Origin of the sequence: Archangium sp. Cb G35 (assembly GCF_001896145.1) — a bacterium.
GTDB classification, from domain to species: Bacteria; Myxococcota; Myxococcia; order Myxococcales; family Myxococcaceae; genus Archangium; species Archangium violaceum.
In genome coordinates, this window is the sequence record NZ_MPOI01000008.1 from 114,704 (window position 1) to 345,389 (window position 230,686).

Genomic DNA, 230,686 nt, shown 5'->3' on the forward strand with positions numbered 1-230,686 from the left:
TGCCGTTCCATGTTGGAAATGACGAAGGACTCGAGCTGTCGAATCACCGGGTCCGCGCTGCCGAGATGGTTCAGCACCATGTAGCGCGCCTGTGACGGCCGTTCGTCGAGGACGAGATACCTGGCGACCGTGTGCGCGACCGAGGGGCTCGAGGTGTGGGCCAGGATCGCCAGCATGAGGTCGGCATGCGCGAGCGCGGCACCCGCGGTGAAGACACCGCCCGACTCGACCACCATGCGGTCCGAGCACAGGGTCACGCGCGGAAAGCGCTGGGTGAACACCGGGCCCAGCCACCAGGTCGTCGTCGCCCGCCGGCCATCGAGCACTCGCGAGGCCGCGAGAACAAAGGTCGCCGAGCAGGACGCGGCGACGAGCACTCCCTTCGCGGCCGCACGCGCCACCAGCTCCACCCCGCGCACGATGTCCGGGCGCTCGAGCCCGGCGGCGATCTCGGGCGCTGTCGCCATCCCGAGCCCCGGCAGCACCAGGACATCGCCCGCCCCCAGCCCTCGCAGCCCCAGAGCACCATCCACCGCGAGCGTGCGTCCCGCCCCCGTGCGGACAGGCGCCCCATCCACCGACACCACACGCTGGCGCGGTGCCTGGCGGCCCTTGGGCAGAGCCACGAGCCCCGCCCGCACCACCCGCGTCGCGGTCCCCACGATGTCGAGGGCCACGCCCAACGGACCATCCGCGACTCCGTCGAAGACCAGGTGCGTGATCATCATCTGGCAAGATTAGACCGAAGATTGTCAGTCCTGCCACTTGGGCGGGAGGACCCGAAGCGCCATTCTCTTCTCATGCTCAAGCAACCCATGGCGGATGATCCGCTCGACGACTTCGAGCGCCGCTCCATCACACTGCTCGGTAACACCAAGGGGGTCTACGTCACCGGCACCGGTCCCGCGGTGATCGTCATGGCGGAGATGCCAGGCATCAGCCCGCACGTCGCGCGCTTCAGCCGCTGGGTCCGAGACGCCGGCTTCACCGTCTACATGCCATCGCTCTTCGGGCGTGACGGCGCCTTCCCGGATGCGGAGGAGGGAGCGGCCGTGCTCCAGCGCGCGTGCGTCAGCGCCGAGTTCCGCGCGTTCGCGGCGAATGAATCGAGCCCCGTCACGCAATGGCTGCGCGCACTGGCGAGCCTGGCCCACGAGCAGTGCGGTGGCCGGGGCGTGGGTGCCATTGGCATGTGCTTCACCGGCAACTTCGCGCTCAGCATGATGCTCGAGCCCTCGATGCTCGCCCCGGTGCTATGCCAGCCCTCGCTGCCGCTGAACAATCCAGGGGGCATCGAGATCGCTCCCGAGGAGCTCACTCGCGTGAAGGAGCGTCTCGAGCGCGAAAACCTGACGGTTCTTGGCTACCGGTTCGCGGGGGATCGCTTCTGCACGGCGCAACGGTTCGCGGCCTACACCGCCGCGCTCGGAGACCGTTTCGTCGCGAAGGTCCTCCCCGATGAGGCCGCGAATCCCGAGCCCCCGCCGTTCTTCAAGCGCGTCGTCGGTGGCCCGCACAGCGTGGTGACGGCACACCTCATCGATGCGGCGGGCGAGCCGACCCTCGCCGCACGAGACGAGATCCTCTCGTTCTTCACGCGCCGCCTGGCCGCCTGAAGCTCAGCGCCGCGTCAGCCCCGCCGCGGCTGGCCGGGTGGCGGCGTGCGTCCAGGTGAGCCGGAAGGTGGCCGCCGTGCCATCGAAGGCCGCCGGGTGCACGGAGATGTCACCCGCCCCCGCCGCGCGCAACGTCTCGGCGAGGAAGCCACAGGCGAAGAAGGGGTTGTCCGCGGCCACGTCCTTCATCCACAGCGTGGCCGCGTGCGTGCCCAGCTCCTCCACCCGCACCTCGTTGAAGTTGTTGCCGGCCCGCACGTTGTGCGGCACGCGCTCCAGCGTGTGCCTCGGCCCCAGCCGCGTCACCAGAGACATGCTCGCCCGCCCCTGCGCCGTCTGCCGGAACCCCTGCAGATAACGCTCGCCCAGGCCACACCACGCCTCCTGCGGCGGGGCCGCCGGGAAGACGTCGCTCACCGCCACCCGCAGGAAGGCCTTCCACAGCTCCAGCGGATAGGCCGGCCGCAGCGGCTCGTTCAAGTCCAGCCCCACGTCCTTCAGCCGGCGCCGCCCCTCCCGCGTGAGGTGCGGTCCCAGCGCACGCACGAAGAGGGCATCCACGGACTGCGCGAAGACGAGTTTCTCGGTGGTCAGCGTGGGAAACATGCCCGCAGGGTGACAATTCCCCCCGACTTCCGGCCATGCCCCTTCCGGGCACTCTGTGTGCTGGTGAAAATTCGGTCAGCCCGGAAGGCCCCGGAATGTCCGGTGGCACGCAGGCGCCGTGTTCACACCTGCATCTTCAGCCGCGTCTCCTGCACCTCGGCCGAGGTGGACACCTTCTCGCGCTCGGCCTGGCGCAGCAGGCGGAGGATGGGCGGGCCGAGCACGTCCACCTCGGTGGAGGCGAACGTCTCGGAGCCGAAGCGGCGGATGGTCTCCGTCTGGCGCTCCAGAATCCGGGCGTCCTGTCCAAAGATGTGCAGGGCCACCGGGGTGATGAAGGGCTTCACCAGCCAGTGCGGCAGCGGCATGCGGAAGGTGACGACGGCGTACACCACCGTGTCCCAGTCATCCGCGGGCGTCATCGCCGAGGTGATGATGACGTGGCTGTCGTCGCCGAGCCGGTACTCCACCTGGGCGATGGACGGCAGCAGGAAACGGTCGAAGTGCTGCACCACGCCGCCCCCCGGGGCCAGCAGCCGCGCGGCGAGTCCCTCCGGACGAGGCTCGCCGATGTACTCGGCCTCCACCCGGTCCGCGCCCCGGCGCACCACCACCTCGATTTCATTCTTCTTCTTCTCGGTGCGGAACAGGCCGCCGTGGAGGAAGGACGTGTGGGGCACGTCCAGCGTGTTCTCCAGCAGGGAGTGGAGCGAGCCCTTCGCGCGCAGGAGGCGGCGCACGGTGCTGTAACCGTGGGCATCCAGCAGGGGGAAGCGGTAGGGCTCGCTCGTGGGCTCGACGCCGGGAGTGGAGTACACCCAGACGAAGCCATCCTGCTCGCGCGTGGCGTGCGAGGCGGCGCAGCGGGACTTCGCGCCGGGCTCACCCATGAGACCGGGGATGGCGCGGCACTGGCCCCCGGCGTCGAAGCGCCAGCCGTGGTAGCCGCACTGGAGCTGCCCGCCCACCACCTTGCCCAGGGACAGGGGCACGTTGCGGTGGGGGCAGCGGTCCACCAGCGCGGCGGGCTTGCCGGTCTCGTCTCGGAAGAGGACGAGCGGCGTGCCCTGCAGCGTGCGCGCGAGCGGCTTGCGGCCCAGCTCGCGCGAGGCGCAGAGGATGAACCAGCTCTGCGGGAGCCGGACCACCGAAACGAGTCCTGACGGCGCGGCCGCGCCACGCCCTTCCTCACGAGAAGAAAACATGCGCCCCACTCTATCGGAGAGCCCCCAGGCCAGGGGCTTGCCCTCCATCCCCAGTCCATCTAGGGTGCGCCGAACTTTTTGAATTTGATTCTCATTTTCATCAGCAACTCAGAAGATGAGTCTTCCGGAGCGAGTCATGACCGATACCCCTCCCCTGGGGCGAGAGCGCTGGATGCTCTTGCTGCTGGCGGCCGTGCAGTTCACCCACATGATGGACTTCATGATCGTGATGCCGCTGGGCCCGGAGTTCATGCGGCTGTTCGGCATCTCGGCGGCGAGCTTCGGGGTGCTGGTGTCCGCGTACACGCTGGCCTCGGCGGTGATGGGGCTGTTCGGCGGGTTGTGGCTGGATCGCTTCGACCGCAAGCGCACGCTGCTGGCGCTGTTCGCGGGCTTCATCGCCGCCACGTTGATGTGCGGCGCCGCGGACGGGTACCTCGGACTGCTCGCCGCGAGGACGGTGGCGGGGGCCTGCGCGGGGCTCATGAGCGCGGTCATCCAGGCCATCATCGGGGACCTCATCCCCGTGGAGCGCCGGGGCCGGGCCATCGGGACGGTGATGGCGTCGTACGGGCTGAGCGCGGTGGCGGGGGTGCCCTCGGGGTTGTGGCTCGCGAGTCTGTGGGGATGGCGCTCGCCGTTCTGGGCCATTGGCGCGCTGGCCGCGGGAGCGTGGCTGGGGCTGCTCGTGCTCCTGCCCGCGATCGATCGCCACCTGTCCTCCACCCGTGAAGCGCCCGGTGCCACCGTGCCCGCCTCCCTCTGGGCTCCCCAGCTGGCGCTGGGCTGGGTGTTGACGTTCTCCGTGGTGTTCTCCGGCTTCCTGCTCATCCCCTACCTGAGCCCCTTCATGGTGGGGAACCTGGGCCTGCGGATGCAGGACCTGTCCTGGATATACCTGTGCGGTGGCGCGGCCTCGCTCCTGAGCGCGCGAGGCATCGGCCGTCTCGTGGACCGCCACGGCCCGGCGCGGGTCCTGGGAGGCCTGCTCATCGGCACCACGGTGCCGTACCTGGTGTTCTCGCACCTGTCCGCCTCGCCGCTGCCGGTGGTGGCGGGGGTGTTCGTCCTCTTCATGGGCCTGACCTCGGGCCGGGTCATTCCCACCGTGGCCCTGGTGGCCTCCCGGGTGCCGCCCGCGCTGCGCGGCCGCTACCTCGCGGTGAATATGGCCGCGAGCGATGGCGCTTCCGGGCTCGGGGCGTGGGTGAGCGGACTGCTCATCTCGGTGGCACCGGGCGGCGCGCTGGTGGGTTTTGGTCTCGTGGGATGGATCGCCGTGGGAGTCACCGGCTGCGCCCTCTTCATCCTCTGGACGCTCACCCGGCGCGCCGTGGCACTGACCACGGCGCCAGCCTGAGCGCGCGCCCGTGAGGACCGCCCCCGGAGCACCCGGCGAAGACCTGGTGCTCCGGTGGCCCTACCCCGTCAGCTCCGACGGCGGCGCGGAAGCCAGAAGGCCCCGGCCAGCGCGAGGGCCCAGACGGACGTGCTCCCCGTCGTGGAGCAGCCGCCACGGGGCTCCTCCTCGGGCTCATCGGGCGTGACCGGGTCGGGCGTGCCGTTGCCCACGATCACCTGCAACTTCGTGGATGCCGCGCGATCGCCGCTGCTTTTCCCGTCCCCGTCGGCGGAGTTCCCAGCGCCGAAGAGCGTGAGGGTGACGTCCCTGGCGGGGGCAACGAGGGAGAAGTCGAAGCGGAGCTCGTTGCCAGTGAAGGCCGTGGGTGCGGAATGGGCGAGCTCCACGCCCAGCTTCTTCGTCCCCGGGCCCGGCTGGAGGACGGCATCCGATTGGTTCACCGCGAGGTCCACGCCACCCGTCTTCGCGGGCCCGCCCCGGATGATGAAGCTGTACTGGCCGGTGGCGCCCGGCGCGAGCGTGGAGGGACCCGTGAGCTCGACCGTCGGCGCGGTGCCGCCCGAGTGGCAGGAGTTGCAGGTCAGCCCATCCTTGCTGGACTGACCCGTGATGCCCGCGCTGGTGGCGAAGGCTGGAGCCGACAGCAGGCAAACGACGGCCATGCCCGCGGAATGAAGAACGAAACGCATGGGAAATCCTGGACTGGAGGTGATTAGCGCAGCTGGAGGAAGGAGAAGGACAGACCCGGCAAGCTCACGGTGGACCTGCCGTTGTCGTCCAGCACGTGCAGCGTCGTCGAGGCGGCACCCGCCGCGAACTCCGAGTAGAGGAGGTGGTTCTCCGACTCATAGATGAACACGCTGCCCGTGGTGGACGGGAAGGCCGGCACCCGGGCCGCCGTCAGGGTGTCGAGCTTCAGCTGCCACCACTGCCAACCGGTCCCGCTCGCCACGGTGCGGGGATGGGTCCCCTCGTACACGGGGGCCAGGGTCTCATCGAGCACGCGCACGTAGGCCGTGCCCGGGGGGCCATGAATGAGCGCTCCCGCGATGCCTCCGCCCACCAGCTCGTTCAGCGACTTGTAGAAGGAGGGATCGAAGGTGTGCGTCTGGGGATCGAACTTGAGCAGGCAGGGCTCCGCCGTGCCCTCCTGCGTCCGGTACACCGCCGCCCCGTAGGCCTCCGTCGCGATATAGACCTTGCCGTCCGGGCCCACGACGGCGTCATGCGTGTAGCCGCACCGGTCATCCGTCGAGATGATGGCCTTATCGGTCCGGGTATCGACGGAGACGACGCCCGCCTTCCGGATGATGCTCGCGACCGAGTCCTGACGCCAACCCACGGGCATGATGATCTGATTCTCGAGCAGCACGGGCGCTCCCGAGAAGGACAGGGTCGTGTCCGGGATGGCCAGCGAGTCCAGGGGGATGCTGCCCGTGACCGTCATCTCCTTGGGGTTCCAGATGATGACCTGGGGGACGATGGCATCGAAGAAGTACGCCTTGGTCTCCGAGATGAACTGGAAGTTGTTCTGGTACTCCCCGAGCGACGACACGCCCTTGCTCTCGAAGCTCACGCGGCCCGACTCCTCCAGGGTGCCGCTGCTCGTGAGGGAGTAGCGGATGACCGTCGCGTTCGCGTCGGTCACCACATAGAGCGAACCGGACTTGGGAACGCCCACGCCGAGCGCCCGGCCGGGCACCTCGATGGCGTTGTCCAGGGAGAGCGTTGCGGCCTGCTCCGCCTTGTCCGTCACGATGACGTAGCTGTTGGGCTCGTCGGCGGCGAGCATTTGGGTGGTGATGGCGTACAGCGGCTCGGGCTTTGGCTCCTCACAGCCAGCGAGCAGGGGGAGGACGAGCGCCGCGGAGGCGAGTCGCGAGGAGAGGAACGAGGCGAAACCCTTCATTACAAACGGCCTTTCTACTGGGGGGAGTTGAAAATGAGAATGGTTCTCATTTTCAACTCCGTGTTACGACCAAGTAGGCAAGCTGTCAAGAAGTCACATCCCGCCTGGGACGCCCTCTTCCTGACGTGGGTCCTCGGACCCGAACCCATCCAAGGGGCCGTCCATGTCGAAGAAGAAGTTCCTCCCTCTCTCCCTCTCCGCGCTGGGCCTTGTCCTATCGACAGGTGCCTTCGCCGCGCCCTCCTCCGTCCGCGCGGGCCACCTGCGGGATGTCTCCACCGGCCAGGTCCTCGAGGTGCGGTACACCGATGACCGGGGCCTCGCCATCCTCGAGAACGACATCGTCCTGGGGCCCACCCGGTTGATGGAGAAGGCCGAGGAGCGGGTTTCGGCCCGGGCGGGTCGCGCGTCGCGCCTGGAGGGCATGGGCATCCTCCCCATCCGCCAGGCCTGGGCCGAGGGCGTCATTCCCTACACCGTATCGCCGGACCTGCCCCACCCGGAGCGAGTCACCGCCGCCCTTCAGCAGTGGCAGCGGCGGACGGGAATCCGCTTCGTCGAGCGGACGCGGGACAACGCCTCGCGCTACCCGCACTACGTGGCCTTCACCCGTGGGGAGGACTGCCGCTCCTACGTGGGACGAGCCGGCGGCGAGCAGCCCCTCACGCTCGCCGACTCCTCCGGCCAGGACGACATCCTCCACGCCATCGGCCACGCCATCGGCCTGGGGCACGAGCAGGTCCGCGTCACGGAGGGACGCGTGGACGGCGGCTCCATCGAGGCGGTTGCCCTGCTCTACGCCCGCCGCTGAGCGCCATCCCCCAGCTCCATGTGGAGCCACGCCCTCAGTGCTTGCCGAACTCGAGCGGCACGCCCTTGCGCTTCGAGTAGATGTAGGCCTCCATGGCCTTCATCTTCGGGTCATCGTCCGCAAGCGGCTTGCCGCGCACCGGGTTCTCGATGCACCAGTTGATCATGTCGCGCAGCAGCGCCACGCGGCCGAACTGGACCTGGTACTTCGGGTACGTCTCCGGGTGCGTGTTGGCCGCGTCCGGGTGGCACATGTCACAGGACACCGCCACCTTGCTGCCCAGCGCATCCGCGTCGTGGAACACCCGGTTGCCCTCCTCCACGAAGGCCTGAGTGGAGGCGGCCCAGAGGGCCTCGTCCCGCTCGCTGAAGGCGCCATAGGTGTGACCCGTCTGGACGTTGGCGTCCTTCTTCTCCGCCATGCCCGCGGCGCCCGAGGACGCGGTGGGGCCTTCCGCCTGGTTGGACTTGCCGGCGGAGGGCTTCTGCGGCGAGGGCGGCACCGCGGGCGGGCTGCGAGGGCCCTGGGGATTGGCGGGTCCCGGTGGCGTGGGCGCCTGGGCCACCACGTCCCAGCGCGCGTCCGGGTTCTTGCTGCGCCACTCCTGCATCAGCTTCGACGTCACCTCCAACGCCTGGGCACGCGACAGCGGCTCGCCCTCCTTCACGCCCTTCACTTCCAGGGACGTCTCGCCATCACACAGGCCGAGCACGAGGTTGCCGTCCTTGGAGGGAGGCAACTCGTGGCGGGGACGATCGCTGGGAGCGGAGCCGGTGGCCAGCGCCGCGCCGCCCACTCCGGACAGCAACGCGCACAGGCCGGTGAGGAGCTTCTTCCGGTAGGTCATGGCTTCTCTCGGGGGTACTCGCTAGTAGCTGGGCAGCTTGGGGCGGGGAGGCGCGTCCTTCTTCCCGTTGGACGCGAGGTAGCTGGCGCGCACGTTCATGGGAGCGCGGTCCCACAGCCGGTACAGCTTGTCGACGGCGCCTGCCGCCAGCACGTCGATCCTCCCGGTGCCCATGCCATCGAAGTTGCTGAAGGGGTCCGGCCGGTTCATCTGCACGGTGAGCGAGGGCAGGCCCTCGGGCGCGTAGGGCCAGGGCCATGCCGTGGACAGCATCCCGTGGAAGTCGATGTTGCCGATGCGGTTGGTGAGCACCTGGTGCGTGTGCCCGTGGATGACGGTGACCTGATTGAAGGGGCGCAGCAGGGCCTGCACCTCGTCCGCGTCGTCCGTCCAGAAGTTCCACGGCCGGTAGTACTTGTAGAGCGGCGAGTGGCTGAAGACGATGAGGGGCGTCTTCTTGTCCACCTTGGCCAGGTCCTGCTCGAGCCACTTGCGCTGCTCGGCCCCCACCTCGAAGCGGGACTGGATGGCGTTGTCCAGGCCCGCGACGACCTTCATGCGCTCCATGGGCGTGTAGCCGCGCTCCGTCCAGAAGTCCTTCTCCAGGATGGAGTTGAGGACCACGAAGTGCACGCCCTTGTGGTCGAACGAGTAGGTGGGCGCGCCGAACAGCTCCCGCCACTTCTCGCCCATGTCGAGGAACCAGTCGTGCTCGCCCACCATCATCTTCACGGGCGCCTTGACGGCCTTGAGGATCTCCGCGCCCAGCTTCAGCTCCTCGGCCTGGCCGAGCTGTGCCAGGTCTCCGCCGAAGAGGACGAAGTCCGGCTGGGGGTCCAACGCGTTGACGTCATCCACCGCGCGCAGGATGGAGCGCACGAAGCGGTCATTGAGCTCCTTCTTGTAGAGGTGCGTGTCCGAGATGTACGCGAAGCTGAATCGCTGCTTGGAGCCCTGCGCCTCGGCGACGCGGACGAGCTGGAAGCTCTGCGGCGTCACCAGCCCCATGCCCGCGGCGATGCCGGCGGAGATGCCCGCCACGCGCAGGAAGGCGCGGCGGTCCAGCTTCCCCAGCTCGTCGAAGAAGGCGGCGCGCTCCTCGTAGTACTTCGTCTCGATGCTCTTGTATCCCTTGCCCATGGGCCGTGCGCCTCCTACTTCGCCGGTGCCTTCGCCTTGTCCGCCGTCTTGCCTTCCGACGCCTGGTCGCCGTACACGCCGATGTCCGCGGGGTCCTTCACCTGGACGTTCGGGCTGAAGCCGATGTCCCCCAGGCTGCCCTTCTTCCCCAGGGCCAACGCGTTGTCCCGCTCCGGGCGCACGTTCTTGCGCCCGCGCTGTTTCGCGAGCTCCTTGGCGTTGAGCTTCGCGAAGCGCTCGTCCGTGAGGGTGAAGAGGAAGGCCACCACGTCGTCGATCTCCGCCTCGGTGAGGCCGAGCCGCTGCATGCCGCCGTCCAGGAAGGGATTGGCGATGCCGCCCTTGTTGTAGTGGTCCATCACGTCCCAGAGCGTGGCCAGCGAGCCGTCATGCATGTAGGGCGCGGTGATGCCCACGTTGCGCAACGTGGGCGTCTTGAAGCTGCCCACGTCGTTGTCCTGCTTCGTCACCAGGAAGCGGCCCAGCTCGGAGAACTCCGTCTGCAGCGCCAGCTCGTCGATCTGCTTCTCGTCCCCGGTGCGCACCACGCGCAGGCCCTGCTGGGCGAGCTTCACGAAGTCCTGCTTGTGCGCCGCGATGCCGATGTTGTGGAACTTCTGGTCCGAGAACAGCGGCGAGGTGGCGTTGGCCGCGTGGCACTCGTTGCAGCGGGCCTTGCCGTTGAAGAGCGCCCAGCCGCGCTTCGCCGAGGCGTCCAGGGCCTTGCTGTCCCCCTGGAGGAGGAATCGATCGAAGGGCGCGCTGCCGGAGAACTGGGTGCGCTCGAAGGCGGCGATGGCGGAGGCCATGTCGTCGAAGTGCACCTCGCGGCCGAAGACGCGCTTGAACTCCGCGGCGTACTCGGGGATGCCGCGCACCTTGGCCACCACCGCCTCGGGCGAGGGCATGGCCATCTCCACCGGGTTGAGGATGGGCAACTTCGCCTGCTCCTCGAGCGAGGGTGCGCGCCCATCCCAGAACTGGGTGGCATTGAACATGGCATTGAGGACGGTGGGGCTGTTGCGCATGCCCTTGCGCTTCTCGACGCCCACGGAGACCGGCAGGCCGTCCACGAAGCCCTTCGCCGGGTCATGACAGGTGGAGCAGGAGACGGAGTCGTCGATGGACAGCCGCTTGTCGAGGAAGAGCTTCTCGCCCAGGGCCACCTTCTCCGGCGTGGGCTCCTTGCCGGGAGGCACGGAAATCTTCCACAGGATGGCGGAGACACCGGGAGGCAGCTTCGGAGGTGGAGTGCCCTGGGGAGGACCCTCCGCGGAAGCCGCCCCGGCGTACAGCAGGGCAGCGAGCATCCAGGAAACACGGGCCCCGGGCCTCATCGTCGTCCCTCCAATCGCGCGTGTCCCGCGCACCGCCGGCACGGCTCGAAGCAATAAACCCGGGACGAGAACGCTCCAACCACGGAACGAGAGCGATGTTCAGTGTTTGGTGTTGTCAGCGGGGCGACACGTCACAGCTTCAGCTTCCGCAGACGCAGCGCGTTGCCGATGACCGACACCGACGAGAGGCTCATCGCCGCCGCCGCGAGCATGGGGCTCAGCAGCCACCCGAAGAAGGGGTACAGCACGCCCGCCGCGATGGGCACCCCCAGCGTGTTGTAGACGAAGGCGAAGAAGAGGTTCTGCCGGATGTTGAGCAGCGTGCCCCGGCTCAGCCGCCGCGCCCGGGCAATCCCTCTCAAGTCCCCCTTCACCAGCGTCACCGACGCGCTCTCCATGGCGATGTCCGTCCCCGTCCCCATCGCGATGCCCACGTCCGCCTGCGCCAGCGCCGGCGCGTCGTTCACCCCGTCTCCCGCCATCGCCACCGTGCGGCCTTCGGCCTGCAGCCGCTTCACCACGTCTCCCTTTCCGTCGGGCAGCACTTCCGCCACCACCTCGTCGATGCCCAACTGGCGCGCCACCGCCTCGGCCGTGGTGCGGCTGTCGCCCGTGAGCATCACCACCCGCACACCCTCGCGGTGCAGCGTGGCCAGGGCCTCGGGCGTGGTGGCCTTGATGGGGTCCGCCACCCCGAGCAGCCCCGCCGGCCTGCCCTCCACCGCCACGTACATCACCGTCTGCCCCTCGCGCCGCAGTGCCTCCGCGCGAGGCCGCAGCGCCTCGGCGTCCACGCCCAGCGACTCCAGCAGCGCCACGTTGCCGAGCGCCACCCCGGCACCGTCCACACGCCCCGTCACCCCCTTGCCCGTCACGGAGCGGAAGTCCCGGGCCGCCGACAGTACCGCCCCACGCGCCTCGGCTCCCGCCACCACCGCCGCCGCCAACGGGTGCTCGCTGCCCCGCTCCAGGCTCGCCGCCAGGTGCAGCAGCCGCGCCTCGTCCATTCCCTCCGCCGCCACCACCGACACCAGCTTCGGCTTGCCCTCCGTCAGCGTGCCCGTCTTGTCCACCACCAGGGTGTCCACCTTCTCCAGCAACTCCAGCGCCTCGGCGTCGCGGATGAGTACGCCCATCCCGGCGCCCTTGCCCGTCCCCACCACCACGGACATGGGCGTGGCCAGACCCAGCGCGCACGGGCAGGCGATGATGAGCACCGCCACCGCGTTCACCAGCGCGTACGCCAGCCGCGGCTCGGGCCCGAGGAAGGCCCAGACGAGGAAGGTGAGCACCGACACCGCGATGACCACCGGGACGAACACCGCGGCCACCTTGTCCGCCAGCCGCTGGATGGGCGCGCGCGAGCGCTGGGCCTCGCTCACCCGCTGGACGATGCGCGCCAGCAGCGTGTCCTTCCCCACCCGCTCGGCCCTCATCACCAGGCTGCCCGTGCCATTGACGGTGCCACCCGTGACACGGGCTCCGGGCGCTTTCTCCACCGGAATGGACTCACCCGTCACCATGGACTCGTCCACCGCGCTCTCGCCCTCCAGCACCACGCCGTCCACTGGCACCTTCTCGCCCGGGCGCACGCGCAGCGAGTCTCCGGCCTTCACCTGCGCGAGGGAGACGTCCTCCTCGCGGCCGTCCTCGCGGATGCGCCGGGCCACGGCCGGGGCGAGGCTGAGCAAGGCGCGCAGGGCCCCCGAGGTCGCGTGGCGGGCTCGCAATTCCATCACCTGACCGAGCAGCACCAGCGTGACGATGGTCGCCGCCGCCTCGTAATAGACGGGCACCGCGCCACCATGGCCGGTGAAGGCATGCGGCAACAGGCCCGGGGCCAGCGTGGCGAAGACGCTGAAGAGGTACGCCGCCCCCGTCCCGATGGCGATGAGGGTGAACATGTTGAGGTGCCGGTTCTTCACCGACGCCCAACCGCGCTCGAAGAAGGGCCAGCCGCCCCAGAGCACCACCGGGCTCGCCAGCACGAATTGTATCCACGCCAGCAACCGTGGCGGCAGGGCGTGCTGCACCGGCTGGCCGGGAATCATCTCGGACATGCCGAGGAACAGCAGTGGCAGCGTGAGGACGACGCCCACCCGGAACCGCCGCGTCATGCTCAGCAACTCGGGGTCCGGCTGCTCCTCGGGCAGCACCGTGCGCGGCTCCAGCGCCATGCCGCATTTGGGGCAGGCGCCGGGGTGGTCCTGCACCACCTCCGGGTGCATGGGGCACACCCACTCGGTGCGCGCCGTCAGCATCACCGGCTGCTCGGGCTCCAGGGCCATGCCGCACTTGGGGCAGGCGCCGGGGTGGTCCTGACGGACTTCGGGGTCCATCGGGCAGATCCACATCGTGCCCGGCGGGGCCTCCACCGGCTCGGGCTCGCCCTTCGCCTCGAGGTACTTCTGGGGCTCGGCGGCGAAACGCTCCCGGCACTTCGGGTTGCAGAAGAAGTACGTCTTGCCCTCGTGGACGTGGGTGCCACCCTTGGGTGCGTTCGGGTTCACCGACATTCCGCACACGGGGTCCCTGGGCAGGTATTCCTCGGGTTCGGCGGCGAAGCGCTCCCGGCACTTCGGGTTGCAGAAATGATAGGCCGCGCCCTTGTGGACGTGGCTGCCGCCCCTGGCGGCCGCCGGGTCGACCGTCATTCCGCAGACCGGGTCCAGCACCTTGCCCTCACCATGAGAAGGGGGACCCGCCGGGTGGGAGGCGTGGGAATCGTGCGAGTGGGTGTGCTCGTGAGCCATGGAGGGTTTCGTCCTTTCACCCGGGCTGACGGAGCGCCCGCCAGACTCTTACAGTGGGCATGCCGCGCGCCCTGATTCGGACGGGAGCATCACCGCGTCCCCCTGCCCGACAAGCGGGCGGCTTGCGGCTGGCTCCCGGCTCGCCGACCGTGCAATTCTCCATCCCCCCTCCATTGATACCGACCCCACCATGGCCATTCAGCGCGCCCTGCTCCTCATCGCGGATATCGGCGGATACACGCGCTTCCTCAAGACGCACGCCATCAACCTGGCCCATGCCCATGACATGGTGAGCCAACTGCTGGAGGCGGTGATCGACGGCGCGGCCTCGCCGCTCGAGCTGGCCAAGCTCGAGGGCGACGCGGCCTTCTTCTACGCCCCGCTGTCCGAGGACGCCCGGGTGGACGTGACGCCGGCGGTCACCGCCATCCGAGCGGCCTTCGAGCGCCGCAAGGAGCTGCTGCGCATCGACCGCTCCTGCACCTGCGAGGGCTGCACCCAGGTGGAGCAGCTCACCCTCAAGTTCGTCGTGCACCAGGGCGAGGTCGCCTTCCAGCGGGTGAAGCGCTTCACCGAGCTGGGCGGCGTGGACGTCATCGTCGTCCACCGGATGCTGAAGAACTCGGTGCCCATCCGCGAGTACGTGCTGATGACGGAGACGCTGGCCCGTCAGCTCGCGCCCGGGCTGCGGGAGCAGGCCCTGTCCCTCCAGGAGGAGCTCGAGGGCCTGGGCCGGTACACGCTGCGCTACGTGCCCCTGGATGTACTGGAACCGGCGCCCGCCCTGTCGCTCCAGCCGTCCGCCTTGAGGCGCGTGGTGGCCTGGACGCGGATGACGTGGCGCTCGCTGCCGTACATGCTGAAGCTCAAACAGCCCTGCACCGGCTTCCGCAACTTCGACATGGGGAGCGAGCGCGTCGCCGGCGCCCTCCAGCCCTGAGGCCCACCGTCACGCGGACGGCTTGCAGCCCCCGCCCGGCTTGCCACACGTGCAGTCCAGACACCCGTGCGCCGCGCAGGTGCCGCAACTGCGCTCCAGTTGCTTCTTGAGGGCCTGCCGCGCCCGGTGCAGCCTCACCCCGGCGTTGTTCGTGGTGATGCCCGCCTCCCGGGCCACCTCGGGCACCCCGCGCCCCTCCAGGTCCACCTGCCGCACCATCTCCGCGTACTCGGGCTTCAACGCGGGCAGCAGGTCATGGATGCACGCGCAGACCGTCTGGGTCAGTTCGGGATCCGGCCCCAGCTCGGAGACCTCGCGCGCCTCGCGCTCCAGGGCCCGGCCCTCGGCGCCCTGCCGGCGGTAGTGGTCCACAAGCGCGTTGCGCAGCAACCGGTAGAACCAGGCGACCGCGCCCTCGCCCTCCTCCAGCTCGCCGCCCTTCTCCAGCGTGCGCACATAGGCGGACTGGAGGAGTTCCTCGGCCTGGGCCCGGCTGCCCACCCGCCGCTCGAGGAAACTCAAGAAGCGCCGGTGGTTCCCCACCAGCGACTCCACCACCGCTGGACTCAGCTCCCCCTCACCGTTGCCTTCCCGCATGCCGTGCCTCGGAGTCATCGGGTGTGCACCTCACGCACCCGTTCCCCTCTACTACCCGAGGCTCGCCCCGAAAACACCCGGGCCGGAGTCCCAGGAGAGGGGCCCACCGTCAGAACAGGCGGTTGAGCCCGTTGAGCACGACCACCCGGTACGCCTCGGCCAAAGTGGGATGATAGGTACCTAGGGAAGACTGGGTCGTGCGATCCTCGCCCCCCCCTGCTGGGTGAGGGTCCGCATGTCGCGTTGGGTCGTGCTGCTGCTGTCCATGTTCCTCGCGGGGTGCAGCGCCACTACACGCGGCGTCCGTCCCGGCACTGGTCGGGACATGCTCGGGTTGGGACTGCCCGTGAGGCCGCAGGCCCCCGCTCCATCCACACCTCTCCGGGAAATTGCCGGCGAGGGTCTGGGCAATGGCCTTCCAAGCGCAGTGCTCCGCCTGGTACCCCAAGGTGCCACGACCGCGGCGGAAGCAGCAACGGGTACCGCCACGGGCAAAACCCTCGTGGCAGGCGGCGCGCTGCTGGCGGCGGGCGGTAGCGTGGTCCTGGTCTGTTTGACCATCAAGGCGACCCTGGAGGGGAGGCAAACGCCACTCGATATCGCCGACACGTTCTACGGCACGCACTTCGGCGACCTTCAGGGGTGGATCCAAGGCTGCTATGCACCCAGGAGCAGCGTGAACCAGGGCACACTGGCGCACTCCCCTGAGCAGAAAACGACATCCGAGCCTCACACGCATCCCGGGCCAGGTACACGCGCCAGAAAAGACAGCGGCACGAGGCGTCTGGGTCGTATCTATGTGACCTACACGAAACTCAGCAAAGCAACCCGACGCTCCTACTCGGGCCGGACAAGCATGGTCATTGACCTGAACAAGGACCTGGAGGCACAGGCCGACTTGGCTGTTGCCTCACGTGACCTGAACCATCACGTCAATCAAGACGAAAATGATGAACCGAAAAGCGCTGGGTTCCTGCCAGCCGTGCGCGACGAGTTCGATGTCGGAATCGCGGTCAACTACGCGAACAGATATGGCGACGTCGCCTACTGGCGAATCCGCGGAAGGGAGCAGCAGTTGATCGACTTACACGGGGGCGCCCAGTCCGATCACCAGGCACCGTATCGCACCGAGAACCTCCAACGCGGCGTGGCGAAAGACAACCCTCTGGGCAGGCTGTTCCACGACGCCGCCACGAAGCATTGGGGGCAACTCCACCCCTATACCGGAGACTGAGCGTTGGGCAATCCGAAACACAAGACAGGCACGTTTGTCAGACTGGCGCTCGCCGATGGCTCCTTTGGGTACGGGCGATTGCTCGAACCACCCCATGTGGCCTTCTACAACCACAGGACCACGGAACCGGACTCTGATCTGGACAGGGTTTCGTCAAAGCCCGTCCTCTTCAAGATTGCCGTCAACCTGATGGCTCTGAATGCGTGGGAGCGCATCGGATGGAAAGCGCTCGAGGAGCACCTGGCTCAGCCAATCGTTCAGTTCAGGCAGGACGTGGGAGACTTCCGTCGCTGCACCATCTTCGACACGGCGGGTAACAGGAGAGCTGCCGAGCCCCAGGAATGCATGGGACTCGAACGTGCCGCGGTCTGGGAGCAGGATTCCGTCGAGGAACGCCTGCTCGATGCCTTCCTGGGACGGCCCAACGCCGCCGAGGAGCACCTGAAGGTACGCCTGCAATAGAGCCAGACGGGGTATTGCCCAGGAGCGGAGGGGCCCACCGTCAGAACAGGCGGTTGAGCCCGTTGAGCGCGGCCACCCGGTACGCCTCGGCCATGGTGGGATAATTGAAGGTGGTGTTGATGAAGTAGTCGATGGAGTTGCCCGGCCCCTCCTGCGCCATGATGGCCTGGCCGATGTGGATGATCTCCGAGGCGTTGTCCCCGAAGCAGTGGATGCCGAGGATCTCCCGCGTCTCGCGGTGGAAGAGCATCTTGAGCATCCCCACCGTGCGGCCCGTGATTTGCGCGCGCGCCAGGCTCTTGAAGAAGGCATGCCCCACCTCGTAGGGCACGCCATCCCGCGTGAGCTCCTGCTCGGTGCGCCCCAGGCTGCTGATCTCCGGGCTGGTGTAGATGCCGGTGGGGATGTCCTTCACCAGCTTGATCTCCAGCCTCCCCTCGACGATGTGCGTGGCGGCGAAACGCCCCTGGTCGTACGAGGCGCTGGCCAGCGAGGGGCTGCCCACCACGTCCCCCACCGCGTAGATGTGGGGCACGGCCGTCTGGTACGCGTCGTTGATGGGAATGTTGCCGCGCGAGTCCGTCTGGATGCCCAGCGCCTCGAGCCCCAGGTCCTGGGTGTTGCCCGTGCGCCCGTTGGCCCACAGGAAGATGTCTGCCTTCAGCCGCTTGCCGCTCTTGAGGTGCAGCACCACCCCGTCGTCGCGCGTCTCCACCTTTTCCATCTGCTCCTCGTGACGGATGAGCACGCCCTGCTCGCGCAGGTGGTAGGAGAGCGCGTCGGAGATCTCATCGTCCAGGAAGGACAGCAGCCGCCCGCGTGTGTTGATGAGGTCCACCTTCACGCCCAGCATGCGGAACATGGAGGCGTACTCGCAGCCGATGACGCCCGCGCCGTAGATGATCATCGTCAGCGGCGTCTCGCCCAGCGTGAGGATGGTGTCCGAGTCGAAGATACGCGGGTGTTTGAAGTCCAGATCCGGCGGGCGGTAGGGACGCGAGCCCGTGGCCACCACGAAGGCCTTGGCGGACAACAGCTCGCTGGCGCCGCGGGGCTCGCTGACCTCGACGGTGGAGGCATCCAGGAAGCGCGCCTGGCCCACCACCAGCTCCACCCGGTTGCGCTCGTAGAAGGTCGTGCGCAGCCGCACCTGGCGTGACACCACGGACGAGGCCGTCCGCATCATGTCCTTGAACTTCCAGCTCTTGGCCAGCTCGATGCGCAGGTCCGGATGGTCCACCTGCACGTCCACCAGGCGCTGGATGGCGTGACGCAGGGCCTTGGAGGGAATGGTGGCGGTATGGGTGCAGGCACCACCCACCAGCGGCAGCCGCTCCACCATGCACACCCGCTTGCCGGACTTGGCGGCCTTCATGGCGGCGCCCTCGCCGCCCGGTCCCGAGCCAATCACCACGATGTCGAATTGCCGCACGCTCATGGCCGGATATTTCTCCAACCCAGCGGACTTGCGAAGAAAACACCCCGAGGGACGCGGGAAGGGACCATTCCCCCGCCATGCTGGCGCTCAGGTATCTGCCCCCTCCGCCGCCTGGTGCCCGAGCAACCCCCTTATCAGGGATGTGGCCGCCCAGCGCTGGGAGGGGTCGGTGTGCGGGGGTGCAGGTAACCCGCGAGCCCGGAGAATTTTCATCGAGTGAGGCGCGTGTGATGCTGGCCGCGGAATGAGTGGGGGTTCCCAGAAGATCCTCGGGCCGGTGCCGGCTGCGTTGGCCCCCCTATCACGCAGGCCCTGCGCGCCCACCAAAGGATGAACTCACAGTGAACTGGTTTCGCAACTTGAAGATCGTCACGAAGCTCACGCTCGGATTCGGGCTGCTCACGGTGCTTGCCGTGATCGTCGGCATGCAAGGCCTGCGTGGCATGGCGCAGACAGACGAGGGCCTCAAGGAGATACACGAGCACCACGCGATCGGCCTCGTGAAGCTGCTCGAAGCGGACGTGCACATGCTCCACATGTCCCGCACCCTTCGAAACGTGGTGCTGGACGTGGGCACGGAGCGGTTGGCGAATCGGACCGCGGAGCTCGAAGCGAGCCGGGAGAAATTCGGGAAGGCGTTCGCGGCATACCAGCGGACGATCTCCGGCTCGGATTCGGTCCAGCAGCTCAAGGCCGCGGAGGTGGAGCAGCTCATGACCCAGCTCCGGAACGAGCAGCAGGACGTCCTGCAACTCGCGACGAGCGGGCGGCTGACCGCGCTGGTCGCGACGAGCAAGGATCTCTACATCGACGCGGGCGTGAAGGAGGTCCGGGCGGTCGAGAACGAGATCGAGGCGGTCATCAAGGAGCTCGAGACGCACAAGTTCGCGGCGATGGAGCGGTTCTCGGAGCAGTCGACCGCGTCGTACGAGGGATTCAGGAGGTTCGTCCTGGGCCTCATCCTCGCCGCCGTCGCCATCGCCATCGGGCTCGGCATGCTCACGACGTGGGTGATCGCCGGGCAGCTCGGCGGAGAGCCGGGATACGCGGCGGAGATGGTGCACAAGGTGGCGGAAGGCGACCTCTCCGTGTACGTGGAGACGAAGGCGAACGACCGGACGAGCCTCCTGTTCGCCCTGAAGGAGATGGTGAGGAAGCTCTCCGAAACGATGGCGGAGGTCCGGATGGGGGCCACCACTCTCAGCGCGGCCTCCGTGCAGGTGTCGGCTTCCTCGCAGAGTCTTTCGCAGGGCACCGGCGAGCAGGCCAGCAGCGTGGAGGAGACCACCTCCAGCCTGGTGCAGATGACGACCAGCATCACCCAGAACCGGGACCACAGCCGGCAGATGGAGCAGATGGCCGTGAAGGGTGCCAGGGACGCCGAGGAGAGTGGCCTGGCGGTGAAGGAGACGGTGGCGGCGATGACCTCCATCGCGGAGAAGGTCTCCATCATCGAGGAGATCGCCTACCAGACGAACCTGCTGGCGCTCAACGCGGCGATTGAAGCGGCCAGGGCGGGGGAACACGGCAAGGGCTTCGCGGTGGTGGCCACCGAGGTGCGCAAGCTGGCCGAGCGCAGCCGGACAGCGGCCAAGGAGATATCGGGGCTGGCGACGAGCAGCGTGAAGGTGGCCACTCACTCGGGACAACTGCTGGAGGAGCTGGTCCCCGCCATCCGCAAGACAGCGGACCTGGTGCAGGAGGTGGTGACCACCTCCAGCGAGCAGTCCGACGGGGTGGTTCAGATGAACAAGGCGATGCAGCACGTGGACCAGGTGACGCAGCGCAACGCCTCATCCGCCGAGGAGCTGGCCAGCACCGCCGAGGAGCTCTCCGCTCAGGCGGAGGCGCTCACCCAGCTGGTGTCCTACTTCCGCGTGGAGGGCGGCCACGAGCGCGGCGCTCGCCCGCAGCCCCGTCCCTGGGTGGGGGGAGCCCCCCGCGGGCAGGCTCCGTCCCCAGCGCACGCGCTCAAGGCCGCGGCGGACGCCCACGGCCCCGGAGCTCCGGCTCCCCGTCCCGCCGCCCAGGCCCCGCTCACGGGCGAGGACCATGAGTTCAAGCGCTTCCGGGTGTGAGCATGGGTGAGAACAGAGGAAGTGCTGCCGGCCGCCGCGTTGCGCGCCCCGGCGGCGGAGAGCACGAGCAAGTCCACGGGTGATGCGGTGCGGCCCCAGATCGATCCGTCCGCGCCTCGCGAGTAATTGTCGGAGCAATCATGTCTCAAAAGAAGAAGATCCTCCTCGTCGACGATTCACAGACAGTCCTGCTGATGCACCAGCTGCTGCTGGCTGACCGGGGCTACGAGTTGATCACCGCACGAGATGGGCAGGATGCCGTGGAGACGGCCATGGCCGAGCGCCCGGACATCATCTTCATGGATGTCCTCATGCCACGCGTGGATGGCTTCACCGCCTGCCAGGCGCTGCGCGCGCACGAGAGTACACGCGACATTCCCATCATCATGGTCACGACCCGCGGCGAGCCCCAAAACGTGCAGCGGGGCTTCGAGAGCGGCTGCTCCGACTACATCACCAAGCCTTTCAATGTGAATGAGTTCCTGGACAAGCTCGAGCGGTATCTGGACCAGTAGAGGAGGAGCGCGATGCAACGAGACGAGCAGAGGGGCGCTCCCGCCATGCCCGAGCACCCGGAGCACCTCACCCAGCGCGTGCGGGAGCTTCAGCAGGAGAACGAAGCGTTGCACACGCGGGTGCGCCGCCTGAGCACCGAGCGGCAACGGCTGGAAACGCAGATGTTGGACCTCGCCCGGCTGTACGCCGCCAGCACCCGCCTGCGTGAATCCAGGACGAACTCGGAGCTGATGGCCACCTTCGAGGAGATCATCAAGGATCTCCTCGGCTCGGAATCATTCGCCGTCTTCGAGCTCGAGCCGGATGCGTCGGCGTTGTCATGGCTCGGGGGCATGGGGGTGGACGCCAGGCTCCCGCGGCGCCTCCCCGTCGGGGAGGGTCCTCTGGCATTCGTGGTCCAGCAGGGGAGGATCTGGGTGTCCGAGCCAGAGCCAAGCGATGACCTGGCACTGCGCGCCTGCATCCCCTTGAGACTGGGCAGCCGGGTGCTCGGCATCATCGCCATCTTCCAGCTCCTGCCACACAAACCGTCCTTCGAGGCGGCGGACCATGTCCTCTTCGAGCTGCTGGAGACGCAAGGGGGCATGGCCCTCCACTGCGCTCGTTGCCCGACGGGCGGGGAGCCGCTGACAAGGGGCTCCTGAGGGTCACATGCAGAACGCTCATGAACTGATCATCGAATCCTTCAGGACCGAGACAGAGGAGCTGTTCGCCGAGATGGAGGCGGGACTGCTCTCCTTCGAGGCCCACCCACGGGAAGAGGTGCTGCAGACCGTCTTCCGTGGAGCGCACACGCTCAAGGGCCTGGCGATGTCACTGAGGTTCCCTACCCTCACCGACTTCGTTCATGGCGTGGAGGACGTGCTGGAGGCGCTGCTGGAGCGGCGAAGGCTGGCGACCGGGGAGTTGGTGACGCTGCTGCTGTGCGCGGTGGACCACCTGCGCGGACTGGCAACGGCCGCGGTCTCCGGCTCCGGAGAGGAGCGGATGCCGGCGGGCGCCCAGCGGTTGCTGGAGCAGTTGCGAGCGCCAGGACTGACGGGGCTGGTGCCGGTGGGAGCCGAAGGAGCGCCGGAGGAAATCCGGCGCGTGCGCACACTCCGGGTGGACGTGGAGAAGCTGGACCGCATCGCCAACCTCACCGGCGAGCTGAGCATCGCCCGAGGGCGGCTGACGCAGGTGCTGGCGAAGGGCTCGGCCGGAGAGGCGCTGGTGGTACACCTCGAGGCGGAGCGGCTGCACCTGGAGCTGCAGGAGGAGGTGAACCGGGTGCGGATGGTTCCGATGGGTCCCCTCTTCCGGCAGAACCTGCGTGCGGTGAGGGAGCTGATAGGAGCCCAGCACAAGCGGGCGCGGCTGGTGTTGGAGGGAGAGGATGTGGAGGTGGATACCTCCATGGTGGAGGGATTGCGCGAGCCGCTGCTGCACCTGGTGCGTAACGCGGTGGACCACGGGCTGGAAACGCCGGAGGCGCGGCGCGAGGCGGGCAAGGAGGCCTCTGGGAGGCTGGTGCTGCGTGCCTTGCACGAGCCGGGGATGCTGGTCGTTCAGCTCTCCGACGACGGCCGGGGCCTGCGGTACGAGCGGCTGCGGGAGAAGGCGCGCGCGCTGGGGCGGGACACCGAGCGGATGACGGAGGAGGAGTTGGCGGAGCTCGTCTTCCTGCCGGGGCTGTCCACCGCGGAAACGGTGACGGAGGTGTCCGGACGCGGGATGGGCATGGACGTGGTGCGCCGCGGCGTGGAGGCGCTGCGGGGCACGGTGACGCTGCTCAGCGAGGAGGGACGAGGCACCACGGTAACGCTGCGGGTACCGCTGACGCTGGCCAGCATCCAGGGCTTCGCCATAGGAATAGGCGAGGAGACCTACGTACTGCCGCTGGAGACGGTGCAGGAGTGCCTGGAGCTGCCAGCGGAGCTACGCGGGCAGCCCGGCGGCGGCGTGCTGAATCTGCGTGGCCAGGCACTGCCCTACCTGCGGCTGAGCGAGGTGCTCGGTGCGCAGGGCTCTCGCGCGGAGCGAGAGAGCGTGGTCGTGGTGGGTCACGGCGGGGGCCTCGCCGGGCTGGTGGTGGACGAGTTGTATGGCGAGGGCCAACGCGTCCTCAAACCGCTGGACCGGCTCTTCCGCTCCCTGCCAGGTGTGTCCGGCTCCACCCTCCTCGACGACGGGCGCGTGGGGCTCGTCCTGGATGTGCCCTCTCTCTTGAAGGAGGCCGTGCAGCGGGCGGAGCCTGGGAGGGCGTAGGCGTCGAACTCAACGCCCACGCTCCCCACTTCCTACGGGCGGTCTACTGGCAGTCGCGCACCTCGTAGCCAGTGCCCGTGGAGGGCTCGCTGCCGGCGCGCTGCCGCACCAGGCACTGGCTGGCCGGCACGGTCACCCGCGACTCGTTGACCGTCACCGACAGCTCACCCGACACCACCTGCAGTCCGCCGGGGAAGCCCGTCGACGTGTTGGCGGGCACCGGGCGCACGCTCGGGGCATCGCCGCCGCTCAGCCGCACATTGAAGCTCGACCCGGAGTCGCCGGAGGACGCTCCGCCTTCCTCATCCACGTACAGCGGCCCCATATCGGTGAACACGGAGAGATCGAACTCAGGCCGCGCACTCAGCACCGCCAGTCCATCCGCGCCCTTCTCGACGTGCAGGTCGAAATGCCGGCCAGACAGCGCGTTGAGGTCCACGGTGACGAGCTTGTGATCCCCCAGGGCCAGGTAGCTCTGCGCCTCGCCCAGGCCAACGTGCGCGAGGGTGAGCGCCTCACGGCCCTCGTGGGCCTCCACGTTGTACGACAGGCCGGACAGCGACACCACATACTGCTGGCCGGAGAACCTGGTCTCGGGGCCGCTGTACGGAATGCGAATCTCGGTGGTGCCCAGGTTCAGGGCGATGCGGGCCTGGTTCGCCCCATCCTTCTGCCACACCTTCATCTCGGTCAGGGGCGAGGCCTTCGCGCTGCTGAAGGCATACGCGCCCGCCGCCCCATCCCACTCGACGCTCAGCGCATCCAGGATGGACGTCTGGAACTCCACATCCCGCGGCCCCGTGCTCGTCAGGGCCAGCTCCACGCGGCCCACCATCACCCGAGGCAGTTCCGTCTCGGGGCTCAGTTGCGTCACCGTGTCCTTGACGCCGCCCAGGTCGACAATCATGCCGACCCGCACGTCCGAGAAGGACAGGGAGAGGGGTTCTGCGCGATTGGGGCCAAAGAGCAGCTCCAGGTCCAGGCCCTTGTCTCCCATGTTGGTGGCGCGGATGCGCAGCTCGTACTTGTCCACCTCGGCCACACACGCGGGGGCCGCCGGCGTCGAGCCATCCGAGCACAGATCCTCGCCCGTGATGCGGAACGTGGTGGAGCTGCCCTTCGTCTCCTCCACGTTGGCCTCGATGAAGATGCGCTCACGCAGGTACTTCTCCACCAGCGCGGCCTGCGCCTGCGAGGTGGTCTCATCCGGAATGCTCGGCACCGGCATCGGAGAGTCCTCCGCCATGCGGGTGATGGACAGGCCCTGGACGCCGCCACCCATGTTGCCGAAACCGCCGACGCTGGACGCCACATCGGTCAGCAGCTTGAGCGCCGAGAAATTGCTCAGCGTCCGCATGCTGGAGCCAAGGTTGCGGACCAGGTCGCCAGAGCGCTTCGCGGTCACCTCGGCCACCTCCTCCGGCTCGGGTGCTGGCGGCTGGCATCCCACGGCGCCCAGCGCAAGTGCCACGGTCCCAGCCACCCAGAAATTCATCTTCATTCAGTCGCCTCCTGCTACGGGGTCAGGTCGCGCCTCCCGAAGCAATGGGCAGGCCAGAATCCAATCTCAAACATTTCGCGGGTTTCCACGCCCTGGGGCAGCGCCAGGAACTGCACACCCTGACGTCTCTGTCAGGCGAACCGTCAGCCCGGCAATTTTCCAGCCTCACGACCGGGCCGCCCTGCCATGATGCGTCGCGAGCACACATGAAGACGAACACAGGAGAATCCACGGGCACACCTCCCGTGAGGATCAACCGCGGTGACGTGTTCTGGATCGCGCCCGATGACTCGCGAGGGCCAGCCCCGAGCTACGCTCATCCCCACGTGGTGGTCCAGGACGACGTCTTCAACCACTCGCGCATCACGACCGTGGTCGTCTGCGCCTTGACGTCGAACCTGCACCGGGCGGCGGAGCCGGGCAACGTCCTGCTCGAAATCGGCGAGGGCAACCTTCCCAAGCAGAGCGTCGTGGTGGTGTCGCAAATCTCCTCGGTCGACAAGTCCCGCCTGGGTGAACGCGTTGGCTCGCTGTCCGACGCGCGGGTGGAGCAGATCCTCGCCGGCCTGCGCTTCCAGCAGGTGTCGTTCTTCGAGCGATAGCACCAGGAACTACTTCTCCGGGGCCGGCTTCTTCTTCCCTCCACCGGTTGCCACCGCCACGGCCGCGGGGATCCTCTCCCGCATCCACTCCACGAACGCGCGCAACCTCGCCGGGTAGAACCGCGCATAGGGGTAGAGCAGGTACATCGGCAGGGGCGCGGCCTGCCAGCCCGGCACCAGGTGCAGGAGCCGGCCCCGCTGGATGTCTTCGTGGAGCACCCAGGCCGAGGCCACGCAGACGCCGAGGCCATTCACCGCGGCACTGCGGATGGCGTAGAGGCTGTCCGTGCTCAAGCGCGGGTGGAAGGTGACGGGCTGGACCTCGCCAGTGTCCACATGGGTCAGCGAGACCTCGTTGCGATAGAACGTGCGCAGCGACAGCCAGGGCAGCCGTGCGAGCTCGTCGGGATGGGTGGGCATGGGCACGCCCGCCACCACGGACGGCGCGGCCGCGACGATGCGTGGCACCTCGGCCACGCGGATCGCCACCACGCCAGGGTCATGCACCTCGCCGACGTGAATCGCACAGTCGATGCCGTCCGCGATGAAGTCCGCCACCCGGTCGTACAGCAGCCATTCGACCGACACCCGCGCATGGCGGTTCAGGAATTCCGTCAGCGGCCCCACCAGCAGTTGTTGGCCAAACGCGTGGGGAACCACGACGCGCAGCCGGCCCTCCGGCTCGTCGCCCGCTCCGCGCAGGTCCGCCTCGAGCATGTCCCAGCTGGCCAGCAACTCCTTCGCGCGCTCATAACAACGCGCGCCGTCCTCGGTGAGCTTCATGGCATGGGTGGAGCGCTGGAGCAGCCGCAACCCCAGTGCCCGCTCCAGCGTCTGCAACCGGCGGCTCACCGTCGGCTGCGTGGTGCCTAGCTGCGCAGCGGCGGAGGACAGGCTGCCGGCATCGACGATGCGGATGAAGGTCTGCATCAGCTCGAGCCGATCGGCCGTGGCCGGCGCGGCGGGTGGGGACCTCCGCATGGGAGAGGCACGCGGCCGGGACGGCTTCGAGGCAGGAGGCATATACGCGGAGCGTATATCCAATGTACGAGGCAGGCTACTACCGATGCCCTCCCCTCTGGCGCACAGTTGCCTCGACTCGAATCGACGGGGTGGACATCATGTCTCTCATTCGTACCGTACATAGCATCGCCGGAAACGGTTCCGTGGCCCCGATGGCCTCCGCCACGACGGCCCAATCGTCGCGGCCCACGGCCACCCACCAGGGCGGCAGCGAGCCCGTGCCGGCCGGCCTCTATCTGCTGCTGGCCGCGGGCGCCGGGCTGTCGGTGGCGTCGCTCTATTACAGCCAGCCGATGCTGGGGGTGATGGGGACCAACCTCGGTGCCTCGGACACCGCGGTGGGCTTCGTGCCCACGCTCAACCAATTGGGATACGCGCTGGGCATCCTGCTGCTGACGCCCCTCGGCGACCGCTTCGACCGGCGCCGCATCATCCTCATCAAGGCCGCCCTCTTGAGCGGAGCGCTGCTGCTGGGCAGCCTCGCCCCGGACATCCTTCCACTGCTGGCGGTGAGCTTCGCCGTCGGACTGACGGCGACCCTGGCGCAGGACATCGTGCCGGCCGCCGCGACGCTGGCACCCGAAAAGCAGCGCGGCAAGGTGGTGGGCACGGTGATGACCGGCCTGCTGCTCGGCATCCTGCTGTCCCGTGTCATCAGCGGCGTGGTCGCCGAGCACTTCGGCTGGCGCACCATGTACATGCTCGCCGCCGCCAGCGTGGCCCTGATCGGCGTGGTGGCCTGGCGCGGCCTGCCCCGCTTCCGCCCGGCCAGTACGCTCACGTACGGCGCCCTGCTCGGTTCACTCTCCACCCTCTGGCGTACCCACGGCGCCCTGCGGCGGGCCGCGCTGGCGCAAGGCCTGCTCTCGGTGGGCTTCAGCGCGTTCTGGTCCACCCTCGCCGTCATGCTGCATGGCGCCCCCTTCCACCTGGGCAGCGCGGCCGCCGGTGCCTTCGGCCTGGCTGGCGCGGCCGGTGCCCTGGGCGCCCCGGTAGCGGGCCGCATCTCGGATCGCCTCGGCCCCGCGGTGGTCACGCGTCTGGGCGCCGGTCTCACCGCCATCTCCTTCGCCACGATGCTCGCGGCGCCGTGGCTCGAGCCGGGCTCCCGGCTGTGGCTGATCGCCGCCAGCGCCATCGGCTTCGACCTCGGCGTCCAGATGACCCTCGTGGCGCATCAGACGCTCGTCTTCGGCCTCGAGCCCTCCGCACGCAGCCGGCTCAACGCCGTGTTGTTCACCGGCGTGTTCACCGGCATGTCCCTCGGCGCGGCGAGCGGCAGCCTTCTGCTGGCCCGGTGGGGATGGGAAGCGGTGACGCTGCTGGCGACCGCCTCGGCACTGGCGGCCTTGCTGGTCCGCCTGTGGCCGGGGGCTCGCACCACCCACTGATTCACGCGCCCCTGTGCTCCAGCCGACATAAATCGTGAAACCCCACCTATCGCGAAATTCACGATTTATGAGAAGATGCGACTCCGTCTCGACGTACCAGGAGCCGCATCATGTCTCTACCCCCCCAAGCGGAAGTCCCCCCGCGCCACCGAAGAACCCCCGGCTGGATTGGCCTGGGCTGGGTGGCCGTGCTGTCGGTGGTGGCGTGGCACCACATCCCCAGGGCCCACGCCAATCACACCCACACGGGCGGAACCCAGCTGCACATCGCCACGATTCACGGCAACAACGGGACGAGCACCAGCCCAGGAGATCAGGACGAGCAGTATTGCGTCCAGTCGCGCACCGCGAGCATCGACGGCACGCGGATGGCCAACTTCATCGAGGAAACGCTCGTCAAGCTGAGCACCATCTGGGACGGCACCGCCAACTGGCGCGTCGACCTGTGGCGCGCCTCGAAGTTCTGCTTCGACTACGACTCGGCCACGCGCGCCACCATCGAGTACGAGTACCACATCAAGGACGACTGGTACGAGGTCTCGCTCTGCGGCAGCTATTACAGCTGCGTGGTGTTCGATAACGCCGTCTATGACGGGTACCACACCCACTACAAGTGGGGGTATTCCTATCTCCAGACGGAGCACGTCAACAGCTACGACACCCGCGCGCGCAAGTTCATCAACCACGAGACGGGTCACATCCTCGGCCTCAAGGATCCGGACTACTACGGGCACTGCCTGAACAGCGTCATGCACAACGACCTGTACTCGAGCATGGGTTGCACCGACCCGGTCTGGTACCCGACGGCCAATGACAAGAACTCGGTCACGCGGATCGCGGACCGCGCCAACACGTGGTGAGAGGAATGCAAGCCATGAAAATGTTCGCACGGCGGGAAGTGGCCCACGTGGTGGCCATGGTGGGCATGCTGGTCCTCGGAGTCCGGTGCGCGGGAATGGAGGAGGTGGAGTCCGAGCACCCCCACCTGATGCTCGACAACGCGTTGCTGGTGGCCGAGCGCACCGGCCTGCAGGTCTGCGTGGAACTGGCGCCGTCCCTGAAGGAGCGGAGCGGGGAGCTGCTGGGCGCCCTCAAGTCGGACCTGGCCCTGCTGAGGGAGCGTCATCCCCTCTGGGAGAAGTCGGGCTTCGGCCAGGCGCCGGTGCGCGTGCAGCTCGGGTGCCCCGGGGCGGCGATGCCCTCGGAGCGGATGGAGCGCAAGGGAGCGCTGGTGGGCCCCGGGGTGAGCGAGCGCCCCAGCCCCTTCCGCACCTTCCTCTACGTGCTGGATGACGCACGGGCCCAGGCGGTGCTCGGCAAGGAGGAGCCGATCCGCGCCCGCGCCGAGCTGATGAAGGTGGAGGACCACGTCCTGGCGGAGGTGTCCACGGCGCTCGTCATTCGCGCCTCGGACCTCGGGACGCCCTCCTTCCAGGAGACGTGGCTGCCCACGGGCGTGGGCCTGCCGCCGCTGCGCGAGCCCGCCGCCGCCCCCGCCGCGGACTTCATGCCGAAGGTCTCCGGCGGGAGTGGCTCGGACCAGTAGGCGATTCGCCGTGCCGGGAAGGAGGCTGGAACGGCTTCTCCGCCCCCTCCCGGCACGCCTCGCTTCACTTCAGGGGCAGGGACACATAGGACGGGCTGCTCGACGTCGAGGAGAACTTCACCGTGGAGAAGGCCGGCGCCTTGTCCGCGTAGAGCGGATCCACGGTGTCGATGACGAGCGAGAGGCGATGGCCATTGGGAACGTCATAGGCCGTCGCCGGGAAGTCCACGTCCAGGACACGGGGCTGGCCGGCCACGGCGTCCCGGAGCGTGACCGCGACGTGCGTGACGAGGCTCCCCGTCCCCGACCAATCCGTATCGAAGAGGTAGGCGATGACCGTCGTCTGCCCGGAGCTGCCCGGCGTGACGGTCAGGCGCAGGTGAGGGGCCCCGCGCACGCGCCGCGGGCTCGTCAGCCATTCCGACTGCCAGACGGCCGCGTTCGCGCGGTCCACCGCCGGAATCCATGCCGTGGGCGGCTCACCCGTGATGGCCTCCACGCCGTTCGTCAGCAGCACCACGCCTCCGTTGGCCACGGTGTCATCACCCGCGAAGATCGTCGAGCTCCAGCTCGCCTGCGAGCCCGCCGCGAGGTCCCCCTCGTTGCTCCACCAGTGCACGTCGCTCAGGTTGTAGCGCGCGGTGCTCGTCGAGACGGCGCTCCACGACGGGAATGACTCGTAGGAGCCCTCGCCCCGGATCTGGAGCTGGACCGGGTTCTCCGAGGCGATGCCCGTGTTCACACCGCGCAGGTACTGGTCGAACCAGCGGCGCGTGCTCGTCCACGCGTCATTGGGAATGCCGAGGATGCCGGTCAGCTCGGGGATGGCATGGTCACCCGGGCGGAGCTCGAGCCGCCTCGGCCCCGACAGCCGGGTGAAGAAGTCGGAGAGCTGGTTCGGCCCGAAGAAGGTGTCTCCATAGGCGTTGGCCAGGAGGATGGCGGGACGGCTCGCGTTGATGCGCTCCAGGTACGTCGCGGCGCTGCGCACCCGCGCGTAGGAGATGACGCCGTCCAGGTTCTGGTTGGCGAAGAAGTCCGAGAGGGCCTGCCGCAGCTCCGCCGAGGGCTTTCCGGTGAGCTCCGCCGAGAGCCACAGCAGCCCGGCGCTCTGCAGATGGCGCGTCTGGTTCCCGAACAACGAGTACGTCAGATCCGTCCAGCAGCTCAACGCGGCCACCGCGCGGATGCGCGAGTCGAAGGCCGCGCCAATCAACGAAATGCCCGCGCCATAGGAGACACCCGCCGCGCCGATGCGAGCCGGATCCGCGGGAGTATTGGCCAGCGCCCAGTCGATGACCTCGGTCACGTCGCCGATGTCCTTGGGGCCCGCCGTGTCGATGGCGCCCCCCGAGGTGTAGAATCCTCGCGGCGTGTACGAGACCACGACGTACCCGGCCTCGGCGAACTGCTGCGCCTGCGCGAGGTACTCGATGCTGGGCAGCGCCCAGCTGGTGATGAAAATGATTGCCGGATACCGCCCCGGCGTATCCGGCGTGAAGACGTTGCCCTTCAGTGTCACGCCATCACGCGTGGTGATGTCGACGACACGGAAGGACGACGCCGCGGACGCGGGACCGGCAACGACACACAACGACAACACCGCGGATACAGCGATTGCACGCAGCCAGGACAAAGCGCTCCTCCAGCAGGGGGTGGTGTCCTGGCATGATATTCAATAACAAACCCGATGCCAGCAATAAGCTGGAATTCAAGTATGTCAGTTCATCTTTACCGCGGGGGCACACAGCCGCGAGCTCAGCGCGGCCACGGGGGTCTCCCAGTGGTGCTCGTACCAGACGTCGAGGAACAGCTTGGACGCGCGGCCCCGTTGGTACGCGGCCTTCAGCCGCCGCAGGTACGCGGACATCCCGAAACCCGGCTTCCGCTCCTTGAGCTGTCCCAACGTGCCGAACGCCAGGATGAGCTTCGCGCTCTGGATTCCCAGGTTGCCCAGGGCGTACGCCTGCAACTCCATCTCGCCCACCACGTCCGTGCCGTAACCCGTCAGCAGGTGCAACACGTCATGCGTCTCGCGGTAGCGCTTGCCGATGTAGTCGACGTCGTTCTTGAGCTCGAGCGTCGTCTTGAAGGGAGAGATCTTGTTGTCGCGGAAGTAGCGCGCGAATTCATGGCCGAGCGTTCCCTCGGGCAGGCGATCCAACACGGTCAGGTCCAGATCATCGCCCTGCAGGGAGGGGCGCTCGGACAGCATGCGGCGCCCCTCCTCGCTGCCCTGGAGCCTCTGGACGAGCAAGGCGTAGACGTTGAGGTCCAGGCAGATGTTGATCAGCTGGCCGCAGGTGGGATTCCCAGGGTCGTCCTTGAGCACCTCCAGGCACTGGAGCGCCACCTTCAAGCGGGTGAGCAGGGATGCGTTGTCGGGCAGCGCCAGGGTGTTGGGGTCGGCCATGGGAATCTCTCCTATTGCGACAACAGACTACTCATCTGATTGAGGATGAACCGCGCCGCGCGCTGGGGGTGCAGCCTGTAGATGGCATCCATGAGCCTGGCGTCGTTTCCCACCAGGACGCGGTATTGGTTGCTCTCGATGCCGTCGAGGACGATCCGCGCGGCCTTGTCAGCGGAGAGGATCTTGACCGGCGGTGCCTCCGCGCCGGTCATCTTCAGGGTATTCATCACCCCCGAGTTCTCCGCGATGTTCGTGCCCATGGCTCCCGGGAACACCACCGTGACCCGTACGCTCGTCCCCTGCAGCTCCGAGCTCAGACCTTCCGTCATCAGCTTCACGGCCGCCTTGGAGGCGCCGTAGATGGTCTGTCCCGGCACGGGCAGGAAGCCACCCATGCTGGAGATGTTCGTGATGTGCGCCTCCGGGCGCGCGAGCAGGTGCGGCAGGAACGCCTTCGTCATGTAGAGCGTTCCGAACAGGTTGACGTTCATCACCCGGTCGATGGCCGCGTAGTCGAGGTCCTTCAACTTGACGAAGGGTTGAATCACGCCCGCGTTGTTGATGATGCCGTCCACCGCCCCGAAGCGGGAGATGACCTGCTCCGGGAGCGCCTCCACCTGGGCCCGGTCCGCGATGTTCACGGCGTAGGTGGCCAGGTTGGCGCTGTGCATCCCCGCCAGCTTGACGGTCTCCTCGAGGGTGGACGCGTTGATGTCCACGGCGGCGACGCTCGCGCCCCTCTTCAGCAGAGCGAAGACGAGCTCCCGCCCCAGGCCACTTCCGCCGCCGGTCACGACGACGATCTTCTTCTGGAGCTTCATGGCTGTGTCTTCCCCGAGACAGGAGCCGACGCGGGGACGAACCGGTAGAGGGCGCTCTCCATATCGGACGACAGATAGATGGTCCCCGACTGGCCCACGGCGACCCCCGTGGGGATGTACCCGGGCGGGAAGCCCCCGGTCTCGGGCAGTCCGATGCGCAAACCGCTCGCGATGACCGTGGAGCGTCCCGTGGCAGGATCGATGCGCACCAGCCGCTTACGGCCCACCTCGGCGACGATCAATCCGCCGTCGGGATGCCGGGCGATGCCCTCCGGCGCCTTCAGCCCCTTGGCCACCGTGCTCCGGGCCCCATCCGAGAGACGCACCCGGGTCACCTGCCCAGAGCGCACCTCGGTGACGTACACCCCCGGCTCCTTCGCGTCCGTGTCGGCCACGAGCCCCACCGGCCCCTTCAGGCCCTCGGTCAGCACCGTGGTCCCCGCGGCCTCGGTGGCATCCACCCGGACGAGCCTGCCCGTGCTGCCCTCGGCGAGCAGCAGCGTGCCATCGGGGAGCTCGATGGCGCCCTGGAGGCCGTTCTTGTTGGGAATGTTCCGCAGCATCTTTCCGGAGTCCCGCTCCAGGACCTGCACGCCGCTCATGTCGCCCAGATAGCTGGTGCTCAGCACCACGTGCTTCGCGCCCACGCTCACGTGCATCGGGAAGGCAAGATGGGAGGAGAGGACACGGGTCGTCTGGGCAATCTTCCCATCACGCCCGCCCACCCGGCGAAAGGCATACACATCCGCCACGTACACGTTCTCGTCCGGATCATCCGGCGCGACGGCGATGCCCGAGGGCACGCTCAAGCGCGCCTCGACGAGCTTCCGGATGGAGCCATCCGCGGGATTGACCACGTGGATGTCGTTGTCCACCATGTTGGACACGTACACCTGGTTGTCGGGGCCGACCGTCAGGTTGTCGAGTCCCGTGGGCAGCTGCGCGACGACCGTCTTCTCTCCCGTGGCCACCCGGACCCGGACCAACTGGCCCAGCGCCGCGTCCGCCACGAAGAGGTTCTCGCGGCTCGAATCGAAGTTGGTGGCGACCGGCATCCCGAAGCCTTCCGCCACGGTCTCGATGGTCCCCGTATCCACGTCGATCCGGGCAATCTGCCTCTTCATCAGGAGCGGGCCGTACAACTTGTCGTCCGGGCCGAACTCGAAGCCGTTGAGGAAGCCATGCCCGGAGAGGACCTGACGCCGAGGCTTCTTCCCGCTCGGATCCACCTCCCACAACACATCCGCGCCCCGGCCGAGCTGGGTGACGTAGAACCTGCCGTCGCGGCGGAAGGCCAGCGAGTTGAGGCCCGGCAGATCCTTGGCGATGACGCGCACCTTTCCATCCGGCGTGCGCCGCATCAACTGGCCGGAGAAGAAACCGGTCCAGTAGATGGAGCCATCCGGGCCCAGCGCCACATCATCCGCGCCGCCCTGCGGAGGCCCCACCACGGTGCTCACCGCGCCGGTGCTCAAGTCGATGGAGTGGACCGTCTGGCCGAGCAGATTGCTGGCCAGCAGGTGCCCCTTGCCATCGAGCGCCAGCCCATGGACGCCCTGGAAGGGAGAGGCGGCCACCACCACCTCCTGCCGGTACGCGGGAGGAGGGGCGGAGAGCGCCTGACCGCTCGACAGCAGCAGCGCGGCCGCCAGGGTCTTGGAGAGGAATCGAGTCATCACGGGTTGTTTCCTCCCCGGGTGAGCTCCAGGCCGGAGAGCTCATTGGACTTGCGCCAGTTCTCCAGGATGTCGATGAACCCGAGCGTGCCGCCCGCGAAACCCGCGCTGCGAATCATGCGCGGGTGAGGCTGCTGGCCCTCGTTGTTGATGTAGCCAGGCGTGCATTCGGCACCGCCAAAGGCGATGCCAGTCTTCTGGAGGCTGGCGAGGATCGTCCCCCACCACTGGTCCTGCGCCTCCTGCGTCGGTTCGATCGCCTCGACGCCCTGCTTCAGGCTCTGCTCGACGATGTAGGCGGAGTGCCGCGCCAGCTCCCCGAGGATGTGGACGAAGTTGATCGCCCAGCTGCTCTGGGTGAGGCCGATCATCAGGAGGTTCGGATAGCCACGGGTGGTCACGCCGTGGAGCGTCGACGGGCCTTCGGCCCAGGCGTCATTCAAGGACCTGCCACCGCGCCCACGGATGTCGAAGCCCAGCTTGCGGGTGTAGTCACCCGTGACCTCGAAGCCCGAGGCGTAGACGAGGCAGTCCACCTCGTACTCCTTGCCATTCACCACCACGCCGGTGGGGGTGATCCGCTCCACGCCCTTGCCGTCCGTATCCACGAGCTGGACGTTGGGGCGGTTGAACGCATCCAGGTACTCGTCGTGGAAGCAGGGCCGCTTGCACAGCGGATCGTAGTAGGGCTTGAGCGCCTCGGCCGCCACCGGATCCTTGACGATGGAGGCCACCCGCGCGCGGATCTCCTCCATCTTGCGGAAGTTGGACAGCTGGTAGATCTCCGCCGCCTCCTCGGCGCTCCTGGCGCGGCGCATCTCGGAAGCATCGAAGAGCGAGGTCCACCCGTCCCCCACCAGATCCTTGTCCTGCGCGAGACCGGAGACGAGCGCGGTGAAGTTGCGGATGCGCTCCTCCTGCCAGCCGGGCTTGAGCGACTTGGCCCAGGCCTCATCCGTCGGCTGGTTGCCCCGCACACCGATGCTCGAGGGCGTGCGCTGGAAGACGTACAACTGCTTCGCCGAAGCACCAAGCTGGGGGACCACCTGAACCGCCGTCGCGCCCGTCCCGATGATGCCCACGCGCTTGTCGGCCAGCCGGTTCATTCCGCCCGTGGGGCCACCGCCGGTATAGGCGTAGTCCCACCGGCTCGTGTGGAAGCTGTGGCCCTTGAAGGTCTCGATGCCCGGGATGCCGGGCAGCTTCGCCTTGTGCATGATGCCACCGGCGATGATCACGAACCGCGCCGCGAGCTTGTCGTCCCGGGTGGTCGTGACGTTCCAGCGCCGGGTGTTCTCGTCCCAGTCCATCTCCGAAATCTGGGTCTGGAACAGCGCCGCCTTGTAGAGGTCGAACTGCCGGCCGATGCGCTGGCAGTGGGCGAAGATCTCCGGCGCCTTGGCGTACTTCTCCTTGGGGATGTAGCCGGTCTCCTCGAGCAGCGGCATGTAGATATAGGATTCCACGTCGCAGGCAGCGCCCGGATAGCGGTTCCAGTACCAGGTGCCACCGAAGTCGCCGCCCTTCTCGACGATGCGGATGGACTGGACGCCGGCCTGCCTCAGCCGCACCGCCGCCAACATGCCGCCAAAGCCACCGCCGACGATGAGCACGTCGATCTGCTCGGTCAGCGCCGGACGGGTGAAGCCGGGCTCCACGTACGGGTCCTTGTCGAAGTCCGCGTAGAGGCCGCTGAGGTCGCGGTACTGGGCGTTGCCATCCGCACGCAGCCGCTTCTCGCGCTCCTGCCGGTACTTCTCCCTCAGCGCTTCCGGAGAGAACGAGAGCTCACCCTTCTTCGACGCAATCATCCGCACACTTCCTTTCGACCCGACGGCCACGACGCATGTACACGGCCGTGTACATCCTGGACATAACTCAATTGCTGTCCTAAGTAAACGACCGTGTACATATCCGACCCCTCAGAAACCAAGAGACCGGCGCGCCAGCGGGATGCCGAGCGCACGCGCGCCGCGATCCTCACCGCGGCCCTCAACCTGTTCTCCACCCGGGGCTTCGCCCAGACCGGTGTGCGCGAGGTGGCGGAGCTGGCAGGAGTGAACTCCGCGCTCGTGGGCCGCTACTTCGGCTCGAAGCTGGGCCTCTACCGGGCAACGTTGGAGGTGATCGACATCACCCCGGCGCTCCAGGGAGACCTGCGCAGCTTCGGCAAGTTCATGGTAGGGGTCTTCTTCGATTCGCCGGGCGCACCGGGCCCGCTGCAGATGATGATCCTCTCGATGGCCGACCCCGACGCGCATGCGGCGACCGTCGAGTTCCTCCAGAAGAAGGTGATCACCCCGCTGGCCCGGTGGCTGGGACCTCCGGACGGAGAGGGCCGCGCGGCGCGGCTCAACATCCTCTGGACCGGTTTCCTCATCAGTTGGAAGCTGCTGCCCATTCAATCACTCACGGGAGCGCGCCTCGCCGCCACCCGCCGCTGGCTCGAGGCCCAGACCCAGGCGATCGTCGACGAAGGCACCGCCTGAGCACCTTCCTGCCCTACAGCCCTTGCGGCACGAGGGCCCTCACTTCAGCAGCGGCGCCAGCGCGGGCCAGACGTGGTCGCGCAGCTTGGGCTGCACGGCGGCGACGGGGTGGATGTTGTCCGCCTGGAAGGAGGCGCGGTCCATGGCGATGGGCTCCAGCAGGAACGGGAGCAGGGCCACCTGGTGCGCCTCGGCCACGGTGCGGAAGTTGGCCGTGAAGCCTTCCGTGTAGGCCTTCCCCAGGTTGGGCGGCATGCGCATGCCCACCAGCAACACCCGGGCACCCGCCGCCTTGGCCGCGCCCACCATCTTCTCCAGGTTGGCCCGGGTCTGCTTGAGCGGCAGGCCTCGCAGTCCGTCGTTGCCGCCCAGGGCGATGACCACCACCGCGGGCTTGTTGCGCGCGAGCTCTCCTTCGATTCGCGAGGCGCCCCCCGCGGTGGTCTCACCACTGACGCTGGCGTTCACCACCCGCCATCCAGGCGCCTCCTTGCTCATCCGCTCGGCCGTCAGCGCCACCCAGCCCTCCTCCGGCGCGAGCCCATAGGCGGCGGACAGCGAATCCCCCATCACCAGCACCGTCCGCGCGGGCCCGGCCTCCGCGGCCCCCGAGCCCAGCGTGGCCAATCCCACCGCCAGTGCCACCACCAGGTAACCGAGCACACCGGCGGTCCGGGTGCGCTCCCTCATGTATCCTTGGCTCATCGCTGCAACTCCTCCGGGCCGCCGTTACAAGCCTGCTCCACGAGCAGACCCTCGCCTGACGAAGAACCCAAATATGCCCCACGACCTCGCGATGCACACCAAAGTCCAGCCCGGCCCCCAGCGGTTGGCCCTCCAGGTGTCGGAACTGGGCAAACGCGTGTCCCTGCCGTCCGGCGCCCTCACCATCCTCGACGGAGTGGGCTTCTCCATCTCCCATGGCGACACCGTGGCCATCGTCGGGGCCTCCGGCTCGGGAAAGAGCACCCTGCTGTCGCTGATGGCCGGACTGGACACGCCCAGCTCCGGAAGCGTGCTGCTGGACGGCGAGCCACTGTCCGCCCTGGACGAGGACGGCCGTGCCCGTGTGCGCGGCGAGAAGGTGGGCTTCGTCTTCCAGAGCTTCCAGTTGCTGCCCTCGCTGACGGCGCTGGAGAACGTGATGCTGCCGCTCGAGCTGCGCGGAGACGCGGACGTGGAGACGCCCGCCCAGGCCATCCTCGCCAAGGTGGGGCTGGGGGAGCGGCTGGGCCACTACCCGCGTCAGCTGTCCGGCGGAGAGCAGCAGCGCGTCGCCCTGGCGCGCGCCTTCGTCACCCGGCCGGCCGTGCTCTTCGCCGATGAGCCCACCGGCAACCTCGATACCCGCACCGGCCAGGCCATCGTCGAGCTGCTGTTCTCCCTCAACGCGGAGACCGGTACCACCCTGGTGCTCGTCACCCACGATGAGAACCTCGCGGCACGCTGCGGGCGGCGGCTGCGGCTCGACGGGGGCCGCCTGGTCACCGGGGAGCGGCAGGCGTCATGAGGCTGCTCAAGATGGCCTGGCGCCAGCTGCGCCGCGACTTCGCCGCTGGCGAGCTCCGCATCCTCCTCGGCGCCCTGGTGCTCGCCGTGCTGGCCGTGACGGCCATCGGCTTCGTCACCGACCGCGCCGAGCGCGCACTCGCCCTCGAGGCCAACCGGCTGCTGGGCGGTGATGCGGTGGTGCTCGGAGACACGCCCCTCGACGGGGTGGTGCGCGAGGCGTCACGGGCGCCCGGGCTGCGAAGCACCGAGACACAGGAAATGCCCAGCATGATCCGCGTCGGCGACGCGGATGATGAGCGGCTCAAGTTCGGAGAGCTCCGGGCCCTGGGAGAGGGCTTTCCCCTGCGGGGCCGCTTCCGTGTCGTGGACACGGTGGACGGCCCCGAGCGCGACGCCCCGGGCGTTCCCGAGCGAGGCACCGTGTGGTTGAGCCGCGCGGGCGCGGACGCGCTGGACGCGAAGCTGGGGGACATGATTGGCATTGGCGAGTCGCAGCTGCGGCTCTCCGCGCTGGTGGTGCAGGAGCCAGACGCGGCGATCGACTACTTCAACATCGCGCCCCGGGTGTTCCTCAACCTCGCCGACCTGCCCGCGACGGGACTGGTGCAGGAGGGCAGCCGGCTCCGCTACCGCCTGGTGGTCGCCGGAGAGCCGGATGCGGTGGAGCGATTCATCCGCACCGCGCGCGAGGGACTCGCGCGTGGCCAGCGCCTGGAGACGGTGAAGGACGCGCGTCCGGAGATGCGCTCCGCGCTCGACCGGGCCGACCGCTTCTTGAGCCTGGCGGCATTGGTGTCGGTGGTGCTGGCGGCGGTGGCCGTGGCCATGGCCGCGCGCCGGCACAGCGCGCGGCACCTGTCGAGCACCGCGGTGATGCGGTGTCTGGGCGCGAGCCAGCGCACGCTGGTGGCCACCCACGGTGGCGAACTGCTCCTGCTCGGGCTCATCGCGAGCTCCATCGGCGTCGTGCTCGCCTTCCTCATGCAGTGGCTGGTGGGCAACTGGCTCGCCGGGGCACTGAAGATGAACATCCCGGCGGCCGGCTGGGTGCCCGCGGTGCAGGGGTATGGCGTGGGCCTGGTGGTGCTGCTGACCTTCGGTGCACCGCCCATCCTCGCGCTGCGCCGGGTGCCCGCGCTGCGCGTGCTGCGGAGGGACCTCGACCGCACCGAGCCGAGCTCCTGGCTGGTGGGGCTCGCGGGCGTGGCGGGACTGGCCGCGCTGCTGTGGTGGAAGGCCGGCTCGGCGAAGCTGGGGGCGACGATGCTCCTCGGCATCATCGCCACGCTGGGGGTGCTGGCCGCCCTGGCGTGGGGGCTCATCGCCGTCGTGCGGCGGCTGCGCTCGCGGCTGCGCGGGAGCCTGCGTTACGGGCTGGCCAATGTGAGCCGGCGCGCGGGCACCAGCGTCGCGCAGGTGACGGCGCTCGGCCTGGGGTTGATGGCGCTGCTGCTGCTCACCTTCGTGCGCACCGACCTGCTGGACCGCTGGCAGGTGGCGCTCGCCAAGGAGGCCCCCAACCGATTCATCGTCAACGTGCAGGAGGATCAGCAGGAGCCGGTGCGTGCCTTCATGGCCGAGCAGGGATTGCCCGCGCCGGACCTCTTCCCCATGGTGCGCGGCCGTCTGGTGGCGCACAACGGCGAGCCGGTGAAGGCCGCGCCCGCCGAGGGTGAGCCTCGCTCCGAGGAGGAGCGCCGCGGACAGCGGCGGAGGGACCGCGAATACAACCTCTCCAGCGCCGCCACGCTTCGCGAGGACAACCGCGTCACCGCGGGCACGTTCTGGGGCCCGCAGCGCCCGGAGAAGCCAGAGCTCTCCGTGGAGGAGGGCTTCGCCTCATCAATGGGCTGGAAGCTCGGGGACCGCGTGGCCTTCGACATCGCGGGCCAGCGGCTCGAGGCCACCGTCACCAGCCTGCGCAAGGTGGAGTGGGAGAGCTTCCGGCCGAACTTCATCGTGCTGGTGTCGCCGGGCGCGCTCGCGGGCTACGCGGCCAGCTACATCACCGCGATGCATGTGCCCCCCGAGCGCACGCGCTTCACGGCGGAGCTGGTGTCTCGCTTCCCCAACCTCTCGGTGGTGGATGTGGATGCACTGCTCAAGCAGGCGCGCAGCACCGCGGACCAGGTCTCCACCGTGGTGGAGGTGGTGTTCTACTTCTCGCTGCTCGCGGGCCTGCTGGTGCTGATGGCCGCGGTCAATGCCAGTCAGGACGAGCGCTTGCAGGAAGGTGGCGTGATGCGGGTGCTGGGCGGCAGCCGCCGGCAGTTACGGCTCGCGCAGGCCTCGGAATTCGCCGCCATTGGCCTGCTGTCAGGCCTCACCGCGGCGGCCGCCGCCTCCATCCTGGCAGGGGTCATCGCCACGCAAGTGTTCGGACTGCCATGGCAGGCGGACTGGCGGCTGGTGGGAGTGGGTGGCGGCCTGGGCGTGCTGGCGGCGGTGAGCGCGGGCATGTTCGCCACCCGCCGGGTACTGGACGCGCCCCCTTCGGTGACGCTGCGGGAGGTGCAGGGCTGAGCCGCTACTCCAACTCCTTCCACATGCGCACTAAACTGTCGTTGGGCCGCCCCATGAAGGCATCGAGCAGACGTTCTTCGACCCCGTGGGACTCCCAAACAGCCGCTGGCTCGAGCCCAATACATTCTTGGGGGGACGCCTCTCTCTCATTGCCAAGGGTGTCGAAAATCCAACAGCGCCGGAGTGGACCCACCTCCATGTTGAATTGGACAATGGGTTGCGTCAGGCGCTCCTCAATCGCTCTCCACCCAATGAGTTCCCATGACTTCGGATATGGATACTTGACCATAATCCTGAAAAGGATGGGCTTGGATGCGATCCTGTCCAGGTCCGCGTCCGGCTCGGTGGTCCTGTAATTGTAGAAGGCATCGAAATGCAATTCGAGAGCCCTTCCATAGCCGAAGGAACCATCTGGGAGGGGAATTCTCCAAAATGAACCTGGTTTATGCGTTGGCGGCATGTCCTAGTATCCTGTGTAACGCTGAAGTTCGCCCCAGCGAATCGTGGCAGCATCGTGAAACCGTCTGCCCCGCGGGTTGTCTTTTGCCACGGCGCGCACGACGTTCTCGGTTCGATGGGGCTTGCCCGTGTCGGACTGGGCGCCTCCACTGAAGTCTATCAGTTGCTGCTCTCTTCCACGAATCCGCCAGTATGCTGGGTCATCATACCGCAGATTGTAGTCGACGGCAGCCCCATGGTCGAATACATCAAGTTGTGCTTGAGCGAATGAAGCATCCTTCGGGTCTTCGTTCTCATCAACATGATGATTCCTGTCTCGGAACCGAATGGCCAACTCTGCCTGGAGTCTGAGAGGCAGGCCGAGATCAACGACCATGCTGGTCCGGCCAGCGTAGTAAAGGTTGGTTTTCTTGTTGAGCTTTCTGTAGGTCACATAGAGACGGCCGCGTTTCTTTTTGCTTTCCCTGTCGGATTCCGCATCTGGCCGTCTACTGGGAGGAGCGCGGGGCGGGGACACCGACTCAGGTTGGGGAGTGGGCGCGCTTGTCCCTACTGACACCGTGCCATCAGGCTCCTGATGAATGCGGATCTCCATCTCGATGGTGGCCGGATGCGCAGAGCCCTTCGGGAGATACCGGCCTTGAACCCATCCAGAAACATCTCCGAAGTGTGTGCCGTAGAACTTGTCCGCGATGTCGATGGGGGTCTGCTCACCATCCACAACCGCTTTGACGGTGAAGCAAAGCAGCAGAACACTGCCCGCGGCCGCAACCACCGCGCCCCCCGTGACCAGGGCTTCTCCTGCCACTGCGCCAGTGCCTGCTCCCGCCGCAGTCGTGCCGCCTTGCGGCACCGGGCGGAGCATGCCTCGGGGCACCCCATCTCCTGCGCCTCCGCCAGGAAGCCCTCGCAGCGGTGATGGGGAAGAGGGAAGTGAAGCCTTCGGCGAACCCGCCCCCGGCGCAGGCACGGCCGCAGATGCTCCACCCTGCTCTGTCTGCGCCAGGTCACTGCTCGGGACGTAGACGCAGTACCTTGCTTGTCCAGTGGCGGGGAGAACGCTCCGGGGGACGCTGCTGCACCCCACAAGCAACATGCATGTCAGCAGAGCCACCCCTCTTGGCACCCAGCGTCTCCTGGCATGGGCTCCGCTCACGAAGAACCCCTCGCGGGATTACAGGGAGGCCGTGCGGCCGAGTCAACCAAGGGACAGCGAACGCGAGGGGCGGAGCGGCTGACACGGCTTACGCCACACCTACGGCAACCACCTCGCCATGGGGTGCTCGACCCGCCCCCGCCCCCACGTGCGACATACGTGCAACACGGATGGAGGTAGCCACCAACCATCCGTCATCACGGCGTAAAGCAGTGGAGGCGGCGGGAATCGAACCTGCCGCCTGTCACTCCCAAAGCGGGCCTGGCGGAGTCTCGTGGGAGCTTAACGGTGGCGCCCGCCCTTGCCCAGGAGCGTTCCGCCGAAGTACTGCTTCACCTACTGGAGAACCGCCTTGCACAAACCCGCTTGGAAGAACCTGATGCTCATCGGTAGCCTCACCCTCCTGCCCGCCTGCGGGAGCCCGTCCCTCGACGCCACCGGGGACCTGGGACAGACGGCAGACCTCGCCCAGAAGACCGGCACGCAGGAGTCCGCGCGGAACGCGGCCTCCACTCCCGGGGCCAGGTTCCGGAAATCCGCCGATGCCATCCCCGGGCAATACATCGTCGTGCTGAAGGCCACCGCCCTCCGTGCCTCCAGGGTGCCCGAGGTCGCCCAGGCGCTCGCCCGCCAGCGTGGTGCCACCGTCCTCCAGACGTACTCCCACGCGCTGAGCGGCTTCGCGGTGCAGGCCAACGAGGCGGCGGCGCGCGCACTCGCGGCCAGTCCCGAAGTGGACTTCGTGGTGGAGGATGGCGAGGTTCACGCCATGGCAACCCAATCCAATGCGACGTGGGGCCTGGACCGCATCGATCAGCTCAATCTGCCGTTGAACGGCAGCTATGGCTACAACGGCACCGGCGCCGGGGTGCATGCGTACATCATCGACTCGGGCATCATGACGAGCCACCCGGACTTCGGTGGCCGGGCCTCGGAGGACTTCACCGCGATCAACGATGGCTACAGAGCCAATGACTGCAATGGACACGGCACACACGTGGCCGGCACGGTAGGCGGTTCCACCTGGGGCGTGGCGAAGGGCGTCCGGCTCCACTCCGTGCGCGTCCTTGGCTGCAATGCAAGCGGCCCCCTCTCGGGCGTCATCTCGGGCCTGGATTGGGTGGCGGCCAATCACGTCAAGCCCGCGGTGGTCAACATGAGCCTGGGAGGCGTCACCAACGACGCATTGGACGCCGCGGTGCGCAATACCATCGCCGCGGGTGTCACCGTCGTCGTCGCCGCGGGCAACAATTCCCCAACCATTGACGCGTGCTACATTTCGCCCGCGCGTGTCGCCGAAGCCATCACCGTTGGCTCCGTCGACAGCACGGACTCCAGGTTCCTTGGGAACTCGCAGGTGTATCAGGGCTCCAACTTTGGCCCCTGCCTGGACGTCTTCGCTCCGGGGGTCAACATCGTCTCCGCCGCGCTCAACGGCACCTCCCGGCCGGATACCGGCACGTCCATGGCCTCCCCGCATGTGGCCGGCGCGGCGGCGCTGTACCTCCAGAGCAACCCGGGCGCTTCTCCCGCCACGGTGGCGGCGGCGATTGTCATCAACTCCCCGGACAACAAGGTGACCAACGCGGGCAGCGGTTCCACCACCCGCCTGCTCTACAGCAATCCGCCTCCCTCTTGTGGGACGCTGAACAGCGGCCAGGCGCTCGCGCCCGGACAGACGCTCCCGTCTTGCGACGGCAGGCTCTGGCTCGCCCACCAGACCGACGGGAACGTGGTGCTCTACGACCAGCAGGGTGCGCTCTGGAGCACGGGCACCTGGGGCACGGTCACCTCGACCTTCATCATGCAGACGGATGGAAACCTCGTGCTGTATCCGAGCTCGACGAGCGCGATCTGGAATACGGACACCGGGAACAAGGCGGGCGCCACCCTGTGGCTGCAGCAGGATTGCAACCTCGTGGTGTACAGCGCTGGCGGCACGCCGCTGTGGGCGAGCTACACGACCTGCCGGTAGTTCGTGAGCACGGCTGGTGGCGATTTGGCATGGAGCAGCGCCTCCACACGGCCCGGCGCCGCGCGCTCAGTATTTCTTCAGGAGCGCGACGGCCGTGGTGAGGCCCAGCCGCTTGAATAGCGCCGAGAGCTTCGCCTTGGGAATCATCTTCTTGGCGGCCGCCTCGACACGCAGGAGCGAGAACGCGAGGTGGTCGAGCGAGACGAAGGCCGGCGCGACAGTCCCTTCCTCGTGCGCGTAGCGGACGACTTCTCCCGTGGTGACGTCGAGCAGAAACATCTCGCCGGAGCCGTCGCTCGCGATGCCGACGTACTTGTCATCGGCCGCGCCATACAGCTCATCCTTCTTGCAGTCGAAGCCGTAGCTGTCGAAGTCGAAGGCGGTGGTCATCGACGGCACACCACCGTCCTTCACCACCTTGTCCAGCGCGAGACCCGAGGGAACGGCGCGGACCTTCTCGCTGCCGGGCTTCGACACGCGGGACGCCTTCGGGAAGAAGCGCGCCGCGTCCGCCGCGAAGTCGCCGCGCTCGATGTAGCCGGCCAGGGAGCCCGCCTCGACGGTCTCACCCCACTCGGTGAGCGTCGTCTTGCTCACGTCCAGGGTGTTGCCGTCCTTGTCGAAGTACGTGGTGCTCTTCAGCTTGCCCTTGGCGAAGACCGCCGTCAGGCGATGGGGCCACGGCTTCGGAAGCTTGAAGGCCTTGGGCAGGAGCCTGGTGTCACCGTGCTCGAACAGTGCGCCCTCGACCGGCCCGACGACCCACTCGACGGTACCGTCGATGACACCGTCACGCAGCTCGACCCGCAGCGTGTCCGGGAAGTCGAAGCCAGGACGGAAGCGCACCTCGACCAGCACGCCGTCCGCGAACGTCGCGAGCATCGTGGTTTTCGGCCCCTTCGGCAGACCGAGCGCCGTCTGCATGGCCACGCGCGGCGCGTACTCGGACACCTGGTGGTAGGCGAGCGACCACTTGAGCTCACCATCGAGCTTGCCGTCCTTGCGAGTGGCATCGAGCAGCAGGAGGCCCGACGGATGAATCCACAGGCGCTCGCGCGTGTCGTTGGGGCTCCCCTCACGCCAGAGGTTGGCGTTAGCATCGAAAGTGGCTTCGGGAGGTACGTCCTTGGGGCGAGGGTCGTTCGTCATTGCGCCAGACAATACCTTGTTCTAGGAGCGTGTCGGCGAATCGGCCAGAGGTACGGTAGCGCGTAGAGGGAGCCATATGGGCGCCCCAGGTGCAGATGCCGTGGAGCCGCGACCGCCGTGCAGCGACCTGCTCGGCTACGCCGCCTGCGCGGCCAGGCTGGGCAGTTCCCACCCCAGCTTCCACAACTTCTTCAGGTTGTGGACGGCGCACGCCAGCGAGAATTCCCCTTGCACCTTGGTGAGGCCCCTCAGCGAGAAGCGTGGCAGGACTGTGTTCTTCACCTGCCCAATGACAGGCTCGGCTGTCACCTTGCGCCGCGCGTACGCCTTGCGTCCCCGCTTCGTCAAAATCTTGCGCTTCATGCGCTCCTTGAAGCTCAGCCCCGCCGGCGGGCGTCCGCGAGGAGCTGGCGGAGCTTCCTCTCCATGCTTGCTGCGCCCGGTGGCCACAAAGCACTCCACGCCCTTGTCCTCCACCTTCTCTACATCCTGCTGGCTCAGGTAGCCCGTGTCCGCACTCAGCTCCACGGGCAGCAGTCCCGTGTTGGCTTCCACCTGCTCCACCATCGGCGCGAGCTGGCGTGCATCACTGGTGCTCTGCCCCACTTCCTGGGCCACTATCAGTTGTGTGTCCGCGTCCGCCGCCACCTGCGCGTTGTAGGACTGCTGGAAAGCACCTGCCCGGGGCATGATTCTCGAGTCCGGGTCGGTGAAATTGCGCTGCGCCTTCTCGGAGGGCCTGGCCTTCTCGGGGTCGTCTCCCCTGGCCTCGGCCTTCTCCCTGGCCTCCTTCTCCAAGTCCTCCTTGGCCTTGCCAATCTTCTCCCGCCTCTTCTCCTTCTCCACCGCAAGCTCCAGCTTCTTCTCCGCCTCCAACTGGCGCGCGGCCTGCCGCAGCCGCTCGGCGCGCTTGTTGGGGTCCTTCATCTCCTCGGGCAGCTCATCCCCGCGCTGCCCCTTGCCGTAGCGCTTGTCCTCCTCGGCATCCAGCGCCTCAGCCTCTTGCAGCAGCCTGTCAATCTGCTCGTCCAGCTTCTTCATGGCCTCCTCCATCCGTCCGTAGCTCATCGCCTTGTGCTTGCTGGCGTTGGCCTTCCATTTCGAGCCGTCCACCGCCAGGTGCCCCAGCTTCTTGAGCCCCGAGCTGCGCGCCAGCCTCAGCGTGTCCACGAAGAGCGCTCGGAAGGCTTCCAGGTGCCTCACCCGGAAGGTGCACACCGTGTCGTGGTCGGGCCGCTCTCCTCCCGTCAGGTAACGGAAGGCGATGTCCGTCTCGCACCGCCTCTCAATCTCCCGGCTGCTCGTAATGCCCCGCGCGTACGCGTACATGAGCAGCAGCGTCATCATCACCGGGTGATAGGGCGGCTGGCCTCGCTCCTGGGTGTACGCCTTCAGTATGGGGCTGAAGTCCAGCGCCTTGCGCACCTCAACGAAGAAGCACGCCAGGTGCCCCTCTCCCAGCACCTCCCTCGCGTACTGCGGCAGCAACTGCCCCTGCTCCGGCGTCCACTCCCGGAATGGCCTCGGCGAGGCGTAGCGGGCAGAGCTCTTCGCTTGCTCCTCCCGCTCCGGCTTCTCGCTGGCGACTACGTCCAACAGGGCGGCCTGCTCTGGCTTCTTCGTCGAGGTGGTGCTCACCCTCCACCTTCAACCAGAACTCGCCTCCCCTCTGAAGGACCACCTGGGGCGTCACCCCTCTACTCCACCCTCTACGGTGGGATACTCCGACAAGCTCCTAGGAGAACAGGGAGCGGCCCGCCCCCCACTCCCCTGCCACGGTCCCGGCTCGGCCGTGCGCTACGCTGGGCCCGTGAACGCCCCTCTCGCCGCCCCGCGCTCCCAGACCTCCGGCCCGCGCATCCTCCTGGTGGATGACGACCCTGGCGTCCTCAAGGGTCTACGGGGCCTGCTCTCCGATGAGGGCTTCTCCCCCGTGGAAGCCCGCTCCGCCGCCGAGGCCGTGCGTCTGCTCGACGCGCCCGGCGAGCCTCCGGCGTTGATGGTGCTGGACCTGCGCATGCCCGGAGAGACGGGGCTGGAACTGCTCGCGCGGCTGCCCCGGCCGCTCCCCGTGCCGGTGGTGGTGCTCTCCGGCGAGGCCTCCCCCGCGGAAGCCGTGCAGGCCCTGAAGCTGGGAGCCACCGACTTCGTGGAGAAGCCGCCCTCGCCCGAGCGGCTGCTCACCGCGCTGCGCAACGCGTTGGTGCTGAGCGAGCTGCGCGAGGAACAGCAGCGGTTGCGCGAGGAGCTGGCCCGGCCCGGTCACCTAGTGGGGGACAGCCCGGCGATGGAGTCCTTGCGCACGCTCATCGCCCGCGTGGGCCCGAGCGACGCGGCCATCCTCATCACCGGAGAGACGGGCACGGGCAAGGAGCGCGTGGCGCGGGCGCTGCACCTGGCCTCCGGACGCAAGGGGCGGCTGGTGGCGGTCAACTGCGCCGCCATTCCCTCCACGCTGCTGGAGAGCGAGTTGTTCGGCCACGAGCGCGGGGCCTTCTCGGGCGCCACGGCGCGGAGGCTCGGCCGCATCGAGCAGGCCCACGGCGGCACGCTGTTCCTCGACGAGCTGGGGGACATGCCGCTGGAGCTGCAGGCGAAGCTGCTGCGCGTGCTGGAGACGAAGGAGGTGGAGCGGCTGGGCGGAGGGATGCCCATTGCCGTGAACGTGCGCATCCTGGCGGCCACGCACCGGGACCTGGCGCTCGCGGTGCGCGAGGGGCGTTTCCGGCAGGACCTCTACTTCCGGCTCAACGTGCTGCCGCTCACCCTGCCCCCCCTGCGCGAGCGGACCGAGGACATCCTCCCGCTGGCGCGTGCCTTCGCGGCCGAGCTGGCCGGGCCGAACGTGCCACTGGTGCTGGCGCCCGGCACCGAGGAGGCCCTGCGCGCCTGGCCCTGGCCCGGCAACGTGCGCGAGCTGCGCAACTACATCGAGCGCCAGAACCTCCTGCGAGGCCAGGGCCCGCTCTCGTTGACCCCCGAGTCGCTCACGGGCGCGGCGGCGCTGACGGCGGCGGCCCCCGCGCGGCTGGTGCTCGGGCAGAAGAGCTACCGCGAGCACGTGGACGACTTCGAGCGCACGCTCATCAAGGCGGCGCTGGAGGAAGGAGGAAGCATCGCCGGGGCGGCGCGCCTGCTCCAGGTGGACCGGGGCAACCTCCACCGCCGCATCAAGGCGCTCGGCATCCCCGCCACGTGAGGGGAGGCCGTCTCCTCAGCGCTCGCGCAACGCGCTCAACACCTCGCGGGCCACGGCCACGGACGAGGCGGGGTTCTGACCGGTGACCAGACGCCCGTCGCGCACCGCGAAGCTCTTCCACATGGGGCCGCGCTCATAGCTGCCGCCCAGCTCCTTCAGGCGCGTCTCCAGCGCGAAGGGCACCACCTTGTCGAGCTTCGCGGCCGCCTCTTCCTCGTTGGAGAAGCCCGCCACGCGCCGTCCGGCCACCAGCGGCTTCCCGGCCTTGTCCTTCACCCCCACCAGGGCCGCGGGCCCGTGGCAGACCGCCGCCACCACCGCCCCCCGCTCCCACTCCTTTCCCAGCAGCCGGTGCAGCGGTGCGTACGCGGCCAGGTCCCACATGACGCCGTGGCCTCCGACCACGAAGTAGGCGTCATAGGTGCCCTTCACCTTCTCCAGCACGAGGGTGTTCTCCATCTTCTTCACCGCGGCGGAGTCCGCCAGGAAGGTGCGCACCACCTCCGATTTCTCCTCGAGGCTGCGCGGATCCGCCGGGGCCTTGCCTCCGAGCGGCGAGGCAATGTCCACCTGCGCTCCCGCCGCGCTGAACTCGGCGTAGGGCGCGGCGAGCTCTTCCATCCAGAAGCCAGTGCGCTCGCCGGTGGTGCCCATCTGCTCGTGGCTGGTGACAATCAACAGGATCTTCAACACCTTCATCGCGGTCATACCGCCCATGGTCCTTGCTCCTCATGCGGGGCGGGGTCTTCCCGCCACTCGGATGGGCAAAGGGATAACCCGGGGCCTGGGTGTAGGGAGTCTCGTGTTTCTACGCATAATGTAGAGCCATGCTTGTCAATCACGAGGCGCTCTGGACGCTGCTGGAGGTGAGCCGTGCGGGGACCCACGCGGCGGCGGCGGCTCGGCTGGGGGTGACGCCGTCCGCGGTGGGGCAGCAACTCAAGGCATTGGAGGGACAACTGGGGCTGACGCTCTTCGAGCGTGTGGGGCGGCGCGCGCGTCTCACCACGGCCGGGGCGGTGCTGGTGGCGCGGCTACGGGAGCACCTGCCCGCCGTGGAGGCCGCCGTCGAGGAAGCGCGGGCCGAGCAGTCCGTGGTGCGCGGCGAGGTGAGGCTGGGAGGCCCGGCGCCCTTCTGCCGTGTCTGGCTGCGGCCGCGTCTGCCCCCGCTGTTCGCCCGATACCCGGAGCTCACGCTCTCGGTGCGCTTCGAGGTGGCCTCGGTGCTGGTCCGGCGGCTGCTCGCCGGAGAGGTGGACCTGGCGGTGGTCGGCGTCCCCGTCGATGAGGTGTCGCTGGAGTCACGCGCCATCGCCCAGGAGGAATTCATCGCGGTGGCCTCGCCGCGCTACCTCGGCGAGCGGGGGATGCCTCGTACCGTGGCGGACTTCTCCGCGCGGCGCTACATCGCCTTCGACAGGGACCTGGCCATGCTGGCGCCCTGGTGGCATGCCGCCTTCGGACAGCGCACCCCACTGCCCGAGGGAGTGGTGTGCCATATCGCCAACCTGGATGAGATGCTGGCCCTGGCCGAGGCCGGGTGCGGTATCGCGGTGTTGCCGGACTACCTGGTGGAAGCCAGCCTGAGCGCCGGGCGGGTGGTGGCGCTCAGCCCGGAGCGGCGGCGCGGTTCACTGCGCCAGCCTCGAGCCACCCTGTGGCTGGCCTGGCGGCGCGCGGCGGCTCCGGCCGCACGATTCCTCGCGGTGCGTGACTGGCTGCTGGGGCCCAGCCCCGCGGCGCTTCCGAGACCCGGTTGAGGCGATGCGCGGCGGCTCCCCTCTCCCCGGGCCCCCGATGTCATCCGCACATCACCCCACGACATCAGGATGTGGAGATGACATCCTGTGAGCGGAGCGGCCCCCTGTGGTTTCGCGCACTTGCAGCGCCCGCCGGCCTGGAACGCCTCATGCTCTTCCCGTCCCGCATGAACCGCATCGCACACCTTCTCTGCTTCCTGTCACTCGCGGCCAACGCCCAGGGCATCGCCGCGCCCCAGACCCCCGAGGCCTCCGGCAAGGACGGCACGACGCCTCCGCCCGCCGCCCAGGAGGCGCCACCGTCACAGCCGCCAGAAGATCCCTGCCTGGCCGAGGAGGACAGCGACTCGGACTCCGAGGTGCTCGGCGCGCTGCGGCTGAGCGTCAACGGGGAGAACCGCGCGCTGTCGGACGTGAAGCTCGAGGGCCTCCAGCGCATTCCCGAGCCTGTGGTGCGCGCACTGGCCCACGTTCCGGAGAAGGGCCCGCTCTCCCCGGAGCAGGCGGCCCTCCTGCTCGAGCGGCTGGCGCGCACGGGGCTGTTCACGAAGGTGACGCCCACGGTGCGGCTCGCGGAGGGCTCGACGCCGGTGCTGGTGGTGGCCCTGGAGGAGCAGCCCCACGTCACGAGCGTGGACATCACCGGCCTGCAGAAGGACGAGCTCGAGGACGTGCGGGACCAGCTGTTCCGGCTGCCACCGTCCGCCTCCTCCCACGAGGAGGGTGACGACGATGACGATGACGACGGCGATGACGACAAGGTGGCCAACGTGCGCCTCGGGAAGGAGGGAATCCGGGTACGCATCTCCTCCCGGAAGTGCCTGGAGCCGGACCCGCCGAAGGAGCTGCTGGCCTGGTTCGACGACGAGGGCCGGTTCCACCCGGGCATCGTATGGAAGGGCCTGCCGGAGGCGCTGGAGCGCGCACAGGATGAGATCGAGGACGAGGGCTACCTGCTCGCGAGCCTCGACGCCACGCTGACGCCGGAGGGGCAGCTGCGGCTGCGGGTGGACGAGGGCAAGGTGGAGGCGGTGGAGGTGCGGGGCGTGGAGGACGACGTGGCGGCGCGGGTGCACGAGGTCATGGGCATCAAGCCCGGCGACGTCCTGCTGCGCAGCGATCTGCGCCGGGCGGAGGAGCGCCTGGAGCTGGAGATGCCCTTCCTCAAGCTGAAGGACGTGGAGACGGAGCCCAGGCCGGTCACGCGCTTCGAGGAGGTGCGCGAGGAGAACGGCGGGCGGAGCTACCGGCCCGTGGAGGAGGAGAAGCGGCGCAAGAAGAAGCACGAGCACTGGGACGACGACGTGGAGCTGTCCTGGGAGGCGCTGGCGGAGGGTTGGGCGCGCGACTCCGGAGACGAGGCCATCACCACCGTGGGCCGCCGCGTGGTGGTGCACGTGCGCCCGAGGGGCTCCAGCTTCAACGCGGAGCTCATCCCCATGCACACGCAGGTGACGGGCTTCGCGCCCGGCCTGTCGGGCTCGCTCAAGCTGTGGGACGTGCACAACCGGGCCCACGTGACACTGGACGGGGCGCTGACCATTCCCCTGCGCTGGGGCGGACAGCGCATTCCGGGGGACCCCGAGCAGACGGCCTTCCAGCGGAGGCTCAACTGGCTGGTGGGGGCAAAGGTGGAGGTGCCGGTGGTGCGGCTGGCGGAAGTGGGCGTCCAGCTCTACGACTTCACGGACACCAACGACCGGTGGCGGATGGGCGCCATCGACTCGTACATCTACTCCGCGCTGCTCAACCGCCCGGACTCGGAGTACTTCCGGCGCAAGGGCTTCACGGGCTTCGCCACCTGGCGCCTCTCGCCGCAGTGGCGGGTGGGAGCGGAGTACCGCCGGGACACGTATGACTCGCTGGTGAGCTTCTCGCCGCCCTTCTCGCTCTTCCGGCGCGACTCGGCGCCCTTCCCCAACCCGGGGGTGGACGAGGGACGGATGACGTCGGTGGTGGGACGCCTCGAGTACGCGAGCGACGAGAAGCGGGCCGGGCACACGGGTCCGCTCTTCCGCAACCCCGAGCTGTCCCTGGTGCGGCACGGCTGGGATTGGCCGGAGCGGACGGCGTTGCGCAGCCTGCTGACGGTGGAGGTGGGCAGCCCCGAGCTGGGCGGTGGCGCGGAGTACCGCTTCTGGAAGCTGGTGAGTGACAACGTGCTGTACGTGAACACCGGCCACGATGATGGCCTGCGGCTGCGCGTGCGCGCGGCGGGCGGCCAGGACCTGCCCTTGCAGAAGCAGGAGGCCCTGGGCGGGTGGAGCGCGCTGCGCGGCTACGCCTTCAAGGAGTTCCGCGGGGACGCCTCGCTGCTGGCGAGCGCGGAGTACCGGTGGAGCTTCATCGGGGTCTTCGCGGACGTGGGCACGGTGCAGCGGAAGGAGCTGGGCTGGATGGACCCGAAGCTGGGCGTGGGCGCGCAGGTGTACTTCGGGGACTCGGTGCACCTGTCGGTGGCCTGGCGTACGGACGAGCGCGCGACGATCAGCCCCGAGGCGCGGCTGCTCTTCGTCCGGCCCTTCTGAGACACCATGCGGTCAACCGGTACGAGCAGGAGGAGGAGACCCGGCGTGGCGCTGGTGGCCGCGCTGGGCCTGCTCGCGCCCATGGCTCGGGGCGAGGAGGCGCCCAAGGTGGCGTGCTCGGCGGCGCGGACGGGGCGGCGCGTGGTGGTGCGGCCCGAGGCGCTCGCGCTGGTGGCGCCCGAGTTGGAGCGGTTGATGCGGCTGGGGCTTGCGGGGCGGCTGGAGTTGGAGCTGACGCTGCTGCGGCGCCGGCCGCTGTGGTTCTCCGAGCGGATGGACGCGGCGAGGCTGACACAGGTGCTGGCGTACTCGGCGAAGGAGGGCCGCTGGCTGCTGGACGGCAGGCCGCTGGCGGGCGTGGGGACGCTGGAGCTGGAGCGGGTGGCGTGGACGCTGGAGGAGGAGCCGGAGGCCGACGCGGCCTTCGAGGTGGAGGTGGGGGTACGGTTGCAGGTGGTGACGGCGTCGAGCCTGGGGAAGGTGGCCCAGTGGCTCACGCAGGGGGAGAAGACGGAGGCACAGCGCTCGGCACTGACGCGGGGCCTGCTGCTCACGGTGGCCGAGGACCTCACGCGCCGCGCCGAGGGCCGCTGCTCCGTCCAGCGCCCCTGAAGGCACCGGGAGACAGCCGGACGCGGGTTCTATTCCCGCCGCTTCCACGCTCCCTCCCTCGGCCCACCGTCGCTTCCAGCTCGTCACGGGTGAAGACCGCAGTGGCTTGCTGCTGACCGCAGCCTGGGGTGCCACGCTCGCCATGAAGGAGCAGTCGATCGGCCGCCTCGGCCGAGCCGAGGAGGTCGCGGCCGCCGTGCTATGGCTGTGCAGCCCGGGCGCGAGCTTCGTGATCGGCGTCGGCCTGCCGGTGGATGGCGGCTTCACCGCGCACTGATTGGCTGGCACCCGGATTGCTATTGCTCGCGGCATGCGTCCCCCTGGCCACGGTTGGCGTCGTATCGGGCAATGGATGCTCGTCCTGCTACTGCTCATGCCCCTGGTGTTGCTCGGAAGCGTGGAGTGCCTGTACCGCTACACGCTGTCTCGTGTGGGCGAGCTGCCACGAGTCCCCGTGGCTCGGACGGACTTCGCCACCCGGGCGCTCTGGGCCGCCACAGAGGAGGGACCGCTCCAGCTCGAGCCCCGTTGGCCCTGGACGCTCGTCGCTGAATTCGCCCAGGTCACCTGGCATCCGAGGCACGAGCGCACCGCCGGTTCCCTGACGTCCTGGCACGTGGCTCGCCAGTGGATGACTTCACGGCCAGGGCACGCATCCACGTCGATGCGAAACTGGCATCTCCGGGGGCTCGCCCTTTCCATGTGGATTTCGCGCCATTGGAGCGTGGAGGAGCTGCTGACAGCCTACGCGGAGGGCAGTGGGTTCGGACGGAACATCATCGGCCTCGATGCCGCGGCGCGGAGGTACTTCGGCAAGGCTCCCGGGCAACTCGCGCTCCACGAGGCCGCGCTCCTCGCGGGATTGCCACAGTCACCGGCACGGTATGACCCGTTCTGTCAGCCCGAGCGCGCGCTCCAGCGCAGGAATGTCGTGCTCTCGCGGCTCCAGGGCCTGGGGTGGATCTCCGAGGCACAGGGAGAGGAGGCCCGGAAGCAGCCGCTGCATCCCGCGGCCATCGCGGAGGAAGGGGCGGGCGCGTGTGCACATGATCAGAACACCCCTCCGGGAAGGAGTCGCCTTCACGGGGAATAGGCTCACCACGCTCCACGGCGAGTCAGTGGCTGAGCCCACTCGTGACAGGGAGACGTGGCATGATGGAGGACATTGCCCACGCTCCAGGAGGCTCCGCATGTCCGGTACCATCCGCCCCGGTGTTTCCTCTCTCTTCCAGACGGCCACCCAGGTGGTCAACACCGCCAAGGAGATAGCGAAGACGGTGAGCGGCCAGGTGACGTCCGCGGCCCAGAATGCCGCGAGCACGGCCCAGAGCGTCTTCGAGGCGGCCAGCAACGCCGCCCCGCTGGTGGACCTCAGCGGAGGCACGCCCGCCCCGGTGCAGGGCCCGGTGGTGCGTGATGGCGGCCCGGCCACGGCCCTCGGTTGGGCCAACGAACAACTGGGCAATACCGGCTACGACGAGCAGTGCCTCGACTTCGTGAAGGGTGCGTACGCCATCCACCAGACCGCCGCGCGCTCTCCCGAGATCAACTTCGCCAGTGGCACCAACAACGCCATCGGCGCTTTCAACGGTCTCGATGCGAACGGGAAGATACTGCCGCCGGACTCGGGCATTCCGTTGCGCGCGGGCGACATCGTCTTCTTCGGGGCCGACGAGAAGAACGACATGGATGGACACATCTGCATCGCCACCGGCAACACGGCGGCGGATGGCACCCCCGAGGTCATCACCTCCGGCTACCCCGGCGCCCCGGGCGTGCACCTCTCGTCCATCGGCCAGCTCTCCGAGGCGTCCGGCCCCTATATCGGACACACCACGCCCGAGCTGGCCTTCGCGGAGGGAACCTGGCCGGGGAGCTCGGAAGCCACCTCCCCCCGGCCCACCAGCACGCAAGGGGCCACCAACCCCGCGGGCAATGCACCCCAGGCGTGGAACAACACCTGCGGCGCCAACGCCCTCATGTCCATGGAGGCCGCGCTGGACCCGGAGCGCGCGGCCCAGTTCGCGGCCATGTCCCCCCAGGAGCGCGCGGCGTACGAGGGCGCGGTGCTCCGCTCGGATCCGGAGAACCGCTTCACGCTGGGCACGCGGCCGGACGGCACCACGAAGGGCTGGGGCCCGCACATGATGGGGATCCAGGTGAGCGAGCGCTTCGGCGGCGAGGCCACGAAGATCGAACCCTTCAACCGGAGCCAGGCGGTGGACGCACTCACCACGCAGCTCGCCGAGGGCAAGCCCGTGGCCATCGGCCTCGCCGGCCACTGGATGAGCGCCACGGCCATGCGGGACGGTGAGTCCGGGAGGGAGCTCCTCATCCACGACTCGTGGACGGGCACGAGTGCCTGGGTCCCCGAGGCCGACCTGCGCCAACCGGGCAGCGGCTGGGTGCGCACGCACTTCCCCGGCGCGCCCTTCGAGGGGGCCATCCAGTCGCTCGTCGCCCCGGGGCAGCCCGTGTTGGAGCCGGGCTCCACCTACCGCGAGGCCGAGGCCGGCATGCTCGAGGGCGTCCGCGCCGAGATGCGCTAGGACCTCACGCGCCGCGCCGAGGGCCGTTGCTCCGTCCAGCGCCCCTGACCACACCTATTCACGATAGAGATTCTGGCGCGGGCGAAGACGTCCAGTGGGCAACGTGGCGAGGAACGCTCGGCCGCGATGAGGCCGAGCTCGGGGTGGACTTCTGTACGCAGGGGGGCGGAACTTCTCTGGCAAATGGCAATTGGAGGGTATGAGGAACGCCCATGAGCGACGAGCGCACGCCTGCCGAGCCCGAGGTCATGGAGCCCACGTTCTGGCGGAAGAACGGCTGGACGGCCAGGGTCATCAAGAACGAGGACGACGACGGTTGGGCCGTGGAAATCCGCAAGCAGGGGATCGCCGAGCCCGTCCTCATCAGTCCGTGGGTGATGGGCCGCGACAAGAAGAACCCCAAGCCCTTCGATGCGACGGCGTTCGCGACCTTCGTGAAAACGGCCTCGGAGGTACTGGACCGCTCCGCGCGACAGCGCGATCAGGCCATGACCAAGAAGCTCTCCATCGCCTGGGAGGGCCGCTGGTACGAGGTTCGGCTCGAGCTCGTGGCCGATGAGTATGACCCCCACGCGCTGCTCTCCGCCATCGACGACGCTGGCGCGACCGTCGCGAAGCATCGCGTGCCCGTGAACTTCAAGTTCAACAGGGACGTCGCCAACGAGTGGGTGCGCGGCGGCTTCAGCGAGCCCTGAGCTGGCGCTTCGGGCTCATGAGCGACGTGCGCCGGCTGTTCATCCTCCGCTGTGGTTATGAAATCCTCCCCCGATCCGTCTCCCTGCGGGGCGCGGACCCCACGGTCATCCTGTGCGAGCCGGTGTGCGCGTACCTGCTGTGACGACTTCCGGCTGCCGGACCGGGACTGGCGGCTGGTGGACGGAGACTGGGAGCTGATGACGGGCGTGCGCGGGGTGCTGACACTCGGCCACATGCCGGGCCACCAGTCGCTCGTCGTCGAGCTGCCCCGGAGTGGCACGAAGATCCTCGTGGCCGACGCGGGGGACCTGCGAGAGAACTTCGAGCGGGAGGTGCCTCCGGGTGAGTGCGACGACCCCGCGCTCGGCATCGCCTCCATCCGCAAGCTCAAGGCGATCCGCGACGCCACGGGGGGCGAGCTGGTGCTGCTGCACGACCCGGACGAGGTGCACGCACGGCCCCTGGCGCCCGCTTTCTACGATTAGCGCCCGCCCTGGATACCCGTTTGATGTTTCACACTGGATGCGGCGCCCAAGAGGGGATATTTCGCCTCCGTCACGGGCTGGAGCCCTCCGGTCGGCCGCGCATTGGGAGGACAGCCCCCCTCTGGAGCAGACCCCGTTGGAAACGAAGACCCTCCTCAGTGTGGCCCTGCCGGCCTTCAACGAAGGCACGCGCCTTCCCCGCCTCCTGAAGGACCTGGTCGCGGTGGGCCAGGAGATCCAGGGCCCCGCGGTCGAGTTCATCATCTCCGATGACGGCAGCCGGGAAGAGGACGCCCGGAGCTACGCGGAGTTCGTGAGCGAGGGGCAGGCCCGTTTCACCGAGGTCGGCGTTTCCCACCGGATGCGCTGTCTGCGCGCGCCCCGCAACGAGGGCAAGGGCGCGGCCATCCGCCGGGCCTGGGCCCATGCCGCTCCGGACACCCAGTGGTTCGCGTTCCTCGACTCGGACGGCGCCATCTCCGGCCGCGAATTCTGGCGGCTGGCGGGAATGCTCTCGCCCGAGGCGCCCTTCGATGTGCTGGCCGCCTCGCGCGTGAAGATGGCGGGACACGAGGTGGAGCGGAAGCTCTTCCGCCACCTGCAGGGCCGGGTCTTCGCCACCCTCACCGAGCAGCTCTTCAAGCTCGGGTTCTACGACACGCAGTGCGGACTGAAATTCGCGCGCGCCCCCCTCGTGCGCGCCGTGCAGGAGCGGCTCGTGGAGAACCGCTGGCTGCTCGACGTGGAGCTGCTCGTGCTGCTCCAGCGCCAGGGGGCGCGCATGCGCGAGGAGCCCATCGACTGGGCCGAGCCGGGTGGCTCGAAGGTGCGCTTCGGCATCGATCCGCTGCTCATGTTCGAGGGGCTGGTGCGCATGAGGGCGCGCCTGGGCCCGGGAGACGCGGCGTGAGTGCGCCGCGCGGGGGGAGCCTCCTCGGCTCCTGGGCGGTGGCGATGGGGGGAGCGGTGCTCGGCGTGCTCTGGTTCCTCGTGGTGGGCGGCCTCCGGACGCTCGACCCGAGCGATCTGGATTGGGTGGGTGACGGAGACCTCGCGCAGCACGTGCTCGGCTGGATGCACTTCCGCAACGCGCCCTGGGGCCTGCCCCTGGGCCGGACGCCGGACCTGATGACGCCGTTGACCATGACGGTGGGCTTCGCGGACTCCAACCCGTGGGTGTCCGTCCTGCTCAAGCCCTTCTCGCGCTGGCTGCCCCAGGACTTCCAGTTCATCGGCCCGTGGTTCGCCCTGTGCTTCGCGCTCCAGGGCTGGATGGGCGCCCGGCTCACGGGCCTGTTCACGCCCCGGCCGCTCGACCAGCTGCTGGGCGCGGCCCTGTTCGCCATGGCCCCGGTGCTCCTCTACCGCACCGGCCATGACACCCTGTGCGCCCAGTGGATGATCCTCGCCCTGCTCTATCTGAACCTGCGCCCGCGCGAGGACGCCCGGAGGACCTGGAACGCGCTCGGGTGGGCCGCCGGCGTCAACGTGCTCGCCTCGGGTGTCCACCCGTACCTCGAGGTGATGGTCTTCGCGCTCACGCTCGCGCTGCTGCTTTCCGGCGTGCGTGAGCACCACCTGTCCCGGCGCTCGGCCGCGGTGGTCCTCGGCGGGCTCGCGGTGACGGTGATCGGCCTCTTCCTGCTCTTCGGGTACGTGGGCCAGGACGTGACCGCCTCCGCGGCGGGCTTTGGCGCCTTCAGCGCCGACACCCTCACGCTCTTCAACGCCATGGGCTGGACGCGGTGGGGGGTACCCAGCCTCAATCAGGGTCCCGGCCAGTACGAGGGCTTTGGCTACCTGGGCACCGGCGTGCTCGCGCTGGCCGGGGTGACGCTCGCCTGGAGGCCCTCCGCCTGGTGGCCGCGCGTGAAGGCCGCGCTCCGGACGCATGCCCCGCTGATGGGGGCGGTGCTGCTGATGACCCTGCTGGCCTTCTCGACCGTCGTCACGGTGTCGGGCTGGACGGTGATCTCCATTCGCGGCCTGACGCAACCGCTGCAGCCGCTGCTCGCGCCCTTCCGCTCCTCGGGCCGCTTCATCTGGCCCCTGCACTACCTGGTGACCACGGGCGTCGTCGCCCTGGCCCTCTGGCGCTGGCGTGCCTCGCCCCGCGTGGCCACCGGCCTGCTGCTCGCCACGGTGGTGCTCCAGGCCGTGGAGACCCCGGCGGCCTGGAGCCGTGACCGGTTCGAGGGGGTGGCCTGGCCCCGGCTCCGGGCGCCCGAGTGGGAGCAGGTGGATCCCTTCTACCGCCACATCGTCCTGTACCCGCCCGACATCCGCATCTCGGTGATGCCGTGCGTGCTCAACACCTTCCCCGCGAGCGCCTACGTGAGCTTCGGGGATCTCGCCTACCGCAAGCACCTGACGACCAACAGCGGCTACTCGGCGCGCCTCAACGAGCAGAAAGTGGACGAGGTGTGCCAGGCCCTGCGGGCCGACGTGAACGCGGGACGCCTGTCGCCCGATACCCTCTACGTGGTGGATCGCCGCGAGGACGAGACATTCCGGCGCTTGGGAGAGCAGGTCACCTGCGGCACCCTGGATGACTTCCGCGTCTGCGTGACGGCCCGGGAGGGCACCTTCCGCGAAGCCCTCGCGAAACAGGTCAGCGCCGAGCCAGGGCGAGCCGGGCACCGAACACGATGAACACGCACCCGGTCAACCGGTCCAGGGCCCTGACGAACGAGGGACGGCTGAGCGTGCGTCCCAAGGGGACCGAGGCGGCGATCAACGCCACGCTCCAGAGCAGACCCAGGACCACGTGGAGGGCCGCCAGGAGAAAGGTATAGCTCGCCACGTGGACGCCGCCGGGCACGAACTGGGGAAGCAGCGTGATGTAGAACACGCCAACCTTGGGGTTGAGCAGGTTGGTGAACAGGCCCCGGCGCAGCCACACCATCGAGCCCTCGTGGACGGTGGCCTCGCCGCGAGTATCCGGGAGAGCCAACGCGGCGCGGGGCTTGCGGATCAACCCCACGCCCAGCCAGACGAGGTATGCGGCACCGGCCCACTTGAGCCCGGTGAAGGCGAGCTCCGAGGCAGCCAGCAACGCGCCCAGGCCGAGCGCTACCGCCGCGCCCCACACGAGGCATCCGAGCCCGATGCCCAGGGCAGCGAACACCGCGCGCCGGGGCCCCTCGAGGGTCGCGGTACGCAGCACCATCACCGTGTCGGCACCAGGGGTGATCGTCAGCACACCCGCGGCGATCAGGAAGGTCAGCAGGGATTGAGTGATGGTCATCGTGGACTCCGTTCTATACGGGCCTCCAGTCCCTGTCTGAGCTCATCGATCTGCTGCCAGGCACGCAGCCGAGCGGGCTAGTGCAGGCCTGCCTGGGGCGCGTAACCAGAGAAGTCGTGGTTGTTGAAGGGGTTGCCGTAGATGGGGCCGGGGTTGGGCGCGATGATGACCTCCTGGCCGTTGGCGATGGCGTTGGCCGCGTTGAGCGGATTGCCCATGCCCAGCGGGCCGGAGACCGGGTCTCCCGGGTGCACCACGTGCGTGTAGTTCGGCCCAGACGGGTAGGACGGCGCGGCGCCGCCGAAGGTCTGCACGTGGAAGTTGTCCATGACCTGCTCGATCTGGGCATCGCTCAGGCCCTGGGCGCGCAGGTTGTCCTTGGTCTGCTGGAGCGCGTCGCTGGTGATGATGCCGCCCTGGCTGTGGGCCGCCACATGGACCGGCTGGCCGGACTGGGCCGCCTGGGTCAGCAGGTTGGTGAGGGTGTGGGTGGCCGGGTTGCCGGGCAGACTCAAGATGTCGCCTCCGGCCTGGGTGACATCGACCACGCCACCATTGGTGCCGTTGTGCACGCAGATGACGTTGGCGCCGGTCTCGTTGGCGAGCTGCTGCGCGGCCTTCGCCTGGTCCGCGCTGTTGGTCAGGATGCCATTGGTGAAGATGATGGTGGGCCGGGGCGCGTTCGGATCCTGTCCCTCGGGGGTGATGGGGTGGACCTCGCTGGGGGGCGTGTTGGGCGGGTAGGCCGTGGGTCCCGTGGGGCCCGCGCCGATGATCCATCCATCATCGGGGTCGATGCTCACGTCCGGCACGCCCGTGGGCTGGGGCGCCTGGACGGGCCGCGCCCCCGCGGGCAGCGGCGTACCCGGTGGCGTCGTCGCGAAGCCGGGAGCCGGATCGGGTGCGAAGTCGCCCGTGCCATGCACGGCGGTGTTGACGGCGTCGTTGACGACGTTGGCCCCCTGCTGCACCGCCTCGGCCGTGTCCTGGACGATGTCCGTGGCGCCCTGGACCACGCCCTCGGCGAAGTCCTGGATGCCCTGGCCCAGGTTCTGGAGACCCTGACCCAGGGTGTCGAAGAAGCCCGCCGCCTGGGGCTGGGTGCTGGCCTTGGCCTTGGCCTGGGCTGCCTCGTGGGCCCGCGGCGCCTGGCCTCCGGACTGGAGCGCCCGCTGGAGCGAGTCCGCCGCCCGGCGCGCGGTGACGGAGGTCTTCGCGGACGAGGCGGGCTGGAAGCTGTCCTTCAAGTTGAGCGCGAGCGGCCGGGCCTGCTCGGCGGGCGCCTTGACGCGGGACGGCAGCGGCTGGAGCGGCGACGGCGTGGACGACGGGGGCGGACGGGGAGCCAGTCGATTGACGGTCATGAGGGACGGGTCGCTCAGGGAAAGGAGTCGCTCGCCCCATGAAAATCGGGGCCCGACACATTCTCGCGCCCTCGCCGCGGGAAGTTGCCTGACGCGTCAGGTCATTCCGCCGCCAGTCAACCCGCTCGCGTTCTCGGCGGAGGCGTAGGCTCCAGCGCCTCCCCATCCGGGGTCCAGGGCGTGTTGGGCCGAGGCGCGGCGAAGGACTCGAACGAGACGGCCACCCCTGACTCCACCGCGGAGTGCCCATGCCACCAGCCCACGGGCAGCAGGAGCATGTCCCCGGGACCCACCTCCACTTCCAGCCGGAGCACGCCGTCCGCATCCTCCGTGTCGCGGGCCATGCGGCGAAGCTCGAACGCGGGAATGAGTTGGAGCCTCCGGCGCCCCCACACCTGGCACAGCAACACATTGGCGCGAGCGGGCCGCAGAGGCAGCAGAGCCCCCGCCTCTTCCACCCAGAGCCGGGGCGTGGACGCAGGGACATCCGCGGGGACATACGTGGCCGGAGGGCGCAGCGAGGCCGCCAGCGTCCGCAGCGAGGCGTGCTCCAGCAGGGGGACGCAGGCGGTACGAGGCTGCTCCGCCCCCTCCGCGAGCCACAGCCGGTCCTCGACGAGGCGGGCGATCAGCCGCTCCGGAGCCCAGGACGCCGCCTCCGCGCTATCCACCACGGCACCCCGCACCACCACGGGCTTGTTGAGGAAATAGTACCGGGCGAAGAAGTCTTCCGCGGGGAGCGCCTCGTGGCGGTCCACCGTCGCATGGCCTTCGCCCTGCCGGTACAGGTCGCCATAGAGGTCGAACAGCCCCTCCAGCTTGCGCTGGTACGCGAGCGCCTTCGAGGCGCCCAGGAAGATGGGGTCCTCCGCCTCGGCGCGCACGGCCGCGCGCGCCCGCTCCGAGTCGACGCCGGCGCCCGTCAGCACGGCCAGCAGCTCCGCCTCGCCCGTACCGCGCAGCAGGTTCTCCACCAGCCACCGCCGCCACTCCGGCGCGAGCAGTCCCTGCCCACTGTCCCCCTCCTTCATCACTTCATCCCTTCCGGCCGAGGGCCAATCCAGTAGTCCCGCCACTGCGTGGTGTGCACGGGCAGGTCGAAGCAGACGAACGTCACCGACAAGCTCACCTCCAGCGCCTGGACGGCGTGCCACCACCCCACGGGGATGAGGAGCGCGTCGCCGGGCCCCACCACGCACGAGTGAAGCGCCGCGCGCTGGAAGTGGGGGAAGCGGCCCAGGTCCGGCGCGAGGATGTCCACCGCGCTGTACAACCCCCGGTCGTTGTAGAGCCACGGCAACTCCCACGAGGGAGCGAGCCAGAACCGCTTTCGGCCGAACACCTGGCAGAAGAGGACGCTGAGGTGGTCGTGGTGGAGGTTGGACAGCGTGCCCGCCGGGCCGAACCAGACATGTACGCTGTCGTCAACGCGGATGTCCGGCTGCACGTAGCCCTTTGGCGCCCGCAGATCGTCGAGCAGCGGGCGAAAGGCATCACGCTTCAACAGGCTGTTGCGTGCCACCAGGTAGACGTCGTTCGTACGGCCCGCCCTCACCCGGGCGACGAACTCGCGCAGCGGCATGAAGCTCCGCCGAAGCTCGGCGTTGAAGTCCGGATCCGCATCCGCCTCGCGGCCCGCCATCACCTCCACCGGTTCCCCGCCAAAACGCTCCGCCAGCCACTCCGGCGACCACTTCGACAGCGCGGGCCATTCCGCCATCAGCCCCTCGACAATGACCGGCTCGTTGCGAAAGTAGTACCGCTCGAAGAACTCGTCTGGGGACAGCTCCCTGCGGCGCTCCACCTCGAGGCCCCCGCGCCCCTCCGCCCCCTGGCGGTAGAGGGAGGCACGGGCCCCCAACAGCGACTCCCACTCCCGGCGCGCGTGGGTCTCCGAGCACACGTGCCGGACCGCGGGGTGCAGGGCCGCGGCCTCCACCTCCGAGCGGGCCTCGGCCGGGGTCCACCCCGCCTCGCACAAGGGGGACAGGAGGCGCTCCGGTGACACGCCCCTCGACAGGTTCTCGGCAATCCAGGAGCGCCACTGAGCGCGAGCACTCGAGTCAGGCATCATGAAACCTGGTGCGATATAATAGTCTGGCTGTTCCCACAGCCTTCCCGAGGCAACATGATGCGTCCCTCTTCGATGCCCAAGATCGTTCCCAACCCTCCGCCTGGCCACGAGATCGTCCCGAATCCGAACCCGCTGTTCAAGGCCGAGCAAGAGCGGCGCGTCCTGCCCACGCAGCCTCCCTCCACCCCTCCGCTGCGGTAGTGCTGCCCCGAGGAGCACTTCACCGCACCGCCCACCAGGCGTTGCCTTCCGGGAGGTCGAACTCCTGGAAGGTCACGGAGACGCTGACATCGAGCGACTCCACCCAGTGCCACCAGCCCGCCGGAATGAGCAGCAGGTCTCCCGGGCCCACCACCGTCTCCAGCACATCTGCCTCACGGTACGCGGGGAAGCGCTCCAGGTCGGGGTGCCCGGCGTCCACCTGGCTCCACACATCGCGGTGGCTGTAGACGAAGTGGGTCTCGAAGGAAGGGATGAGCCGGAAGCGCTTGCGGCCATGCACCTGACCGAAGAGGACCGAGCCCAGATCATGGTGCAGCGCCGTCAACGTGCCCGCGGGCCCCACCCAGAGCTTCACGGCGCCAGGGCGGTCCGTCTGGCGAAGCAGTCCCTTCGGATAGCGCACATCCTCGAGCAGGGAGCGCAGCTCCGGGCGCTCGAGCGCGAAGTTGCGGCCCGTGAGGTACAGGTCGTTGGTGGGTCCCCCCTCCACCAGCCGGCGGATGAACTCCCCGAAGCGCATCACCGTGCGGCACGCATCGGGCTCCAGATCATGGTCGGTGCGAGCCTCACGGCCCATCATGACCTCGACCTCGACATCGCCATACCGCTCGGCCAGCTGATGCGGCGTCCACCGGGACATCAACGGCCAGCCGTCCATGACACCTTCGAGGATCACGGGCCGGTGCGCCAGGTAGTAGCCGTCCATCACCTCTCGCGCTGAGGCGCCCCGGACACGCTCCAGCCGCTGGTGCGCGCCCGACTGACGGTGGAGCGCTACGCGCGTGTCGAGTTGGGCGAGGAACTCCTCGAGCAACCCCGCCCGGGGCCGCCCCAGCGCTACCGCCGGGTGCTGGAGGCAGCGCTCCACCACGGCCCGCGCCTGCGCCGGTGCGAGGCCCGAGCGTGCCAGCGTCTGCTCCAATCGTTCCGGCGCCACACCTCGCACCAGGTTGTCCGCCAGCCAGGTCCACCACTCCGCGCTCAAGCCGGGTGCCGCGTCCACCATGCTTCACTCCTACCGTGCCGCGAGAAGGCCGAACGGTTTCCACTCGAGGATTTTCAGGTCGAATCCGGCTTGCCGCTTCTGGGCGAGCCAGTCTTCGAGCGCCATCTGCGCGGAGGCCTCATCGTCGAAGGTCTTGCTCACGCCATCCCTCGTCACGAGCGTCGTCCCCTGGATGATGGCCGACGTGTACTCGGACTTCCCGTTGGCGTACTTGGAAAGCTCTCGCTCCAGGAGGCCTCGGCCAGGAATCCCGGTCGTGACGCGGAGGAAGTCCCCTGTGTAGCGCGCCTCCAGCCGCCGCACCGTGCGCACGGCCTCGTCCGTGCTGTCGAAGGCGAAACGAAGCGTCGTCTTGCTTCCGTTGTTGTAGCCCGCGTGCACCTGCACGATGGCCTCGAAGCGCTCGATCTCCAGGAACAGATCGCCACGCTTACGCCAGAAGGTGACGCGCTCCGAGGCCCGTGCCGCCTCGAGGGCCGGCGAGGACTCCAGTCCCAGGAACTTCTCACCGTCGAAGATGACCACGGGGAACTGACCCGAGCCCGTCAGCCACACCTCGCCCGTCTTCCGCTGCGCGTAGAGGATGTCGCGCGCGCTCACCGCGACCGGCGCACGCGCGGCGAGGCCCGCCACGTCGATGCCCTGGAGTTCCTCGTCCGTGGGCGCGTCCGGCTCCTTCTCCTGCCGCGGCTGTGGGGTTTCCGTGAAGACAGGCTCGTTCCGGGAGACCCGCTCGAAGAGTTCGTCGTGATGGACCTCGCCCAGGTCCACGTCGTAGAGGCCGGGAACGAGGAAGGTGGAGGCCAGCGACGCCGCTTCCTCGCCGGAGCGTCCCAGTTCGAACCGGTGCTTCACGCGCTCCTCTCCCTGAACGGCGATGTCGTGGTCGTTCTCGTCGAGGAAGCGCGTCTCGAGCGCACCAGCGACGACGAGGCTCTCGTCGTTGTAGACGCCCTGGATGGCGTCGCGCACGACGAGGTCTCCGAGGACCAGGAAGTTCCCCGACGTCTGAAGCCCCCAGGCGGTGCACCGGCCGGCGACGACGACCGTCGAGTCGGGCCCAGCGTCGCGGATGACGCCCTTCACCTCCAGGTCACCGAGGACGACGAGCGGTGCGGTGACGCTCAGCGACCCGGAGACACGCGCATGGCCGGTGACGACCGTTGGCTCGGATACCGTGCCGTCCAGGACTTCGTCCCGGGCCTCGAGCAGCTCCCGCAACACCACGGCCGCGAAACCGATATGCGTGAGCGGCCCAGGGCACAGCGCCTGGATGAACTCCGTGACGGAGCACGCCCTGCCTGCTCCGAAGGCGTTCGCGAGGGTGGCGACATCGGGTTCGTCGTGATGGGAGATGGCTTCGAGGACGGAACCGTCGAGCCTGGTGAGCGTCGCTTCGGCATGTGCGAGAAAGGTGTCTTGGGTGAGTTGCATGTCCGGCGCACTCTAGGAAAAAAGGACCCATGAAACGCCGGCAAATTCCGGCCGTGGCCGCGGGCATCACCGCGGCCTGGTCAGCTTCTTGGCCGGGAGCGCCTCATGCGCCAGGAATGCCGAGATAGACACCCGGCTCGGCGGACAGACCCCGCTTGACGTTGCGGCTCACCTCATCAGCGAGGACCTCGTCCCTGCCGGCTTCGAGCGCATCGAGCGTCAGGCGCACCACCTCGATGGGGCTGGATTTCGGCGCGTTGACGCCGTGGGCCATGTCGGTGTCCATGTAGCCCACGTGCAGCCCCAGCACCTGGGTCTTCTGCCCGCGCAGCTCGTTGCGCAGTCCGTTGGTCAGCGCCCAGGCCGCGGCCTTCGAGGCGCTGTAGGTCGACGTGCCGGGGAACGCCAGCCAGCTGAGCACGGACAGCACATTGACGATCGCGCCACCGCCATGGCTGGCCAGGATCGGTGCGAAGGCGCTGCTCGTCGCCAGAGGCCCCAGGTAATTGGTCTCGAGCTCGGCTCGCGCGGCGGCCTGGGCGTCATGGGCGAGGAGCTTCGTCCCCTTCAGGATGCCCGCGTTGTTGATCAGCAGCGTCACGTCGCGGGCCTCGCGCGCGAGCGCCTCGACCTGTTCGGGCCGGGTCACGTCGAGCCGGACCGGCACGACGCCGGGCAATGAGATGGTCGATGGATCCCGGGCGGCCGCGTAGACCTTGCGTGCGCCGCGTTCGAGCAAGACCTGCGCGAAGGCGAGTCCAAGGCCACGGTTGGCGCCGGTCACCAGCGCGACTGCATTCTTGATCTGCATGGTTCAGCTCCTGGGTTCTTCCGGGGGTTGGGAAACGGTCCGCTCATATGATGACCATCATATTTCCGCGTTTCGCGCGTCCGTCATCCGCCGAGCCACCAGGTAGGTATGAGCCCCCCTGTGTGTGCACGAACCCCTTGGGAGCCAGGCCGAGGAGTGGGGGAGGTGGCGAGTCCCCTCCCCCACCCTTCCGCCGCGGTCCTGCCCGAGGGCCTACCGGTAGCTGCCGGTCAGCTTCACGTTCGGGTCGCTCCCGGAGAGCTGCACGTACCAGGTGCCGGCGGCCGGGTTCTTGAACGAGCAGGTCTCGCTGCTCGCCGGCCCGTTCGAGAGGCAGTCATAGTCGTGCTGGCTCGCGGGGCTCCCCAACAGGACGCGGAGTTCCACTCCGGGCTCGGACACGCCGCTCGTCGTGAAGGTCAGCAGGGACATTCCCGCGGGGACCTCCAGCTTGTAGAGCCGCGGCGCCGAGGTGCTGCTCGAGGTTTTCAAGGGAGCCCCGTTCACCAGTGGCTCGATGCCGTCGGTCGCCCCCAGGTCGACGAAGTCCGTGCTCAGCATGGCGCCCTGGAAGGTTCCGCCCAGCCGCACGTACCAGGTGCCGGGAGCAGGGCTCGGGAACTCGCACGCCCGGTGGTTCGCCGCCTTCGCCGCGCACGGCGAATCCGCCGCGGTGGGAAGCTCGCCGGGCCGGGCCGTCAGCACCGCGTTCGCCACGCTCCCGAAGAGGTGGAAGCTCAAGAAGCTCTGGCCCTCCGGCACCTCCACCTGGAAGTACTGCGCGGCGTCGGCGGTGCTGGAGAGGTTGAGGTGAGGGAGTCCTCGGGCGAGCGTCCGCACGTCACCGTCCCGCGAGAAGGTCCCCGTCAGGTACGCGCCGTCGAAGGAGTACCTGCTGTGGGCTCGCACGAACCAGGTCCCCGCCTGCGGGTTCGGGACGATGCACGTCGCCACGTTCCCGGACGTGCTGCTGGCACTGCAGGCGAAAGCCTTGAGCGTCGGCCTCACGGCGTGCTGCACGTACAGCGACGCGAGGCCAGACCCGCCGGACAGATCGAACTTGAGCCGGCTCTGGCCCTCGGGGACCTCGATCTTCCACAGCTTCTGCTCGAACGGTGCGCCGTTGACGTCCACCACCGGCACACCGTTGGTGAGCGCGGGGATGCCCTCTCCCGGGCTCTGGACGTACGTCCCGGTCAGGATCGCGTTGGAGAAGGCGCTCGCGGTATCGGAGATGGCGACGTACCAGGTTCCCGCGAGGGGATTCACGAACGCGCACGTCAGGTCGGCCGGGCTCAGGTCCTTGGTCGCGCAGTCGTAGGCCCCGCCGACTGGCGGTGCGCCGTACCTCACGCTGAGCCCCGGGGTGCCGGTGCCGCGCCGGAGCGAGAAGGTCAGGTCACTCATCCCCTCCGGCACCTCGAGCTTGTAGAGCCGCTGCTCTCCCAGCGCGCCGGACGCGGGGAGCTCCGGAATGCCAGAGACCAGCGCGGGGATGGAGGACACCGTCCCGCGCAGGACCCCCTTGAAGCCGCTGTCCGCCTTGACCAGCGCGTACCACGTCCCCGCTGCGGGCGCCGGGACGGAGCAGGACGCGTTCGGCGCCGTGGGCGACGACGAGGCGAGGCACTTGTAATTGAAGCTGGTGGGCGCGGCGGCGTGCCGCACGGAGAGCTCGGCGCTGTCGGCCGTGAACAGGTCGAACGTGACGAGGGTCTGACCCTCGGGCACCTCCAGCGTGTAGAGCCGGTAGGGGTTCGCCGAGGGGAGCAGCTCCAGCGCCACGTTGTCGGTGAGCGGGGTCTCGGGCTCGGACGCACCTTCGATCTGGGCGCGCACGTACACGTCGGTGGTGTCACCCGAGAAATACTCGAAGCGGACCCGGGCGTACCAGGTCCCCGCCTGCGGTTTCACGATCCCACAGAGCTGCGCACCGCCCGACAGCGTGGAGCTACAGTCCGAGGACGTGAGCGGCAGCCCGCCGCGCTTCACGAAGAGGGACGTCTGCTTCCCACTCGCGCTGAGGGTCTCGATGCGCAGCACGGGTGCTCCCGAGGGAACGTCGATTCGGAAGAAGCGCTCCTGATAGTACGTTCCCTTGAGCACACCTGCCCACGTGCCGGCGGCAAGGGGAGTGGCTTCCGTGAACGTCCCGCGCACCGCCAGGCCCGAGTAGGGCACCCTGCCACGGACGAGGATGTACCAGGACCCCGCCGTCGGATTCGTGGGCGTGCAGCTCGTGCTGCAGTCATAGACCGACGTCGTGGGAAGGCTGCCGTAGCGCACGAAGAAGAAGGTGTCGTTCTGATCGCCCATCCTCTCGAAGCTCAGGCTGGTCGCATTCGGCGGCACGACGAGCCTGTAGTACCGGTCCTCGAAGGGGGAGCCGGAGAGGCCGGTGACCCATTCGCCGTTGACCAGCTCCTGCGTCGGGGCAACGGTGACGCTCGGAGCATGGGTCGCCTTGATGGCGAGCCCGGCGATCTCCTCGCGAGACAGCACCATCACGTACCAGATCCCGGAGCCTGGGGCGTTGAACACGCAGCCTTGTCGCGTCGGCCCCGAGAAGGACCGCTGACAGTCATAGGTCCCCTGGGTCGGTCTGGATCCTCTCCGGACGTAGATGGACATGTCACCACTTTCGCTCGTGAACTCGAACGCGAGCCGTGCCTGTCCGGTGGGGACGTTCAACGTGAAGTAACGGGCGTCATCCGTGGATGCCGCGATGTGGGTCGTCCACTCGCCGTTCACCAGGGCCTGGTCGGGGCGAAGCACTCCAGAGTACGTGGCCAGGAGGGTGCCCTTGACTAACCCGTAACTGGGGCCTCGCAGCAGCACATGCCATGTGCCGGCCTGCGGCATGTCGATCTCACACTCATACTGCGAGTTGCACACGTAGGAGCCGGACACCGAGGGATTCGGCCGGGCCCCGAACGCCACGTAGATCTCCGGGTAGACGAGATAGGCGGTGCTGCCGACGTCGAAGCGGAGCTTGCCGTACCCGGCGGGAACCTCCAGGGTGTAGTACCGGTCCTGCCCCCCGGGGCTGGCGATCTGCTTGATGCGCTGCCCCTCGCGGAGCGCGACCACTGGCAGCTCTCCATTGACGGAGTACGTCGCGAGGAGCACGACCCCATTGAACGCACTCTTGCCGCGCACGAGGATGTACCAGGTGCCGGGCTGGGGGTTGTTCACGGTGCAGGCATCGTCACTCCACGACCGGATGGACTGGCAGTCGTACGTGGTGGTCGTCGGCTTCTCCCCGAACCGCACGAAGAGATCCGCGTCCCCGTTGCCACTGCCGAGCAGGTTGACCTGAAGCCGGGTCTGCCCCGCGGGCACGTCGAGCGCATAGAAGAATGAGTCGCCGGTGGCGCCGGAGAGATCCTCCACGGCCGTGTCATTGACGAGCATGCCGACGGGCCCACCACTCGCGGTCTGGGAATAGCCAACGAGCGTCACATCCGCGTAGGCCTGAACGCCGGTGAGCAGGACGTAGTACGTGCCCGCCTGCGGCGCGGTGAAGGAGCACTCCTCGTAGGTGCTGGAGCTCTCGGACACGCAGCCGCTGGACGTGGCCGTCGGCGGAGCGCCGAAGCTGGCGCGGAGGGTCACGTTGCCCGAGCCGCCGTAGGTGCGGAACCGCACCACGCTCTGGCCCGCGGGGACTTCCAGCGTGTAGTAGATCTGGCTCCCGGCCGCTCCCGAGACCCGGATGGGCCGGTTGTCGTCGAGCTCGTTCGTCGGCGGGGAATACTCACCCACCAGCGAGACGCCGGAGAAGGCTGCGTAGCCGCGGACCATCACGTACCAGAGCCCGGGCTCTGGAGAGTTCACGGAGCAGGTCTCCGCGGAGCCGGAATTGGTGGAGGCGCAGCGGTAGGAGGACGTGGTGGGCTTGCTCCCGAAGTTCGCGAACAGGTCGGGATCGCCCGAGCCACCGGAGAGAGAGAACTTCACCGTCTTCTGACCCACGGGCACGTTGAGCACGAAGTAGAGCGCCCCGTCCTTCGCCGCCGAGAGTCCGGTGACAGGCTGGCCGTGAACGAGGGACGTGGGCTCGGTCGAGGTGACGGTGTACGTCCCGACGAGCGACACCCCCGAGTAGGCCGTATAGGCGCGGACCAGCACGTACCAGGTGCCGGCCTGGGGCGCGCTGACGGAGCACGTATCACTCGGACCGCTCAACGCGGACTTGCAGGAGTAGGAAGAGGTCGTCGGTGCGCTTCCGTACTTCGCGTAGAGGTCCGGATCACCTGTCCCGCCCGAGAGCGTGAACTTCACGGACGTGGCGCCAGTGGGCACCTGGAGCGTGAAGAGCTGCTCGGTGCTGGCGGCACCCGAGAGGTTGTTGATCGGAACGCCCTGGGTGAGCGCCGTGCTCAACAGAGCACTCGTGCCGGACTGCTCGCGGCTGGCTTCGGCATCACCGCCGGGTGGCCCGCCGCAGGCGCTCCCGAGGAGGAGACATCCCAAGAGAAGGAGGAATCGGAAAGACATGAGGGTTTCCTGGAATCGGGCAGCGCCATGCACCGCCCCGATGAAGAGGGGTGGGCGGCCGCTACTCGTAGAGGCCGAGGAGGTCGACGTTGCTGTACTGAGTGCCGCGCACCAGGACGAACCACTGGCCCGGCTCGGGGTTGCTGATCGAGCACGTCTCCTCGGAGCCCGCGTTCACGGAGGAGCAGTCAGGGGACGAGCTCGGATCTCCAGCGCGCTTGACGTACAGGCTCAGGTTCGCGGTGGAGCTGGCGGGCTGGCCTCGCGTGGTGAACTGGAGCCGGGAGGCGCCCGGAGGAACCTGCAGCACGAAGAACCGCCGCTCCGTACTCGAGGAGAGGTTGAGCTCCGGGACGGCGTTGGTGAGGGGAATGGCCGGCTCGGAGAGGTAGAAGGGAGCGGCATGCGCGGTCAGCACCGCACCCGAGATCCCGCCTTGCAGCTGCACGTACCAGGTGCCGGCCTCCGCGGTCTTGTCGCAGACGAGCGGCAGGCTGGAGGTGCCGCGGCTGGCGCAAGGAGCATCACTCGCGGCCGGCGGGCTGTCCTTCTTCACGAACATGGACGCACTCTGGAAGCTCCCTCGCAGGTGGAACCTCAATCCGGACTGGCCCGCGGGGACCTCGACCTTGAAGAGCCGCTTCGCGGTCCCGGAGAGGGCGAGGTTGGGGAACGGGATGCCGTTGGTCAGCGTGACCACCTCGTTCCCGAGCGAGTACCTGCCGGTCAGCCAGGCGCTCCGGAAGCTCGAGCCGCCACGCACCAGCGCGAACCAGGTGCCCGCCTGCGGGTTCTCGAACACGCACCGCTCCGTGTTCGTGGTCCCGTTGGAGTGGCACAGGAAGCTCGTCGCGGACGGCCGCGTGGCGTGTTGCACGAGGAGATCGGCGTTGCCATCGCCTCCGGACAGGTTGAACTCGAGGCGCGCCTGTCCTTCCGGAACCTCCAGCTTCCAGAGCCGGTAGCTGTACCGGGGCTCGCTCAGGTTGGCGAGTGCCACATCGTTCTCGAGGGCCTGGACGGCATCGCCCGGTGCCGGCACGGCCTGGGCGTTGAGCACGACGCCGGAATAGGCCTGCTTTCCACGCACCGAGATGTACCAGGTTCCCGCCTGCGGCAGCACCAGGGCGCAGGTCTCGATGGAGCTCTCGGGATTGTCCGACTTGCAGTCGTTGCTGGCGGAGTTGGGGATGCCCTCGCGCTTCACCAGCAACGCGGTGTCACCGGTGCCGCCCGTGAGGGTCACGAGCAGGTCGCTCATACCCGGAGGAACCTGCAGCGTGTAGAGGCGCTCCGAGTTCTGCGCGCCCGAGAGGGGGGGCTCTGGGGTTCCGTCCACGAGAGCGGGCAGGTTGGAGGCGGTCGCGCGAATCGCCCCGTCGATGTCGTCGTCCGCCGCTACCAGGGCGTACCACGTACCCGCCGCGGGATTGGCGAAGGACAGGCCCACACCTTGCCGGGTGGGCTGGGTGTACGCGCGGGAGTCGTAGTCGAACGTGGTGGGCTCGGTGCCAGACTTCACATACAGCCAGGAGCTCCTCAGGCCGACCACGTCAAATGAGAGACGCGATTGTCCGGGAGGCACCTCGAACTTGAAGTACCGCAGTGAGCCCTTGGCGGCGGCCACGCTCGCCGGTACGCCGTCCACCAGCGGGAGGGGCTCGCCGTCCTCGAAGACCACGCGCACGGAGCTGCTCGCCGCGGCATTGAAGCTGAGGGCAACGAACCAGGTTCCGGCCTGGGGCCGGAGGAAGTTGCAGTAGTCCACGTCCCTGCAAAGGGAGGTGTACCAGTAGTCGGGGAGCACTTCGCGCGCGGCCATCATGTACACATCGGGATGGGACGGGCTCTCGAACCTGAGCCCATTCACTCCCTCGGGTACCTCGACGCGGAAGTAGCGGATCTCGCTCTGGATGCCCGAGACAGGCTCGGCGGGAGCGTTTGGGACCAGGGGAACCGTATCCGTCAGCGTTGCCCTGAGCCTGACGTTCGAGAAGGTCGTCAGCGCACGCACCAGGACATGCCAGGTGCCGCCCTGCGGACGGTCATACACGCAAGGGGCTGTCACCGTGGGGATGCAATGGTTGTCCGTGGGAGTCGGCTGACCGTCTCGCCGCAGATAGACATCCGCCTCTCCGGTGCCGCCAGAGACCTCCAGAACGAACTTCACCTGGTTGGGGGGAACCTCCACCGTGAAGTAACGATCCTGGAGGGGAGAGCTCGCGAGGGCGTCGCTCCACCGGCCGCTGACGAGCCCGGTCGAGGTGCGATCGACGGTGGCGCCATAGGACCCGGTCAGGGTGACGTCCGACAGGGCCGACTGAGCGCGAATCATCACGTACCAGGTGCCTGCTCGAGGCTCGATGAACGCACAGCTCGTCCCGTTGCCCCGTCGTGTGTTCCGGCAGCCGAAGCTGATATCGGTGGGCTTGCCCCCGAAGCTGGAGAAGAGGACGGGCTCACCCGTGCCGCCCGAGAGCTCGAACGCGAGGCGGGCCTGATGGGGGGGGACCTCCAGGCTGAAGAACCGGGCACCGCCCGCGGGAAGCGAAATGCCTGTCACGGATTCGCCCCCGGTGAGCGCCGTCACCGGTGCGTCAGGGAATGGCGAGTAACTGCCCCGAAGCTCGACTCCGGAATAGGCCGCGGTGCCTCGAACGGTGATGAGCCACATCCCCTCCTGCGGAGCATTGATGAGGCATTCCTCGGTGCTGGCCGTCGTCGCCGACTTGCAGTCGTAGCGGGTGGTCGTGGCCCGGCTGCCCCTCCGCACGTAGAGGTCCACCTTCGCCGCGTTCGTGAGCGTGATCTTCAGCTCGCCCTGCCCGGCCGGGACCTGCATGGCGAAGTACAGCTCGCCGCCAGAAGTGCCCGAGAGGGTGATCTCCTTGCCCTGCGTGAGCAGCGTGCTCTCGGGGGGAACCTCTGCCTCCATCGCGGGTGGGCGCTCACCGGCCCCACTCCCGCCATCACAGGCGCTCCCGGCCACGAGCAGCCCCAACAATGCGCACATCCAGCGGACCGCTGGTGTGAAGCGCGGGAACTTCAAACTCGCGTTTCTCATCTGGCGTCTCGTCTTTTGAGAAATCTTGATGAACAAGATTTAATCTGAAATATGAAATTTCAGAGAGACGCTTGTAATGAATGGGTCTGACATTCACGACTGATGAGTGACAACCTCCCCGGTCGGGCTCAGGACGCCGGCACGTCCGGGGCCGAGTGCTCCCGGCACAGCAGCGCGCTGTCCGCGCGGCTGAGCGGCTCCTGCGTCAACCCGCAGCGGAAGCGTCCCTGCGCCTCCCGCTGGAAGTGGCGGCAGGATGAGCACACTCCGAAGCTCGGCTGACCGTGCGTTACCAGCAGGGCCCGGAGCAGGCCCGTCAGCGAGGCCTCCAACCCGCTGCCACCGTCCGGCAGTCCCTCGAGCGTACGGGAGAAGAGCGGGGGCGGCAGCAGCGCCCCCAGCAGGGCTCGGCCCTCCCCCGTCAGGTGGAGATGGGTGACGCGGCGATCCGTACTGCTGCTCTCCTTCCCGACCAATCCCTTGCCCTCCAGCAACGTAATCGTCTGCGACACCGTTCCCTTGGTGAGGCCCAGATACTCCGTGAGCCCCGCGGGTGTGTTGCTGTAGCGGTTGCACACCGAGAGGTAGTGCAACGCCTGCAGGTGCACCGGTTGCAGCCCATGCTCCAGCCCCACGGCGCGCTCCTCGTTGCGCAGCAGGTTCGTGATGCGCTCGAGCAACGCGTACAGAGATTCGGCACTCATGACCAGAAGGTATCGACCCCAAACCTTCTTGACAAGAAAACCCGAGACCCCTATTTAGTTTCGCGTCGAAACCAATCGACCGGCCGAGACCACCCTGGCCCCGGCCGCTCTCCATCCAGGAGCAACGTCATGTCCCAGATCGCCATTGCGCCCGTCACCCCCAGCACCACCCCCGAGGCGTCCAAGCCCACGCTGGAGGCGCTCAAGGCGAAGTTCGGCGGGGTGCCGAAGATGTTCGCGACGTTCGCCCACTCGCCCGCGGCGCTCGAGGCGGTGGCCGGCTACTTCGGCGCGATGGGGAAGGCGTCGCTACCGGCGCGCACCCAGGAGGCCATCGCCATCGCCGTGGCCGAGGCCAACCGCTGCACCTACTGCCTGTCGGCGCACACGGCGCTCGGCAAGCTCCAGGGCGTCCCGGCCGATGAACTCTCCGGCTTCCGCTCCGGCCGCGCGGCGAATCCACGGGAGCAGGCCATCCTCGACCTGGCACTGGCCATCGTGCGCACGCACGGCTCGGACACGGGCAGGCAGCTCGCCGCCGCTCGCCAGGCGGGCCTCACGGACGCGGAGCTCGTCGAGGTCGTCTCCGCGGTCGCGCAGAACGTGCTCACCAACTACCTCAACGTCGTCGCCGGCACCGAGGTGGACTTCCCCAAGGTGGCCTGAGCCCCTCTGCACAGAAGGATTCCGAGCGTGCAATACCAGCCGAGCACGGGGCCCGCGCCCGCGCCCATGACCGGGACGGGGTAGTTGCCCCACTCGGTGACGGCGAGCGTCCCCAGCCAGTACGCCCCGAGGGCGCCAGCCAGCAGAGCGGAGTCACTCCGGGCCGTGCGCAACCCCACCGCGCCGTGGACCATGGGCAGCAGGAGGAGTCCCAGTGCCACGAGCGCGGCAAGGAGGCAGGGCACACCCCTCGCGGCCGCGAGATGGATGATCCGTTCGACGTGGGGAACCGCCTCGAGTGAATCAAACCGCATGCAGGCCAGTGCGACGCCCATCGCGGCGAGGCCCCCTCCCGCGACCTTCCATCCCCAGGAGAGGGACCGGGCCCCGATGAACAGCACCAGCACGCCCGCCAGGAGCGCGAGGGCCTGTCCTGCGTCGGGCTGCGCACCGTGCAGCAGTTGGGTCCCGGTGACGAGGCCCACCGCGAGGCCCGGACGTCCCCCCTGAAGGAGGCCCCACAGGGCCAGCATCGCCCACGGCGAGGCAACCACCGAGGCGTTCAGCCGCACGGGGCCGAGGGAGAGCCAGCGGTGGACGCCCTCGACCGGGGGGAACAGAAACGTCGCGGCGAGCAGGACGAGGACCGCCGCCGCGATCCCAGGGGCCAGACGAACCAGGTGGCTCCAGGAGCGGCGCGCGAGCCACACCGCGAGCCCCATCCCGAACACGGCGGCCACGAGATTCGTGCCAAACGCCTTCACGGAGACGCCATGCGCCCGTGCGACCCAGGCGCCCAGGAGCATGGCGGGCAGGGGCAAGGCGACCCAGGACACGGCGGCTTCGCTCCGGCACCAGCGGCCCGGCATGCTCATCATGGCTCCAACTCCACTCCTCCGGAGACACCGTGCGCACGCGCCTCAGAGCCCGGCGCCGGCGAAGGCGAGCACCTCGCGGACGAAGAGCTCGGGGGCCGTGAGCATGGCGAAGTGACCCTGCTCGGGCAGGACGGAGAGGTGGCTGCGCGGGAGCACGCCCTGGAGTGCCTCGGACACCTCGGTGCAGAGCGGCGGACTGACGCCGCCGCGCATCAGCAAGGCCGGCACGGAAAGAGCGGCGTAGCGTTTGAGGTCCCGCCATGCGGCCTCCACGACCCGCCCCTCGCGCGCGAGGGTGTGGGCCGAGGCCACCTGCGCGCTCCAGGCAGGCAGGGTCTTCATGCGCTGCACCTCCACCTCGGGCACGCTGATGAGCGCCCGCAGGAACGTCTCGAGCACTTCGGCCTGGCGCCCCTCGCGCACGAGCACCTCCATCCGGACAAGGGCCTCGGGCGAACCAAAGCGCTCCAGCGGAGCGAACGGGGGCTCATAGAGGATGAGCTTGCCAAGGTTGCGCGTGAGCAATGAGGCGCCCAGCGCGCAGATGCCCCCGAAGGAGTGCCCCAGGAGCACCACCGGACCCGGCACCGCGTCCACCAGGGTGGCGAGATCCTCATACTCTCGCTCGATGCTGTAGGCGGACGCGTCCCCGCTCCGTCCGCGTCCACGCCGGTCCAGGGCGTACACGGTGAAATGCCCGGCGAGCGCGGGCAGGACAGCATCCCACGTGGAGTGATCGTAGTTCGTCCCGTGCACCAGGACGAGCGACGGTCCCGAGCCGGTGCGCGTGTAGGCGAGCGTGGTGCCATCTCTCGACAGGAAGGTTTCCAAGGCAGCTCCAGGATAGCAGGACTCCTCCAACGGCACATGCGCCCGCTTCGCGGCCAGCCCTCCCTGCGCGCGCGGCCACCCTCTCTCAGTAGAGGTAGTTCAGCGCGATGATGTCAGTGCTGGTGAACTCGCCGGTCGGATTCGACGGAGTGCAGGAGTTCATGATGGAGCCCCCCACCGTGTACGTGGTCGGCGTCCCGGGAATGTGGATGGCCCCCACGCCAGCGGTGCCTTCGTTCACGCCGCAGCCCACCTGACTGTAGTAGTCCGAGTGGCGGAAACCAATCGCGTGGCCAATCTCGTGGGTGATGATGTGCTCGTTCATGTCGAGGCTGAGGCTTTGCAGCCCGGTGCCGATGCGGATGGTTCCATAGGGAAGACCGCCCGCGGGGTAGCCCGCGGAGCCTCCAGTGCCGCTCATGGTCTGCATGCTGATGTTCGCGGTGCAGCCGGTGGCCGGGCCTCGCGCGAAATAGATGCGAAGCCCCAGTGCATTGTAATTCTGGATGGCCAGATCGAGCCCCTGGCTGAGCTGGGAGTAGCTGTTGAACGTGGTGGTGGGATTGATGCAGATCTTCGTCACGCTGGTGCCAACGAGATTGGTCGTCCGGTAATGCTCGGCGCTCCCCTCCCCGGGCTGGAGCATCTCCCGGGACGCCTCGAGGGACACGTGAGCGTCGTGCCCCACGTACACGGCATCCTCGACGACCTTGACGCTGCCGGCCGGAAACCCCGCCTCGAGCAGGTTGGAGATGATCTCCTGGTTCTCGCTCTCGAGGTCAGGACCGCAACCGGCCAGCACCGCGCCGCAGCTCACCACGAGGACCGCCGCTCGCTTGATCATTGTCTTTTCCCGCTTGCTCCGAGGGTGAACGCACTGCCTGGAGCAACCCTCGGGCCATCAGGTGGGTACTCGGGAAAACAGGGGGTTATTGACAGTACAAGCTTGGCCCTGGAGCAGGGATGCACCAGCCGTCCTGGGACGTCTTGTAAAGAGTCCTGACGTTTCCTGATGAATCGTCCGTGGGCCCGAAGGTTTGCGCGCACGAGCCCCGGGCCGTCCGAGTCTCGGACAATGGCTATCAAAGAACTGGCGGAACGCGAAGGCCTCCGCCCGATCCCTGGGACGTAAATATCTACAGAGGGACAGTGCCGCTCGGAACGAGAGAGATCGAACGCCGGCGCGCTTCGAGCGCTTGAGTGCTCGAAGTCTGGCGCGGTATGCGAATCGCTCTATGGAAACCAACATGCTTCATCGGGGCCGTCTCATCGACCATCTCCAGTTGGTCGTGCGAGATCTCGCGGCGAGCAAGCGCTTCTACTCGGCCGTCCTGGGCGCGCTGGGCATTCCCCTTGGCGGAGAAGGCGAGGACTTCTTCTGGGCGGACGAGTTGTTCATCTCCTCCGCGAGTTCTCGCGCGTCGGCCGGAGCGCTGACCGGCCGGATGCACTTCGCCTTCCAGGCGAACTCTCGCGAGGCCGTCGAGCGCTTCCACGCCGTGGGACTGGCGCATGGCGGCCGGGACAACGGAGCTCCGGGCATGCGTCCCTACCATCCCGGCTACTACGCGGCCTTCCTGCTCGATCCCGATGGAAACAACGTGGAAGTCGTATTCCACGGGCCCGCGAACCGAAGCGCCGAGTCGGTCGTCGTGAAGTTTTGACGGACCGCCCGGGGCCGGCTCGTCACGCCGGCCCCATGGAGTGCTGGGCGATGGTGGCCGGGAGCCGGGCACCGTGCCTGGTGGACTCACCGCGCTCCAGCCACCACTCGGCGATGAGCAGCGGCACCACCCAACCCAGCCAGGTGGACAGGCCGGCGATGGTCCAGGTGAGCATCTTCTCGCTGCCCTCGAAGGCCGTCTCCAATTGCGGTGAGAGGACGAGGTACGCGATCACCCCCCAGAACCGGTTGGTGATGGTCGACGCGGTGAGCGCGAAGCTGCGGATCATCCACCGGCGGTGCTCGGCATACCGGCGCTGCCGCGCCCGCCGGTACCCGATGACCGTGAAGCCCAGCCAGAGCAGCGCCAGCAGGACGGAGCTCATCCGGGCCACCGGGCCGAAGGGAGTGGACGCGCCGACCACCAGGCCCATGAGTCCGGCGGGGAGCACCCCACCGAAGACGTACACCCGGCCGATGAGCCGGTGGGCAACCGGATGGCGCTGGCGGAACCAGGGCCACACCTGCAACCAGGTGGTCAGCAGCGCCACCGAGCCGAAGACCACGTGCACCACCAGGAACGGGTAATACGCCGCGAAGCCCTCCGGTGGCGGCACCCGGGAATGCTCCGGATTCAGCGTCAGATAGGGCGGCAGCGAGAACGCCACGAAGACGAGCGAGAGGATCGCCAGCGGAGCAATCCAGGGGCGTTGCCACCACTTCCGGCCCGCCGAGGCGGAGGCACTGGTGGGCCGCGGCTGGACATCCGGCAAGTCGGTCGTCGTTCTCATGAGTGGCTCCCGTCGGGGCATGGCACCCGGAAACACCCCTGCTTGCCCGGCGGCAGGGGCCTCGGTGGCATCTGCGTATACCATACGCTCTGCGTACGTCATACGCAAGGCGTACGCTTTACGCGGGCAGGCGATGTTGTATCTGGGAGCACGGGAACGGGGTGACGATGAGCAACGAGACCGACGACAAGCTCCCGCGCAGCCTGGAGGTCCTCTGGAAACGGGCCAACCGGCATCCGCGTGGGCCCCAACAGGCGCTCAGCCTGGAGCGCATCGTCGCCGCGGCCATCAAGCTGGCGGACGCCGAGGGCCTTCAAGCGCTGTCGATGGCCCGGCTCGCCGAACGGCTCGGTTGCGCCACCATGTCGCTCTACCGGCACGTCGCGAACAAGGACGAGCTCCTGGTCTTCATGATGGACACCGCGCCGGGCAACCCCCCCGTCATCGACGTGGCGGTCCTCGGCTGGCGCGGCGGACTGGAGCGCTGGGCCCGGGAACTGCGGGCCTTCTATTACCGGCACCCCTGGAGCCTGCAGATCACCCCCAGCGGGCCACCGTTGGAGCCGGGCCAGCTCGCATGGCTCGACAGCTGCCTGCGCACCATGGCCGGTACCGGACTGAGCCCACCTGACAAGCTGGGGGTGTGTTTCCTGCTCCTCCAGTACGTCCGCGGCGAAGCGCAGCTCAACCTGAGCATGTCGCAGGCGAAAGAGCTCCCGGACTGGAATAGCCGGGAGATGCAGGCCTGGTATGGGCGGACGCTGGCCGGATTGATCGACGCCGAGCGTTTCCCGGCACTCGCCGAGATTTCCGCCGCTGGCGTCTTCGAGCCGGGTGGCGGCGACGCCGGCCCGTCCCCCGAATTCGACTTCGGGTTGTCGCGCATCCTCGATGGTATCGAGCCGCTCGTTCGAGCCGCGGCTCAGCGGCAGGTGTAGCGCTGCAGCGTCACGCCCTGCGGGGTGCGGACGGAGTAGAGGACGCCGCCACTGCCAGGCACGGCGAAGTCCCGGAAGGTCTCCTCCGGCATGGCGTTGGAGGGGAGATCCGCCGAGCCCAGCGGCGCACCATCCAGCGCGTCCAGACACAGCAGGCGCACCCAGTGCCCGGGCCGTACCTCCTCCGGCGGATGGGGCTCCTCGCCCGACACGGCCAGGTAGATGACCCCCGAGGCATCCGTGTCCAGCATCAGGATGGAGAGCACCGGCAGCGGGAGCGAGTACTCACGGGAGAAGCGCTGCTGGCGCGAGGCGCGATCCACGGCGTGCATGTACACCTTGCTCGAGCCCCGGGGACCGACGTTGGCGGTCAGGAGCGTTTTGCCATCGCGGGAGGGACGGCCCGGGAGCTGGGGCCGCTCGGTGTCGGAGGTGCCATCGAGGCCGCCCACGCGGATGAGCGGACCGTGCTCGGCCTCCACGTAGACGGAGTCGCCGTCCACGAAGAGGCCGGTGCTGAGGCCGCCCTCCTCCAGCCCCTTGCCCTGCAGGGTCAGGTTGCCGATGGGCCTGCCCGTGGGGTCATGCAGGGCCACGGTCCTGTCCGCCAGCCGGTCGAGCACGGCGATGGTGCCGTCCGGGGCGATGGCCACGTCCTGGGCGGACTGGACCGTGAGGGGAATGGTGTCGATCGCCTTGCCGTCGGGCCCCAGCCGCACGAGCCGGCCGTTGACCTGGTCGAGCACCACGGCGTTGCCGGAGCGATCGAAGGTGAGCGACATGGGTGCGGTGGGGTTGCCCTCGGTGGGACGGTCCCGGCCGAGCTGATCCTCACCGCTGCCCCAACCGTAGGTGCCCCACACGCCCGCCGGCCTGGGCTCCGTACGGGGTTGACCCGGATTGCCCTTCGCGCCCGCGCCGCGGACCCCGGCTGTCGTCTGTCCCGCCGCGGCGGCCACGTCCGCGGAGGACTCCGCTCCAGCTCCGCTTCCAGCGGCGCCGCCCCCGCGGGAGACGAGCCCCACGCCCAGCACCAGGGCCAGGGCTCCCGCGCCAATGAGGCCCATACGCTGTCTTGTCTTCATGATCGCTCCTCGTTTCCTCATGGGGGCTACGGCGTCGGGGCCACAGCCGGGTCCGCGTGGACGGGCCGCTGTCGCGCTACTTCATGCGCACGGTGACGGTATTGGTGGCGGTGTTGAGCGTGAGGAAGCCCTTCTGGAACTCACTCTCGCGGCCACCCGTGACGGCGTACTCGCCCTTCACCGGGTAGCCCAGCGCGCTGCGCTCCCAGCCCAGCGACTCCCACTTCGCCCGGATGGCGCCGAGCACCTCGTGCGCTCCCGTCGCGGGCGTCCAGTAGATGCTGCCATTCTGGAAGTGGTTGAAGCGCCCCACCCCGTCCGGCGTCTTCGTCTCGTCCGTCAGCGGGTAGCCCAGCACTCCCGCTTCACGCCCCAACGCAATCCACCGGGCGTTGATGTCGCCAATCACCTCGCGCGCACCCGTCGCCGGCGTGAAGTAGATGCTGCCGCGCTGGAAGTGGTTGTAGCGGCCCACCCCGTCCGGAGCCCCCTGCTCGTCCGTCACCGGGTAACCCAGGTTGCTCTTCTCCCAGCCCAACTCCGCCCACTTCGCCTTGATGAGGCCACGCACCTCGTACGCGCCCGTCTCTTGCGTCCAGTAGATGCTGCCATTCTGGAAGTGATTGAAGCGCCCCGCCCCGTCCGGCGTCTTCGTCTCGTCCGTCAGCGGGTAGCCCAGCTGGCTCCGCTCCCAGCCCAGCGCCTTCCACTTCGTGTGGATGTCGCCAATCACCTCGTGCGCCCCCGTCGCCTCGGTCCAGTAGATGCTTCCACGCTCGAAGTGGTTGTAGCGGCCCACTCCGTCCGGGGTCACCATCTCATTGGTGAGGGGATAACCCAGATAGCTCGTCTCCCAACCGAGCTGCTCCCACTTGATGCGGATCTGTCCGTACACCGCCCAGGCGCCCGTCGTCGGCGTCCAGTAGATGCTGCCATTCTGGAAGTGATTGAAGCGGCCCCGCCCATCCGGTGTCGCCAGCTCGCTCGTCGTGCACCGCCCGAGGATTCCTCCGGCTCCGCCCAGCGCGTTGTAGCGCACGAGGATCTCTCCCCCCACCGTGCACGTACTCTGCATGTTGTCACGGCCGATGGCCTTGTAGGCGCTGCCCGCGGTGCGGATGCCGTAGACACAGCCTTCCGCGCAGCCGCGGCACTCGTAGGCATAGAAGCTGCCCCACGGATCGTTCTTCTCGTAGATGAAGATGTGGCCGCCGCCATCGTTGTAGACCATGGAGTCGGCCCGCTGGATGCTGCCGCGCGCCACGTTGTGCCAACCGTGGTACTCGTTGTCGAAGTGGACGGTGCTGTAGGGGTGGGAGCCGAGCGAGACCGGCTGGTTGGTGCCAGGCACCACCCACACCTTGGCAACGTAGCCGGAGCAGTCGGCACCGTAGGAACCCGAGTGGGAGCAATTGCCGCAGTTGCCCGTGCAGGAGCCCCTGTTGCTGGCGGTGGCGCCGGACTCGACCCACCTGCCGCCGCCCCACCAGTAGGAGAAGCCAACACCCGTCCTGGCGCGGGCAATGGCATCGTCGCGCGTGTTGGCGTAGCTCAGCCCGCTCTGGAGCGAGCCCACGCTCGCGCGCAGCCAGGCCCCGTAGGCCCAGCCCTCGAAGCCCCCGAAGCGCACCTTGTAGAAGCCGTTGTCGGGGCAGGACCCGGCGGCCGCGGACACCTCCGCGCCCTCGGACAGGGTGAGGAGGATGGGCGACTCCGTGGAGGGACCCTGACGCAGGTTCAGCGGGGCCGCCGTCTCCAGCCGCGCCTGCGCGGAGACACAATCACGCAGGGAATGCCCGGCGGCGGGGACGGTCTCGTCGGCCCCCTGCAGCGGCGCGTTGTCCACTGCCTCGCCACGTGTGCCGCTACACCCCGCGGTCAGTGACAAGACACATCCCAATACGGCCAGACGTAGGTACACGGTTTCTCTCCTCGGAATTGGGTGACCCGATCCGAGGACACCGAGGAACCGTGCCCATCCAAAGAAAATGCGATGAAACCGGTCTTGCGCCATGGCTGTATGTTTCCAGGGTGAGGATTTCTCCTCACCCTGCCGCCAGGGGCTCCGGGCGCATCATGGTGTGAGCTTCACTGTGTGAGTTTCACCATGTTCACCCAGGGGCGGCTCCACCGCGCGCCCGAGGGAGTGGTGATGTTCATCGTCGCCAGGCCGCTGGTCCCCCCCGTGGGGATCTGCAACGACAACGTGCCCGCGTTCCTCGAGCTCGGAGGCCCGACGTAGGTGCAGCCCGGGCACAGACCGGGGCCACTCATCCAGCTCAGATTCATGCTCACCGCCGAACCGGGCGCGGTGCTGCCCAGCACCCAGCGCGGCTGTGAGCCTTCGTAGAACGTCACCGTCGCGCCGTAGAACCCGGACTGCTCCTGGAGTTGCAGGCCCCAGCCCGAGAGCGACGGCTCGTACCAGGAGCCGGAGCGGCCTGCTCCGCCAGCGAGGTACGTGAAGGGCTCGCTGCCCGAGATGCCATTCACCGTGTACGAGAACGTCGCCGAGGTGGCCGACTGGAAGCTCATGCTCAGCCAGCCGGCCACGGAGGAGGATGCCGACGAGCCATTCCACGTCGAGAAGTAGAGCGGCGCCGACCACACGCCGTTGCTCAGGGTAGCGAGGCCGGAGCTGTACCAGACCGGCGCGCCGCTCGAGGTGTACGTGTACCAGGCGACCGTGTACTGGCCGTCAGCCGTGCGGAAGAGGTCGATGCCGTTACCGGAACGCGCGGGGTTGTACCAGGCACCCGTCTGGGGCGTGATGTTCACGTTCCCCACGGTGACCGACTTCGTGATCGTCGACTCACGGCCGAGCGGGTCGCGCACGCGCAGCGTCACCGGGTACACGCCAGCGCGAGGGAAGGTGACGGTCGGAGACGGACCCACGCTGCTGCTCGTGCCCGCGGGGAAGGTCCAGAACACGCCGAGCACCGGCTGGCCGGTCGATGACCCGGCGTTGAATGTGCAGCGCAGGGTGCTGGAGCTGCACGACCACGTGAAGTTCGCCTGGGGGGGCGGCCACTGAACGGTCACCGGCACCGACCACTGACCTTCCTGCCCATTGTTGTCGGTGGCGCGCGCGACGATGCGGCGGCCGGTGCCCGGCTGCAGCGTGGCGGTGATCGATGCGCCGGTGCCGAGATACGCACCGCTCTCGGTGTACCAACGGATGCGCGTGCTGAGGTTGCCGTTCTCGGCGTCGATCGCGGCGCCAGTGAGCGTGACCACGTTGGGGACGCTCGCATGGCGCGTGGGCGAGGTGATGCGCACCTGCGGCACGGCGCCCGGTGCCGTCGCGCGGAAGTTGGCGAACACGGGGGTCTGCTCTCTCGCCACACGCGCGTTGTCGTGCATCGCATCGCCCGTGGGGTAGCCGTTGACGATGACCGACGGCCCCGAGAAGTAGGGCGTACGTCCGCAGACCGCCTCCACGCCCGCTGCGCCGCGGGGACAGAGGTCGTAGCTCATCACCGTCGCCGCCCTGCCACCCGGCATGGAGGGCGCCGGGTACGCGGCCCCCGCTGCCCAGGGGAAGAGAGGAGGGTCCTCTCCGGACTCCTGGATCTCGGCGGTGCTGTGGAACATGCCGAAGTTGTGGCCGAGCTCGTGCGCGAACGTGAAATCGCCCAGACCGCAGTTGAAGCGCTGCACGGAGAACGCACGGGTGTTGAAGGGCAACCCGTCCAGGGCGTTGGTGCCATCCCTCTTGATGCGGTTGGCCACGCCACATGCGAATGGCCGCACAGGAGACGCCGGAAACGGCAGGAAGAGCACCGCCATGTCCGCGCCCGCGGCGTTGCGAAGTTCGTTCGCCTCCTGTGATTGCAAGTTGAACCAGCGAAGCGCGGCCTCCTCGCGCTTTTCGTATTGCACACCGTTCTCGGTGACGATCGTCCCCGCTGAAGGCTGCACTCCTGTCAGCGGGCCCATGTAGACGAGGCGGTACTGCGCGCTGACGCCGCTGTTGACGAAGATGGAGTTCGCGGTGGAGATCGACTGACGGATCGAGTTCTGAAGAGCGATCTCCTCGGTGGGCCTGGAGAGAAACTCCTCGGTGTAGAAGGCCGCGACGTCGATGGTCGTCATCGCTTGCAGTGCCGCAGCCGCCCGCGGCAACGCCTCGGGAAGACTCGCCCCTCGTTCCTCATGGAAGGACGCGGGTTCCTCCCCGCATGCGGCGAGGATGGCGAGAACGACGACTGAGCGCAGCAACACGAGCCTCATCAATGACCCCCTGTTTCGGCGGATGAAAGGGGGCCGAGTCTAGGAGGGAGGGTTGGAGCCAGAGGGGTGAGGAGAACCCTGACGAGAGTTCGTCAGGCTGGGTTCCGGCCGGAGGAGAGGCCGTACAACCCCCTGGAGGCACATCCCCATGCCTGGCCTCTCCCACCTGGGACATTTCGTCACCGCGCGCCGGGCTTCCTGACAATCCGCCAGGGAAAGGCTCGCCCTCTCCGCGAGTCCTCGAAGCGAGCAGACACACGGCACGCGGATTGAATCCTCTCTCCAAAAAGGAGAGGGGCATGAAGCACCCAAGGAAACCGCTGACCAAGGCCGTCTGCCGCGAAGCCGGGAAGTAACCCCCACCGCTCAGAGGAACTGGAGGATGGCCCGGCCGAAGCCTTCGGGGTCCTCCTCGCTGAACCCGTGCCCCGAGCCGGGCACGGTGACGACGGGAATCCCGGCGGCCGCCACCTGACGTGCCGTCTCGTGCGTGGCCTCGTCGCTGCGCCCGCCGAGGATGTAGCCCTTGCGCTCGAGCGGCAGGGCAACGAAGCGCGCCAGCATGTTCGCCCCGTGGTGCACGAGCGACACGGAGCTCCGGTGGAACGCGAGCGGATCCGCCTGCCGCAGTCCCTCACGGTACGAGGCGGAGGAGTACTGGCGAATCCATCCCTCCCAGCGGTGGAGGAACACGTCCACCGGCGTGGCGGCGGCCCGCGCACTGCCCGTGGCGTCCTCGGGCCTCAGGTTCGGCTCGGCGAGCACGAGCGCCTGGAGCGGACGGTGGTCACGCAGGAGGCACTCGGCGAGCAGCACCGCCAGCGTGCCGCCCATGCTGTGCCCCACCAGGACGAGCGGACCCGGCTCCGAGCCGAGCCGTGCGGCCAGGAGCTCCGCCTGGTCTCGCAGGTCGTAGCTGAAGTCCGCCGGGCGCTCGCTCTGGCCGAAGCCCACGAGGTCCACCCAGAGGCTCGCGTGCCCCTGGAGCGCCGGGCCACGCACGACGGGAGGCCAATCCAGGCTTCCAGCACAGCCGAGCCCATGCACATAGACGAGGAGCGGACCCCGCCCCGCTGTGCGGCCCATCGCCAGCCGGGGAGCTCCAGGAGATGCCGAAGGCGTGTCCTCATGCAAGGACTTGAGGAGCGCGCGCAGCTTGTCGGGGTTGCGCGTGATGTAGATGGCGACGATCCGGCCCTCCTCGATGGCCAGCGCCGTGCTCTGCCACACGCCATCGGCCTCGACGGTCACGAAGCCGGGCAGCCCGTCGATCTTCCCCTCGTACACGATGCGGGAGGCATTGGGGCCCGTGCGCTGCAGCAGCCCCGTGACGAAGCGCAGGTTCTTTTCCAATCCGTAGATGGGATTGAGGGCCGCCTTCGCCTTGCCGCCGCCGTCGGAGTACATGACCACGTCCTGGGCGAGCAGCGCCTGGAGCGCGCCCAGGTCTCCGCTCCGGGTCGCGGTGAAGAACGCCGAGGCCAGCTCGCGGCCCTGGTCTTCCGTCACGGGAAAACGGGGCCGGGCCTCGCGCACGTGGCCACGCGCCCGGCTGGCGAGCTGCCGGCAGGCGGCAGGATCGCGGTCGATGGCCCGGGCCACCTCGTCGAAGTCCAAACCGAATACGTCGTGGAGCAGGAAGGCGGCCCGCTCCAGGGGTGACAGGCGCTCCAGGGCCATCATCAGGGTCAGCGTCAAGTCATCACCCTCCATGGGCTCGACGATGGGCTCGGGCAGCCACGTGCCCATGTATTGCTCGCGCCGGACGCGGGCGGACTTCAGGATGTCCAGGCACAGGCGCGTCACCGTGCGCACGAGCACGGCGCCAGCGTCCCGCACGGCGGCCCGGTCCGTCTGGTGCCAGCGCAGGTAGGCGTCCTGCACCACGTCCTCCGCTTCCGCGGCACTCCCCAGCATCCGGTAGGCGATGCGGAGCAGGCGCGGGCGGAGTGGATCGAAGGTACTCGTGGGACTGTCTTCAGGCGGCATCACTGCGCGAAGCTACCGGATGAATGCTCCGGAAGCCGATGGCAATCCGGTTCCAGGCGTTGATGGTGGTGATGGCCAGGGTCAGCTTCACCACCTCCTCCTGGGAGAAGTGCGCCTGGAGCGCCTCGTAGTCCGCGTCCGGCGCGTGGGTCTGGGAGACGAGCGTCAGGGCCTCGGTCCAGCGAAGGGCCGCCCGCTCGCGCTCCGTGTAGAGGGGCGACTCCCGCCAACCATTCAACAGGTAGATGCGCTCCTCGGTCTCTCCGTGCGCGCGGGCGTCACGGGTATGCATGTGGATGCAGAAAGCGCATCCGTTGATCTGCGAGGCGCGGATCTTCACCAGCTCCAGGAGGCTCTTCTCGAGCCCACTGCCCTCGACCTTCTCGCTCAGGGAAATCATGGCCTTCACCAGGTCCGGCGCGGCCGTGTAGGGATTCAACCTCGGGTTCATGTGCGGCTCCATTCCGGGCGAAAAACACCTGCCCGCCCCCAGGACGAAACACCCCGGCCGGCTGTGACATGGCCGCCTCACGATGATTTTTCCGGCTCATCCGCCAGGCCCCGCCGTGGGGGGCGGGTTCTATTCCCGCCCGGACGGGATGGGGTACGGATGGCCTGGGTGACGCGACACGCCATCCAGCACCGGCTCCGCCGAGCAGTGGGAACTTGCGACGAAGTGTCAGCCAGTGAAAGGCTGCGCGCGCCGTAAAAATCCGCTCCCGGAGTATCGATGGTCCCCACGCATTCCTGGCCGAGCCGACTCGTTCTGGCGCTGCTCGCGCTCCAGTTCGCGAGCGCATGCAACCCTCCCACGACGCCCCCTTCCGGCAACACGGATACGGCGCCGCCGTCGACGCGGGCCAACCCGCTGGGAGGCAACTTCACCGCAAGTGTCACGGTGACGCTCACGTGCGACGACGGCATGGGCAGCGGCTGCGCGGCCACCTACTACACCACCGATGGCTCCCAGCCCTCGGCGAGCTCGCCCCGCTACACCAACCCGGTGGCCCTCTCCCAGAGCACCACCCTGAAGTTCTTCTCGGTGGACACGGCGGGCAACGCGGAAGCGCACCAGACGCAGAACTACGTGGTGGACGTGCAGCCCCCCACCACCGTGGCCTCGCCGGCCGGCGGCATCATCAACTCCGCGCGAAGCGTGGCGCTGCTGTGCTCGGACCCGGAGGGCAGCGGGTGCGCGGCCACGTACTACACCACCGACGGCAGCACGCCCACGACGGGCTCTCCGCGCTACAGCGCGCCCCTCTCCATCTCCGCCACCACCACGCTGCGCTTCTTCTCCGTGGACCAGGTGGGCAACACCGAGGCCGTGCGCACCGAGCGCTACACGCTCGACACCGCCGCGCCCACCGTGACGGCATCCCTGGCCTCGGGCAACTACAACACGCCCCAGACGGTCACCCTCTCGTGCAATGACGGCCTGGGCTCGGGCTGCGACGCCATCCACTACACCACCGATGGCTCGGTGCCCTCGGCCAGCTCCCCGGCGTACTCGACGCCCCTCGCGCTGAACACCACCACGCTGCTGCGCTTCTTCGCCACGGATCTGGCGGGCAATGCTTCGCCGGTGGTGACGATGGAGTACATCATCGACCCGGCCGGGCCGGCCACCGCGGCCACGCCCCCGGGCGGCATCTACAACAAGACGCAGTCGGTGGCGCTCACGTGCGACGACGGAGCGGGCAGCGGCTGCGCGGCCATCTACTACACGCTCGACGGCACGCCGCCCACCACGGGCTCGACGCGCTACACCGCGGCCATCCTCATCACCGCCAGCACCACGCTGAGGTTCTACTCCGTGGACAAAGCCGGCAACGCGGGCCCGACGGTCACCGAGCAGTACACGCTCGACTTCACCGCGCCCGTCACCAGCGCCAGCCCGCGCGGAGGCAACCACGCGGGCGCGCTGGACGTGACGCTCGGCTGCAGCGACGGCACGGGCAGCGGCTGCGCGGCCACGTACTACACCACCGACGGCAGCGTCCCCACGCGGAGCTCGGCGCGCTACACCGGCCCGCTGCACCTCGTCGTCAACACCACGCTGCGCTTCTTCTCCGAGGACAAGGCGGGCAACCTGGAGTCCGCGCGCACCGAGGTCTACAACCTCGATGCCGAGGCGCCCCGCACCACGGCCACTCCGGCCGGTGGCCTGTACAACGCCAACCAGAACGTGGTGCTCACCTGCGGCGACGGCGTGGGCAGTGGCTGCACCGCGACGCACTACACCTTCGACGGCAGCACGCCGACGACGGGCTCGCCGCGCTACACCGGCCCCATCCTGCTCACCGGCAACACCACGCTGAAGTTCTTCTCCGTGGACGCGGCCAACAACGCCGAGCCCGTGCGCACGGAGACGTACGTCATCGACACGGTGCCACCCACCACCACGGCCGCCCCGAAGCCGGGAATCTACGGCAACACGCAGAGCGTGACGCTCGCCTGCGACGATGGCACGGGCAGCGGCTGCAACGAGACGCGCTACACCACGGACGGCACCGCGCCCACCTCCAGCTCGCCGCTCTACACCGGTCCCATCTCCATCGCCGCCACCGCCACGCTGCGCTACTTCTCCACGGACAAGGCCGGCAACAAGGAGCCCGTGCATGTGGGGCTCTACACCATCGACAAGGTGGCGCCCACGGTGTCCGCCACGCCCGCGGGCGGCCTCTACCGCACCGCCCAGAGCGTCACGCTCACCTGCGCCGATGACACCGGCGGCGCCGGCTGCTCCGCCATCCACTACACCACCGATGGCAGCGCGCCCACGACGGGCTCGGCCACGTACGGCACACCGCTGTCCATCACCGCCACCACCACGCTCAAGTTCCTCGCGGTGGACAAGGTGGGCAACGTGAGCGGCGCCCGCTCCGAGACCTATACGCTCGACGAGGTGGCCCCCACCACCACGGCCATCAAATCCGGCGGCGCCTACCCGGACACGCAGACCGTCTCGCTCGTGTGCAACGACGGGAGCGGCAGCGGCTGTGTCGCCACGTACTTCACGCTCGACGGCAGCACGCCCTCGAGCACCCCCTCCTCGAAATACACCGCGCCCTTCTCCATCAGCGCCAACACCACGCTGAAGTTCTTCTCCGTGGACGCGGCCGGTAACGAGGAGTCCACTCGGACGGAGACGTACATCATCGACCGGGTGAAGCCCACGGTGGCCGCGAGCCCCACGGGAGGCATCTCCGCCAGCGCGCGCAGCGTCACCCTCACCTGCACGGATGAAGCCGGTGGCAGCGGCTGCGACTCCATCCACTACACCACCGATGGAAGCACGCCCACGACGAGCTCGGCCGCGTACACCAGCGCCCTCACCGTGTCGGCCAACACGACGCTCAAGTTCCTCGCGGTAGACAATGCGGGCAACGAAAGCAGCATCCAGACCGAGACGTACGTCATCGACCCGGTGGCGCCCACCACCACGGCGAGCCCCATGGGTGGCACCTACCGCAGCTCGCAGACCATCACCCTCACCTGCTCCGATGGCACGGGCACCGGGTGCGCGGACACCTATTACACCACCGATGGCAGCGCGCCGACGACGGGCTCGCCGCGCTACACCGGCCCCTTCTCCCTCTCCAGCACCACCACGCTGAAGTTCTTCTCCGTGGACAAGGCCGGCAACGCCGAAGCCGTGCGGACCGAGACGTACACCTTCGAGCTCGACACGGTGCCGCCCACCACCTCGGCTTCTCCGGTGGGTGGCACGTACGACTCCGCGCAGACCATCACCCTCGCCTGCTCCGATGACGCGGGCGGCAGCGGTTGCGAGGCCACGTACTACACGCTCGATGGCAGCACGCCGACACCAGCCTCGGCGCGCTACACCGGTCCCTTCTCCCTCTCCAGCAACACCACGCTGCGCTTCTTCTCCGTGGACAAGGCCGGCAACACCGAAGCCGCGCGGACCGAGACGTACTCGTTCGGTCCGTCCCCCGCCGACATCTCGGCGCAGATCGCCTCCGTGCGCGCGCAACTGGATGGCCCCATCAGCACGGTCATCGACTCCGCGCTCGTCACCTACACGAAGCCGCTCACCGGTACCGCCACGAATGATCCGGCGGGCTTCTTCCTCCAGGCGGAGAAGAACGGCCCGGCGATCTTCGTCGCCATCGACCCGTTCATGCTCACCCCCCCGCTCCAGGTGGGCGATCGCGTGTACCTGCGCGCCACCGAGAAGAAGACGGTGAACGGGCTGGTGCAGGTGAGCCAGGTGGACCCCAGCAGTTTCTTCCTGCTCAGCGAGGGCACGCCGGTGGAGTTCCTCCGCAACGACGTGAGCACCGTCGACCTGGCGGCCAACTACGGCGCGGACCACGAGAGCGAGCTCATCTCCATCAGCGGCACCGTGGCCGGCCCCTTCGCCCCGGGCGGAACGGGCAACGTCTCGGCGTACTTCGTGACCGTGGGCAATCCCATCACCCACAACAACCTCAGGCTGCGCATGACCACCACGCTGCAGGACTCGCTCGACGTGGCGCAGAACTGCTCCATCACCGTGAGGTCTCCGCTGTGGCGCTTCGTCAATGGAGGCACCACGCAGGCCCAGCCCTCCGTCTGGGCGGCCGAGGACATCAGCGTCCTGTCGTGCCCGGCGCCCAAGGTGGTGAGCGCGCTGCCCGCCACCCCCACCCAGCTCGTGGTGACCTTCGACCGGCGCATCGACCCGGCCAGCGTGCTCGCCAACGGCAGCCAGTTCACCTTCACGAACGGCCTGAGCGCTTCCGCGGCCACCGTGTCCGGACGTGAGGTGCGGCTGACCACTGTCTTCCAGTCGAGTGGGACGAGCTACCAGGTCACGGCGGCCACCAGCTTGAAGGACACCTACGGCAAGGCCCTGGACTCCACCGCCACCACCGCCACCTTCATCGGCTACCAGACCACCGCCGTGCTTCTCCTCAATGAGGTGAACCCCAGCCTCTCGGGAGGCCGGGACCTCATCGAGCTGCTCGCGGTGTCGGGTGGCAGCGTGAACCAGATCACCGTGGTGGCCGATGGCTCCCCCGCGCAGGTGCTGGCCACGCTGCCCAACGTGACGGTGGCGGCGGGTGACATCATCGTGGTGCACCTCGCCCCGTCGGCGACGTTCGATGCGCCCGCCTCGGAGACGCTCGGCAAGAGCGAGTTCCCCAAGGCCATGTACGGCACCAACTACGACACGGCCTGGGACTTCCGGGGTGGCAGCACGGGCCTCTCATTCGCGAACCGTGTGCTCCGGGTGAAGGACGCCCTGGGCAATACCCAGGACGCGGTTCCCTTCGTGGCCACCATCGGCACACCTTCCAGCATCTTCCTGGGTCAGCTCCAGGCCATCCAGGCCGAGGGGCTCTGGCTGCCAGCGGACTGCACCGGCGCCCTCTGCACTTACGACACCTACCCCACCGCCGTGGATGTGTCGGTGAACTGGACGCTCATCGGTAGCAGCAGCACTTCCGCCACCTCGGTGCAGCGCCTGGGCGGAGGGTTCGACACGAACATGTACAGCGATTGGTACTCCCCGGGCACCTCGTCGTTCGGGTTGCCCAATCCGTAGTCCACCGCACGGCCCGAGGGAGGAACAGGATGCTCACGCTCCCCCGTTTCTCCCTCGGAGCGAGTGCACGCTTCCAAGCGGCTCACGGCCGCGTCTGTTCAGCCCAAGGCCCGCGAAACACAGGACGCTGCCCAGGAGCAGGGGCAGAAGCGCCATGAGGCACCCGTCCCAGAGCACTTCCACGGCGACACGCTGGTGGAAGTTGTCGGCATCGATGAAGGCGGGAGAGTAGACGGGCACCAGGAACAGGACGGGCAGCACATGGGCCGTCACCCCGGGAATCACCCACCAGCGGCTCCCCATCCGGCTCAGGAAGAACAGCAGGGAGCCCAGCAGCAGCGTGAGGAAGCCCACCTCGACGAGGACGTACAGCGGCAGCCAGTGGCTCGCGAAGGACACCGGCCGGTCCGCGAGGAAGGACGGGTCCACGTCCGCGTCCGTCAAGGGACGTCCGAGCTCCTTCTCCAGGGACGCCCTGTCGAGGCGGTGCTCGGAGCAGGCGGAGCTCCAATTGGCGGCGACCAGGCCATACCTCCTTCCCGCCCAGGTCACCCCCCCCGCCCGCTCGGAGCCCTCGGCCTCCGGTAGCAGGTAGAAGACCGTGCGCAGCACGACGGTGTCCGCATCCATCCGCACGAGTGCTGCACCCGGGCGCCTATCCCACGGGAAGGAGGACAGGAGCGCGGCGGCCTCCGGAGCCGTCGGCGCCCGGAGGGGATGGTAGGCATCGTACGCCGTCCGTGCCCCCTCCCAGCGCAGTGGCACGAGCGCGGCGACAAACAGGAGGGCCACCGGGAAGGCCAGCAGGAGGGCGCGCCGTAGCGGGAGTCGTCGTTTCAGGAGCATGGGCGGCGGCAAGTCTACCGCCAAGGCGCACACATCCAGAATGCCCGTGCGAGCGCCTACCGGAACAGTCGCTCAGGGACTCACTCCTCCCCGGCCTCCGGCTTCACCATCCGCTCGCCGTGGAGTGCTTTGGTTGCCTCGTAGAACCTCTCGATCTCCTCCGGCTCCAGTCCGCATTCGTCGGCGACTTCCTTCAGCGTCGGCAGGCGGAACAACTTCGTGAAGGCCCTGTCCACCTGATTCATGCGCTCGATGTCCTTCATGCTCAGCCGGATGCGAGGTGCGTTCGGGACATCGAGGAGCTGCTCCACGAAGGAGGAACTCCTGGCGAAGCGCTCATCCGGATCCGTCACCTTCTCCACCTTCAAATCCAGCCAAGCCTCGAGCCAGCGATCCAACCCGGATTGCGCCTCTCCGATGACCTCCGACAATGCGTCATCCAGCCTCGAGAGTTCCTCCGCACGCATGGTGGGATGGGCACGCGCGCAGATCTCCATGGCCGCGGACAGCGCGGGCAGCTCCATCAAGGGGCTGATGCGAAACTGGTCGATCATCCAATCCCGGACGTGGACATTCAAAACGTCGGTTCCATTCCAGTTGTCGGTCGCGTAGCCATTTCCAAACCACTGGCTGTGTCCCCCGTTGTGCACCTGGGACAGGTAGCGGAACACCAGCTCCGTGAGCGGTGCGGCCTCCCCGTATTCCTGGCCGAAGCGCTTCAGGGCCTTCAGCCCCTTCGCCGGCAGGCCCCACGCCCGTGCCTGGTCTCCGTAGAGCAGGGACAGGAGCGAGGACGGCTCGAGGGTCCGCGTCCCCTCGATCCATCGCTGCTCCAGAAGCAACCGCCGCAGGTTCTCGAGAGTCGATTCTGGATTCATCTCCACACTCTTGCAGTGACGAGGTCTGCGTCAACATCCTGCGCAACTGCCGCGAGGCCATGGCCCCCACGGGCGTGTCTTCATCATCGGCACGGTCATTCCCTCGTGCTCGCATCACGAACCGGAAGAGACAGGCTTTAACGGACGAACACGGGGGCGGACAGCTCGACGGTATAGGGCACCGCCGCCTCGCTCCCGGGCCGGATCCGCACGAGGAACGGGCCGCCGTGGCTGGCCCGCATGAGGCGCACCTCGCCCGGCGTGCGTTGAGCGAGATCTCCGGGCGCGTCCAGGGACAGGGGGACGCCCTCCGCGTCCAGGAGGTCGACCTCCAGCGCTCCCCGGGCCGCCTCCCAGCGCACACTCACCCCGGCCGGGTGGCAGCAGTCCGCATAGGCATACAGCCAGTCCGTATCCCCCGGACAGGCCACCTGGCCGTCGAGCTTCAACGGTCCATGGCCGAAGATGTGCGACAGGGGTGGGGTGGCCAGCGCCTGTTCCCGCGTGTCATCGTCTTCCCGCGCATCATCGGTACAGGCCGCGAGGGGAGGCCGGCAGCTCGTGCCCACCAGGACCCCGAGCCCCAGCCATGCGCAACACAGGAGCCCGCGCGTGAAGGTCACCGGGAGGGCCGACGCCGCCATCTTGGAGATCATGGCAGCCATCCTCTCACGAACGCTTTCGCCGCGAGCCGCTGTGGAGTGGCAGCACCGGCTCGGCCAGCGTTGCCAATGCATCCACGAAGAGCCGGACCTTGGCCGGAAGATTCAGCCGGCTCGGGTAGACGGCGTGGATGGCCCGCAGCATCGCGGGCCTGGGACCGAAGAGCACCTTGAGCCGGCCGTCCCGGACCGCGTCCCGGCAGAGGATGGCCGGCACACGCGCGATGCCGACCCCGGCGATGGCCGCCTCGCACGCGAACTCGAGGTCGTTCACTGTCAGGACCGGCTCGATTCGCGACTTCAACCCCTCCGCCTCCCACGTCTCGAACGCACTGAAGCCAATACAGCGCGCGGAGCGGAGTTCGCGGGCACTCGGCGTGCCGTACTTTGACAGGAAGCGGGGGCTCGCCACGAAGTGGACCGGCCCCTCGCCGAGCTTTCGCGCCACGAGTGACGAATCGTCGAGCGGGCCGATGTGAATCGCGACATCCAGCCCCTCTTCGATGAGGTGGACACGGCGATCCGCCAGCACCAATTCCACCTGCGCCCGGGGATGGCGGGTGAGGAACTCCGAGATCACGGGTGTCAGGTAACGCCGCCCGTAGAGCACCGGCGAGGAAACCCGCAGCAGGCCGACGGGCTCCGCCTGACGCTGTTGCACTTCATTGTTCGCCTCTTCGATCTGCGCGGCGATGGCGGCGCAACGCTCGTAGTACGTCACTCCAGCCCCGGTGACCCGCACGCGCCGTGTCGTTCGCTCCAGAAGCCGCACGCCGAGCCGCTCTTCCAGCTTGCTGATGCGCTCGCTGATGGTCTGCTTGGTGATGCCGAGCTGGCGCGCGGCCCGGGTGAAGCTCTCCTCACGAACGACCGCGGCGAAGAGCATCATGTCGGCGGGTGAGATCATGACTGTCAAGCCTAGCCTGACAATGCGTCCATCCGCCGCCATATTGTCCGGGCCCCCCGGCCGTCGCATGTTGGCGCCTCCCGCCCACCGCAGGAGCGCAACACATGAAGCTCTACTTTGCCCCTCGAACCCGAGCGACGCGTGCCCGATGGCTGCTGGAGGAGCTCGGAGTGCCCTACGAGCTGGTCAGGCTCGATCTCGCCCGACAGGAGAACACCACCCCCGCCTACCTGGCGGTGCATCCGCTGGGCGAGCTCCCCTCCCTGGTGGACGGAGACGTCACGCTGCTCGAGTCCCTGGCCATCTGCCTCTATCTGGCCGACCGCTTCCCGGAGAAGCATCTGGCGCCGCCAATGGACTCCGCGGAGCGCGGCCCCTACTACCACTGGATGGCCTTCGCCGAGGTGAGCCTCGATCCCGTGGTGCTGGCGTTCTACTGGCACGCCCGGCCGTCCGAGGAGCAGAAGCCTGGCCCGCACTCGGAAGAAGAGCTCGCGAAGCACAGGACCCGCCTCGGGACCATGCTCGATACCATCCTGAGGGGCCTCGGAGACCGGGAGTTCCTCGTGGGAGGGGCGTTCACCGCCGCCGATGTGGTGATGGTGTCCATCCTCCACCTGGCCCACACGCTCGGACTGCTCGACGGGCATCCGCGGCTGGTGGAATACGTCAGGCGCCACGCACAACGTCCGGCCGTGCGGAAGGCCGTCTCGGGGTGAGGCACGGTGACGCGCCGGCCCCAGGAGGAGGCGCGCCAGGAACCATGAGGCAGCCCTCCACCCGCCGGCATCGGGCGTACAGCGCCTCTCGGCTGGAGCGGGGCGAGCGGTCACGCCCAGCCGAGAGGAAGGAGCATCACGGGAACAGCTCAGTCATTGCCCACGGTGGGCTTGCCGTTCAGGTACGTCTGAATCACCTTGATCTGGCTGATCTTCGTCGGGTCGCCCTTCTTGGACTCGTCGTAATCGAGAGGATTGGCCCCCAGCACGACGAAGTCCGCCACCTTGCGCGGCTCGATGCTGCCCACCCACTGGTCGATCTCGTGCTGACGGGCCGGCTCCACCGTGACTGCCCGCAGTGCCTGCTCGACTGACACCTTATGCTCGGCCCCGAGCACGTAGCTGTGCTTGAAATGAGGATAGGCCCACGTACGCCGCGTGACGGCCTGCTCCACGAACCAGAGCGGGCGGGACGGAGTCACCATCGAGTCGCTGTGGAGCGAGAACGGGACGCCATACTTGAGATCAAACGCCGTCGGGTCGATGTTTCTCGCGGTCTTTTCTCCCAACATGTGGTGGAAGGCGTCGCCCCAGTACGCCACATGGCCGATGAGGTGCGTCACCCGCGCGTCCAGTGCCGGCACCGTCTTTCCGCCTGGCGTCACGTAGGTGCCTTCACGCATCTTGCCGATGTCCTGGGAGATCGAGTCCTCCCCCACCGTGTTGTGGATGAACAGCACCCGATGGGGGTTCACCGCCTCCAGTTGGAGATGGTTGAACGTCTCGATGGCCCACTTGTTCGCCCTGTTCCCGTTGGCATGCAGTTGGAAACGCCAGGCCTTCGTATTCCAGAGCGGCCTCAACGCCTTGATGATATCCGTTGAATCATCGAAGTCGGCCTTGCCCTCTTTCGCGTCCGAGCAGTGCCCGGTCGTCAGATACTGATAGGGGCTCTCGAGCGACGCGGTGCAGCCCTGCGTCGAGCCGTCCACCCAGAGCTTGATGCCGCCAGCGCCCAGCCACTTCGGCAGCCTGCACTGCGGATCCTTGCTCGGATCGCAGGCCGGTCCCGTCGGCTGGATCTTCTCACTGGACGCGCTGTCGTAGGTCACGACGCCCGTGATTCGCAGCGGGAAGTTCTTCTGCTCCGCGAGGAACTTCACGGTCTGGATCTGTGCCTTGCCCGCCAGTCCCCCATCCGCGATGGTCGTGAGCCCGGCGCGGCGCAGATCCTGGATGGTGTTCCGGATGTCCTTCTCGTAGTTCTCGACGAGCTGGATCGGATTCGTGTGCATCAGCCCCAGCGGCAGACTCTTTTCCATCGCGAGCATGAACGGCTTGAAGGCGGGAGACTCCTCGAGCAACCCGGTGAATTGCCCGTTCTGCGAGACCCACCTTCCGCCCTTGATCCCGTCCGCGACAGTCTTGCACTTCGCGTCGCACGCATCCCGGCTATCCGTGGCGCTGCACCCGCAGACGGCATTGAACGCCTTCTGGTTCACGTAGGCCAGGTGACCAGACTGGTCCAGGATGAGCACCGGACGGTCCTTGCTCACACAGGCATCGAGAAAGAGCTTCGGCTGATCCATGAAGTTCACATCCCCGAGATCGCCGCACTTTCCCTTGATGAAATGCTGACGCGACGGGTCCAGGTTCATGCCCAGAATGAACTCCTTGCTGCCGCCCTTGCCGGGAGGGCTCTTCGTCATCGACTGGAGCGCGCCCAGCAGATCGCCATGGGAAGCGCAGTACTCGGGGGTGTTGGTGTCGTACGGTGGAGGCAGGCAGGGCGCCAGGTTGTGTGTCCCCAGCAGGCCCTGGATCAGCGTCGGCAGCAGGTGCATGTGCGGATCGATGAACCCCGGCATCAGCACCTGCTGTGGCTCCAGGCGGATGGTCTCCACGCCAGCGCCAAGTCCATCCATCACGTCCTTCTCGGTTCCCACTTTCACGATGCGGCCGAGCTCATCCACGGAGACGGCCTCGGCGATCGTCCCCTTGTCATCCATGGTGAGAATCTTGCCGACAAAGACAGTCATGCCAGTCCCGCCAGTACCCCCTCCACCCTTGGTCGTACAGGACGCCAGGAGCGTGAGTGCCGCGAAAGCGGCGAAGGAACGAGGAAGGACGTAGCGGAGGAACCGCAACTCTCGGTGCAGGGATCGGTTCATGGGTCTCCAGAAAGGGTTGCTTCCTACTACTCGAATCGCATGCACCGGGGCGAATGGAAAATCAGAGAAATGATTGCGTCTCGGGATTGACGCGTCAATGACGGGGCTGACGCGTCAATGGCAGGATTGACACGTCGGCCTTCGAGGGGATCTTCCTGCAAGTCTTCGGAGCCGCGGAAGCCACTCACCGGGCGCGTTTCAGGCCGCCCGCGCCGCGAGCGCCCGCAGCACGTCCGCGGTGTCCACTACGCGGCCGAACTCGGTCGCCAGGGTGGCCAGATGCACGCGGTGCATGGTGTCCGCGTCGAACGAGGTGCCATCGGGTGCCCGTTGTGCCCATGTGTGGCAGGCATCACCCACCACCACCAGCTCGAAGCCGAGGTTGGCCGCCATGCGCGCGGTGGTGGAGACGCACATGTCCGTGGCGATTCCAAAGAGAACGACCTGCCGCACGCCGGCCGCATGCAGGCGCGCCTCCAGGTCGGTGCCAATGAAGGCGCTGTTCACGCTCTTGGTGATCAGCGGCTCGCCGGCGAGCGGCTCGAAGCCCGGCTTGAGCGCGTTGCCCGGCTGCCCCGGCCGCAGCAGCGAGGTGGGCGAGGAACTGTCATGGCGCACGATGACGAGCGGCCGCCCGGAGCGCCGCCAGGCCGCCAGGAGCTAGAGCGCGTGCGCCTCCATGTGGGGGTTGTTCCGCGGGCCCCAGGAAGGGTCGTCGAAGCCCCGCTGTACGTCGATGGAGATGAGCGCTGTGCGGTCGTGGAGTTCCATGTGCTTGCTCCCGTGAGGGGTGAAACGGCACCCTAGGGAGGGCAGCCGCCGGCCGATAGGTGGCGGAGTGCCGCTCCACCGGCGAAGTGCCGGTAGGGCACCGGGGATGGGCCCTCGGGAGGAGGCGACGGGTATGGCGCTGGACGAGCTGGACGGGCGGATCCTCGCCCTGTTGGAGGCCAACGGTCGAGAGTCCGCCACCAAGCTGGCGGCGAAGGTGGGCCTCTCGCGCTCCGCGGTCCAGGAGCGGGTGGCCCGGCTCGAGCGAGACGGCATCATCCAGGGCTACACCATCCGGAGGGGAAGCGGCGGGCCACCCACCGGAGTGGAGGCCTATCTCTTCGTACGGCTGGAGGGGCACGCATGCCCCCGTGTGGCCCCCCAGGTGCGCGAGCTACCGGAAGTGCTCAGCATCGAGTCGCTCGCCGGAGAGCTCGACATGATCATCCGCGCGCGCGTCCCCGACATGACGGCCCTGAACACCTTGCGCGAACGTGTGGCCCATCTCCCCGAGGTGCGCGCCGTCACCACGGCCCCGGTGCTCGCCGTGCACCTGGACCGGCGCTGATGCCCCAGAGAGGGGACATCCTCGCTAGCGTGCTTCCACGGCGGCCTGGAGCCGCACCGGCTGCTTGCGGATGCCGAGGCTGAGAGGCACGGCCACCAGGGCGATGGCCGTGGCCACCAGATACACGTCGTTGATGCCCTCCACGAACGAGAACAACTCGATGTGACGGCGCTCCGTCACCCCCTGCCGCACGAGCACCTCCGCCTCCCGCGCGGTGAAGGTGGACAGGAGCGACGTGAAGATGGCGATCGAGAACGCTCCGAACACGTTGCGCAGCCAGTTGCTGATGGAGGAGGCGTGGCCACTCAGCTCGCGTGAAATCTGCTCCATGCCCGCGTTGCTGGCCGGCATCATCGCGAGGGCGATTCCCACGTTCCGCACCACCATCCACACCAACATGTAGGCGTGGGAAGTCTCCGGTGTCAGCCGGCTCAAGGCATACGTGCCTCCCGCGATCATCAGCACGCCCACCGTCATGAGCGCGCTCGGTCCAATCGGGCCATACAGGCGCCCGACCACGGGCATGAGGAGTGCCATGGCCAGGGAGGCCGGAAGGAGGATCAATCCCGTCGCCAGCGGCGTCACGCCCTGGATCTGCTGCAGGAACAGCGGCACGAGGAACGCGCCCGAATACAGGCTGATGGTGATGATGCTCGAGATGAGCAGCGTCACCACATAGCGGCCGTTCGTGAGCACCCGCAAGTCGAGCAGCGGAGCGCTCGTCCTCAACTCCCGGGTGACGAAGGCGACCAGCGACAGCGTCCCGAGCAGGAACAGGGACACGGTCTTCACATCCATCCATCCCCACGCCCGCCCCTGGCTCAGGGCGATCAGCAGCGACAGGGTGCCGGTGATGACGGTGAGCAGTCCGGGGAGATCGAACGCCTTGGGGACCTGCAGGCGGTAGAAGGGAATGGTCCGCACGGCCATGCCCACGGCGACGAGGCCGAGCGGAACGTTGAAGAAGAACAACCACCGCCAGTTGCCCAGGGTGATCAACCAGCCCGCGAAGGTCGGCCCGAACGCGGGAGCGAGGCTCGAGGCCAGGCTCCAGAGGCTCGCGGCCAGCGCCTGCTTTTCCCGTGGGACGAGCTGGTAGATGAGCGTCATCGTCACCGGCATGATGGCGCCGCAGAACGCGCCCTGCAGGAAACGGAAGGCCACCAGCGAGCGCGTGTCCCAGGCCAACCCACACAGCACGGACGTCAGGATGAAGCCCACCAGGCTGCCCACGTACACCCATTTGAAGCTGAAGCGCCCGCCCAGGTAGCCGGTGAGCGGCGCGCTCGTGCCCATCGCGAGCATGAAGCCCGTCAGCGTCCACTGCAGCAGCGACAACTCGGAACCGAAGTGCCGCTGCAGCTCGGGAAGGGCGATGGTGATCGTGCTGGAGCTCAGCACGGACATGAACGACCCGATGAACAGGGCGAACATGAACGGCCAGAAACGGGTAGCCCTGGGTTCTTCGGGTGGATGCATGGGTTCCTGGTGATTACCAGATCAGCGGCAGGCTCGTGATCGCCAGGTTGAAACCGCCCATGAACCTCGGCGGCGCCTGGGGATCCAGCCGGAACGGCGGTACGCGCTTCAACCACTCCTCGTAAAACACCTTCATCTCCAGGCGGGCCAGGTTCAGCCCGACGCACCGGTGCGGACCCGTGTTGAACGTCTGGTGCGGGTCCTTCCGGCCCAGGATGAACTGCTCGGGGTTGGGGAACGCCGCGTCGTCGTAATTGGCCGCGGGCAGGAGCAGCAACACCATGTCGCCCTGCTTGAACTGGACGCCATGGCAGACCTCGTCGCGCATCACCCGCCGGGGCGTGGACGCGATGCCATAGAGCCGCAGCAGCTCCTCGATGGCTCCGGGAATGAGGCCAGGCTCGGTCCGGAGCTTCGCCTGCAACTCCTGATCGCGCGCCAGGTGCCGGACACCGAAGCTCAAGGCGTTCACCACGGTCTCCAGCCCCCCGAGGAACAGGGTGATGCTGTAGCCCAGCATCTCCTGGAACGTGGGGTTGCGGCCCTGGATGTTCGCGTCGAGCAGCTTGCTGATCAGATCATCCTCGCGCTTCTCCTGCCGGGCCTTGATGACCTCCGCCAGGATTCCCGCGATGCGCTTGAAGGTCATCTCGCGGGTCGCGGCATCCACCGTGGCGGACGTCGCCTGCGTGGCCAGGTCACGGAATTCCGCCAGACGGCCGGTCGGCATGCCGGCCAGCTTCATGAACAACGTGACGGGCAGCGGCTCGGCGATCTCCGAGAAGAAGTCGCAGCGCCCCGCGGCGAGCACCTTGTCGATGAGCTCGTTCGTCATGTCCCGGATCGCCGTCTCGAGTCCGGCGAGGGTCTTGGCCGCCAGCGGCTGGTTGAGCGGTGCCCGGTACGCCGTGTGCTGCGGCGGATCCGTCGCGATGGGCAGCATCACGAACCCCTGCTGCTCCTTGTGGCCCCCGGCGTGGTCCCCCTTGTGCTCCCCCGAGGCCGCGGCGGCGAGGAAGCTGTTGCTGTAGACCTCCGGGTTCATCGTGATGTCCACGATGGCCTTCTTCCGGGTCACGAACCACATGCCCCCATTGAACGGGGAGAAGAAGATGGGCGGAGCCTCGCGGATGAGCGAGCGCATCCGGGCGTGCGGATCCTCCAGCATCCGAGGATCCCTGGCGTTGTCGTACTCGTAGACCAGCTCCGGCGGGACGTGCGCGGGAATCTTGTCCAACTTCTGTCCGCTAAAGGCGCTCATGTTCGAACTCTCGGGGTGTTGGAGGAAGAAACGCGGGGACCTGTCCGGTCCTCACTCGCTCGTCTGCGAGACGGGGAGACGGACCACCAGCCCATCCAGCGCGGGCGTCACCTTGAGCTGACAGGTCAGCCGGCTGTTGGGTTGCACGTGGTAGGCGCAGGAGATCATCCCCTCCTCCGCCGCATCCGGCGCGGGGAGCTTCGTCATCCAGGCCTCGTCCACGTAGCCGTGGCAGGTCGCGCAGCTGGCGAAACCGCCGCACTCGGCGACGATTCCCGGCACGAGGTTGTCCATCGCCGCCTGCATGACGGACTGGCCCTCCTGCGCCTCGACCTGGATCTCCTTCCCGTCCGCCTCGATGAATGTGATCTTCGCCATGTTGGATTCCTTCCGGGTGTTGTCTGTCTTCAGGCAGCGAAGCTGTTGAGCGGAACGGCCGCATCGCCCAGGCGGGTGGCGTCCACCTCCACCCGGCTCGACACCAGCCGCTTCGCGGCCATGAACTCCGCGGGCCGGCCGATGACGTCCGCGGCAATGACCCGTCTGTCCTTGAGGTAGAAGGCCGAGAACTCCTTGCCCTCGGCGGAGCCCCGCGTGACGCACTGCTCGTAGCCAGTGGAGAGCCCCACCATCTGCAGCTTCAAGCCGTACTGATCCGACCAGAACCAGGGAATGGCGGCATACGGCTCCCGCTTGCCCATCAACGTGGCCACCGCGACACGCGCATGCTCGATGGCATTGGGCACGGACTCGAGCCGGATGCGTCCACCCGTGTAGCTGCTGGGCTGATTCGCGCAGTCCCCGACGGCGAGGATGTCCGGATCGGCCGTACAGGCGTACTCGTCCACGACGATGCCATTGTCGACGGCCAGGCCCGCCGCGGAAGCCAGCTCCGTGTTGGGAATGAGGCCGATTCCCACCAGCACCAGGCCGGCCTCGAGCAACTCCGGTACGCCGTCACACGCGAGGCTCACCCCGCGCACCTGGCGCCGCGCCTCGTCGAGCTCCAGGCCCCGCACCTCGCACGCGAGCCGGAATTGTACGCCCCGCTCGCGGTGGAGCCGCTCGATGAACGAGGACACCTCCGGCCCCGTCACGCGGGAGAGCAGGCGAGGCGCCGCCTCGAGCAGCGTCACCTGGAGCCCGAGCTGTACGGCCACCGCCGCGACCTCGAGACCCACGTAGCCGCCACCGATGATGACCAGCTTGCTGCCGGGAACGAACCGCCCACGCATCGCCTCCACGTCGGAGATGGAGCGCAGGGCGAAGAGGTTCTCGGGCCGGGCCCCTTCCAGCCCGGGAAGATTCAACGGACGCGCCCGGCCTCCCGTGGCCAGCACGAGCTTGTCGTAACCGAGCCGGCTCCCATCCCCGAGGGAGATCTCCCGCGAGGAGCGGTGGATGGCCTCGACGCGCGTGCCGGTCTTCAACTCGATCTCGAAGCGCTCATAGGTCGCCAGCGGCTTGAGGTAGAGGTCGCTCAGCGCCACCTTCCCCTGCAGGAACCCCTTCGAGAGCGGAGGCCGCTGGTAGGGAGGATGCGCCTCGTCTCCCAGCAGGAGGACACGCCCCTTGTAGCCCTGCTTCCGCAAGCCGGAGGCCAGCTCGCCACCGGCCTGGCCGGCACCCACGATGACGATGCGCTCTTCCATTGCCACGATGTTCCTCCAGCGAGGTCACCGGCGTGCGGTGACAGGGGCCAGCCACAATCCGACGATCGCGTCGACCAGCCCGGAAGCGGTGGACTCCCAGGTCGAGCGGGGTGCCGCGGTCCCCGCATGCAGCGCGCGTTCCCGCTCGGCGCACATGTGAACGATCAGCAACCGGCACATGTCTCCACGCTCCTGCCTCACATCCTCGGGGAGACGCGGAAGCAGCCGGAAGACGCCTTCGATGGTCTCCTGCATCGAGCGCGAGGACGCCGCCTCGCTGCTCACCAGCTTCCGCAAGGAGGGATGGGTCATGATCTGGGCGAGGAACCGCGCGTACCAGGAGGGGCTGCCCAGCGAGGCGAGGTGCTCGACGTTGGGCCGCACGAGGCAGGACATCCAGTCGCGCAGATCCGGCGAGCCGGTGATCTCCGCGAGCATCCCGGTCCGCCGCCGCTCGATCGGCTCGGCGTGCCGGCGCACGATGGCCACCACGAGGTCATCCTTGGTGCCGAAGTGATAGCCCACCGCGAAGTTGTTCGACTGGCCCGCCGCCTCGCTCACCTGGCGGTTGGAGACCGCCTCCACCCCGTGCTCCGCGAACAACCGCTCCGCGGTGACGAGGAGCAGCTCGCGGGTCTCGCTGCTCCGGTCCGACTTGCCCGAGCTCAATGCAGTGGCTCCACGCGGGCGCACAACCGCTCGCGCAGCGTGGCCACGGGCGTCTCCCAGTGGTGCTCGAACCAGAAGTCGAGGAACAGCTTGGACGCACGGCCCCGGTGGTAGGCGGCCCACACGCGCCGCAGGTACTCGGAGCGCGCCACGCCGGACTGCGGCTGCTTGAGTTGTCCCAACGTGCCCATCGTCAGGATGAGCCTCGCGGTGTGGATACCCAGGTTGCCCAGGACGTACGCCTGCAACTCCATCTCGCCCACCACATCCGTGGCGTAGCCCGTCAGCAGGTGCAACACGTCGTGCGTCTCGCGGTAGCGCTTGCCGATGTAGTCGATGTCGTTCTTGATCTTCAGCGTCGTCTCGAACGGGAAGATCTTGTTGTCGCGGTAGTAGCGCGCGTACTCACGGCCGAGCGTTCCCTCCGGAAGGCGCTCGAGCGCGTTCAGATCCAGGTCCTTGGCCTCGAGAGAGGGGCGCTCGGACAGCATGCGGCGCCCGTCCTCGCTGCGCTGGAGCCGCTGGACGAGCGTGGCGTAGACGTTGAGGTCCAGGCAGATGTTGAGCGTCTGGCCGTAGTCGGGATTGCCCTCGTTGCCTGGAATCACCTTCAGGATCCGGGTCGCCATGTGCAGGCGGGTGAACAGGGAGGCGTTCTCGGGCAGGACCAGGGTCTTGGGGTCGATCGGAGGCTTTGGCGGGGGGGGAGCGCGGAACGGCTCATCCAGGACCTGCGCGCGGTCGTCGGCACTCAGCATGACCTCATGACCTCCGGGGGGTGGTGGCTCGTCCTCGAGCCCATGCGAAGAGAATTAAGTCAGTCGACTGATGAAGTCAACCGACTTAAATCCATGCCTGGGCCTCGGGCTGCCCGGCGGTGCGGTGACGGGGCTGCCGAGCCTCGGGGGCATGCCCGGGAGGCGAGTCTGGAGCGAGCGGAGATGAGCCAGGGATGACCCCGTCGCGCTGGCCCTCGTTGCGCTTATCCTCCACACAGATCGAGCAATGGAGGCAGCCATGTGCCGGAGCATCAAGACGCTGTTCAACTTCGAGCCGCCCGCCACGGAAGATGAGATCCGTGCGGCTGCCTTGCAGTTCGTGCGCAAGCTGAGCGGCTTCAACAAGCCCTCCCAGGCCAACGAAGAGGCCTTCACGAAGGCCGTGGATGACGTCACGGCCGCCGCCCGCGTGCTGCTCGACTCCCTGTCCACGACGGCCCAGCCGCGAGACCGCGAGGTCGAGGCCCACAAAGCGCGCGAGCGCTCGCGTCTGCGCTTCAAGCCACGGCCGGCAGGTAGAGCGAGCTGATTACCGCTCCGGCAGCGGAATGCGGAGTGGAGAGCACCCGGGGAATTTCCCGCTCGCCTCCATGAGCGCGTCCCGGGAAGACTCGGGGCATGTCACGACTCGTCCTCCACCACTACCCGCGCTCTCCCTTCGCCGAGAAGGCCCGCACCATTCTCGGCTTCAAGGGCCTGCAATGGACCTCCGTCTTCATCCCGCCGATCATGCCCAAGCCGGATGTGCTCGCGCTGACGGGCGGCTATCGCAAGACCCCGCTCCTGCAGATCGGCGCGGACATCTATTGTGATACGGCGTTGATCGCCGACGTGCTGGAGCGGCTCGCGCCCACGCCGACGCTGTACCCCGTGGAATCGGCCGGGCTGGCACGCACCCAGGCGCAGTGGGCGGACTCCGCGCTGTTCTGGGCCGCCATTCCCTACACCTTCCAGCCCGCGGGCCTGAAGACCATGTTCGAGGGTCTGCCGCCCGAACAGGCCAAGGCATTCCTCGCCGACCGCGCCGCCTTCCGCGCCAATGTGCCACCCATGGCCGCCGCGGAAGCCACCGGTGCGATGCGGCTGTACCTCGAGCAGCTCGAAGCCCAGCTCGGGGATGGCCGGCACTGGCTGCTCGGCGCTTCCACGAGCATCGCCGACTTCTCCGTCTACCATCCGCTCTGGTTCATCCGCCGGGCCGGTGCCGTCGCGAGCATCCTCGAGTCCCACCCGCGCCTGATGGCCTGGATGGAGCGCATGCAGGCGATCGGTCATGGCACCTACGACAAGATGGAGAGCGGTGAGGCCGTCGCGCTCGCCGCCGCCAGCAAGCCGCAGCCCACGGACGGTGAGGCCTTCCTCGACCTGCACGGCCTCTCGCGAGGCGCACGCGTGACGGTCGCCCCCACCGACTACGGCCTCGACCCGGTGGAGGGAGAGCTCGTGCTGGCGCGCCCCAATGAGGTCGCGGTCCGGCGCGTGGATGCGCGCGCGGGCGAGGTCGTCGTGCACTTCCCCCGCCTCGGTTTCCAGGTCCGCAAGGTCGAGTAGGAGCCAGGGGCTCGCCCACCGGCGGGCTCTCGCATCGCCCCATGTTGACACTGACCACATCCGATGTTTACATGAGAAACATCAAGGCGGATGAACCGCTGGAGGAGCCATGGACGGCGAGCTGATCCTGAAGGTGTTGAACGTCCCGGTGCTGGTGGGGTGGGCGTCGATGCTCCTGGCCCCCCGGACCCGGTTCACGCGGTGGGTGCTGGAGAGCGACGTGATTCCCCTGGTGATTGGCGCCGTCTACCTGTGGCTGGTGGCGCCGCATCTGCCGGGGTTGCTCAGCCAGTTCGACACGCTGGAGCACATCGGCGCCGCCTTGCAGCGCCCCGGCATGCTGCTCGCGGGGTGGATCCACTACCTCGCGTTCGACTTCCTGGTGGGCCGGGTCGTGCTGGCGGATGCCCAGCGCCGTGGCATCCCCCACCTGCTCGTCGCGCCCTGCCTCGTCCTGACCTTCCTGCTCGGCCCCACCGGCTACCTCGCCTACGCGGCCGTCCGTCTCTTCACCCGGCGCTTCCTGCCCGCCATCGCCTCGCTGCCCCAGCCGGCCGCTCCCCTGGCCCACGAAGGAGTCCGCTGATGTCCGCCACCACCTCCGCCCCGTCCATGCGCTCGCTCTGGAACCGTGCCTGGACCCTGTCTCCGCCCCTCGCCATCTCCACCGTGGGCATGGTGCTCGGGGCCGTGCTCACCACGCTCGGGCTGTTCCTGGATCCCCGGCAGCTGGTGGGCGAGCCCATCTGGCTCAAGCCGATGAAGTTCTACGTGTCGTTGGCCGCGTACAACGCCACCGTGCTGTACTTCTTCTCCTTCCTCTCCGAGAAGCGGCGGCTCGTGCACATCTCGGGGAACATCCTCGCCGCGGCGGGGGCCCTGGAGATGGCCGCCATCACGCTCCAGGCGGCGCGCGGGGTCCGCAGCCACTTCAACATCGCAACCCCGTTCGACGCCGCCATCTTCAGCACGATGGGCATCGCCATCACGGTGCTGTGGGTGACGATGATCGTGCTCGCGGCCGCCCTGCTGCGCTCGCGGCTGGCGGATCGCCCGCTCGCGGCGGCACTGCGCATCAGCTTCATCGCGGCGGTGATCGGCATGGGGCTCGGGTACTTCATGACGAACCCGAACGCGGCGCAGCTCGAGGCCATGCGGGCCGGGCAGCGGGTGGTGGAAGCGGGCTCGCACACCTTCGGCGCGCCGGACGGTGGCCCGGGGCTGCCCCTCGTCGGCTGGAGCACCCAGGCCGGTGACATGCGGCCGGCGCACTTCCTCGGGCTGCATGCCATGCAGGTGCTGCCCATCCTCGCAGCGCTGCTCGCGCGCCGGCGGCACCTCTCCGAGGCGCAGCGTCTGGCCGCCGTCCGGGCCACGGGCATCGCCTACACGGGAGTGATGCTGGCGCTCGCGATGCAGGCGCTCCGGGGCCAGTCCCTCGTCCAGTGGGACGCGGTGGGGCTCTGGGCCCTGGCGCTGGTGGTCACGAGCGCCCTGGGCACCGCCGCCGCCACGCTGCGGCGCCCGCCCGTCTCCGCCGCGGTGGCCTGACACCGGGGCGGGTCCCCATCGTAGAGTCCCAACGCCTTCCTTGAACCCGGCGGACGGAGCGACACGATGGCGGAGATGAGCATCGAGCAGGTCACCACCCAGCTTCGTACCCTGGGTGTACGGCGGGGCGGCGTTTTGCTGGTGCACACGTCGTTCAGGGCGGTGCGCCCGGTGGAGGGGGGCCCCCTGGGGTTGATCGCCGCACTGAGGTCCGCGCTCGGGGACGAGGGCACGCTGGTCATGCCGACGATGACCGATGGTGAGTCGATCTTCGATCCCGCCTCGACGCCGACGTGCGACATGGGCATCACCGCCGAGCTGTTCTGGAGACAGCCGGGCGTCCGGCGCAGCACGCACCCGGGAGGCTCGTTCGCGGCCGTGGGCCCGATGGCCGAGCGCATCTGCGCACCCCAGCCGCTGGCGCCGCCACACGGCCCGGACAGCCCGGTGGGCCACGTCCACGACCTCGCCGGGCAGGTGTTGCTCCTCGGCGTGAGCCACAGCGAGGACACGACCCTGCACCTGGCGGAGGCCATCGCGGGGGTCCCCTACTCCATCGAGCACCCCTGCGTCGTCGAGGCCGACGGTGCCGCCCGCACCGTGATGATTCCCGAGACCGATCACTGCTGCCGGGGCTTCAACCGGGTCGAGGCGCCGCTGCGTGCGCGCGCGTTGCAGAACGAGGGCTTCGTGGGCCACGCCCAGGCACGTCTGTGCGACTCCCGCGCCATCGTCTCCGTGGCGCTCGAGCTCCTCGCGTCGAACCCGCTCGTGTTCCTCTGTCCGCCGGAGGAGCACTGCGAGGAGTGCGACCTGGCGCGTGCCAGCGTCCGGAAGAAGTAACGCGGCGGCGGGACCTGGCCGAAATCCTGGGGGGTGTTCGCAATCACTGGCTCGCCTGATACGTAGCGTGGATCTGGAGGAAGGGATTCATGAGCCAAGAGAACTCCGCGCTCGAGCAGCCGGACCCGGCCCCACCACCGGCGGTGTGGGGTCCCATCCCCCGCCTCCCCGCGACGCTGCGTCCGCATCCCAACTTCCTCACCTACTCCGCGCTCGAGTCCCTGCTTCTCGGCCCCGCGTTCTGGGTGAAGCTCCTGTACTCCTACTTCCGCTTCCGCACGCTCGTGTACGAGGTGGATGAGGAGGGCATCACCATGCGCTGGGGCATCCTCTTCCGGCAAGAGGTGAGCCTCACCTATGCCCGCATCCAGGACATCCACCTCACCAGCAACGTGGTGGAGCGGTGGCTGGGGCTCGCTCGCATCCAGGTCCAGACCGCGAGCGGGAGCTCGAAGGCGGAGATGGTCATTGAGGGACTTCAGTTCTTCGAGCCGCTCCGGGACTTCCTGTACTCCCGCATGCGCGGCAGCCGGCCCCGGCCCGGAACGAGCAAACCTCACGAGCCGTCCCGGGCCGCATCACCGGAGGCGGCGACGCTCGAGGAACTGACCGCGACACTTCGCGAGGTGGCGAGCGAGGTGCGCGCGCTGCGGGAGGCCATGCGGCCCCCTTCGGGAGGCTCTCGTGCCGACTGAGCGGCTTCGGAACTGGGTGCTCCAGGTGGCGCGGGTTCCTCCGGAACCGAAGCCCCCGGAGGGTGCGTCTGATTCGGTCCGCGTCTTCCGCGCGGCCTCCGCGTACTACCGCTACCGCCTGGTGCGCTGGGGGCTCGCCCAGTTCGGCGGCGCGGTGGGCCTGGTGGCCGGCTACGTGATGCTGCCCCTCTGGTGGCGGTGGCTCCGGCTCCCCTTCGTCATCGAGTACGCCCTGCTGATCGAAGGCCTGGCCTGTGCGGGCTTCCTCCTGCAGCTTCTCATCAGCTACACGGTCCTCCGGCTGGACTACGAGCTGCGCTGGTACCTGGTCTCGGACCGCGGCCTGCGCATTCGCGAGGGAGTGCTCTCCACTCGGGAGCAGACGATGACCTTCGCCAACGTCCAGCACGTGGGCATCCGGCAGGGCCCCCTCCAGCGGCTCCTGGGCATCGCCGACGTGGAGGTGTGGACGGCGGGAGGTGGAGAGACAAAGGGAGACGCTGGCGAGCATTCACACGACGGCGGGCTGCACGTGGGCTACCTGCGCGGAGTGGACAACGCGGCGGAGCTTCGCGCCGGCATTCTCGACCACCTCCGGCAGTCCCGCGACTCCGGCCTGGGGGACCCCGATGACGAACAGGGTCCGCGGCCCTCGGGCGAAGCCACACTCCCAGCGCCTCCACGGCTCCTGGAGGCCGCCTCGGAACTCCTTCGCGAGGTGCGCCTGCTCCGCCAGGAAGCCGCGCGCTCCTCGGCCTCCCAGCGGGCGGACACGCCCCCGGAGTGACGCATCACTTGCACAGGTACTGGCCAGTCGCGCCGGGAGCCGGTGAGTACGTGGTGTTGTTCGGGCAGACGCAGCATCCCGATGGCAGCGGGCTGCCCGGGCTGACGGAATGGCAAGACGTGCTGGGATTGAAGGGCACGTTCACCGCGCAGAGGGGATGCGAGGTGGAGAAAGCCACCGACAGGCCGAAGGGCACGTGGTTCGCGTCGCCATTCCACACCACGAAGGGCGTGGGCAGGGTCTCGGTGCGCCTGAGCTTGGCATCGCTGGTGCCCAGGGGTGGCGGATAGAAGCCGGAGGCTCCGAAGGTGGCCCCGCCTGTCTCGCTGATGCGTGCCGCGGGAAGGGCGGCCCTGGCCTGATCATGCAGCGAGCGCATGACCTCGTACGGGGTGGAGAGCCCCGCGGGAACATCGAAGGAGTAGTCGGTGCCCTCGTAGCTGAGGGTGTAGGTGCCCGGTGACGCCACCGTCACCACCTCAAGGCCCACCGAGGCCTCCACACCTCCGGGAGCGTTGAACTCGTGCGGCACCGGATTCGTCCACCGCTCGTCGATGAGGCCGTCCACGTTGAAGCCAAGATCGATCGAGATGTTCGCCGCATCGAAGTTCTTGGGGGCGACGCGCGGATCGAGCGGTGCGCTGGCGGCGGCGTTCTTGTCGAACTCGATGCGGACGGGGCCGTCCATCGGGACGATGACGAAACGGTCATAGCCCCGGCGCTGCGTCCCCTCGTTGGCGAGGCTCAGCAGGTAGTTCTTCTGCGTGGTGGAGAGCGGCCTGCTCGCGGCCAGGCTGTCGTAGGCAATGCCGATGAAGGGGTTCGTGCCCCCCATGCCGGAGGGCTCGAGCTCGACGACGCGCGCCTCGGGGAACCAGTCCCTGCGCGAGAACAGGACACTCATGGCCTGGACCCTGCCAGTCGGCGCCACGCTCTTCGCCTTCCAGTCCGGGAAGACGGGCTCGGCGTAGGAGTCCCCGACGGAGGCGAACGGCGGGTAGCGATGAAGCGGGTGCTTGTTCAGGCCGTTGTTGTCGGCATCCATGCCGAAGTAGTGGAAGTCGGCGACATTCCCCAGTCCTCCCAGGTCGTAGAGCATGCCCGTGCGGTAGAAGTGGACCTCCAGGAAGTCGATGTCGAAGGCACCCACCTGGGTGAGGAACGGATCTCCAGGCCTGGGAGGACCCAGGATGGCGTCATTGGCCAGGACCGACAGGTCCACGACGCCATTGTTCTGCAGCAGGATGTCCCGGGCGCTGTCGTGTCCGGACAGCAGGGGGGACATGTATGACCATTCGGTGGAACCCATGCCGTTGGTGCCGTAACCAAAGTTGGCGTTGAGTTGCACGGCCTGGCCGGGGCGGTAGTCGTACGCGACGACCTCGAGCTCACCCATGCGCAGGCCGTGCACGAGGGAGGAACGAGCGGCGAGGGCGGAGCGGGCCGAAGGAGCCGTGGAAGCCCCCGCGGCCCGGCTCATGTCACTGTCGACGAGGCGGGTGGTGAGAGCCCACTTCTCGGATTGGGAGGAATCATCGCAGGCGGTGGCACCGACAGCGGTCAGGAGCAGGAGCGGGAGTAGGCGCATCCCGCCAGCGTACTCCCGGACAACCGTGGCCGGGTATGGGGGGGGGCGGCCTCAGAGCCAACTCGGGCCCGTGCGGCCCAGGCCCTTCAATGCCTTCTCAGCCGCCTTGACGCCGAACCAGTTGGCCTCCTCGAAGAGGGCCATGCCGCCCAGGTCCGAGTGCGCGAAGTGCAGCGACTCGCCCAGGCTCTCCTGTGCCGCGAAGCGCGCAGGGCCCCAAAGGAAACCGGGCGTGGGCCGCACCATGGCATGGCCCCAACGCATGACCTCCAGGCGCCGGGCCAGCGGGGCAATGTCCTGATGCGCGGCCAGCATGTCCGCCATCACCAGTCCCTCCCACTCGGCGTAGCCGGCGGAGAGCACCTTCTCGCGCTCGGCCTTCACGTCCAGCCCGGCCATGGGCAGGTACCAGGTGAACACCGTGGGCCCGCGCTCGTCCATGCGCAGGCCCTGGTGCGTGGCCACCACGTAACCCAGGCTGCGGCTCTCGTAGAAGACGTTGTCCCACGCCAGCGGGAAGCCATGGGACGCCGGCTTATCCGACAGCGTCAGGTTGGCCACCACCCACGGCCCGTACTGGAAGGCGCCCAGCCACTCGGGGCGCTTCCCGCGCCAGGGAGCCACCACGTGCGCCGCCACGAAGCGCGGACAGGCCAGCACCACCTGCCGCGCCCGGTACGCCCGGGGCCTGCCCGTCGCCGCCTCCAACGCATCCACCCGGCAGCCGCCCTCCACGGGCTCCACCGAATGCACCAGCACGTCCCGCTCCACCTGCCCCGGCGCCAGCGAGGACAGCAGTTGCTTCACCAGCTGGCCATTGCCCTCGGGCCAGCTCAGGAAACCCTCGCTGCGCTCGCCCTTCCCGTCCTGCCGCGCGGCGAAGTACCAGATGCCCGCCCACGCGGAGACGCCCTCGGCCGTGGTGCCGTAGTCGTCCCGGCACGCGTAGTCCACCAGCCAGCGCAGCCGTGGCGAGCGGAAACCCTCCGCCTCCATCCACCGCGCCATCGTCACCTTGTCGAGCGCCGTCCACTCGGCGTCATCGCTGGAGAGCGCCGTGGGCACCGCGAAGGCCTTGCGCCCCTTGGCGTCCCGCGCCGCCGCGAAGGCATTCATCCTCGCCTCGAAGCGCTCCAGCTCCGCCAGCTCCGCCGGGCTCGCCCCCGCGCGCAGGTAGAGGCCCTCGTACCAGTCGCCCTTGTAGAAGAGGCGCTCCTCGGGCTCGCGGATGAGCAGCTCCTCGGCGTAGTCGGGATAGCCCTGCGCGTCCACGCCCGTCACCGCGCCCATCTCGTGCAGCAGCCGCATCACCGGCCCCGAGTCCACCAGCGGCGCCGGCAGGTAGTGCGCGCCCCAGGGGTACGCGGACACCTCGTTGCGCCCCGAGCGGGACGTGCCTCCCGGCTCCGACTCCAGCTCCAGCACCCGCACGTCCTTCACGCCCGCGGCCGCCAGCCGCCACGCCGCGCTCAGGCCCGCCACGCCTCCGCCCACCACCAGCACGTCCACCGCCTGGGCCTCGGCCGCGCGCGGCAGTGCCCCGCCCCGCAGCTTGTGCCCCACGTCCACCGCCCGGTCCACGATGGCGCCAGGCACCGGCTCGCGCGAACGCGTCCGCCGGCACGCACTGGCCGCCACCGCCGAGCCGAGGAACGCGGCGACGAGCTCCCGCCGCGTCAGTTCCACCGCCGCCACTCCTCCTCGTAATAATGGACGAGCACCTGGTTGTTCAGCCGGTTCACCTCCGCCGGCAGCGGGCTCATGTCCATGGGGAAGTGGAAGAGGCCCTCGTGCGTGTCCTCGGTGAGGAAGCGCAGCCCCTCGGGCATCGGGCGGCGCGGCGGCACGGGCTCATGTGCCACCAGCACGTAACCCCACTCGCCGAAGGAGGGCACCAGCGCGTGGTAGGGCTGCGTCCAGAAGCCCGCCGCCTTCAGCGTGGTGTCGATGCACCAGAAGGAGCGCCGGGCGAACATCGGCGAGGTGCTCTGGATGACGGCCACACCCTCCGGCGCCAGCCGCCGCTTGAGCAGCTTGTAGAAGCCCGTGGTGTACAGCTTGCCCAGCGAGAAGTTGTTGGGGTCCGGGAAGTCCACCACGATGACGTCCCACGTCTCCGGCTTCTCCCGGAGGTACTCCATGGCGTCCGTGTTGATGATGTGCATGCGCGGATCCGCCATCGCGTGCGCGTTCAACTCGGCCAGCTCCTCGTAGCGCGTGGCGAGCCCCGTCATCGCGGGATCCAGGTCCACCAGGGTGACATTCTTCACCTCGGGGTACTTGAGGATCTCCCGCGCCGCGAGCCCATCCCCACCGCCGAGCACCAGCACGCGCTCCACCCTGCCCGCGCGCACCAGGGCCGGGTGCACCAGGGCCTCGTGGTAGCGGTACTCGTCCAGGCTGGTGAACTGCAGGTTGCCGTTGAGGTACAGCGAGAAGCCCCGCTTGCCGCGCGTCAGGACGATGCGCTGGTAGGGCGAGCTCGTCGCGTGCACCACGTCATCCGCGTAGAGGTGCTCCTCGGAGAAGTTCGTCAGCCGGTCACCCAGCACGAGCCCCACCACCAGGAAGAGGCTGAGCGCCACGGCCTTCACCCGCAGCCGCAGGGGGTGGGCCAGCACGGGCGCCAGCAGCCACGTGCTCCACAGGCCCACCAGCGCGTTGAGCAGCCCGAAGAGCAGCGAGGTGCGCACCAGCCCCAGCTTGGGCACGAAGAGCAGCGGGAAGGAGATGCTCGCCGCCAGCGCTCCCAGGTAGTCGAACGTCAGCACCTGGCTGACCAGGTCCTTGAACTTGAGCTCGTCCTTGAGGATGCGCAGCAGCAGGGGAATCTCCAGCCCCACCAGCGTGCCAATGACCAGCACGCTGCCGTACAGCGCCACCCGGAAGATGTCCGTGAGGGCGAAGGTGAGGAAGAGCATCGGCGCGCACAGGCCGCCCACCAGGGCCACACCCAGCTCGATTTCCACGAAGCGCTGGGGGACCCCGCGCTCGATGAAACGCGAGAGCCAGCTGCCAATGCCCATGGCGAACAGATAGCTGCCAATCACCGTGGAGAACTGGGTGATGGAGTCGCCGAGGAGATAGCTCGCCAGCGCACCCGCGATGAGCTCATAGATGAGCCCACACGTGGCGATGACGAGCACGGTGAAGAAGAGGAGCGTTTTGTTCAAAGCGGGTACTGCCTGTGCGGCGGGGCGTCAGCCCGAGATGGCCGCGGCCACGATGATGGCCAGGCCGAGGATGAAGGAGCCCATGACGAGACCGAGGGCCGTGTTCTGGTCCACCTCGATTTCCTTGTGCACATCGAAGGGCATGATGAGCCGGAAGACGAACAGGCCCGCGACGAACACCGCCAGACCGACGAGCGAGTACACGAGGCTCGCCAGCAGGTTGTCCAGGCTCACCACCACTGACAGGACTCCCAGGAACATCACTTCCCTCCCATGAAACCGCCGGTCCAAGTTCGCACGCCGCTGCCGCGTGCCACGGCCTGGCCACGCTGCGAACGGGTGAAGGGCTCACAGCCGGTGAAGGCCACCACGGCATAGAGGATGACGATGATTCCACCGATGAACTTCATGGACACCCTCTCTTCTCAATCATCCGAGCCGGAACCCAGGTTGCTCTCCGCCCAGCGCGCCGACTCGAAGCTGGAGGAGCGGAAGAAGGCCAACGCGGGCGCGATGAACAGCATCACCAGCGCGACGCAGAACCAGGAGCCACGCGGCGTGTCGCTCACGAGCCTCACCTTGTAGCTCTGACCTAGCGAGGGCCGGCCGTCGAAGAAGGCCGTGGTGCGCAGCACATAGCGCCCCGGGGCCACCGCGGACAGGTATTCCGTCTCGCGCTGGCTGCCCTCGCTCCACGAGCCGTCCGAGTCACGGCCGGAGTACATGCTCACCTCGTCATAGAAGCTGACGGCCTCGCCGGTCGCCTCGTTCACCAGGTCTCCCTGGACGCCGAGCCAGGAGTTGTTCACCTGCCCCCACAGGTTGGCCTCCACGTTGCCGCGCTTGCGGATTTCAAAGGGCTCGCTGAAGGCCATGGCCGAAGGCGTGCCGGACTGCGCGTCCGGCTCCAGGCGGACCTCCTGCTCCAGCACGGTGCGATTGTCGGCGATGATGTTGGCGGCGAGGAAGACGGCGAGCAGCACCGTGGCCCAGATGCCCGTCCACTTCCAGGTGCCCGCGCTGGAGTTCGGGTTGGGCTGGCTGGGGGCAATCCCCTCCGGCTTGGGCAGGGGCTCCTCGAGCTTGAAGGCGTCCTTGATGACCTCGGGGGCCACGTACTCGCCGAGCGTGTACGTCACCTCGTTGTCGGTGCGGTCCACGTTCACCGAGAACGGGGGCGCCACGTACTCCTCGGCCTGCGCCCGCTCACCGGCCTGGACCTCCCAGTAGAACTCGCCGAGCACCGTCTCGGTTTCGGCGGTCACGCTCTGGAAGGCCCGGTAGCGCCGGTTGTCCAGGTGCGCGGCGACGCCCGGGGCCACCGCCACGTCACCCGCGGCCAGCGGCTCGAGGATGGTCCAGTGCCCGTTGGACTGCATCAGCCAGATGAAGCCGCGCTGGCGGTTGAAGAGGAGGTACTCCTCCCACGGGTAGCGGACCCCCTCCACCCTGCACGAGCGAATCAGGAAGCCGATGCACACCCACTCGACGTCCCGCAGCTTGCCCTTGGCGCCCAGGGGAATGAGCGGCGGGTGCTCCGGCTTCTCCAGCAGTTGGAGGAAGGACAGCTTGCCGCGGCTCGCGTCCAACAGCGCGCCACAGAAGGGGCAGGCCACGCGTTTGGTGCGGTCCGGCGCGCGCAGCTCCAGCGGGCCGTTGCAGTTGGTGCAGCGCGCCTGCTGCAGCGCCACCTTGCGCACCTTGGGCCGCAGCTGGTCCGGGGGAATGCCCAGCTCCGTCAGCTTCAGCTTCTTGCCGACGTAGACCTCGGGGTCGTTCGTCGCGGTGCCGAAGTCGAGCGTGACGAAGACGCCGCCCGGGCCCGTGGCGTCCACGTAGTGGCTGTCCGCCGTCGGGTCCACGTCGCTGGGGAGCTGGCCCGCGGCGGCCACCACGTGGCCGTGCCCGCGCTCCTCCACCACCAGCCGGTGGCCCTGCAACGTGAAGCGGTGGCCGGGCTCGAAGTCCTCGAGCACCAGGTCCGGCTCGGTGCCGGAGGCGATCATCAGGTGGAAGGCCCCCTCGGACTCGGAGAGCCAGCCAGTGCGCCCGTCGTCGAACTCCACGTACCACTCGTCCCAGGGCCCCGCGCCGTGATCCTTCTGCAGGTGGCCCACCAGCCGGTAGCCGTCGCGGCCGATACGGCCCTCGGCGTTGAGCTGGAGGGGCGAGTCGGTGTCGACGATGGCGCCGATCTTCCCGTGCGCCTCGAGGTGTTTGCCCTGACGGGCCACCACCGTCTGACAGTGGCCACACACCACGACCAGTGCGGTGCCCGCGGAGAACTCGACGGGAGCTCCACAGGAAGGACAGTTGCCCTGCGTCACGCCTCCACCCCCCGGGGCAGCTCACGGACGCGGCAGGAGGCCGCGCCCAGGTGCCGCGCCACCAGCGCCTCGAAGTCCGGGCGCTTGCGGGTGCGGCAGCAGTAGACGTTGAGCGCGGCGAAGCCGTGCTCGGGGAAGGTATGGACGGCCAGGTGGCTCTCCGCCAGCAGCGTGAGGCCGGTGATGCCGCCCGGCTCCGGGAACACGTGCCACTGCGGCTGACCCACCACCTTCAGCTCCAGCAGCACGATGAGCTCCTCGAACAGGGCCGCGAGCGCAGCCGTGTCCTTCAGGCGCTCTGGCGGGCACCCGCACACATCCACGAGCCATTCCTGTCCGGTCGTCAGCGTCCTTCCTCCCCTTACGAGCCCCACCTTCTATCACGAGCCCCCCGCCTGTGTGTGCTGGAGAACGGACGGGCCCGGCCCTGGTACGCTGAGGGCCCGTATGTCTCGGAAGGATCTCGTTTCCCCTACCCCGCCCCCCCCGCCCCTCGAGGGGGTACGTACTCCCCGTAACGCTCCGCGGCAGCCCGCCCCGGGGGCAGTGGCCCGGCTCCTGCGGTCGCTGAGGGAACTGCCCGAGGCGGTGCGCGAGCCGGGCCCCGGGAGCAGGGGGCTGGCTGGGTGGTTCAAGGCGGAGACGCCGCCGCCCACGGACATCACGGCCCGTTTCCGCGAGGTGCACCACCGCGTGCGCGAGGGCGAACCGGTGCTGCCGGACGAGGCGCGGCGGCACCTGTACCTGATGGTGAAGGGGATGTTGGGGGACGAGGTGCCCGGCTATCTGGAGGACAACCAGGCACGGCTGGAGAAGCGGGGGCTGGAGACGCGGGAGGTGGCGGTGGACACGGAGGGGCGGCTCGCGGACAACGTGGAGGTGGTCCGCGAGGCGCTGCTGGACGCCATCCACTTCCGCCGCTCGGTGGTGCTGGTGGGGCACAGCAAGGGGGGTGTGGAGGCTCTGAGCACGCTGGCACTCCACCCGGAGTTGCGCCGGCACGTGCGCGCGGTGGTGACGCTGCAGTCGCCGTTTGGCGGCTCGGTCATCGCGAATGACCTGGTGACGACGCCCTCGCTGCGGCGGTTGCTGGACGTGACGTTTCCCTCGCTGTTCCAGGGGGACGCGGGCTCGGTGGAGGACCTGTCGTACGCGCGGCGGATGGAGTTCGTGCGCCAGCACCCGCACCCGATGGACATCCCCACGGTGTCCCTGGCGACGTCGCGGCTGTCGAGGCGCTCGCTGATGAGGCCGCTGTGCGCCTACGTGCACGAGCGCTACGGGTGGGCGTGCGATGGATTGGTGAACACGGTGGACGCGGAGGTGCCGGGCTCGCGGGTGGTGCGGCTGGACGACATGGACCACGCGGAGGCGGCCCTCACGGGCCTGCCCGGCTTCTCCAACTACTACCCGGGCGACCTCACCGAGACGATGGTCGCCCTGGCGCTCGAGACGCGCGTGGGGCCATAATGAGAGAAATGGGATTTCCCGTCAGCATCCGCTCAGTCCTGCTCGGGCCGTGCATGCTCCTCGCGGCCGCCTGTACGGCACCACGTCCGAATCCGTATGTCGTGACTCCCAACCCCGGTGAAACGCTGACGAGCATTCCCGGTCCGATGCCGGATTTCGGTCCATACACCCAGGTCTCGGAAGCCCTCCTTGCCGCCTGTCCGGTCATCATCGGACAGCCCCATGCGTCCATTCCGGTGTCGAGGGGGGATCAAAACTTCAGCGTGTACTGGAGGACGGCGAGCGAATACTGCGCCTGGCTGTACTCCATCGATGGGACGCAGGTGGAAATGAGCCTGCTGACCACGAGCCCCGTCCAGGATGACCCAACCCGGCGGCGATGTGATCTCCCAGCCCAGGTCGTTGACAGGCGCCAACCCGAGGCCTCCGTGGCCTACCTGGTGATGCTCCACAATCACCCCGGAGGCGAACGCATTTCACCCCCCGACCTCCAGGCCATTGCGGAAATGGCATGCATCCATGGCCCCACGACGCGGCTTGAAGGACAGCAAATCTCCATCAGCATCGCCGCCTTCTTCGGCGAAGTGCGGGATGGGAAGCCGGAATGCGCGGGCTTCTATCATTATGTCCCGGCCCGAAGTGACGAGATGCTCCGGTACACGATCGACAATGGCCGGTTGATGAGGAAGGTGGTCGCCCGCGTGGACTGGTCAGAGAATGGGATTCCGAAGATCCTGCCCGTTGAGGAGCGGCCATGAAGGCAAAGAGCCTCGCGCTTCTGCTCATCTTCATCTCCGTGGGGTGTCTCCACCACCGCGGCTGGATTCAGAACCAGGACCCGAGCATTCGGGTGCCCGGCTATGACGCCATCATGGCGGGTGCACCCATCGATGGCCCTACGCTTCGAGCGCTCCAGGTCGCCACCAACGATTTCTTCCCTTCCTGGGGCCCACTGCGCGCATGCATCGACACGCCCGAAGCACACAAGTACTACGCCGTCCGGCGCGGCGAGGTCATCTACGTGGCGATCTTGCAGAACCCCGGCTACTGCGGTCGCGCGCACTCGTCCCTTGATTCGGGAGTGAGGTACGCGATCGGTGTGGATGGCCGTATCCTCCGCCGGCTGCTCGACGGGGAGCCGGCGTTGGACACGCTCGAGGAGGATGGCGTCGAAGATGGCGGCTCCGCGCCCACCGACCTGGACGGCGGGACCACGGCAATCGACGTGACCGTCCCTCCAGATGCTCGGGTCAGCTTCCCCGTCGTCGCGGACGGGGGCATTCCTTCGCCCGACGGAGGGACGCCGCAATAGCGGCACCTCGAGGCACTGCATCACGCCGCGGCGGTGCTGGCCACGGCGGCCGCTGGAGCGAAGCGCGCCATCACATCCCCCACGTACACGTAGGACAGGTACGTGGGAGACGTCCTCGCCTCGCTCTGACGCAGACGCCGGAGCGCCTCGCCCACCGGGAGATGCTTCTCCCACAGGTCCGACACCAGTTGCTCCACCGCGTTGCGCGCATGCGCGTCCTGCACCGGCCACAACGGCGCGATGAAGCCCGCGAAGGACTCGCTCACGAACGTCTCGGCCCAGCCGCCAATGCCTCCGAGCATCTCCGTGGCCGTACCCACCTCGCAGGCATTGAAGATGACGAGCGGCCGCGACTTCTGCCCCAGCATCACCATGGAGTTGCGCACCTCGAGCGTCCTCAACTCCCCGTCCTCCAGGAACACGCAGGAGGGCGACACCTCGTTGTTCGGGCTGTACTTGCCGTGCCCCGCGAAGTGCACCAGCCCCACGGTGGGCGCGTAGCCACCCCCCAACAGGTTGAACACGGGCTGGCGTCTGCCAGCGACACGCACCGCCCGGAAGCGCTTGGAGAGCTGCTTCGACTCCTCCTGCGCCTGCGGCAGCGGCGCCAGGTGCGCGTGGTACTGGTAGTCCGGCGCGATGGTGAGGATGTCCCCGTGTGACAGGCGCGCCGTCATCGACGTCTGGTAGTCCAGCAGCCACCGCGCCACCGGATGGTCCATGCACAGCAACCCCGCGTCCGGCACATCCGAGGGCGCCATCAGCTCCCAGGGAATGTGCGGATCATCCGTGATGAACTGGATGGGGAAGCCCGGCCCGTACTCCTCGCGCAGGGCCCGGAACGTCTCCCGGAAGGCGTTGGGCGTGCGCTGGTAGAGCAGCTTCCCCAACCCGAGGAACCAGGGGAAGTGCTCGCCGGAGCGCAGCTCGCGCGCCGTGGCGGCCACGCTCTGGAAGAAGGCGGACGGATCCGAGCCCAGATCCAGGTCTCCCGAGAGCCGCGCCGGCAATCCCTTGCACGGCACCGACACGTGGAGCATCCAGTACAGGCGCCGCGGGTTGCTCTTGTCCAACCGGTGGATCTGCACCGTCAGGTGGGGCTTCTGCGCACCGGCCTCGAGGGCGAACGTCCCTCCCTCATACACATCCTTCGCGGACGCGGGCGCCGGCCCCGCGGGCGGTGTCGACGAGGAACGCGAGGAGGACGGATCCACACCACCCGAGCCAGCGGACTCGATGAGGATGCGCCTGCGGGCCGCGCCGCAGAACCGCCCGTTGAACTCGAAGGTAGCCACCACGGTGAGCTCACCCGAGGCGCCCGGGTTGACGGTGCCGGTGAGCGTGGCGGCGATGGAGGCCTCGTTGCGCCGCACCAACACCACGCCCGTGTCCGCCCCGGGACGGAACGTCATCTCCGAACAGAGCAGCCGGACCTTGATGGGGAGCTCCTGCCAGTCCGGCGCCAGTCCGGAAAGGGTGACGCCCGCGGACTCCGTCACCGCGCCCACCTCGGCCAGTGACAGGTCCACCGTGAGCGGAAGCGCCTGCCCGGCCCGCGCGGGCACGAGCGGCTCCACCGAGGGATAACGGGTAATGGCCTGCCCCTCGTCCCGCGACACCGGAGGCTCGGTGGGCTCCGGCGCGGGCGTCACCAGGGTGCTGTGCTGGAGAAGCACGGGCACCACCGGATTCGTCACCTTGCGCTGCGTATCCGGATCCGGCGCCGGGGCTCCCGAGGTGTGGAAGCTCACCAGCTCGTTCACCACGTCCTCCCCGTCCTCCGGCAGCTCGCCCGCGCGGTGGAAGACGGCGAAGACGTCCGTCACGGGGATGACCTCGGGGCCGCCCTTGACGCTCACGCGGTACATGCCGGCCGGCAGCGGCGGCAGCGTGCCCACGTGGAAGCCATCCGCATCCCGCTCGAGCTCCGCCACGAAGGTCTGCTGCGTCTTCACGTGGGTGACGAAGGCCCGGAGCGAAACGGGCTCGGCCGAGGGACGGACACGCACCTTCACCGGCTCGTCGTGCGCGTACGCATCCTCGATGTGCAACGAGAGCTGCCTGGCCGCCTGCTCCGGCGCCCGGTACTTGTCGAGGTGGATCTCCTGGCCGGTGAGCACACCCTGCACGTGGGCCAGCACCTCGAAGGCGTTCTGCAGCGAGGCGTGGGACGTGGGGCTGTACATGACGCGCGAGTGGTGCCGCTCCTCCAGGGGGAAGGCGGAGACGCGCGGCACGGTGCCATCACCGCCGTGGTCCGTGCCGTCCGGGTCGCTGTAGAGCATCTCCACCGCGCCGGACGCCTGGACGCGCACGCCCTGCAGCGTGGGCTGGAAGGTGCCCACCACGGGGTGGAGGTTGTAGCCCTGCTCGAGGTACGCGGAGCTGCGCGAGTTGGCCAGCATCGCGCTTTCGATCTCCCGCTGGAAGGCGAGGCCCTGCGCGGCGCGGACGGGGTCCAACCCGCCAATGCCCTTCGCCTCGCCCGGACGGACGAGGCTCCCGTCGGGCATCTGCACGCACGGGTAGATGGGCAGCAACTGGTACGCCGAGGGCAGCGAGCGCACCATCTCCGTCAGATCGAAGAGGTTCACCGGCCCGAGGTCCTTGCGGAAGCCCAGCGCGAGCGCCTGCAGCGCCATGAACGAGCCGCGGTGGGGCGTGCCGAAGGTGATGAGCGCGCGGGTGTCCTTCCAGCCGCCGAGGCACTCGAGGAAGTAGCGCGAGACGACGCCGCCCAGGGAGTGACCCACGAGGATGAGGCGCGCGTCGGGATGGCCCCCGTGGCTGTTGCGCCACGCGTGGAGCCAGCGCGGAGCCTGCTGGGCGAGCCGCTTCGCGGTGAAGCGGATGTCACGCCGCCAGTCGTAGGGGAACTCGAAGAAGTTGGCGCCCGGGATGAGGCCGAGCTGGCTCACCAGCGTCTCGGCCACGCGGGTGTAGCCGTCCACCTTCCACAGCCCGGGGATGAGGTGCGTGTCGGGAAGCATGGCGGTGGCTTCCACACCATCGTCGGCGAGCTCTCCCCCGCTGTCGGACTTCAGGGTGAGGGACTTCACGCTGCCCGTGCCGCTGAAGATCGCGCGGAAGATGGCGCTGCCCGACAGCCCCCAGATTTCCTTGCCGTCCCGCTTGAGCACGCTGCCGAGCAGACCCGGCAGCAGAACGACGACATCCTTGATGACGGCGGCCATTGCTTCCTCCAGAGAGGGACACCCACCCCCAGGCGCTCTACGCTCGAGCTCCAGGAGAACTGACGATAGCGGGGATTCTACGGTTCCGTTCCGACTGGCCGGATCCGCCGGACGGTACGGCACTGAACGCTCGGAGCGGACGTGCGCGGTTCTGAACACCGGTTCAGAGTGGTTCATTCCTCGACGAGCCGGGTTGCGAGCCTCCGTTCGCTTTGTAGGATGCCCGTCCCATGAGCAATCGACTGCTGAAGACCGGACTCCTGCTTCTCGCCCTGACCGCCTGCAAGGACAAGCAGGCCGAGACGACTCCTCCCCCGAGCGCGACGCCGCCCGCGGCCCAGAAGCCCGCGGCTCCGCCTCCCGAAGCCGCGCCCGCGACGCCTCCGGCGGACACGCAGGCCGCCAACCAGCCGAAGGTCCACGGCTCCAGCCCGGTGCCCCGGACGCAGGCGCCCGCGGAGAACCCGGGCCCCTGGCAGAAGAAGGCGCTGGAGGGCCAGGAGCTGTTCGCCACGATGGACACGAACCAGGGCACCATCGTGTTGCGGCTCTTCTCGAAGGCCTCGCCGCTCACGGTGGCGAACTTCGTGGGCCTGGCCACCGGTGAGCAGGCGTGGACGGACCCGAAGACGCGGGAGACGAAGAAGGGCACGCCGCTGTACAAGGACGTCATCTTCCACCGGGTCATCCCGGGCTTCATGATCCAGGGCGGAGACCCGGAGGGAACGGGTTCGGGCTCGCCGGGCTACAACTTCGAGGACGAGGTCCAGAACGGCCTGCAGTTCGAGAAGTTGGGCCAGCTGGCGATGGCGAACCGGGGACCGGCGACGAACGGGAGCCAGTTCTTCATCACGACGTCGGTGCCCGAGCACCTGACGGGCCGGCACACCATCTTCGGCGAGGTGGTGAAGGGCTACGAGGTGGTGGATCGCATCTCGAACGTGCCGACCGCCGAGCGCAACAGGCCGCAGAAGGACGTGGTGCTCAAGAAGGTGACGATCAGCGACGAGCAGCCCAAGTAATGAGGCATGCGATGCGACGTGTGAGCACGCGCCTGGGCGAGCTGGACTGCCAGGTGGTGGATGGGGTGGCCGAGGGAGCGAGCCCGGAGCTGGCGGTGGTGCTGTGCCACGGCTTCGGGGCGCCCGCCACGGACCTGGTGCCGCTGGCGATGGAGCTGGTGGCGCTGAAGCCGGAGCTGGGACCGAAGGTGCGCTTCGTGTTCCCGGCGGCGCCGCTGTCACTGTCCGCGCTGGGCATGCCGCACGCGAGGGCCTGGTTCAACCTGCCCCAGGAGGTGCTGATGGGGCAGGAGCGCGACTGGGACAAGTTCGCGGTGGCGACGCCGGAGGGACTGGCCCAGGCGAGGCGCGGGCTGATGGGCCTGCTGTCCGCGCTGTCGGCGGCGACGAAGCTGCCGTATGGGCGGATGGTCCTGGGCGGGTTCAGCCAGGGCGGGATGGTGACGACGGACGTGGCGCTGCGGTTGGAGGAGGCTCCGGCGGGGTTGTGCATCCTGTCGGGGACGCTGATCTGCCAGGACGAGTGGAAGCAGCGGGCGGAGAAGCGCAAGGGCCTGCCGGTGTTGCAGAGCCACGGGCGCGTGGACAGCGTCCTGGCGTATGGCCAGGCGGAGCGGCTGAATGAGCTCCTGACGGCCGCGGGACTGCCGGTGGAGTTCCTCCCCTTCAACGGACCGCACACGATCGCGCCGGAAGTGCTGGAACGGATGGCGGAGTTCCTGCACGCCCGTCTCACGAGTCGTTGAATCCATCCCGGCCCCGAGGAGTCGAGCCATGTATCGCGCGAAGGAACTGACGGTGGCGACGCGGGGCCGGGGCTTCTACGACATCACGGGCGAGGTGCAGCGAGCGGTGGAGGAGAGCGGTGCACGGGAAGGCCTGTGCACCATCTTCCTGCACCACACGAGCGCCTCGCTGCTGCTGTGTGAGAACGCGGACCCGGACGTGCGGAAGGATCTGGAGTCGTTCTTCTCGCGGCTGGTGAAGGACGGGGACCCGCTCTTCCGCCACGACGCGGAGGGTCCCGACGACATGCCGGCGCACGTGCGCACGGTGCTGACGCAGAACTCGCTGAACGTGCCGGTGAAGGGCGGCGAGGCGAACCTGGGAACGTGGCAGGGAATCTACGTCTGGGAGCACCGGACCTCCCCGCACCACCGCCGTGTCACCGTCTCCGTGGTGAGCTGAGCCCCTCTCGTGCGGAGCGGCCCGGCCCCCGGCGTCCGCGCCGCCAGGGAAGCATCCGCGCGGCGGCAGCGGCCACAAAACGGTGTCCGCGACTCCTCCTGACAGCATGGTTATGGCCGGTTCCTTTTCGACGCTCCCCTGAGAAGGGGCCGTCAGCCAGGGGCCGAAGCGAATGCACGCCATGCGAATGGGGGAGGCATCGTGGCCATAACGGAGCTGCAACCCGAGAGCAGGACAACCACCTCGGCCGGCATGCTTCTGGGAGGGCGGTTCCTGTGCCGCCGCCGCATCCGCCAGCAGGGCGAGGTGCAGGCGTGGGACGCAATGGACCTGTCGACGGGTAGCCGGGTAGCGATGAAGGTGGCGCCCCTCGACGCCCTCCATCCGGGAGTAGTCGAGCGTGTGACCCGGGAGCTCGCGGCATTACGCGAGGCCCGAAGCCGTTGGGTCTCCCCCCCTCTTCATATCGGCCTGGATGCCGGGCTCGCCTACCAGGTGAGGCCCTGGCTCTCCGGGAGGACGCTTCGGGAGCGGCTGTCCCAGGGGCCGCTCTCCCTCGAGGAGACCCTTCAGATAGGACGCGGTGTCCTGCGCGCATTGCAGGCGGCGCACTCCCTGGGCGTGGTGCATCTCCATGTCCAACCCTCCAACGTCATCCTGGGCGGAGAGGACTCGAAGCGTGAGGTCACGCTCGTCGACTTCGGGCTCACCCTCGATGACCTGCGCGAACAGTCCCTTCAGGCGCTCCCCCTGGAGGACGTCCTGTACCTCGCACCCGAGCAGGCGGGACTCGTGGAGCACCCCGTGGGCCGCGCCTCGGATCTCCACGCAGTGGGCGTGCTGCTCTTCGAATGCCTCGCCGGAGCGCCACCCTTCCAGGGAAGAACGCTGGGGAGCATCCTCCAGCAGCAACTCACCACCCACCCCGAGCTGCGCGCCCTCGGATTGCCCGTCCCCCGGGCATTGGAGCAGGTGGTGCAACACCTGATGCGCAAGGATCCACGCGAGCGATACCAGAGCGCGGAGGCAGCACTCGAGGACCTGGAAGCCATCTCCGCGCGGATGGAGCGCGGCGAACACGAGCCCACACTCGTCGTGGGCCTGTCCGATGCACGGCGCAGGCTCAACGAGCCCACCTTCATTGGCCGAGGCGCGGAACTGGACGCGCTGGAGGGGACGCTGGGAGAGGCGGCTCGGGGACGAGGGGGGCTGGCCCTCGCCCAGGGAGGGTCAGGCTCGGGGAAGACCCTGCTCCTCGACGAATGGGCGCGGCGGGCGCGCGCCAGGGGTGTGCGGGTCTTTCGTGGCCAGGGGGTCGACCGGTCGGGCCAGCAATACATCCAGGTGCTCGCGGGAGTGGTCGAGGAACTGCTGTCGGCACTCGAGGAGAGCCCGTCCCTGGCGGAGGAGTTGCGCACCCGCCTGGGAGCTCAACTCGAGGCCGTCTGTGAGGCAATCCCCCAGCTCGCCGGGCCGTTGGGGCACCCGGACCCCGTGAGGTTGGGACATGAGGAGATGGGAGTGCACCGGACGGGGCGGGCGCTGAGGGCGCTGCTCGAGGCGCTGGGGAACAGTGGAAGCCCCACCGTCGTGCTGCTGGATGACTGCCAGTGGGCTGACGAGTTGACTCTCGAGCTGCTCGCCGCCTGGGTGAGGCCCTCCGTGGAGGAGCCACGAGACCCGCGGTTCGTCGCGGTGGTGGCCGCATTCCGGACGGAGGAAGTCCCCGAGGGACACCCGCTCCGGCGCCTGGAACCGGCCCTCCGCATCACCGTGTCACCCTTCCCGGCGCCGGAGCTCCGCCGGCTCGCGGAGTCCATGGCGGGAAGGCTCCCCGAGGAGGCGCTGGACACCGTGGTGCGGCTCTCCGAGGGCAACCCCTTCATGGCCTCCTCCGTGGTGCGAGGACTCGTCGAGAGCGGGGCCCTCGTGCCCGGGCCCTCCGGGTGGCGGGTGGAGCCACAACGGCTGGCCGAGGTCCGCTCCTCACGCCAGGCCACCACCTTCCTCCTGCGCCGGCTCGCGCTCCTGCCCGAGCCGGCCCAACGCCTGATGGCCGCTGGTGCGATCCTCGGCAGGGAGTTCCCGGCGGACGTGGCGGCGACACTGGCACGGCAGGAGCCACGAGAGGCCCTCGCCGCGCTGGAAGAGGCCCGGCAACGGCATCTCCTCTGGCCCGGGCCGTCCTCGGACCGCTGGGTCTTCTCGCATGACCGGCTGCGGGAGGCGCTGCTGGAGCGACTCCCCGCCGATGAGGCCCGTGCACTGCACCATGCGGCCGCGCTGGAGTGGGAGCGCCGCGCCCCGGAGCAATACTGCAAGCTGGCCTATCACTTCGAGGCGGCGGGAGAGTTCCATCGAGCCTGGCCCCATGCCCTCGAGGCGGCCCGGGAAGGCCGGAACCGGCATGCCCTGGAGATCGCCGAGCTCAACTATCGTCTCGCCGAGCGCGGGGCGGAGGAGGAAGACGACGCCACCCGCCTGGCCATCCTGGAGGAACTGGGCGAGGTCCTCCTCATCCGGTTGAAGGCTGAGGAAGCGGACCAGTGCTTCGCGCGGGCCCAGGCCCTGGCCACGAGCCGTCTGGACCATGCTCGACTCCAAGGACACCGCGGGGAGGTTGCCTCGCAGGACAAGCGCTTCACGGAGGCCGTCAGGGCCTATCGCGGAGCGCTCCACCAACTCGGCCAGAGCCTGCCCCGGAACCGCTTCGCCCTCCTTCTGTACCTGCTCTGGGAGTGGCTCCTGCGCGTGCTGCGCGCCCCCAGGGCAGGAGGGCCGCCCCTGGAAGGCGAGACACGGTTGGCCGCGCACCTCTACATCCAGCTCTCCACCGAGTCGTGGATCCAAGGGGGATGGTTGCTCACCACCCTCTACTCACACCTGCGCGGATTGAACATCGCCGAGCGGCATGCCCCCACGCCCATCCTGGCGACGGCCTATGCCTGCCATGGTTCCTTGTTCGCGCTGCTCTTCCCGTATGTGCCCGGGTTCCTGCGCGCCTCCGCCCTGAGACGTGAGCGGAAGTACATCCAGGAGGCACTGCGGCTGTACCGATCCCTGGGCAACGTGTTCGACCAGGGGTCCACACTGGCCATGTACCATTACACGCTCTTCAGCGCCGCGCGCTTCGAGGAGTGCGTCGAGTCCGGCCGTGAAGCGGAGCGTCTGCTCCGGCAAACAGGAGCCACGGCCATGCTCCTGTTCGTGCGTTCCAACCTCGCCACCGCGCTTCAGGCCCTGGGGAAACCCTCCGCGGCCCTCGAGGAGGCGAATCGTCTGCAGGGCCTCGCCGTGGAGCTCGATCACCGGCTCTCCCTCGCCACGGGCCTGTTGGTCCAGGCGTATGCCTCCGAAGGACACCTCCCGCGAGAAAGGTTGGAGGCGGAGCTCACTCGCGCAACGCACACCGACGAGGTGTCCCAGAGCATGCTGCTCCAGGCCGAGGGGGTCCGGCTCCTCGCGGCGGGTGAGGCCACCCAGGCCGCGAGGGCATTCACCCAGGCCCTCGGGATGGTGGGACCCCTCATGCGCTCGAAGGCCCCACCCCTCCTCTTCGCCTTCCATCCCTCGCTCATGACGGCCCTTCGGGAGCAAGCCCTCCAGCTGTCCCCCTATGCCTCCACCCGCCGCGCCGCGCTCCTGCGCCAGGCCAGAGCCGCCGCCCGGCAGGGGCTTCGCTTCCCGGGTGGAGCCCGGGCCCACCGCCCCCACATCTTCCGTGAGCTGGGCCGCATCGCGGCACTGGAGCAGCATCACACCCGGGCGCGCAGGTACCTCGACAAGAGCCTGGCCGCCGCCGAGCGCCTGGGCATGGGCCACGAGCGCGCCCTGACGCTGCTGGCGCGGGCCGAGGTGGGCACCGCCCTGGGGTGGCCGGGTGCCTCGAAGGACGCCGCAGCTGGCGAAGAGGCCCTGCGGTCCATGCGTGGAGCGCGGGAGCCGGCGCACTCACCCGAGGCCCGGGTGAGCCTGTCCCTGGTGGACCGCTTCCCGCGCATCCTGGAGGCGGGGCATCGCATCGCCTCCGCCCTCACGCGGGAGGCCGTGTTCGCCGCGGTCCGAGAGGCGGTACAGGGGCTGCTGCGCGGCGAGCATGACGAGCTCATCGAGCTCACCCAAGAGCACACCGTCCCCGAGAGCGTGGGTGGCACGCTCCGCGCGGTCATCCTGCGCGCACTCGAGGGTGAGCGACCCTGGGTGCCCTCGGAGGAGGAGCTCGAGGCACTGGGCACTCCAGGCATGCGCTCGGCCTTGTGCGCCCCCATCCTCGCGCGAGGCCAGGTGGTGGCCTGCTTCTGCGTCACGAGCCATGGGCTGGCCGGGGCCTTCGGAGCGGAGGAAGCGCGCATCGCCGAGTTCATCGCCACCCTGGCCGGGGCCGCGCTGGAGAATGCCCAGGGCTTCGCCGAGGTGCTCGCCCTGTCCGAGGAGCGGCAACGGCTCTACCAGCAAGCCCAGGCCGCCCTGCGCAAACGCGACGAGTTCCTCGCCGTGGCCTCACATGAGCTGCGGACTCCCTTCACTCCGATGCGGCTGTACATGCAGAGCCTGCTCAACGCCCTGCGCCAGCCGGCCCGCGCCGCGGGAATGGAGCCATGGGTAGCGAAGCTGGAGATGGCCAACGCCCGGTTGCAGCGGCTGGCCCGGTTGGTCGAGGACCTGTTCGATGTCTCGCGTCTCTCCCAGCGCATGCCTCCACTCCGCCTGGGCGAGGTGGATCTGCCGGCGCTCGTCCGGGAGGCGGCGGACCGGTGGAAGGAGGAGCTGCAACGGGTGCGGTGCGAGCTCGTGCTGGAGGTACTCGCGGAGCCGCTCGTGGGGTTCTGGGACGCGCTGCGCCTGGAGCAGGTCATCGACAACCTGCTGTCCAATGCCATCAAGTACGGCCCTGGCAAGCCCATCCACCTCTCCGTGACACGGGAAGGAGGGGCCGCTCGGCTGGTGGTGCGCGACGAGGGCATGGGCATCGCCCCCGAGGACCAGGCCCGCATCTTCGAGCGCTTCGAGCGGGCGGTGTCCGAGGACAACTATGGCGGCTTCGGGCTCGGCCTGTGGCTCTCACGCGAGGTGGTACGGGCACTCGGGGGGCGGATCTCGGTGAGCAGCGCACCGGGCCAGGGCGCGACCTTCACGGTCGAGCTGCCGCTCACCCCCGTCCCCGCTCCGTCCTGAGCGCCCTACTCCGCGGGCTCCTGGGCCTCGAGCAGCTTGTAGAGCGTCTTGCGGTCCACGCCGAGCAACCGCGCCGCCTCGCTCTTGTTGCCCCCGACATGCTGGAGCACATGGGCCGCGTACCGCCGTGACAGCTCCGCCAGGCTGGGCATGTCCCCGGCCAGGCCACTGAGCTTCTTCGGCGCATCCCCAATGGGCTCGGGGAAATCCTGCGGCCCCAACACCCCCGTGACGTTGAGCGCGAGCGCCCGGGCCACCACGTTCTCCAACTGCCGCACGTTGCCGGGCCAGTCGTACGCGGTGAGCCGCGTCATCACCTCGGCCGTGACCACGGGCGCCGCGCCTCCCCGGGCATGCAGCGCCGCGAAGTGCTCCACCAGGGAGGGAATGTCCTCCCGCCGCTCGCGCAGGGGCGGCAGGTGCAGGTGCACCACGTCCAACCGGTACAACAGATCCTCGCGGAACAGGCCCTCGGCCACGCGCTCCTTCAAATCCTTGTTCGTCGCGGCCACCACGCGGACGTCCACCTTCACCGGCGCGCTCTCGCCGACGCGGCGGATCTCCCCCTCCTGCAGCGCGCGCAACAACTGCGCCTGCACCTTGGGCCCCACATCGCCAATCTCGTCGAGGAACAACGTGCCGCCATGCGCCTCCTCGAACAGACCCCGCCGGGCCCCCGAAGCCCCGGTGAACGAGCCTCTCGCATGGCCGAACAGCTCGCTCTCCATGAGGGACTCGGCGATGGCGCCACAGTCCACGGGGATGAAGGCCCCATTGGAGCGCGGCGAGCGCCGGTGCAGCGCCCGGGCCACCATCTCCTTGCCCGTGCCCGTCTCGCCGGTAATCAGCACCGGCACCGACGTGGCCGCCGCCCGGGCCACCTGCTTGTACACCTCGAGCAGCGCCGGGCTGCGCCCCACCATGGAGCCGCGCTCCACCTGCTTGCGCAGTGAGCGGTTCTCCTCCACCAGCCGCTTCTGCTCCAGCGCGCGCTTCGCCACGCGGACGATGGCGTCCACGTCGAAGGGCTTGGCCAGGTAGTCGAAGGCGCCCTGCTGGATGCTGTCCAGCGCGCCCTCGATGTTGCCGAAGGCCGTCACCACGATGACGGGCGTGTCCGGCATCTGCGCACGCACCTCGTTCAACACCGTGAGCCCATCCCCCGCGTTGGGCATGGCCATGTCGGTGAGCACCAGGTCGAACGGCCCCTCCTCCGCGAGCCGCGTACTGGCCTCCTTCGGGTGCGAGGCCTGGGACACCTCGCCGAGCATGCCGAGCAGGCGCTTGAGCAGATCCCTCGCGTGGGGATCATCATCGACGACGAGGATACGGGCGGGACTCATGTACCGACTCCGCGAACAGGGGGGGCAGCCTCGGCCGCGAGGGGGAAGCGGACCGTCACCCGGGTGCCCCTACCCAATTCCGAGCGCACCAGCAACACACCTCCATGGGCCTCCACCAGCCGCTTCGTGGTGGCCAGGCCGAGCCCGTGCCCGGGAATCCCCCGGGTCTCCGGACCCCGGAAGAAGGGCTGGAAGAGCTTCGCCTGCGTCTCCGGGCTCATGCCGGCGCCGTTGTCGGCCACCTCCAGCACCGCCTCGCCGCCCTCGCGCACCACCTTCACGGAGACATGTGCCTCGGGCCGGCCCGCCGTGTACTTCACCGCGTTGGACAGCAGGTTCTGCGCGATGAGCTGCAACAACTGCGAGGGGCAGGACACCTTCACCCCGGACTCCAGCGAGCGCTCCAGCGCCACGCGCTGCGCGGCGGCCGTCTGGCTCACCTCCAGCAGCAGCGTGCTCACGGCCGTGTCCAGCTCGCCCACCGCGGGCTCGCCCCGGGTGCCCGCGCGGCAGAAGCGCAGCAGCGCCTCGATGAGCTCGCCCATGCGCACCGCGCTGGACTCGGAGAGCGACACCAGCTCCAGCGCCTGCGCGTCCTTCACCGCCCCCGAGCGGCGCAGCAGCGTGAGGTACCCCTTCAGTGGCGACAGCGGCCCCATCAGGTCATGCGCCACGCGCCGGGTGAAGGCATCCAGCTCCTGGTTGCGCCGGTCCAGCTCCTCCATCTGCGCCTGGATGGTGGCCTCCTGGCGCTTCAGCACCGAGGTGATGCGCCAGCCCACCCCGAGCGACACCAGCACCGCCAGCAACGTCACCCCACCGCCGAACGCGAGGTTGCGCACGCGCAAGGAAGCCAGGTGCTCCAACAGCAGCCGGGCCTCGTCCGCGTTCTCCCGCGCGAGCTGCCCCGCCAGACCGTCGATCTCCTCGGCCAGCGGGCGCACCTGCTCCACCAGGTGGTGCCGCGCCTGCTCCGCCTCCTGGCGATGGGAGAAGACCGCCGCGGCGCGCACCTGCTCGGCCAGCCGGGTACACGCCATGTTGAAGCGCTGCCACACCACCAGCGTGCCGCCGTGGGGCAGCTCCCGCGTGTACTCCTGCGTGGCCTGGCGGATGTCGGCGAGGATGTCCTCCATCACCTCGTCGGCGGCCTCGCGCTGGGGATCATCTGTGGCGCGGATGTGAGCCTCGATGGCGGACTCCAACGAGAGCGCGTCCACCCGGATGCGGCCGATCAGCCCGGCCCGATCGAGCGCCTCCTGGACGCGTTCCGCCACCTGACGGCCGGTGCGCACCTCCGTCCACAGCGTGAAGCCGGCCACCGCCGACAACAGCATCACCGCGAACAGGAAGCCGGCGCGGTAGCCACGAATGGAGGCACGTTCGCTCACGGACTACCGGCGGGCATCGGCGGAGCAGCCGGCGCCTGCGAGGGCTCCTGCGTGGGCTGGGGCTGGCTGCGCCGCCGGGCCCGGGAAAGCGCCGCCTGGTACCACACGTCCTCCAGCTCCTCCTGCAACGCCGTCATCTCCCGCTGCCGCGACACCAGCTGCGCGTTGTACTCCACCAATGAGTGCCTCACCGCCGCCGCCCGGCCCAGCTCGTCCTCCAACAACTGGGTGAGCTGTGCCGTCTCCGCCCGCTCCTGGGCCGCCGCCTCGAGCGCACTCTCGGCTTGCGCGAGCCTCATGGCGAGTGCTTCCGCACGTTCACGCTCTTCCTGATACCGCCCCTGCCACCGCGCCACTTCCACCGACATCTGGGGCTCAGAGGATACCCGGGGGGTCGCACATCCCACTCCCAACCCGCTCGCTGCCAATGCGATGAAGAGGTACCGCATGCCTTGGCTCCCGTCCTCCGGACACGCGGCATGCGCATCCGGGCTAGACCGGGCTGTACTGTCTCCGGCTGACATCAACAGCATCCCCAAGACGCGACGTGTCGTCAAAGACCTCCAGCGCTTTCTGGGGAGGGTGCCCCCAGGCCGGGCAGGCGGAATGGGGAGAATCTCCGCAGCTCCGCGAAGCCTTCCCTCGGGAGGGTCCCTGGCACGGCGAGTGCTCAGTATCCGTCACGCAACGCCGCAATGCCGCGACGTTTCGTTGCTGCTCGGAGAATCCACATGAAGAACATCATCGCCGCCATCGCCCTGACCGCCTCCATGTCCGCGTTTGCCTCTGAGCCCGCGAAGGCCGAGGCCGCTCCGGCCGCCGCCGCCGCCCCCGCCGCTGCTCCTGCCGCGGCCCCCGCCGAGGCTCCGGCCGCCGAGGCCAAGGCCGAGGCCAAGCCGGAGGCCGCCAAGGCCGAGGCCAAGCCCGAGGCCAAGAAGGCCGGCAAGAAGGCCACCAAGACGGCCGCCGAGACCAAGTAGTCCTTCCGCTTCGTCTCGATGCACCAATGAGGGCGCTTCCCTTCGTGGGGGGCGCCCTCGCCGTTTCCGGGGCTCCGGGCCACGGGTCGAAGCAGGGGGACAGGCACCCTCACCCCGACCCTCTCCCGGAGGGCGAGGGGAGATTTGGTAACCTGTGGGCCACCGGCGCTCTCCGGCTCGCGGATGCTCTTCAACTCGCACGTCTTCCTCTTCGTCTTCCTGCCCGCGGCCCTCCTCGTCTACTTCGGGCTGGGGCACCGCGGACGCACGCGCGAGGCCCTTTTCTCCCTCCTCGCCGCCTCCCTCGTCTTCTACGGCTGGTGGTCCGCCGGCTACGTGCTGCTGCTCGTCGCCTCGCTGTCCTTCGACTACCTGCTCGGCGCCCGCATCGCCTCGCTCGCCTCCGTGGACAAGCAGCGCGCCCGCCGGCTCCTCATCGCGGGACTCGTCATCGACCTCGGGCTGCTCGCGTACTTCAAGTACTCGGGCTTCCTCGTGGAGAACCTCCAGGCGCTGCTCGGGACGCACTGGGACTACGTGCCGCCCCGGCTGCCGCTGGCCATCTCCTTCTATACCTTCCAGCAGGTGGCCTACCTCGTCGACTGCTACCGCACCGGCCACCGCGAGCCGAGCGTCCTGCGCTACGGCCTCTTCGTCACCTTCTTCCCGCATGAGATCGCCGGGCCCCTGGTGAACCACCGGGAGATGCTCCCGCAGTTCGCCGAGCCGGACGTGGCGCGCCTGCGCTCCGAGCGTCTCACCGTGGGCCTCACCTGCTTCTTCCGCGGCCTGTTCAAGAAGGTGGCCGTGGCGGATGTCGTCGCGCAGTTCGCCAACCCCGTCTTCGCCGCCGCCGCCCAGGGCGTGCCGGTGGGCCTCGTGGATGGGTGGGTGGGCGCCATCGCCTTCTCGCTGCAGCTCTACTTCGACTTCTCCGGCTACTCGGACATGGCCATCGGGCTGGCGTGGATGTTCAACATCCGCCTGCCGCTCAATTTCGACACGCCCTACCGCTCGGCGAGCATCGTCGAGTTCTGGCGCCGCTGGCACATCTCGCTCTCGCGCTTCCTGCGCGACTACCTCTACGTGGCGCTGGGCGGCAACCGGAAGGGCCGCGTCCGCCGCTACGTCAACCTGATGCTCACCATGCTGCTCGGCGGGCTGTGGCACGGCGCCGGGTGGAACTTCATCCTCTGGGGCGGGATGCATGGGGCCCTGCTCGTCGTCACGCACATGTGGACCGCGCTGCGCGAGCGGTGGGGACTGGCGCCGCTCGGACAGGAGGGCCGGTGGACACGGCCCCTGGCCATCGCCGCCACCTATGTGGCCGTGGTGGTGGCCTGGGTCTTCTTCCGCGCCGAGACGCTCGAGGGTGCGCTCGGGGTGCTCCGGGGCATGGCGGGCCTGGCGGACGGCGCGAAGACGGGGCTCGCCTTCCGCGCGGTGTGGAACGACGACCTCTCCGGCTTCTTCCGGGCGGCGACGAAGACGGGCGTGCTGCTCGCGGCGCTCCCGGTGGTGTTCATCTCCGGAGGCCTGCACCGCTGGATGGGGCCGCACAACCCCGCGCTGGTGGACGACACGCCCCAGGCATTCCCGGCGTCACGCTGGGGCTGGCAGCCCACGCCGGGCCAGGTGCTCGCCTGCGCCGCGATGGCCGCCGTGGCCATCCTCCGCCTCAGCGAGGTGAGCGAGTTCATCTATTACAACTTCTAAGCCAGCCGAAGTCAGTCCGTTCAGGGGTCTGTCCTCAGCTCGAAAGCAGGAGGGACCCCTCCGGGCCCGGTCTCGCCAGACTTGTCCAACAGTTGGACAAGTTCGTGAAGAGCGCGCCCGGCAGGCGGACTCACCCACCCCTGAAAGGACTTTGTTCCGATGGCTTAGCCCGGAGGAGGAGCCGGCTCCTCCCCCAGGAGCTGCCGCTCGCGGATGCGTGTGTAATGCACGACGGCCTCCGAGATGGCCCGGTTGAAGCACTGCACGAGCACCCTCACCTCCTCCACGCGGATGAGCGCCTGTCCCTGCTCCTCCACGAACTCGTGGATGCAGTCGTGCAGGGTGCCGTACTCGCGCACCATGCTGGGCAGATCGAAGCCGACGCGAAAGCGCTGCTCGCCGTGCTCCCAGCCCAGGGGGCCCACCCGGTGCGTCTTGGGGGACTGCCCTTCCTCCTCCCGGCGCAGGGCGGCCACCACCTCCCGCATGAAGTCCGGAATGTGGTCCGCCAGCTCCGGCCTGGAGAGCTCACCGGGTGCATGGTCCCGTTGGACCCGCTCCAACCAGCGCTCGAAGATGAGCTCCGAGCCGGCCTCCATCATATCGGCGACGCTTCTCATGGGTGCTCTCCCGCTCGACGGCCCTGGGAGAACGTTGGTACCTGTGTGGCTTTCTGTCCTGGCGGGCGGCCCTGGCCCGAGGGACAGTCCCAGCCAGGATGCCGGGCAGGCAAGGTGGCAGGGGCCCTTCCGCTCCTTCCGTCTGCGTCCCGAAGCGGCGATGCTCTCCCCCCTCGGATGCGCCCGTGAGCATGGACAGGTACCTCAAGCATTGGGCGGTGGCCACGGCGGTGCTCGTGCTGGGAGCGCTCGCGCTCAACCTGCTCGTGGATCCGCTCTGGTACGGCCAGGGCAACCGCCTCACGGGGCGCAACTACGAATTCAACGAGCGCGTCTCCAAGGCCAACCTCTTCCTCCAGGACCCCACCCGCTACGACTGCCTCATCCTGGGCAGCTCCACCTCCACCATCGTGCGCCCCTCGCTGCTGGCGCCGCACCGCTGCCTCAACCTCGCGTTCAGCGCGGGCGTGGTGGGCGAGTTCCTCGCCTATGCCCGATGGCTGCGCGCGCATGGGGCGAGGCCGTCGCTCGTCATCGTGGGGACAGACTTCGTGAACTTCGACCCCCGCGTGGACGCGCAGGTGGACGTGCCGGACTTCGTCGCCCGGAGCGAGGCACCCCCGCCACGCTGGAAGAGCTACCTGTCCCTGGACGCGCTCCTCTGGTCGGTGCTGGCGGTGCTGGACCAGTCGCCCTACCCCAAGTTCTACGACGAGCGTTTCGAGGTGGTGATCCGCCCCGACGCCGGCACCTTCGACCCCGAGGGCGTGTGGCTCCCGCCGCGGGTGCTGGACCCGGCCCGGGTGGCGCGCTTCGGTGAGCTGCGAGCCCTCTTCCCCGAGGCCCGCGTCATCGGGTGGATGCCGCCGCTGTCCGCGTGGCACGTGGCCGAGCTGGAGCGCGCGGGCATGCTGCCGGACTACCTGCGCGGCCTGCACGCGCTCACGTCCGTGCTCGACGAGGTCTACGACTTCGCCGTGCCCTCGGACGTCACCGCGCGGACCGACAACACCTACGACGGGCGCCACTACGGCAATGAGGTCAACGCCCGCGTCACCCGCAGGCTCGCGGGACACGAGGACACGTTCGGCGTCCGGGTGGGCGGATTGACGCTGGAGGCCTACCGCGCGCTGTACACCGAAGGTCTCCGGAGCTTCCGGGCGGGCGGGCAGGCGAGCCCCTCCGCTCCGGTGAGTGGTCCCCCGGTGCCGTAACCCGCGAAAACCCCGAGCCGCGTGCTCGGCCGTCCCCCGGACGGACCTCGTTGGTCCAGGGTCCAGGCTGGCTCCCGAGGGTGAACCCGGCCCCCTACCTTGAGGGACGCCATGGGCACCTCCAGAGACAGGGACGCGGCAGAAGCGAATCACGGTCACCCCCGGCCGAGCTGGAAGAAGCTCATGGCAGAAGCCCGGGAACACTTCGGGGTGCGGGAGCTCCGGCCCGGCCAGCAGGAGATCATCGAGGCGCTGCTGGAGGGCGAGGACGTGCTGGGGGTGATGCCCACCGGCGCGGGCAAGTCGCTGACCTTCCAGCTCCCCGCCCTGCTGCTGCCCAAGACGACCGTGGTCGTCTCGCCGCTGCTGGCGCTCATGCAGGACCAGCACGAAAAGCTCTCCGAGGCCGCGGTGCACGTGGCGAAGCTGGACTCCACGCTCACCGCGCGCGAGGCGGACCAGGTGGCGCGGGCGGTCCGCCGCGGCGAGCACGAGCTCATTCCTCGGGGGCAAGTACCCCCGGCGCGAGGAGTCCCAGGCGCTCTACTCGGTGCTGCGCGAGCTGTGGGCCCACCGTCAGGGCAAGCCCGTATCCCTCAAAGTGCTCACGGAGGCCTCGGGCCTGCCGGCCAACCGGGTGAAGGTGTTGGTGGCACAGCTCGCCGGCGCCGGCATCCTCGAGCGCGGCTCCCGCGGGTTGAAGCAGCTGCGCGACTTCGACACCCCCGAGGAGCTCGCCGGCTACCTCACCGCCTACGAGACACGCCACCAGAGTGATCGCCAGCGCCTCCAGCAGATGATGCGCTACGGGCAGACCACCGGGTGCCGCTGGCGTCTGCTCGGCGAATACTTCGGAGAGCCGGAACACGCGGAGTGCGAGCACTGCGACAACTGCGAGGAGCGCGCCGCCGGTCACTTCGACGCAGCCAGTCCCACACGCATCGCCACCCCACCCGCCCCCGCGAGTGCAGGCGGTGCGGTGTAGGTGGAAAACGGCAGCCAGTTCATACGCGAGCGCCTGTAGCGTCCTGGATCATCGTGTACGCCCGGAAGCGGAAGGTTCTGCTACCCTGCGAGCCGTCTTCCCAAGCCCTCCATGCCCTCGCTCGACGCTACTTCGACCGCCATCAGCCGGACGCACGCGCCGGATCTCATCCCTGGCTACCGCTTGGAGAGCCTCGTCGGCGCCGGCGGCATGGGAGAGGTGCACAAGGCCACCCAGCTGTCCTTGAACCGCACCGTCGCCGTCAAGCTGCTCAACCAGCAGCTCGCCCAGGAGGAGAGCTTCGTCGCCCGCTTCCAGAAGGAGGCCGCGGCGCTCGCCACCCTGCACCACCCCAACATCGTCTCCATCGTCGACAAGGGCAGCACCCCGTCGACGTACTTCCTGGTGATGGAGTTCGTGGACGGGCCCTCGCTGCGCGAGCGGATGCGCGCGCCCCAGGAGGATCCGCAGGAAACGCTGCGGGTGATGCTGCAGATCTGCCGGGCCATCGAGTACGCGCACAACCGCAACGTCATCCACCGGGACCTGAAGCCGGAGAACATCCTCTTCGACGAGCAGGCCGGTGACCTTCCCAAGGTGACGGACTTCGGGCTGGCCTCGTTCCTCGAGGACACCAGCACGCGCTTCGCCCTCACCGGCACCCATATGGCCATGGGGACGCTGTCCTATATGGCGCCCGAGCAGCGGGTGGACGCCAAGAACGCGGACGGGCGCGCGGACATCTTCGCGCTGGGCCTCATCCTCTACGAGATGCTGGTGGGCGAGCTGCCCGCGGGCAGCTTCGAGCCCCCCTCGCGCCGCAAGCCGAAGCTGGACTCACGGCTGGACGGCATCATCGAGCGCTGCCTCAAGCAGCAGCCCTCGGAGCGTTACGCGACCGTCACCGACCTCATCCGGGACCTGGAGCCGCTCGCCCCGCACTACACCACCATGCGGCCGGCGAAGCTCAACCGGATGCAGCGCCTGAACCGGGCCCTCAAGAAGGCGGTGCGCGTCACGCTCCAGGGTGTGGCCACGCTGCTGGTGCTGTCCGCGCTGGGCATGTGGGGCGTCAGGTACTGGCACGTCACGAACAAGCGCGTGCCCAGGACGCCGGGCGAGGCGCTCACCGGGGATCTCGGAACTCCCTCGGCGCAGGAACCCCCGGGACGGTTGACGGCAGTGGAGGGCGAGCCACGCAAGGTGACCCTGGGTGACGGGAACGACAAGCCCTCCCTCCTGGTGTCGGGCCGCCCGCTCTCCTTCGAGGACAAGAAGCTCGTCTTCCCAGCAGTGGAAGGTCAATCGCGCGAGGGACTCGTGCGGGTGGACGTGCCCGGGATGAGGGGCGACACCGCCCGCCTCGTGGCCCAGGTGAACGCCCAGTACAACGCTCCCAGTCTCTTCGAGACGCTCGCACAGGTGGTGCTCGACGCCCCCCTGCCGGATGCGCAGGTCGCGCTGATGCTGGTGAAGAACGAGCAGACTCCGACGCGGTATATCGCCCTGGTGTATAGCGGGTCCGGTGCTCCCCTCCGGCTCGAGTGGAACCTGGGAGAGAAGCAGGGCACCATGTTGGGGCCCGACTCTCCCGAGGGTCCGGTGGAGCTCGAGTTGGTGGTGGACGAAGAAGGGGCCCTGATCGCCTCGGTGGGTAGCAAGGGAGACAAGCGTCCCATCTTCGAACCGCTCCAGCTGGGAATGAACTGGCAGGAGCTGCGTTTCGGCAGATCACCCGTCCCCGCCCTCGGCTGCATCGAAGGCGCATGCCAGGTCGAGAAGTTCAGCTACCAGGTCAAGCCGGTGCCGCCCAAGCCCGCCGGTGTGGTCCAGGCGTCGGCGCCCGCCCGGGTGGAGACACGGACCGTGACTCCGGCGCCCGTCAAGCGGACTCCGGCCAAGCCCGCCCCCGCGCCCAAGGGCAAACGTTCGAAGTGAGCAGGAGAGAGGCCAACCGCTACACGTGGATGTGGCCTCACCCGGGGGATTGAATTATCCCTGTGCGCTCCATGCGCACGCCCACTCCCCGTTTCTCCGTGCTGCTGCTCGTCGCCGGCCTCTCCCTGGCCGGTTGTGCCCACTCCACCTCGCCCACCGAGGTGCTCGAAAATGCCGCCAACGCGGCGAAGAAGGGCACCACCGAGGCGCGCACGCTCGCGCTCGCCGGCTTCCATGCGTGGTTGATGACGGGAGACCCGGCCATGGCCCAGGCCCGCTTCGACGAGGCGGGCGCCAAGGATCCGGCCGACCCCTACGCCCTCTACGGCCAGCACCTGCTCGCGCGCCGCGCCGCCAACCCGCGCCGCGCGCTCGATGCGGCACTGGCCGTCACCACCCGCGCGCCCCGCCATCCGCTCGCGGTGCCCTCCGCCCGCTACGTGCTGGACCTGGTGGGCTCCTCCCCCGCGCTGGATGACGTCATCCTCACGGGCATCCAGGCCGCGCTCGATGCCGGCGCCTCGGGCGAGGCCGCTCAACTGCTGCGCGCCAGCCAGGTGGCCATCCTCGGCCTGAGGGATGACCGGGCCGCCCAGGCCCGCGCCCTCAAGGACATGGGCTCGGTGGACACGGCCACCCTGTTGGGGCCCTTCTCCCCCTGGCACCTGCTCGCCTTCGACGAGACCACCCCGCCGGAGAAGGACGGCTCCCTGGCGGGCCCCTTCACCGGCCCCTTTGGCCAGCTCGTGCCGCGCACCCTGCGCGCCCCGGACAGCCGCCTGGACGTGGCGGGCGAGCCGGGCAGCGGCGACATCTACCTCATGGCCGTGGACGCGGAGGTGCCCGAGGCCGGGGTCTACGTGGTGCGCGCCGTCTCCGCCTCCTCCTTCAAGGTGATGGTGGATGGAGCGCCCCTGCTGGAGCGCCGCGACTTCACCCGCGCCGCGTCCACCGTGGCCGCGCGTCCCGTGCAGCTCGCGGCGGGCCGGCACCGCATCCTCATCAAGCTGCTGAAGGACCAGCAGCGCGGAGCCAACGTGTCCTTCGCCCTGGCGCGCGCGGACGGGAGCCCGTCGAACATCCGCTACAGCCCGGCCAGCGGGCCCGCGCCCTCCTCGTGGGGCTCGGCGCCCCGGGAGGCGAAGGCGGAGCTGGTGTACCCGCGCGCCGAGGACCTGGCCGCCGCGCTCGCCGGTGAGGCGGGCCCGCTGCTGGCGGACTTCGCCGCGATACGCGACGGAATGGGCCGGGACTCGGACGGGGCGTGGCGGCTGATGACGCGCCTGCAGAAGACCGCCCAGACGGCCGCCGTGCTCTCGCTGCGCGCCGAGCTGGCCGCGCTGGACCGGAGCATCCCCTCCAAGGTGTCGCGCGGGCGCTCGACGAGGGACCTGGAGTCGGCGCTGGCGAAGGACCCGGGCGACGTGATGGCGCTGCTGCTGCGCGCCGAGCTGTCGCTCAACGACGGGCAGTACGCCGCGGCCATGGAGACGATCAAGACGGCGCGGGCCGCGGCGAAGCAGCCGGGCTGGCCCGTGTACCTGCTGGAGGCACGCGCGGCCATGGCCCTGGAGGTGGAGAGCGCGGCCGAGGAGAGCGCGGAAGCGGCGCTCCAGGCCCAGCCGGGGCTGTGTGATGCGATGGGGCTGCGCTACGGACTGGCCCGGCGCCGCGACGCGGTGGCTCGCGCGGACGAGCTGATGGGCTCGCTGGTGGGGTGCCCGGGCGCGCTCCCCCGTGCCGCCGATCACGCGCGGATGAGGGGAGACCTTGAGCGCTCGGCCGCCCTCTACCAGCAGCAGCTCGTGCGCAACCCGGGCGACATCACCACGGGCATGTCGCTGGCGGCCGCGTACGTGGCGCTGCGCCGCTTCGACGAGGCCACGGCCACGCTGAAGACGCTGACCGCGCTCTGGCCGCGCAACCCGCGGGTGCTGGAGAAGCTGGCGGACGTGCGGGAGCTGGCCGGAGACGCGGCCGGGGCACTGGCGCTGCGCGAGCAGTCGCTGCTGCTGGACGGGAGCAATCTGGCCCTGCGCCGCGCCGTGGTGCGCGCGAAGACGGGGCAGGAGATCCTGCAGGCGCACGCCATCGACGGCCGGCAGGCCATCAAGGACTACGAGGCCAACCCGGGCCCCCAGGAGAGCGCCGCGGTGTACGTGCTGGACGCGGCGGCCACGCAGGTGTGGCAGGACGGCTCGCAGGTCACCCGCATCCACGGCATCCAGAAGGCGCTGGAGCAGAGCGGCGTGCAGGAGATCGCCGAGATGAACCTGCCCTCGGGCGCGCAGGTGCTGGCGCTGCGCACCATCAAGGCGGACGGCACGGTGCTGGAGCCGGAGAACATCGCGGGCAAGGACACCATCAGCCTGCCGGGTGTGCAGGTGGGGGACTACGTGGAGGTGGAGTATCTGGTGGCCGAGTCCTCGCGTGGGCCGGCACAGCCGGGCTTCAAGGCCTCGGACTTCTACTTCCGCGTGGCCGACATGCCGGACTACCGCGCCACGTACACGGTGGTGGCGCCCAAGGGCACGGGCATGAAGGTGGACGCGCACAACATGAAGGCGCCGCCGCCGGTGGTGAAGGGGGACGAGGAGCTCTTCACCTTCGAGGCCCGCAACGTGCCGCCCTTCATCCCCGAGCCGGACGGCCCTCCGTCGAGCAAGGAGTACCTGCCCTTCGTGGTGGTGGGCGCGGGCACCACGGGCAACGACAAGCTGGTGGCGGTGTACTCGGACGCCTTCCTGGACAAGGGTGCGCTCAACTGGGAGCTGGAGGCGTTCGCGCGCGAGACGGCCGGAGACAAGCGTGGACTGGAGGCGGTGAAGGCGCTGTACGCGGCGGTGATGAAGCGCTTCACCGGCCGGGACGCGGGGCTGACGCAGTCGTCGGCGGGCTCGATCGCGCAGGACCGGGGCAGCCGGCTGTGGGTGCTGAAGGCGGGGCTGGAGTCGCTGGGGATTCCGACGCGGCTCGTGGCGGTGCGCACCTTCTCGGCGGACCCGGCGGAGTACCTCTTCCCCGAGGAGTCGCTGCTGCCGTACGTGGCACTGCGGGCGGAGGTGCCGGGTGAGGGGCCGGTGTGGCTGGACACCACCACGCGCTTCGCTCCCTTCGGCGAGCTGCCCGAGTCGGCGATGGGCGAGCGGGACGCGTACCTGCTGCCCGAGCCCGGCCGCCCGATGGAGAAGGTGAAGACGCCGCCCGCGAAGCAGCAGCCCGGCAAGCTGGTGAAGCTGACGCTGGAGGTGGATGGGAACGGCCAGCTGACGGGCAAGGGCGAGGAGCAGTACACGGGCTTCGACGCGGCGCAGTTGGCGGAGGCCTTCGAGGCCATTTCCGGCGAGCGCCGGCGCCAGGCGCTGCAGAGCGCGGTGGCCCGCTACTTCGGCGGGGCGGAGCTGACGGACCTGAAGCTGGAGCGCACGGAGGAGGTGGGGGCGCCCTTCACGGTGCGCTATGCCTTCAAGGCGTCCGGCTTCGCCCGGGCGGACAAGGACAGGATGTTGCTGCCGCCCGTCACCATGCCAACGAGCCTGGGCCGCCAGTACGTACAGCTCAGCACGCGCACCACGCCGCTCTACATCGACGACACGGAGACGAGCCGCACGGTGGTGACGCTGACGATGCCCCAGGGCTTCCGGCTGTCGGATCCCCAGGCCCAGTTGAAGGTGGACGGCCCCTTCGGACGCCTGGTGCGCACGGAGAAGCAGGAGGGGCGCACGCTCACCATCGACGAGACGCTGCGCCTGGAGCGCGCCCGCGTCCCCGTGAAGCAGTACGAGGACTTCGCTCACTTCGCCGGTGAGGTGGACCTCGTCCAGTCGAGGGACCTGGTGCTGGTGAAGTAGACGTGAGCACCCTGCCCCTGTCCGAGCTGTGCCGTCGCTGCGGCCTGTGCTGCGACGGCAACCTCTTCAGCCACGTTCCGCTCCAGCCAGCCGAGGCCGGCGCCGCCCGGCGGAACGGGCTCGAGGTGGTGGCGCTCGCGGATGGCGCGCCGGCCCTCCGCCAGGGCTGCACGGCGCTGAAGGGGAGGCAGTGCTCCATCTACGCGGAGCGCCCGGAGGGCTGCCGCCGCTACGCCTGCCGGCTGTTCAACGCACTCGCTGGCGGGACGGTGCCATTCGAGGAAGCACTCCAGGTGGTGGAGCAGGCGCACGCCCTGCTCGCGGCCGTGGAGCGCGGCCTCGCGCCCGGCACGGACCCCCACCCCGCCTCGGTGTTGGAGCGCGCTCGCTTCGCCGCCTGGGGTGAGGAGGGGGGCTTCTCGTCCGAGACGAGCGCCGCGCGGGAGCGGGCCGAGGCCTTCCTCGACCAGCACTTCCACGGCGGCCCGAGGCGCTTCGAGGGCCCGGGCCAGGGGTAGCGCCACACGCGGTGGAGCGCGTCCACCGCGTGCGGGAGCTTCCGCCTACGGAGCCGCCGGACTGGGGGCTTCCTGTGCGCCCTCGCCGGAGTCCTTGTCCGCCTCGGCGGCGGCAGGGGCAGCGGCAGCGGCGGCGGCGGGAGCCGGCTTTCCGGCACCGGGCGCCGGAGGAGGCGGGGACTTCTTGCTGGCGGCGGCGGCCTGCCGCACCAGCTCGCGGGCCTTCTGGGCGATCTTGGCCGTGGGCGCGAGAATCATGAACATCAGGCGCCCTTCCATGCGGGGCGGCATCTCCACCACCGCCACATCCTTCAGGTCCTCGGCCACGTCGTTGAGGATGGCCGTTCCCTGCTCCTTGTGGGTGATTTCTCGACCCCGGAACTGGATGACGACCTTGGCCTTGTTGCCTTCCTCGATGAAGCGGCGCGTGTTGCGGACCTTGAATTCGTAGTCGTGCTCCTCGGTCTTCGGGCGCAGCTTCACTTCCTTGAGCTGGACCACGACCTGGGCGCGCTTCGACTCCGCGGCCTTCTTCTTCTCCTCGTACTTGAACTTGCCATAGTCCATCACCTTGCAGACAGGCGGCTGGGCCATGGGACTGATCTCGACGAGATCGAGTCCTTCATTTCGAGCCAGCGTCAGGGCCGCTTCGAGGGGCATGACGCCAAGCTGGGCGCCATCGGATCCCACGACACGGACCTCGCGAGCGCGGATACGGCGATTGGTTCTCTGATCGCGGCTGCCGCCGCGGGGACTTCTCTGTTCGCGAATGATGTGCTCTTCCTCCGAAAGGGGTTTACAGGCCTACGCCCTCCCTGAAGATGGGGTAGGGCCCTGCGGTACGGCATGGCGCGGGGCGTGGACGGCAGGCGACCCACCGGGCTGACAGCCCCGCGAGGTGGGAGTGCCTCGAAGCGCCCCCCCCCGGTGGGAGGGGGAGCATACGAACTGGCCTTGCATCATACCCGTGGCCGTGGGGCCACACTAACACCCGGAGCGCCGTCCCGCCCCGGGAAACCCACGCTTATGGCGTGTAGACGACGGTGAGCCTGGCGTTCGCCCCATCCTGGATGAACAGGTAGGCTGTCGCCGCCTGATTCTGGGTGAAACCCAGCCTCAACTGGGTCTTCCCCGTCTTGTTGATGGCCGCCAGGCCGGCGCCGGAGAAGTCCGCCGAGTTCGTCGTACCCAGAGTGAACCTCGGGATGCTGGCCACGGCGCTCGCGTTGGCGGCGGCGCCCCAGTCGGCCGTCTCGGTGGCGGCCGCGTTGAAGGTGCCCGTCTTCACGTCGATGACGAGCGTATTGCCAGCGGGGCTCGCCCACGGGTCACCCGAGCCGGACGAGTAGCCGACGGTGAGGTAGGCGCGGGTGATGGTGGCGCCGTCCGGCAGGCCGGAGGTGTCGAACGAGAGGAAGGAGCGGTTGTACTTGCCGTCCGTGCCGCGCCCGAGCGCCAGGCCCATGAGCGTACCAATCGCGGGCAGGCTGCCATCCGCGTTCGCCTTGATGTAGCCATCCTCCGCGGCGACGCTGGTGAAGCTCACCGTCACCGGCGTGCCCGTGCCACCGCTGTTGCTCACCGTGACGGACGTGTCCGCGTCCGTGGCCGAGTTGCCCGCGGCGTCGTAGGCCCTGGCGCTGAGCGAGTGGGAGCCGTTGGCCACGCTGGCGCTGTTCCAGGCCAGCTCGTAGGGGGAGGCGCTGTCGGAGCCGGCCAGGGAGCCATCCACGTAGAATTCCACCCGGGTGACGCCCACCGCGTCCGAGGCGCTCGCGGTGAGGGTGACGGTGCCGCTCACCGTGGCGCCGTTGGCCGGCGCCGTCAGGTTCACCGTGGGCGGGGTGGTATCACCCGTGCCGCCGCCGCCACCGCCCGTGAGCCCGAAGAACTTCGCCTGGTAGTACACGGCGCAGATGTTCACGTCGGACAGGTACGAGCCCGTGGCGCCGCACACGGTGGAGGTGCCCGGGAAGCTGTACTGCGGGTCGATGGCCACCCCGTGGCCCATGCCGGTCAGGTCATAGGTCTCCACGAGCGTCGTGCCCGCGCTGTTGCGGTACTCCTTGTGCGGGAAGCCGGCGACCGTCTCGGTGAAGTCCGCCGTCTGGTCGATGCCGTGCACGTTGGTCCACTGCTCCATCGCCTCGGTCGCGTTGGAGTTCTTCACGGTGAAGTCGCTCGTGCCGTGCCAGATGGAGACGCGGGGACGGGCACCGGTGTAGCTGGAGTAGGCGCCGCGCACGAGGTCTCCCCAGGCGGCGGGCGTCTTGTCCACGCCCGGGCTCATGCAGGAGAAGGCCGAGGTCATCGAGGTGGCGCACTTGTAGGGCCCGCCCGCGTTGATGGCGCCCGCGGAGAAGACGTCCGGGTAGGTGGCGAGCAGGGCGGGCACCATGTACCCACCGCCCGAGAAGCCCGCGACGAACACGCGCGCCGGGTCGATGGAGTAGGCGGAGCGCATGGCGTCCACCATCTGCTTGATGGAGAGCACCTCACCCGAGCCACGCGCGATGTCACCCGGCTCGAACCAGTTGAAGCAGCTGGTGGAGTTGTTGCTGCTCTGCTGCTGCGCGTAGACGACGTAGAACTTGTAGACGTTCGCCGCCGCCGTCCAGCCGGTGTTCTCCATGGCCGCGGCCGTCTGCGTACAGCCGTGCAGCACCACCACCAGCGGCGCGCCGGCCGGCACGCTCGCCGGGACGTGCCGGAACATCAGCAGGTTGCCGGGGTTGGTGCCAAAACCGGTGACTTGCGTGAGCCCGTTCTCCACCTGCACCACGTCGGAGGCGGCCTGCTCCTCGGGAGCGCCTCCCTCGAGCGGACCACAGCCCGCGGCGGTGGTGAGCAGGAGCGCCGCGAAGCGCATCCCACGAGCTGGCGTGAACGACGACGGACGACGCGTGCTTCGACCGAACATGAAGCCTCCGGGGCCGCCGGGGGGTAGAGGAGCGGCCTCGCGGCGAGAACAGACTTTCACTGGATGTCCCTGCTCAAGTCGCGGCGCGTCAAAAACGGCTGAAATCTGAACCAGTTTTCAACTTTCCTCGAACGAGCCGTGCCGGCCGGCGCCATCCGCGAAGCGCTTCGCACCCGTCAGCGACTCCTTCTCGAGTATCCGCACGCCCCGCTGGAACTCCTGGAGCAGCGCCTGCTCCATCGGGAGCCCGGCCTGTTCGTACGCCGAGCGCCGGTCCGCGTTCATGCAGGCCTGCGGGAAGGCGGCGATCTCCCGGGCCAGCTGCTCGGCGGCCTCGCGCGCACCGCCCCGGGGCACCACGCGGTTGACGAGCCCCATGCTCAGCGCCTCCTGCGCCGGCACCGGACGGCCCGTGAGGATGAGATCCATCGCGCGCGACAGGCCAATCAACCGGGGCAGCCGCACCGTTCCCCCGTCGATGAGCGGCACGCCCCAGCGGCGGCAGAACACGCCCAGCACGGAGTCCTCCTCGGCCACGCGCAGGTCGCACCAGAGCGCCAGCTCCAGCCCTCCCGCGACAGCGTGGCCCGACATGGCGGCGATGACCGGCTTGCTCAGCACCATCCGCGAGGGCCCCATCGGCCCATCTCCTTCCGGCGCCAGGTGCGGCAGCCGGCCCTCGGCCACGGCCTTCAGGTCCGCGCCCGCGCAGAAGGTGCCTCCCTCGCCGAACAGGACACCGGCCCGGGCCTCGGCATCCGCCTCGAACTCCCGGAAGGCCGCCGCGAGCGCCTCGGCCGTGGGCCCATCCACGGCGTTGCGCACCTCGGGCCGGTGGAGGATGACGGTGGTAACGGAACCCTTCTTCTCGACGCGTACGTTCATGGGAGCTCCAAGGTCTACGACACCCTCTCGTGACCTCTGCGAGCGGCCAGCCGGCGGGGCAGTGGGTCCACTGATGGTGTAGGCTGGTGAACACTCAAGGCAGGACCCACTCCGGGACCTGGCCTCCACCCCAGGAACCCCGCATGTCCGTTGCCCCGTCCACCCAGGCCCGCCCCGCTCAGTGGCAGGAAAAGCTCGGCGTCGTTCTCTTCTTCGTCCTGTGCGCCCTGCTGGCCCGCCGCGTGGTGCAGGCGGCCGGCGCGCAGACAGGGGTGATGATCGCGCTGAGCGCGGTGCTGGGCTTCGTGACGGCCGACTTCGTGTCCGGACTGGTGCACTGGCTGTTCGACACGTGGTTCTCCCGGACCACGCCGGTGCTGGGGAAGACCTTCGTCACCCCCTTCCGCGTCCACCACGAGGATCCGCTCGACATCACCCGCCATGGCTTCGTTGCCACCAACGGCCACAACTGCCTGGTGAGCGTGCCGGTGCTGGCGCTCGCGCTGCTGCTGCCCTCGGGACCGGAGGCGCCGTGGGCCTCGGCCGCGCTCACCTTCGTGCTGATGCTGTGCCTGGGCGTCTTCGGGACCAACCAGTTCCACAAGTGGTCGCACATGGAGCACGTCGCGCCCCTGGTGTCGTGGCTGCAGGCGCGGGGCATCATCCTCGGCCGCGGGCATCACGACGTGCACCACACCGCGCCCCACACGAGCCACTACTGCATCACCACCGGCTGGCTCAACCGGCCGCTGGAGGCCATCGGCTTCTTCAACGGCATGGAGAGCCTCATCACCGCCGTCACCGGGCTGCAGCCGCGCGCCGAGGAGCTGAATCTCCCTTCCATCGCCCCGAAGCCGCCGGAGAGCACCCCGGCGCCGGACCTCGCGACGCCGTGAGCTCACGCGAGGACTGGCCCCGTGCCGGTCCCGCTCAGAACGTGTAACGGCCGGTGAGCTGCGAGCCGGCGAAGCGCAACTCCACCGCGCCGTGCTCGCTCTTGTTCTGCTCACGCCAGCGCTGCTTCAACGGGCCGAGGTCGAAGCTCGCGGTCCGGTTGAGCAGCGCCTCGCAGGAATCCCCGTTCGCCTCGTGGGCCAGCACCAGCTCCGCCTGGGGCTCGCCCGCCGCGGACTTCTGGAAGCCGCCACTCCAGAGCAGCTCGTACGTGTGCGGCTTGCAGCCGCCCGAGTGCATCACCCTCGCCACCAGCGTGTCCCCCTGGAGCTCGACGCTCTTGAGGATGATGTCGTCCTTGGGCGCCGGGGACGCCGTCACCTGGAGCGCCCGGGGCGCGGAGTCCGCGGCGGCGGGGGCTTTCGGCTCACCCGGGGGAGGCGCTTCGGCGGGGCTCTCCGTCGTGGCGGGCGGAGGCTGAGACTCCTCGGCTCCCGTCGAGGACTTCGGCCCCGTACATCCGAGCAGGGCACAGAGAACGAGACCACTCCAGACCGGCTTTCGCATATCCCCTCCTGACAAGTCGAAACGGCTGGCCCTGCACCCTACCCGACAATCCGCGAGTCCACGCGGTTCGTCGGCGGAACCTGGATGCCCGCGAGGGCTTCACCTATCGTTTCCCCATCCAGTCCGTTTGCAACGAGGCCACGGCGCCATGCACAACGAGCAGGGGACCCCGTCCGTCATGACGTTCGAGAAGCTGCAGCGGATCCTCGAAACGACCTCACGCTTCGAGCTGAGCGAGTCAGACGCCCAACCCCAGGCCGGCACCGAGCCCTCCGCGGCCCTCCGGCTGAAACACTGCTTCGGTCTGGAGTGCAAACCCGTCAGGCTGAGCGAGCGTGGGGAGAAGGAGATGAAACGGGAGGGCATGGAAGCCCTCCTGGTGCTCCCGCCCGGAAATGGGTTCGAGCTGGCGTTCGATGCCGGCCGGCTGCCCCCCTCCCCTGAGTTCCACCTGATGGAGCTGGCCCGGCTCCTCGGGAAACACGGGGGTTCGGTCCGGGTCTACACCATGGACAGACACCCGCCGCCGTCCCCGCCGGGCGTGGAGTGGGTCTCGGTCCGGGACGAGCTGAGGCCACTGGTCCAACAGCCCCTGCTCACCCTGGCCCAGCAGAGCCTTGCGGGTTGGACGAGCGAGCACGAGCAGCGCTTCGTCGAGGGCCGGGCGAAGCTGCCGTCGGGGGCGGTGTTCCCCGTGGCGGAGGCACTCGCCCAGGCGTCCACCTCGAGCCGCTTCGTCCTGCTCCTGGGCGACTTCGGGACGGGCAAGTCCACCCATCTGGCTCGCCGCGCGGCCCTGATGGGCAGTGCCCATGCCGAAGCGCCCGAGCGCTTCGCGGCGCCCGTCCTCCTGCGCCTGGGCGGGATGAAGCCAGACCTGGCGGCCATCTTCGAGAGGCATGTCCAGGGCCTCTCCTTCGAGGCGTTCCGCCTGGCCGTGGACCTGGAGATGGCCGTGCCGCTCCTCGATGGGCTCGATGAGCTGGAAGTGCCACCCCAGGCCATCGACGGCACGCTCACGGCCCTTCTCGGCTGTTTCTCCGTGAAGCGCGCACGCGCGTTCCTCTCCTCCCGCAAGACGCTCTTCTCCAGCGCCCGGAGGATGTACGAGGTGCTGCGCAAGGTGGAGTCGCTGGGGCTCGTCGAGCTCCAGGACATGGAGCGTGCCGAGGTCATCGAGTTCGTGGGCAAGCGGACCCGCTCGGCCGAGGAGGCCGCTGGCGTCCTGGAGAACCTCCAGCAGGCCCAGGACCTGAGCCACCTCTCCCAGCGGCCGGTCCTGCTGGACCTCATCGTGGAGAACCGCGACCGGTTGTCGAGCCAGGGGATGACCACGACCCGGCTCTATGCGGTCACGGTGGAGGACTGGCTCGAGCGCCGCCGCGACGAGGAGCCCTCCGCCCTCCGCGAGCAACGGCTCGTGTTCGCGCGCACCCTCGCGCGTACGCTCTTCGAGACCCGGGCGCAGAGCGCTCCCTACGAGGAGCTCGCCCGTTTCGCGCGGGACGTCCTCGGGGACACCTCCGTTCCCCAGGACCCCGCGGCGCTCGAGCTCCACGACGCTGTCTTCCTGGCGCACGACGGCGCGGGGGGGCGGTTCCGGTTCGCCCACAGGTCCTTCCTCGAATACTTCCTCGCGCTGGACATTTCCGAGCGCCTCGAAGCGGGACGGGAAGACGCGCTGGACCTGCCACGGCTCACGCCCGAGATCGTCTCGTTCCTGGCGGGGTTGCCGGAATGGGAGCGGACGAAGGAAGCACTGCGGCGGGTGCTCACCCGGCCGTACCGGCGGCGCGGCAGCGAGAACGCACTGCTGGCGCTCTACCTCTCGACACGCGCGAGCGTGGGCGATGGAGAGGCCCTGGGCCAGGCGCTCCAACGGGAACTCCCCGCGAACGCGCAGCTCTCCGGAGCCTCGCTCGCGAGCATCGAGTTGCCATGGATTGCCCTGCCCGGTGCCGATCTCTCGGGAGCGAAGCTGCTCCTGACGAGACTCGACTGCGCGGACCTGCGAGGCGCGCGGCTCGACCGGGCCATGGCCAGCCATACCGTCTTCGATGGTGCGCTCCTCGATGGAGCGAGCTTCCTGGAAGCGGACCTCTTCTCGGCCTCGTTCGTGGACGCCTCCATCACGGGAGTCAGATGGGAGGACGCGGAGCTCGAGGGGACGATCGACCTGCGAGAAGAGCCCGCGCGAATCCCCGGCGCGAACGCTCCCGGCGAAACACCGCGCCCGGTCTTCCGCTCGCGGATGAGCGGTGTCACCACCACCCTCTGGTCTCCAGACGGGCTGCGGCTGGCGTCCATCTCGCACGATGGCGCGGTGCGCTTGTGGGATGCCCGCGCGGGAACCCTGCTCCATTCCTTCCACGAGCACTCCTCCACATGGGCCCAGGCCATGGCGTTTTCTCCGGATGGCCGCCACTTCGCCATCGCCTCGTCAGACGAGCGGATACGGCTGTGGAACACCCGCTCGGGCACGCTCCTCCACACCCTCGAGGATCCACCGGCCCGCTGGGACACCCTGGTGTTCTCGGCGGATGGCCGGCTCCTGGCCGCGGGCACTGATGACGGCGAGTCGTGCCTGTGGGAGGTCCATTCCGGCACCTGCCTCCAGTCCTTCTCGACCCCCCAGGGCCAGGGCTCCGCCGTGGCGTTCTCGCCGGATGAGGGCACGCTCATCTTCGCGTCGACCAAGGGCCTCCTGTTGAGATGGGATGTCCGCTCCGGAGCTCCGAGTGAGCCGATCAACAGCCAGCGGGAGGGGGATTTCCTCGTGACGTTCTCGCGGGACGGCGGCGTGGTGGCGTTCGCCTCGACCACCAGCATGATCGACCTGTGGGATACCCGTTCCGATGTTCCCCTCCTCACCGCCAGGAGTCACCGGTACCGGGGCCCCTCCATGACGCTCTCGCCCGATGGCGGCCTGCTCGCCCACGCCACGGCGCTCGGCAAGGTGCGCATCTGGGACGTCCGCGCCAGGGCCCTGCGCCACACCCTCCAGGCCCACGAGCGGGGAGACCTGACCGTGGCGCTCTCCGAGGATGGAGAGCTCCTCGCCTCGGGCTCGGAGAGCGGCATGCTCAGCCTCTGGAACACCCGCTCCGGTGAACACCTCCACTCCTTCGTGGGCCATTCGGATCGCCTCAACACCCTGGCGTTCTCGCCCGACGGCGCGCTGCTCGCCTCCGTCTCGAATGACGACACCCTCCACGTGTGGGATGCCCACACGGGTTCCCTCCTCCATCGCCCCAAGGACTGGCTGGAGAAGCTCACGCCCATGGCCTTCTCACCGGATGGAGGCCTGCTCGCCTCCATCACGGACCAGGGCACCGTGCACGTGTGGGACGCCCGCTCGGGTGCCCGGCTCCACACCCTCGCGCTGAAGGCGGCAAGCGTGTCGCTGGCGCGCTCGGCGGAGGGCATCCGGGTGGCCTCGGTCTCGAAGGACGGCCGGATACGTCTGTGGAATGCCAGCAAGGGAGCGGCCCTGTCCTCCCTCGAGAGCCATTCGCTGGCGATTGGCTCCATGGCGTTCTCCCTCGATGGACAGTTCCTGGCGGCCGCGATGGCGGACAGGACGCTGTGCCTGTGGGAGGTCCACACGGGCGCCCTGCTCCACGCCCTGAAGGTCCCCTCGACTCATTCCGGTGCCATGTGCTTCTCGCGAGACGGCACCCTGCTGGCCAGCGCCGCGGAGGACGGGGGGCTCTGCATCTGGAATGTCCGCACCGGCGCCCTCCTGTATCAGCTCGGCTGGCACCCCACCCCGGTCCGGGCCCTGGCCTTTTCACCGGAGGACGGCATCCTGGCCTCCGCTTCGAGTGACGGAAGGATCCACCTCTGGGAGCCGCACACGGGCAAGCACCTCCACTCGGACTTCATGCCCGTGGCACGACCCCTTCCCACCCATCCGCTGAGCACCTCCATCAGCCTGGGCTTCTCGCCGGATGGGGGAGTGCTCACCGCCGTGGCCCACAACGGCTCCACATGCACGTGGGATGTGAAGACCCACAAGCTCCTCTTCTCGGAGCCGGGACGAAGCACAGCCTCCGCGCTCCTGGCACCAGATGGACAGGTCCGCGCCTCGGCGTTGGGGGCGGGGTTGCACCTGAGGGTCCTGCACGGGAGCCGGGGCAGCGTCTTCCTCTCCGCCGTGGAAGAGTCCTGGGCCGCCGCCGTCCAGGGAACGCCCTTCTTCATCGGAGGCGGCGAGCTCTCGCGCATCCTCCATTTCTCCTCGGGAGACCGGGCCATGCCCGCCTCGCTCTGGGCACCGCTCTTCCAGCGCCCGGAGCTGGTGCGCGCGACTCTGGCGGGGGAAGCACCCGGCCTGGCCACACTGGGCCTCGACACCTACGCCGCGTGCGAAGCCGCCCTCATCCCCGAGCGCACCCGCCGAGGCCTGGTGCGCCGCCGGCCGGTGTCGTGAGCGGCGGCGGGGACGCCGAGGGCTACATCCAGCCGAGCTGCAGCCGTGCCACGTCCGACATGCGGCTCTGATCCCAGGGCGGATCCCACACCAACTGGACATCCGCCTCCTTCACCCCGGGCAGGCCCGTCACCTTCTGGCGCACGTCATCCACCAGCACCGGACCCATGCCGCATCCCGGGGCCGTCACCGTCATCTGGATTTCCACCCGGTGACCGCCCTCCGGCAACGGCGTGGCCTTGCACTCGTACACCAGCCCCAGCTCCACGATGTTCACCGGAATCTCCGGGTCGTACACCGTGCGCAGCTGCTCCCAGACGCGCTCCTCGTCGAACGTGCCCTCTACGGCCTTGGGCTCCTCGGACTTCGGGTTCTGCGCGAGATAGTCGGCGCCCAGCACCTCGACGTCCTTCTCGTCGATGCGCATGAGCTGCCCGTAGTCGCCCTGCACGGTCACGTTGCCGCCGAGCGTCTGGAGCACCCGCACCTCGGTGCCCGCGGGCACCGTCACCCGCTCCCCGCTGGGAATCATCGTCACTTCGCAGTCGCGCGCGAGTGGTGTCAGCAAACCTCTCATCCGAGCTTCCTCCCTACTCCGTCGAGACCGAGGACTCCTTGCCCTCGAGCGCCGCGCGCAGCGCATGCCACGCGAGGCTCGCGCACTTCACCCGGGACGGGAACTCATTCACCCCGGACAGCACCGCCAGCTTGCCCAGAGCCTCCATGTCCACGTCCGCGGGGCCCTCCGTCACCAGCTTGTGCACCAGCTCGAAGAGCCGCTCCGCGTCCGCCCGGGACATCTCCTTCACCGCCCCCGTCATCAGCGACGCCGAGGCCCGGGAGATGGCACACCCCTGCCCCACGAAGCCCACGTCCTTGATGACGTCGCCATCCATCCGCAGCGTCACCGTGAGCTGGTCTCCACACAGCGGGTTGTAACCGTCCGCCCGCCGGTTGGCGCCCTCCACCTCGCGGAAGTTGCGCGGACGCTTGCCGTGCTCCAGCACCACCTCTTGATACAGGTCCTGCAGGTCCGAGCTCACGCGAACACCTCCCGCACCTTGTGCAGCCCACGCACCAGCGCGTCGATGTCCTCGTGCGTGTTGTACATGGCCAGCGACGCCCGCACCGTGGCCGCCACCCCGAAGCACGACAGCAGCGGCTGCGCGCAGTGGTGCCCCGCCCGGATGGCCACGCCCTCCCGGTCCAGGATGGTGCCCACGTCGTGCGCGTGCACGTCCTCCATGAGGAAGGACAGCACCCCGGAGCGCTCCCGCGCCCGGCTGAACAGCTTCAGCCCCGGCACGCCCTCCAGCGCCCGCGTCCCGTACTCCAGCAGCTCCTGGTCGTGCGCCGAGATGGCGTCCAGCCCCACCGTGTCCAGGTAGTCCATCGCCGCCGCCAGCCCGATCGCGCCCGAGATGTCCGGAGTGCCCGCCTCGAAACGGTACGGCAGCCGGTTGTAGACCGTCTTCTCCATCGTCACGGTGAGGATCATGTCCCCACCGCCCTGCCACGGCGGCATCGACTCCAGCACCGAGGCCTTGCCGTACAGCACGCCGATGCCCGTGGGCCCGAACATCTTGTGGCCGGAGAAGGCGTAGAAGTCGCAATCCAGGTCCTGCACGTCCACCCGGAAGTGCGCCAGCGCCTGCGCCCCATCCACCAGCACCGGCACGCCCTTCGCGTGGGCCCGCTTGACGATGTCGCGCACCGGATTCACCGTCCCCAGCGCGTTGGACACGTGCGTCACCGCGAGCAGCCGCGTGCGCTCCGTCAGGTTCGCCTCGAGCTGCTCCAGCCGCAGGTCCCCCCGCTCGTCCACCGGGAGCATCTTCAGCGTGGCCCCCACCTGCTGACAGAGCATCTGCCAGGGGACGATGTCCGAGTGGTGCTCCATGGCGGTGATGAGCACCTCGTCACCGGGGCCCACCTTGGTGCGCCCGAACGTCTGCGCCACCAGGTTGATGGCCTCGGTGCAGCCGCGCACGAAGATGATCTCCTTCGTGTCGCGCGCGTTGATGAACTTGCGGATCCGCTCGCGAGCGCCCTCGTAGGCCTGCGTGGAGCGCTCGGAGAGGGCGTGCACGCCGCGGTGCACGTTGGCGTTGTCGTGCGTGTAGTAGCGCACCAGGGCGTCGATGACGGCCTGGGGCTTCTGCGTCGTCGCCGCGCTGTCCAGGTACACCAGCGGCCGGCCCCGCACCTCCTGGTGGAGAATGGGGAAGTCCGCGCGGACTCGCGCCACGTCGAAAGGTGCCCCGCTCATGCCCTTCCCTCCTTCGCTCCCGGGAGCTTGCGCGCCAGCAGTGCCTCCACCTGATCCCTCAGCGGTGCCAGGGGAACGGCGCCCACCACCTCGGTGGCGAAGGCGTGCGTCAGCAGCGACTCCGCCTCCGCCCGGGTGATGCCGCGCGAGCGCAGATAGAAGAGCGCCTGCTCGTCCAGCCGGCCCACCGTCGCGCCGTGCGCACACTTCACGTCATCCGCGAGGATCTCCAACTGCGGCCGCGCGTCCGCCATCGCCGCCTCCGAGAGCAGGAGGTTGCGGTTGGACTGGCGCGAGTCCGTCTGCTGCGCGTCCGGACGTACCAGCACCTTGCCGTGGAAGGTGCCACGCGCCTTGTCGTCCAGCACGCCCTTGTACAGCTCGCGGCTGGAGCAGCGCGGGTGCGCGTGGTCCAGGTTCGTCCAGTTGTCCAGGTGCTGCGTGCCGTGGCCCACGTACAGGCCCTGCAGGGTGCACTCGCCGCCCTCCGCGCCGAAGACGGAGTGCACCTCGTTGCGCGCGAGCGCCCCGCCCAGGGAGATGATGTGCGAGGCGAAGCGGCTGTCCCGCCCCAGCTCCGCGTGCAGGCCTCCGATGTGGAAGGCCGTCTCCGACTCGGCCTGCAGCTTGAGGTGCGTGACCCGCGCTCCGGCGCCCAGCACCACCTCCGTCACCGCGTTGGTGAAGGAGACGCCCGGCGCCGCGCCCACGTAGCTCTCCACCAGCGTGAGCTCGCTGTTGTCCCCGGCCTGCACCACCACCCGGGGGCTGGCCAGCGTCACGTGCGTGTCACCGCGCGAGAGGAAGAGGAACTGCACGGGCTCGGGACACACCGTGCCCGGCGCCACCCGCACCACCGCGCCCTCCTCCAGCAGCGCCGCGTTGAGCGCGGTGAAGGCACTGGCGTCCGCGCGCGCCCGGCTGCCCACCAACGCCTCCAGCGGCTCGCCATCCTGCAACGCCTCGCGCAGGCTGCGCACCGTGAGGCCCGCGGGCAGCCCCTCCAGCCGCGACAGCTCCCGGACGTACCAGCCATCCACGAACACCAGCAGGGGCCCCGTACCCGGGAGCGCCAGCCGCGCCACCGCCGCCTCCACCCCTGCCTCGTGCACGGTGCGCACCGGGCTGAAGGACTGGCCGGAGATAGGCGACACGTTCGTGTACTTCCAGTCCTCGAGCTTCGACGTGGGGAAACCCTGGCGCGCCAGCTGCGCGATGCCCTCCTGCCGGAAGGCCCGCAGCCATGCCGGGGCACCCGCCGCCCGCTCCGCCTGGAAGCGCTCGGCCAGATCGAGGTAGTGCTGGAGCCCCACGTCCGTCACGGCCGCGCCTCCTTGCCGCCAGCGCCCTGGCCCAGCCACGCGTAGCCCTTCTTCTCCAGCTCCAACGCCAGCTCCTTCCCGCCCGTACTGACGATCCGCCCGTTCGCCAGCACCGACACCTTGTCCGGCACCACGTACTCCAGCAGCCGCTGGTAGTGGGTAATCACGAGCATGCTCCGCTCCGCCGAGCGCAGCGCGTTGATGCCTCCGGAGACGATCCGCAGCGCGTCGATGTCCAGCCCCGAGTCCGTCTCGTCGAGGATGGCCAGCTTCGGCTCCAGCACCGCCATCTGGAAGATCTCGTTGCGCTTCTTCTCGCCGCCGGAGAAGCCCTCGTTCACCGAGCGCTGCATGAAGGCCTGGTCCAACTGCACCAGCTTGGACTTCTCCCGGGCCAGCTGGAGGAAGTCCATGGCGTCCAGCTCCTCCTTGCCCTCGGTGCGCCGCCGGGCGTTGAGCGCCGTGCGCAGGAAGTGCAGGTTGCCCACGCCCGGAATCTCCACCGGGTACTGGAAGGCCATGAAGACGCCCGCGTGCGCCCGAGCCTCGGGCTGCATGGACAGCAGGTCCTTCCCATCGAAGAGCACCTCGCCCTTCGTCACCTCGTACGTCTCGCGGCCGGAGAGCACCTGCGACAGCGTGCTCTTGCCCGAGCCGTTGGGGCCCATGATGGCGTGCACCTCGCCGGGCATGAGCTCCAGGTCGATTCCCTTGAGGACCTCGCGGCCCGCCACGCGCACGTGCAGGCCCTTGATGCTGAGCAGCGGCTTCATCCCACGCTCCCTTCCAGACTCACGCTGAGCAGCTTCTGCGCCTCCACGGCGAATTCCATGGGCAGCTCCTTGAAGACCTGCCGGCAGAAGCCATTGACGATCATCGATACGGCGTCTTCCTTCGAAATGCCCCGCTGCTGGCAGTAGAAGAGCTGGTCCTCGCCAATCTTCGACGTGGACGCCTCGTGCTCCACCTGCGCCGAGGAGTTCTTCACCTCGATGTACGGCAGCGTGTGGGCCCCGCATTGGCTGCCCAGCAGCAGCGAATCGCACTGGGTGTAGTTGCGTGCACCCTCGGCGCTCTTGAGCACCTTCACCAGACCCCGGTAGGTGTTCTGCCCCCGGCCGGCGGAGATGCCCTTGGAGACGATGGTGCTCTTCGAGTTGCGGCCCAGGTGGATCATCTTCGTCCCCGTGTCCGCCTGCTGCCGGTGGTTGGCGAGCGCCACCGAGTAGAACTCGCCCACCGAGTCATCCCCCTTGAGGATGACGCTGGGGTACTTCCACGTGACGGCCGAGCCCGTCTCCACCTGCGTCCAGGAGATTTTCGAGCGGTGGTGGGCGATGCCGCGCTTGGTGACGAAGTTGTAGATGCCGCCGCGGCCCTCCTCGTCACCGGGGTACCAGTTCTGCACGGTGGAGTACTTGATGGTGGCTCCGTCCAGCGCGACGAGCTCCACCACGGCGGCGTGGAGCTGGTTGGTGTCGCGCATGGGCGCGGTGCAGCCCTCGAGGTAGCTCACGTAGGCGCCCTCGTCGGCGACGATGAGGGTGCGCTCGAACTGGCCGGTGTTCTCCGCGTTGATGCGGAAGTAGGTGGACAGCTCCATGGGGCAGCGCACGCCCTTGGGCACATAGACGAACGAGCCGTCGCTGAACACCGCCGAGTTGAGCGCCGCGAAGAAGTTGTCCGAGTGCGGCACCACCGTGCCCAGGTACTTCTTCACCAGCTCCGGGTGCTCGCGCACCGCCTCGGAGAAGGAGCAGAAGATGACGCCGGCCTTGGCCAGCTTGTCCTTGAAGGTGGTGGCCACCGACACCGAGTCGAACACGGCGTCCACCGCCACGTTCTGCATCAGCTTCTGCTCGTGCAGCGGGATGCCGAGCTTCTCGTACGTCTTGAGGATCTCGGGGTCCACCTGGTCGAGGCTGTCCAGCTTCGGCTTCTTCTTGGGGGCCGAGTAGTAGATGATGTCCTGGTAGTTGATGGGCGAGTACTCCGCCTTCTGCCAGCGCGGCTCCTTCATGGTGAGCCAGTGCCGGTAGGCGCGCAGCCGCCACTCGAGCATGAAGTCCGGCTCGCCCTTCTTGGAGGAGATGAGGCGGATGATGTCCTCGTTGAGGCCGGGGGGAATGGCCTCGGACTCCACGTCGGTGACGAAGCCGGCCTCGTACTGCCGTTTGGTGAGCTCCTGGATGCTCTGCGTGCTCATGAGTGGGCACCTCCGGCCGTGCTGGGGATGGGGTTCGGGTTCTGGGCGGGAGCGGCCGGGCGGGCGGGCACCCCGAGGCCCACCAGACGCGGCACCGGCGCGCACAGGTCCGCCAGCGTCAGCCGTCCGAGCGCGTCCTGGATGGTGCGGTTGATGACGCGCCAATGGCCGCGCACCCGGCACACCGTCTCCAGCTCGCAGGTGCCGGTGGGCGCATGGGCACCCTGGGCTCCACACTCGGTGAGGGAGACGGGGCCCTCGAGCGCGGAGATGATCTCCGTGAGGGGAATGTGCTCGGCGGGCCGGGACAGGCCATAGCCGCCGCTCGCGCCGCGGTGGGACACCAGCAGGCCAGCACCCTGCAACCCCTTGAGCACCTTGCTCACCGAGGGTAGGGGCACACCGGTACCGGCCGCCAGCTCCCTCGCCGTGCGCGTCTCACTCCCGGCGCGCGCCAGCTCGGTCAGCAGCACGATGCCGTAGTCGGTCATCTTGCTCATCCGGAGCATTTGGAATCTCTCCAGCCATCCGGTGCCCCCAGCTGTGGAGGCACCTGTGCGTGGTGGCTCTTTAAACAGGACTAAGTTGGTCCGCATTAAAAATCGTGCCGTCAGCGCCCGGTGTGCTGGTTACCCGGCGACTGGGAGTGAAGGCCCGCGAGCGGCCCCTTGCCCTGCTCGCGGCGCGGAGAGGACGAACGCCTGGAATACCACCTGCGAGGTACAGACACGGTGTCCGCCCTGGCGCATCTTGCGCGGCGACCGCTGGCCCCGGCCGGTGCGTCCCGGGATGGGCCTTCGAGAGGGGGAGAGGTCCGTCCCGGCGCCGTTCCCCACTTCGAGCACCCTCCCCTTCCATCGAGAAGACATGAACAGGTTTTTCGCAGGGGCCGTCCTCGCGCTGTCCGTCCTGGTGGGCTGCGGCGGTGACGACGGCACGCCAGGAACTGGAAACCCGGGAGGAGGCGGCACCGAGCAGAAATGCAGCGCCTCGAACTGCGCGGGCTGCTGCTTCAACAATGTGTGCCAGACGGGGAACACCGCTTCCGCCTGCGGCAAGGCGGGAGCCACGTGCACGGCCTGTGGTTCCGCCCAGGTGTGCCGGACGGATCAGACGTGCGGCGTGGACCCGAACAGCGTCTGGCGTGTGCAGCCCGTCTCGGCCCGCATCGCCTCCAGCGACAATGGCACCTCCTGGGATGGCGATGGCTCCGCGCCGGATGTCGTCGTCGCGATGCGGTGCCCGGGGTCGACCACCTCCACCGAGACTCCCGAGGTGGAGAGCTACACTCCGGCGTGGACCTCCGGAGGATGCACCGCGAAGGCGAGCCAGTTGCTGGCCGAGCCGTGGGTGTTCCAGCTCTGGGACATCGACATCAGCAGCCATGACACCATCACCGACTCCCTGGCGCTGCGCATCACCGAGGGATTCCTCACCGCGGGCACGGTCACCGTCAATGCCTCGGGCGGGATGACGTCCATGACCGTCCAGTTGCAGAAGCAGCCCTGACGGCGGCGGCATCCGCATGAGCGTGGACGGGTGGGCAGCGGACCGCCCACCTGCCCACGCCACCTGGACAGGCGTCTACTGCCGTTCCGCCAGCAAGAGGAGCGCGGCCTTGGAGATGAGCTCCGCCCGGCGCTCCACCTCCAGCTTCTTGCGGATGTTCCTCACGTGCGTGTTCATCGTGTGCTGCTTGATGTTCAAGCGCGCGGCGATGGATTCATAGAGCCAGTTCTGGAGCACGTAGCCGACGATCTCGATCTCACGCCGGGTGAGCTGCTGCCGCCAGGCCGCGGGAATGGAGAGCAAAGAGGAGAACTCCTCGAGCACCAGCATCCACGGCCGCTGGCCTTCCTGCTCCGGCATCCGGATGAACGTCACCCTCAATCTCCGCTCCCCGCGAGCACCCGCCCAGGTGTCCAACCCGAACGCACCGGCGCCCTCCATGCGCTCGAGCCACACCAGTTGCTCCAACCATTCTCGTGGGAGACCCGAGGGACCCCGCTCGGAGGGAGAGAACCACTCTTCCAGCAACGCGGTGACCCGGGCCGTGCGCTGCACCTCCGAGAAGGCTGGGGTCAGGACGATGCACTCCAGGTCGCGTTGGCGCAGGAGCGACTCCGGGAACCGTCTGCCCGTCATCCTGCCGCCGAGCATCCGGCAGTTGCGAATCGTCCGCGCCAGGAAGGGCGTCAACCCTTGCAGGAGCTCCCGTTCTCGCTCGGAGAATTCAAGGGAGCGCTCGCGGTAGAGCGTCAATCCCCCGTGCCAGCCCTGTCTCATGTCCAGCCGCACCGACATGACGCGCTCCAAGGGGGCGTGCAGCTCACGGCAGAGCAGGTAGGGCAGGCTGCGCACCAACACCGCGCGCGGAACCATCTCCGAGTCCCGGAACACCACGTTGGGCAGGTGTGACACCGAGCCGGCCACGAAGTCGCCGCCCGCTATCTCCCGATACCGGTCCATGAACGCGGCCAGCCGGCCCGTCGTCACCCACTCATAACCGGCGGGACGGAGCTGATTGGACACGCACCAGGCCGCGTGCTCCGCCGGGAGCAGTTGGAACAGCGCGCCCTCCATCCGGGACAGCACCACCGGAAGCTCCAGGGAGCTGGCCAGTGCCTCCTTCAACTCCAAGGTGAGCGCCCGCTCGCGCGAGTCCAGGTTCATGCATGTTCCTCCTCGGAGTCCATTCAAAGGGTGTGTCCGATGATGGACTCCGAGAAGACCCTGGTCTCTCCCCCCCAGGTGGTAGAAGCCCACCCCTCCCCGGCTACTCCACGAGCAGCCGCTTCACCGGGGCCGGATCCACCGCGACCATCAGCGGCCGGGTGAAACTGCTGAACGAGACGAGCGCCTGTCCGGGCGCGAGACTGGACACCTTGTTCCAGAGGCTCTCGTCGATGGTGCCCGCGGTCTTCTGCATCCGGGAGATGACCGCGCTGTCCGTGATCTTGTGGATGATGAAGTTGTTGAGCAGGCCCAGCACCTCGCTGGGAAGGTGCTGGGGCAACTGGGTGACGAAGACGAGCCCCAGCCACCGCTTGCGGCCACGCTTGGCGATCCGGGCCACCTGCTCGAACAGCACGGGCATCTGCGAGATGCGGCTGGCCGACAGGAACTCGTGCGCCTCCTCGATGATGATGAGCACCGGCGTGACGGATTGTCCCTGCTCACTGGCCCGCTGATAGCGCGCCTCCTGCGTCTCCTGGAGCCCGCGGAGGATGTCCGCGATGACGAGGTTGTTGAGCTGGGGTGAATCCGTATCGGACAGGTCGATCACCGACACCCGCCCAGGGGTCAGCATCGAGCCGTAGTCCACGCCGGGCGCCGAGCCGACATCGAACAGCTTGAGGCGGCGCAGGGAGTGGAGCTTGCTGGCCAGCGCCTTCCAGCTGATCTCGTTCCGGCTCGCATGCGCCATCACCCGGCCCATGACCCGGCCGAAGTGGTGCTTGAACTCGCTGTACAGCGGAGGAATGCTCGGTTGGACCGGCTCCTCGGCCTCGGCGCCCTCACCCGATTCCGAGGCACTGCTCGCCTTCCGGGACGAGGACTTCGAGCGGCTCCGGGTCTCCGCCTTCCCCTCGTCACTCAGGCTGTAGATGTAGGTGCTCACGACGTCCAGGAGGTGCTGGATGGTCATGCGCGGGTAGCCCGTCGACAGCTCATCGAGCTCCAACACCTGCTGACGCTCCTCGGCGGTCCTCGGGTAGATACCCAGTTCCTCCAGCAACAGCTTCGTGACGTCGTAGGCCTTGTGGAAGCGCTCCTGCTGGGCTTCGGACAGGCCGAGGATCTCCGAGATGGCGTAGGGCGAGAGGCTCGAGAAGTTCAATGCGAAGGGGTGCAGGTTCCTGTGCCTGGGATTACGGCTGTCCCGGCCCATCAGGTGATGGATGTGCAGTTCCTTCACGCCCTCGGGCTGCTGCTTGCGGCGCCTGAGCGCCTCGCCCATCGCCGGGTCATCGGTGGGCTTGTCCACATGCGTGTATTCCCCCTCCACGTCGAAGACGATGGTGGCGATTCCCGCCTTCTGTGCCCGGTGGATGAGCGTCGCGACGGTCGTGGACTTGCCTCCGCCCGTCGTTCCGATGATGCCCGTGTGGCGGGGCAGGACGGACTTGTCCATGGGATCGAAGCGGGCTTCCATGTTCTTGTAGCCCACCACCATTCCCAGACACAGGTTCCCCTTCATGCCGAGGACACGCTCGCTCTCCGCTTCATCGAGGAGGAAGACGGGACTCTTCGGCCGGGGCCGGCGGCCCGGAGGAACCAGCTTTCCGCCTTCGAGCTCCTCGCCGAGGATCTCGATCTCGGCGCGCCCGTGGTAGTCGAAGGTATAGGTGAGCTTCTTGCCCTGGACCACCACGCCCACGGCGATGGTGGAGCTGGCGGAGACGGCATCGGGCTCGGCGAAGGGGCCACGGACCACCAGGCCCAGGTATTTGCGCTTGTCCTCCTTGGACTTCACCCGCACGAGCGTCTGGGATGCCAACTTGTGGAGATCATCCCGCGTCATCAAAACGGTGACGAGGTTGTCCTGGCTCGACCCGCTGTCGAAGTGGGTGAAGCCCACCGCCTGCTCGAGCTCGGGATCCAGCTTCTCGTTCACCCGGTTGGCGTCCTGCTGAAGCTCCTCGAACGCGCCGAACACATCCTCCGGGAGCTCCCGGACGATCTCATTGGCCGCAACGTCCTTCTCCGGAACCGGTGGCGCCTTCTGCTCCACCGGCGTGGTGGGACGAGCACGCTCGCCGCGAGTCGCATCCGCCGCCGGAGGAGCCCCGGCCTTCGCGGGGGCCGGCTGCGATGGACGCTCGGGCACGCCACGCGCGGGGCCCGACCCCGAAGGTGACGGAGTGCCCTGGCCCGGCGTCTGCGAAGCGGGAGCCGACGGCCGGGCGACGTTTGAACCAGAAGGAGCCGCGGGACGGGCAGGCACATTCCGGGGAGCCGTGGTGGCCGGCGGAGCGGGAGTCTTGGCGGGATTCGAGGGAGACGCCGGGCGGGTCGAGCCGGTGGGAGGCACACCCGTGCCAGGAGACTTCGGATTCTTGTCATCAGCCATGTGTCAGATCTCCCGTCAGCGTCCGCCAAGGAGGTGATGCTTCGAGCCCGCGCGCGTGTAGGCGTCGTTCACCAGGCCCAGGAAGGTTTCCGAACCGAAGACGCCACGGCATGAGGCGTCCGCGACGTCGAGGAGCATCGGGAAGCCCCGATCGGGCCGCACGATGCTGTCGGCCAGAGCCAGGTGGGCCGCGATGTGCACGTGCTCCCGGTGCGCGTAGAAGAGCCGCGGCGGAGTCTGCTCCGAGGCCCGGAACAGTCCGATGAAGACCTCCGGGCAGTACTCTTTCACGAAGGCGAGCGCCTCGTCCCCCATCCGGCCGTCGTAGTGCCACCGCCGGACGAAGTAGCTGCTGTCCTCCTCGAGTGTATGGAGGATGGCGTACTCGCCTGGCTTCAACGCACTGCCAATCGTCAGGTATCCCTCCTCGTCCAGCTCCCGGGGCACGAACACGAACTTCTTGTGGTGCCGAATGAGCCGCTTCAGCACGTCGAGCGAGGCACTCAACAAGGGCCTGTAATTGGCGCCGGAGAGCATCTCCCGCGAGCAGGGATTGCCCGGTCCGATGAGCCATTCCGCCTGCGACCTATCCAGGAGGAGGGCCCGCTCGGCATAGGCCCGGATGTAGCGGCGCATCAGCATGGACAGGTCGTCCCGCATACCGCGCTCGTGCCGCCGCTTCAGACAGTCCTGCACCACCTTCATCGTGTCCGGGGTGCGCGCGCTCACGTCCTTGCGGTACAGGCGCTGGGAGAAGGTGCCGGATACGCCCCCGTAGCCCACGATGGCCACGGCAATCTGGGTAATGCCCAGCGCCAGGCTGTCATGGAACGCGGCGATGCTACTCACCGCCTCCACCCGTCCCGTGAAGAGCCGACTCTCGAAAATGGTCTTCAACCTGTCAGGACTGGCTTCATAGACACCCGCCTCGGGAATCCGGGTCTGCCGCTTGAGGTCGGGAAAGACTTCCTGGCGGATGGTGGCGCGGATGTGCGCTTCAGCGGTCTCCGCGCTGGAAACCTGCGTGCGGATGCGGGAGATCAATCGCTCGACCTCCCACCCCTTCTCCCAGGTGCGCAGGTCGAGCGTGGTGGAGAGATCCTCCCCCAGGCTCTTCCGGTAATCCTCATCTCCGATGAATCCCCTCTCTCCATCTGGCGGATTGCCGTCTTCCATCGTTACCGCTCCTCCGTGGGCGTGAGCTTCAGAAAGAAGGGACGGCGCGAAGGTTCCCGCGCCAACAACAACCGGACGTAGGTCCGGGCCTCTCGCATCGGGAGCCCGAAGCGCGAGGCCAATTCGCGCTCCGCCTCCTGCCGACCGAGGTCCCGCACCAGGGGAAGCGCTTCCTGAGCAGGAGCCAGCAGCTCATAGGTGAGGCGATCCGCTCGCAGCTCCGCCTCCATGGCCTTACCCGTGCAGGGGTCACCCGAGGCGTTGCGCTCGATGAACCGGACCTGGACGCCGAAAGGAATCCTCTGGAGCGTCAGGAACAAGGACTCGTGGGGAGCACGGGTGGACGTGCCATCGAGGGCCGGACGGATCTCCTCCCCCAGGTTGCGAAACGCGCGGGCCCGGGGGAGATGGTGATCGAGCACGAAATGCGCCACCTCATGCACCAGGGTGAATCGTTGCTGGAGCTCTGTGTCCTGCTCGTCGTAGAAGAGGGCTCCCAAGCCCGCATACGCCACCATGCATCCATGCAGACGACGGTTCTCGCGCGGCAGCCCGCCGTGTGCGCGCTGCATCGAGTCCAGCCAGTCTCGCGCCATCGCGCACGTGAGCCCAGGCATGGCCAACAGGCTAATGGGAAGCACCATGCTGATTCTCTCGGACAGCTCGATCAACGACGGGGAGGACGGCAGACGGCATGCGTCCACGGCCTCCTGCAGCCAGGTCTCGCTCATGAGTTCGTCTCGTCGTCCTCGTCGGTGTAATCCCTCGCCGCTAGCAGGAAGGACTCCTCACCCTCCTCCTCATTCGCGTCCCGGCTCACAGGAAGAACATCCAGGACCTCGACATGCCGGATCACGGCCGCGAGCCGATGGGGTTTCACCTCGAACCGATTGCCAATCTGCTCCAGGTGCTCGGCGAAGCGCTCCTCGCTGGGACGCCGGCACAGGGACAACCACGCGAGCTTCTCCAGCGAGCAGCCCAGCTCCTCCGCGAGCGCTTCGGCGGACTTGCCCTTGTACTCGCGGTACTTCTCGAAGACGTAGCCGAGCGTCCAGGTGTGCTGCCCGCTGCTCCGGGCCGCGACCTCGAGCCACTTAGGATTCGTCATCGGAATCCTCCTTTCCACCACGCTCCAGCGACTGTCCAAAACGCACCAGCAACTTCAAGAGGCGGTCCCGATGCCGCTTCACCTCCCGCTTCAGCTCGTCCCAGGGCAGCGGGCCCAGCTCCAACGCCTCCGCCAGACGCTTCGTGGAGCGCTCCCCTTCGAGGATGAGCTTGACGGCCTTCTTGTCCCGCTCACTCTTCAAGATCTGGCGCTTCTCGAGCCGTTCCATGACGAGCTTCGCCTCCACGGAGTTCTCCAACACTCCATTCGAAGCCAGCTCGCCATGTTCGACATCGCTGCCGAATTTTTGATGCTTCCGGTCCCGGGCGCCCGCCGCCCGACGTTTGTCACACGCCCGGCGCTTGGCTGTCTGCATCAGGTAGGAGAACAGACGACCCCTACCCGGTTCATACCGGGTGGGATTGCTGAGGTAGCTGAAGATGGCATCGACGGCGCACTGATTGGCGTCGTCCTCGACAAGGCCCCGCTGCTTCATCACGGCCTTGACGAGCCGCTCCATGTACCTATTGAAGACCTCGGTGGAAACCACGGGATCCTTCTGGAGCACACGCTCATGCAGAAGCTTCTCATCCGTCGGTGGTGGTTGGCTCATCCCCTCTCCTCGCCAGGACTCTTTCGCCCACGCGTTCATCGTGTCGCACCCATTCCTTCGGTATGGGACCCCTGAAGTTCGACGGACAAGGCCTACGCGCGGCGGAAGAGGTTGGGGGAGACGGATCCCGCTGTCTGTACCCCTCGAGTGGTATGGACAAACGGCTGCATGCGCGTTCCAGCCCGGGCCGGGAGAAAAAAACAGGGCCCGGCGAACTCGGGCCGGTGGCGACGAAGAAGGTCAGTGAAGACACGGCGCGAGGCCGTGTCTCTTCATGTGAGGGGAAACATGACGACACTGTCCTGCCGCGTCGCCACGACCCAGCGGCAGCTCGACGATGCGCTGCGCCTCCGCTGGGCCGTCTTCGGCAAGGAGATGGGACTGCTCTCGAGCAAGGCCACTCCGACACTCCGGGAGGTGAATGGCTTCGACACCCTGGAGACCACCGTTCATCTCGTCGTCTACGCGGACGACACGCCGGTGGCCACCTCGAGGCTGCTACTGCCCAACCCCGAAGTGGCGTGTGCCACGGGTGGCCACCTGGGCATCGAGCTGGAGCAGAAGCTGGATCTGTCGGAGGTGGGAATGCCGGGCCTGGTGTTCGCGGAGAGCACGCGCTTCTGCGTCCTCAAGGAGTGGCGCCACTCCGAGGCACTCGTGTGGCTCCAGGCCGGGCTCTACGCGGAGAGCCGGCAGCGGGGAGTGACGCACTGGATCGCGTCCGCGAACATGGAGACGGACTGCACCGAGGACGCCCGGATCATCCATGAGATGGCGATGCGGCAGGGGCTGGTGAGTCAGCGCTGGCGTGCGAGGGCCCACGCGTCCGCGGAGCCTCCGGCCGCGCCGAGCGCTCCCCGCTTCACACCCTCGGAGCGTGAGCGCGCCCTGCAGGGAAACTTCAGAGGACTGCGGATGCCTCGGGTGTTGTCACTCTTCGCCTACAAGATGGGGGCGCGTTTCATCGCCGAGCCGCTCTACGACACGGGGTTCCACCGCTACTCCCTGCCACTCGTCGCGGCACTGGATGAAGTTCCGGGCGCCACCCTGGCCTGCTTCGCCACCCTGGGCAGCGGTAGCTCGCGCCGCGCTCGGGGCTGACCCACTTCCCCACCCACTTCCCTTTCACCCCCGGGAGCCGAGATGGCCCCGGACAGGAGACGTCCATGCACACGATGAACGAGACGCAGACGCAGACGCAGATGGATTGGATGAAGGCCCTGGAGCACGAGGCGCGCACGCTCGTGGAGGAGCTGAACGCGCACCCCATTGCCCGACGGCTCATCGACGGGAGCATCGATGCCGACAGCTACGCCCACTACCTGGTGCAGACGTACCACTACGTGCGGTGGACCACGCCGCTCCTGGCGGAAGCGAGCCGCAGGATGAAGCGGATGGGCTCGCATCCCCAGTTGGCGGAGCTGCTCCTGCAGAAGTCCACGGAGGAGCGCGGCCACGAGCGGTGGTTGCTGGCGGACCTGAAGAACCTGGGGTGGCCGGCCGGGCGAGTCGAGCGCGCGCAGCTGAGCCCCGCGGTCATCGCCTACGTCGCATGGAACCGCTACACCACTCGGTCCGGAGTGCCCGCCGCATTCCTCGGCACGGCTTACGTGCTGGAATACCTGTCCGTGCAATACGCCAGCGGCTCCGTGGAGCGACTACTCGCGGCCAACACCATCCCGAACATCCGCAAGGCCGTCACCTTCCTGCGTGGCCATGGGGACGCGGATGGGAATCATGTGGCCGAGCTGGCCTCTGTGCTGCGCTCCCTGACGGACCCGAGGGAACAGTCGGCGCTGCTGCTGTCCGCGCGCAACACGCGTGTCCTCTACACCGGGCTCTTCACGAGGGATGAAGCCGCGGAGGAGCCGGCACATACCTCTTAGGGAGTACAGACGAGCCCTCCTCCCTGAGCCGGAAGAACATCACTTCGTACCACCCAGGTGGCATGGCTGCCCCCGCTCCTTCTTCATAGAAGGAGCGGGGAACGCGGAGGAGCGCAGCGGTGCACTCAGGAATGGTCGACGGCAGGTACATCCCTCTTCAACAGCTTGGACGCGGCGCGTACGGAAGCATCTTCCTCGCACGAAGGAATGAGGCGGATGCTCCATGAAGAAGCGTACGGCCGCCTCGAGCCCCAAACCCAAGAGCAGGCATCTCACACTCCTTCTGCTCCACAAGGACATCAAAAAGCCAGAAGATGCACTCAGGCTCCCCGACCTCGACGGGACTCCGCTCCCGCCGGACTTCGAATTCGAGGGGGTTCTCTATCTTTTCGAGCCACCTCCCAAGGAGCCACGCTGGGTTGCCTTCATCAAGGAAGGCTTTCACGACGGCATCTCCTTCTCACCGAGTGCCGCAGCCGCAGCGGTGCTCTTCGTCAAGGCTGACTCGCGATGGTTCGCCGTGACCTTCGGGCAAGGCCGCCATCTCCTCAAATCCGACTCCTATGAGATCGACTTCGGATTGAAGGTCACCCTCAACACCGTCGACGAAAAGAAGCTCCGAAGCCTCGATTCGCGCACCTTCGATGAGCTGACGGTCCACACGCGCCGCCAGGTCAGCCGCAGTTCCGCCCTCGATGCCTTCAGCGTCGACGTCGCGCAAGACTTGCTGGGTGCAGTTACAGGCGAACCCGAAGATCCCGCGCTCGCCAAACGGCTCGCGGGGCGGGATGCCCTGGCACTCACGGGCCCCCTCTCGTTCTCGGAGCTGGCCACTCGCTGCAGGGCCCTTCTCAAGGCGTACAAAGGAACGCAGTATCAGCAAAAATTCCCGTGGGTGGACAACATCCGCCTCGTCCGGGACCCAAAACGCATCGAGACCCTCAATAATGAATTGCTGCGAGCCCTCAACTCCGGAGACCTCCAGAAGCTCCATCTGGCGCCCCCCGAGGTGATTCCCTGGGATGACGTAGCGGGCTTCCGCTACCCGGGCGAAAGGAACGGAAGGGCGGAGCCACATGCCGATCTGGATCTGACGGAGTGCCTCAAGGCCCTGGCCTCCCATCAAGGAGTGGAGGTCAACGACCTCGACCTGTCGTTGGATGAGCTCAAACGCAGCAAGATTCGCGCGGTGTTCGAGGAACATTCCTCCGAAGTGGAGAAGTGGACCCTCTACAACTGTCTCGTCGCCGAGTTGCAGGACGAGGACGCGCTCCACGTCCTCTCGGCCGGACAATGGTTCCGGGTCGAGAAGAACTTCGCGGCCCAGACCCTCCAGGAAGCCTCCGCACTCGTCAAGGAGCTCAAGAGCCTTCCAGGTTCCATTCCCCACGAGGACGAGGAGACCTACAACAAGAGGGCCGCCCATACGACCAGCAGCCTGGTGCTCCTCGACAAGAAGCTGCTCAAGAGCAAGGGAGCGCAGACCCGGATCGAGGCATGCGATCTCTTCTCCGCCAGCGGCCAGTTCATCCACGTGAAGCGCAAGGTACGTTCGTCCACGCTGAGCCACTTGTTCGCGCAGGGAGCAGTCGCGGCCGAGACATTCCTGCGCGATGAGCACTTCAGGAAGTCCTTCAAGGCCCAGGTCGAGGCGCTGAATCCAGTCATCGCGAAGATACTGGATTCTCCAGCGGAAAAGCCGGATCCCACCAAGTACGAGATCGTTTTCGCCGTCATCACCAACGCAGCCAAGAAGAGCTGGCCTCAAGCACTGCCGTTCTTCAGCCAGCTCAATCTCGTCCGCAACGCGCAGCGTTTACGCATGTTCGGCTTCGGAGTCTCGCTTTGCCGGATTGGCGAGAGTTGAAGAACAGGGTCTGTCACCCCGTGCCAAAGAGGAGTGTGTACGATGCGGACGAAACAGCTCCGTTCGAAATGGTGGGTCGTCGTTGCCTTGTTGCACTGCGCGGGCTGCTCATCCGGCTCGGCCCAGGTGACGGTCCTGCTTCGACAGGGAATACCGTCGAACGCCGTGGCGAAGATCCAGGTCACGGTGAACGCGCCCGGAGAGGAGGCCGTCACGAAGGACCTCACCCGGTCCTCGAGCCAGTGGACCGGAACCCTCACCGGTCTCACGGAAGGCACCGACAGGACCTTCGATGCGGTCGCGTTGGATGCCGGTGGGGCTCGGCTGTACACGGGCCAGGCGGCAGGCGTCGTCCTCACGGACGGTGAGGACACGCTCGTCTTCATCACCCTGGATGAGCTCACGGCTTCGACCGCGACCCAGCCCGAGGCACCCATCCTCACCTCTCTGACAGCACACCCGGCGGAGGTCCGTGCGGGGAGCACCGTGACACTCCGGGCCACGGCTCGAGACCGGAATCCGGGCGACACCATCCGTCTGGAGTGGACCGCGCCCGGTGGAGCCTTCTCGTCCCCCGCGGATGGCGTCATCACATGGACGGCGCCATCTTCCGGGGCCACGCTGCTCCTGGGCTGTACGGCGAGCGACACACAGGGGCTGGGCTCCTCCCTCTCCATCCCCATCGAGGTACGCGCGGTCAGCAGTACAGGGAGCAGTGGCGGCGGGCGGGTTTGCTGCAAGCACTGTGGAGGAAGCAGCAAGCCGTGCGGCGATAGCTGCATCAGCTCCAGCTACAAGTGCACCAAACCCGCGGGATGTGCCTGTTACTGACAACAGAGAGGGGCCACTGCCCCCCTCCGCGCGCTTCAGCCAGGCTATCGATTCCGGGCCGCCTGAAGGATGAGAGCGACCCGGCCATCCACACCCAATTTGCCGAAAATGTTCTGCAAGTGCTTCTTCACCGTTGCCAGCGCAAGGCCGAGATGCTCGGCGACCAACTGGTTGTCCCAACCGCGCAGCAGACAGTTCACGATCTCCGCCTCGCGTGGGGTGAGCAGCTGTTGCCACTCAGGAGGCATGACCAATGGAGGAGGGGTCATGACAGGGTCCCCCGAAACATGAGCGACGCCCGGCAGATGAGCGCCGTCCGGCCATCCACGCCCAGCTTGTCGAAGATGTTCTGCATATGCTTCTTCACCGTTGCCAGCGCGCGGCCGAAATGCTCGGCGATCAACTGATTGTCCCACCCCTGGAGCACGTAGCTCACGGTCTCTACTTCGCGCGGGGTGAGGATCTGACGCCATGCCTCGGGCACGGGAATGGCGCGCGGCAACTCCTGGAACTCCAACGCCCAGAGTTCTTGGCCGCCCTGCATCGGCAGATGGGTGAAGGTCACCCGCAGGTCCTGGCCAGCCAGGTCACGCGCCTCCCCCTTCCGTTCCCAGGTGTCCAAGCCGAACGCCCCGGTTCCGCCACGGGCGGCCAGCAGGGCAAGCCGCTCCACCAGCACAGAGGGAAGGCCCAAAGGCCCCAGCTCGGACGAGTGGAACCACTTCATCAGCAACGCGGTGGTGGGCGGAGTCCGCATCTCCTCCATGAAGGGATTGACCCGCATGATGCATCGGGTGGCCTGACGCTGGAAGAACGCGCCCAGCATCTGACCACGTGCCGCCACCTCACCGTACATCCGGCAATTGCGCACCGTATGGGTCAGCAGGAGCGTCAGCTCCTGAAGCCGGGCCTGGTCCCGCATGGAAAACGGCCGGCGCCGTTCCCGGTAGAAGGTGAGGCCAGCGTGCACCCCTCCCGTCACGTCCAGCAATACCGACATCACGTGCTCCAGCGGCATGCCCAGCTCGCGGCAGTATGCGTACCACCGGCTGCGCTCCAGCACCTTGCGATGCGGCACCATCTCCTCGTCACGCAACACCTTGTTGCGCTTGCGCATGACCGCGCTGCGCACGAAGTCATGCTCGGCCCGCTCGGAGTAGCAGGCGAGGAACGGGGCCGGCATCTTCGTCACCCACCAGTCGTAACACTACTGCGTCAGGGCCCGGACGGATGAACGGAAGAGCCCAGGGGCCCGCGAGATGAGTTCGGGCACCTCCGATGGCATGTGGGGCAGCGGGGCAGCCAGGAGGCAATCACCCGGGCGATGGCGAGCCGTGCGGTGATGACGCTGTCGTGGAAGTGGCGCTCAGGCCTGGAGCGGCTGCGCGTAGGCTTCATCCGCCCCTCTGGCCGAGGGGGGGAAATGCCGCACGCGTTCAGCAATGATGAACGCGTAGCAGCAAAGGGCCACGGAGACGTGGTGGTGCCAACCGGGAAAGCGACGGCCCTCGTAGTGGTCGAGTCCGAGCTCTCCCTTCAAGTCCTCGTAGACGCGCTCGGTTCTCCAGCGCTGCATGACGAGGCGGATGAGTTGCTTCTTGGTGATGCGGTCCGGCACGGAGATGAGGAAGTAGTTGGCCGGCTCGGGCTCGCCCTCGCGCCACTCGATGAGAAGCCAGAGGGGCTCTTGTTGGCCCTTGGGCACTCCCGCGGCGAAAACGCGACGCAGGGCAAAGCGCGCCGAGAGTTCCTCGCGGGTGCCGCTACGCCAGATGCAGCGTCGAAAGCCCCCACGCTCGTGGATGCTCAAAGCCATCTCTTTGACGCTCACCGCCTGGCCGTGAGGGCGCCCCTCGTTGTCGAGGAGGCAAATGGTTGTCTGCGGCTCTACCCCCACCGCATAGTGCAACCCCAAGGAGCGCACCTGCGCGCGGAAGTCACTGGAGGTTCCGTACGCGGAGTCCGCCAGGACGACTCCCTTGGAAACGCCGTCCGCCACGGCCCTCTCAATCATTTGCACAGCCAGCTGGGGTTTGGTCTTGAAGCCAATCCCTGGAGGGATTCGGGCCTCTTGGCGGCGAGTCGAGTCATTGGCCCAGGACTCGGGCAGGTACAGTTCAAAGTCGATGGGGAGGTGCTCGGTACGGGTGGCGACGCTGAGGCTGACGCCAATCTGGCAGTTGGTGATTTTTCCCGCCGAGCCGGTGTATTGCCGCTGCACTCCCACCGAATGCTTGCCCTGTTTGAGGAAGCCGGTGTCGTCGACAATCCAGGCTTCCACGGGCTCGCGTCGCGTCATGGCGGAAAGGGCATAGCGGGCAGCCTCCCGGCGTACATCCCGGTCGCTCCAGCGCGAGTCGACGGCGAAATGCAGCAGTCGCTGGTGCATCGCATCCGTCTTCGTGGGGTCAGGGCAGGCACGAGCCGCAATGGGTTCGATGCTCTTGCGCTCCCCATCTCCGAGCAGCCCCATGGCGTAAACAGCAAAGGAACTCCGGCGGCTCTCCTCTCCCAGGATGTCGCCAATCCTTCGGAAGTACTCCTCGAGCCGTTGAACCCCGCCAGCGTCCATGAAGGTGTCCATCGCCTGACTCACTGAATCGTGCTCCACCTCCCAAGTAGTACGCACGAGTCGACCTTTGACACCAAGCGACCGGCCAGCCGCTTCCTGGCTGCTCCGGTAGGGCTCCTCACGCTACTAACGCAGTAGTGTTAGAGCGCCTAACAAAAGTAAGAACTGGGCGTTCCCTCCAGAGGGACCATGCCGCTCAAACCTTACTTTTGTTAGGCGCTCTAAATTGCTCCTTGAAGTCGCTAAGTAGTTCTCGATGCGCCCGTAGCTGCAGTATGACAGTGTTATCCGCTAGTTCGAATTCGCTTGTGCTTGCGTAGAGACGCACCAGTTCGGAGATTGCCTCGAACCGAGCTGACCAAGCCTTCCACTTTTGCATCCAAAGCATCGTTCATCTCCAATCTGTCAGACACGCTGAACTTCCAGATTACCACTGCATTGACTCTGCTGTTTGACGATGCTGAAGGGATGATTCCTGCCGAACTCGGTCTTACGTGAGGGCTATGGTAAGCGGCATCACTCTTCCCCAACTGGGATGATGCCCTGCTGAGCGGCGTAACGTCTCGCGTCCGTGACGTAGTAGAGGATGCGCTCGGACTCGGGGAAGACCTTCAGGGCCCTTTCCCCGAGTTGGAGCGCCTGTGTCAGCGACTCGCGAGTTCGCTTGTCGGTCCAGTGCCGGATCATTCCCGCCCACGCGTACTCGAGTGTCTCCAACGACTTCGCCGCTCCCTCCTGATAGAGCGCGAACGCGTCCTCCGGGGCGTTGCGGAGATCGTCCAGGAAGTAACCGAGCTCCACCAACGAGGGAGCACTTCGTTCCGAGCTCTGTACCGCCTGCTCCAGCAGCCGCTGGGCTTCCGAGAACGACTCCCGGGCATTCACGTCGGGCTGATCGATGAGTTGAAGCAGCCGCGCCAGGCGCAGGAGATTGGGAGTGAACGCAGGACAGGCCGCGAGTAGTTCTCGGTGGATTCGGAGCTGCTCGGGATTGTCCTTGTCGGCCTCTCCCGCCTTCCGGGCTGCCTGGAACATGGCCGTCAGCTCATCAAGGCTGGGATGCGCCACGTCCTACCTCACCTTGTCCATCAAGCGATCTGGGTTCTCGAGCAGCTTCTTGGCCATTCTCAGTTGGGCTTCCGTGGCGAGGCTGTAGTCGCCTCTCTCCAGCATCCGCTTGATTTGAAACAGGGTGTAGTCCTTGAGCTGCGAGGGGAAGTCCGGAGCGCGCTGGAGCCTCGCGGAGATTTCGCCCAGCTTCATGTTCAGCTGGGCGATACGCTCCAACAACCGGGTTGCATGAGGTTGGGAGAGGAGTCCCGATGCCACGCCCTCGGCAATCAGGGCTTCTGCCTCGGCGAACTGTCCGTTGGCGATGAGGACCGAGACGCGGGAAGAAACGGTGCTCCCCTTGGCACGTACGCCTTCGTCCTCGAGCTCAGTGTCGGGTCCATGACGATCCTGCTTTGCTGAAGCGGAGGGCTCCCGGATGGAAGCCGAGCGCTCATGACCACACCCCGGGCCGAGCAGGATGGAGCCAACGAGCAGTAGTACCCTGATCCACATGAGTGCCCCTCTCGCGAGTACACCCTGAGTATAAGAGGGGCTCTCTTCCTTCGATGGCCACGAGCCCCGAAGTTCCGGCTCCTGCGGTCAGTCCGTATAGGCGAACGCCTTCCAGCCGTCGCCGTCCTGCCGGTACAGGAGAACCGCCGCGCGGCCCGAGAGATTGGCCACCGCGGCGTACACCTCGGTGCCGCGCGGGACGATGGCGCCCAGCCGCGCGGGCGGCTTGCCGTACTTCTTCTCCATCTCCGCGTACGGCAGCACCTCGACGTCGTAGAGCGTCACCAGGTCCGTCCGCTTGTTGCGCAGCTCCTTCACCCAGGTGACCACCAGCGGCTCGGGCGCGTCGAACCTCCGCTCCTCGAGCTGGAAGGGGAAGGAGAGCATCGACACGGTGCTGCGCACGTCACCCGTGAGCAGATAGCCCACCAGGTAGCGGGCCTCGTTGCGCACCTGATCCTGGACACTGCCGGGTTCGGGGGCGGCAGCCGGAGCCGCCAGGACCGCGGGCGCCGGAGCCTGAACAGTGGGGGCCGGAGCGGGAGCCGGGGCCGCGGGAGCCGGAGCCTGGGCGGCGGGGGCGGGTGCCTGCGCGGCGGGGGCGGGTGCCTCGGCGGCGGCCTCCTGCTTGCGACGGCGGCGCGGCTTCTCGGCGGGAGCCGGCTCTCCGGTGGGCGCCGCCTCTCCGGTGGGGGCCGCCTGCTCAGTGGGCGCGGCTTGCTCGGCGGCCGGAGCGGGAGCCGGGGCCGGCTCGGCTGCCGGGGCCGCGGCGGGGGCTTCCTGGGCCTCCTGGGCCAAGACGGGAGCGGCGAGGGTGAGGAGCAGGGCCAGGGACCAGCGACGCATGAAACCTCCGGAAAACGGAGCGCAGACTAGCAGAGCGCCCGGCCGTCTGGGACCGACCCCTCTGCCGCCTGGCGGGCTCCACCTCCGAAACCCCCCGCTACCCGTTTCACACGGTTCGTGCAAGAGGGGGCGAAGGTTGCTATTGGGCCCCCCTCGATGCCCAAGCGTAACGATATCCGGAAGGTTCTCGTCATCGGTTCTGGCCCGATCGTCATCGGCCAGGCGGTCGAGTTCGATTACTCAGGAACCCAGGCCACCAAGGCGCTGCGGGAGGAAGGCGTCGAGGTCGTCCTCTTGAACAGCAACCCGGCGACGGTGATGACCGATCCGGAGTTCGCCCACCGCACGTACATCGAGCCCATCACCGTCGAGGTCGCCGAGCGGATCATCGCCCAGGAGCGCCCCGACTCCGTCCTCCCCACCATGGGTGGACAGACGGCGCTCAACCTGGCCAAGGCGCTCGCCGAGCAGGGCATCCTCGAGAAGTACGGGGTGAAGCTCATCGGCGCCTCGCTCGAGGCCATCAACAAGGCCGAGGACCGGCTCCTCTTCAAGCAGGCCATGGAGCGCATCGGTGTGGCGCTACCCAAGAGCGGCTACGCCACCACCATGGATCAGGCCCTCGCCCTGGCGGACGAGATCGGCTTCCCCGCCATCATCCGGCCCTCCTTCACGCTGGGTGGAACCGGCGGCGGCATCGCCTACAACCGCGAGGAGTACGAGGCCATCTGCCGCTCCGGCCTCAAGGCCAGCCCCACCTCCACCATCCTCATCGAGGAGAGCGTGCTCGGCTGGAAGGAGTACGAGCTGGAGGTGGTCCGCGACTCGGCGGACAACGTCATCATCGTCTGCTCCATCGAGAACCTGGACCCCATGGGCGTGCACACCGGTGACTCCATCACCGTGGCCCCGGCCCAGACGCTCACGGACCGCGAGTACCAGCGGCTGCGCGAGGCGTCCATGCGCATCATCCGGGAGATCGGCGTCGACACGGGTGGCTCCAACATCCAGTTCGGCGTCAACCCGCGCGATGGCCGCATCGTGGTCATCGAGATGAACCCGCGCGTGTCGCGCTCCAGCGCGCTGGCCTCGAAGGCCACGGGCTATCCCATCGCCAAGGTGGCGGCGAAGCTGGCGCTCGGCTACACGCTGGACGAGCTGCGCAACGACATCACCCGCGACACCCCGGCCTCCTTCGAGCCCACGCTGGACTACGTGGTGGTGAAGGTGCCGCGCTTCAACTTCGAGAAGTTCCCCCACGCCAACCGCACCCTCAGCACCAGCATGCGCGCGGTGGGCGAGGTGATGGCCATCGGCCGGACCTTCCGCGAGGCCTACCTCAAGGCGATGCGCTCCATGGAGTCCGGCCGCACGGGCCTGGAGGCGCCCGAGCTGCCCGAGAACAAGGAGGAGCGGCGCAAGGTGCTGCGCGACTACGTGCGCGTGCCCCGTCCCGAGCGGCCCGGCTACCTGGTGCAGGCCTTCCGCGAGGGCATGACGGTGGAGGAGGTGCACGAGCTGTCCTCCATCGATCCGTGGTTCCTGCGCCACATCCAGGCGCTGGTGCACGAGGCGAAGCGCATCCAGGAGTTCGGCAAGCTGGAGAAGGTGCCGGACGAGGTGCTGCGCGCGGCGAAGGCGGACGGTTTCGCGGACAAGTACCTGGCGCAGTTGCTGGGTTGCACCGAGGCCGATGTCCGGGCGCACCGGCACGGGAAGGGCATCCGGCCGGTGTTCAAGCGGGTGGACACCTGCGCCGCCGAGTTCGAGGCCTACACGCCCTACCTCTACTCCACGTACGAGGAGGAGGACGAGGCGCCGCCCACTCCGCGCCAGAAGGTGCTCATCCTGGGCAGCGGTCCCATCCGGATCGGCCAGGGCATCGAGTTCGACTACTGCTGCGTGCACGCGGCCTTCGCGTTGCGCGAGGCCGGGTACGAGACGGTGATGGTCAACTGCAACCCGGAGACGGTGTCCACGGACTACGACACGTCGGACCGCCTGTACTTCGAGCCGCTCACCATCGAGGACGTGCTGGAGGTGTCGCAGCGCGAGAAGCCGGTGGGCGCCATCGTGCAATTCGGCGGGCAGACGCCGCTGCGCCTGTCCGTGCCGCTGGAGAAGGCGGGGCTGCCGATTCTCGGCACGCCGCCGGACGCCATCGACCGGGCCGAGGACCGTGAGCGCTTCGCACAGCTGATTGAAAAGCTGGGGCTGATGCAGCCGGAGAACGGCGTGGCGCGCAGCCACGAGGAGGCCTACCGCGTGGCCGAGCGTATCGGCTACCCGGTGATGGTGCGGCCCTCGTACGTGCTGGGCGGCCGGGCGATGGAGGTCGTGTACGACCAGCAGAGCCTGGAGCGGTACATGCGCGAGGCGGTGAGCGCGTCGCCGGAGCACCCGGTGCTGATCGACCGCTTCCTGAAGGAAGCCACCGAGGTGGACCTGGATCTGGTGGCGGACAAGACGGGCGCGGTGCTGGTGGGCGGAGTGCTGGAGCACGTGGAGGAGGCGGGGGTGCACTCGGGTGACGCGGCGTGCACGCTGCCGCCGCACTCGCTGTCGCCGGACCTGGTGGAGCGGATGAAGGATCAGGCGATCGCCCTGGCGAAGGAGCTGGGCGTGGTGGGCCTGATGAACGTGCAGTTCGCCATCCAGGGCAAGACGATCTACGTGCTCGAGGTGAACCCGCGGGCGAGCCGCACAGTGCCGTTCATCTCGAAGGCCACGGGCATGCCGCTGGCGAAGATCGCCTCGCTGTGCATGGTGGGCAAGACGCTGGCGGAGCTGGGCGCGACGCAGGAGCCCGAGTTCCGGCACGTGGCGGTGAAGGAGTCGGTGTTCCCGTTCGCGCGCTTCGCGGGGGTGGACGTCATCCTCGGGCCGGAGATGAAGTCCACGGGCGAGGTGATGGGCATCGCGGACGACTACGCGTCGGCCTTCGCGAAGAGCCAGCAGGCGGCGGGCGTGAAGCTGCCGAGGAGCGGCAAGGTCTTCATCTCGGTGAAGAACGACGACAAGCCGGCGGTGGTGGATCTGGCGAGGCGGCTGCGCTCGCTGGGGTTCCAGATCGTGACCACGGGCGGCACGCACCAGTACCTGGCGACGAAGGGCATCGAGACGCAGAAGGTGCTGAAGGTGCAGGAGGGCCGGCCGCACATCGTGGACAAGATCGTGGACGGGCAGATCGTCCTGGTGATCAACACGACGTTCGGGAAGCAGGAGATCGCGGACAGCTTCTCCATTCGGCGCGAGTCGCTGATGCACAGCGTGCCGTACTACACGACGGTGCAGGCGGCGCGGATGGCGGTGGGGGCGCTGGAGGCACTGCTGCGCAAGGAGCAGACGGTGCGTCCGCTCCAGGACTACCTGGCCCGGAAGTAGGGGAGTGGACGTCCGCTCGAAAGCAGGTCACCGCGGATCATCCCAGCGTCGACACCCCGGGGAGGGGACGGTAGCTTGAGCTTCATGCGCCGTTCCCCCCTCGCGACGCTCCTGTTGGCGGCCCTCGTGCTGCCGGCCTGTCTTCCCCGCGTGACGACCCGTCCGCCGTCGCCATCACTGACCACGGTGGCGGACTCGCTCTTCGAATCCGTGGAGAACGAAGGCACGCTCGCCAGTGTCTTCATGGTGGACGCCGCGACGGGCACACCCCTCTATTCGCGCCATCAGCACGTCCGCCTGTTGCCCGCGTCGACGATGAAGGTGGTGTCCACCTCCGCGGCGCTGTCCGCGTTCGGCCCGGACTACCGCTTCCGCACGCCGGTGCGGCTCGAGGGCACGCAACTGGGCAACCTCTTCCTCGGGGATCTCGTGGTGGAGGCCTCGGGAGATCCCTCCCTGGGCTCGTGGCGCTTCCCCGAGACCACCGTGGCCTGCGAGCAGCTCGCCGAGGCCATCCATACGCGGGGTATCCAGCAGTGGATCGGTGCGGTGCGGGTGATCAACGCGGACGAGGGGCCCTATGGCCTCTTCGGTCCGGGCTGGGCCTGGGATGACGCGGCCTACGCCTACAGCGCGGCCCCGTCCCTCTTCGTCTTCCGCGAGAACGTGGTGGACCTGTCGCTGGAGCGCCCCGAGGGCCAGGACTGCAACACCCAGCCCCGGCGGCCCATCACGGTGCGCTACAGCCCGGCCTTCGAGGCGCCGCCCACCGTGGTGTACCTGGAGCCGAATGCCCAGCGGGCCGGGCTCGGCTGCGTGCGCGAGCGGGGGAGTGGGAGCATCCGCTGCGTGTGGCGCTCGACGGCGGAGCAGTGCCCGCGCAAGGCGAACATGCGTGTCGCCATCGACGATCCGCGAGCCCTGTTCGCCTCGTGCCTGGAAGAGTCCCTGGCCGTGCGTGGCATCTGGCGCGTGCCGGCCGCGCCGCAGACGGCGGCCGTGCCCTCGGCCACCACGAGCGAGCCGCTCCTGGAGTTCGTCAGCCCGTCCCTGGCCGAGCTGGTGAAGGTGACGAACAAGGAGTCGCTCAACCTGTACGCCGAGCGTCTTGGCCTGCGCTTCACCCGCGAGCGCACGGGCACCGAGAGCTACACCGCGCTGCGAGACGCGATGGCGCAGGAGCTCACACGCCGGGGCATCTCCCCGCGCCTGTTGCGAGCGGCGGATGGCAGTGGGCTGTCTCGCTACAACGTGGCCACCGCGCAGGGGTTGGTGGGGGTCATCTACACCAGCCTGAAGGAGCCGTACGGCCCCGCGCTGCTGGAGAGCCTGCCCATCGCGGGCGTGGACGGCACGCTGGCGAACACCGCTGCCAACAACGGGGCGAAGGGGCTCATCCGCGCCAAGACGGGGACGCTCTCGGGGCAGAAGGCCTTCGTGGGCGTCGCCGAGCGTCCCCATGATTCCGAGCACCCCCGCGTCGTCTTCGCGATGATGCTGGGCAACATCGACGAGCAGCCCACGCTCACCGCGAACCAGGTGTTCGAGCGCTTCGCCGAGGCAATGGTGTCCCTGCCCCTGCGCTGAGTTCAGCCCAGGCTTCGCGTGTCGCGGGCCGGTCCCTCGAGCTCGAGGAGGAAAGCCTTCACCGCATCGATGAGCTGCCCGGGTTGATCCATCGGCGAGGCATGGCCGGAGTCCGTCACCACCTGGAGGCGGGCGTTCGCGAGCAGCTCGGCATACGCCTTCTTTGCGGACAGCGGCGTGTAGTCACGATCGGAGGCGAGGACCAGGACAGGGCAGGAGATCTCTTTCAGCCGCGCCAGGACGCTCCAGCCGACGAGCCCCCGGGTCGCGCGCAGGTACGCGTCCGGATCATTGGCGCCAATCGCCTCCTCGACCCTCCGCCGGAGCTCCGCCTGCTCCGGCTTGGGGAAGAGCTTCGGTGCGATCACCCGGGCGAAGCGCTTCGGTCCGAAATACTTCAGCACGAGCAACCGCGCCGCGAACGCGAGCCTCATGCGCATCGTGCGCGGAACCATGTCGGGCCCGCTGTTGACGATGGTCAGGCTGCGCACCAGCTCCGGCCTGTCCACCGCGAGCTGGAAGGCGATCATCCCGCCCATCGAGAGCCCGACGACGTGCACGCTGGCGAGACCGAGCCGGTCGCAGAGGGCGGCGATGTCCCGGGCGAAGAGCGGCACCCCATAGGCACCCGCCGGCTTGCCGCTGCGTCCATGGCCTCGCACGTCGGGAACAATGACGCGGTGGTGGGCCTCGAGCCCGGGCGCGACGAGCTCCCAGTCCCGTCCCGAGGAGCCGAGCCCGTGCAGCATCAGCACGGGCGTGCCCGCACCGGACTCCTCGTAGTGGACGGAGACACCATCAAGCTGGAGCAGGGGCATGGTCGCGGCCTCGAATTCCGGCGGGCACCGGAGTGAATGAACGTTCGTATGAACGATTTGAATAGAACCCTTCAGGCGTGGTATGAATGCTAATTGAACGAACGTTCGTTCATCAAGGTGGATCATGCGTTCCCTTCCCCGAGCACGTCTGCAGGGCCAGAAAGTGAGCCTCCCGCCCTCGGTGCCCGAGGGGGCGCGGCGGCGAATCCTGGAGACCGCCCTGCGGCTCTTCGCCAGCCAGGGATTCCACGGCACGTCGGTCCGGGATGTGGCGAAGGAGTTGGGGCTCGGGCCGAGCGCGCTCTACTCGCACTTTCCCTCCAAGGAGCACCTCCTCGCGGAGCTCGTCACGGTGGGGCATGAGGCGCACCACGAAGCCCTTCGCGCGGCGCTGCTGGAGGCGGGCACCGAGCCGGCCGCGCAGGTCCGGGCGCTCATCCGGGCCCACACCTTCACGCATGCGACCCATCCACTCCTGGCCGTCGTGGTGAACGAGGAGATCCACGCCCTGCCGCCCGAGCTCGCCGCACCCGCGGTGGCGCTGCGCGACCAGTCTTCCGCCCTCCTGCGCGAGGTCATCGCGCGTGGCGTGGCGATGGGGCGGTTCTCTCCTCCAGAGCCGCTCGTGACCGCGGCGGCGATCTCCGCGATGGGTGTGCGCATCCCGTATTGGTACGAGCCGGGGGGAGCACTCACTCCTGGCGCGCTCGCGGACGCCCACGCCGAATTGGCGCTGCGCATGTTGGGCGCGAGCTGACCGAAGGGCTCACACCGAAGCAGGCAACAAGGAGAGAACCATGAAGCGGAGTCTCGGCGCCTTCTGGCGCATGGGTGCGTGGCTGCTCGTGCTGTTCGCGCTGTCTGGAGCCCCGGCCCAGGCGGGCTCGTGGGTCCACGGCAGCTATACGAATCTCTGGGGCACTCGCGGCTTCCAGCTCTGGGTCCCGGATGGATATGTGCCGGGCCAGCGGATCCCCCTGGTCGTCGGGCTCCATGGCTGTCTCCAGAATCCCGACCAGTTCGCTGGCCTCACGCGTCTGAATCAGAAAGCGGACGCCGAGACGTTCCTGGTCCTCTATCCCAACCAGTCGACCACCTCCAATGGCACTCAATGTTGGAACTTCATGCTCGCCACCAACCAGGAGCGCGGCATGGGCGAGCCCTCCATCATCGTGGGCATGGTGGATTGGGTGAAGAGCCGATACTGGGTGGACGGCCAGCGCGTCTATGCCGGGGGCGTCTCCGCTGGCGCGGTGATGACGAGCATCCTGCTCGCCTGTTATTCGGATGTGTTCGCCGCCGGCATGGTCGGGGCGGGGGCGATGTACAAGGCGGCGACCACGGCCTCCGGCAGCGCCTATGCCATGGCGTTCGGCAGCATCTACGATCCCAATGCCCGCGGCCGTGACGCCTGGGCGTGCTCGGGCCAGCGGCGCTGGCCGGTGCCGGTGCTCGTCATCCACGGCACCGAGGACGGTGTCGTCAATCCCATCAACGGCGAGCAGGCCGTACAGCAATTCCTGCAGACCAATGATTACGGCGATGATGGTCGCGACAACAACAGCGTGCCCTATGCACCCACGGATGTCTGGTATGACAGCGTCCCGGAGGGCCGTGGCTACATCGTCAAGAATTACGAATACGGGGGCCGGCTGCTGGTCCAGAAGTATGAAATCCAGGGCATGGATCACGCCTGGCCCGGTGGCGATGCCAGCTACCCGTTCGCCGATCCCTCCGGCCCCGATGCCACCACCATCATGTGGGACTTCTTCGCGCAACACGCGCGCTGACGGGACGACCCTCACCCACACCAATCCCTTTCAGGGAAGGGTCCGAATATCCCCTCTCCCCTCGGGAGAGGGACGGGGTGAGGGTATCCGGACCCGTTCTTCAACCCGTGGGCTCCCAGTGTGGACAGGGGTTCAACCCGGGATTCGAGGCACCCTCACCCCGTCCCTCTCCCGGAGGGCGAGGGGAAATGGCCGCGCTCGATCCCTGGGGTACTCCTTCACGGACATACCTGAAGGGGATCAGGACAACAGGGGCTGGCGCGCACTCGTGGGCTCCGGGGCTTCCGTGAAGGGATCGGCCGCGGTGCGCAGGAGGACGCGGAAGGTGGTGCCCTCGCCAACGGTGCTCTCCACGGACAGCTCGCCCCCGAGCGCGCGGATGATCTCGTGACTGATGGGCAACCCCAGGCCGGTGCCTTCCCCCGCGGGCTTGGTGGTGAAGAAGGGCTCGAAGATGCGCTCGAGGTTCTCGGGAGGGATGCCGCAGCCGGTGTCCCGCACCTCCACCACCACGTGCGAGCCGTCCTGGACGCGCGTCTTCAACCGGATCTCCCCACCTCCCTGGGGCATGGCCTGCGCGGCGTTGACCAGCAGGTTCACGAAGACCTGGGCGAGCTGCACGGCGTTGCCCTGCACCTGGGGCAGCTCACCGTAGTCGCGCACCAGCCGGGCCCGGCTGCACACCTTGCCCCGGACCAGGTGGAGGGACGTTTCCAGCACCTCGTGGAGATCCAGTGGATGGGAGGACACCGGATCCCCTCGCGAGAGCGATTGCAGGCTCTGCACGATGAGGCGCATGCGCTCGGCCCCCTCGCGCGCCTCGGCGACCGCTTCCAGCAGATCGCTCCGGACGTCCTCCGGCTGAGCCAACTGGCGCAGCTCCGTCTGGATGAAGCCGAGGTTGCTGGAGACGAACGCCAGCGGGTTGTTGATCTCATGCGCCACGCCCGCCGCGAGCATCCCGATGGAGGCCATCCGCTCGTTGAGCCGCAGGCGCGCCTCGCTCTCGCGCTGCTCGGTGATGTCCCGGACCGTGACGGCCAGGCAGTCGCCCACGGCCCGTAGCTCGAGGCGGAACCAGCGGCGCCCGCTCCCCTGCAGGTCCTGGAGCACTTCCTCGGTCTGCGGCTTGCCCGTGCGCCAGAACGCCTCGCACGCGGCGGGTGTCGCGATGAAGGCCGCATGCGGGAACTCGGAGAGGAAGTGCCCCTCGGCCTCGCGCGCGCGGCATCCCAGCAGGGACTCGGCATGGGTGTTGAGGTGCAGGACGCGCATCCCCTCCGTCTCGCCCCGGAGGATGAAGAAGGCGTCGAAGCTGCCCCCCACCGCCAACCGGAAGAGCGCCTCGTTGCGGCGCCGGGCCTCTTCTCCGCGCAGCTGGGTGGACAGATCCCGGGCGATTCCAAACAGCCCGACCACCTGCCCATCCTCACTCCGGAGCACGCCCTTGGTGGAGAACCACTCGCGCTGCGACCCCGCCATGCGCTCGCTCATCTCGGAGTGCAGCACCCGCCCGGCGAGCAGCACCTGCCGGTCGAACTCCATGGTGGCCTCCGCTTCCCCGGGAGGCACCAGCTCGTCGTCCTTGTGGCCGAGGATCTCCTCCACCTCACGCCCGAGGAAACAGGCCCCGGCACTGTTGATGAAGGTGTAGCGGCCCTGAAGATCCTTGGTGAAGACCGCGTCCGGCGAATGCTCGGCGAGGTGCAGGAAGAGCTCCTGGTAGGGCAATCCCGGCGGTGGGACCACATGCCCCGTATTCAGGACGGCCTCACCCGAAACGCAATCCTCGGCCATGGAGATTCCCCCCGGGCTTCTTGTATCTCCATGTAATTAATGTGTTGCTGGAAATCCCAGCGGAAGCCGCGCCCCGGCATTCGTTGAGAACTCCACCCCGCACATGCCGCCTGGCGAACAGCGGGCTTCAGGGCTTCTCGTGGGGACCCACCGGAACGGGGCGGTGCTCGGTGTAGAGCTGGTCCCTCCAACGGACCAGGTCGGCGAACCGCTCCGCGAGCGCCGGGTGCGCCCAGGCCTTCCTCCGGCCCGGCCCCAGCGGGATGAAGAGCTCGTCCACGGGCTGGATGCACTGGAGCGTCAGCGCCATGGTGATGTCCGCGTACGAGAACGTGCCGGTGAGGTATTTCCTGCCCTGGAGCCCCGCGCCCAGTTGCTCGAGCCCGGGCGCGACCGTGTCGAGCAGGGCTGCCTCCGGGTCCTTCGCCGCCTCGTGTTTGTTCGCGAGGAAGAGGGCCGCCATCCGCGCCATGGGCTTCAGCGGGGCCCGGGCGAGCCTGGGGATGAACGAGGGCAGGGCCTCCACCTGGGCCTCGGGAAATTGCATGAGCCGCTGCACCATGTACGCGCGCCCCACGCGCAGCATCTCGTCACTGCGCTGCTCCCATTGCTCTATCTCCTGGAGCGACGCCGCGGGGAACAGCGGGGAGCCCTTGCCATGACGCTCGGCCCATTGCGCGATCGCGTACGAGCCCATCGTGGCCTTCGAGCCATCCAGCAGCAGCGGGACGGTGCCGCGCTGCCCGGAAGGTGCATGGAGCCGCAGACGCAGCTCGCCCAGCAATGGAATGTGTTCGCTGTACTGGTACGCCACGCGATGGTGGTCCAGTGCCCAGCGCGCCTTCTCGGTCCAGCCGGAGTAGCCCAATCCCACCAGGGTTCTCATGAATGGTGACTCTGTCCGGAGTCCGCTTCCATGGCAACAAGTGAGACGGTGGGGTGGGGGGCTCGGGGACCGAGACACCCTCACCCCAGCCCTCTCCCAGAGGGAGAGGGTGATCATCAACCAGAGTGGAGATTGTTGTGGCTCAGCCCAGGATGAGCTGCTCCAGCAGCGCCTTCTGGACGTGCATCCGGTTCTCCGCCTCGTCCCAGACCGCCGACTGCGGACCGTCGATGACTCCGCCGGTGATCTCCTCGCCCCGGTGCGCCGGCAGGCAGTGCAGCACGATCGCTCCCGGGTTCGCCTTCGCCAGCAGCGCCTCGTTGAGCTGGTAGTCGTGCAGGTCCTTCATTCGCTTCGCCGACTCCGCCTCCTGGCCCATGCTCGTCCACACGTCCGTCACCACCACGTCCGCGCCCTTCACCGCCTCGGCCGCGTCCGCCGTCACGTGCACCCGCGCTCCCGCCTGCGCCAGCAGCTCCGCCGACGGACGGTATCCCTCCGGGCACCCCAACCGCAGGTTGAACCCGAAGAAGCGCGTCGCCTCCACGAACGAGCGGCCCATGTTGCTCGCGCAGTCACCCAGGAACGCAATCGTCTTGCCCTTCACCGTCCCCAGCCGCTCCTCCACCGTGAACAGATCCGCCAGGATCTGCACCGGGTGCCCTCCCTCCGACAGGCCGTTGATCACCGGCACCTGCGACGCCTTCGCGAACGCCGTCAGCCGATCGTCCCCGAACGTGCGGAACATGATGCAGTCCGCGTAGCCGGAGATCACCCGCGCCGTGTCCTCGATCGTCTCGCCCCGGGCGATCTGGCTGCTGCCCGCGGTGAGCGTCGTCACCGTGCCGCCCAACTGGTACATCGCCGCCTCGAACGACAGGTGCGTGCGCGTCGAGGACTTCTCGAACACCGACACCAGGTGCCGCCCCGCCAGCGTCGTCACCACTTCCTTGCGCTTGCGGCTCGTCTTGAGCGCGTGCGTCCGCTTGAACAGGGCCTCGTACTCCGCCTCGGTGCGGTCGGCCAGGGTCAGAAAATCGCGCTTCACAGTGCTGCCTCCTGCAAGGAATCGAAAATGGCCCCGAGCCGGGGAACGGCAGCCGCCATCTCCCGCGCCCGCGCCGCATGGGACTTCAACCCGGCAATCTGCTTCTCCACCGACGCCGGTCCGGTCCCTCCGGCGTTGGCCTTGCGCTCCACCGCACGCCGCGGATCCGCGCTCTTCAGCACCTCGGCGTCGAAGCGCGGGTCCACCGACTGTGCCAACTCCAGCGTCACCTTGGCCAGCGGCAATCCGCGCTCCTGGCACGCCCGCACCAGCGCTCCCGTCGCCTTGTACGCCGTGCGGAAGGGAATCCCCTTCATCGCCAGCGCCTCGGCCACGTCCGTGGCCTGCATGTAGTCCGACTCCACCGCCGCGAAGCACCGCTCCTTGTCGAAGTACACCTTGCCCAGCGCCAGGTTCAGCATGGACAGCACGCTCGTCAGCAGCGGCCCCGTCTCCAGCAGCACCTGCCGGTCCTCCTGCAAGTCCCGGCTGTACCCGCCCGGCAGCCCCTTCACCAGCACCGCCAGCGTGTTCAGGTTGCCCACCGCACGCCCCGACTTGCCGCGGATCAGCTCGAAGACGTCCGGGTTGCGCTTCTGCGGCATCATGCTCGAGCCGCAGGCGATCTCCCCGTCCAGCTTCACGAAGCCGAACTCGGGCGAGGCGAAGTCGTAGAAGTCCGTGGCCACCCGGCTCGCGTGCAGCAGCGAGCGCATGGCCGCGTACGCGAAGTCCATCGCGAAGTCCCGGTCTCCCACCGTGTCCAGGCCGTTCATCGTCACGCGCGGGAAGCGCAGCAGCTCGCGCGTCACCTCGCGGTCGATGGGCAGCGACGTGCCACCAATGGCGCCCACGCCCAGCGGCAGCGAGGCCACCTGCTCCAGCACGAAGCCCAGCGCATCCACGTCCCGGGTGAACATGGCCCCGTACCCGCACAGCAGGTACGCCAGCGAGATGGGCTGCGCCCGCTGCCGGTGCGTGTACGAGGGGATGAGCGTGTCGCGCTCCGCCTCGGCCCGGGCGGCCAGTGCGTCCAACAGCGTCGCCAGCACGCCGAGCGCCTCGGCCACCTTCTCGCGCACGTGCAGGCGCAGGTCCAACGCCACTTGATCATTGCGTGAGCGCGCCGTGTGCAAGAGGCCCGCGCGCTCCCCGAGGACGCGGGTGAGCTCCGCCTCCACGGCCATGTGCACGTCCTCCTCCTCCGCGAGGACGAGCGTGCCGGCCTGCGCGGCCTTCCAGATGGCCACGAGCTGCTCACGGATGGCGCGCGCGTCCTCCGAGGGGATGAGGCGGGTGCGCGACAGCATGGTGAGGTGGGCGATGCTGCCCACCAGATCCTCGGTGAGCAGCGCCTTGTCGAGCGCCAGCGAGCTGGTGAATGCCAGCACCTCCGGGTGGAGGCCGGGCCCGCCGGAGGCGGCCGTCTTGGCAATCGTCACGGGGTTTCTTCCTTTCCAAAGAGGGACTTCAACTTCCGGTTCAGTACACGGGTGGACTTGCCACGGGCCGGGGCGACGAAGATGGTGTCATCTCCGGCGATGGTGCCCAGGTTCTCGGGCAGCCGGGCCTGATCGATGGCCGACGCCACCACGGGCGCGGAGCCCGGGCGGGTGCGGACCACCACCAACATCTCGTTGTCCTCCACCGAGAGGACCATCTCCGACAGCTCCCGCAGCCGGTCCTCGCCCGAGGGCGGTGGGGCTTCCTCCAGCCCGTACACCGTGCCGCCCTGGGGCAGGGACACGCGCATGGCGCCGAGCTGGGCCAAGTCCCTCGACAGCGTGGCCTGGGTGACGTCGAAGCCCTCTTGCGCCAGGAGCTGTCCCAGCTCGTCCTGGGTGGGCACCTTGTGCGCGCGGATGATGCGGCGGATGGCCTCCTGCCGCGCCGCCTTGTCTCCGTTGGTGCGAAGCGGACTCACGTTCGAGGTCCTCATGGCCGTGCCTCAGCGGGTGACGAGCGTCCCGACACCCTTGTCGGTGAAGAGCTCGGCGATGAGGCTGTGTGGGACGCGGCCGTCGATGACGTGCACGCGCTCCACGGAGCCTCCACTCAGGGCCTTGAGCGCCATCTTCGCCCGCGTCTGCATGCTGCCGGCGAACGCGCCCGCCGTCAGGAGCACCTCCAGTTGCGCGGTCGTGAGCTCGTTGAAGAGCTCCTCGCCTCGGAGGATGCCCGGTGCGTCGTGCAGGTAGATGAGCTTGTGGGCCTTGAGGGCGCTGGCCACCTCGGCCGCCACCGCGTCCGAGCCCAGGTCGTACGTCTGCCCGTCCTCGCCCAGCCCCACCGGGGAGATGATGGGCACGTAGCCCTGGCCCAGCAGCATCTCCAGGAACTCGTGGTTGACGCGCGTCACCTCGCCCACGTGCTCCCGGGAGCGGCCGTCCTCCACGGGAATCCGCCGGGCCCGCAACAGCGCGCCGTCCTTGCCGGACAGGCCCACCGCCCGGTCTCCCATGTTGTTGAGGATGGTGACGAGCTCCGAGTTGACGGAGCCGGACAGCACCATCTCCACCACCTTGAGACCCGAGGCGTCGGTGATGAGCCCGTCCTCCTGGCGCAGGCCGAGCTTGTCCAGCGTGCGCGTGAGCTCCGGCCCGCCACCGTGAACGATGATGGGCTGCAGGCCCGCCGAGCGCAGCAGCTCGATGTCCCGGCAGAAGGCCTGCTTGAGGGACTCCTTCACCATGGCCGCGCCGCCGTAGCGGATGACGCAGCGCTTGCCCCGGAAGCGGGAGATGTACGAGAGCGCCTCGACGAGCAGCGTCGTCTTGAACGCGGGGCTGTAGTTGGCCAGCCGATCATCCCGGCCCACGCCGCCGTCGGGCCTCGGGACGATGAGCGAGGTGTAGTCCGCGTTGATCTTCACGTAGTCGTACGAGAGATCGCACCCCCACGCCATGGAGGATCCCTCGCCGCCGGTGAGGCACACCTCGACGCGGACCTCGGGCTCGCGCATGCGCGCCTTGAGGTGGGCCGGGTCGTACGGCTTCGGCTCGCCGTCGTAGACGGAGATGCCCTGGATGCGGACGTGGGCCGAGTAGGGGTCCACGGTGTAGCCCTGGGTGCCAGCGCGCGCGCCCACCGTGGCCAGCACGCGGCCCCAGTTGGGATCCGCCCCGAAGACGGCGGCCTTCACCAGCGTGGAGCCGGCCACGGCCCGCGCCAGGTCCTGGGCGATGGCGGTGTCCGGCGCGCCCGAGACCTCCACCTGCAGCAGCTTGGTGGCGCCCTCGCCATCCGAGGCGATCTCCCGCGCCATCTCCAGGCACAGGTCCGAGAGCGTGGCGGTGAAGACCGTCAGCTCCGGCCCGGGATCGGCGATGGACGGGTTGCCGGCCCGGCCGTTGGCCAGCGCGTACACGGTGTCGTTGGGGCTCATGTCCCCGTCCACCGTCAGGCTGTTGAAGGTGGTGGACACCGCCTCGCGCAGGGCGGCCGCGAGCACGCCGGGTTGGATGGCGCAGTCCGTGGTGATGACGGCGATCACCGTGGCCAGCGAGGGGTGCATCATCCCCGAGCCCTTGAAGATGGCGGAGACCGTCACGTTCCGGCCACCGATGCTCACCGTGCGCCACGCCTGCTTGGCGCGCGTGTCGGTGGTCATGATGGCCTCGGCGGCGGAGTCGGGCTCGGAGCGCAGGGAGTCCTTGAGCGGGCCGAGCACCGTCACCACCTTGTTCACGGGCAGGGGATGGCCGATGACGCCCGTGGAGGCGGTGAGCACGGCGGACGGAGGCACGGAGAGGACGCGGCCCAGCTCGTCGCGGAGGGTGCGCACGGCCTGCTGTCCGGCGGGGCCGGTGAGGGCGTTGGCGTTGCCCGAGTTGACGAGCACGGCCTGGATGCCCGAGGCGGGCAGGCGGGGCTCGGCGTCCTGCACCGGGGCGGCCCGGGCCTTGTTGGCCGTGAAGCAGCCCGCGGCCGAGCAGGGCGTGTCGCTGTAGACGAGCGCCACGTCCTTGCGCTGGGGCTTGAGGCCGGCATGGACGCCGGAGAAGGAGAAGCCGAGCGGTACCTTCACGGATTGAAACCCCGCAGGGTGGAGAGGCCGAGCGTCTCCTCCCACCCCATCATGAGGTTGAGGTTCTGGACGGCCTGTCCGGCCGCCCCCTTCACCAGGTTGTCGATGGCGGCCGTCACCACCACGCGGCCCGGGTCATAGCCGGTGGTGTCGGCGGCCACGGCCACCGCGCAGCGGTTGGTGCCCACCACGCCCTTGAGGCTCACCGCGTCCGGCGAGGCCTCCACCGTCAGGAAGGGGCAGGAGGCATAGGCCTGCTCCAGGGCGGCGCGGGCCTCGGCGGCGGTGGCGCCCGAGCGCAGGCGCCCGTAGGCGGTGACGAGGATGCCCCGCTTGAGCGGCAGCAGGTGCGCGGTGAAGGTGAGGGGCACGGTGCGGCCCGCCACTCCCGCGAGCGTCTGGGCGATCTCCGGCGTGTGCTGGTGGCGCAGCACGCGGTAGGCGCGGAAGTCCTCGTCCACCTCGCTGAAGCTCAGGTCCTCCGAGCCCTTGCGGCCCGCCCCCGTGGTTCCCGAAGCGGCGTCGAAGATGAGGGAGCCCTCGTCGAGCAGCCCCGCCTTCAGCAGCGGCGCCACCGACAGCGCGCACGCGGTGGCGTAGCAGCCCGGGTTGGCCACGAGCTTCGCGCTGGGAATGCGCTCGCGGAAGAGCTCCGGCAGGCCATAGGCGGCCTGCTCCAGCAGCTCGGGCGCCGAGTGCGTGAAGTTGTAGAAGGCCGGATAGCTGGCGAGGTTCCTCAGGCGGAAGGAGCCCGAGAGATCGATCACCCGCACGCCCGCGGCGAGCAGCCCGGGCACCAGGTGCAGCGACGTCTCGGCCGGCGTGGCCAGCAGCACCACCTCGCATTCCCGAGCCAGCTCGGCGCTCTTGTCCTGTGGGGCGTAACGCAGTTGACCGGTTGCTCCCATGATGCCCAGACGGCGGCTCACGGCCTCGCCCTGCCACCTGTCGCTGGTTACCAGCCGCAGCTCCACCTTTTCGTGGGCCGCCAGGATGTGGGTCGCCTCGACGCCGGAGTACCCGGACGCGCCAATGATGCCGATCGCCGTCTTATGCATGGGGGTGCATGAATATTCGCTACCGTGCATACAAGCAAGCGGCAAATGTATATTCCCGCAGTGAGGAGGCACCGCCATGAATCACGAGGAGCCACACGAGCCGAAGAGGGAGTCCTTCCAGAAGCACGAGGCCGGGCTCCAGCAGATCGACGCCCAGATTGGCCAGATGGAGGCCGTGTTGCAGCGGACCTCGGCCGAGGATCTGCGGCTCACGCAGGAGGAGTTCGAGCTCATGCGCCGCTCGCTGGACACCGTCCGGCAGTCGCTGTCCGGGCTGAGGCAGTCCGATGATGACGGCTGGGAGCAGGCCCAGGCGCGCTTGGAGCAGGCCTGGACCGACTTCCAGGAGCACTCCCGGAAGCTCACCGGCGCTTCCGCCGGGTAGCCTCTAATGTGGAGCGGGGCCCACCGGCTCGTCCGGACCGTGGGCCTCGGGCTCCGGTGGCGCGGGGCCGACCTCGGGGAGGGGCGCGCTGGCCTCGCGCTCGCCGCCCCACCGCTCGCGCTGCTCCTCCTGCACCTCCCGGAGGAACTCCTGGAGGGCCGCCGCCAGCGGCAGGGCGATCATCGCGCCGACCAGCCCCATCAGCGCCGCGCCCATCAACAGCACCACCGAGATGAGCAGCGGATTCATCCGGATGGAGTGGCGCTGGACGAGCGGTTGGATCAGGTTTCCCTCCACCTGCTGGTAGACGAGGAAGAGGCCCAGGGCGATCAGCGCCTTGTTGAGGCCCACCGTCGTCAGCGTGGTGAAGGACACCAGCAGCGCCATGAGGAAGCTGCCGATGTACGGGATGAGGCCGAGCACCAGGTACAGGCTCCCCAGCGCCAGGAAGTAGGGCACGCCCAACAGGAAGGTGCCCAGCGCCGTGATCAGCCCACCCAGCGTCACCGTGAGGGCCGTGCCCGCCAGGTAGCCGCTCACCGCCCGGTGCATGTTCTTCACCAGCTCGCGCACCGCGGGCCGGCGCGCGGGACGCACCCATCCCAGCGCCTGCTCGTAGAGGTCCTTCCCGAAGAGCAGGGCGAAGAGGCTCAGCGTCACCACCGTGATGAACAACAGCACGCCGTTCACCGTGGTGGAGACCACGCCCGGCAGGTTCTGGGCGACCTCGTCCGGCAGGTGCGACAGCGCTTCCTGCACCTTGCGCTCCAGGTCGAAGCGCTCCTCGAGCCACCGCGTCCACTCCCAGGTGCGGACCTCGCTCACCAATCCGGGCGCGGACCGCACCAGACTGCGCACCTGCTGCACCACCAGCGGCACCAACGTGGCACCCAACAGTCCCGCGAGCCCGAGCAGCCCCAGGAAACTCACCAGCACGCCCCAGCCCCGGGTCAGTCCCCGCCGCTGGAGCCAGCGCACCAGCGGATCGATCGCCAGGGCGACGAAGAGCGCCACCGCCAGCAGCACGAAGACGGCGCGCAACTGGATGAGCATGTACGCCAGCAGCACCAGCGCACCGGCGTTGAACCCCACCGTCCAGACGGTACGGGCGGAGATCTGCGAGCGGCGTGTCGGATCCCGGGTATCCATCCCGTGCTCAAGGTAGGCACGGTGCGGTACCGGTTCCGTTCGGGGTCAGGAGGGCGGGCGGCCAGGGCGGCCCTCGTCCTCCCGCCTGATGCTTCCGGTCTCCCGGGAGCCCGGTTCAGCGCGCGGGCACGGTGGTGGAGTAGGCGCCGTTCTGGTCCGTCAGCGTCTGCGAGAGCAGCAGGGCGGACGGCTTGCCCTCCACGTCCACCACGCGGAAGAAGCGGATGGAGGCATAGGGGGCGCTGGACTGCGCCATGTTCGAGCCGTTGAAGGAGACCTGCCCGGTGACGCTGCGGCCCTTGGAGAGGGTGAAGGTGGAGAGCTCCAGGCTCGGCTCGGCGAGGGACCCGTCCGGGGGCGGCACCGTCAGGATGCGGCTGACGCGCGGGAGATCCTCGGCGGGGATGAAGTCGAGCCGGTAGCGCCCCGGATCCATCGCCAGCTCGAATCTGCCCTCCTCATTCGTGGTGCGCGGAGCCTCGAAGCTGGCCGTGAGCCGGGGCCATCCGGAGGAGTCCTCCTCGAGGGGCTCGGCCACGATCGTCACGCCCGCCGCCGGCTGCGAGCCACTGGGCTTCTTCAGCTCGCCACGGACCATGACCCGCTCCCCACACACCACGTCCGCCGACTGCACGACGCTGATGCGCGGCACCTGGACGTACCTCACGGTGAAGCTCGCGCTGGAGCCCGGCGGGGGCAGGACGGAGAGCAGCATCGCGCTCCCGGTCTCGTTCGGAAGGGTGAGCAGCTCGAAGGCGCCGTTCTCGTCCGTGAGCACCTTCTGGCTGCGGAACTGCCCGCCACCCCCCACCTTGCCCTGCAGGGACACCGTGGCGTGCGCCACCGGTTGCCCTTCCCGGTCCAGTACCCGGCTGCGGAGCCGCACCGGCTCGCCATGGTCCCCCATGGACAGGGGCTCCACCACGCCCTGGCGCGGGTTCACGGAGAACTGCTTCGCCGGGACCAGCGCCTGCGGGGAGGTGGGCACCACCTGGAGGAGCACCGTGGGCCGCTCGGCGGCCGCGGGCGGGAGCGCGAGGGTGAACTCCCCCGTGTCGCGCGTCACCGTCACCCGCTGCGAGAGCGGGCGCAGCTCCTCGTCCTGGGCCTGGACCTCCAGCTCCACATCCACCGGCTTTCCATCCGGGCGCACCACCTTGCCGGACAGCCGGACGAGCTCCGAGGAGACGGGCAGGGTGAAGTCCATCATCACCGCGTGGCCCGGCTGCACCTCGCGGATGCCGGACAGGGGCGGCAGCTCGGAGTTGTTGGCGAACAGGGTCACGTTGTAGCGCCCCACGCCCACCGGCAGCGTGTAGCGGCCGTCGCTGGGCACGAGCGTGCTCTCGTGGCGGCGCACCAGGCCGGGGATGAGCAGGCTCTCGCCCGTCATGCGCAGCGTGATGGGGGCGGAGTACGCGCCGTTGGAGGAGAGCCCCTCCACGCGCACCTGGCCCGTGAGGGTGGAGGACCCGTACAGCTCGATGTTCTGCTGGCTGCGCAGCTCCGTTACCCGGAAGTCCTGGGCGTGCAGGCCACCACGGGGGTTGGGGACCACCTCGACGACGATGTTCCTGCCCGGGTCTCCACATCCGTCGACGAAGCACACCTTGTTGCTGTCGCAGTCGTTGTCACTGCGGCAGCCGAGGATGGGGTCCGGGTCTCCAGCGCCGCAGCCCGTGGCGAGGGCCGTGGTCAGCAGCACGAGGGGGGTGAGTCTCTTCATAGACAGTCTCCTGCGGCCTCGGTCCTGACGAACCACACGTAGGTGGCGGTGTAGCCGGGATCCGTGACGGTGCCCCCGTCCGAGAGATCGATGACGTTGCTGCCGTCGGGCTCGCGGCCATTCACCAGGACGGTGTCGGTGACGACGACCTCGACGATGTGGTCACCCGGGACATTGAGCCGGTTGAAGTCCGCCGAGTCGAAGCTCACCTGGAAGGTGGCACGAGCGTCGCGGATGACCTTGGAGTTATTGGGCGGGATGACGTTGCGCGCGTCCTCGCGACTGGGCCGGGTGGGATCGTAGTCCACGTACCAGTAGGCGATGAGGCGGTCATCGACGTCGGGATCCTCGAAGATGGCCTCGAACGTCAGCTTGCACTGATCTCCGGAGCCGTAGCCCCGGATGATGCGCCCGGTGGGTTGCGCCTGGCTCTCCACGATTCGCGGGGGGCGGTTGCGCTGCTCGGGGATGTCGCTGAGGAAGCTCTCGTCCTGGGGGATGACACACCCCCCGAGCATCCATGCGGCGGCTCCAAGTCCCACCCAGTTCATGGCGGGGAGCCTTAGCAATTCGCTGGCCAGTCGGTAGAAAGCGGATTTCATCGTCGGAACAGGGGTTTGGCGAGGGTGCCACACCCGGGAGGTGCAGGGAACCGCGACAGGCCTGTCACGATGAGTCCACGACGATCGGCGGTGGGGCGAGCGACCCTCGCCAGGCAGGCGGCCAAGTAGAGGGACGGTCAGAAGGGTCTACCGGTCAATCGCGCCCGGCCACGAACCAGGAGCAAGCGCACCCAGGTCCGTGGTCGGGGACATCACCGGGACAAGACCGGTGAGTGAAGCGATGGCGGAACTCGACGAGCTTACTTCGAAGGGCCGTAGCGGCTCGCCTTCAGCATCCGCTCCAACTCCTTGGCGTAGATAGCGATTCTCGTTGCCTCATCCGTTCCGTTGATGATCCGCCGAGCGTTGACGTAGTTGCAGTTCCTGTCCTTGATGTAATCGCCGAGTGACCTCGACGTGAACGAGCCGTTACGCATCCCATAGGACATGATCTTGTATGCGACGTCCGGCTCAAGGACGAGTTCGGGATGGAGCACGAGTCGATCATCGCCGTACAGGATGTCGCTCATCGTCTTGTAGTTCTTCTTCCAGGTGAGCTGCACGTACCCGCGTCCGTAGTACACATTCGAGTAGGTCTGCCCGTCTGAGCCCATGACGTTCACGGGATTGCCGTACGCATACCCTGCGCCCTGCCCATACTCCTCGATGGGTTGCCAGGTATCCGCGCACTCGTGCTTGACCGTCGCCAGCATGTAGGCCGCCCAACGAACATCACTGATCTGGGGATCGCGATCGATGAACCGTAGCAGCATCGACAGGCCGTGCGCCGCGGAGTCATCAAGGATGCCGTAGGTACCCATGTAGTCCGACATGAACTGGTCGTGACGGAACGTCAGGCCTCCCAGGACGAGGTCCGTGCCCAATCGTGCCAGCGACTCTGTGGTACCTGACTCCTTGAGCCAGATGTATGTGCCGACCACGTTGCCAAGCGCGGCCCAGGTACTGGCACCGACGACTCCATTCGCGGGGGTGATTCGATGGGCGGCCTGGAATTGTTTGACGGTGGCCTCGGTCTGGGGACCGAACGTCCCCGACGTATCCAAGGCTGGGGGTGGCCGCTGCAGACGGCTGAACCAATGTTGAAGGGTCTTGACCTGCCGCCCCTTGCTTCCCCGTTTGAGGATCAATGCCATGCTTTCCCCCCTCTTTCTTCACACCTGCTTGAACAGCGATTGTCTGCGCCTGACGCCGGGTCTCATCACCTTCCAGCGCTACTCCCTGAAAAGTCGGCACGCAGCATGGGTTGAAGCTGTTTCAACGGCACTTCGACGTCGAGCGCATGGAAGGCTCGCGCTGAGACCGGTCGAAGCACCACGAGCGTTCCTTCCTTCAAGAAGAAGCGGTTCACCGAAATCGGCACGTTTGCGCCCACCTTCGTGGTCGCCGAGAGCTTCTCGTGCACGGCCTGGGTCATGGTCTCCTTCCAGGGGGTACCGGGGCGAAACAGATCCGCTACCTGATACACCGTGCCTGTCACGAGATTGACGGTGAGTCCATCGACCAGGTCATCAGGCTGGAGGCTCGGGTTGGTGCAGGCGGTACGTTGCAACCGGACGCTGAGGAGTCCGTCCTTCACCACCCCTACCGAATATGCAACGGAGACATCGGTCTTCCCGGGGTCAGGCAGGTCGGCACAGCCCTCGCCCTGACGTGTTGGCGAGGCGTCGCGCGGCGTTCGACAACTCTCGGGAACAGTGGCCAGCACGGCCTCCTCAATGAGTCGGTTGACCTTCGCGAGCGTCTCGGGCGACGAGAGTCCGGCGATTTCGGGATACGCCACGTCGACGGCGCATCGTCCCTTTCCCGTGGTGTAGGCCTTGCGTCGCTGCACTACGCGCACGGAGCCTGCGGTCCCAGAGCCACCCGTGCCCTCGCGTGTTGTCTCTGGCGGCAAATCGAGGGACTGGGCGGGTTTCGCCGTCGCTTCCTCCATGGGAGCGACCTTGACCAGAGGTTGATCGCCGCGCGAGCAGGCAAGCCCCGTCGCGCAGAGGCACACGAAAAGGAATCGCAATGGTCCTCCTCTGGCGCTTTCCGGCCTGATGCCGGTGTCAGGAGGCTAGAAGCCTCGACATTCCTTGGCAATAGAACTGCGTCGGCGCTCTGTGGCTACAACAGCTCGTCGCCGTCCTCGCCGGGCGGCAACGGCCCACCGTTCTTCTCCGCCTCCAGCTTCTCGAAGTGGCGGAAGATCGTGCGCGGATCCACTCCCAGATCCTTCGCCGTCTTCGTCTTGTTGCGGTTGTTCCGCTCGTAGACCTCCTGGATGTACTGCTTCTGCCAGCGCTCCCGCGCATCCGACAGAGGCAGTACCGGCTCCAGGCTCTCCGGTCTCAAGTCCAGATCGTCCGGCCCCAGCAGTGGCTTGTCCGCCAGCACCACCGCCTTCTTGATGCGGTTCTCCAGCTCGCGGATGTTGCCCGGCCAGCCGTACTTCTTCATCGCCACCGTGGCCGACGGCGAGAAGCCCTTCGCCTTCGAGTTGAACTCCTTCGAGTACTTCTGCAGGAAGTACTTCCCCAGCACGAACAGGTCCTCGCCCCGCTCGCGCAGCGGCGGCAACTTCAGCGTCACCACGTTCAGCCGGTAGTACAGATCCTCGCGGAAGGTGCCCTTGCGCACCTCCTCCTCGAGCACCCGGTTCGTCGCCGCCACCACCCGGATGTCCACCGGCTCGCCCCGGTGATCTCCCACCTTGTAGACCACCTTCTCCTGCAGCGCCCGCAGCAGCTTCACCTGCAACTGCAGCGGCATCTCTCCAATCTCGTCCAGGAAGAGCGTGCCGCCGATGGCCGCCTGGAACTTGCCCACCTTCGTGTTCACCGCCCCCGTGAAGGCGCCTCGCACGTGGCCGAACAGCTCGCTCTCCAGCAGGTTCTCCGGAATCGCCCCGCAGTTGATGGTGATGAACGGACCCTTGCTCCGCGGCGAATGCCGGTGGATCTCCCGGGCGATCAGCTCCTTGCCCGTGCCCGTTTCCCCCGTGATCAGCACCGAGATGTCCGTGGGCGCGATCTTGTCGATGCGCCGGTACACGTCCAGCATCCCCTGGCACGCGCCGACGATCTCCCCATAGTGGGTGTCGTCCAGCCGCTTGCGCAGCTCGGTGTTGTCCAGCTTCAGGTCGTTCACCAGCAGCGCGTTCTGGATGAGCAGCAGCGCTTGCGCCGCGAAGATGGTGAGCATGTCCAGGCTCTTGGGCTCGAACCGGTTCACCAACCGGTCGTTGCCCACGTACAGCACCCCGAACAGCTCGTCGTTGCGCACCAGCGGCACGCACATCACTGACAGCAGCTTCAGGTTCACCACCGACTTGCTGCTCTTGAACTCGGGATCATCCAGCGCGTCGCTCAAGATGAGCGGCTTGCGGCTGCGCACCACCTTCTCGATGATCGAGTCCGACACCCGCGCCGTCGCGTCCTCGATGTTCTCCCGCGACAGGTTGCGCGCCACCTTCACGGCCAGCTCGCCGTTTTCCCGCAGGATCAGGAAGCCCTTGTCCGCCCGCGTCACCTCGATGGCCTCGTCCAGCACGCTCTCCAGCAGCTCGTCCCGGCTGGAGCTGCCCAGCAGCCGCTCGCTGAACGCCGTGAGCCGGCGCAGCAGCACCAGCTCCCGTCCCACCACCCCTGGCATGTCCCGGGTGTGTGAATCCGGATCCGACGTCTGCTCGTGCGTCACCGACAGCGCCGGGGCCGGAGGCGGCTTCTGCACCACGTCCTCACGCGCGAAGACGAGCTCGGTGGCGCCCACGCGGATGACGTCGTCCGAGGCCAGCACGTGGTTGTCCCGCTTCTTGCCGTTCACCTGGAACGACGCCCCCAGGCTTCCCAGCTGGTAGCGCGTTCCATCGAAGAGCACGTGCAGTGCACTGTCCGGCACCGAAGGATCCTCCAGCTGCACGTCATTGTCGGCGGAGCGGCCGATGCTAGTGATGCGCTTGTGAAGGGGGACCGTGCGGACCTTGCCCTCGGGGCTGCGGACGGTGAGGCTGGCCATGTCGAAGCGTTCCTGGTCCTAGAAGATGAGGGTGAATCCGGCCATCGCGCCGCCGGAGGTGGGGGAGAGATTCAGGCTCGCCCGGGGCGCGGCTGGCGCGGGCTCGGTGGGCGCGGGCGTGGATGGCAGCGTCTCGATGCTCGTGCGCACCACCTGATCCTGGTGGTGCAGGATCGCGTCGAGCACCCCCACCGCGTAGACGGCGTAGAAGCCACCTGCCGAGCCCCACTTGAGCCCCGTCCAGGTGTCGGCTTCCCTCCGGCGCGCGGTGGGAATGAATTTCACGGAGACCTTGATGGGCCCCCGCGGGTCGTCCACCGGGAAGTCCCCCGTCTCGATGAGCGAGTCGTACGCGAAGAAGGAGATGACGCTGGTGATGGCGAGCACTCCCTGGGTGGCCGCGAAGAACGTCCCCAGGCCGTTGCGGCCCTGCTGGAACTGGCCCGCGCCAAAGGGCACGAAATTCACCAGGAAGCTGCGCGCCTCCACCTGCCGCACCGTCACCTGCCTCGACAACACCTCCAGGCGCCGCCGCTGCTCCTCGGCCGCCACCCGCTCCCGCTCCCGGCGCTCGGCTTCCGTGCGCTCCCGCTCCACCCGCAGCCGCCGCTCCTGACGCACCAGCTCCAGCTCCGCCGACATCTCCTCGCGGATTCCGTCCAGGTGCTCCACCGCCGGCGGCGGCACCGAGAAGGGATCCAGGTTGAAGTCCGGCTCCAACCGCAGCAGCGCCCGGAAGTGGCGCACCGAGTCCTCGGTCCGGTTGAGGTTGAAGGCGCTCAGCCCCGCCAGCTTGTGCAGCTCCGCCAGATCCTTGTCCGCCAGCCGGCCCCGGTCGATGCGCATCCCCGCCCGCTCCAACACCTCGGCGTAACGGCCGTACTCGTAGGTGCCGCGCAGCGTGGTCACCTCCGCGTCCACCGGCTCCTCGGCGAACACGGAAGCGGGGGCCAGCAGTCCCACCAGCAACAGGAGGCGAAGGCAGCGGCTCATTCGGCGACGAGCTTCCCGCTCAGGGTGATGGACTTGCCGGGTTCCAGGTTCGCCACGCGCTTCTCGGTGAGGTACCCGCTGTGGCTCACCTCGTACTCCACCCGGTGCTGGAAGCTCGCAGGACCCCTCGGAGATTGGATCTCGAAGGGACGCTCCTGGGACTCGCGCACGGTGCGCACCTCGCCGCCCACGCGCACCAGCGCGTCCGCCGGCTCATAGGCGAAGGACAGCCGCGAGCCCTTCAGCAGGGCACGCAGGCGGAAGATGTTCTCCACGCCCGGCCGTACCTCGATCGCCTCCTGCGCGTCCTCGCAGTAGTCGCAGGTGATGGTGACGGTGTGCTGGCCGGGCGTCAGTTCCATCTCGTGCCGCGCGAGCGCCTGATCGCTGCGCGCTTCCTGATCCACGCGGATGTAGCCGTAGGGCCGCACGAGGATGGACACGGACTCCGGCTCGGCCCGGACGGGCTCGGGGCGCGGGATGGGCCGCTTCTCGGGGATGGGCCGCGGGGGCTCCGGGGTGGCTGTTGCCTGGGGTGGGGGAGGAGGGGGTTTCTTCTCCTCGGGCGCCGCCTTCGGCACCGGGGGGGAAATCACCTTCGCGGGAGTCTCGAGCCTGGGCGCGGGCGTGGGCGCGGCTTCCGGAGCGCGCTGCTGCAAGTGGTAGAGGCCCATGCCGAGCACCGAGGCCACCAGCAGGCCCGCGCCCAGCTTCAGCCCCCGGGCTCGCCACAGCTTCACGCGGCGCTCCCGCTCCAATCCCGAGAGCAGCTCGAACGCCCGCGCGTTGCCGGGCTCCAGCGCCAGCACCTGGTTGAGGCACGCCAGCGCCCGGGGCGTGCGCTTGTCCGCGAGCAGCCGCTCCCCGCGCTCCAGCAGCGTGGCGATGATCCGCGGGCGCATCAGCTTCTGGTACGAGGGCGGATCCGCGAAGAAGGACGCGAGCTCCTCGCCCACGCGCGCGAAGCCGAGCCCCGCCAGGTAGTCCCCGAGCGCGTCGCGCAGCCTGCCCGCGTCCGGATAGCGCCGCGCTGGATCCCTCGCGAGGCATGTGGCGCAGATCTCCGCCAGCTCGTCCGAGAGCGTGGGCACCCGCTGGCGCGGATCCTCATAGGCCCCGTCCAGGATGCGCTTGAGCGTGGCGGTGGCGTTGGTGGCCGTGAAGGGCAGCCGGCCCACGATGAGTGAGTAGAGGATGGTGCCCAGCGAGAAGATGTCCGCCTCGGCACCGGCCTCGTGGCCCTCGATGATCTCCGGGGCCATGTGCGCCGGCGAGCCCACCAGCGCCCCCGTGACGGTCATCCGCTCCTCGATGTCGAGCAGCTTCGCGATGCCGAAGTCCATCAGCTTCAGGACGCCGTCCTCGCGGACCATCACGTTCTCGGGCTTCAAATCCCGGTGGATGACGCCGGACTCGTGCGCGTGCGCCAGCGCCGCGGCGAGCTCATGGATGATCATCGCCGCGAGCTCGGGCACCTCCAGCCGGCCCAGCTCGTCCACGCAATCCTTGAGGGTGCGGCCGCGCACGTACTCGGTGACGAGGAAGGCGTCCTGCGCGCCCTCGGCCGAGAAGTCGAACACCTCGAGGATGTTGGGGTGGTGCAGCCGCGCCACCGCCCGGGCCTCGCGCGCCAGACGCCGGCGCGACTCGGACTTGTTGGCCAGGTGCGGATGCAGCACCTTCACCGCCACCTCGCGGTCCAGCGCCGTGTCCAACCCCTTGTACACGACGCTCATGCCCCCGGAGCCGAGCTCCTCGAGGATGCGGTACCGCCCGATGTTGCGGCCGATGTGCGTCATGGGTGCCGAGTCTCAGTCTTCCAAGCCGATGCCTGTTCGGACGCGAGTGTCAGGGTGGCGGGCGTGGATATGACAGCGACGTCGGGGTTGGATTCTAGGAGCCGCCCCCGTGGGGTGCAAAGCGTCAATCGCGCTTGATGCGGCGGCGCGCGGCGAGCCGGTCCAACAGGGCGTGCAGGAGCGGCTCGGTCTGGCGAGGCAGCTGGCGGTCCGTGGGGGAGCTCACCGGGAGGGAGCGGGCGAGCCGGTACAGCTCCCCCAGCCGCTCGCGGAACAGCTCGTTCTCCGGATTCTCCTGGAGGGCACGGCGGTAGGCGGCCGCGGCACCTACATAGTCCCCGAGAAAGAAGAGGCGCTCGCCCTCGGTAACGGGGGTGGAGGGGCCCTGGGGAATGGCTTCGGGGACGGCACTGGCCCGGAGGGCCTGGAGCGTCTGCAGTTCCTGCGGCTGGAGCATCTCGCGCAGGTTGGCCAGCTTGAGGCCCAGCGCCTCGTCCTCGGGGAAGGCCCGACAGAGCGATTCAAAGAGGCTCAGGGCCTCGTTCAGCTCTCCGCGGCGCAGGGCGCGTTCGGCATGGGCGACCATTTTGGCGCGGGCTTCGGGGTTCATCTCGGGCGCAAGGTTACCGTACAAAGGGGGGAAGTCACCCGAGGACTCTGGGGCCTGCTCCAAAGGTGGACCGGAGGTTCACCCCGGGAAGACCGCCCGGCCGTCCGCCTGCCCTGGCGGCGAGAGACAAGGAAATTCAGTCTATCTGGAATTTTCCGATGCTGACGGTGCGCCTGCTCCGCTCCGGCGAAGGGGGGGGCGGTAGCGAGGGCGGGACGTGTCCGGGGTGGGCACACCTCGGGAACATGAAGGCCTTCGCGTCCGGTGGTTCGGGCGGGTCGGTGGTGGCGGGGGACTACCTGGGTGCGGTGGGCTTCGGGGCCGGCGCGCTGCCGGCGGCCGGGTATTACGACCACTCCAGGGACTGCCTATGCTCATGAGGTGGTGCGCCGCATGTACGGTACTGCCCACGCGGCCATGAGCAGGAGTGGGAGCAACCACCATCCCACGCTGACGATCCAGGAGTAGAGGCCACTTCCCCAGAAGGCATTCTCATCCTCGGCGAGCACCAGTGCTCCAGTGAGTTGAGACGAGTCGTCGAGGAGGCGCTCGTTCTCGAGAGACGGCATCGGGCGCAGCACGAGGCTGACCGTGGGATCGTCTTTGAAGGTCGCCTCGAAGGTGAAGAACCTGGTGGCCAGTGCAAGCAGGGAGACCACCACCAGTCCGAGTCGAATGGCTCTCATTGCTTTGTTGGCGCCTCGAGCTGAGCCAGTCTACCCCACAACAGACAGTGGTGGCACTCGTCGCGAGGCTTCCGAGCCAGCCGAAGTAAGTCCGTTCAGGGGTCTGTGCTCAGCTCGAAAGCAGGAGGGACCCCTCCGGGCCCGGTCTCGCCAGACTTGTCCAACAGTTGGACAAGTTCGTGAAGAGCGCGCCCGGAAGGCGGACTCACTCACCCCTGAACGGACTTTGTTCCGATGGCTTAGAGCACCCCTGATTCCGTTGAAGTGAGGCGGGCAATGCGCGGTGGTTCCGCCTAGTGTGTGCCCCCCATGTTGACGCTCCTCCTCCTCGCCGCGCTGGCCCAGGCTCCGGTCCCGGCCGCGGATGCCCTTCCCGGAGACCCGCCGGACGCTGGCACTCCGGCCGTCGTGCCTCCGCTGCCCGTGGCCACGCTGCCCCCCGCCACCCATGAGCTCTTCGAGCGCCTCAAGGGCCGCGTCGCCCAGGTGCGCATCATCGAGCGGCGCAGTGGCACCCGGTCGTCCATCGGCTCGGCGTTCTTCGTGAGCACCGAGGGATACGCCCTCACCAACTACCACGTCATCTCCGACATCGTTCACCACCACGAGGACTACACCGCCGAGCTGGTGCGCGAGGGGAGGGACTCCGAGGCCATTCCCGTCCGCGTGGTGGCCGTGGACGTGGTGCACGACCTCGCCGTCATCCGGCCGAACGTCCCGGCAGAGGACTGGGCCTGGTTCGAGCTGGCCGCCAAGGAGCCTCCCCAGGGCACCCGCCTGTACGCCATGGGCAACCCGCATGACCTGGGCACCACCATCGTCGAGGGCACCTACAACGGCCTCGTGCAGGACGCGCTCTACGACAAGGTCCACTTCAGCGGCGCCATCAACCCCGGCATGAGCGGCGGCCCCACCGTCACCGGCGATGGCCGCGTGGTGGGCGTCAATGTGTCCACCATGGGCAACCAGCTCGGCTTCCTCGTGCCCGTGGAGCATGCCCGCGCGCTGTTGGAGCGGGCTCGCACGGTGAAGGAGAGCGGCCCCTCGGCGCTCCTGGCCGTGGTGGGCTCGCAGCTCCTGGACAACCAGCAGCGCATCACCGAGCGCCTCCTGGCCGCGCCCGTCCCGACGCAGCAGCTCGGGGACTACCATGTGCCCGGCCGCTGGCTGCCCTTCCTCAAGTGCTGGGGCGATACCCCCCATGAGCCGGAGAACCCGTACACCATCACCAGCTACCAGTGCTCCTCCGAGGAGGACATCTACCTGAGCGGCGCGCACCGCACCGGCGTGGTGGCCTATGACCATGCCTATGTGTCGAGCGACCAGCTCGGGGCCCTGCGCTTCTCCTCGCTCTACGAGGCCACCTTCACCAATGACCCGGGCGGCGTGGACGCCACCAAGGAGGACGTGACCAACTTCCGCTGCCGCGTGGAGTTCGTGAAGGTCGGCGGCATCCCCACTCGCACCGCCCTGTGCCTGCGCGCCTACAAGAAGTTCCCCGGTCTGTATGACCTGGCGCTCCGGGCCGCGACGCTCAACGCGAGTACCTCGGGCGTACAGACGAGCCTCACCCTGGCGGGGTTCTCCGCCGACAACGCGCGCGCCCTCGCTCGCCGCTACCTGGAGGCGCTCGCGTGGACGAAGTGATCTTCCTGGAGGTGCTCGAGGCGGACGAGGTCCACGCCCGCCACCGGCTGGACCGCTTCCCCGTCACCGTGGGGCGCGGCTACTCCAACGACGTCATCCTGGATGACCCCAAGGTGTCCGCCTCGCACCTGCGGATAGACCGCACCGAGGACGGACGGCTGATACTGCACGACACGGGCAGCACCAATGGCACGTTCCGCGTGGAGCCCTGGGCCCGGCTGGCGGAGCTGGAGCTCTCGGACGACGCGCGCGTGGCCGTGGGAGACACCGTGCTGCGCTTCCGCGGCCGGTCGCACGAGGTGGAGGACACGCGCGTCACCGCCATCCCCGTGGCACCCCAGGTCCGCCCCTTCGAGCGGCCCTTCGCCTTCCCCGTGGTGCTGGCGGTGACGGTGCTCACCTACCTCCTCCGCGAGTACCTGACGAACTACCAGAAGACGGACTGGGGCTCGCTGGCCCTGGCCGTCGTCGCGCCGGTGTTCGTGTGCTTCGTCTGGTCGGGCCTCTGGTCCGTCGCGAGCAAGGTGGCGCGGCGCGTGTTCCACTTCGGCGCGCACGGCGCCATCGGGAGCCTCGGGCTGCTCGGGCTGCTGGTGATTCCGCTGCTGATCGGCGTCGTCACGTACAGCCTGGGGCTGGGCGCGTGGGTCCGGTGGCTGTTCCTGGCCGCGTACCTGGGGTGGATGGGGTTCATCCTCTTCTGGCACCTGCGCTACGTGACGCGCACGGAGCCCCAGCGGCTCATCACCGTGCTGGGGATCGTCCTCGTGTGCTTCGGCGCCCTCACCCAGGCGGATTCGCTGCTGGGCGAGGAGGACTTCTCCTCCTCGATCGACTTCGACCGCACCCTGCTGCCACCCGCCTTCCAGTGGGTGCCCTCCAAGCCGGTGGATACCTTCTTCGAGGGCACGCAGAAGCTCCAGGAGGACGTGGACGAGCTGGCGAAGGAGAAGCCCTGAGCGCCTACATCCCGCGCACGGCGTGCGGCTGGTAGGGCGCCTCGAGCGCCTTCACCTCGTCCGCGCCGAGCGTCACGTCCACCGAGCGGATGGCCGCCTCCAGGTGCTCCAGCTTCGTGGCGCCGATGATGGGCGCCACCACCGCTGGCTTGGAGTGCAGCCACGCCAGGGACACCTCGGCGGGCGTGTTGCCCCGGGCCGCCGCCACCTTCTTCACCGCCTCCACCACGTCCCAGTCGTGCGGATTGTCGTAGAGCGCCGTCGCGAACGCGTCCGAGCCCGCTCGCGCCGTGGCCTGCTTGTCATCCAGCGACTTGCGCGTGCCCGCCAGCAGCCCTCGCGCCAGTGGCGACCACGGAATCACCCCGATGCCCTCCGCCTCGCACAGGGGCATCATCTCCCGCTCCTCCTCGCGGTAGACGAGGTTGTAGTGGTTCTGCATCGACACGAAGCGCGCCCAGCCGTTGCGCTCCGAGAGGCTCAGCGCCTTCGCGAACCTCCACGCCGCCGAGGAGCTCGCGCCGATGTAACGGACCTTCCCCTGCCGCACCAACTGGTCCAGCGCCGCCAGCGTCTCCTCCAGCGGCGTCTCCGGATCCATCCGGTGGATCTGGTACAGGTCGATCGTCTCCACCCCGAGCCGCTTCAGGCTCGCCTCGCAGGCCTGCACCACGTTCTTGCGTGACAGGCCCCCCATGTTGGGCCCGTCCGTCATGGGGAAATACACCTTGGTGGCGAGCACCACCTCCTCCATCCGCGCGTACTTGCGCAGCGCGCGGCCGGTGACCTCCTCGCTCACCCCGAGCGAGTACATGTTCGCCGTGTCGAAGAAGTTGATGCCGGCTTCCACCGCGCGCTGGAAGAAGGGCTGCGAGGCCGCTTCGTCCAGCACCCACGGGCGCCAGCTGGGAGTGCCATAGCTCATGCACCCCAGACAGATGCGCGACACCTTCAGACCGGTATGACCCAGGTTGGCGTATTTCATGCCCTCACCCTGCCACACCGGTGCGAGTCAGGGCAGCGGACCTTCCGCCCAGTAGGCGATTCCCGCCGCGGACAGCCTGGTGACGCCCGCGAGGAAGTCGTAGTCCAGCGTCGAGGGCACGTCCGTTTCCCGGTGATAGTGGGGGTTGCGGAAGTTGGCGGTGTCCGTGATGAAGAGCGCGCTGTGCCCCGCCAGCCAGAAGGGGGCGTGATCGCTGCGCATGAGGTTGCCCGAGAACGGACCGGAGCCGTCGATCGGCGCCACCGCGCCCCGGAGCGGCACGAAGTCCAGCCGGCTCCCCAGCGCGTACAGCTCCTCCAGCCGGGGACGCGACTGCTCGTTGGCGATGGCGGCGATGAAGTCCCCCGTGTTGGGAATGGGGAAACCGGGCAGATCCAACTGCGCTCCCGGGCGCGCGTCCTTGTAGCCGATGCAGTCGAAGACGATGGAGGCGACGATCTCCTCTCCCGGCAGCGAGCGCACGAAGCGCGTGCTTCCCACCAGGCCGAGCTCCTCCATGTCGAAGCCCACGAAGCGGATGGTGCGCGCGAAGCGCTTGCCCGCCGCCAGCCGCGCCATCTCCATCATGGCCGCCACGCCCGAGCTGTTGTCATCCGCGCCCGCGTGGAATGAGTCGTAATGCGCCCCCACCACCACCACCTGCTCGGGGTGCTCGGTGCCGCGCAGCTCGGCGATGACGTTGGTGGTAGGCAACGTCGGGCCTTCCACGTTCTGATCGCTGATCGTGTAGCCGAGGGACTCGAAACGGGCACGGATCAGCAGGCGGGCCTTCTCCCGGGTGAGGTTGCACACCGGCTGGTGTTCCAGGTTGACCTGCTCCAGGTCGAAGGCAGAGCAGTCGATCGGGGTGTCCTCGAGGTGGGCTCTCGCCAGGTTGAGCACGTCCGCCTCCAGGCGGGACTTCTCCACGCCCGCGCCGAAGTCTCCCGCCCGGACAACGGCGGTCTCCTCGACGGGTGGGCGCGAGGCGCAGGCATTCACAGCGAGCAACAGCAGGGCGGCGCGCAGGGCTCTCACAGCATCACCCCCACCTGGAGCAGGCCGAGCTGCAGACGCATCAGCGAGCCGGGCCGGGGCGTGAGCAGGGTGCCCCATTGGAGCTCGAGTGCACTCGCGGTGAAGCGGCCGAAGGCGAAGCGCAGCGGCGCGGCGTGGATGGCCGCGTAGACGGGCCCGAAGCGATTGGCCCGGGTATCGGGGTAGTCCGGGGGGAAACCCGTGTTGGACGCGGCCACGACACGCAGACCGCTCAACCCCAGCTCCGGGCCCACCGCCGGCCGCCACACTCCCATCTCCGCGGTGAGCTGGGCGCGGGCGTAGACCTCGAGCGGCGGGTTGCCCCCCGCCGAACTGAAGTTCCAGCGTATGCCGCCCCCGAACCGCCAGCCGCCGCCGGTCTCGTAGGCATAGGCGGCCTCGAGACCCGGCCGGTGGGGCAGGGCGAGCGACAGCCCACTCGAGGAGAACATGTTCCCCCCGAGGGACAGCTCATGTCCGGAGGCCGAGGCCATTCCCGGGAGCAGTACGGCGGCGAGCATCATCCAATGGCGCATAGGCGCGGCACTCTAGCTCCTCCGCGAGTAAAGGGGCGCGCGCCCGCAGTCCCAGCGGGCTGGCGTCGGTTCACACCGGGAGTCTTGGAGCCTCGATGGCCCTGCGTCTAAGGTGGCGTCCGAGAAACACAGGGGGCAGGAAGAGCTTGTCGGAACCGCTCGGCCCCTGACGGCCGTGTGGTTTCCGTGCCGGGTTCCTCATGCCCTCCGAGCCCCCGCTCGTGAGGTCCCATGCCGCTGTTGTCGCGAGAGAATCCTGCGCGTGCCGTCTCCATGCCCGAGGGCACTACCTTCGTGGACGTGCTCCGCGAGCGGGCCCTCCTCCAGCCCGACGCCCGGGTCTTCACCTTCCTCGACGAGGCGGGGGAGATCTCCGTCACCTACCGCGAGCTGGACGAGGGCGCCCGCGCCGTCGCCGCCACGCTGCGTCAGCACCTCGCTCCCGGTGATCGGGCGCTGCTGCTCTACCCGCCGGGCCGCGAGTACGTGCTGGGCTTCCTCGGGTGCCTCTACGCCGGTGTCATCGCCGTCCCCGCGTATCCGCCCGATCCCTCCCGCCTCGCCCGCACCTTGCCCAGGCTCCAGGCCCTGGTGGCCGATTGTCAGGCCACCGCCGCGCTCACCACCTCCGCGCTGCTCGACATGGTCGGCTTCGTCACCGAGGACGCTCCCGGGCTCCGCGCGCTGCGCTGGCTGGCCACCGATGCGCTCGAGCCCGGCGCCGCCGGCGCGTGGGCCGCTCCCCGGCTGTCCTCCGACGACCTGGCCTTCCTCCAGTACACCTCCGGCTCCACCGGCACGCCTAAGGGCGTGATGCTCAGCCACCGCAACCTGCTGCACAACTCGGGGCTCATCGCGCTCGGCTTCGACGCCTCGCCCCGGCCCGTGGGTGTCATCTGGCTGCCGCCGTACCACGACATGGGGCTCATCGGCGGCATCCTCCAGCCCCTCTACCGCGACATCCCCACCGTCCTGATGTCGCCGCTCTTCTTCCTCCAGCGCCCCCTCAACTGGCTGGAGGCCATCTCCCGGCACGGCGGTACCGTCAGCGGCGGTCCCAACTTCGCCTACGAGCTGTGCATCCGGAAGACGACCCCCGAGCAACGCGCCGCGTTGGATCTGCGCGGCTGGGAAGTGGCCTTCTGCGGCGCCGAGCCCATCCGCCCGGAGACGCTGGACCGGTTCGCCGAGGCGTTCGCTCCCGCGGGCTTCCGGCGCGAGGCCTTCTATCCCTGCTACGGGCTCGCCGAGGGCACGCTCATCGTCAGCGGTGGGCGCAAGGCCGCGCCGCCCGTGGTGCGCCACCTCGAGCACACCGGGCGCCAGGGCGTGTCCATGGTGGGCTGCGGTGGCTCCCTCGGAGAGCAGACGGTGCGCATCGTCGATCCCGAGACGTGCGAGCCGTGCGCCCCCGGTCGAGTCGGGGAGATCTGGGTCCGTGGCCCCAGCGTGGCCCGGGGCTACTGGGAGCGCTCCGACGACACCGCTCGCACCTTCCAGGCCCGCCTCGCGGGCTCCGGGGAAGGGCCGTACCTGCGCACCGGGGACCTCGGCCTGCTCGACGGTGACGAGCTGTTCGTCACGGGAAGGCGCAAGGACCTCCTCATCATCCGCGGGCGCAACCACTACCCGCAGGACCTCGAGCTCACCGTGGAGCGATGCGACCCGGGGCTGCGGCCCGGCTGCGGCGCCGCATTCTCCGTGGACTCCGGAGGCGAGGAGCGGCTGGTCGTCGTCCAGGAGTTCGCTGATCGCTCCGGTGGTGACCTGGAGACCCGCACCCGTGAGGTCATCGCCCGCATCCGCCAGGCGGTGGCCGAGGAGCATGAGCTCGGCGTGCATGCCGTGGTGCTGCTCGTGCCCGGGAGCATCCCCAAGACGTCGAGCGGGAAGATCCAACGCCATGCCTGCCGCACAGCGTTCCTCCATGGCTCCCTGGAGGCCGTGGGCTCCTGGCGCGAGGGGACGGATGGGACTCGTGTGGCGGCGACGCTCGGGGATGCGGCGGATGAGTCCGCGCCGCCTTTGTCCGCGGGAGTGGAGGCGCTGCTTCCCTGGCTCTCCGCCCGCTTGTCGCGGGAGCTGCGGATTCCCGCCGGCGAGCTGCGGCTGGATGAGCCCCTCACGCGGTATGGGCTCGACTCGCTGCGCGCCATGGAGGTGCGTGGGTCGCTCGAGCTGACGTTCGGCGTGTCCCTGCCCGTCACCAGCCTCCTGCGCGGGCCCAGTGTGCGGGAGCTGGCCGAGAGCCTCGTGGCCCGCCCCACGCCCGAGGCCGAGGCTCCACTCGCGCCCCAGGCCCTCGAATCGGCTCCGTCCCTCTCCGAGGGCCAGCGGGCGCTGTGGTTCCTGCAGCGCATGGCACCCGAGAGCACCGCGTACCACGTGGTCCGCGCGGCGCGGATCCGCTCGCATCTCGATGTGGCGGCGTTGGAGCGGGCGTTCCTGTCGCTCGTGGCGCGGCACCCGTCGCTGCGCGCGGTGTTCCCCGAGGAGAACGGCGCTCCCGTCGCGCGCTTCCTGGAGCCCTCGGGCCCCCTGGTGCACGTGGAGGACGCCTCCGGCTGGAGCGAGGCCCAGCTGCGGACGCGGCTCGACGCCGACGCCCACCGGCCCTTCGACCTGGATCGCGGCCCGCTCATGCGCGTCCTGCTCCTCACCCGGGGACCGGACGAGCACCTGCTGCTGCTCTCGCTCCACCACCTCATCACCGACTTCTGGTCCCTGGGCATCATGGTGGAGGAGCTGGGCGCGCTCTACACCGCGGAGACGGGCGGCCTCGCGGGCGTGCTGCCGGCGCTGTCTCCGGGCCCTGTCGAGGCCACGCGTGCGCTCTCGACGCGGCTCGCGGGTCCCAGGGGCGACGTGTTGCGCTCCTTCTGGAAGCAGCGGCTCGGCGGCGAGCTGCCCCTGTTGTCGCTGCCCACGGATCGCCCCCGGCCCCGGATCCAGTCCTTCCGCGGTGACACGCTCCCGTTCCTCGTGGGGCCGGAACTCACCCGGCGCGTGAACGCGCTCGCCCGGGAGAGCGGGGCCACGCCGTACATGGTGCTGCTCGCCGCGTTCTTCGCCTTCCTGCGCCGCTACTCCGGTCAGGACGAGCTCATCGTGGGCGCGCCCACCGCGGGCCGCACCCGGCCGGAGCTGACCCGGCTCGTGGGCTACCTCGTCAACCCCGTGGCCCTGCGCGCCAGCATTCCCCCGGGCACCACCTTCCGGGCGCTCGTCTCCCAGGTCCGCGGCACGGTGCTCGAGGCGCTGGAGCACCAGGACATGCCCTTCCCCCGGTTGGTGGAGGAGCTCCAGCCCTCGCGCGAGCCGGGTCACTCGCCCGTCTTCCAGGCCATGTTCGTCCTGCAGCGCGGTCACCTGCCCGGAGAGGGCACCTCCCTGGCCTCGTTCGCGCTGGGCGAGCCGGACACGCGCCTGCGCCTGGGGGCCCTGGAGATCGAGTCCCTGCCGCTCACACGCCGGGGCTCGGCGTTCGATCTCACCCTGATGATGGCCGAGACGGAGAGCGGGTTGGGTGGCTCGCTGGAGTACTGCACGGACCTCTTCGAGGCCGCCACGGCCGAGCGCATGGCGCGGCACTTCGTGTCGCTGCTGGCGGAGCTGGTGGAGGCGCCCGGGCGGCGGGTGGAGGAGGTGGAGCTGCTGGGTGGAGAGGAGCGGGCCCGGGTGATGGAGGTGTGGAGCCGGGGGCCACGCGTGGACGCGCCCGTGGAGGGGTTGGCGCAGCTGCTGGACGCCCAGGTGGCGCGCACGCCAGAGGCGGTGGCGGTGGAGGGGGATGGACAGCGGCTGAGCTACCGGGAGCTGGAGGCGCGGGCGAGGCGGCTCGGCGCCCGGCTGCGGCGCGAGGGCGTGGGCCCGGAAGTGCGGGTGGGCGTGCTGCTGGAGAAGAGCGTGGAGGCGGTGGTGGCCTTCTGGGGAGTGCAGAAGGCGGGGGGCGTGTACGTGCCGCTGGAGGCGGTGCAGCCCCGGGAGCGGCTCGAGTGGATGGCGCGGGACGCGGGCGTGCGCGCGGTGGTGACGCGGCGCGAGCTGGAGGACCGGTGCACTCCGCCCGAGGGCACGCGGGTGGTGCGGCTGGAGGAGCCAGAGGAGGAGGCATCGCTTCCGCTGGAGAGCGGCGTGCGGGCCGGCAACGCGGCCTACGTCCTCTACACCTCGGGCAGCACGGGGCGGCCCAAGGGCGTCGAGGTGACGCACGAGGGACTGTGCGATCTGGCGAACGCGCGGGTGCGGGTGTTGGGGTTGGAGGCGGGCGGCCGGGTACTGCAGCTCGCGTCGCTGGGCTTCGACTCCTCCGTCTGGGAGTACATGGTGACGCTGTCGATGGGCGGGACGCTGTACGTGCCCGAGGGGGGACGGGTGCCCCTGGGCGAGGAGCTGCGGCGGGTGCTGGTGGAGGGCAGGGTGACGATGGTGACGATGCCTCCGTCCGTGCTGGCGCTGCTGCCGGACGAGGGACTGGAGCACCTGCGGGTGGTGATGTCCGTGGGCGAGGCCTGCCCCCCCGCGTTGGTGGAGAAGTGGGGAAGGGGACGGCGCTTCTTCAACGGGTACGGGCCCACGGAGGTGTCGGTGGCCGCCTCGTGGGGCGAGTGCGTGCCCGGGGAGGGCCGGCCTTCCATCGGCGGGCCAGCGGGCAACGTGGAGGCGTATGTGCTGGACGGAGCGCTGCGGCCCGTTCCCCAGGGCGTGGCGGGAGAGCTGTTCCTGGGCGGCCCCGGCGTGGCGCGGGGCTACGTGGGGCGGCCGGATCTCACCGCCGAGCGCTTCGTGCCCAACCCCTTTGGCCGCGAGGGCGGTGAGCGGCTCTTCCGGACGGGAGACGTGGTCCGGTGGAGGGCGGACGGGCGGCTCGACTACGTGGGCCGCGCGGATGCACAGGTGAAGGTGAACGGCGTCCGCGTGGAGCCGGGTGAGGTGGAGGCCGCGCTGCGCGAGGTGGGTGGCGCGAAGCAGGCGCACGTGAAGGCGTGGAAGGGCCCCTCGGGCGAGGCCCGGCTGGTGGGCTACGTGGTGCCCGGGGAGTCCACTCCCCGCGAGACCCGGGAGCTGCGCGCGCTCCTGCGCCAGCGGTTGCCCGAGTCCCTGGTGCCCTCGGCCTTCGTCTTCCTGGAGGCCCTGCCCCTGTCCCCCAGTGGCAAGGTGGACGGGCGGTCCCTTCCTCCTCCCGAGCCACCCGCGCGCTCCGCTTCCTTCGTCCCGCCCCGCAGCCCGCTCGAGGTGTCCATCGCGCGCTGCTGGGCCCAGGCGCTCGGGCGCGAGGCCGTGGGCCTGCATGATCATTTCTTCGATGAGCTCGGCGGCAGCTCGCTCACCGTCGTCAGGGCCTGCGCCCTGCTGCGCGAGGAGCTGCGGCGCGATGTGCCCATCGTCCACCTTTTCGAGCACCCCACGGTCCACGGGCTCGCCCGGCGGCTGGAGCAGGCCGTGAGCACCGAGACCCGCGGCACCCATCATCAGGATCGCGCGGAGGCGCGCCGGCAGGTCCTCCAGCGCCGCAACCCCCGAGGAAATCGTGGCAATGGCTGAGCAGGAGATGTTGGACGAGGGTACCGGCAACGACATCGCGATCATCGGAATGGCGGGGCGCTTCCCCGGCGCCGCCGACCTCCACTCCTTCTGGTGGAACCTGCGGGAGGGCGTCGAGTCCATCTCCCGCTTCCAGCCGGAGCAACTGGAGCCGTCTCCGCTCGTCCCCGAGGCGCTGCGCGCTCATCCGGATTTCGTGCGCGCGGGGGGCGTGCTCGAGGGCGCGGAGCTCTTCGATCACGGCTTCTTCGACATCGCCCCCCGTGAGGCGCTGTGGATGGATCCCCAGCAGCGCGTGTTCCTGGAGTGCGCCTGGGCCGCGCTCGAGGACGCGGCGTATGACCCGGAGCGCTTCCCCGGGAAGATCTCCCTCTACGCGGGCGCCGGCCAGTCCGGCCATGTGCTCTCCCTGCTGGGCCATGTGAAGAAGGATCCGGCCTCCCTCTTCGAGGCGCTCGGTACCACCAACGCGGAGAACGCCGCCACCAAGACGTCCTTCAAGCTCCGGCTGCGCGGCGAGAGCCTGGCCCTCTACACCGCGTGCTCCACGGGCCTCGTCGCCGTCCACATGGCCTGCCAGAGCCTCCTGCTGCGCCAGTCCGACATCGCCCTGGCCGGCGCGGTTCGCATCTCGCTCCCGCAGCGCACCGGCTACCTCTACCAGGACGGGATGATCTTCTCGCCCGACGGGCACTGCCGCGCCTTCGACGCGCGCGCCCGGGGCACCGTCAGTGGCAATGGCGTGGGCGTGGTCGTCCTCAAGCCGCTCGCGGATGCGCTGCGCGACGGCGATCACGTCTATGCCGTCATCAAGGGCTCGGCCATCAACAACGACGGCCACCAGAAGGTGGGCTACACCGCGCCCAGCGTCGAGGGCCAGGCGGAGGCCATCTCCGAGGCGCTCGCCTACGCGGGCGTCGGGGCAGGGGACCTGGACTACGTGGAGGCCCACGGCACCGGCACGCCACTCGGAGATCCGATCGAGGTGTCCGCGCTCACGCGAGCCTTCCGCCGCGACACGGACGAACGAGGCTACTGCGCGCTCGGCTCGGTGAAGACCAACATCGGCCACCTGGACACCGCGGCGGGCATCGCCGGCCTGATCAAGGCCACCCTGGCGCTCCACCACGAGGAGATTCCCCCCAGCCTCCACTTCGAGCGCCCCAACCCGGCCATCGACTTCGCCGGCAGCCCCTTCTTCGTCGCCTCCCAGCGCCGGCCCTGGGCTCGCGGCGAGAAGCCCCGGCTCGCGGGCGTCAGCTCCTTCGGAATTGGCGGCACCAACGCGCACGCCATCCTCGGCGAGGCCCCCCTCACCGCCAGCCGCCCCAGCGCCCGGCCCCGCCAGCTCGTCACGCTCTCCGCGCGCACCTCCACCGCCCTGGAGGCCATGACGCATGAGCTCGCCGCTCACCTGGAGGCCCGGCCGGACGTGGACCTGGCCGACCTCGCCTTCACCCGGAACGTGGGACGCAAGGCCTTCGAGCACCGGCGAACGCTCGTCGCGGCGGATGTGCCCTCGCTGCTCGCCCGGTTGAAGGCGCCTCCCGAGGCCCAGGCAATCGCCAGCCTGGAGGCGGCCCGCGAGCAGCGGGTGGCCTTCCTCTTCCCCGGACAGGGCGCGCAGTCCGTGGGCATGGCGCGCGAGCTGTACGCCGCCGAGCCCGGCTTCCGCGAGCACGTGGACGCCTGCCTCGCGCTGCTCACCCCACGCCTGGGCAGGCCCCTGCTCCCGCTGCTGTACCCGGCTCCCGCGCAGGAGGCCGAGGCCCGTGAGGCGCTCGCGGATCCGCGCTACGCGCTGCCCCTGCTCTTCACCGTGGAGTACGCGCTCGCCCGGCTGTGGATGGACTGGGGCGTGGAGCCGCATGCCCTGTTCGGCCACAGCTACGGCGAGTACGTGGCCGCGTGCCTCGCTGGCGTGCTGACGTTGGAGGATGCGCTGGCGCTCGCCGTGGTGCGAGGCCAGTTGATGGCGCGCATGCCTCCCGGGGCCATGACCGCCGCGGGCTGCTCCGAGGCCGAGCTCCAGCCCCTGCTCACCGGGGCGCTGTCGCTCGCGTCGATCAATGGTGCCAGCCGCTGTGTCGTCTCCGGCCCCGTGGACGAGGTGGAGCGGCTGGAGCAGGAGCTCGCGCGCCGTGGGGTGGGCTCACTGCGGCTGCCCGCGCGGCAGGCCTTCCACTCGGCGGCGGTGGAGCCCCTGCGCGAGGAGCTCCAGCGCACCGTCGCGGGACTGCGGCTGTCCGCGCCCCAGCGGCCCTATGTCTCCAGCCTCACCGGCACGTGGATCCGCCCCGAGGAGGCCACGGATCCGTCCTACTGGGCCCGGCAGATGCGCCAGCCCGTGCGCTTCGCCGCGGGTCTGGACGTGCTCCAGCAGGACGGGTGTGCCGTCTTCCTGGAGGTGGGGCCCGATCAGGCACTCACCACGCTGGCCCGCATGCACCTGCGGGGCTCGGAGCCGGTGCGGGTGATCCCCTCGCTGCCTCGCGTGGGTGTCTCCACGTCCGATCACGGCACGCTGCTGGAGGCGGTGGGCTCGCTCTGGCAGGCCGGGCTGGAGGTGCGCTGGGAGCGCTTCTACGCCCATGAGCAGCGCCAGCGGCTGTCCCTGCCCTCGTACCCCTTCGAGCGCCAGCCCTTCCGGCTCGAGCCCCGCTGGATGGAGACGGACGTGGCTCCGGCTCCGGTTCCGGTCAGCGCGCCTGTCGCGGCTCCCGCTCCGGCCAAGGCTCCCGTGGCGGCTCCAGCTGGCAAGGAGGTCCCTCGCACCGATGTCGAGCGGCAGGTGATGGCCATCTGGCGCGAGCGGCTCGGTGTCGAGGACTTCGGCATCCACGACAACTTCCTGGAGCTGGGCGGCAACTCGCTGATGGCGGCGCAGATGCTCACTCGCCTGCGCGAGTCCTTCCCGGTGCAGATCCCCCTGAGCGACCTCTTCGAGGCCCCCACCGTGGCGGGCGTCGCCGGGCGCATCGAGGCCCGCCTGAAGGAGGTGGATGGCTCGGGGACCGGTGTTCCGCTGCCCCCGCTCGTGCCCGTGGCGCGCGGCGGCGAGCTGCCGCTGTCCTTCGTGCAGGAGCGTGTGTGCGCGCTGGAGCGCTTCACGCCCGGCAACCCGGCGCTCCTCATGTCCGTGGCCCTCCGGTTGACGGGGTCGCTGGACGTGGGCGTGCTGGAGCGGAGTGTCGCGGAGATCGTCCGCCGCCACGAGGTCCTCCGCGTCACCTACGCGTTCGTGGACGGCCGGTTCGTGCCTCGTGTGCACTCCGAGATGAAGACGCCGCTCCAGGTCATCGTCCTGGAGGGCTCAAGCGAGGAGCGTGAGGCGGAGGCCTCGCGGCTTGCCCTGGCGGACATGGAGCGGCCCTTCTCCCTGGAGCAGGGGCCGGTCCTCCGCGCCTCGCTGGTGCGCATCGCTCCGGACTCGCACCTGCTGTTCGTCACCGTGCACCACGTCATCTCGGACACGCTGTCCATGGTGGCGATCGCCCGCGAACTGGCGGTGAACTACGAGGCCTTCCTCCAGGGCCGCCCCTCGCCGATCCCCGCGCTGTCCGTGCAGTACCTGGACTTCGCGGCCTGGCAGCGGCGCGCGCTGGAGTCGGGCGCCTTCTCGTCCCAGGTGTCCTATTGGCGCGAGCGCATGGCTGCTCCTCCCGGCCCGCTGGCGCTTCCCACGGATCGTCCGCGCGGGGCCTCGCGCCCGCAGCGCAGCGCCCGCCGCTTCTTCGGCCTGTCCCGCCGGCTCTCCGACGCCATCCTGGCGCTCGGCCAGCGGGAGGGCGTCACCTCCTTCATGATCCTCCTCGCCGGCTACAAGGCGCTGCTGGCCCGCTACGCCGGCCAGGAGGACATCGTCGTGGGCACGCCCATCGGCAATCGCTCCCGCGGCGAGCTGGAGCCGCTGATCGGCTACGTGGCCCACGCCGTCCCGCTGCGCACCGACCTCTCGGGCGATCCCTCCTTCCGCGAGCTGCTCGGCCGCGTGCGCGACACGACGCTCGGCGCCCACGCGAACCCGGACGTCCCCTATGAGCACCTCGTGCGCGAGCTGGAGCCCAGGAAGGATCCGGGCACCTCCCGGCTGTTCGACGCGCTCCTCATCGTGCACCACGCCGGCTTCGGCTCGCACCTGGAGCTGCCCGGCCTCCGGATGGAGCACGTGCCGGTGGAGGCGCCCACGCAGTTCGGCTCCATGCTCTCCAGCCACTGCATCGCCCTGGGCGAGACCGAGCACGGTTTCTCCGGTGACATGGAGTACGCCACCGAGCTCTTCGATGCGGCCACCATCGAGCGGATGATCGGCCACTTCGAGGCGCTCCTCGAATCGGCCGTGGCGGAGCCCGAGCTGCGCCTGTCCGAGCTGTCCCTGGAGACGCGCGAGGAGCGGAGTCAGCGGGAGTCCCTCGTGGCCCTGGCTCCGCGTGGGGAGAGCGCCTCGATTGCGTCGCTGTTGGAGTCCCAGGCCTCGCGGGCCCTGGAGGCACCGGCCGTGCTCGCCGGGGCGCGGAGCCTCTCCTGGGGCGAGCTGCGCGAGCGGGCCCGGCGTCTGGCCGGAGCACTGGTGCGAAGGGGCGTGGGGCCGGAGCAGCTCGTGGCCGTGTGTTTGGAGCCGTCTCCCGAGCGCCTCGTGGCGCAGTGGGCCGTGCTGGAGGCCGGTGGGGCCTGGGTGCTCGTGCCGCCGTCGCGGCTGCGGGAGCTGGCCTCGCTCGCTCCCGAGGGCTCACCGGTGCCGGTGTTGCTCACGGACTCGCGGTTGCGCACCAGCGTCCCGCTGGAGTCGTCGCGGGTGTTACAAGTGGACGCGCCGCTGGAGGCGGTGCCCGCGCTGGAGCACCGCGCCGCTCCGGCCGGTGCCGAGGCCATGGTGTGCCTCGAGGCGCTGGGCGCCTCCGAGGCCACGCCACGGCGGGCCATCCACACGCCCCGGACGGTGGCCCACCTGTTCCACGCGCTCGACCAGGGGCACGCGGGTGCTTCCGGAGGCGCATGGTTGTGGGCCGAGGAGGCCGCGGGGCAGGGGAGCGGACTGGAAGTGTTGTGGGCCCTGTGCCGGGGTCTGCGCGTCGTCCTGCCGCGTGAGCCCGCGAGCGCCCGGTTCGTGGTGGGCCGCGACTCCGCGCCCCGCCGCCCGCTGGCCTTCAGCCTCTCGTACTTCGCCAATGACGAGGACGCGCTTGGCCGGCGCAAGTACCAGCTCCTGCTGGACGGAGCGCGCTTCGCCGACTCGCACGGCTTCTCCGCCATCTGGACGCCCGAGCGTCACTTCCACTCCTTCGGCGGCCTCTACCCGAGCCCCGCCATCACCGGCGCGGGCATCGCCACCCTCACCGAGCACGTGGGCATCCGCGCCGGCAGCGTGGTGCTCCCCCTGCACGATCCCCTCCAGGTCGCGGAGGAGTGGTCGATGATCGACAACCTCTCCGGAGGCCGGGTGGGGGTGTCGTTCGCCTCGGGCTGGCACGCCAATGACTTCGTCTTCGCCCCGGACCACTACGCGCGCCGCAAGGAGATCATGCACCGTGGCATCGAGACGGTGCGGCACCTGTGGCGGGGCGGGACGGTGCGCCGCCGCAACGGTGATGGCCAGGAGGTGGAGATCGCCATCCGCCCGAGGCCGGTGCAGGCGGAGCTGCCCTTCTGGCTCACGGCCGCCGGAAGCCCGGAGACCTTCCGGCTCGCGGGCGAGCTGGGCGCCCATGTGCTCACCAACCTGATGGGCCAGCAGCTCGACTCCCTGGCCGAGAAGGTGGCGCTCTACCGCGAGACGTGGCGGCGGCATGGCCATCCGGGCCGGGGCCACGTGAGCCTGATGATGCACGCCTTCCTCGGAACGAATGTGTCCGAGGTGCGCCGCACCGTGCGCGAGCCGCTGATGCGCTACTTCCGCAGCTCGGTGGACATCTCCAGTGGCTTCATCGCCAGCCAGGGCCTCCAGGTGGACCCGCGGAGCCTCTCGCCCCGGGATCTGGAGGCGATGCTGGAGCACGGTTTCGAGCGCCACCTGGAGGACGGCGGGCTCTTCGGGACGCCCGAGTCCAGTGAGGCCATGATCGAGCGCGTGCGGCGGCTGGACGTGGACGAGGTGGCCTGTCTGGTGGATTTCGGCACCAGCGTGGAGGAGACGATGACCAGCCTCCAGCACCTGGACACCCTGCGGCGGCGCTCGCAGCCGGAGGGGACGGGGGCCGTGCCGTCCGTGGCGGTGGAGAGCGGCGCGGAGGTGGAGCCGGTGCTCGCGCTGGTGCGCGAGACGGGTGCCACGCACCTGCACTGCACGCCCTCGCTGGCCCGCGCGCTCGCCGCGCTCCCGCGAGTCTCCGAGGAGCTCCGCTCCGTGCGCCGGCTGTTCGTCGAGGGCGCGGCTCCGGAGCTGGCCGCCTCGCTCGCACGCGTGGCCGGCGTGGAGGTGCTGCGCCGCGAGGAGGCGTTCGGGCCGGCGGCCTGGCTGCCGGTGCGCGCGGAGGACAAGGGCACCGCTGTCTTCGTGCCTCCCGCTCACATGAGGGTTCACGTGCTGGACTCCCGGGGACGGCCCGTTCCCGTGGGTGTCTCCGGCGTGCTCGCCATCGCGGGCGACGGGGTTCCGAGGGGCTTCTGGAAGGAGCCACCCCTGGAGGCGGGAGCACGGCTGCTGCCCACGGGTCAGCGCGCCCGGCGCAGGGCCGATGGCTCCGTGGAGCTGCTCGCCGGGGGTGTTCCGGCGGTCCGCCGTCCAGCTCCCTCGCCCGTCCAGGCTCCGCGCCCGGAGGTGGCCCGTCCCGAGGGCCCACCCGCCATCGCCCGCGTGCCGCGCGATCGGCCGCTGCCCCTCAGCTTCTCCCAGCAGCGGCTGTGGTACCTGGATCAGCTCGAGCCGGGGAACGTGGCCTACAACAACCCGTCCGCGCTGCGTCTCAGCGGGCCCTTGAATGCCGCCGCGCTGGAGCGCGCCCTCAACGAGGTGGTCCGCCGTCACGAGGCGCTCCGGACCACCTTCTCCCTGGAGGACTCCGGCCCCGTGCAGCGCATCGCCAGCGCCCTGTCCGTGCCCCTGCCGGTGGTGCGGCTGGAGGCCGAGGGAGACCGTGACGCGGCGATCGTCCAGTGGGCCCGTGAAGAGGCCCGGCGGCCCTTCGAGCTCGCCGCCGGTCCGCTGATTCGCGCGGCGCTGCTGCGTGTCGAGGAGGCCGAGCACGTGCTGCTCGTCACCCCGCACCACATCGTCTCCGATGGCTGGTCCGCGGGCGTGATGATGAAGGAGCTGGCGGTCCTGTACGCCGCCTTCGTCTCGGGGGCCGCTTCGCCGCTACCGGAGCTGCCCGTGCAGTACGTGGATTACGCCGCGTGGCAGCACGAGTGGTTGCGCGGTCCCACGTTGGAGAAGGAGCTGTCCTGGTGGAAGCAGACGCTGGCCGATGTGCCGGTGCTGCGGCTCTCCACCGACAGGCCTCGTCCCGCGGTGCAGTCCTACCGGGGCGCGCAGCACCGCTTCACCGTGCCTCGGAGCGTGGCCGATGCCCTGGGGGCGCTCGCGAAGCGCGAGGGCGCCACGCCCTTCATGGTGCTCATGGCCTCCTACCAGCTGCTCCTGTCCCGTTACAGCGGCCAGGAGGACTTCGCGGTGGGCACCGCCGTGGCGGGCCGCAGCCGTCCCGAGCTCGAGCCCCTCGTGGGCTGTTTCATCAACTCGCTGCCCCTGCGCGCCGATCTCTCCGGGGATCCGTCCTTCGTGGAGCTGCTCGGCCGCGTCCGCCGCACCGCCCTGGAAGGCTTCGCCCACCAGGAGGTCCCCTTCGAGAAGCTGGTCGACGCGCTGCACGTCTCGCGCGACCTGGGCCACTCACCCATCTTCCAGACGCTGTTGGTGCTCCACAACGTCCCCATGCCCACTGTACGGCTCGCGGGCCTCACGCTGAGCGGCATGGACCTCCACGTGGGCGCCGCCAAGTTGGATCTCGCGCTGGAGCTGCGCGAGACGTCCGACGGTCTGTGGGGCGGCCTCGAGTACAACACCGATCTCTTCGACGCGGAGACCATCGCCCGCCTGGGTGGCCACTTCGTGCGCCTGCTCGAGGGCATCGCCGTGGCTCCGGAGCAGCGGCTCTCCGCGCTGACGCTCCTGTCCGAGGTGGAGCGCCGTCAGCTCCTGGTGGAGTGGAATCCGCCTCGGGCGCCCGCGTCCTCCGCCACGGTGCTCGAGCTGTTCGAGGCCCAGGTGGCCCGGACTCCGGACGCGCCCGCCGTGGCCGATGCCGGAGAGGTGCTCTCGTACCGTGAGCTGGCGGCGCGGGCCTGGCGCATCGCCTCGTTGCTGAGGCGGCAGGGCGTGGGCCCCGAGCGCGTGGTGGCCCTGGCGATGGAGCGCCCCACGGATGTCGTGTCCTCCATCCTGGGCACGCTCGCGGCCGGAGGCGCCTGGCTCCCGTTGGACCTGTCGAGCCCGCCGGAGCGGTTGCGGCTCGTACTCGGGGACGCGGGGGCTCGCGTGGTGCTTACGCGGGAGGCCATGACGGGCCGGTTCGCGGGAGAGGGAAGGACCGTGCTCGCCGTGGAGTCCGCGGCGTCCGAGTCCTCCGCGCCTCCCACGTCGCGTCCCGAGCCTCATCACGCGGCCTACGTGCTCTTCACCTCTGGTTCCACGGGCAAGCCCAAGGGCGTGGTGGTGGAGCACCGCCAGCTCGCGCACGCCACCCGGGCCCGCTTCGAGGTGTACGGGACTCCGGGCGTCTGTGTCCCGCTGTCGCCGTTCACCTTCGATGCCTCGCTCGCCGGCCTGTTCTGGACGCTGCTCCACGGCGGCACGCTGCGCTTCCCGGACTCCGGCGTGATGGATGATCCGAGGGAGCTGGCCGCTTCGCTCGCGCGGCACGGCGTCACGCACCTCATTGGCGTGCCGGTGCTGTACGCGCAGATCCTCGCGGCGGCTCCGGCCGGTGGGCTCTCCAAGCTGCGGGCCGTGACCGTCGGCGGTGAGGCCTGCCCGCGCGAGCTGGTCCGCGCTCATCATGAGGCCCTGCCCGGCACGGCCCTCTTCAACGAGTACGGCCCCACCGAGGCCACCATCTGGAGCACCGTTCACAAGGTGGATCCATCGGATCCGGGCCCCGTGCCCATCGGCCGTGCCATTCCCGGTGCCCGGGTGTACGTGCTCGACGAGCGCCTCCAGCCCGTGCCCGTGGGCGTGCCGGGCGAGCTGTACGTCGGCGGCGCGGGCGTGGCGCGCGGCTATCTCCACCGGCCCGAGCTCACCTCCGAGCGCTTCGTGGCGGATCCGTTCGACACGGCCCCCGGCGCGCGGCTGTACCGCACGGGCGATCGCGTGCGCTGGCGGAAGGACGGGGTTCTCGAGTTCCTCGGACGCGAGGACGGACAGGTGAAGGTGCGGGGCTTCCGCATCGAGACGGGCGAGGTGGAAGCGGCGCTCGCCGCCCACTCCGGGCTGCGCGAGGTGGCGGTGGCCGCGCGCGAGGACGGCCGGGGTGGCAGGAAGCTCGTCGGCTACGTCGTGCCGCACCAGCGCCCGGGCCCGGCACCGGACGCGCTGCGCGCCTTCCTGCGCGAGCGGCTCCCCGAGTACATGGTGCCCTCCGCCTTCGTGGAGCGGGAGGCCCTGCCTCGCACGCGCAACGGCAAGGTGGACCTGGGCGCCCTGCCGGCCCCGGAGCTCCAGACGGCCGTGCGAAGCGCCGCGTACGTGGCACCGCGCAACGAGCTGGAGACGCAGCTCGCGCGCATCTGGTGCGAGGTGCTCGGCGTGGAGCGCGTGGGGGTGGACGACAACTTCTTCGAGCTGGGCGGGGACTCCATCCTCAGCATCCAGATCGTCACCCGGGCGGGCCGGGCCGGCATCGAGCTGTCGCCGCGCCAGGTGTTCCAGAACCCCACGGTGGCCCGGCTCGCGGCGGTGGCGAACACGCGGCTCGCCGTGCAGGCCGAGCAGGGACCGGTGACGGGCCCGGTGGCGCTGAGCCCCATCCAGCGCTGGTTCTTCGCGCAGTCCCCGGCGGAGCCCCACCACTGGAACATGTCGCTCTTCCTGGAGGTGCGCACGGCCCTGGACGTGGCGCTGCTGGAGCGCACGCTGGGGCTCGTGGTGGAGCACCACGACGCGCTGCGGCTGCGTTTCGCTCGCACGGAGACGGGTTGGAGGCAGGTGAGCGCGCCCCCGGGCGAGCCCGTGCGGCTGGAGCGCGTGGACCTGTCCGGCGTGGCTCCCGAGGCTCGGACCGCGGAGCTGGAGCGGCGGGCCACGGAGGCGCAGGGCTCGCTCCGGTTGGAGGAGGGGCCGCTGCTCCGGGCCGTGCTGTTCGACCTCGGGGCGGGGCAGCCCGGGCGCCTGTTGCTCGTGCTGCACCACCTGGTGGTGGATGGCGTCTCCTGGCGCATCCTCCTGGAGGATCTGCTGGGCACGTACCAGCGGCTCGTGGCGGGCGCTCCGGTGGCCCTGCCTCCGAAGACCACCTCCTTCCAGGCCTGGGCCCATGGCCTCTCCGAGCATGCACGCTCGGACACGCTGGACGCCGAGCGCTCCTGGTGGCTGGCGCGTCCCTGGAGCCGTGTCACGCGGCTGCCGGT

General features: G+C 68.6%; 185 protein-coding genes and 2 pseudogenes (2 of these 187 cut by a window edge). 75 read left to right on the forward strand and 112 right to left on the reverse strand.

The window, feature by feature from the left end; all coding sequences use genetic code 11:
* On the reverse strand, nt 1-728 hold the 5' portion of the coding sequence (locus tag BO221_RS24595; protein WP_233166243.1) for a GlxA family transcriptional regulator. It extends 286 nt beyond the left edge of the window; only the first 728 of its 1,014 coding nucleotides appear in the window; it begins with the start codon at nt 726-728; its stop codon lies off the left edge, out of view.
* 72 nt (nt 729-800) lie between these two features.
* Between BO221_RS24595 and BO221_RS24600 the strand changes: the two genes are divergently transcribed.
* Nucleotides 801-1,616: a dienelactone hydrolase family protein gene (locus BO221_RS24600; protein ID WP_073562942.1), complete on the forward strand. Its 816-nt coding sequence runs from the start codon at nt 801-803 to the stop codon at nt 1,614-1,616.
* A gap of 3 nt (nt 1,617-1,619) precedes the next feature.
* Here BO221_RS24600 and BO221_RS24605 read toward each other — a convergent pair whose 3' ends face one another.
* Both BO221_RS24605 and BO221_RS24610 read right to left on the reverse strand, forming a co-directional pair.
* Nucleotides 1,620-2,222: a DUF2378 family protein gene (locus tag BO221_RS24605; protein ID WP_198956178.1), complete on the reverse strand. Its 603-nt coding sequence runs from the start codon at nt 2,220-2,222 to the stop codon at nt 1,620-1,622.
* Between the two features lie 122 nt (nt 2,223-2,344).
* Nucleotides 2,345-3,427 carry an aromatic ring-hydroxylating dioxygenase subunit alpha gene (locus tag BO221_RS24610; protein WP_073563252.1) on the reverse strand — a complete coding sequence of 361 codons (1,083 nt, stop codon included), beginning with the start codon at nt 3,425-3,427 and terminating at the stop codon, nt 2,345-2,347.
* A 136-nt stretch (nt 3,428-3,563) separates the two neighbouring features.
* Here BO221_RS24610 and mxcK point away from each other — a divergent pair, with 136 nt between their 5' ends.
* Nucleotides 3,564-4,787, forward strand: coding sequence for a myxochelin export MFS transporter MxcK (gene mxcK, locus BO221_RS24615; RefSeq protein WP_073562943.1), 1,224 nt, complete (start codon nt 3,564-3,566; stop codon nt 4,785-4,787).
* A gap of 68 nt (nt 4,788-4,855) precedes the next feature.
* Here mxcK and BO221_RS24620 read toward each other — a convergent pair whose 3' ends face one another.
* Complete coding sequence (locus BO221_RS24620; protein WP_073562944.1) at nt 4,856-5,479, reverse strand: MXAN_6652 family MXYO-CTERM-anchored protein; 624 nt, start codon at nt 5,477-5,479, stop codon at nt 4,856-4,858.
* Nucleotides 5,480-5,502: 23 nt separating this feature from the next.
* Nucleotides 5,503-6,699: an MxcI protein gene (locus BO221_RS24625; protein ID WP_073562945.1), complete on the reverse strand. Its 1,197-nt coding sequence runs from the start codon at nt 6,697-6,699 to the stop codon at nt 5,503-5,505.
* A gap of 163 nt (nt 6,700-6,862) precedes the next feature.
* On the opposite strand from BO221_RS24625, the gene BO221_RS24630 reads away from it, so the two are divergent.
* Entirely contained in the window at nt 6,863-7,510 is a 648-nt protein-coding gene (locus BO221_RS24630) for a M12 family metallopeptidase (RefSeq protein WP_073562946.1), read from the forward strand.
* Between the two features lie 34 nt (nt 7,511-7,544).
* Here BO221_RS24630 and BO221_RS56365 read toward each other — a convergent pair whose 3' ends face one another.
* The 4 genes from BO221_RS56365 to BO221_RS24650 form a co-directional block, all read right to left on the reverse strand.
* Complete coding sequence (locus BO221_RS56365; RefSeq protein ID WP_233166244.1) at nt 7,545-8,357, reverse strand: cytochrome C; 813 nt, start codon at nt 8,355-8,357, stop codon at nt 7,545-7,547.
* A 21-nt stretch (nt 8,358-8,378) separates the two neighbouring features.
* Nucleotides 8,379-9,497, reverse strand: a complete 1,119-nt coding sequence (locus BO221_RS24640; RefSeq protein ID WP_073562947.1) for a metallophosphoesterase — start codon at nt 9,495-9,497, stop codon at nt 8,379-8,381.
* A gap of 14 nt (nt 9,498-9,511) precedes the next feature.
* A complete protein-coding gene (locus BO221_RS24645; RefSeq protein WP_073562948.1) occupies nt 9,512-10,834 on the reverse strand; it encodes a cytochrome-c peroxidase in 1,323 nt (440 codons plus the stop codon).
* Between the two features lie 131 nt (nt 10,835-10,965).
* Entirely contained in the window at nt 10,966-13,587 is a 2,622-nt protein-coding gene (locus BO221_RS24650) for a heavy metal translocating P-type ATPase (protein WP_083681326.1), read from the reverse strand.
* Nucleotides 13,588-13,777: 190 nt separating this feature from the next.
* Between BO221_RS24650 and BO221_RS24655 the strand changes: the two genes are divergently transcribed.
* Nucleotides 13,778-14,527: a DUF2652 domain-containing protein gene (locus tag BO221_RS24655; protein WP_073562949.1), complete on the forward strand. Its 750-nt coding sequence runs from the start codon at nt 13,778-13,780 to the stop codon at nt 14,525-14,527.
* Between the two features lie 9 nt (nt 14,528-14,536).
* On the opposite strand, the gene BO221_RS24660 is transcribed toward BO221_RS24655, so the two are convergent.
* Nucleotides 14,537-15,142 carry an RNA polymerase sigma factor gene (locus BO221_RS24660; protein WP_083681327.1) on the reverse strand — a complete coding sequence of 202 codons (606 nt, stop codon included), beginning with the start codon at nt 15,140-15,142 and terminating at the stop codon, nt 14,537-14,539.
* A 217-nt stretch (nt 15,143-15,359) separates the two neighbouring features.
* Here BO221_RS24660 and BO221_RS24665 point away from each other — a divergent pair, with 217 nt between their 5' ends.
* Nucleotides 15,360-16,358, forward strand: coding sequence for a hypothetical protein (locus BO221_RS24665; RefSeq protein ID WP_143195657.1), 999 nt, complete (start codon nt 15,360-15,362; stop codon nt 16,356-16,358).
* 3 nt (nt 16,359-16,361) lie between these two features.
* Nucleotides 16,362-16,820: an Imm26 family immunity protein gene (locus tag BO221_RS24670; protein WP_073562952.1), complete on the forward strand. Its 459-nt coding sequence runs from the start codon at nt 16,362-16,364 to the stop codon at nt 16,818-16,820.
* Between the two features lie 40 nt (nt 16,821-16,860).
* On the opposite strand, the gene sthA is transcribed toward BO221_RS24670, so the two are convergent.
* A complete protein-coding gene (gene sthA / locus BO221_RS24675) occupies nt 16,861-18,258 on the reverse strand; it encodes a Si-specific NAD(P)(+) transhydrogenase (protein ID WP_073562953.1) in 1,398 nt (465 codons plus the stop codon).
* 341 nt (nt 18,259-18,599) lie between these two features.
* Between sthA and BO221_RS24680 the strand changes: the two genes are divergently transcribed.
* The 4 genes from BO221_RS24680 to BO221_RS24695 all read left to right on the forward strand — a co-directional run bounded on the left by BO221_RS24680 (nt 18,600) and on the right by BO221_RS24695 (nt 23,099).
* Nucleotides 18,600-20,336, forward strand: a complete 1,737-nt coding sequence (locus tag BO221_RS24680) for a methyl-accepting chemotaxis protein (RefSeq protein WP_073562954.1) — start codon at nt 18,600-18,602, stop codon at nt 20,334-20,336.
* A 140-nt stretch (nt 20,337-20,476) separates the two neighbouring features.
* Nucleotides 20,477-20,851: a response regulator gene (locus tag BO221_RS24685; RefSeq protein ID WP_073562955.1), complete on the forward strand. Its 375-nt coding sequence runs from the start codon at nt 20,477-20,479 to the stop codon at nt 20,849-20,851.
* 12 nt (nt 20,852-20,863) lie between these two features.
* Entirely contained in the window at nt 20,864-21,496 is a 633-nt protein-coding gene (locus BO221_RS24690; RefSeq protein ID WP_073562956.1) for a GAF domain-containing protein, read from the forward strand.
* Nucleotides 21,497-21,503: 7 nt separating this feature from the next.
* Nucleotides 21,504-23,099 (forward strand): chemotaxis protein CheA, encoded by a 1,596-nt coding sequence (locus BO221_RS24695; RefSeq protein ID WP_073562957.1) that lies wholly within the window; start codon nt 21,504-21,506, stop codon nt 23,097-23,099.
* Nucleotides 23,100-23,142: 43 nt separating this feature from the next.
* Here the strand turns inward: BO221_RS24695 and BO221_RS24700 are convergent, their stop codons facing one another.
* Nucleotides 23,143-24,600, reverse strand: a complete 1,458-nt coding sequence (locus BO221_RS24700; RefSeq protein WP_073562958.1) for a hypothetical protein — start codon at nt 24,598-24,600, stop codon at nt 23,143-23,145.
* A 206-nt stretch (nt 24,601-24,806) separates the two neighbouring features.
* Between BO221_RS24700 and BO221_RS24705 the strand changes: the two genes are divergently transcribed.
* Complete coding sequence (locus tag BO221_RS24705) at nt 24,807-25,202, forward strand: type II toxin-antitoxin system PemK/MazF family toxin (protein ID WP_073562959.1); 396 nt, start codon at nt 24,807-24,809, stop codon at nt 25,200-25,202.
* A 9-nt stretch (nt 25,203-25,211) separates the two neighbouring features.
* On the opposite strand, the gene BO221_RS24710 is transcribed toward BO221_RS24705, so the two are convergent.
* Entirely contained in the window at nt 25,212-26,183 is a 972-nt protein-coding gene (locus BO221_RS24710) for a LysR family transcriptional regulator (protein ID WP_073562960.1), read from the reverse strand.
* Nucleotides 26,184-26,377: 194 nt separating this feature from the next.
* Between BO221_RS24710 and BO221_RS24715 the strand changes: the two genes are divergently transcribed.
* The 3 genes from BO221_RS24715 to BO221_RS24725 all read left to right on the forward strand — a co-directional run bounded on the left by BO221_RS24715 (nt 26,378) and on the right by BO221_RS24725 (nt 29,162).
* Complete coding sequence (locus BO221_RS24715; RefSeq protein WP_073562961.1) at nt 26,378-27,616, forward strand: MFS transporter; 1,239 nt, start codon at nt 26,378-26,380, stop codon at nt 27,614-27,616.
* Between the two features lie 110 nt (nt 27,617-27,726).
* Nucleotides 27,727-28,476: a hypothetical protein gene (locus BO221_RS24720; protein WP_073562962.1), complete on the forward strand. Its 750-nt coding sequence runs from the start codon at nt 27,727-27,729 to the stop codon at nt 28,474-28,476.
* Between the two features lie 14 nt (nt 28,477-28,490).
* Nucleotides 28,491-29,162 carry a hypothetical protein gene (locus BO221_RS24725; RefSeq protein WP_073562963.1) on the forward strand — a complete coding sequence of 224 codons (672 nt, stop codon included), beginning with the start codon at nt 28,491-28,493 and terminating at the stop codon, nt 29,160-29,162.
* Nucleotides 29,163-29,226: 64 nt separating this feature from the next.
* Here the strand turns inward: BO221_RS24725 and BO221_RS24730 are convergent, their stop codons facing one another.
* From BO221_RS24730 to BO221_RS24750, 5 genes are all read right to left on the reverse strand, one after another.
* Complete coding sequence (locus BO221_RS24730) at nt 29,227-30,798, reverse strand: CocE/NonD family hydrolase (protein ID WP_073562964.1); 1,572 nt, start codon at nt 30,796-30,798, stop codon at nt 29,227-29,229.
* A gap of 84 nt (nt 30,799-30,882) precedes the next feature.
* On the reverse strand, nt 30,883-31,575 hold the full coding sequence (locus BO221_RS24735) for a Coq4 family protein (protein WP_073562965.1): 693 nt from the start codon (nt 31,573-31,575) through the stop codon (nt 30,883-30,885).
* Between the two features lie 11 nt (nt 31,576-31,586).
* Entirely contained in the window at nt 31,587-32,396 is an 810-nt protein-coding gene (locus BO221_RS24740; RefSeq protein ID WP_073562966.1) for an SDR family oxidoreductase, read from the reverse strand.
* Nucleotides 32,393-34,072: a gluconolaconase gene (locus tag BO221_RS24745; RefSeq protein ID WP_073562967.1), complete on the reverse strand. Its 1,680-nt coding sequence runs from the start codon at nt 34,070-34,072 to the stop codon at nt 32,393-32,395. Before BO221_RS24745 ends, BO221_RS24740 begins: the two co-directional genes overlap by 4 nt.
* The gene (locus tag BO221_RS24750; protein ID WP_198956179.1) at nt 34,072-35,883 is read right to left on the reverse strand and encodes an NAD(P)/FAD-dependent oxidoreductase; all 1,812 of its coding nucleotides are present in this window, start codon (nt 35,881-35,883) and stop codon (nt 34,072-34,074) included. The genes BO221_RS24745 and BO221_RS24750 overlap by 1 nt, the downstream gene beginning before the upstream one ends.
* Before the next feature lie 93 nt (nt 35,884-35,976).
* Between BO221_RS24750 and BO221_RS24755 the strand changes: the two genes are divergently transcribed.
* Nucleotides 35,977-36,561 carry a TetR/AcrR family transcriptional regulator gene (locus BO221_RS24755; protein ID WP_083681328.1) on the forward strand — a complete coding sequence of 195 codons (585 nt, stop codon included), beginning with the start codon at nt 35,977-35,979 and terminating at the stop codon, nt 36,559-36,561.
* A gap of 39 nt (nt 36,562-36,600) precedes the next feature.
* On the opposite strand, the gene BO221_RS24760 is transcribed toward BO221_RS24755, so the two are convergent.
* Nucleotides 36,601-37,266, reverse strand: a complete 666-nt coding sequence (locus tag BO221_RS24760; protein ID WP_083681329.1) for an arylesterase — start codon at nt 37,264-37,266, stop codon at nt 36,601-36,603.
* Nucleotides 37,267-37,357: 91 nt separating this feature from the next.
* Here BO221_RS24760 and BO221_RS24765 point away from each other — a divergent pair, with 91 nt between their 5' ends.
* Both BO221_RS24765 and BO221_RS24770 read left to right on the forward strand, forming a co-directional pair.
* The gene (locus tag BO221_RS24765; RefSeq protein WP_073563257.1) at nt 37,358-38,071 is read left to right on the forward strand and encodes an ABC transporter ATP-binding protein; all 714 of its coding nucleotides are present in this window, start codon (nt 37,358-37,360) and stop codon (nt 38,069-38,071) included.
* The gene (locus tag BO221_RS24770; RefSeq protein ID WP_073562968.1) at nt 38,068-40,596 is read left to right on the forward strand and encodes an ABC transporter permease; all 2,529 of its coding nucleotides are present in this window, start codon (nt 38,068-38,070) and stop codon (nt 40,594-40,596) included. The genes BO221_RS24765 and BO221_RS24770 overlap by 4 nt, the downstream gene beginning before the upstream one ends.
* Nucleotides 40,597-40,600: 4 nt before the next feature.
* On the opposite strand, the gene BO221_RS24775 is transcribed toward BO221_RS24770, so the two are convergent.
* Both BO221_RS24775 and BO221_RS53970 read right to left on the reverse strand, forming a co-directional pair.
* The gene (locus BO221_RS24775) at nt 40,601-41,056 is read right to left on the reverse strand and encodes an immunity 26/phosphotriesterase HocA family protein (RefSeq protein WP_073562969.1); all 456 of its coding nucleotides are present in this window, start codon (nt 41,054-41,056) and stop codon (nt 40,601-40,603) included.
* 3 nt (nt 41,057-41,059) lie between these two features.
* On the reverse strand, nt 41,060-41,863 hold the full coding sequence (locus BO221_RS53970) for a hypothetical protein (protein ID WP_143195658.1): 804 nt from the start codon (nt 41,861-41,863) through the stop codon (nt 41,060-41,062).
* Nucleotides 41,864-42,563: 700 nt separating this feature from the next.
* On the opposite strand from BO221_RS53970, the gene BO221_RS24780 reads away from it, so the two are divergent.
* Complete coding sequence (locus BO221_RS24780) at nt 42,564-44,186, forward strand: S8 family serine peptidase (RefSeq protein ID WP_143195659.1); 1,623 nt, start codon at nt 42,564-42,566, stop codon at nt 44,184-44,186.
* Nucleotides 44,187-44,252: 66 nt separating this feature from the next.
* Here BO221_RS24780 and BO221_RS24785 read toward each other — a convergent pair whose 3' ends face one another.
* Both BO221_RS24785 and BO221_RS24790 read right to left on the reverse strand, forming a co-directional pair.
* Nucleotides 44,253-45,335 carry an SMI1/KNR4 family protein gene (locus BO221_RS24785; RefSeq protein WP_073562971.1) on the reverse strand — a complete coding sequence of 361 codons (1,083 nt, stop codon included), beginning with the start codon at nt 45,333-45,335 and terminating at the stop codon, nt 44,253-44,255.
* Between the two features lie 135 nt (nt 45,336-45,470).
* Nucleotides 45,471-46,973, reverse strand: coding sequence for an IS1182 family transposase (locus tag BO221_RS24790; RefSeq protein WP_083681114.1), 1,503 nt, complete (start codon nt 46,971-46,973; stop codon nt 45,471-45,473).
* A gap of 172 nt (nt 46,974-47,145) precedes the next feature.
* Here BO221_RS24790 and BO221_RS24795 point away from each other — a divergent pair, with 172 nt between their 5' ends.
* A complete protein-coding gene (locus tag BO221_RS24795; RefSeq protein WP_073562972.1) occupies nt 47,146-48,534 on the forward strand; it encodes a sigma-54 dependent transcriptional regulator in 1,389 nt (462 codons plus the stop codon).
* 15 nt (nt 48,535-48,549) lie between these two features.
* Here BO221_RS24795 and BO221_RS24800 read toward each other — a convergent pair whose 3' ends face one another.
* Nucleotides 48,550-49,251, reverse strand: coding sequence for a type 1 glutamine amidotransferase domain-containing protein (locus BO221_RS24800; RefSeq protein WP_233166245.1), 702 nt, complete (start codon nt 49,249-49,251; stop codon nt 48,550-48,552).
* 110 nt (nt 49,252-49,361) lie between these two features.
* Between BO221_RS24800 and BO221_RS24805 the strand changes: the two genes are divergently transcribed.
* The 11 genes from BO221_RS24805 (at nt 49,362) to BO221_RS24850 (ending at nt 59,816) form a co-directional block, all read left to right on the forward strand.
* A complete protein-coding gene (locus tag BO221_RS24805) occupies nt 49,362-50,294 on the forward strand; it encodes a LysR family transcriptional regulator (protein ID WP_073562973.1) in 933 nt (310 codons plus the stop codon).
* 149 nt (nt 50,295-50,443) lie between these two features.
* Nucleotides 50,444-52,822 (forward strand): hypothetical protein, encoded by a 2,379-nt coding sequence (locus BO221_RS24810; protein ID WP_083681332.1) that lies wholly within the window; start codon nt 50,444-50,446, stop codon nt 52,820-52,822.
* A 45-nt stretch (nt 52,823-52,867) separates the two neighbouring features.
* A complete protein-coding gene (locus BO221_RS24815; RefSeq protein WP_233166246.1) occupies nt 52,868-53,434 on the forward strand; it encodes a hypothetical protein in 567 nt (188 codons plus the stop codon).
* Between the two features lie 106 nt (nt 53,435-53,540).
* A complete protein-coding gene (locus BO221_RS24820; protein WP_369865531.1) occupies nt 53,541-53,711 on the forward strand; it encodes an SDR family oxidoreductase in 171 nt (56 codons plus the stop codon).
* Between the two features lie 75 nt (nt 53,712-53,786).
* Complete coding sequence (locus BO221_RS24825; RefSeq protein ID WP_073562975.1) at nt 53,787-54,527, forward strand: transglycosylase domain-containing protein; 741 nt, start codon at nt 53,787-53,789, stop codon at nt 54,525-54,527.
* 97 nt (nt 54,528-54,624) lie between these two features.
* Nucleotides 54,625-55,983 carry a hypothetical protein gene (locus tag BO221_RS54955; RefSeq protein WP_073562976.1) on the forward strand — a complete coding sequence of 453 codons (1,359 nt, stop codon included), beginning with the start codon at nt 54,625-54,627 and terminating at the stop codon, nt 55,981-55,983.
* Nucleotides 55,984-56,195: 212 nt separating this feature from the next.
* Nucleotides 56,196-56,678: a hypothetical protein gene (locus BO221_RS24835; RefSeq protein WP_073562977.1), complete on the forward strand. Its 483-nt coding sequence runs from the start codon at nt 56,196-56,198 to the stop codon at nt 56,676-56,678.
* A 17-nt stretch (nt 56,679-56,695) separates the two neighbouring features.
* Complete coding sequence (locus tag BO221_RS57095; RefSeq protein WP_255408487.1) at nt 56,696-56,821, forward strand: hypothetical protein; 126 nt, start codon at nt 56,696-56,698, stop codon at nt 56,819-56,821.
* 34 nt (nt 56,822-56,855) lie between these two features.
* On the forward strand, nt 56,856-57,164 hold the full coding sequence (locus tag BO221_RS24840) for a hypothetical protein (RefSeq protein WP_143195660.1): 309 nt from the start codon (nt 56,856-56,858) through the stop codon (nt 57,162-57,164).
* Between the two features lie 136 nt (nt 57,165-57,300).
* Nucleotides 57,301-58,074 carry a glycosyltransferase gene (locus tag BO221_RS24845; RefSeq protein WP_073562979.1) on the forward strand — a complete coding sequence of 258 codons (774 nt, stop codon included), beginning with the start codon at nt 57,301-57,303 and terminating at the stop codon, nt 58,072-58,074.
* The gene (locus tag BO221_RS24850) at nt 58,071-59,816 is read left to right on the forward strand and encodes a DUF6311 domain-containing protein (protein WP_233166247.1); all 1,746 of its coding nucleotides are present in this window, start codon (nt 58,071-58,073) and stop codon (nt 59,814-59,816) included. The genes BO221_RS24845 and BO221_RS24850 overlap by 4 nt, the downstream gene beginning before the upstream one ends.
* Here BO221_RS24850 and BO221_RS24855 read toward each other — a convergent pair.
* From BO221_RS24855 to BO221_RS24870, 4 genes are all read right to left on the reverse strand, one after another.
* Nucleotides 59,776-60,411 (reverse strand): LysE family translocator, encoded by a 636-nt coding sequence (locus tag BO221_RS24855; RefSeq protein ID WP_073562980.1) that lies wholly within the window; start codon nt 60,409-60,411, stop codon nt 59,776-59,778. The two genes, BO221_RS24850 and BO221_RS24855, sit on opposite strands and share 41 nt — an antisense overlap.
* A 77-nt stretch (nt 60,412-60,488) precedes the next feature.
* Nucleotides 60,489-61,775 (reverse strand): hypothetical protein, encoded by a 1,287-nt coding sequence (locus BO221_RS24860; RefSeq protein ID WP_073562981.1) that lies wholly within the window; start codon nt 61,773-61,775, stop codon nt 60,489-60,491.
* Between the two features lie 116 nt (nt 61,776-61,891).
* Complete coding sequence (locus BO221_RS24865) at nt 61,892-62,806, reverse strand: JmjC domain-containing protein (protein ID WP_073562982.1); 915 nt, start codon at nt 62,804-62,806, stop codon at nt 61,892-61,894.
* Nucleotides 62,806-63,849, reverse strand: a complete 1,044-nt coding sequence (locus BO221_RS24870) for a cupin-like domain-containing protein (RefSeq protein WP_073562983.1) — start codon at nt 63,847-63,849, stop codon at nt 62,806-62,808. The genes BO221_RS24865 and BO221_RS24870 overlap by 1 nt, the downstream gene beginning before the upstream one ends.
* 54 nt (nt 63,850-63,903) lie before the next feature.
* On the opposite strand from BO221_RS24870, the gene BO221_RS54960 reads away from it, so the two are divergent.
* Nucleotides 63,904-64,050, forward strand: a complete 147-nt coding sequence (locus tag BO221_RS54960; protein WP_158079905.1) for a hypothetical protein — start codon at nt 63,904-63,906, stop codon at nt 64,048-64,050.
* A gap of 19 nt (nt 64,051-64,069) precedes the next feature.
* On the opposite strand, the gene BO221_RS24875 is transcribed toward BO221_RS54960, so the two are convergent.
* From BO221_RS24875 to BO221_RS24900, 6 genes are all read right to left on the reverse strand, one after another.
* On the reverse strand, nt 64,070-65,077 hold the full coding sequence (locus BO221_RS24875; RefSeq protein ID WP_073562984.1) for a cupin-like domain-containing protein: 1,008 nt from the start codon (nt 65,075-65,077) through the stop codon (nt 64,070-64,072).
* A gap of 9 nt (nt 65,078-65,086) precedes the next feature.
* Nucleotides 65,087-66,511 carry a hypothetical protein gene (locus tag BO221_RS24880; RefSeq protein WP_073562985.1) on the reverse strand — a complete coding sequence of 475 codons (1,425 nt, stop codon included), beginning with the start codon at nt 66,509-66,511 and terminating at the stop codon, nt 65,087-65,089.
* Between the two features lie 103 nt (nt 66,512-66,614).
* Entirely contained in the window at nt 66,615-67,322 is a 708-nt protein-coding gene (locus BO221_RS24885; protein WP_073562986.1) for an SDR family oxidoreductase, read from the reverse strand.
* Between the two features lie 213 nt (nt 67,323-67,535).
* Entirely contained in the window at nt 67,536-71,822 is a 4,287-nt protein-coding gene (locus BO221_RS24890) for a PPC domain-containing protein (RefSeq protein ID WP_083681334.1), read from the reverse strand.
* A 61-nt stretch (nt 71,823-71,883) separates the two neighbouring features.
* Nucleotides 71,884-74,886 (reverse strand): PPC domain-containing protein, encoded by a 3,003-nt coding sequence (locus BO221_RS24895; protein WP_083681335.1) that lies wholly within the window; start codon nt 74,884-74,886, stop codon nt 71,884-71,886.
* Between the two features lie 128 nt (nt 74,887-75,014).
* Nucleotides 75,015-75,590 carry a MarR family winged helix-turn-helix transcriptional regulator gene (locus BO221_RS24900; protein WP_073562989.1) on the reverse strand — a complete coding sequence of 192 codons (576 nt, stop codon included), beginning with the start codon at nt 75,588-75,590 and terminating at the stop codon, nt 75,015-75,017.
* Between the two features lie 129 nt (nt 75,591-75,719).
* On the opposite strand from BO221_RS24900, the gene BO221_RS24905 reads away from it, so the two are divergent.
* The gene (locus tag BO221_RS24905) at nt 75,720-76,256 is read left to right on the forward strand and encodes a carboxymuconolactone decarboxylase family protein (RefSeq protein ID WP_073562990.1); all 537 of its coding nucleotides are present in this window, start codon (nt 75,720-75,722) and stop codon (nt 76,254-76,256) included.
* Here the strand turns inward: BO221_RS24905 and BO221_RS24910 are convergent.
* From BO221_RS24910 to BO221_RS24920, 3 genes are all read right to left on the reverse strand, one after another.
* Nucleotides 76,205-77,134, reverse strand: coding sequence for a hypothetical protein (locus BO221_RS24910; RefSeq protein WP_073562991.1), 930 nt, complete (start codon nt 77,132-77,134; stop codon nt 76,205-76,207). The genes BO221_RS24905 and BO221_RS24910 overlap by 52 nt on opposite strands.
* A gap of 42 nt (nt 77,135-77,176) precedes the next feature.
* A complete protein-coding gene (locus tag BO221_RS24915) occupies nt 77,177-77,965 on the reverse strand; it encodes an alpha/beta fold hydrolase (RefSeq protein ID WP_073562992.1) in 789 nt (262 codons plus the stop codon).
* 85 nt (nt 77,966-78,050) lie between these two features.
* A complete protein-coding gene (locus BO221_RS24920) occupies nt 78,051-78,809 on the reverse strand; it encodes a zinc-dependent metalloprotease (RefSeq protein WP_073562993.1) in 759 nt (252 codons plus the stop codon).
* A 403-nt stretch (nt 78,810-79,212) separates the two neighbouring features.
* Between BO221_RS24920 and BO221_RS24925 the strand changes: the two genes are divergently transcribed.
* Nucleotides 79,213-79,629: a VOC family protein gene (locus BO221_RS24925; RefSeq protein ID WP_304528725.1), complete on the forward strand. Its 417-nt coding sequence runs from the start codon at nt 79,213-79,215 to the stop codon at nt 79,627-79,629.
* 22 nt (nt 79,630-79,651) lie between these two features.
* Here BO221_RS24925 and BO221_RS24930 read toward each other — a convergent pair whose 3' ends face one another.
* Nucleotides 79,652-80,419, reverse strand: a complete 768-nt coding sequence (locus BO221_RS24930; protein WP_083681337.1) for a DUF2306 domain-containing protein — start codon at nt 80,417-80,419, stop codon at nt 79,652-79,654.
* A 167-nt stretch (nt 80,420-80,586) separates the two neighbouring features.
* Between BO221_RS24930 and BO221_RS24935 the strand changes: the two genes are divergently transcribed.
* Entirely contained in the window at nt 80,587-81,357 is a 771-nt protein-coding gene (locus BO221_RS24935; RefSeq protein ID WP_073562996.1) for a TetR/AcrR family transcriptional regulator, read from the forward strand.
* Here BO221_RS24935 and BO221_RS24940 read toward each other — a convergent pair.
* From BO221_RS24940 to BO221_RS24965, 6 genes and pseudogenes are all read right to left on the reverse strand, one after another.
* Nucleotides 81,342-82,442 (reverse strand): hypothetical protein, encoded by a 1,101-nt coding sequence (locus BO221_RS24940; RefSeq protein WP_073562997.1) that lies wholly within the window; start codon nt 82,440-82,442, stop codon nt 81,342-81,344. The two genes, BO221_RS24935 and BO221_RS24940, sit on opposite strands and share 16 nt — an antisense overlap.
* A gap of 76 nt (nt 82,443-82,518) precedes the next feature.
* On the reverse strand, nt 82,519-84,330 hold the full coding sequence (locus tag BO221_RS24945; RefSeq protein ID WP_158079906.1) for an SH3 domain-containing protein: 1,812 nt from the start codon (nt 84,328-84,330) through the stop codon (nt 82,519-82,521).
* A gap of 200 nt (nt 84,331-84,530) precedes the next feature.
* Nucleotides 84,531-86,675, reverse strand: coding sequence for a M12 family metallo-peptidase (locus BO221_RS24950; protein WP_083681339.1), 2,145 nt, complete (start codon nt 86,673-86,675; stop codon nt 84,531-84,533).
* 366 nt (nt 86,676-87,041) lie between these two features.
* The gene (locus BO221_RS56370) at nt 87,042-87,761 is read right to left on the reverse strand and encodes an alpha/beta fold hydrolase (protein ID WP_233166267.1); all 720 of its coding nucleotides are present in this window, start codon (nt 87,759-87,761) and stop codon (nt 87,042-87,044) included.
* A gap of 27 nt (nt 87,762-87,788) precedes the next feature.
* Nucleotides 87,789-88,664, reverse strand: a pseudogene (locus tag BO221_RS56375) (sigma-70 family RNA polymerase sigma factor); the annotation flags it as partial.
* Nucleotides 88,654-89,115 carry a carboxymuconolactone decarboxylase family protein gene (locus BO221_RS24965; RefSeq protein WP_073563000.1) on the reverse strand — a complete coding sequence of 154 codons (462 nt, stop codon included), beginning with the start codon at nt 89,113-89,115 and terminating at the stop codon, nt 88,654-88,656. The pseudogene BO221_RS56375 and the gene BO221_RS24965, both read right to left, overlap by 11 nt.
* A 279-nt stretch (nt 89,116-89,394) precedes the next feature.
* Here BO221_RS24965 and BO221_RS24970 point away from each other — a divergent pair, with 279 nt between their 5' ends.
* Nucleotides 89,395-94,221, forward strand: coding sequence for a chitobiase/beta-hexosaminidase C-terminal domain-containing protein (locus BO221_RS24970; protein WP_073563001.1), 4,827 nt, complete (start codon nt 89,395-89,397; stop codon nt 94,219-94,221).
* Between the two features lie 33 nt (nt 94,222-94,254).
* Here the strand turns inward: BO221_RS24970 and BO221_RS24975 are convergent, their stop codons facing one another.
* The 4 genes from BO221_RS24975 to BO221_RS24990 form a co-directional block, all read right to left on the reverse strand.
* The gene (locus tag BO221_RS24975; protein WP_073563002.1) at nt 94,255-95,067 is read right to left on the reverse strand and encodes a hypothetical protein; all 813 of its coding nucleotides are present in this window, start codon (nt 95,065-95,067) and stop codon (nt 94,255-94,257) included.
* 80 nt (nt 95,068-95,147) lie between these two features.
* Complete coding sequence (locus BO221_RS24980) at nt 95,148-95,945, reverse strand: hypothetical protein (protein ID WP_073563003.1); 798 nt, start codon at nt 95,943-95,945, stop codon at nt 95,148-95,150.
* A 137-nt stretch (nt 95,946-96,082) separates the two neighbouring features.
* Nucleotides 96,083-96,601 carry a hypothetical protein gene (locus BO221_RS24985; RefSeq protein WP_073563004.1) on the reverse strand — a complete coding sequence of 173 codons (519 nt, stop codon included), beginning with the start codon at nt 96,599-96,601 and terminating at the stop codon, nt 96,083-96,085.
* 13 nt (nt 96,602-96,614) lie between these two features.
* On the reverse strand, nt 96,615-97,514 hold the full coding sequence (locus BO221_RS24990) for a LysR family transcriptional regulator (protein WP_073563005.1): 900 nt from the start codon (nt 97,512-97,514) through the stop codon (nt 96,615-96,617).
* A gap of 104 nt (nt 97,515-97,618) precedes the next feature.
* On the opposite strand from BO221_RS24990, the gene BO221_RS24995 reads away from it, so the two are divergent.
* Nucleotides 97,619-98,233, forward strand: a complete 615-nt coding sequence (locus BO221_RS24995; protein WP_073563006.1) for a glutathione S-transferase family protein — start codon at nt 97,619-97,621, stop codon at nt 98,231-98,233.
* Between the two features lie 149 nt (nt 98,234-98,382).
* Here BO221_RS24995 and BO221_RS25000 read toward each other — a convergent pair whose 3' ends face one another.
* Both BO221_RS25000 and BO221_RS25005 read right to left on the reverse strand, forming a co-directional pair.
* Nucleotides 98,383-100,272 carry an amidohydrolase gene (locus BO221_RS25000; RefSeq protein ID WP_233166248.1) on the reverse strand — a complete coding sequence of 630 codons (1,890 nt, stop codon included), beginning with the start codon at nt 100,270-100,272 and terminating at the stop codon, nt 98,383-98,385.
* Nucleotides 100,273-100,602: 330 nt separating this feature from the next.
* Entirely contained in the window at nt 100,603-101,061 is a 459-nt protein-coding gene (locus BO221_RS25005; protein ID WP_255408490.1) for an isochorismatase family protein, read from the reverse strand.
* Nucleotides 101,062-101,308: 247 nt separating this feature from the next.
* Here BO221_RS25005 and BO221_RS25010 point away from each other — a divergent pair, with 247 nt between their 5' ends.
* The gene (locus BO221_RS25010; protein ID WP_073563008.1) at nt 101,309-101,743 is read left to right on the forward strand and encodes an Lrp/AsnC family transcriptional regulator; all 435 of its coding nucleotides are present in this window, start codon (nt 101,309-101,311) and stop codon (nt 101,741-101,743) included.
* A 24-nt stretch (nt 101,744-101,767) separates the two neighbouring features.
* Here BO221_RS25010 and BO221_RS25015 read toward each other — a convergent pair whose 3' ends face one another.
* Genes BO221_RS25015 through BO221_RS25040 form a run of 6 tightly spaced genes read right to left on the reverse strand, consistent with a single transcriptional unit; the run spans nt 101,768 to nt 107,562 of the window.
* Complete coding sequence (locus BO221_RS25015) at nt 101,768-103,222, reverse strand: DHA2 family efflux MFS transporter permease subunit (RefSeq protein WP_073563009.1); 1,455 nt, start codon at nt 103,220-103,222, stop codon at nt 101,768-101,770.
* A gap of 13 nt (nt 103,223-103,235) precedes the next feature.
* On the reverse strand, nt 103,236-104,483 hold the full coding sequence (locus BO221_RS25020) for a cytochrome P450 (RefSeq protein ID WP_073563010.1): 1,248 nt from the start codon (nt 104,481-104,483) through the stop codon (nt 103,236-103,238).
* A 51-nt stretch (nt 104,484-104,534) separates the two neighbouring features.
* Nucleotides 104,535-104,861, reverse strand: coding sequence for a 2Fe-2S iron-sulfur cluster-binding protein (locus BO221_RS25025; protein WP_073563011.1), 327 nt, complete (start codon nt 104,859-104,861; stop codon nt 104,535-104,537).
* 29 nt (nt 104,862-104,890) lie between these two features.
* Entirely contained in the window at nt 104,891-106,135 is a 1,245-nt protein-coding gene (locus tag BO221_RS25030) for an NAD(P)/FAD-dependent oxidoreductase (RefSeq protein ID WP_073563012.1), read from the reverse strand.
* Nucleotides 106,136-106,159: 24 nt separating this feature from the next.
* Nucleotides 106,160-106,804, reverse strand: coding sequence for a TetR/AcrR family transcriptional regulator (locus BO221_RS25035; RefSeq protein ID WP_073563013.1), 645 nt, complete (start codon nt 106,802-106,804; stop codon nt 106,160-106,162).
* Complete coding sequence (locus tag BO221_RS25040; RefSeq protein ID WP_083681343.1) at nt 106,801-107,562, reverse strand: Coq4 family protein; 762 nt, start codon at nt 107,560-107,562, stop codon at nt 106,801-106,803. Before BO221_RS25040 ends, BO221_RS25035 begins: the two co-directional genes overlap by 4 nt.
* Before the next feature lie 259 nt (nt 107,563-107,821).
* Here BO221_RS25040 and BO221_RS25045 point away from each other — a divergent pair, with 259 nt between their 5' ends.
* The 7 genes from BO221_RS25045 (at nt 107,822) to BO221_RS25075 (ending at nt 113,010) form a co-directional block, all read left to right on the forward strand.
* Entirely contained in the window at nt 107,822-108,112 is a 291-nt protein-coding gene (locus tag BO221_RS25045; protein WP_073563014.1) for a DUF2277 domain-containing protein, read from the forward strand.
* Nucleotides 108,113-108,201: 89 nt separating this feature from the next.
* A complete protein-coding gene (locus BO221_RS25050; protein ID WP_073563015.1) occupies nt 108,202-109,134 on the forward strand; it encodes a glutathione S-transferase family protein in 933 nt (310 codons plus the stop codon).
* Nucleotides 109,135-109,243: 109 nt separating this feature from the next.
* Entirely contained in the window at nt 109,244-109,720 is a 477-nt protein-coding gene (locus BO221_RS25055) for an ABA4-like family protein (protein WP_073563016.1), read from the forward strand.
* Nucleotides 109,720-110,685, forward strand: a complete 966-nt coding sequence (locus BO221_RS25060; protein WP_083681344.1) for a hypothetical protein — start codon at nt 109,720-109,722, stop codon at nt 110,683-110,685. Before BO221_RS25055 ends, BO221_RS25060 begins: the two co-directional genes overlap by 1 nt.
* 66 nt (nt 110,686-110,751) lie before the next feature.
* The gene (locus BO221_RS25065; RefSeq protein ID WP_073563017.1) at nt 110,752-111,528 is read left to right on the forward strand and encodes an AAC(3) family N-acetyltransferase; all 777 of its coding nucleotides are present in this window, start codon (nt 110,752-110,754) and stop codon (nt 111,526-111,528) included.
* Between the two features lie 89 nt (nt 111,529-111,617).
* Nucleotides 111,618-112,223, forward strand: a complete 606-nt coding sequence (locus BO221_RS25070; protein ID WP_073563018.1) for a PH domain-containing protein — start codon at nt 111,618-111,620, stop codon at nt 112,221-112,223.
* Complete coding sequence (locus BO221_RS25075; RefSeq protein ID WP_073563019.1) at nt 112,213-113,010, forward strand: PH domain-containing protein; 798 nt, start codon at nt 112,213-112,215, stop codon at nt 113,008-113,010. Before BO221_RS25070 ends, BO221_RS25075 begins: the two co-directional genes overlap by 11 nt.
* Nucleotides 113,011-113,014: 4 nt before the next feature.
* On the opposite strand, the gene BO221_RS25080 is transcribed toward BO221_RS25075, so the two are convergent.
* The 7 genes from BO221_RS25080 to speD are packed head-to-tail and all read right to left on the reverse strand — an operon-like array spanning nt 113,015 to nt 120,421.
* On the reverse strand, nt 113,015-114,598 hold the full coding sequence (locus tag BO221_RS25080; protein WP_073563020.1) for a hypothetical protein: 1,584 nt from the start codon (nt 114,596-114,598) through the stop codon (nt 113,015-113,017).
* A gap of 51 nt (nt 114,599-114,649) precedes the next feature.
* Nucleotides 114,650-116,284 (reverse strand): FAD-dependent oxidoreductase, encoded by a 1,635-nt coding sequence (locus tag BO221_RS25085; protein ID WP_198956181.1) that lies wholly within the window; start codon nt 116,282-116,284, stop codon nt 114,650-114,652.
* Nucleotides 116,275-117,771, reverse strand: a complete 1,497-nt coding sequence (locus tag BO221_RS25090) for a polyamine aminopropyltransferase (protein WP_073563022.1) — start codon at nt 117,769-117,771, stop codon at nt 116,275-116,277. Before BO221_RS25090 ends, BO221_RS25085 begins: the two co-directional genes overlap by 10 nt.
* Nucleotides 117,772-117,798: 27 nt before the next feature.
* Nucleotides 117,799-118,026, reverse strand: coding sequence for a DUF350 domain-containing protein (locus BO221_RS25095; RefSeq protein ID WP_043402496.1), 228 nt, complete (start codon nt 118,024-118,026; stop codon nt 117,799-117,801).
* A gap of 5 nt (nt 118,027-118,031) precedes the next feature.
* Nucleotides 118,032-118,181, reverse strand: a complete 150-nt coding sequence (locus BO221_RS55500; protein ID WP_198956182.1) for a hypothetical protein — start codon at nt 118,179-118,181, stop codon at nt 118,032-118,034.
* A gap of 15 nt (nt 118,182-118,196) precedes the next feature.
* Nucleotides 118,197-120,098 (reverse strand): DUF4178 domain-containing protein, encoded by a 1,902-nt coding sequence (locus tag BO221_RS25100; RefSeq protein WP_073563023.1) that lies wholly within the window; start codon nt 120,096-120,098, stop codon nt 118,197-118,199.
* Nucleotides 120,095-120,421: an S-adenosylmethionine decarboxylase gene (gene speD / locus BO221_RS25105; RefSeq protein WP_233166250.1), complete on the reverse strand. Its 327-nt coding sequence runs from the start codon at nt 120,419-120,421 to the stop codon at nt 120,095-120,097. The genes BO221_RS25100 and speD overlap by 4 nt, the downstream gene beginning before the upstream one ends.
* Nucleotides 120,422-120,644: 223 nt before the next feature.
* Between speD and BO221_RS25110 the strand changes: the two genes are divergently transcribed.
* From BO221_RS25110 to BO221_RS25120, 3 genes are read left to right on the forward strand one after another with little or no spacing between them, the layout of a single operon-like run.
* On the forward strand, nt 120,645-121,568 hold the full coding sequence (locus tag BO221_RS25110) for a GPI inositol-deacylase (RefSeq protein WP_233166251.1): 924 nt from the start codon (nt 120,645-120,647) through the stop codon (nt 121,566-121,568).
* An 8-nt stretch (nt 121,569-121,576) separates the two neighbouring features.
* Nucleotides 121,577-122,326 (forward strand): hypothetical protein, encoded by a 750-nt coding sequence (locus tag BO221_RS25115; RefSeq protein WP_143195662.1) that lies wholly within the window; start codon nt 121,577-121,579, stop codon nt 122,324-122,326.
* Nucleotides 122,323-122,880, forward strand: coding sequence for a hypothetical protein (locus BO221_RS25120; RefSeq protein WP_073563026.1), 558 nt, complete (start codon nt 122,323-122,325; stop codon nt 122,878-122,880). The genes BO221_RS25115 and BO221_RS25120 overlap by 4 nt, the downstream gene beginning before the upstream one ends.
* A 20-nt stretch (nt 122,881-122,900) precedes the next feature.
* On the opposite strand, the gene BO221_RS25125 is transcribed toward BO221_RS25120, so the two are convergent.
* On the reverse strand, nt 122,901-126,074 hold the full coding sequence (locus tag BO221_RS25125) for a CHAT domain-containing protein (RefSeq protein ID WP_073563027.1): 3,174 nt from the start codon (nt 126,072-126,074) through the stop codon (nt 122,901-122,903).
* Between the two features lie 230 nt (nt 126,075-126,304).
* On the opposite strand from BO221_RS25125, the gene BO221_RS25130 reads away from it, so the two are divergent.
* The 4 genes from BO221_RS25130 (at nt 126,305) to BO221_RS25145 (ending at nt 133,459) form a co-directional block, all read left to right on the forward strand.
* On the forward strand, nt 126,305-127,096 hold the full coding sequence (locus BO221_RS25130) for a peptidylprolyl isomerase (protein WP_073563028.1): 792 nt from the start codon (nt 126,305-126,307) through the stop codon (nt 127,094-127,096).
* Nucleotides 127,097-127,107: 11 nt separating this feature from the next.
* Entirely contained in the window at nt 127,108-127,842 is a 735-nt protein-coding gene (locus tag BO221_RS25135; protein ID WP_233166252.1) for an alpha/beta hydrolase, read from the forward strand.
* 28 nt (nt 127,843-127,870) lie between these two features.
* Nucleotides 127,871-128,284, forward strand: coding sequence for a secondary thiamine-phosphate synthase enzyme YjbQ (locus tag BO221_RS25140; RefSeq protein WP_073563030.1), 414 nt, complete (start codon nt 127,871-127,873; stop codon nt 128,282-128,284).
* Nucleotides 128,285-128,485: 201 nt separating this feature from the next.
* Nucleotides 128,486-133,459, forward strand: coding sequence for an ATP-binding protein (locus BO221_RS25145; RefSeq protein ID WP_143195663.1), 4,974 nt, complete (start codon nt 128,486-128,488; stop codon nt 133,457-133,459).
* A gap of 5 nt (nt 133,460-133,464) precedes the next feature.
* On the opposite strand, the gene BO221_RS25150 is transcribed toward BO221_RS25145, so the two are convergent.
* The 3 genes from BO221_RS25150 to BO221_RS53980 are packed head-to-tail and all read right to left on the reverse strand — an operon-like array spanning nt 133,465 to nt 136,492.
* Nucleotides 133,465-134,802, reverse strand: coding sequence for a sigma-54 dependent transcriptional regulator (locus tag BO221_RS25150; protein ID WP_043402836.1), 1,338 nt, complete (start codon nt 134,800-134,802; stop codon nt 133,465-133,467).
* Complete coding sequence (locus tag BO221_RS25155) at nt 134,799-136,139, reverse strand: HAMP domain-containing sensor histidine kinase (protein ID WP_073563264.1); 1,341 nt, start codon at nt 136,137-136,139, stop codon at nt 134,799-134,801. The genes BO221_RS25150 and BO221_RS25155 overlap by 4 nt, the downstream gene beginning before the upstream one ends.
* A 50-nt stretch (nt 136,140-136,189) precedes the next feature.
* Nucleotides 136,190-136,492 (reverse strand): hypothetical protein, encoded by a 303-nt coding sequence (locus BO221_RS53980; protein WP_233166253.1) that lies wholly within the window; start codon nt 136,490-136,492, stop codon nt 136,190-136,192.
* Nucleotides 136,493-136,924: 432 nt separating this feature from the next.
* Here BO221_RS53980 and BO221_RS25165 point away from each other — a divergent pair, with 432 nt between their 5' ends.
* Both BO221_RS25165 and BO221_RS25170 read left to right on the forward strand, forming a co-directional pair.
* Nucleotides 136,925-137,173: a hypothetical protein gene (locus BO221_RS25165; protein WP_073563033.1), complete on the forward strand. Its 249-nt coding sequence runs from the start codon at nt 136,925-136,927 to the stop codon at nt 137,171-137,173.
* A 144-nt stretch (nt 137,174-137,317) separates the two neighbouring features.
* Nucleotides 137,318-138,889, forward strand: a complete 1,572-nt coding sequence (locus tag BO221_RS25170) for an MBOAT family protein (RefSeq protein ID WP_143195664.1) — start codon at nt 137,318-137,320, stop codon at nt 138,887-138,889.
* Between the two features lie 164 nt (nt 138,890-139,053).
* Here the strand turns inward: BO221_RS25170 and BO221_RS25175 are convergent, their stop codons facing one another.
* Nucleotides 139,054-139,509 (reverse strand): RsbRD N-terminal domain-containing protein, encoded by a 456-nt coding sequence (locus tag BO221_RS25175; protein ID WP_083681348.1) that lies wholly within the window; start codon nt 139,507-139,509, stop codon nt 139,054-139,056.
* A gap of 185 nt (nt 139,510-139,694) precedes the next feature.
* On the opposite strand from BO221_RS25175, the gene BO221_RS25180 reads away from it, so the two are divergent.
* The 6 genes and pseudogenes from BO221_RS25180 to BO221_RS25205 all read left to right on the forward strand — a co-directional run bounded on the left by BO221_RS25180 (nt 139,695) and on the right by BO221_RS25205 (nt 148,015).
* Nucleotides 139,695-140,723, forward strand: a complete 1,029-nt coding sequence (locus BO221_RS25180) for a hypothetical protein (protein ID WP_083681349.1) — start codon at nt 139,695-139,697, stop codon at nt 140,721-140,723.
* Nucleotides 140,724-141,005: 282 nt separating this feature from the next.
* Nucleotides 141,006-141,140, forward strand: a pseudogene (locus BO221_RS56380) (DEAD/DEAH box helicase); the annotation flags it as partial.
* A 133-nt stretch (nt 141,141-141,273) separates the two neighbouring features.
* The gene (locus BO221_RS56385; RefSeq protein WP_233166254.1) at nt 141,274-141,708 is read left to right on the forward strand and encodes a RecQ family zinc-binding domain-containing protein; all 435 of its coding nucleotides are present in this window, start codon (nt 141,274-141,276) and stop codon (nt 141,706-141,708) included.
* Nucleotides 141,709-141,819: 111 nt separating this feature from the next.
* Entirely contained in the window at nt 141,820-143,646 is a 1,827-nt protein-coding gene (locus BO221_RS25195; RefSeq protein WP_073563038.1) for a serine/threonine-protein kinase, read from the forward strand.
* Between the two features lie 71 nt (nt 143,647-143,717).
* Nucleotides 143,718-147,497, forward strand: coding sequence for a DUF3857 domain-containing protein (locus BO221_RS25200; RefSeq protein WP_073563266.1), 3,780 nt, complete (start codon nt 143,718-143,720; stop codon nt 147,495-147,497).
* 2 nt (nt 147,498-147,499) lie between these two features.
* Nucleotides 147,500-148,015 (forward strand): YkgJ family cysteine cluster protein, encoded by a 516-nt coding sequence (locus BO221_RS25205; protein ID WP_369865555.1) that lies wholly within the window; start codon nt 147,500-147,502, stop codon nt 148,013-148,015.
* Nucleotides 148,016-148,060: 45 nt separating this feature from the next.
* Here BO221_RS25205 and infC read toward each other — a convergent pair whose 3' ends face one another.
* The 3 genes from infC to BO221_RS25220 form a co-directional block, all read right to left on the reverse strand.
* A complete protein-coding gene (infC, locus tag BO221_RS25210; protein ID WP_073563039.1) occupies nt 148,061-148,789 on the reverse strand; it encodes a translation initiation factor IF-3 in 729 nt (242 codons plus the stop codon).
* 250 nt (nt 148,790-149,039) lie between these two features.
* Nucleotides 149,040-150,935: a PHB depolymerase family esterase gene (locus BO221_RS25215; protein WP_073563040.1), complete on the reverse strand. Its 1,896-nt coding sequence runs from the start codon at nt 150,933-150,935 to the stop codon at nt 149,040-149,042.
* 117 nt (nt 150,936-151,052) lie between these two features.
* Nucleotides 151,053-151,820: a crotonase/enoyl-CoA hydratase family protein gene (locus BO221_RS25220; RefSeq protein ID WP_073563041.1), complete on the reverse strand. Its 768-nt coding sequence runs from the start codon at nt 151,818-151,820 to the stop codon at nt 151,053-151,055.
* A 143-nt stretch (nt 151,821-151,963) separates the two neighbouring features.
* On the opposite strand from BO221_RS25220, the gene BO221_RS25225 reads away from it, so the two are divergent.
* Nucleotides 151,964-152,716, forward strand: a complete 753-nt coding sequence (locus BO221_RS25225) for a fatty acid desaturase family protein (protein WP_073563042.1) — start codon at nt 151,964-151,966, stop codon at nt 152,714-152,716.
* Nucleotides 152,717-152,750: 34 nt separating this feature from the next.
* Here BO221_RS25225 and BO221_RS25230 read toward each other — a convergent pair whose 3' ends face one another.
* A complete protein-coding gene (locus BO221_RS25230; RefSeq protein WP_073563043.1) occupies nt 152,751-153,281 on the reverse strand; it encodes a hypothetical protein in 531 nt (176 codons plus the stop codon).
* A 148-nt stretch (nt 153,282-153,429) separates the two neighbouring features.
* Between BO221_RS25230 and BO221_RS25235 the strand changes: the two genes are divergently transcribed.
* On the forward strand, nt 153,430-157,713 hold the full coding sequence (locus BO221_RS25235; protein ID WP_073563044.1) for a PQQ-binding-like beta-propeller repeat protein: 4,284 nt from the start codon (nt 153,430-153,432) through the stop codon (nt 157,711-157,713).
* A gap of 22 nt (nt 157,714-157,735) precedes the next feature.
* Here BO221_RS25235 and sufT read toward each other — a convergent pair whose 3' ends face one another.
* The 7 genes from sufT to BO221_RS25270 are packed head-to-tail and all read right to left on the reverse strand — an operon-like array spanning nt 157,736 to nt 164,019.
* On the reverse strand, nt 157,736-158,290 hold the full coding sequence (gene sufT / locus BO221_RS25240) for a putative Fe-S cluster assembly protein SufT (RefSeq protein WP_073563045.1): 555 nt from the start codon (nt 158,288-158,290) through the stop codon (nt 157,736-157,738).
* 13 nt (nt 158,291-158,303) lie between these two features.
* A complete protein-coding gene (gene sufU / locus BO221_RS25245) occupies nt 158,304-158,756 on the reverse strand; it encodes a Fe-S cluster assembly sulfur transfer protein SufU (protein ID WP_073563046.1) in 453 nt (150 codons plus the stop codon).
* Nucleotides 158,753-159,982 (reverse strand): cysteine desulfurase, encoded by a 1,230-nt coding sequence (locus tag BO221_RS25250; protein ID WP_073563047.1) that lies wholly within the window; start codon nt 159,980-159,982, stop codon nt 158,753-158,755. Before BO221_RS25250 ends, sufU begins: the two co-directional genes overlap by 4 nt.
* Entirely contained in the window at nt 159,979-161,304 is a 1,326-nt protein-coding gene (gene sufD, locus BO221_RS25255; protein WP_073563048.1) for a Fe-S cluster assembly protein SufD, read from the reverse strand. Before sufD ends, BO221_RS25250 begins: the two co-directional genes overlap by 4 nt.
* A complete protein-coding gene (gene sufC, locus BO221_RS25260; protein WP_073563049.1) occupies nt 161,301-162,077 on the reverse strand; it encodes a Fe-S cluster assembly ATPase SufC in 777 nt (258 codons plus the stop codon). The genes sufD and sufC overlap by 4 nt, the downstream gene beginning before the upstream one ends.
* Nucleotides 162,074-163,510 (reverse strand): Fe-S cluster assembly protein SufB, encoded by a 1,437-nt coding sequence (gene sufB / locus BO221_RS25265; RefSeq protein WP_073563050.1) that lies wholly within the window; start codon nt 163,508-163,510, stop codon nt 162,074-162,076. The genes sufC and sufB overlap by 4 nt, the downstream gene beginning before the upstream one ends.
* Nucleotides 163,507-164,019 (reverse strand): SUF system Fe-S cluster assembly regulator, encoded by a 513-nt coding sequence (locus tag BO221_RS25270; protein WP_073563051.1) that lies wholly within the window; start codon nt 164,017-164,019, stop codon nt 163,507-163,509. Before BO221_RS25270 ends, sufB begins: the two co-directional genes overlap by 4 nt.
* A gap of 358 nt (nt 164,020-164,377) precedes the next feature.
* On the opposite strand from BO221_RS25270, the gene BO221_RS25275 reads away from it, so the two are divergent.
* Nucleotides 164,378-165,019 (forward strand): hypothetical protein, encoded by a 642-nt coding sequence (locus BO221_RS25275; protein ID WP_073563052.1) that lies wholly within the window; start codon nt 164,378-164,380, stop codon nt 165,017-165,019.
* A 75-nt stretch (nt 165,020-165,094) separates the two neighbouring features.
* On the opposite strand, the gene BO221_RS25280 is transcribed toward BO221_RS25275, so the two are convergent.
* From BO221_RS25280 to BO221_RS25305, 6 genes are all read right to left on the reverse strand, one after another.
* Nucleotides 165,095-166,183, reverse strand: coding sequence for a helix-turn-helix transcriptional regulator (locus BO221_RS25280; RefSeq protein ID WP_073563053.1), 1,089 nt, complete (start codon nt 166,181-166,183; stop codon nt 165,095-165,097).
* A gap of 103 nt (nt 166,184-166,286) precedes the next feature.
* Nucleotides 166,287-168,584, reverse strand: a complete 2,298-nt coding sequence (locus tag BO221_RS25285) for an ATP-binding protein (protein ID WP_083681350.1) — start codon at nt 168,582-168,584, stop codon at nt 166,287-166,289.
* A 15-nt stretch (nt 168,585-168,599) separates the two neighbouring features.
* Complete coding sequence (locus tag BO221_RS25290) at nt 168,600-169,760, reverse strand: hypothetical protein (protein WP_073563054.1); 1,161 nt, start codon at nt 169,758-169,760, stop codon at nt 168,600-168,602.
* 2 nt (nt 169,761-169,762) lie between these two features.
* Entirely contained in the window at nt 169,763-170,491 is a 729-nt protein-coding gene (locus BO221_RS25295; protein WP_073563055.1) for an ImmA/IrrE family metallo-endopeptidase, read from the reverse strand.
* Nucleotides 170,488-170,868 (reverse strand): hypothetical protein, encoded by a 381-nt coding sequence (locus BO221_RS25300; RefSeq protein ID WP_073563056.1) that lies wholly within the window; start codon nt 170,866-170,868, stop codon nt 170,488-170,490. Before BO221_RS25300 ends, BO221_RS25295 begins: the two co-directional genes overlap by 4 nt.
* Complete coding sequence (locus BO221_RS25305; protein WP_073563057.1) at nt 170,855-171,481, reverse strand: hypothetical protein; 627 nt, start codon at nt 171,479-171,481, stop codon at nt 170,855-170,857. The genes BO221_RS25300 and BO221_RS25305 overlap by 14 nt, the downstream gene beginning before the upstream one ends.
* A 288-nt stretch (nt 171,482-171,769) precedes the next feature.
* Between BO221_RS25305 and BO221_RS25310 the strand changes: the two genes are divergently transcribed.
* The 4 genes from BO221_RS25310 to BO221_RS25325 all read left to right on the forward strand — a co-directional run bounded on the left by BO221_RS25310 (nt 171,770) and on the right by BO221_RS25325 (nt 176,065).
* Complete coding sequence (locus BO221_RS25310) at nt 171,770-172,582, forward strand: GNAT family N-acetyltransferase (protein WP_073563058.1); 813 nt, start codon at nt 171,770-171,772, stop codon at nt 172,580-172,582.
* Between the two features lie 65 nt (nt 172,583-172,647).
* A complete protein-coding gene (locus BO221_RS25315; RefSeq protein ID WP_369865561.1) occupies nt 172,648-173,367 on the forward strand; it encodes an iron-containing redox enzyme family protein in 720 nt (239 codons plus the stop codon).
* A gap of 223 nt (nt 173,368-173,590) precedes the next feature.
* Nucleotides 173,591-175,234, forward strand: coding sequence for a TIGR04141 family sporadically distributed protein (locus BO221_RS25320; protein ID WP_073563059.1), 1,644 nt, complete (start codon nt 173,591-173,593; stop codon nt 175,232-175,234).
* A 42-nt stretch (nt 175,235-175,276) separates the two neighbouring features.
* Nucleotides 175,277-176,065, forward strand: a complete 789-nt coding sequence (locus tag BO221_RS25325; RefSeq protein WP_143195665.1) for a hypothetical protein — start codon at nt 175,277-175,279, stop codon at nt 176,063-176,065.
* Nucleotides 176,066-176,109: 44 nt separating this feature from the next.
* Here the strand turns inward: BO221_RS25325 and BO221_RS25330 are convergent, their stop codons facing one another.
* The 6 genes from BO221_RS25330 to BO221_RS25355 form a co-directional block, all read right to left on the reverse strand.
* Entirely contained in the window at nt 176,110-176,334 is a 225-nt protein-coding gene (locus tag BO221_RS25330) for a response regulator transcription factor (RefSeq protein ID WP_083681351.1), read from the reverse strand.
* A complete protein-coding gene (locus BO221_RS25335; protein WP_073563062.1) occupies nt 176,331-177,248 on the reverse strand; it encodes a LuxR C-terminal-related transcriptional regulator in 918 nt (305 codons plus the stop codon). Before BO221_RS25335 ends, BO221_RS25330 begins: the two co-directional genes overlap by 4 nt.
* Before the next feature lie 183 nt (nt 177,249-177,431).
* Nucleotides 177,432-178,649: an IS701 family transposase gene (locus tag BO221_RS25340; protein WP_233166195.1), complete on the reverse strand. Its 1,218-nt coding sequence runs from the start codon at nt 178,647-178,649 to the stop codon at nt 177,432-177,434.
* Nucleotides 178,650-179,153: 504 nt separating this feature from the next.
* A complete protein-coding gene (locus BO221_RS25345) occupies nt 179,154-179,705 on the reverse strand; it encodes a hypothetical protein (RefSeq protein ID WP_143195666.1) in 552 nt (183 codons plus the stop codon).
* A 3-nt stretch (nt 179,706-179,708) separates the two neighbouring features.
* Complete coding sequence (locus tag BO221_RS25350) at nt 179,709-180,203, reverse strand: hypothetical protein (protein WP_073563064.1); 495 nt, start codon at nt 180,201-180,203, stop codon at nt 179,709-179,711.
* 87 nt (nt 180,204-180,290) lie between these two features.
* Nucleotides 180,291-181,049: a hypothetical protein gene (locus tag BO221_RS25355; protein ID WP_073563065.1), complete on the reverse strand. Its 759-nt coding sequence runs from the start codon at nt 181,047-181,049 to the stop codon at nt 180,291-180,293.
* A gap of 156 nt (nt 181,050-181,205) precedes the next feature.
* Here BO221_RS25355 and carB point away from each other — a divergent pair, with 156 nt between their 5' ends.
* Both carB and dacB read left to right on the forward strand, forming a co-directional pair.
* On the forward strand, nt 181,206-184,433 hold the full coding sequence (gene carB / locus BO221_RS25360; protein ID WP_073563066.1) for a carbamoyl-phosphate synthase large subunit: 3,228 nt from the start codon (nt 181,206-181,208) through the stop codon (nt 184,431-184,433).
* An 84-nt stretch (nt 184,434-184,517) separates the two neighbouring features.
* Nucleotides 184,518-186,020, forward strand: a complete 1,503-nt coding sequence (dacB, locus tag BO221_RS25365) for a D-alanyl-D-alanine carboxypeptidase/D-alanyl-D-alanine-endopeptidase (protein WP_073563270.1) — start codon at nt 184,518-184,520, stop codon at nt 186,018-186,020.
* A 2-nt stretch (nt 186,021-186,022) separates the two neighbouring features.
* Here dacB and BO221_RS25370 read toward each other — a convergent pair whose 3' ends face one another.
* Entirely contained in the window at nt 186,023-186,838 is an 816-nt protein-coding gene (locus BO221_RS25370; RefSeq protein WP_073563067.1) for an alpha/beta fold hydrolase, read from the reverse strand.
* A gap of 124 nt (nt 186,839-186,962) precedes the next feature.
* Between BO221_RS25370 and BO221_RS25375 the strand changes: the two genes are divergently transcribed.
* Complete coding sequence (locus BO221_RS25375; RefSeq protein WP_073563068.1) at nt 186,963-187,595, forward strand: TetR/AcrR family transcriptional regulator; 633 nt, start codon at nt 186,963-186,965, stop codon at nt 187,593-187,595.
* A 40-nt stretch (nt 187,596-187,635) separates the two neighbouring features.
* Entirely contained in the window at nt 187,636-188,628 is a 993-nt protein-coding gene (locus tag BO221_RS25380; RefSeq protein WP_073563069.1) for a PHB depolymerase family esterase, read from the forward strand.
* A gap of 240 nt (nt 188,629-188,868) precedes the next feature.
* Here the strand turns inward: BO221_RS25380 and BO221_RS25385 are convergent, their stop codons facing one another.
* From BO221_RS25385 to argC, 7 genes are all read right to left on the reverse strand, one after another.
* A complete protein-coding gene (locus BO221_RS25385) occupies nt 188,869-190,425 on the reverse strand; it encodes an ATP-binding protein (protein ID WP_073563070.1) in 1,557 nt (518 codons plus the stop codon).
* Nucleotides 190,426-190,552: 127 nt separating this feature from the next.
* A complete protein-coding gene (locus BO221_RS25390) occupies nt 190,553-191,311 on the reverse strand; it encodes a glutathione S-transferase family protein (protein ID WP_073563071.1) in 759 nt (252 codons plus the stop codon).
* A gap of 142 nt (nt 191,312-191,453) precedes the next feature.
* A complete protein-coding gene (gene argF / locus BO221_RS25395; RefSeq protein WP_073563072.1) occupies nt 191,454-192,359 on the reverse strand; it encodes an ornithine carbamoyltransferase in 906 nt (301 codons plus the stop codon).
* Nucleotides 192,356-193,801 (reverse strand): argininosuccinate lyase, encoded by a 1,446-nt coding sequence (argH, locus tag BO221_RS25400; protein ID WP_073563073.1) that lies wholly within the window; start codon nt 193,799-193,801, stop codon nt 192,356-192,358. Before argH ends, argF begins: the two co-directional genes overlap by 4 nt.
* On the reverse strand, nt 193,798-194,298 hold the full coding sequence (argR, locus tag BO221_RS25405) for an arginine repressor (RefSeq protein ID WP_073563074.1): 501 nt from the start codon (nt 194,296-194,298) through the stop codon (nt 193,798-193,800). The genes argH and argR overlap by 4 nt, the downstream gene beginning before the upstream one ends.
* Nucleotides 194,299-194,307: 9 nt before the next feature.
* Entirely contained in the window at nt 194,308-196,386 is a 2,079-nt protein-coding gene (argJ, locus tag BO221_RS25410) for a bifunctional glutamate N-acetyltransferase/amino-acid acetyltransferase ArgJ (protein ID WP_073563075.1), read from the reverse strand.
* The gene (argC, locus tag BO221_RS25415) at nt 196,383-197,444 is read right to left on the reverse strand and encodes an N-acetyl-gamma-glutamyl-phosphate reductase (protein ID WP_073563076.1); all 1,062 of its coding nucleotides are present in this window, start codon (nt 197,442-197,444) and stop codon (nt 196,383-196,385) included. Before argC ends, argJ begins: the two co-directional genes overlap by 4 nt.
* A gap of 76 nt (nt 197,445-197,520) precedes the next feature.
* Between argC and BO221_RS25420 the strand changes: the two genes are divergently transcribed.
* Nucleotides 197,521-197,829 carry a hypothetical protein gene (locus BO221_RS25420; protein ID WP_073563077.1) on the forward strand — a complete coding sequence of 103 codons (309 nt, stop codon included), beginning with the start codon at nt 197,521-197,523 and terminating at the stop codon, nt 197,827-197,829.
* Nucleotides 197,830-197,832: 3 nt separating this feature from the next.
* On the opposite strand, the gene BO221_RS25425 is transcribed toward BO221_RS25420, so the two are convergent.
* From BO221_RS25425 to BO221_RS25480, 10 genes are all read right to left on the reverse strand, one after another.
* The gene (locus BO221_RS25425; RefSeq protein ID WP_073563078.1) at nt 197,833-198,978 is read right to left on the reverse strand and encodes an AI-2E family transporter; all 1,146 of its coding nucleotides are present in this window, start codon (nt 198,976-198,978) and stop codon (nt 197,833-197,835) included.
* 115 nt (nt 198,979-199,093) lie between these two features.
* Entirely contained in the window at nt 199,094-200,704 is a 1,611-nt protein-coding gene (locus tag BO221_RS25430; RefSeq protein WP_073563079.1) for a hypothetical protein, read from the reverse strand.
* Nucleotides 200,701-201,222, reverse strand: a complete 522-nt coding sequence (locus BO221_RS25435; protein ID WP_083681352.1) for a hypothetical protein — start codon at nt 201,220-201,222, stop codon at nt 200,701-200,703. The genes BO221_RS25430 and BO221_RS25435 overlap by 4 nt, the downstream gene beginning before the upstream one ends.
* A gap of 344 nt (nt 201,223-201,566) precedes the next feature.
* Nucleotides 201,567-202,460 carry a peptidoglycan-binding protein gene (locus BO221_RS52705; RefSeq protein ID WP_083681353.1) on the reverse strand — a complete coding sequence of 298 codons (894 nt, stop codon included), beginning with the start codon at nt 202,458-202,460 and terminating at the stop codon, nt 201,567-201,569.
* A 65-nt stretch (nt 202,461-202,525) separates the two neighbouring features.
* Nucleotides 202,526-203,341 (reverse strand): hypothetical protein, encoded by an 816-nt coding sequence (locus BO221_RS53985; protein WP_143195667.1) that lies wholly within the window; start codon nt 203,339-203,341, stop codon nt 202,526-202,528.
* 95 nt (nt 203,342-203,436) lie between these two features.
* Nucleotides 203,437-205,326, reverse strand: coding sequence for a sigma 54-interacting transcriptional regulator (locus tag BO221_RS25455; RefSeq protein WP_073563082.1), 1,890 nt, complete (start codon nt 205,324-205,326; stop codon nt 203,437-203,439).
* An 18-nt stretch (nt 205,327-205,344) separates the two neighbouring features.
* Nucleotides 205,345-206,319, reverse strand: coding sequence for a hypothetical protein (locus BO221_RS25460; protein WP_073563083.1), 975 nt, complete (start codon nt 206,317-206,319; stop codon nt 205,345-205,347).
* Entirely contained in the window at nt 206,316-208,118 is a 1,803-nt protein-coding gene (locus tag BO221_RS25465) for a serine/threonine-protein kinase (RefSeq protein ID WP_073563084.1), read from the reverse strand. Before BO221_RS25465 ends, BO221_RS25460 begins: the two co-directional genes overlap by 4 nt.
* 124 nt (nt 208,119-208,242) lie before the next feature.
* Entirely contained in the window at nt 208,243-208,728 is a 486-nt protein-coding gene (locus BO221_RS25470; RefSeq protein ID WP_073563085.1) for a hypothetical protein, read from the reverse strand.
* 374 nt (nt 208,729-209,102) lie between these two features.
* A complete protein-coding gene (locus BO221_RS25480) occupies nt 209,103-209,414 on the reverse strand; it encodes a hypothetical protein (protein ID WP_073563087.1) in 312 nt (103 codons plus the stop codon).
* Nucleotides 209,415-209,723: 309 nt separating this feature from the next.
* On the opposite strand from BO221_RS25480, the gene BO221_RS25485 reads away from it, so the two are divergent.
* Together BO221_RS25485 and BO221_RS25490 are read left to right on the forward strand one after the other, a co-directional pair.
* Nucleotides 209,724-211,061 (forward strand): S1C family serine protease, encoded by a 1,338-nt coding sequence (locus tag BO221_RS25485; RefSeq protein WP_073563088.1) that lies wholly within the window; start codon nt 209,724-209,726, stop codon nt 211,059-211,061.
* Nucleotides 211,049-212,020, forward strand: a complete 972-nt coding sequence (locus BO221_RS25490) for an FHA domain-containing protein (RefSeq protein ID WP_073563089.1) — start codon at nt 211,049-211,051, stop codon at nt 212,018-212,020. Before BO221_RS25485 ends, BO221_RS25490 begins: the two co-directional genes overlap by 13 nt.
* Nucleotides 212,021-212,024: 4 nt before the next feature.
* On the opposite strand, the gene BO221_RS25495 is transcribed toward BO221_RS25490, so the two are convergent.
* From BO221_RS25495 to BO221_RS25505, 3 genes are read right to left on the reverse strand one after another with little or no spacing between them, the layout of a single operon-like run.
* On the reverse strand, nt 212,025-213,005 hold the full coding sequence (locus tag BO221_RS25495; RefSeq protein ID WP_073563272.1) for an aldo/keto reductase: 981 nt from the start codon (nt 213,003-213,005) through the stop codon (nt 212,025-212,027).
* A 27-nt stretch (nt 213,006-213,032) separates the two neighbouring features.
* Nucleotides 213,033-214,043: a M28 family peptidase gene (locus tag BO221_RS25500; RefSeq protein ID WP_073563090.1), complete on the reverse strand. Its 1,011-nt coding sequence runs from the start codon at nt 214,041-214,043 to the stop codon at nt 213,033-213,035.
* Nucleotides 214,040-214,579 carry a hypothetical protein gene (locus BO221_RS25505; protein WP_143195668.1) on the reverse strand — a complete coding sequence of 180 codons (540 nt, stop codon included), beginning with the start codon at nt 214,577-214,579 and terminating at the stop codon, nt 214,040-214,042. The genes BO221_RS25500 and BO221_RS25505 overlap by 4 nt, the downstream gene beginning before the upstream one ends.
* A 231-nt stretch (nt 214,580-214,810) precedes the next feature.
* On the opposite strand from BO221_RS25505, the gene BO221_RS25510 reads away from it, so the two are divergent.
* Both BO221_RS25510 and BO221_RS25515 read left to right on the forward strand, forming a co-directional pair.
* Nucleotides 214,811-220,123, forward strand: a complete 5,313-nt coding sequence (locus tag BO221_RS25510) for a non-ribosomal peptide synthetase (RefSeq protein WP_073563092.1) — start codon at nt 214,811-214,813, stop codon at nt 220,121-220,123.
* Nucleotides 220,116-230,686, forward strand: partial view of a hybrid non-ribosomal peptide synthetase/type I polyketide synthase gene (locus BO221_RS25515; RefSeq protein WP_073563093.1) — the 5' portion only. It continues 787 nt past the right edge of the window; 10,571 of the gene's 11,358 nt are visible here — the first part of the coding sequence; the start codon lies at nt 220,116-220,118; the stop codon falls past the right edge of the window. The genes BO221_RS25510 and BO221_RS25515 overlap by 8 nt, the downstream gene beginning before the upstream one ends.

What these genes read in the sequence shown, in the direction of transcription:
- BO221_RS25055 (WP_073563016.1), top strand. Translation starts at nt 109,244, where the DNA reads ATGGACGGCGAGCTGATCCTGAAGGTGTTGAACGTCCCGGTGCTGGTG.
- BO221_RS24765 (WP_073563257.1), top strand. Translation starts at nt 37,358, where the DNA reads ATGCACACCAAAGTCCAGCCCGGCCCCCAGCGGTTGGCCCTCCAGGTG.
- BO221_RS25155 (WP_073563264.1), bottom strand. Translation starts at nt 136,139, where the DNA reads ATGCTGTTGTCGGCGGTGGCCGGCTTCACGCTGTGGACGGAGGTGCGC.
- BO221_RS24660 (WP_083681327.1), bottom strand. Translation starts at nt 15,142, where the DNA reads ATGACTCCGAGGCACGGCATGCGGGAAGGCAACGGTGAGGGGGAGCTG.
- BO221_RS24620 (WP_073562944.1), bottom strand. Translation starts at nt 5,479, where the DNA reads ATGCGTTTCGTTCTTCATTCCGCGGGCATGGCCGTCGTTTGCCTGCTG.
- argC (WP_073563076.1), bottom strand. Translation starts at nt 197,444, where the DNA reads ATGCATAAGACGGCGATCGGCATCATTGGCGCGTCCGGGTACTCCGGC.
- BO221_RS25080 (WP_073563020.1), bottom strand. Translation starts at nt 114,598, where the DNA reads ATGCGCCTACTCCCGCTCCTGCTCCTGACCGCTGTCGGTGCCACCGCC.
- BO221_RS25000 (WP_233166248.1), bottom strand. Translation starts at nt 100,272, where the DNA reads ATGACTGTCTTTGTCGGCAAGATTCTCACCATGGATGACAAGGGGACG.
- sufB (WP_073563050.1), bottom strand. Translation starts at nt 163,510, where the DNA reads ATGAGCACGCAGAGCATCCAGGAGCTCACCAAACGGCAGTACGAGGCC.
- BO221_RS25015 (WP_073563009.1), bottom strand. Translation starts at nt 103,222, where the DNA reads ATGCATCCACCCGAAGAACCCAGGGCTACCCGTTTCTGGCCGTTCATG.
- BO221_RS24930 (WP_083681337.1), bottom strand. Translation starts at nt 80,419, where the DNA reads ATGAGAACGACGACCGACTTGCCGGATGTCCAGCCGCGGCCCACCAGT.
- BO221_RS24785 (WP_073562971.1), bottom strand. Translation starts at nt 45,335, where the DNA reads ATGACGAACGACCCTCGCCCCAAGGACGTACCTCCCGAAGCCACTTTC.
- BO221_RS24920 (WP_073562993.1), bottom strand. Translation starts at nt 78,809, where the DNA reads ATGATCAAGCGAGCGGCGGTCCTCGTGGTGAGCTGCGGCGCGGTGCTG.
- BO221_RS25225 (WP_073563042.1), top strand. Translation starts at nt 151,964, where the DNA reads ATGTCCGTTGCCCCGTCCACCCAGGCCCGCCCCGCTCAGTGGCAGGAA.
- BO221_RS24710 (WP_073562960.1), bottom strand. Translation starts at nt 26,183, where the DNA reads ATGCGGAGGTCCCCACCCGCCGCGCCGGCCACGGCCGATCGGCTCGAG.
- BO221_RS24975 (WP_073563002.1), bottom strand. Translation starts at nt 95,067, where the DNA reads ATGCTCCTGAAACGACGACTCCCGCTACGGCGCGCCCTCCTGCTGGCC.
- BO221_RS55500 (WP_198956182.1), bottom strand. Translation starts at nt 118,181, where the DNA reads ATGAAGTTCATCGGTGGAATCATCGTCATCCTCTATGCCGTGGTGGCC.
- BO221_RS24805 (WP_073562973.1), top strand. Translation starts at nt 49,362, where the DNA reads ATGCTTGTCAATCACGAGGCGCTCTGGACGCTGCTGGAGGTGAGCCGT.
- BO221_RS56365 (WP_233166244.1), bottom strand. Translation starts at nt 8,357, where the DNA reads ATGACCTACCGGAAGAAGCTCCTCACCGGCCTGTGCGCGTTGCTGTCC.
- BO221_RS25425 (WP_073563078.1), bottom strand. Translation starts at nt 198,978, where the DNA reads ATGGATACCCGGGATCCGACACGCCGCTCGCAGATCTCCGCCCGTACC.
- BO221_RS25320 (WP_073563059.1), top strand. Translation starts at nt 173,591, where the DNA reads ATGAAGAAGCGTACGGCCGCCTCGAGCCCCAAACCCAAGAGCAGGCAT.
- BO221_RS25070 (WP_073563018.1), top strand. Translation starts at nt 111,618, where the DNA reads ATGAGCCAAGAGAACTCCGCGCTCGAGCAGCCGGACCCGGCCCCACCA.
- BO221_RS24910 (WP_073562991.1), bottom strand. Translation starts at nt 77,134, where the DNA reads ATGATGAGCATGCCGGGCCGCTGGTGCCGGAGCGAAGCCGCCGTGTCC.
- BO221_RS25340 (WP_233166195.1), bottom strand. Translation starts at nt 178,649, where the DNA reads ATGGACACCTTCATGGACGCTGGCGGGGTTCAACGGCTCGAGGAGTAC.
- BO221_RS24810 (WP_083681332.1), top strand. Translation starts at nt 50,444, where the DNA reads ATGCTCTTCCCGTCCCGCATGAACCGCATCGCACACCTTCTCTGCTTC.
- BO221_RS24600 (WP_073562942.1), top strand. Translation starts at nt 801, where the DNA reads ATGCTCAAGCAACCCATGGCGGATGATCCGCTCGACGACTTCGAGCGC.
- BO221_RS25420 (WP_073563077.1), top strand. Translation starts at nt 197,521, where the DNA reads ATGAATCACGAGGAGCCACACGAGCCGAAGAGGGAGTCCTTCCAGAAG.
- BO221_RS25480 (WP_073563087.1), bottom strand. Translation starts at nt 209,414, where the DNA reads ATGAGAGCCATTCGACTCGGACTGGTGGTGGTCTCCCTGCTTGCACTG.
- BO221_RS25270 (WP_073563051.1), bottom strand. Translation starts at nt 164,019, where the DNA reads ATGCTCCGGATGAGCAAGATGACCGACTACGGCATCGTGCTGCTGACC.
- BO221_RS24860 (WP_073562981.1), bottom strand. Translation starts at nt 61,775, where the DNA reads ATGACCGTCAATCGACTGGCTCCCCGTCCGCCCCCGTCGTCCACGCCG.
- BO221_RS24735 (WP_073562965.1), bottom strand. Translation starts at nt 31,575, where the DNA reads ATGGCCGACCCCAACACCCTGGCGCTGCCCGACAACGCATCCCTGCTC.
- BO221_RS24715 (WP_073562961.1), top strand. Translation starts at nt 26,378, where the DNA reads ATGGCCTCCGCCACGACGGCCCAATCGTCGCGGCCCACGGCCACCCAC.
- BO221_RS25390 (WP_073563071.1), bottom strand. Translation starts at nt 191,311, where the DNA reads ATGAGAACCCTGGTGGGATTGGGCTACTCCGGCTGGACCGAGAAGGCG.
- BO221_RS25120 (WP_073563026.1), top strand. Translation starts at nt 122,323, where the DNA reads ATGAAGGCAAAGAGCCTCGCGCTTCTGCTCATCTTCATCTCCGTGGGG.
- BO221_RS25235 (WP_073563044.1), top strand. Translation starts at nt 153,430, where the DNA reads ATGCACAACGAGCAGGGGACCCCGTCCGTCATGACGTTCGAGAAGCTG.
- BO221_RS24900 (WP_073562989.1), bottom strand. Translation starts at nt 75,590, where the DNA reads ATGAGTGCCGAATCTCTGTACGCGTTGCTCGAGCGCATCACGAACCTG.
- BO221_RS24645 (WP_073562948.1), bottom strand. Translation starts at nt 10,834, where the DNA reads ATGAGGCCCGGGGCCCGTGTTTCCTGGATGCTCGCTGCCCTGCTGTAC.
- BO221_RS25310 (WP_073563058.1), top strand. Translation starts at nt 171,770, where the DNA reads ATGACGACACTGTCCTGCCGCGTCGCCACGACCCAGCGGCAGCTCGAC.
- BO221_RS24800 (WP_233166245.1), bottom strand. Translation starts at nt 49,251, where the DNA reads ATGGGCGGTATGACCGCGATGAAGGTGTTGAAGATCCTGTTGATTGTC.
- BO221_RS25195 (WP_073563038.1), top strand. Translation starts at nt 141,820, where the DNA reads ATGCCCTCGCTCGACGCTACTTCGACCGCCATCAGCCGGACGCACGCG.
- BO221_RS24870 (WP_073562983.1), bottom strand. Translation starts at nt 63,849, where the DNA reads ATGATGCCTGACTCGAGTGCTCGCGCTCAGTGGCGCTCCTGGATTGCC.
- BO221_RS24885 (WP_073562986.1), bottom strand. Translation starts at nt 67,322, where the DNA reads ATGCAGATCAAGAATGCAGTCGCGCTGGTGACCGGCGCCAACCGTGGC.
- BO221_RS25465 (WP_073563084.1), bottom strand. Translation starts at nt 208,118, where the DNA reads ATGACGCACATCGGCCGCAACATCGGGCGGTACCGCATCCTCGAGGAG.
- BO221_RS25215 (WP_073563040.1), bottom strand. Translation starts at nt 150,935, where the DNA reads ATGTTCGGTCGAAGCACGCGTCGTCCGTCGTCGTTCACGCCAGCTCGT.
- BO221_RS24825 (WP_073562975.1), top strand. Translation starts at nt 53,787, where the DNA reads ATGCTCGTCCTGCTACTGCTCATGCCCCTGGTGTTGCTCGGAAGCGTG.
- BO221_RS24905 (WP_073562990.1), top strand. Translation starts at nt 75,720, where the DNA reads ATGTCCCAGATCGCCATTGCGCCCGTCACCCCCAGCACCACCCCCGAG.
- BO221_RS25380 (WP_073563069.1), top strand. Translation starts at nt 187,636, where the DNA reads ATGAAGCGGAGTCTCGGCGCCTTCTGGCGCATGGGTGCGTGGCTGCTC.
- BO221_RS57095 (WP_255408487.1), top strand. Translation starts at nt 56,696, where the DNA reads ATGAGCGACGTGCGCCGGCTGTTCATCCTCCGCTGTGGTTATGAAATC.
- BO221_RS24700 (WP_073562958.1), bottom strand. Translation starts at nt 24,600, where the DNA reads ATGAAGATGAATTTCTGGGTGGCTGGGACCGTGGCACTTGCGCTGGGC.
- BO221_RS25115 (WP_143195662.1), top strand. Translation starts at nt 121,577, where the DNA reads ATGGGATTTCCCGTCAGCATCCGCTCAGTCCTGCTCGGGCCGTGCATG.
- BO221_RS54955 (WP_073562976.1), top strand. Translation starts at nt 54,625, where the DNA reads ATGTCCGGTACCATCCGCCCCGGTGTTTCCTCTCTCTTCCAGACGGCC.
- BO221_RS24835 (WP_073562977.1), top strand. Translation starts at nt 56,196, where the DNA reads ATGAGCGACGAGCGCACGCCTGCCGAGCCCGAGGTCATGGAGCCCACG.
- BO221_RS24895 (WP_083681335.1), bottom strand. Translation starts at nt 74,886, where the DNA reads ATGAGAAACGCGAGTTTGAAGTTCCCGCGCTTCACACCAGCGGTCCGC.
- BO221_RS25295 (WP_073563055.1), bottom strand. Translation starts at nt 170,491, where the DNA reads ATGAGCGAGACCTGGCTGCAGGAGGCCGTGGACGCATGCCGTCTGCCG.
- BO221_RS24925 (WP_304528725.1), top strand. Translation starts at nt 79,213, where the DNA reads ATGCTTCATCGGGGCCGTCTCATCGACCATCTCCAGTTGGTCGTGCGA.
- BO221_RS24650 (WP_083681326.1), bottom strand. Translation starts at nt 13,587, where the DNA reads ATGGCTCACGAGCACACCCACTCGCACGATTCCCACGCCTCCCACCCG.
- BO221_RS24665 (WP_143195657.1), top strand. Translation starts at nt 15,360, where the DNA reads ATGTCGCGTTGGGTCGTGCTGCTGCTGTCCATGTTCCTCGCGGGGTGC.
- BO221_RS25275 (WP_073563052.1), top strand. Translation starts at nt 164,378, where the DNA reads ATGAACAGGTTTTTCGCAGGGGCCGTCCTCGCGCTGTCCGTCCTGGTG.
- mxcK (WP_073562943.1), top strand. Translation starts at nt 3,564, where the DNA reads ATGACCGATACCCCTCCCCTGGGGCGAGAGCGCTGGATGCTCTTGCTG.
- BO221_RS25355 (WP_073563065.1), bottom strand. Translation starts at nt 181,049, where the DNA reads ATGCGTCGCTGGTCCCTGGCCCTGCTCCTCACCCTCGCCGCTCCCGTC.
- BO221_RS24950 (WP_083681339.1), bottom strand. Translation starts at nt 86,675, where the DNA reads ATGAGGCTCGTGTTGCTGCGCTCAGTCGTCGTTCTCGCCATCCTCGCC.
- BO221_RS24695 (WP_073562957.1), top strand. Translation starts at nt 21,504, where the DNA reads ATGCAGAACGCTCATGAACTGATCATCGAATCCTTCAGGACCGAGACA.
- BO221_RS24940 (WP_073562997.1), bottom strand. Translation starts at nt 82,442, where the DNA reads ATGAAGACAAGACAGCGTATGGGCCTCATTGGCGCGGGAGCCCTGGCC.
- BO221_RS24610 (WP_073563252.1), bottom strand. Translation starts at nt 3,427, where the DNA reads ATGTTTTCTTCTCGTGAGGAAGGGCGTGGCGCGGCCGCGCCGTCAGGA.
- BO221_RS24890 (WP_083681334.1), bottom strand. Translation starts at nt 71,822, where the DNA reads ATGTCTTTCCGATTCCTCCTTCTCTTGGGATGTCTCCTCCTCGGGAGC.
- BO221_RS24875 (WP_073562984.1), bottom strand. Translation starts at nt 65,077, where the DNA reads ATGGTGGACGCGGCACCCGGCTTGAGCGCGGAGTGGTGGACCTGGCTG.
- BO221_RS25060 (WP_083681344.1), top strand. Translation starts at nt 109,720, where the DNA reads ATGTCCGCCACCACCTCCGCCCCGTCCATGCGCTCGCTCTGGAACCGT.
- BO221_RS24705 (WP_073562959.1), top strand. Translation starts at nt 24,807, where the DNA reads ATGAAGACGAACACAGGAGAATCCACGGGCACACCTCCCGTGAGGATC.
- BO221_RS25020 (WP_073563010.1), bottom strand. Translation starts at nt 104,483, where the DNA reads ATGAGCGCCTTTAGCGGACAGAAGTTGGACAAGATTCCCGCGCACGTC.
- BO221_RS25335 (WP_073563062.1), bottom strand. Translation starts at nt 177,248, where the DNA reads ATGCCGGCCCCGTTCCTCGCCTGCTACTCCGAGCGGGCCGAGCATGAC.
- dacB (WP_073563270.1), top strand. Translation starts at nt 184,518, where the DNA reads ATGCGCCGTTCCCCCCTCGCGACGCTCCTGTTGGCGGCCCTCGTGCTG.
- BO221_RS25200 (WP_073563266.1), top strand. Translation starts at nt 143,718, where the DNA reads ATGCGCACGCCCACTCCCCGTTTCTCCGTGCTGCTGCTCGTCGCCGGC.
- BO221_RS24775 (WP_073562969.1), bottom strand. Translation starts at nt 41,056, where the DNA reads ATGCCGCCAACGCATAAACCAGGTTCATTTTGGAGAATTCCCCTCCCA.
- BO221_RS25470 (WP_073563085.1), bottom strand. Translation starts at nt 208,728, where the DNA reads ATGAACCCCGAAGCCCGCGCCAAAATGGTCGCCCATGCCGAACGCGCC.
- BO221_RS25125 (WP_073563027.1), bottom strand. Translation starts at nt 126,074, where the DNA reads ATGGCCGCCGTCATCAAGGATGTCGTCGTTCTGCTGCCGGGTCTGCTC.
- BO221_RS24995 (WP_073563006.1), top strand. Translation starts at nt 97,619, where the DNA reads ATGAAGCTCTACTTTGCCCCTCGAACCCGAGCGACGCGTGCCCGATGG.
- BO221_RS25045 (WP_073563014.1), top strand. Translation starts at nt 107,822, where the DNA reads ATGTGCCGGAGCATCAAGACGCTGTTCAACTTCGAGCCGCCCGCCACG.
- BO221_RS25455 (WP_073563082.1), bottom strand. Translation starts at nt 205,326, where the DNA reads ATGGCCAGCCTCACCGTCCGCAGCCCCGAGGGCAAGGTCCGCACGGTC.
- BO221_RS24605 (WP_198956178.1), bottom strand. Translation starts at nt 2,222, where the DNA reads ATGTTTCCCACGCTGACCACCGAGAAACTCGTCTTCGCGCAGTCCGTG.
- argR (WP_073563074.1), bottom strand. Translation starts at nt 194,298, where the DNA reads ATGAGGACCTCGAACGTGAGTCCGCTTCGCACCAACGGAGACAAGGCG.
- BO221_RS24745 (WP_073562967.1), bottom strand. Translation starts at nt 34,072, where the DNA reads ATGACTCGATTCCTCTCCAAGACCCTGGCGGCCGCGCTGCTGCTGTCG.
- BO221_RS25325 (WP_143195665.1), top strand. Translation starts at nt 175,277, where the DNA reads ATGCGGACGAAACAGCTCCGTTCGAAATGGTGGGTCGTCGTTGCCTTG.
- BO221_RS25435 (WP_083681352.1), bottom strand. Translation starts at nt 201,222, where the DNA reads ATGCTCGGGGGGTGTGTCATCCCCCAGGACGAGAGCTTCCTCAGCGAC.
- BO221_RS25280 (WP_073563053.1), bottom strand. Translation starts at nt 166,183, where the DNA reads ATGAACCTGGACTCGCGCGAGCGGGCGCTCACCTTGGAGTTGAAGGAG.
- BO221_RS25040 (WP_083681343.1), bottom strand. Translation starts at nt 107,562, where the DNA reads ATGCTGAGTGCCGACGACCGCGCGCAGGTCCTGGATGAGCCGTTCCGC.
- BO221_RS24625 (WP_073562945.1), bottom strand. Translation starts at nt 6,699, where the DNA reads ATGAAGGGTTTCGCCTCGTTCCTCTCCTCGCGACTCGCCTCCGCGGCG.
- sufC (WP_073563049.1), bottom strand. Translation starts at nt 162,077, where the DNA reads ATGAAGCCGCTGCTCAGCATCAAGGGCCTGCACGTGCGCGTGGCGGGC.
- BO221_RS24855 (WP_073562980.1), bottom strand. Translation starts at nt 60,411, where the DNA reads ATGACCATCACTCAATCCCTGCTGACCTTCCTGATCGCCGCGGGTGTG.
- BO221_RS25290 (WP_073563054.1), bottom strand. Translation starts at nt 169,760, where the DNA reads ATGGAAGACGGCAATCCGCCAGATGGAGAGAGGGGATTCATCGGAGAT.
- BO221_RS25330 (WP_083681351.1), bottom strand. Translation starts at nt 176,334, where the DNA reads ATGACCCCTCCTCCATTGGTCATGCCTCCTGAGTGGCAACAGCTGCTC.
- BO221_RS25485 (WP_073563088.1), top strand. Translation starts at nt 209,724, where the DNA reads ATGTTGACGCTCCTCCTCCTCGCCGCGCTGGCCCAGGCTCCGGTCCCG.
- BO221_RS25165 (WP_073563033.1), top strand. Translation starts at nt 136,925, where the DNA reads ATGAAGAACATCATCGCCGCCATCGCCCTGACCGCCTCCATGTCCGCG.
- BO221_RS24935 (WP_073562996.1), top strand. Translation starts at nt 80,587, where the DNA reads ATGAGCAACGAGACCGACGACAAGCTCCCGCGCAGCCTGGAGGTCCTC.
- BO221_RS25050 (WP_073563015.1), top strand. Translation starts at nt 108,202, where the DNA reads ATGTCACGACTCGTCCTCCACCACTACCCGCGCTCTCCCTTCGCCGAG.
- BO221_RS25010 (WP_073563008.1), top strand. Translation starts at nt 101,309, where the DNA reads ATGGCGCTGGACGAGCTGGACGGGCGGATCCTCGCCCTGTTGGAGGCC.
- sufT (WP_073563045.1), bottom strand. Translation starts at nt 158,290, where the DNA reads ATGAGAGGTTTGCTGACACCACTCGCGCGCGACTGCGAAGTGACGATG.
- BO221_RS24990 (WP_073563005.1), bottom strand. Translation starts at nt 97,514, where the DNA reads ATGATCTCACCCGCCGACATGATGCTCTTCGCCGCGGTCGTTCGTGAG.
- carB (WP_073563066.1), top strand. Translation starts at nt 181,206, where the DNA reads ATGCCCAAGCGTAACGATATCCGGAAGGTTCTCGTCATCGGTTCTGGC.
- sthA (WP_073562953.1), bottom strand. Translation starts at nt 18,258, where the DNA reads ATGAGCGTGCGGCAATTCGACATCGTGGTGATTGGCTCGGGACCGGGC.
- BO221_RS24655 (WP_073562949.1), top strand. Translation starts at nt 13,778, where the DNA reads ATGGCCATTCAGCGCGCCCTGCTCCTCATCGCGGATATCGGCGGATAC.
- BO221_RS25300 (WP_073563056.1), bottom strand. Translation starts at nt 170,868, where the DNA reads ATGACGAATCCTAAGTGGCTCGAGGTCGCGGCCCGGAGCAGCGGGCAG.
- BO221_RS24865 (WP_073562982.1), bottom strand. Translation starts at nt 62,806, where the DNA reads ATGAAGGAGGGGGACAGTGGGCAGGGACTGCTCGCGCCGGAGTGGCGG.
- BO221_RS25230 (WP_073563043.1), bottom strand. Translation starts at nt 153,281, where the DNA reads ATGCGAAAGCCGGTCTGGAGTGGTCTCGTTCTCTGTGCCCTGCTCGGA.
- BO221_RS25460 (WP_073563083.1), bottom strand. Translation starts at nt 206,319, where the DNA reads ATGAGCCGCTGCCTTCGCCTCCTGTTGCTGGTGGGACTGCTGGCCCCC.
- BO221_RS52705 (WP_083681353.1), bottom strand. Translation starts at nt 202,460, where the DNA reads ATGGCATTGATCCTCAAACGGGGAAGCAAGGGGCGGCAGGTCAAGACC.
- BO221_RS25505 (WP_143195668.1), bottom strand. Translation starts at nt 214,579, where the DNA reads ATGCGCCATTGGATGATGCTCGCCGCCGTACTGCTCCCGGGAATGGCC.
- BO221_RS25140 (WP_073563030.1), top strand. Translation starts at nt 127,871, where the DNA reads ATGTATCGCGCGAAGGAACTGACGGTGGCGACGCGGGGCCGGGGCTTC.
- BO221_RS24690 (WP_073562956.1), top strand. Translation starts at nt 20,864, where the DNA reads ATGCAACGAGACGAGCAGAGGGGCGCTCCCGCCATGCCCGAGCACCCG.
- BO221_RS53980 (WP_233166253.1), bottom strand. Translation starts at nt 136,492, where the DNA reads ATGAGGCTCGCGCAAGCCGAGAGTGCGCTCGAGGCGGCGGCCCAGGAG.
- BO221_RS24965 (WP_073563000.1), bottom strand. Translation starts at nt 89,115, where the DNA reads ATGAACCCGAGGTTGAATCCCTACACGGCCGCGCCGGACCTGGTGAAG.
- BO221_RS24770 (WP_073562968.1), top strand. Translation starts at nt 38,068, where the DNA reads ATGAGGCTGCTCAAGATGGCCTGGCGCCAGCTGCGCCGCGACTTCGCC.
- BO221_RS24685 (WP_073562955.1), top strand. Translation starts at nt 20,477, where the DNA reads ATGTCTCAAAAGAAGAAGATCCTCCTCGTCGACGATTCACAGACAGTC.
- BO221_RS25510 (WP_073563092.1), top strand. Translation starts at nt 214,811, where the DNA reads ATGCCGCTGTTGTCGCGAGAGAATCCTGCGCGTGCCGTCTCCATGCCC.
- BO221_RS25175 (WP_083681348.1), bottom strand. Translation starts at nt 139,509, where the DNA reads ATGAGAAGCGTCGCCGATATGATGGAGGCCGGCTCGGAGCTCATCTTC.
- BO221_RS24640 (WP_073562947.1), bottom strand. Translation starts at nt 9,497, where the DNA reads ATGGGCAAGGGATACAAGAGCATCGAGACGAAGTACTACGAGGAGCGC.
- BO221_RS54960 (WP_158079905.1), top strand. Translation starts at nt 63,904, where the DNA reads ATGATGCGTCCCTCTTCGATGCCCAAGATCGTTCCCAACCCTCCGCCT.
- BO221_RS25495 (WP_073563272.1), bottom strand. Translation starts at nt 213,005, where the DNA reads ATGAAATACGCCAACCTGGGTCATACCGGTCTGAAGGTGTCGCGCATC.
- BO221_RS25220 (WP_073563041.1), bottom strand. Translation starts at nt 151,820, where the DNA reads ATGAACGTACGCGTCGAGAAGAAGGGTTCCGTTACCACCGTCATCCTC.
- BO221_RS24750 (WP_198956179.1), bottom strand. Translation starts at nt 35,883, where the DNA reads ATGATTGCGTCGAAGAAGGGTGAGCTCTCGTTCTCTCCGGAAGCGCTG.
- BO221_RS24630 (WP_073562946.1), top strand. Translation starts at nt 6,863, where the DNA reads ATGTCGAAGAAGAAGTTCCTCCCTCTCTCCCTCTCCGCGCTGGGCCTT.
- BO221_RS25250 (WP_073563047.1), bottom strand. Translation starts at nt 159,982, where the DNA reads ATGAGCGGGGCACCTTTCGACGTGGCGCGAGTCCGCGCGGACTTCCCC.
- BO221_RS25305 (WP_073563057.1), bottom strand. Translation starts at nt 171,481, where the DNA reads ATGAGCCAACCACCACCGACGGATGAGAAGCTTCTGCATGAGCGTGTG.
- BO221_RS56370 (WP_233166267.1), bottom strand. Translation starts at nt 87,761, where the DNA reads ATGGGCCGCACAGCGGGGCGGGGTCCGCTCCTCGTCTATGTGCATGGG.
- BO221_RS25065 (WP_073563017.1), top strand. Translation starts at nt 110,752, where the DNA reads ATGGCGGAGATGAGCATCGAGCAGGTCACCACCCAGCTTCGTACCCTG.
- BO221_RS25375 (WP_073563068.1), top strand. Translation starts at nt 186,963, where the DNA reads ATGCGTTCCCTTCCCCGAGCACGTCTGCAGGGCCAGAAAGTGAGCCTC.
- BO221_RS25315 (WP_369865561.1), top strand. Translation starts at nt 172,648, where the DNA reads ATGCACACGATGAACGAGACGCAGACGCAGACGCAGATGGATTGGATG.
- BO221_RS24760 (WP_083681329.1), bottom strand. Translation starts at nt 37,266, where the DNA reads ATGAGCCAAGGATACATGAGGGAGCGCACCCGGACCGCCGGTGTGCTC.
- BO221_RS25285 (WP_083681350.1), bottom strand. Translation starts at nt 168,584, where the DNA reads ATGGCTGATGACAAGAATCCGAAGTCTCCTGGCACGGGTGTGCCTCCC.
- BO221_RS25350 (WP_073563064.1), bottom strand. Translation starts at nt 180,203, where the DNA reads ATGTGGATCAGGGTACTACTGCTCGTTGGCTCCATCCTGCTCGGCCCG.
- BO221_RS25370 (WP_073563067.1), bottom strand. Translation starts at nt 186,838, where the DNA reads ATGCCCCTGCTCCAGCTTGATGGTGTCTCCGTCCACTACGAGGAGTCC.
- BO221_RS25150 (WP_043402836.1), bottom strand. Translation starts at nt 134,802, where the DNA reads ATGAGTCCCGCCCGTATCCTCGTCGTCGATGATGATCCCCACGCGAGG.
- BO221_RS25135 (WP_233166252.1), top strand. Translation starts at nt 127,108, where the DNA reads ATGCGACGTGTGAGCACGCGCCTGGGCGAGCTGGACTGCCAGGTGGTG.
- BO221_RS25430 (WP_073563079.1), bottom strand. Translation starts at nt 200,704, where the DNA reads ATGAAGAGACTCACCCCCCTCGTGCTGCTGACCACGGCCCTCGCCACG.
- BO221_RS24725 (WP_073562963.1), top strand. Translation starts at nt 28,491, where the DNA reads ATGAAAATGTTCGCACGGCGGGAAGTGGCCCACGTGGTGGCCATGGTG.
- BO221_RS25025 (WP_073563011.1), bottom strand. Translation starts at nt 104,861, where the DNA reads ATGGCGAAGATCACATTCATCGAGGCGGACGGGAAGGAGATCCAGGTC.
- BO221_RS24880 (WP_073562985.1), bottom strand. Translation starts at nt 66,511, where the DNA reads ATGCAACTCACCCAAGACACCTTTCTCGCACATGCCGAAGCGACGCTC.
- BO221_RS24985 (WP_073563004.1), bottom strand. Translation starts at nt 96,601, where the DNA reads ATGATCTCCAAGATGGCGGCGTCGGCCCTCCCGGTGACCTTCACGCGC.
- BO221_RS24980 (WP_073563003.1), bottom strand. Translation starts at nt 95,945, where the DNA reads ATGAATCCAGAATCGACTCTCGAGAACCTGCGGCGGTTGCTTCTGGAG.
- BO221_RS24740 (WP_073562966.1), bottom strand. Translation starts at nt 32,396, where the DNA reads ATGAAGCTCCAGAAGAAGATCGTCGTCGTGACCGGCGGCGGAAGTGGC.
- BO221_RS24720 (WP_073562962.1), top strand. Translation starts at nt 27,727, where the DNA reads ATGTCTCTACCCCCCCAAGCGGAAGTCCCCCCGCGCCACCGAAGAACC.
- BO221_RS25030 (WP_073563012.1), bottom strand. Translation starts at nt 106,135, where the DNA reads ATGGAAGAGCGCATCGTCATCGTGGGTGCCGGCCAGGCCGGTGGCGAG.
- BO221_RS25130 (WP_073563028.1), top strand. Translation starts at nt 126,305, where the DNA reads ATGAGCAATCGACTGCTGAAGACCGGACTCCTGCTTCTCGCCCTGACC.
- BO221_RS25385 (WP_073563070.1), bottom strand. Translation starts at nt 190,425, where the DNA reads ATGGCCGAGGATTGCGTTTCGGGTGAGGCCGTCCTGAATACGGGGCAT.
- BO221_RS24970 (WP_073563001.1), top strand. Translation starts at nt 89,395, where the DNA reads ATGGTCCCCACGCATTCCTGGCCGAGCCGACTCGTTCTGGCGCTGCTC.